Consider the following 224469-nt stretch of genomic DNA (forward strand, 5'->3'; position numbering starts at 1 on the left):
AAGAAGCCATGCGCGCCGAAGACCTCGCCCGCAACCGCGAAGCCATCAAACGCGCCCTCGACTATTACCTGTGCCCCAACCCTTCCAAACCGCGCCCGAGCACGATGTACATGGTCACGCCCAACGTCGACACCGAAAGCCTGCTGGCCAACGCCTGCGAATCCCTGGCCTCGGCCAATACCATCGCCAGCAATTTCGCCAATGAGCTTTCGGGCCCGCAGCGCAGTACGGCGCTCGGCATCCAGCAGATCATCATGCTGGCCGAGCTCGCAGTGAACCGCGCGCTGGACCGGGTTGATCCGCAAACCTGACAACACAAATCCCAGGTATAAAAAAACCGGCGATCATCACTGATCGCCGGTTTTTCATTCAGTCGTCATTCAATCACTGCATCAACACTTCAATCGAGCCATCAGCGGTCAGGCTGACCTGGCTGGTGCCGGCTTCGACTTCAGGCGTGACCGGTGCTGCGTCCATGCCGGCGGCTTTCATCATGATCGGGGCGCGCATGTACGGTTGTGGGAAGCCGTTGCTGTTGAGGTTCAGGTTGACGATTTTGTAGCCCTTGCCGCCCAGGGCGTCGGTGGCCAGTTGGGCGCGGGCCTTGAAGGCGGTGACGGCTTCTTTCAGCAGTTTGTCTTCGCTGGCCTTGCGGGTCGGGTCGGCGATGGCGAAGTCCATGCCGCCCATTTTCAGGTCGTTCAGCAGCTCACCGGTGAGTTTGGACAGGGCGGCGAAGTCGGCGCTTTCCAGGCGCAGCTCGGCGCGTTCGCGCCAGCCGGTGATTTTCTGGCCTTTGGTGTCGTAGATCGGGTAGCTGTTGCGGCTGCCCTGGCGCAGGGTGATGTCTTTGACTTGCTTGGCCTGGGCCAGGGCCTTGTTCATGGTGGTGCTGACGTCGGCGGCGAGTTTGGCTGGGTCGGTGTTCTGTTCTTCGGTGTAGAGGGTCACGATCATCAGGTCGCGGGCCACTTCCTGGCTGACTTCGGCGCGCAGGGAAATCTGGTTGTAGTGCAGCTCATCGGCGGCCAGGGCCGGAAGGCTGGCGATGCTGCCGACGGTCAGGGCGAGAAGGGCGGCGCTGCGGCGAAATGTGTGCATGAAAGCTCCTTGATGAGGGCGCAGGTGATGGTTCGGGGGCCTGCGTGAAACCATCAGACTCTAGCTTTTATGATCCGGTTCGCCCAGTTACAACTTCTATACAGATGGGCCTTATAGCCGCCGCGAAGCTTTTTGCCATGTGGTCGTTTGCCGCACTTTCGCCTCTCAAGCCCGCGCCTTGGTTATACTCCGTGCGATCCGCCTGGAGCGCTCATCAGGAGAGCTCATGCTCGCCCCCGTACAACTGACTTCCGCCACTCGCCAGAACCTCTGGCGGCTGACTTTCATCCGCACCCTGGTGCTCGCCGCGCAGGCCGGTTCCGTGGGCCTGGCCTACTGGCTGGATCTGTTGCCGTTGCCGTGGGTGCAACTGGTGATGACCCTCGGCTGTTCGATTCTGCTGTGTGTGTTCACCGCCGTGCGCCTGCGCACTTCGTGGCCGGTCACCGAGCTCGAATACGCGTTGCAACTGGCCTGCGATCTGGTTATCCACAGTGCCTTGCTGTATTTCTCCGGTGGTTCGACCAACCCGTTCGTTTCGTATTATCTGGTGCCGCTGACCATCGCTGCGGTGACGCTGCCATGGCGGTATTCGGTGGTGCTGTCGGGCATTGCGCTGGCCTTGTACACATTGATGCTGACGCACTTCTATCCGCTGGAAACTCTGCCGGTGGCCCGGGAGAACCTGCAGATCTACGGCATGTGGCTGAGTTTTGCCCTCGCGGCAGCGGTGATCACCTTCTTCGCCGCGCGCATGGCTGAAGAGCTGCGCCGGCAGGAAGAGTTACGGGCGATCCGTCGTGAAGAAGGCCTGCGCGATCAGCAATTGCTGGCCGTGGCGACTCAGGCCGCTGGCGCCGCACATGAATTGGGCACGCCGCTGGCGACCATGAGCGTGTTGCTCAATGAAATGCAGCAGGACCACCACGATCCGATGCTTCAGGAAGACCTGAAGGTGCTGAAGGATCAGGTGAAGCTCTGCAAGGAGACCCTGCAACAACTGGTGCGCGCCGCCGAAGCCAATCGCCGGATGGCGGTGGAGATGCAGGACGTCACCGAGTGGCTCGACGAGGCGCTCAATCGCTGGCACCTGATGCGCCCGGAGGCCAGTTATCGCTTCCAGCGTCTGGGGCAGGGCCCGTTGCCGCGTGTAGCGCCGCCGCCGGATCTGACCCAGGCCCTGTTGAATCTGTTGAACAACGCCGCCGACGCCTGCCCGGAAAACCTTCAGGTGACCCTGGACTGGACCGCCGAAGACCTGACCATCAGCATTCGCGACCATGGCGCCGGTGTGCCGCTGGCCATCGCCGAGCAGATCGGCAAACCGTTTTTTACCACCAAGGGCAAAGGTTTCGGCCTGGGCCTGTTTTTGAGCAAGGCCAGCGTGACACGCGCCGGCGGCTCAGTGAAACTCTATAGTCATGAGGAAGGCGGCACGCTCACCGAGCTGCGCCTGCCCCACGGCGCCCGAGGAGAGCAACATGAGTGACGAAATCCAAGTCGAAGGCGAAGAACTGCCGCATTTGCTGCTGGTCGATGACGACGCGACCTTCACCCGGGTGATGGCCCGTGCCATGGCCCGCCGTGGTTTCCGCGTCAGCACCGCCGGTTCCGCCGAAGAAGGCCTGACCATCGCCCAGGCCGATCTGCCGGACTACGCCGCGCTGGACCTGAAAATGGACGGCGACTCCGGTCTGGTCCTGCTGCCGAAGCTGCTGGAGCTGGACCCGGAAATGCGCGTGGTGATCCTCACCGGTTACTCGAGCATTGCCACCGCGGTTGAAGCGATCAAGCGCGGCGCCTGCAATTACCTGTGCAAACCGGCCGACGCCGACGATGTGCTGGCAGCGCTGCTGTCCGAACACGCCGACCTCGACAGCCTGGTGCCGGAAAACCCGATGTCGGTGGATCGCCTGCAATGGGAGCACATCCAGCGCGTGCTGACCGAGCACGAAGGCAACATCTCCGCCACGGCCCGCGCCCTGGGCATGCACCGCCGCACCCTGCAGCGCAAATTGCAGAAGCGCCCGGTTCGTCGCTGAACCTGCGCTGAACGACCATCGCCAGCCCTCGCGATAAAGCGCACCGATCATCTATGATCGGTGCGTGTCTGTTCTTTTCTTTATCGAGCCTTTTCCATGAATCAGAACGCTGAATATTCCGCGGTCAACGATACCGTGCGCGGGCAGTTTTTTCGCAAGGTGTGGGCCATGACCACGCCTTACTGGCGCAGCGAAGAGAAGGGCAAGGCCTGGACGTTGCTGATCGCCGTGATCGCGCTGACGTTGTTCAGCGTGGCGATCTCGGTGTGGATCAACAGTTGGTACAAGGATTTCTATAACGCCCTGCAAAAGAAGGATGAGGCGGCATTCTGGCAGTTGATCCTGTATTTCTGCGGCATTGCCGCGGTGGCAATCCTCGGCGCCGTGTATCGCCTGTACCTGACGCAGATGCTGACCATCCGCTGGCGGGCATGGCTCACCGAGAACCATTTCAAGCGCTGGCTCGGGCACAAAAACTATTACCAGCTGGAGCAGGGCGGTTACACCGACAACCCTGACCAGCGAATTTCCGAAGACCTCAACACCTTCACCAGCAACACCTTGAGTCTCGCGTTGGGCCTGATCCGCACGGTGGTCAGCCTGGTGTCGTTTTCGATCATTCTGTGGGGCGTGTCCGGCAGCATCGAGGTGTTCGGCATCGAGATTCCCGGCTACATGTTCTGGTGTGCGCTGCTGTATGCGGCGGTCGGCAGCTGGTTGACGCACCTGATCGGTCGACGCCTGATCGGCCTGAACAACCAACAACAACGCTTCGAGGCTGACCTGCGCTTCTCCATGGTGCGGGTACGTGAGAACGCCGAGAGCATTGCGCTGTACAACGGCGAACCGAACGAGAATCGTCGCCTGAGCAATCGCTTCGGTCTGGTCTGGCACAACTTCTGGGACATCATGCGCGTGTCCAAGCGCCTGACGTTCTTCACCTCGGGTTACGGCCAGATCGCAATCATCTTCCCGTTCATCGTTGCGGCACCGCGTTACCTGACCGGCAAGATCGAGCTGGGTGAGCTGATGCAGATCAACTCGGCATTCGGCAACGTGCAGGAGAACTTCAGCTGGTTCATCAACGCGTATTCGGATCTCGCCGCATGGCGCGCCACGTGTGATCGTCTGCTGAGCTTCCGTCAGGCGATGACCGACAACGAAGAACGCGCACCGGCCATCGATGTGCAGAATCAGGGCAATGAGCTGAAGGTTCATAACCTGGGCCTCGATCTGGCTGACGGTCGTCACCTGCTGACCAGTGCAGACATGACCGTGGAGCAGGGCGAGCGGGTGATGCTCAGTGGCCGCTCCGGCAGCGGTAAATCCACGCTGCTGCGGGCGATGGGGCATTTGTGGCCGGCCGGGCACGGCAGCATCCGCTTGCCGGCCTCGCGTTATCTGTTCCTGCCACAGAAACCGTATCTGCCGATCGGCACCCTGCGCGACGCCTTGAGTTATCCACAACCGGGCGACACCTACGCGCCCGAGCGTTATGCACAAGTGCTGGAGACTTGCCGTCTGCCGCATCTGGTGGCTCGACTGGACGAGGCCAACCACTGGCAGCGCATGTTGTCGCCGGGTGAACAGCAACGTCTGGCCTTCGCCCGCGCGCTGCTCTATGCACCGCAATGGCTGTACATGGACGAAGCGACGTCGGCGATGGATGAGGAAGACGAAGCCACGCTGTATCAGGCGCTGATCGACCAGTTGCCGGGCCTGAGCATCGTCAGCGTCGGCCATCGCAGCAGCCTCAAGCGCTTCCATCCACGGCATGTGCGGATCGATGGCGGGCACTTGGTGGAACAGACCGTCACGGCCTGATAACACATCATCCTGTGGGAGCGAGCAAGCTCGCTCCCACAGGATGATGCACTGAGTGATCGTACAACCCGCTTGCGCTATGATGCCCCTCAAGCCGATTTTTCGAGACAAACGCAGATCATGGAAAACCCGATCGACACCCCGCGCTTCCCCCGCAAGCGTCGCAGCCTGGCTCAGGAACTGGTGACGGTGCTGACCGAGCAGATCCGCGACGGTCTGCTCAAGCGCGGCGACAAGTTGCCCACCGAGTCGGCGATCATGGAAGCCCACGGCGTCAGCCGCACCGTGGTGCGCGAGGCGATTTCCCGTTTGCAGGCGGCGGGGCAGGTGGAAACCCGTCATGGCATCGGCACCTTCGTGCTCGACACCCCGAGCCCGAGCGGCTTCCGGATCGACCCTGCGACGGTGGTTACCCTGCGTGATGTGCTGGCAATTCTCGAATTCCGTATCAGCCTTGAAGTCGAATCCGCCGGCCTCGCCGCACAACGGCGAAGCGCCGAACAACTGGCCGCCATGCGCGCCGCCCTCGATGCGCTGAATGAAAGTGTCGCCCACGCCAGCGATGCCGTTGCCTCGGACTTCCAGTTCCACCTGCAAATCGCGCTGTCCACCGGTAACCGCTACTTCACCGACATCATGACCCACCTGGGCACCAGCATCATTCCGCGCACTCGCCTGAACTCGGCGCGCCTGGCTCATGACGATCAGCAGCACTACATGAATCGCCTGAGTCGCGAGCACGAGGAAATCTACGACGCCATCGCCCGCCAGGATTCCGATGCCGCCCGCGCGGCCATGCGCCTGCACCTGACCAACAGCCGCGAACGGCTGCGTCAGGCGCATGAAGAGGCGCAGGCTCAGGGTTGAGGGTTGATTACGGTTCGAGGCGTACTGTCAAAGTCGGGGAGGTGACTACATTCGGGCTGCCGGTTTTAGCAATCGTGTAGCGCAAATTAGCCGTAGCTCCCGACACCAGGTTATTGGCAAACGTGCTTTTTGGAATGTCAAAGGTGACAGGGAATAATGGCTGGCTCAGTGTGTATTTAGAACTCCAATTGCTTCCGGTCGAGGTGCTGACGAGCATCTCGATCACGTCGCCGATTGCTGCTTCAGTGTATTGGGACACTGAAGCGGGAGTTGGATCACTCAGCTTCTCAATGTAAGCGACTCCTTTAACTGCCTCTTCCAAGTCAGGTGCGGCTACGACACTTTGTTGTGCGGTCATGATGTAAGTCCTTTTGTCATTGCAATCGAAAAGTGTATGTTCCGGCTCTTGGCCGTTGGCGTCGGGTGATGACGCCAAGAGTATTAGGGCTGGATTGGTTCGTGGCCGCACCTGTAAGAAATAACAGTTTCGACGAGTGGTTGATGGTGATTCAGCTTTCGATGTGCAGAAGCAGTGGTTCCGAGCAAGGCTCAAGACTGGCCTCGTCTGCAAACTTGTAGCGCAGCTCAACGGTACGGTTCAGGTAATTGTCCACTGGCAACCGCTACTTCACCGACATCATGACCCACCTGGGCACCAGCATCATTCCGCGCACGCGGCTGAACTCGGCGCGCCTGGCCCATGACGATCAGCAGCACTACATGAATCGCCTGAGCCGCGAGCATGAGGAAATCTACGAGGCCAGCGCCCGTCAGGATTCCGATGCCGCCCGCGCGGCCATGCGCCTGCACCTGACCAACAGCCGCGAACGGCTGCGTCAGGCCCATGAAGAGGCGCAGGCGCAGGGTTGAACTCCGAAGGGTCGGGAAAACGTCATATGGTGTCGACGATAGACAGCTCTAACGTGTCTGACGGTTGTGGAGTTCCGTTTATTGTTGCGATGAAGTGGATAACTGCGGACCCATTTTTGAATTGATAGTCGAACAGGCTTTTTGAACCCAGAGAGAACTGTTCCTTTTCGACTATGAACGTCGTAAATCTAGCGTGCTTTTCTATAGGGATGCTAAAGCGGTCAGGCTTAACTTCAATTGTTATGTCGATCTGTTGGTTTGCTGCTTTCTCTTCATAAAAGAAATCGAGGAGAAAAGCATCACTCAGTTTCTGGGTGTCCAGCACTCCATTCGGCGCCTGAGGTGCTTCTGCTGCGGCAAGTTTTTGCATGACAAACTCTCCTGGTAGGGGTAAGTGCAATCGTTTTTTACTCCGTAAGTTGAGCGTTCTTGAGGGGCGGAGCGCCACTGTCAGAAATGACAGTGGCGACAAGCGGTCGTAATTGATTCCGCCGCGCGTCACGATCAGGCTTCGATGTAGAGTTTCAACGGCTCCGAACACGGCTCCAGACTGGACTCATCAGCAAACTTGTAGCGCAGCTCAACGGTACTGTTCAGGTACTTTTCCAGTTCGAATCTGGGGATGCTCAGTTCAATCCCGGTCAGGCCGACCATGTCATCCAGTGCGTCATCCCAGACGCCGGTCGGCTCCGACAAACCCTGCCATTCAGGCTCTTCCGGATCATCGCCGAGGATCGGGTACACGTCCCAGTTCGGCGGTGTGTTCTGGCCATCGGGTACCTGAACGATCAGGTCGTCATCCAGCGTCGACAGCCGCAGGATGATCGAGTCGCTGGCATGGTCGGGGAATTGCGGAAGGTGTGCAGCGGCAAACGTCATGCTTTGTTCTCCTTGAAAGATCTGCCGCGATCCTTCGCGGCAGTCGTCGCACTTTACCCGGCGAATCGGTGAGGCGCGCCGGGGCAATCTTGTCCGGGCATTTCAACTGCGGGGCAGAATCGAACGATCCACCCTGACCGCGAGTTTGCCTGGGCCGGGCCTGACGTCGAAGGTCGCCTGGCCCTGAGCATCCACCGACGTGCGGGCGATGGCCACGCCGTCGCGCAGCAGTTGCAGCGGCGCACCTTTCATCGATTGGCCCGAGGCCAGTTCCAGTTTCAATTTAATCGTCATCGAATCGCTCCTTAATTCGTGTTGCCGCTTGGGTGATAGTCCTTGAGCAGCAGGTAAGTGCTCCAGCCCCACCAGTCGTCGACGGTGGCAGTGTCGTTGAGGTTGTTGACGTCCTTGCGCCGCAGCACTTTGTTGTCCTGAAGGCGGAACAGTGGCGAGAAGTTGTTGGCCGGATCCAGCACGGCCGTCAGATCCGGCAGCCGTTGCAGCGCGTTGAAGGTGGTCGGCACATTGCCGCTGGAATACGCGGCATACACCTCGTCTGCCGAATCCTGCACCGCGAGAGTCACCTGATTGCGGTTGTCGGCGTCCGTGGCGTCGAAGTAGCGCTTGTCACCGAACGCCCGCCATTGCTCGCCATGGCCGTTACGCACCTTGAGGCCAAACTTGCTGTCTTCGTCGTGCATGAAGCGAGTGATGAGTGAACCCAGGTCGCTAGGTGTCACGGCGGCGGCCATGGCCTTGCGCGGCACCCGCAAATGCCCGGAAGAAAAAAGGTCGGTGAGGTAGTGGTCGGCGAACGCATTCATCGCGTAGGCCCGTTCCAGTCGCAGTTCGTCCTGACTGGCGTGGGCGGCTGCAGCGGTTTGCAGGGCGGCGGTGTGGCCGGCGATGTAGGCTTGGCGAGCCCATTCGCCGAAGTGGTCGGCGTTGTTCGCGGCCAGTTTCAGGTAGCGACCGAGCGGGAACAGGGCTGAGACAAAACTGCCGCCGCCAGTGATCTTGTTCCACTCTTCCGACAACGTATCTCCCAAAGCGTCATAAGCCTCATGGGGTTGTTTGCCGTCCTTGATCGCCTGTTTAACCGCGTCGATCTCTTTTTGCATGATTGCGAGAATTTGCGTCGCCTCGGTCTTCGAGGTCGTCAGCGCGGCGAGGCTGTCGAAGGCCGCCGTGAAGCGCTGAAGGCGATCGGCCGGGGTCGATCCTTCGTTGATCGGACGGTCGACGATTCCATAGAAATCACCACCCAGCGCCAGCACCTGGCCGTAGGTCAGCGCCAACCCGTTCGGCAGATGCAGCGGCACATTTTGCGCGAGCACCGGCTCGGAATTTTCAACGAAGCGCAGCCGGGTGTTATCGCCGATAGCCGTGTGTTCCGCGCCTTCGAAGCGTAACTGCGGTTTGCCTTTCAAGGCTTGAGCGGTCAGGGCGGTCACGGGTTCGACATCGCTGTGCGAGTCGGCGATGTGCAGCAACAGATGCGGATTTTCGGCACTGAAGGCGATGCCGCCGGGGGTGAAAAGGTCATCGAAACGGGCGATGACCGGTGTGGGTTTTTCAAGGCATTTTGTTAGTTGACCGGACATTTCTTTCTCCTTGATATGTCGTCGGTGGGTTTCTATTTAACTGTATGCATATACAGTTAAATAGAGCCTAGTCGAGAAATCTCCTACGTCAAAAAGAAATCTTGTCTGACAAAAAATGCCCTCCAGCGATGAAATGCAGTTGACGGTTATCTTTTAAGTTGTACGATGACCTACAACTTCGGCGAAGGCTGAATGGTCCACTCACAAAAAAACGTTGCTACCAGGGTGTTCGAATAATGAATCCACAAGAACTGAAGTCCATCCTCTCCGCCGGCCTGCTGTCGTTCCCGGTGACCGATTTCAATGCCCAGGGCGATTTCAACCGCGCTGGCTACATCAAACGCCTGGAATGGCTGGCCCCGTACGGTGCTTCAGCCCTGTTCGCCGCCGGTGGCACCGGTGAATTCTTCTCCTTGGCTGCCAGCGAATACTCGGAAATCATCAAGACTGCCGTCGACACCTGCGCCAGCAGCGTGCCGATCCTTGCCGGTGTCGGTGGTTCGACCCGCCAGGCCATCGAATACGCACAGGAGGCCGAGCGTCTGGGCGCCAAAGGTCTGTTGCTGCTGCCGCACTACCTGACCGAAGCCAGCCAGGACGGCGTTGCCGCCCACGTTGAAGCCGTGTGCAAATCGGTGAACATCGGCGTGGTTGTGTACAACCGCAACGTCTGCCGCCTGACCGCGCCGCTGCTGGAACGTCTGGCCGAGCGCTGCCCGAACCTGATCGGTTACAAGGACGGTCTGGGCGATATCGAACTGATGGTGTCGATCCGTCGTCGCCTTGGCGATCGCTTCAGCTATCTCGGTGGTCTGCCGACCGCCGAAGTCTATGCCGCTGCCTACAAGGCCCTGGGCGTGCCGGTCTACTCGTCGGCGGTGTTCAACTTCATCCCGAAAACCGCGATGGACTTCTACCACGCGATTGCCCGCGAAGATCACGCCACCGTCGGCAAGATCATCGACGACTTCTTCCTGCCGTACCTGGACATCCGCAACCGCAAGGCCGGTTACGCCGTGAGCATCGTCAAGGCAGGCGCCAAGATCGCCGGCTATGACGCAGGCCCGGTGCGTGCGCCGCTGACCGACCTGACCGGCGAAGAGTACGAAATGCTCGCCGCGCTGATCGACAAGCAAGGTGCGCAGTAACACAACTCTATAAACAAGGCCGCTGAGCGATCAGCGGCCTTTTGCGTCAGGAGAATGATTCGTGACCAAGCGCTATGACAACTACATCAACGGTGAATGGGTCGCCGGTAACGATTACTCGGCGAACATCAACCCGTCCGAACTGAGCGACACCATCGGCGATTACGCCAAGGCTGACCTGGCTCAGGTCAACGCCGCCATCGACGCCGCCCGCGCCGCGTTTCCGGCGTGGTCGACCTCGGGCATTCAGGCCCGTCACGACTCGCTGGACAAAGTCGGCACCGAAATCCTCGCCCGTCGCGAAGAGCTCGGCACCCTGCTGGCCCGGGAAGAGGGCAAGACCCTGCCCGAAGCCATCGGCGAAGTGACCCGCGCCGGCAACATCTTCAAGTTCTTCGCTGGCGAGTGCCTGCGCCTGTCCGGCGACTACGTGCCGTCGGTGCGCCCGGGCGTCAACGTAGAAGTCACTCGCGAAGCGCTCGGTGTGGTCGGCCTGATCACCCCGTGGAACTTCCCGATTGCCATCCCGTCGTGGAAAATCGCACCGGCCCTGGCCTACGGCAACTGCGTGGTATTGAAGCCAGCAGATCTGGTACCGGGTTGCGCCTGGGCCCTGGCTGAAATCATCTCCCGCGCAGGTTTCCCTGCCGGCGTGTTCAACCTGGTCATGGGCAGCGGTCGCGTGGTCGGTGAAGCGCTGGTCAACAGCCCGAAAGTCGATGGCATCAGCTTCACTGGCTCCGTCGGTGTGGGCCGTCAGATCGCCGTCAACTGCGTGTCGCGCCAGGCCAAGGTTCAGCTGGAAATGGGCGGCAAGAACCCGCAGATCATTCTCGACGACGCTGACCTCAAGCAGGCGGTCGAGCTGTCGGTGCAGAGCGCGTTCTACTCGACCGGCCAGCGTTGCACGGCTTCGAGCCGACTGATCGTTACCGCCGGGATTCACGACAAGTTCGTCGAAGCCATGGCCGAGCGCATGAAGTCGATCAAGGTCGGCCACGCGCTGAAGGCCGGTACCGACATCGGTCCGGTGGTCTCGCAAGCGCAGCTTGAGCAGGATCTGAAATACATCGACATCGGTCAGTCCGAAGGTGCGCGCGTAGTCAGTGGCGGTGGTCTGGTGACCTGCGACACCGAGGGCTACTTCCTCGCGCCGACTCTGTTTGCCGACAGCGAAGCGTCGATGCGCATCAGCCGCGAAGAGATCTTCGGCCCGGTGGCCAACATCGTCCGCGTGGCCGATTACGAGGCTGCACTGGCCATGGCCAACGACACCGAATTCGGTCTGTCGGCGGGTATCGCCACCACGTCGCTGAAGTACGCCAACCACTTCAAGCGTCATTCCCAGGCCGGGATGGTGATGGTCAACCTGCCGACCGCCGGTGTGGATTACCACGTTCCGTTCGGTGGCCGTAAGGGTTCATCCTATGGCTCACGTGAGCAAGGCCGCTATGCGCAAGAGTTCTACACGGTCGTGAAGACCAGCTACATCGGTTCGTAAATCGCTGCACCCGCGCCGGGCCTTCGCCTGAGGCCCTGCGCGGCACAAGACCAAAGAATGTTTTACCCGCATAAAAATAATCAGTGGGAGTACATCTACATGCAATCGTCCAAGCCGACTCACGTCCGCTATTTGATCCTGCTCATGCTGTTTTTGGTGACCACGATCAACTACGCCGACCGCGCCACCATCGCGATCGCCGGTTCCAGTTTGCAAAAAGACCTCGGCATCGACGCGGTCACCCTCGGCTACATCTTCTCTGCATTCGGTTGGGCCTACGTGGCCGGGCAAATCCCCGGCGGCTGGCTGCTCGATCGCTTCGGCTCGAAAAAAGTCTATGCCCTGAGCATTTTCACCTGGTCGCTGTTCACCGTGCTGCAAGGCTTCGTCGGTGAGTTCGGCATGTCCACGGCCATCGTCGCGCTGTTCATGTTGCGCTTCCTGGTCGGTCTGGCCGAGGCGCCATCGTTCCCCGGCAACGCCCGTATCGTCGCGGCCTGGTTCCCGACCGCTGAACGCGGTACCGCTTCGGCGATCTTCAACTCCGCGCAATACTTCGCGACCGTGCTGTTCGCACCGCTGATGGGCTGGATCGTGTTCTCCTTTGGCTGGGAGCACGTGTTCATCGTCATGGGCCTGCTCGGTATCGTGTTCTCGCTGGTCTGGCTGAAGGTTATCCACAGCCCGCGCCAACACCCGATGGCCAACGAAACGGAAGTGAAGTTCATCGCCGACAACGGCGGCATGGTCGACATGGACCAGAAACAAGGCAAAAAGGCAGACGGCCCGAAATGGGATTACATCCGCCAGCTGCTGACCAACCGCATGATGCTCGGCGTGTACCTGGGCCAGTACTGCATCAACGGCATCACCTATTTCTTCCTGACCTGGTTCCCGGTGTACCTGGTGCAGGAACGCGGCATGACCATCCTCAAGGCCGGTTTCATTGCTTCGTTGCCAGCGATCTGCGGTTTTATCGGCGGCGTCCTCGGCGGGGTGATTTCCGATTATCTGCTGCGCAAGGGCCATTCGCTGACCTTCGCCCGCAAGGCGCCGATCATTGCCGGTCTGCTGGTTTCGAGCAGCATCGTGGCCTGCAACTATGTCGACGTTGAATGGATGGTGGTGGGCTTCATGGCCCTGGCATTCTTCGGCAAAGGCGTGGGCGCGCTGGGCTGGGCGGTGGTCTCCGACACTTCGCCAAAACAGATCGCCGGTCTGAGCGGGGGCCTGTTCAACACCTTCGGCAACATCGCCTCGATCACCACTCCGATCGTCATCGGCTACATCATCAGCTCCACCGGTTCGTTCAAATGGGCGCTGGTGTTCGTCGGCGCCAACGCGCTGGTGGCGGTGTTCAGCTACCTGGTGATCGTCGGCCCGATCAAGCGTGTGGTCCTGAAAGAGCCGCCAACCAACGGTGGTTCCGAAGCGGCTGGTAAATTGTCTCAAGCGCATTCCTGAGGAGCGGCGTCATGCAGTTGATTGAACATTCCGACTCGCCGCGCTACATCCGCCTGCACGAGCGGGACAACGTAGTGGTAGTGGTGAACGACCAGGGCGTGCCGGCCGGCACCGCATTTGCCGATGGCCTGGTGACGGTGGATTTTGTACCGCAGAGTCACAAGGTCAGCCTCGTGGACATTCCCGAGGGCGGCACGGTGATTCGCTACGGCCAGATCATCGGCTACGCGTTGCAGCCGATTCCCCGTGGCAGTTGGGTCAGGGAAGATCAACTGCGCATGCCGACCGCGCCGCCGCTGGACAGCCTACCGCTGTCCACTGATGTGCCGGCCGCGCAGGCTCCGCTGGAAGGCTTCACGTTCGAGGGTTATCGCAACGCCGACGGCACCGTCGGCACGCGCAACATCCTCGGGATCACCACCACCGTGCAGTGCGTCACCGGGGTACTGGATCACGCGGTGAAGCGGATCAAGGACGAACTGTTGCCCAAGTACCCGCACGTCGATGACGTGGTGGCGCTGACCCACAGTTACGGTTGCGGCGTGGCCATCACGGCCACCGACGCTTACATCCCGATCCGCACCGTGCGCAATCTGGCGCGCAACCCGAACCTCGGTGGCGAGGCGCTGGTGATCAGCCTGGGCTGCGAGAAATTGCAGGCGGGGCAGGTGATGCACGAGGACGATGCGTCGGTGGATCTGAGCGAGCCGTGGCTGTATCGCTTGCAGGATTCCAGTCACGGTTTCACCGAGATGATCGAGCAGATCATGGAACTGGCCGAAGTCCGCCTGAAGAAACTCGACCAGCGTCGCCGCGAAACCGTGCCGGCGTCGGAGCTGATCCTCGGCATGCAGTGCGGCGGCAGCGATGCGTTTTCCGGGATCACCGCCAACCCGGCGCTCGGTTATGCCTCGGACTTGCTGCTGCGGGCGGGGGCGACGGTGATGTTTTCCGAAGTCACCGAAGTGCGCGATGCGATCTACCTGCTGACCTCACGGGCCCAGACCAAAACCGTTGCCGAGGAACTGGTGCGCGAGATGGACTGGTACGACCGTTACCTGGCCAAGGGCGAAGCGGATCGCAGCGCCAACACCACGCCGGGCAACAAGAAGGGCGGGCTGTCGAACATTGTCGAGAAGTCCTTGGGCTCGATCGTGAAGTCCGGCAGCAGTGCGATCAGCGGCGTGCTCGGCCCTGGGGAACGTTTCAAGCAGAAGGGGTTGATTTTCTGTGCAACGCCGGCGAGTGATTTTGTCTGCGGTACGTTGCAACTGGCGGCGGGGATGAATCTGCATGTGTTCACTACCGGTCGTGGCACGCCTTATGGGTTGGCGATGGCGCCGGTGGTGAAGGTCTCGACCCGTACGGAGCTGGCTCAGCGTTGGCCGGATCTGATCGATATCGATGCCGGGCGGATTGCTACCGGTCGCGCATCCATCGAGGAGTTGGGCTGGGAGTTGTTCCACTACTACCTGGATGTGGCGAGCGGCAAGCAGCAGACGTGGGCGGAGAAGCACAAGCTGCATAACGACATTACGTTGTTCAATCCGGCGCCGATTACTTGATCGTTGAGTGTTCGGCTTGAGGGATGTGGTGTCAGCACTGGCCATGCCCTCACCCCAGCCCTCTCCCGGGGGGAGAGGGAGCTGACCGAGTTGTCTTTCGTTTTACATCGACCTGAAAAATCGAGTTGATTATGGATTCGGCGACGTAGTTTCAGGTCGATAATTTTCTGGAGCATCCCCGGATCAGTTCCCTCTCCCTCCGGGAGAGGGTTAGGGTGAGGGGCTTTTGAAGGTTTTGGCTTATCATTAGCCCCCTAACGACGCTCACCTCCAAGGCTCCCCGGCATGCTGGCAATCTTCCTCGAAACCCTGAACATCACCGCGCCGGTGTTTGCCATGCTGTTTCTCGGTGTGCTGCTCAAGCGCATCGACTGGATCAACGACAACTTCATCCACACGGCATCGTCGCTGGTGTTCAACGTCACCATGCCGGCGCTGCTGTTTCTCGGCATCCTGCATGCCGACCTGCACGCGGCACTGCAACCGGCGCTGCTGATCTATTTCGCCCTCGCCACGCTGGTCAGTTTTGCCGTGGCCTGGGGCTGGGCGATTTTCCGTTGTCCGCGTGAAGATCGCGGCATCTACACCCAAGGTGCGTTTCGCGGCAACAACGGGGTGATCGGCCTGGCGCTGGCGGCGAGTATGTACGGCGACTACGGGATTTCCCTCGGAGCGATTCTCGCAGCGCTGGTGATCCTCTTCTACAACACCCTGTCGACCATCGTGCTGGCGGTCTACAGCCCGGTGATCAAGTCCGATCCGTGGAGCATCTGCAAAAGCGTGGTCAGCAATCCGCTGATCATCAGCGTGATCGCGGCAGCGCCGTTCGCTTATTTCAAGATCGGTCTGCCGGGCTGGCTGGAAACCTCCGGCCAATACCTGGCTCAAACCACATTGCCGCTGGCGCTGATCTGTATTGGCGGCACGCTGTCGCTGGCGGCGCTGCGCAAGAGCGGCAACATGGCGCTCAGTTCGAGTCTGGTGAAGATGATCGGCCTGCCGGTGATCGCCACGCTGGGCGCATGGCTGTGGGGCTTTCGCGGGGCGGAGCTGGGGATTCTGTTCCTGTACTTCGGCAGCCCAACCGCCGCCGCCAGTTTTGTCATGGCCCGTGCGGCCCAGGGCAATCATGAACTGGCGGCGGCGATCATCGTGCTGACCACGTTGATGGCGGCGATCACCACCAACATCGGGATCTTCTTTCTGCAGTGGGGCGGGTGGATCTGAGGCCGGCGGTTACTCAGGCTTCTGGTAACTGTCGATCACTTCCTGCGCCGCGCGGAACGCATCGATCGCCGCCGGCACGCCGGCGTACACCGCGCAATGCAGCAGCGCTTCGCGGATCTCATCGACCGTGCAGCCATTGTTCAACGCACCGCGCACGTGGCCCTTCAATTCCTGCGGGCACTTCAACGCGGTCAGCGCGGCGAGGGTGATCAGGCTGCGGGTTTTCAGCGGCAAACCTTCGCGATTCCACACGCCGCCCCAGGCGTGTTCGTTGACGAAATCCTGCAACGGTTGGGTGAACTCGGTGGCGTTGCCCAGCGCGCGGTCGACAAACGCGTCACCCATTACCTGGCGGCGGACTTCAACCCCGGATTTCTTCGATTCGGTCATGGCACATCCCTCTTGTGGTGTTGGCGGCGCCAGGCGCGCACGGACGTAAAAAACAGAAACGTCAGCAGCGTCGGCAGCACATAAAACAGCATCAATCGTTCAAGCTTGCCGGCCAGTGGCATGCCGGTGGTGAACGACACCACGTGCAGCCCGTACGCCAGATACAAACCCAACAGCAGCAAACCTTCGGCCCGTGTCACGCGATAACCGGAATAGAACACCGGCAGGCACAGCGCGGCGACGCCGAGCATCACCGGCAGGTCGAAATCCAGTGCGTTGGGTGACACCGACAGCGGCGTCGGCGCGATCAGCGCGGTGAGGCCCAGCACCCCAAGCAGGTTGAACAGGTTGGCGCCGATCACGTTGCCCACTGCGATGTCACGCTGACCGCGCAGCGCGGCGATCAGCGAGGTGGCGAGCTCCGGCAGCGAGGTGCCGACCGCGACCACGGTCAGACCGATCACTCGCTCGGAGAACCCCAGGTCGGTGGCGACGACCACAGCCGCACCCAGCAATAGGTGTCCGGCGAACACCAGCATGCCCAGACCGCCGACAATCATCAGCAGGCTGGTGAACCACGGCGCCTGCGGATCGTGCGGTTGATCGGAATGCGGGCGGGTAGAGTGCCGCGACTGGCGCAGCAGCAATCCGAGATACAGGGCGAGGGCGCCGAGCAACAGAATGCCGTCGAAGCGCCCGAGTTCTTCATTCCACGCCAGCACGAACACCAGCAGGCTCGCGCCGATCATCAACGGGATGTCCAGGCGCACCAGTTGCCGCGACACCCGCAGCGGGATGATCAGCGCCGACAGGCCGAGGGTGACAAGAATGTTGAAAATGCTGCTGCCGATCACGCTGCTGACGGCGATGTCCGGCGTGTGCGCCTGCACGGCTTGCAGGCTGACGGCCATTTGCGGGGCGCTGCTGCCGAGGGCAACGATCGTCAGGCCGATGATCAGCGGTCGTACATGCAGGCGCGCGGCCAGGCGCACGGCGGCGCGCACCATCAGCTCGGCGCCGGCGATCAGCAGGAACAGCCCGCTGAGCAATTCGATCACGCTGATCAGGGGTAAGTCGGTCAGTCCGAAAATGGTGGACGCTCCATCAGTCGTCGAGGGCCTGCACCCGAACCCGGGCGGTTCCACTGCGCAGCATACCGAGCTGTTCGGCCGCTGCCCGTGAAACATCGATCAGACGGCCACGGGTGTGCGGGCCGCGGTCGTTGATGCGGACCACGACGGATTCATCGTTTTTCAGGTTGGTGACCTTCACCCGCGTGCCGAAGGGCAACTGGCGGTGGGCGGCGGTCAGGGAATTCTGGTTGAACGCTTCGCCGCTGGCGGTGCGTTTACCGTGGTGCTTGGCTCCGTAATAGGAGGCGACGCCGGTCTGGTCGTAACCGTGCGGGTCGATGACATCGGTGCTGGCGCAGCCGGCCAGCAAAAAGAGCAGGGCGCAGGCGCCGAGCAGACGTTTCATTCAAAAGCTCCCAAGTGATCGTTCCCACGCTCCGGCGTGGGAATGCACCCCCGTGACGCTCTGCGTCACACCGCAATGGACGCGGAGCGTCCGAGGCGGCATTCCCACGCAGAGCGTGGGAACGATCCTCGGGCGCGGGACCATCGTCAGCCTTCGAGCTTGCTTTTCAGCAGTTCGTTCACTTGCTGCGGGTTGGCTTTGCCTTTGGAGGCTTTCATGGCCTGACCGACGAAGAAGCCGAACATCTTGCCGCGCTTGGCTTCGTCTGCCGCTCGGTATTGCTCGACCTGCTCGGCGTTGGCCGCAAGCATTTCGTCCAGCACCGCCGAGATTGCGCCGGTGTCGGTGACTTGCTTCAGGCCGCGTTTTTCGATGATCTCGTCTGCGCTGCCTTCGCCGTTGGCCATCGCTTCGAACACCACCTTGGCAATCTTGCCGGAGATGGTGTTGTCCTTGATGCGCTGCAGCATGCCGCCCAGTTGCTCGGCCGAAACCGGCGAATCCTCGATGTCCAGGTTCTGCTTGTTGAGCAGGCTGCCCAACTCGACCATCACCCAGTTCGCCGCCAGTTTGGCGTCGCCGCCGATGGCTGCGACTTTCTCGAAGTAGTCCGCCTGCTCACGGCTGGTGGCCAGCACGTTGGCGTCGTAGGCCGACAGACCGAAAGCACTCTGGAAGCGCTCGCGTTTCTGCGGTGGCAGCTCCGGCAGGGTGGCGCGCACGTTGTTGAGGAACGAGTCCTCGATGACCACCGGCAGCAGGTCCGGGTCGGGGAAGTAACGGTAGTCGTTGGCTTCCTCTTTGCTGCGCATCGGACGGGTTTCGTCCTTGTTCGGATCGTACAGACGGGTCTGCTGGATCACTTTGCCGCCGTCTTCGATCAGGTCGATCTGACGCTGGATCTCGGAGTTGATCGCCTTCTCGATGAAGCGGAACGAGTTGACGTTCTTGATCTCGCAGCGGGTGCCGAATTCAACCTGGCCTTTCGGACGGATCGACACGTTGCAGTCGCAACGCAGCGAGCCTTCGGCCATGTTGCCGTCGCAGATGCCCAGGTAACGTACCAGCGCGTGGATCGCCTTGACGTAGGCCACGGCTTCCTTGGCGCTGCGCATGTCCGGCTCGGAAACGATTTCCAGCAGCGGTGTGCCGGCACGGTTCAGGTCGATGCCGGTGGCACCGCTGAATTCTTCGTGCAGGCTCTTGCCGGCGTCTTCTTCCAGGTGCGCGCGGGTGATGCCGACGCGTTTGACCGTGCCGTCTTCCAGCGCGATGTCCAGGTGGCCCTTGCCGACGATCGGCAATTCCATCTGGCTGATCTGGTAGCCCTTCGGCAGATCCGGGTAGAAATAGTTTTTACGGGCGAACACGTTGTGCTGACCGATCTCGGCGTCAATCGCCAGACCGAACATCACCGCCATGCGCACTGCTTCCTGGTTGAGCACCGGCAGCACGCCGGGCATGCCCAGGTCGATCAGGCTGGCCTGGGTGTTCGGCTCGGAGCCGAACGTGGTGGAACTACCGGAAAAGATTTTCGACCGGGTGGTGAGCTGGGTGTGAATCTCCAGCCCGATCACGACTTCCCATTGCATGTATGTCTCCTCAGAAGCCGGTTGGGGTGCGGGTGTGCCAGTCAGTGTGTAACTGATACTGGTGGGCAACGTTCAACAGGCGACCTTCCTGGAAATACGGAGCGAGCAGTTGCACGCCAACCGGCAGACCATCGACAAAACCGGCCGGCATCGACAGGCCCGGCAGGCCCGCGAGGTTGGCGGTGATGGTGTAGACGTCTTCCAGGTAGGCAGCGACCGGGTCGCTGTTCTTGGCGCCGAGTTTCCAGGCCGGGTTTGGCGTGGTCGGGCCGAGGATGATGTCGACTTCATTAAAGGCAGCCATGAAGTCGTTCTTCACCAGGCGACGGATCTTCTGCGCTTTCAGGTAGTAGGCGTCGTAGTAACCGGCGGACAGTGCGTAGGCACCGACCATGATCCGGCGCTGCACTTCGGCACCAAAGCCTTCGCCACGGGAGCGCTTGTACAGGTCTTCCAGGTTTTTCGGATCTTCGCAGCGGTGGCCGAAGCGCACGCCGTCGAAACGCGACAGGTTGGAGGAGGCTTCTGCCGGGGCGATCACGTAGTACGCAGGAATCGCGTGCTGCATGTTCGGCAGGCTGATTTCCTTGATCACGGCACCGAGCTTCTGCAGCTCTTTGATGCTGTTCTGGATCAGCTCGGCGATGCGCGGGTCGAGACCGGCGCCGAAGTATTCCTTTGGCACGCCGATGCGCAGGCCTTGCAGCGAACCGTTAAGACCAGCGGCGTAGTCTGGCACTGGCTCATCGATGCTGGTGGAGTCGTTCGGATCGAAGCCGGCCATACCTTGCAACAAAATCGCGCAGTCTTCGGCAGTGCGAGCCAATGGGCCGCCCTGATCGAGGCTGGAGGCGTAAGCGATCATGCCCCAGCGCGACACGCGACCGTAGGTCGGTTTCAGGCCGGTGAGGTTGGTGAATGCAGCTGGCTGACGGATCGAACCGCCGGTGTCGGTGGCCGTCGCAGCAGGCAACAGACGAGCGGCAACCGCCGCCGCCGAACCACCGGACGAACCGCCCGGTACGTGTTCCAGGTTCCACGGGTTTTTCACCGCGCCGTACCAGCTCGACTCGTTGGCCGAACCCATGGCGAATTCGTCCATGTTGGTCTTGCCCAGGGTCACGGTGCCGGCGGCGGCCAGCTTCGACACCACGGTGGCGTCGTATGGAGCCTTGAAGTTGTCGAGCATCTTCGAGCCGCAGCTGGTGCGAATGCCCTGGGTGCAGAACAGGTCTTTATGGGCGATCGGCGCACCCAGCAGGGCGCCACTCTCACCATTGGCCCGGCGCGCGTCGGCGGCTTTCGCCTGCTCGAGGGCCAGCTCTTCGGTGAGGCTGATGAAACTGTTGAGCTGCGGATCGAGCTGGGTAATGCGCGCCAGCAGGACTTTGGTCAGCTCTTCGGAAGAAAACTTTTTATCGGCGAGACCGCGGGCGATCTCGGCCAGAGTCAATTGATGCATTGCAGGCTCTTTCCCTTTAGTCGATGACTTTCGGAACCAGGTACAGGCCGTTTTCGACCGCTGGTGCGATGGACTGATAAGCCTCGCGGTTATTGCTTTCGGTCACGACGTCGGCGCGCAGGCGCTGACTGGCTTCCAGCGGGTGGGCCAGCGGCTCGATACCGTCGGTATCGACCGCCTGCATTTCGTCGACCAGCCCGAGAATGCTGTTGAGGGCCGAAGTGATGTGTGGAAGATCGGCGTCATTCAGGCCAAGGCTGGCCAGATGAGCGATTTTTTCCACGTCGGAGCGTTCTAGCGCCATCGGGTTTCTCCAGTGGAAAACAGGACGGACGGCGTCCGTGTGTTAGATTGTCGGAACACTACCGCACTTCTACGGTCATAAGGCCGCGATTGTGGGGCTTGGTGCACAGAAAAGCGGCCAATTTAACATATTGGCGCCTTGCCCAAAATCCCTGTCGTTGTTAGAGTTTGCCGCACTTTTTTACCCACGCGTTGCCTAGGGTCCCTTTCCCATGTTCAAGAAACTGCGTGGCATGTTTTCCAGCGATCTTTCCATTGACCTGGGCACTGCCAACACCCTTATTTACGTGCGCGAGCGCGGTATCGTCCTGAATGAGCCATCGGTTGTGGCCATTCGGACACACGGTAACCAGAAAAGTGTCGTCGCTGTCGGCACCGAGGCCAAGCGCATGCTCGGCCGTACGCCGGGCAACATTGCTGCCATTCGTCCGATGAAGGACGGCGTGATCGCCGATTTCAGCGTCTGCGAAAAGATGCTGCAATACTTTATCAACAAGGTTCACGAAAACAGCTTTCTGCAGCCCAGCCCTCGTGTGCTGATCTGCGTTCCATGCAAGTCCACCCAGGTTGAGCGTCGTGCCATCCGTGAATCGGCCCTTGGTGCCGGTGCCCGTGAAGTGTTCCTGATCGAAGAGCCGATGGCCGCTGCGATCGGTGCCGGCCTGCCGGTTGAAGAAGCTCGCGGCTCGATGGTCGTGGATATCGGTGGTGGTACTACCGAAATCGCGCTGATCTCCCTGAACGGTGTGGTCTACGCCGAATCCGTACGCGTTGGCGGCGACCGCTTCGACGAAGCGATCATCACCTACGTGCGCCGCAACTACGGCAGCCTGATCGGCGAATCCACCGCCGAGCGCATCAAGCAGGAAATCGGCACGGCCTATCCGGGCGGTGAAGTTCGCGAAGTCGACGTTCGCGGTCGCAACCTGGCCGAAGGCGTTCCACGCGCATTCACCCTGAACTCCAACGAAGTGCTGGAAGCTCTGCAAGAGTCCCTGGCAACCATCGTTCAGGCCGTGAAAAGCGCCCTGGAGCAATCGCCGCCGGAACTGGCTTCCGACATCGCCGAGCGTGGCCTGGTGCTGACCGGCGGTGGCGCGCTGCTGCGTGACCTCGACAAGCTGCTGGCCCAGGAAACCGGTCTGCCGGTGATCGTTGCCGAAGATCCGCTGACCTGCGTTGCTCGCGGCGGTGGCCGTGCACTGGAAATGATGGACAAGCACACCATGGACCTGCTCTCCAGCGAATAATCGCCGGGTGCAATACGTGGGTGAGCGCACAGGCAGCACTTTGCAGTGCTGCCTGTTGGCGTTTATCTTCTGTCAGTCTTCATCCAGGCCGGTTTGATGCCGTATGAATAAACAGAACATTTGCCTGGGAGGAGCGGCTTATTAAACCGCTTTTCGCCAAGGGCCCCTCACTGGGCGTGCGCTTGTTGGTGCTGGCCGTACTGTCGGTCGCGCTGATGGTCGTTGACGCGCGCTTCAGCCTGCTTAAACCTGTACGCAGCCAGGCCTCGCTGGTGCTGATGGATGCCTACTGGATTACTGACCTGCCCGGACGGTTGTGGGAAGGGATCGCCAGCCAGTTCGGCAGTCGCACCGAGCTCGTCGCCGAAAATGAAAAACTCAAGTCGGAGAACCTGCTGTTGCAGGGTCGCATGCAGAAGCTTGCCGCCCTTACCGAGCAGAACGTCCGTCTGCGCGAGTTGCTCAATTCCTCCGCGCTGGTCAACGAGAAGGTCGAAGTGGCCGAGCTGATCGGCATGGATCCCAACCCTTTCACCCATCGCATCATCATCAACAAAGGTGAGCGTGATGGCGTGGTGCTCGGTCAGCCGGTGCTCGATGCTCGCGGTCTGATGGGGCAGGTGGTCGAACTGATGCCGTACACCTCCCGTGTGCTGCTGCTGACCGACTCGACCCACAGCATTCCTGTGCAGGTAAACCGAAACGGTCTGCGGGCGATTGCCAGCGGCACCGGTAACCCCGAGCGTCTGGAACTGCGCCACGTGGCGGACACTGCTGACGTCAAGGAAGGCGATCTGCTGGTCAGCTCCGGCCTGGGTCAGCGTTTCCCGGCCGGTTATCCGGTGGCGACGGTCAAGGAAGTGATTCACGATTCCGGCCAGCCATTCGCCATTGTTCGCGCCGTGCCGACCGCCGCACTGAACCGCAGCCGTTACCTGTTGCTGGTGTTCAGTGACAACCGCACCGCGGAAGAGCGTGCCAACGATGCTGCGCAGGCTCAGGAAAACCTTGATGCCTTCGGTGGCGGTCCGGTGATTCCGTCTACGGTGCCGAAGATCGTCACCCCGCCTGCCGCAGCTGCGACTCCTGCCACGGCGGCGTCGCCGGCTGCGCCTGCTGCCAGCACTACACCGGCCAAACCCGCTGCAAGCAAACCGCCTGCAGCCACACCAGCGGCCAGCAAACCACCGGCGAATCAGCCGGCGGCTCGACCAGCGGTCAAACCGCCTGTCACTGCGCCGGCGACCACCGGGAGGCAAGAATAATGGTCGGGGCTACCGCATCGCGTAACGGCTGGATTGTCTGGCTGACATTTATTGTCGGCATTCTGCTCAGCGTATCGCCACTGCCCATTTTCATGGAAATCCTGCGCCCGCTTTGGCTGGCCTTGCTCCTGACTTTCTGGGCTTTGTATTTGCCGCACACCGTCGGCATGGTCACAGCTTTCTGCCTGGGATTGGCCGAAGACGTGCTGCAGGGCGATCTGCTCGGTCAGAATGCCTTGATCCTGACTTTGATCACGTTCCTGGTGCTGTCATTGCAGCAGCGCCTGCGAATGTTCCCGATGTGGCAGCAGAGCCTGGTGATCCTGGTGATCTTCGGCCTCGCCCAGCTCGTACAACTCTGGCTCAGTGCCTTGACCGGCAACCGTCAGCCGACCCTCGCGCTGGTCCTGCCGGCACTGGTCAGTGCCTTGCTCTGGCCTTGGGTCAGCTTCGCTTTGCGTGGATTGCGCCGGCGCTACAAAATCAACTGATTCGGTCAGGCATGGGCCCCCACTGGTGCCATGAGGCAGGGCACTCAACAGGGAGATGTTTGGATGAAGCCGCTTTACCTCGCCTCAGGATCGCCGCGTCGGCGTGAGTTGCTCACGCAGATCGGCATCCCGTTTACCGCCATCAGCGCGGATATCGATGAAACCCCTCTCGCCAATGAATCCCCATCGGCCTACGTCGAGCGCCTGGCGCGCGGCAAGGCCGAGGCCGGGCGGCGCACCGTCGCTTCCGACGTAGCGTTTTGCGTACTGGGCGCCGACACCGCCGTGGTGCTGGACGGCAAAATTCTTGGCAAACCGGTGGACGAAGCCGACGCATGCGCCATGCTGATGATGTTGTCCGGCAAGGAGCATGAAGTGCTGACGGCGATTGCCGTGCTCGACGGCGAGCGCTGCGAGTCGCGGGTGGTGCGCAGTCTGGTGCGGTTCCGGTCGATCAGCCGCGAAGAAGCTGCCGCCTACTGGGCCAGCGGCGAACCCCGGGACAAGGCGGGTGGCTACGGCATTCAGGGGCTCGGCGCGGTGTTCGTTGCCAGCCTCAATGGCAGTTACTCGGCGGTCGTCGGCTTGCCGGTGTGCGAAAGCGCAGAACTGCTCGGCCATTTCGGCATACCCTGTTGGCAAACCCTGAACGCGCAATGAGCGTCGAACGGACAAGATGCGGCCTTTATCGTGAACATGCCTGAACGAGACCCTGCCATGAGTGAAGAGATTCTGATCAACATCACGCCGATGGAATCGCGCGTGGCGGTGGTCGAAAACGGTGTGCTGCAAGAAGTGCACGTCGAGCGTACGCAAAAACGCGGGATCGTCGGCAATATCTATAAAGGCAAGGTGGTGCGGGTCCTGCCGGGCATGCAGGCGGCATTCGTCGACATCGGTCTGGATCGTGCAGCCTTCATTCATGCTTCGGAAATTTCCCTGCGCGAAGGCCCGGCGGTAGAAAGCATCAGCGCTCTGGTGCACGAAGGCCAGAGCCTGGTGGTGCAGGTCACCAAGGATCCGATCGGTTCCAAAGGTGCGCGCCTGACCACGCAACTGTCGATCCCGTCGCGCTATCTGGTGTACATGCCGCGCACCGCCCACGTCGGCATTTCTCTGAAGATCGAAGACGAAGCCGAGCGCGAACGCCTCAAGCAGGTGGTCAGCGATTGCGTGGCCAAAGAAGGCATCAAGGAGGCCGGCGGCTTCATTTTGCGTACCGCCGCCGAAGGTGCCGGGGCGGATGAGATCCTCATGGACATCCGCTACCTGCGCCGCCTGTGGGATCAGATCAACGAACAGATCAAGACCATCGGTGCACCGAGCGTGATTTACGAGGACTTAGGCCTGGCGCTGCGCACCCTGCGCGATCTGGTCAGCCCGAAGATCGAGAAGATCCGCATCGACTCCCGGGAAACCTTCCAGAAAACCACGCAGTTCGTCGCCGAACTGATGCCGGAAATCGCCGATCGTCTGGAACACTACCCAGGTGAACGACCGATTTTCGATCTGTATGGCGTCGAAGACGAAATCCAGAAAGCCCTGGAACGCAAGGTTCCGCTGAAGTCTGGCGGCTACCTGGTGATCGATCCGGCGGAAGCCATGACCACCATCGATGTGAACACCGGGGCGTTCGTCGGTCATCGCAACCTTGAAGAAACCATCTTCAAGACAAACCTCGAAGCCGCGACCGCGATTGCCCGGCAGATGCGCCTGCGCAACCTGGGCGGGATCATCATCATCGACTTCATCGACATGGAAGACGAAGAGCACCAGCGTCAGGTGCTGCGCACCCTGGAGAAACAACTGGAGCGCGATCACGCCAAGACCAACATCATCGGCATCACCGAGTTGGGCCTGGTGCAGATGACGCGCAAGCGCACCCGCGAAAGCCTCGAGCAAGTGCTGTGCGAACCGTGCAGCAGCTGTCAGGGCCGGGGCAAGCTGAAAACCCCGGAAACCATTTGCTACGAGATTTTCCGCGAGATCCTGCGTGAAGCCCGGGCCTATCAGGCCGAGGGTTATCGGGTGCTGGCGAACCAGAAAGTCGTGGATCGCCTGCTCGATGAAGAGTCCGGTAACGTGGCCGAACTTGAAGGTTTCATCGGGCGCACCATACGCTTCCAGGTAGAAACCATGTATTCCCAGGAACAATATGACGTGGTGCTGCTCTGAACCCCTGCGTCACCCTTTTCCTGAAACGGCTGGCCTCAGCTTTTTGCAGTATTTTTGCCATGGGAGCCAACTGACATGGAACGTCTGACACGCATTTTGGCCGCACTGACCCGCTGGGGTCTGGGCCTGTGCGCGTTGGTTCTGGTATTGATGGCGTTGTACGTCAGTCTTGGCCGGGAACTCACGCCACTGGTGGCCGAATACCGCACCGATATCGAAGACAAGGCCAGCGCCGCCCTGGGTCTGCCGCTGCAGATCGGCGAGTTGGAAGGCAACTGGAGCGGATTTGCACCGATCCTGCTGGCCCACGATGTGATGGTCGGCAGCGGCGCCAATGCCCTGCGCCTGGATCGGGTGCGTGCAGTGCCTGATCTGTGGGCCAGCCTGATGGCCCGCGAAGTGCGCATCGCCCATCTTGAACTCAACGGTTTGAAGATCAGCCTCAAGGAAGGCGAGGACGGAAAGTGGGCGCTGGAAGGCTTGCCGGTGCAGCAGGATCAGCCCATGGATCCCGAGCAACTGTTCAACCGCATGCAAATGATTCAGCAACTGTCGGTGCTCGACAGCCAAGTGACCTTGCAGCCGCGGGAGCAGGCACCGCTGACCTTCACGTATGTCGGCCTCAATCTCAAGACCGGCACCAGCCGCCAGCGCCTCGATGCACGATTGACCTTGCCTGACGGCCAGCCCGTGGCGCTTAGCCTGCGCACGCGGATTCGTCCGAGTCAGTGGCAGAGCAGCGAAGTGGAAGGTTATGTCAGCCTGCCGCAGAGTGACTGGTCGAAATGGCTGCCCGAGCGCCTGACCCAGCAATGGAATTTCTCCGAGATCAAGGCCGGCGGCGAGCTGTGGGTCAACTGGCGCGAGGGGGCGTTGCAGAGTGCTGCGATCCGCCTCAATGCGCCGCAACTGACCGGTGCCTACGCCGAACGCAAGCCGATCCAGATCAACAATCTGGCGCTCAACGGCTATTTCCAGCGCGGTCCCGAGGGGGCCACTGTCACGTTTGATTCGCTGGCGATGAATTTCGGCGAAACCCGTTGGGAATCGCATGTGCAGATCAAACAGACTGCCGCCACCGACAAGAACGAAGAGCTCTGGCATCTGCAGGCCGACCGGCTCGACCTGACCCCGATCACTCCTTTGCTCAATGCCCTCGGCCCGTTGCCCCAAGGCTTCGCCACCGTGGTCGAGCGCCTGAAAGTCACCGGCGGGCTGCGTAACGTGCTGCTGGATTTCCGGCCGAACGCCACCGACGACAGCAAATTCGGCTTCGCCGCCAACCTTGATCAAGTCGGCTTCGACGCCTACCACGGCGCGCCCGCGGCACGGAATGTCAGCGGCAGCCTTACCGGCAATCTCGGCGGCGGCGAGCTGCGCATGGACAGCAAGGACTTCGTCCTGCACCTTGATCCGATCTTCGCCAAGCCATGGCAATACATTCAGGCCAACGCCCGGTTGACCTGGAAGCTCGATAAAGAAGGTTTCACTCTGATCGCACCGTACCTGAAGGTGCTCGGCGAGGAAGGCAAGATTGCCGGCGACTTCCTGATCCGCCTGCATTTCGATCACAGCCAGGAAGACTACATGGACCTGCGGGTCGGCCTGGTGGATGGCGACGGTCGCTACACCGCCAAGTACCTGCCGGAAGTCCTGAGCCCGGCCCTCGACGAGTGGCTGCGCACGGCGATTCTCAAGGGCGCGGTAGATCAGGGCTTCTTCCAGTATCAGGGTTCGCTGAACAAGAACACCGGGGAAGCGGATCGCAGCATCAGCCTGTTCTTCAAGGTGCACGACGCCGAGCTGGCGTTCCAGCCGGGCTGGCCGCACGTGAGCAAGGTCAGCGGTGACGTGTTCATCGAAGACAGCGGTGTGCGGATTCTCGCCAGCAAGGGCCAATTGCTCGACACCCAGGTCAGCGATGTCTTCGTCAATATTCCCCATGTGCCGAGCGGCGAGCACAGCCATATGTTCCTCGACGGCACCTTCGCGGGTGGGTTGGGCGATGGCCTGAAGATTCTTCAGGAAGCACCGATCGGCACCGCCGATACCTTCGCCGGCTGGGAAGGCGCGGGTGATCTGCAGGGCAAGCTCAAACTCGATGTGCCGTTGGCCAAGGGCGATCAGCCAAAAATCCTCGTCGACTTCAAAACCGCCAATGCGCGATTGAACCTGGCGGAGCCGAAGCTCGAACTGAGCCAGCTCAAGGGTGATTTCCGCTTCGACAGCGCCAAGGGCCTGAGCGGGCAGAACATCAGTGCCCGGGCCTTCGACAAACCGGTCACTGCGCAGATCTTCGCCGACGGCGGCCCCGGCAAACTCAAGACCCGGGTGGCGGCGTCGGGGCAGGTCGAGGTCAAGAAACTCACCGACTGGCTGGGCGTGACTCAACCGTTGCCGGTGTCCGGGACTATCCCTTATCAACTGCAATTGAATCTGGACGGTGCCGACAGCCAGTTGATGGTCAGTTCAAGCCTGAAGGGCGTGGCAGTGGATCTGCCGGCGCCGTTCGGCATGGCGGCCGATGTCGGGCGTGACACTGTGTTCCGCATGACGTTACAGGGGCAGGAGCGGCGTTACTGGGTCAATTACGATCAACTGGCCAACCTCACCTTCGCCGCGCCACCAGGCAATTTCGCCGATGGCCGTGGCGAGTTGTTCCTTGGCGCCGGCGAAGCGGTGTTGCCGGGTAACAAAGGCTTGCGGATACGCGGCGTGTTGTCCGAGCTGGATGTCAAACCCTGGCAGGATCTGCTGGACAAGTACGCCGGCCAGGATCCAGGCGGCAACGCCAAGCAGTTGCTCAGCAGCGCGGACTTCAAGATCGGCAAGCTTACGGCTTTCGGCACCACGCTGGATCAGGCGGCAGTGCAGGTTAATCGCAAGCCCGGCGCCTGGGCTTTGGCCCTCGACAGTCAGCAGGCCAAAGGCACGGCCGGCATTCCCGACGCCAAGGGCGCGCCGATTGCGGTGAACCTGCAATACGTGCGGTTGCCGGCACCGGACCCTACGGTGCAGGCCGACGAGAATGCGCCGGACCCGCTGGCCTCGGTCGATCCGAGCAAGATTCCGGCGCTGGATATCACCATCAATCAATTGTTCCAGGGCCAGGATCTGGTCGGCGGCTGGTCGCTCAAGGTTCGGCCGACCGCCAAGGGCATCGCCCTGAACAACCTCGATCTGGGCCTCAGGGGCATTCTTTTGCAGGGCAGTGGTGGCTGGGAAGGAACGCCCGGTGCCACGAGTAGTTGGTACAAGGGGCGGATCGGCGGCAAGAACCTCGCCGATGTGCTCAAGGGCTGGGGTTTTGCGCCGAGCGTGACCAGCGAAGAGTTCCACATGGATGTCGACGGCCGCTGGCCGGGCTCGCCGGCGTGGCTGGCGACCAAGCGCTTCTCCGGCACTCTCGATGCGTCGCTGAACAAAGGCCAGTTTGTTGAAGTGGAGGGCGGCGCACAGGCATTGCGCGTGTTCGGTCTGCTCAACTTCAACTCGATTGGCCGGCGTTTGCGCCTCGACTTCTCCGACCTCTTCGGCAAGGGCCTCAGCTATGACCGGGTCAAGGGATTGCTGGAGGCGACCAACGGCGTTTATGTGACGAAAGAACCGATCAAGTTGACCGGTCCTTCGAGCAACCTGGAACTGGACGGCACGCTGGATCTGGTGGGCGACAAGGTGGATGCCAAATTGCTGGTGACTTTGCCGGTGACCAACAACCTGCCGATTGCCGCGCTGATTGTCGGCGCGCCGGCGGTCGGCGGCGCATTGTTTCTGATCGACAAGCTGATCGGCGATCGCGTGGCGCGGTTCGCCAGCGTCAAATACACCGTCAAAGGCCCATGGAAAGAGCCTAAAATCACCTTCGACAAGCCTTTTTGAACAGCCAGCCCCTGAACCGATGGAGTAGCATGGCCGCATACCTCTTGCGGAGTGCGCCATGTCTTTAGCGGTGATTCAAATGGTCAGCCAGAGCGATGTGCTGGCCAATCTGCGCGATGCCCGACGTTTGCTCGAACAGGCGGCCAACGCCGGTGCGAAGCTGGCCGTGCTGCCGGAAAACTTCGCCGCCATGGGCCGTCGCGACATCGCCGACATCGGCCGCGCCGAAGCGCTCGGCGAAGGCCCGATCCTGCCGTGGTTGAAACAGACCGCCCGCGACCTCAGGTTATGGATTGTGGCCGGCACGTTGCCGTTGCCGCCGGTGGGGCAGCCCGAGGCGAAGTCCCATGCCTGCTCGTTGCTGGTGAACGATCAGGGCGAAATCGTTGCTCGCTATGACAAGTTGCATCTGTTTGATGTCGATGTGGCGGACAATCGCGGCCGTTACCGCGAATCCGATGACTATGCTTATGGCAGTGGCGTGGTGGTTGCGGACACGCCGGTCGGCCGAATCGGCCTGACGGTGTGCTACGACCTGCGCTTCCCGGAGCTGTACAGCGAATTGCGCGCAGCCGGGGCCGAACTGATTACCGCACCGTCGGCCTTCACCGCGGTGACGGGGGCGGCCCACTGGGATGTACTGATCCGCGCGCGAGCCATTGAAACTCAGTGTTACGTGCTGGCGGCAGCCCAGGGCGGGACGCATCCGGGGCCGCGGGAAACCTTTGGCCACGGGGCGATTGTCGATCCGTGGGGCCGCGTGCTGGCACAGCAAGAGCAAGGCGAAGCCGTGTTGCTGGCCGAACGCGACAGCAATGAACAAGCGTCCATCCGGGCGCGAATGCCGGTGACCGGTCATCGGCGGTTTTTTTCGCAGGGCGCACAGCGACCTGCTTCAGAACACGAATTTAAGGCGTAAAACCTATGAGCGAGTTGTTGTCCTCAGTCAGTGATCACCTGTTGGCGCCCGGCGGCGTGACGATCGAGAGCCTGCAAGGCGTGCTCGGTGATCTGGCGGGTCCAGGCATCGATGCGGCCGACCTGTATTTCCAGGGGCAGATATCCGAGTCCTGGTCGCTGGAAGACGGCATCGTCAAGGAAGGCAGTTTCAACCTCGACCAGGGTGTTGGCGTGCGGGCGCAGTCGGGTGAGAAAACCGGTTTCGCCTACAGCAATGCGATCACCCTCGAAGCTCTCGGCGCAGCGGCCCGTGCGGCCCGTTCGATTTCCCGCGCCGGGCAGAACGGCACGGTGCAGGCGTTCAGCACCCAGGACGTCGCCCAGTTGTATGCGCCGGATAACCCTCTGGAAGTCCTGAGCCGCGCTGAAAAAGTCGAATTGCTCAAGCGCATCGACGTAGCGACCCGCGCCCTCGATCCGCGTATCCAGCAGGTCAGCGTAAGCATGGCCGGAGTCTGGGAGCGCATTCTGGTGGCCTCGACCGACGGCGGCCTGGCTGCCGATGTGCGTCCGCTGGTGCGCTTCAACGTCAGCGTGATCGTCGAACAGAACGGTCGTCGCGAGCGTGGCGGTCACGGCGGCGGCGGGCGTACCGACTACCGTTATTTCCTCGCCGAAGATCGCGCCATGGGTTACGCCCGTGAAGCGCTGCGTCAGGCGCTGGTGAACCTGGAAGCGATTCCGGCTCCGGCCGGCACTTTGCCGGTGGTTCTGGGCTCGGGTTGGTCCGGCGTGCTGTTGCACGAAGCGGTCGGTCATGGTCTGGAAGGCGACTTCAACCGCAAGGGCAGTTCCGCCTACAGCGGGCGCATGGGCGAAATGGTTGCCTCGAAACTCTGCACCATCGTCGATGACGGCACCCTGAGCGGTCGTCGCGGTTCCCTGAGCGTCGACGACGAAGGCACCCCGACCGAGTGCACCACGCTGATCGAAAACGGCGTGCTCAAGGGCTATATGCAAGACAAGCTCAATGCGCGCCTGATGGGCGTGGCCCGCACCGGCAATGGTCGCCGGGAATCCTACGCGCACCTGCCGATGCCACGGATGACCAACACCTACATGCTTGGCGGCCAGAGCGATCCGGCGGAAATCATCGCGTCGGTGAAGAAGGGCATCTACTGCGCCAACCTCGGCGGCGGTCAGGTCGACATCACCAGCGGCAAGTTCGTGTTCTCTACCAGTGAGGCGTATCTGATCGAGGACGGCAAGATCACTGCGCCGGTCAAAGGCGCAACGTTGATCGGCAACGGTCCGGAAGCGATGAGCCGGGTGTCGATGGTCGGTAACGATCTGGCGCTGGACAGCGGTGTGGGGACTTGCGGCAAGGATGGGCAGTCGGTGCCGGTGGGTGTGGGCCAGCCGACCCTGAAAATCGATGCGATCACCGTGGGTGGCACGGGCGCATAAGAGGGGATGGAGCTTCGGGTGGCGCGCGGTGCGGCCACCCGGTGGCGAATATCAACGCAGGCCGCGTTGAGTCTCGTCCAGCTCACGGATGTATTTGAAGATCTTGCGGCTCGAGGCAGGAGGTTTGTTTTGCGCAACCTCGTGCTGGGCCTGACGGATCAGGGAACGCAATTGCTGGCGGTCGGCGTCCGGGTAATCGACGACGAATTTCTCCAGCACGGCATCGTCACCGGCGATCAGGCGGTCACGCCAGCGTTCGAGGTTGTGGAAACGCTCGTTGTACTGACGGGTAGAGGCATCGAGTTGATCGAGCAAGGTGAGAATCGCGTCAGTGTCCTGATCGCGCATCAGTTTGCCGATGAACTGCAAGTGCCGTTTACGCGCGATGTTCGCGGTGTGCTTGGGCGCATCGGCCAGGGCCCGGCGCAGGGCGTCGGTCAATGGCAGTTTTGCCTGCAAGTCGGGCTTGAGCGTTGTAAGGCGCTCGCCAAGGTCAACCAGAGCATGCAGCTCGCGTTTGACCTGGGATTTGCTTTTTTCTCCCGTATCGAGGGAGTCGTCGTAAGAATCAACCATGGTGGCAGTCCGCAAAGAAACGCCGCCATGATAACCAGTCGGGGGCCGCTTGTCCGGCCCGGTCGCTCGAAGGCCCCAGCCGAAAGCAGAATTTGAGTGGAGATGAGCATGAGTGCAGTTGAAAGCGTCGGCCCACAGGCATTGCCGGCACTGCAGGAACAGGTCGAGCAGATCATCGCCGAAGCCAAGCGTCAGGGTGCCAGTGCCTGTGAAGTAGCGGTATCGCTGGAGCAGGGCCTGTCGACGTCGGTTCGTCAACGTGAAGTCGAAACGGTCGAGTTCAACCGCGATCAGGGTTTTGGCATCACGCTGTACGTCGGCCAGCGCAAGGGCTCGGCCAGTACATCCGCCACCGGGCCGGATGCGATTCGCGAAACCGTCGCTGCGGCGCTGGCGATTGCCAAGCACACTTCCGAAGACGAAGCCTCGGGGTTGGCCGATGCCGCGCTGATGGCCCGGGATATCCAGGATTTCGACCTGTTCCACCAATGGGACATCACCCCGGAGCAGGCCATCGAGAAGGCACTGCTCTGCGAAGCCGCCGCGTTCGACGCCGATGCACGCATCAAGAATGCCGATGGCACCACGTTGAGCACTCATCAGGGCTGCCGTGTGTACGGCAACAGCCACGGTTTCATCGGTGGTTACGCTTCGACCCGACACAGCCTGAGCTGCGTGATGATTGCCGAAGCCGATGGCCAGATGCAGCGCGATTACTGGTATGACGTGAACCGTCAGGGCAGCTTGCTGGCGGATCCGGTGAGCATTGGCCAGCGCGCGGCACAGCGGGCAGCGAGCCGTCTGGGTGCGCGTCCGGTGCCGACCTGCGAAGTGCCGGTTTTGTTTTCGGCGGAACTGGCGGGTGGGTTGTTCGGCAGCTTCCTGTCGGCGATTTCCGGTGGCAGTCTGTACCGCAAATCGTCTTTCCTCGAAGGCACCCTGGGGCAGAAGCTGTTCCCGGAATGGCTGACCATCGACGAGCGCCCGCACCTGATGCGCGCCATGGGCAGTGCTTCCTACGATGGTGACGGCCTGGCGACTTATGCTAAACCGTTCGTCGAGAAAGGCGAACTGGTCTCGTACATCCTTGGCACCTATTCCGGTCGCAAACTGGGCATGCCGAGCACCGCCAACGCGGGCGGCGTGCACAACCTGTTCGTCACCCATGGCGATGAAGACCAGGCTGCCTTGCTGCGGCGCATGGGGCGTGGACTGCTGGTCACCGAACTGATGGGCCATGGCCTGAACATGGTGACCGGTGATTACTCGCGCGGTGCGGCGGGTTTCTGGGTCGAGAACGGTGAAATCCAGTTCGCGGTGCAGGAAGTGACCATCGCCGGCAACATGCGCGACATGTTCAAGCAGATCGTCGCGGTGGGTAACGATCTGGAGCTGCGCAGCAACATTCGCACCGGTTCGGTGTTGATCGAGAAGATGACTGTCGCGGGCAGCTAAGCCCCAGGCAGGTACAAAAAAAGGCGCGGCACCCGATTGGGTGGCGCGCCTTTTTTTGTGTCCGCAAATTTTTCGAGCTGATGAGGGCAGCAAAAAAAGCTGCTCTTGTTTTGGTTCTCATTATCATCTAATAATAAATCTCATTATCGGATGAGCCCAGAATCATGAGTTCTGCCTTGCACGAGCAGCCGTACCTCGAAAGCTGGCGCTGGATGAGTCGCCAGATCCGTTGCGCGATGGATCCCGACGAACCGCGCCTGATCGAACACTACCTGGCCGAAGGCCGGTATCTGGCCTGCTGCACGGCGACCTCGCCCTGGACGGTCGCCGAAACCTCTTTTCGTCTGCTGCTCGACACGGCCACCGACATCGCGTTGCCGTGGCACTGGCGCAGCCTCTGCCTCGATCAAGCCTGGCGCCCGCTGCGTGAAATGGAGCGCCTGTCACTGTGCAAATGCCGGCTCAAACGCTGGCAAAGCTACACCTGGCAGCTCGCCACCTGCGAGTTGCAACCCTCGATTCCTCTTATTGAACTGGTGCAAGGATTTTCAGATGACCAAGACACGTATTGAGCGCGACAGCATGGGCGAACTGCAGGTGCCGGTGGACGCTCTCTACGGCGCGCAGACCCAGCGCGCAGTGGATAACTTCCCGATCAGCGGCAAGCCGATGCCGACCCAGTTCATCCGCGCCCTGATTCTGGCGAAAGCGGCTGCCGCACGCGCCAACGTCGAACTTAACCAGCTCAGCGCCGCGCAAGGCAAAGCCATCAGCGATGCCGCCCAAGGTCTGCTGGAAGGCGACTTCATGCAGCATTTCCCGGTGGATATCTTCCAGACCGGCTCCGGCACCAGTTCCAACATGAACGCCAACGAAGTGATCGCCACCCTGGCCAGCCGCCTGCTCGAAGAGCCGGTGAACGCCAACGACCACGTCAACTGCGGGCAGAGCAGCAACGACATCATTCCGACCACCATACACGTCAGCGCGGCGTTGGCCCTGCACGAACAACTGTTGCCGGCGTTGCTGCATCTGGTGCAAGTGATCGAGCGCAAGGCCGAGCAGGTGCATCACCACGTCAAGACCGGCCGCACCCACTTGATGGACGCCATGCCGGTGCGCATGAGTCAGGTGCTCAACGGTTGGGCGCAGCAACTCAAGGCCAATATCGGTCACCTGCAGGATTTGCTGCCAAGCCTGCAATCCCTGGCCCAGGGCGGCACGGCGGTCGGTACCGGGATCAACGCGCATCCGGAATTTGCTGCGCGTTTCAGCCGCCAATTGAGCCAGTTGACCAACGTCCAGTTCACGCCGGGCAAGGATCTGTTCGCTCTGATCGGCTCGCAAGACACTGCCGTGGCCGTGTCGGGCCAGCTCAAGGCCACCGCCGTGTCGCTGATGAAAATCGCCAACGACCTGCGCTGGATGAACTCCGGCCCGCTCGCCGGTCTCGGTGAAATCGAACTGGAAGGGCTGCAGCCGGGTTCCTCGATCATGCCGGGCAAGGTCAATCCGGTGATTCCGGAGGCCACCGCCATGGTGGCCGCGCAAGTGATCGGCAACGATTCGGTGATCACCATCGCCGGTCAGTCGGGCAATTTCGAATTGAACGTGATGCTGCCGATCATCGCCCAGAACCTGCTGAGCAGCATCGAGTTGCTGGCCAACTCCAGCCGTCTGCTGGGTGACAAGGCGATTGCCAGCTTCAAGGTCAATGAGTCGCGCCTCAAGGAAGCGCTGTCGCGCAACCCGATTCTGGTGACCGCACTCAACCCGATCATCGGTTACCAGAAGGCTGCCGAGATCGCCAAGCAGGCCTACAAACAAGGTCGTCCGGTGATTGATGTCGCGCTGGAGCACACCGACCTGTCGCGCAGCCAGCTGGAAGAGTTGCTCAATCCCGAGAAACTCACCGCCGGCGGCGTGTAAGCACCGCAACCGCTTTGGAGGTTCACCATGGAGCACTGGAAACGCACGATCGAACGGGCCAATCGCTGCTTCATGCTGGGCGAGCTGATCGATGCCCGCGAGGCTTACCTGCAAGCCCTGGCTTTGGCACAGGTGTTGTTCGAGCGCTGGGCCGATGCCGACGAAGCGGTGGCGGCCTGCGTCATTTCTCATCACAACCTGGCCGACCTGCATCTGCGCCTGAACCAGCCGGAGGAGAGCGCCGAGTACCTGTGCGCGATCCATCAACGACTGTTGCAGACCATGCAGGACGAGCGCCTGCGCCCGGCGCTGCGTGAAGCGGCCCTTCGCCAGAGCAGCAAGACCTACGTCGAGCTGCTCAATTTCATCAGCGAACACGGCGAATACCCGCGCACCCAACGCTTGCTGCACCCGGATACCGGCAATGCGCGCCGCGTGCCTGCCCAACATCACCATGGAGTCCACTGAAATGGCTTTTACCCTGCCAGCCTTGCCTTACGCCTACGACGCACTGGAGCCGCACATCGATGCGCAAACCATGGAGATCCACTACACCAAGCATCATCAGACTTATATCAACAATCTGAACGCTGCGGTCGAGGGCACCGAATTCGCGGACTGGCCGGTGGAGAAGCTGGTCGCCAGCGTCCAGCAACTGCCGGAAAAGCTTCGTGCGGCGGTGATCAACCAGGGCGGCGGTCATGCCAACCATTCGCTGTTCTGGGAAGTGATGGTGCCCAACGGCGGTGGCAAACCTGACGGTGCGCTGGCCAAGGCGATCGATGAGCAACTGGGCGGCCTCGACAGCTTCAAGGAAGCCTTCACCAAAGCCGCGCTGACCCGCTTCGGCAGTGGCTGGGCGTGGCTCAGCGTCAACCCGGAAAAGAAACTGGTGGTGGAAAGCAGCGGTAACCAGGACAGCCCGCTGATGAACGGCAACACGCCGATACTCGGCCTCGACGTGTGGGAGCACGCCTACTATCTGCGTTATCAGAACCGTCGGCCGGAATACATCAGCGCTTTCTACAACGTGATCAACTGGCCAGAAGTCGCTGCGCGCTATCAGGCCGCGCTGGTTTAAGTCTCCTATAAAAACAATCCAAGGCTGACTATGGGCACTGAAACACTGGCGATCGGAAGTGGGCGTATGTTTCGTTACGCAATCGGTTCGCTGTTGCTGTTGGCGGGCATGACCTTGCTGGTCGCCCACGGACTGGAGTGGCTGAATCTGGAACCGAAGTTGTCGCGGGCATTGCAGGGCGGCGCGATCTGCGCTCTCGGCACTGCACTCGGCGCGGTTCCGGTGCTGGTGATCCGCAACATGCCCCAGGCCCTGGGCGATACGCTGCTGGGTTTTGGCGCCGGTGTTATGCTGGCGGCAACCGCGTTTTCGCTGATCGTGCCGGGAATCGCTGCCGCCGAAAGTCTGGGGCTTGGCCCGTGGGGCGCCAGTGGTTTGATCTGTTTCGGCATCATGCTCGGGGCGTTCGGCCTGTATCTGGTGGATCGCAAGGTGTCCGGGGCTTCGCCGGAAATGCTCATCGGCACTGTCGAGCATCCGGTGATTCCGCCACGTATCTGGTTGTTCGTGTTTGCCATCATTGCCCATAACATCCCGGAAGGCATGGCCGTCGGTGTTTCCGCTGGCGGCGGCATGCCGGATGCTGACAGCCTGGCGATGGGCATCGCCTTGCAGGATGTGCCGGAAGGACTGGTCATTGCGCTGGTGTTGGCCGGAGCCGGGATGTCGCGGGTCAAGGCGTTTCTGATCGGGGCGGCATCGGGCCTGGTCGAGCCGGTGTTTGCACTGCTGTGTGCGTGGCTGGTCAGCCTGGCGGAACTGTTATTACCCCTGGGACTGGCGCTGGCGGCCGGGGCAATGCTGTTGGTGGTGACTCACGAAGTGATCCCGGAGTCGCGGCGCAATGGTCACGACAAGCTGGCGAGCCTGGGATTGTTGATCGGGTTCTGCCTGATGATGGTGATGGATACGGCGTTGGGATGAGAGGGAGGCTTGCTCCCTCCCTCGACACTAAAGGCTTTCAACCGCCTTCGTCGAAGTAGTTGTTGATCAGCGCGACCAGCGCATCCATGGCTTCCTGTTCCTGATGACCCTCAGTACTCAGGTGGATTTTGGTGCCCTTGCCGGCGGCGAGCATCATCATCGCCATGATGCTTTTGCCATCAACCGTGGTTTCCGGGGTGCGACCCACTCTGATCGTGCAGTCGGGATATTGACCCGCCACGCCAACGAACTTTGCCGACGCCCGGGCATGCAGGCCCAGCTTGTTGATGATTTCGATTTCCAGAGCAGGCATCGCGGTGTGAATCCTTTAGCTGAGGTCGCGGTGGCGAACCTGGACGTTCTTCAGGGTTTTCTGCAGGGCCTGACCCAGGCGTTCGGTCAGGTAGACGGAACGGTGGTGTCCGCCGGTGCAGCCAATGGCAATGGTCACATAAGCGCGATTGCTCGCAGCGAAGCGCGGCAGCCATTTGAACAGGTACGCATAGATGTCCTGGAACATCTCTTCGACTTCCGGCTGCGCCGCCAGGTATTCCGCCACAGGCTCATCGAGCCCGGATTGTGCGCGTAATTCCGGTTTCCAGTACGGATTGGGCAGGCAGCGTACATCGAACACCAGATCCGCATCCACCGGCATGCCGCGTTTGAAACCGAACGACTCCACCAGAAATGCAGTCCCCGGCTCCGGTTGGTTCAACAGTCGCAGCTTGATGGTATCGCGCAGCTGGTAGAGGTTCAGATTGGTGGTATTGACCTTCAGGTCGGCCAGATCGGCGATCGGGCCCAGCAGCGCGGTTTCGTCGTTGATGGCTTCGGCCAGCGAGCGATTGGCATTGCTGAGCGGGTGGCGACGACGGGTTTCCGAAAAACGTTTGAGCAACGTTTCGTCATCGGCGTCCAGGTACAGGACATCACACTGGATGTGCCGGCTGCGCACTTCCTCGAGCAACTCTGGAAAGCGTGACAGATGGCTCGGCAGGTTGCGGGCGTCGATCGAGACCGCCACCTGTGGCTGGAGCATTTCGGTATGAACCAGCGCGCGCTCGGCGAGGTCTGGCAACAAGCCGGCTGGCAGGTTGTCAATGCAGTAGTAGCCGTTGTCCTCAAGGACATCCAGGGCGGTACTTTTACCCGAGCCGGAACGGCCACTGACAATGATCAAGCGCATGGTTACGGCCTGTTCTGTTCTTCCAGTACAACCTGGTACAAGGCTTCGTTGCTTGGCGCGCTGCGCAGTCTGTCGCGCACGTCCTTGCGGTCGAGCATGCTGGCGATCTGGCGTAACAGCTCCAGGTGCGCATCGGTGGCGGCTTCCGGCACCAGCAGGACGAACAGCAGGTCCACAGGCGCGCCGTCGATAGCGTCGAAATCGATAGGGGCATCAAGGTGCATCAGAGCACTGATCGGCGCTTCGCAGCCCTTGAGGCGGCAGTGAGGAATGGCGATGCCGTTGCCAAAACCGGTGGAACCCAGTTTTTCACGGGCAATCAAAGCCTCGAAGACATCTTGCATCTCCAGATCCGGAACTTCCCGGGCGATCAGGTTGGCAATTTGTTCGAGGGCTTTCTTTTTACTGCCGCCCGGCACGTTCACCAGGGAACGGCCGGGGGTCAGGATACTTTCAAGTCGGATCATGGGGGTGGGGGTTATCGACCGGTAGCGCCCTGAAGCAGGCTCTGGGTCTTTTCCTTATGCTTTTTGAGTTGTTTATCAAGCTTGTCGGTCAACGCGTCGATCGCAGCGTACATATCGGTATGTTCCGCGTTTGCGACGACCTCGTTGCCGGGAATATGCAGCGTGGCTTCGATTTTCTGCTTCAGCTTTTCGACGCACATCGTGACCTGTACGTTGGTGATCTTGTCGAAATGCCCTTCGAGCTTCTTGAGCTTGAGCTCGATGTACTCGCGCAGAGGCTGGGTAACTTCCAGTTGGTGTCCACTGATGTTGACTTGCATACAGCTTCTCCTTCGTTGCCAGTGCATAAAGCGGCAGGCCGAAAAGCCTGCCACTGGAACGCTGTAACGTGGCTTACATCAACCGCTTGCGTTCGCTCGAAGGCGCGATCCCGAGGGATTCGCGGTACTTGGCGACGGTGCGGCGAGCCACCTGAATGCCTTGTGCCTCCAGTAAACCAGCGATCTTGCTGTCACTCAACGGCTTTTTCTGATTTTCCGCGGCAACCAGTTTCTTGATGATCGCGCGGATCGCCGTGGACGAGCATTCACCGCCTTCTGAGGTGCTCACATGGCTGGAGAAAAAGTATTTCAGTTCATATATGCCCCGTGGGGTATGCATGAATTTCTGCGTGGTCACCCGGGAAATCGTCGACTCGTGCATGCCAACCGCCTCTGCAATGTCGTGCAGGACCAGCGGCTTCATGGCTTCGTCGCCGTACTCCAGAAAGCCGCGCTGATGCTCGACGATCTGGGTGGCTACTTTCATCAGGGTTTCGTTGCGGCTCTGCAGGCTCTTGATGAACCAGCGAGCTTCCTGCAACTGATTGCGCATGAAGGTATTGTCGGCGCTGGTGTCGGCACGGCGCACGAAACCGGCGTATTGGGCGTTGACCCGCAGGCGCGGTACCGATTCCTGGTTCAGCTCGACCAGCCAGCGCTCGTTGTCCTTGCGCACGATGACGTCAGGCACCACGTACTCGGCTTCGGTGGATTCGATCTGCGAGCCTGGGCGCGGATTGAGGCTCTGCACCAGTTCGATGACCTGGCGCAGTTCATCTTCCTTGAGCTTCATGCGCCGCATCAGCTGGCTGTAGTCGCGGCTGCCGAGCAGGTCAATGTAATCGGTGACCAGACGTTTGGCCTCGGCCAGCCAAGGGGTCTTGGCCGACAGCTGGCGCAATTGCAGCAGCAGGCATTCGCCCAGGTTGCGTGCGCCGATGCCTGCCGGCTCGAATTGCTGGATGCGGTGCAGGACGGCTTCGATCTCGTCCAGCTCGATGTCGAGCTCGGGATCGAAGGCTTCGAGAATTTCTTCGAGGGTTTCGTCCAGGTAGCCCTGATTGTTGATGCAATCGATCAGGGTGACGGCGATCAGGCGATCGGTGTCGGACATCGGTGCGAGGTTCAACTGCCACAGCAGGTGGCTTTGCAGGCTCTCGCCGGCGGAGGTGCGGGTGGTGAAGTCCCACTCGTCATCGTCGCTGCTCGGCAGGCTGCTGGCGCTGGTCTGGTAGACGTCTTCCCAGGCGGTGTCAACGGGCAGTTCGTTGGGGATTCGCTCGTTCCATTCGCCGTCTTCGAGGTTGTCGACTGTCGGCGCGGTCTCCTGATAAGAAGGTTCCTGGATCTCGGTGTTGGGCTTCTGTTCGGCGTTGTCGGCCATGGGATCGGAGTTGTCGAAGTCGTCGCCGTCTTCCTGGCGTTCGAGCATCGGATTGGATTCCAGAGCCTCCTGGATTTCCTGTTGCAGATCCAGGGTAGACAATTGGAGCAGGCGGATGGCCTGTTGCAGCTGCGGTGTCATCGTCAGCTGCTGGCCCATTCTCAAGACTAGCGATGGTTTCATGGCAGGGGCTTAACACCTTATTCGCCGGCGCTATGCGCCATCCACTACAGGGCGCCGGAGCGCCAAACTTAAGCAAATTATATGCCTGAAACTGTCGTGTTTGCCTAGAGCGCTGTAACAATAAAAGCGTATAAAAAAGCGCTTCAACGTTACAGCACCCGGACGGCTGGTCGAATACCGTCGAGCTTACAGGCGGAACTCGTGGCCCAGGTAGACTTCCTTCACCAGATCGTTGGCGAGGATGGTCGCGGAGTCGCCTTCGGCGATCAACTGGCCATCGTTGACGATGTAGGCGGTTTCGCAGATATCCAGCGTCTCACGGACGTTGTGGTCGGTGATCAGTACACCGATGCCCTTGGCCTTGAGGTGGTGGATGATCTGCTTGATGTCGCCGACAGAGATCGGGTCGACACCGGCGAACGGTTCGTCGAGCAGGATGAATTTCGGTGCCGTGGCCAGTGCACGGGCGATTTCCACCCGGCGGCGCTCACCACCGGACAGGCTCATGCCGAGGTTGTCGCGGATGTGGCTGATGTGGAATTCCTGCAGCAGGCTTTCCAACTCCTTGCGACGACCGGCCTTGTCGAGCTCCTGACGGGTCTCAAGGATGGCCATGATGTTGTCGGCTACCGACAGTTTGCGGAAGATCGACGCTTCTTGCGGCAGATAGCCGATACCGGCCTTGGCGCGACCGTGCATCGGCTGGTGGCTGACGTCCAGATCGTCGATCAGTACGCGACCCTGATCGGCCTGGACCAGACCGACGATCATGTAGAAGCAGGTGGTCTTGCCGGCGCCATTCGGGCCGAGCAGGCCGACGATCTGACCGCTGTCGATCGACAGGCTGACGTCGCGCACGACCTGGCGGCTTTTATAGGCCTTGGCCAGGTGCTGAGCTTTCAGAGTTGCCATTACTGGGTTTTCTCGTCGGTTTTCTTCTTCGGCTGGATCACCATGTCAATGCGCGGACGCGCTTCGGTGACCTTGTTGCCGGTGGCACGACCAGCGCTGGCCAGCTTTTTCACCGTGTCATAGACGATTTTCTCGCCCTGAGTGGTGTTGTTGTCCTTGTCGACGACTTTCGCCTTGTCGATCAGCACAACGCGGTTTTGCGCGGCGTGGTACTGAATGGTCACGCCCCAGCCCTGTACAGGCTTGGTGTCGCCCGCCGTCTGCAACTGCTCGAAGTAGGCAAGGTTGCCCACCGAGGTCACGACGTCGATATCGCCGGTCTGGGTGCGGGTGATGGTCACGGTATTGCCTTTGACGATCATCGAACCCTGAGTGATGATCACGTCACCTTTATAGGTAGCAACGCCGTTCTTGTCGTCCAGCTGGGCATCGTCGGCCTGAATACGGATTGGCTGCTCTTGATCGTTCGGCAGAGCCCAGGCGCTCACGCTTCCCAGTGCTGCGCCCAGACTGAGCAAAATAGGGAGGGTTTTAACGAGCCTCATACTGTCCTCTTACGTTCGATAGCAGGTGTATCCTGCTTTCCTTCAAATACGCTTTCATTCCTACGCCAGTCGATACACCGCCAGCGCCGTCGATTCTAACGGGTTGCTGGGTCTGCGCATATTGCTGCTGCGGGAACACCGTCATGCGAGTGGAGGTGATCAGGGTGTCGCGGTTCTTTTCGTCGGTGCGCTTGACGCGTACCGAGTCGATCAGCTCGACCTCGGTGCCACCGGAGTTCACTTCACCGCGTTCACTGGTCACGTGCCATGGGAAATCGGTGCCACGGAACATGTTCAGATCAGGCTTGGTGACCAGTGTAATGTCGGTCGCCTTGACGTGCTCAGCCTTGTCGGACGTCATTTCGTACTGCACTTTGCCGTCTTCGAGGTACTGGATCGTGTGGGTATTGGTCGCATACCAGTCGATCGGGCTTTCCTCTGCCGAAACCGGCGGTTTGTCGAGGAAGCGTTCCGGGCTGATGTTCCAGTAGCCGACCGCACCGAATATCGCTGCGATGCAACCGAACAGCAGGATGTTGCGAAACTTTTTGCTAAACATGGTTGGACTCACAGGTACGCGTTGTTGGCGGCGTCGAGGCTGCCTTGTGCGCGCAGGATCAGTTCGCAGAATTCGCGGGCGGCACCTTCGCCGCCACGGGCCTGGGTGACGCCATGGGCGTGCTCGCGCACAAAGGGGGCGGCGTTGGCCACGGCCATGCCCAGCCCTACACGGCGGATCACCGGCAGGTCCGGCAGGTCGTCACCGAGGTAAGCCACTTGCTCATAGCTTAGGCCCAGTTGCTCCAGAAGACCGTCGAGCACGACCAGTTTGTCTTCGCGGCCCTGAAACAGGTGCGGGATCCCCAGGTTTTTTGCCCGGCGTTCGACCACCGGGGTCTTGCGACCACTGATGATGGCGGTCTGTACACCAGCATTCATCAGCATCTTGATGCCCTGGCCATCGAGTGTATTGAAAGTCTTGAACTCGCTGCCGTCTTCAAGGAAGTACAGGCGACCGTCGGTGAGGACACCGTCGACGTCGAAAACCGCCAGTTTGATGGCTTTGCCGCGTTGCAGCAGATCGGTGCTCATTTACATCACTCCTGCGCGCAGCAGATCGGAGAGGTTGAAGGCGCCGATCGGGCGATCCTCTTCATCTACGACAACCAGCGCGTTGATTCGGTGGTCTTCCATGATTTTCAGGGCTTCGGCCGCGAGCATCTCGGCGCGGGCGGTCTTGCCGTGCACGGTCATTACCTGGTCGATGGTGGCGCTATGGATATCAATGCTGCGATCCAGGGTGCGGCGCAGGTCGCCGTCAGTGAAGATCCCGGCCAGTTTGCCGTCCGTTTCAAGAATGACGGTCATGCCCAGACCCTTGCGGGTCATTTCCATCAGCGCGTCCTTGAGCAGGGTGCCGCGCTGTACCTGCGGCAGTTCCTGACCGGCGTGCATGACATTTTCCACTTTCAGCAGCAGGCGTCGGCCCAGTGCGCCGCCCGGGTGGGAAAAGGCGAAATCTTCGGCAGTGAAGCCGCGCGCTTCCAGCAGCGCCACGGCCAGGGCGTCGCCCATGACCAGCGCAGCGGTGGTCGAGGAGGTCGGTGCGAGGTTCAGCGGGCAGGCTTCGTGTTCGACGTGAACGTTGAGATTGACCTCGGCAGCCTTGGCAAGCGGCGATTGCGGGTTGCCGGTGACGCTGATCAGCTGGATGCCCAGGCGCTTGATCAGTGGCAGCAGGGTGACGATTTCGTTAGTGGAGCCGGAGTTCGACAGGGCCAGAATCACGTCATCGCGAGTGATCATGCCCATGTCGCCGTGGCTGGCCTCGGCCGGGTGCACGAAAAACGCCGGGGTGCCGGTGCTGGCCAGGGTCGCGGCAATCTTGTTGCCGATGTGCCCGGACTTGCCCATACCGACCACGACAACACGGCCCTTGCTGGCCAGAATCATCTCGCAAGCGCGTACGAAATCGGCGTCGATATGGGGCAACAAGCCTTGTACGGCTTCCACTTCGAGGCGGATGGTGCGTTGTGCCGATTGAATCAGGTCGCTGGTTTGGCTCATGTCAGAAATCGTATAGCCCGATGAAAAGGCGGCGATTATAGCGGTTATGTTGAAAAGCCTCACGCAAGTTCGTCGTGCTTTGTCATTCCTCGTTACCAAAACTCTGTAAATAAGGCCTGAAGCCCTTCAACTCGCCGAATGCGGGCCGGTGCAGGCCTTGGGCGCTTGCCCTTTGCAGTGATATAGTTCGCCGCCAGTTCGGCCTGCCCGGGATGTAGGGGCTTTCTTCCAGGAAGCCAGGCGTCCGAGTGAGAGGCTGCATCGCAAGGAGTTTAGATGAGTGCCGATAACGCCTACGCGGTCGAGCTGAAGGGAGTCTCCTTCAAGCGCGGTGCGCGGAGCATTTTCAATAACGTCGATATCCGCATCCCGCGCGGCAAGGTCACTGGCATCATGGGGCCTTCCGGGTGTGGCAAGACCACGCTGCTGCGCCTGATGGGCGCGCAGTTGCGGCCATCCAAAGGCGAGGTCTGGGTCAACGGCCAGAACCTGCCGAAGCTGTCGCGCAGCGATCTGTTCGATGCGCGCAAGCACATGGGCGTGCTGTTTCAGAGCGGTGCGCTGTTCACCGATCTCGATGTGTTCGAGAACGTCGCCTTCCCGCTTCGTGTTCATACCGACCTGCCGGACGAGATGATCCGCGACATCGTGCTGCTCAAATTGCAGGCGGTGGGACTGCGCGGGGCGATCGAACTGATGCCCGACGAGCTGTCCGGCGGCATGAAACGCCGTGTCGCACTGGCCCGTGCCATTGCCCTCGATCCGCAGATTCTCATGTACGACGAACCGTTCGTCGGCCAGGATCCGATCGCCATGGGCGTTCTGGTTCGCCTGATCCGTCTGCTCAACGATGCCCTGGGGATCACCAGCATCGTGGTGTCCCACGATCTCGCCGAAACCGCGAGCATTGCCGACTACATCTATGTGGTCGGTGATGGGCAGGTATTGGGGCAGGGCACGCCGGACGAACTGATGAACTCGGACGATCCGCGTATCCGCCAGTTCATGACCGGTGAACCCGACGGCCCGGTGCCGTATCACTTTCCAGCGCCGGATTACCGCGCAGATCTTCTGGGGAAGCGCCGCTGATGCGCAGAATTACATTAATGGAGCGTGTACGTCGCTTCGGCCTCGCCGGAATCGACAGCGTCGCAGTGTTCGGGCGTTCGACCCTGTTCCTGTTTCATGCCTTGCTGGGTCGTGGTGGCATCGGTGGCGGTTTTGGCCTGCTGGTCAAGCAGCTGCACTCCGTCGGTGTGATGTCGCTGGTGATCATCGTGGTGTCCGGGATTTTCATCGGCATGGTGCTGGCGCTGCAGGGCTTCAACATCCTGTCGAGCTACGGCTCGGAGCAGGCTGTCGGGCAGATGGTGGCGCTGACCCTGCTGCGTGAACTGGGGCCGGTGGTGACCGCGCTGTTGTTCGCCGGTCGTGCCGGTTCGGCGCTGACGGCGGAAATCGGCAACATGAAATCGACCGAGCAGTTGTCCAGCCTGGAAATGATCGGGGTCGACCCGCTCAAGTACATCATCGCTCCGCGTCTGTGGGCCGGCTTCATTTCCCTGCCGGTGCTGGCGATGATCTTCAGCGTGGTTGGCATCTGGGGCGGTTCGTGGGTCGCCGTCGACTGGCTGGGCGTCTACGAAGGTTCCTACTGGTCGAACATGCAGAACAGCGTGAGCTTCGGTGACGATGTGCTCAACGGCATCATCAAAAGTGCAGTATTCGCTTTTGTCGTCACCTGGATCGCCGTATTTCAAGGCTATGACTGCGAACCCACTTCCGAGGGGATCAGCCGTGCCACTACCAAGACCGTGGTTTACGCCTCGCTGGCAGTCCTCGGCCTGGACTTTATTCTGACCGCTTTGATGTTTGGAGATTTCTGATGCAAAACCGCACCCTGGAAATCGGTGTCGGCCTGTTCCTGCTGGCAGGGATCCTGGCCTTGTTGCTGCTGGCCCTGCGGGTCAGTGGCCTGTCTCCGACTTCGACCACCGATACCTACAAGCTTTACGCGTATTTCGACAATATCGCCGGCCTGACGGTCAGAGCCAAAGTGACCATGGCGGGTGTGACCATCGGCAAGGTCACCGCGATCGATCTGGACCGCGACAGCTTCACCGGTCGGGTGACCCTGCAAGTGGATAAAAGCGTCGACAATCTGCCGACCGACTCCACAGCATCTATCCTGACTGCGGGTCTGCTGGGCGAGAAGTACATCGGTATCAGCGTGGGCGGGGAAGACACTCCGCTCAAGGATGGTGGAACCATTCACGACACCCAGTCGTCTCTGGTACTGGAAGACCTGATCGGTAAATTCCTGCTCAATACCGTTAGCAAAGACGCCAAATGAGGAGCTTTTGAATGATCTCTACCTTGCGACGTGGCCTGTTGGTGTTGCTTGCGGCACTGCCGCTGGTGGCTAACGCCGTGGCGGTACAATCGGCGCACGATCTGGTTCAGGACACCACGAACCGGATGCTCGCCGATCTGTCGGCCAATAAAGAGAAGTACAAGCAGGATCCGCAGGACTTCTACACCGCGTTGAACACCATCGTCGGGCCGGTCGTGGATGCCGAGGGCATTTCCAAGAGCATCATGACGGTCAAGTATTCGCGCAAGGCAACCCCGGCGCAGATGAAGACCTTCGAGGAAAACTTCAAGCGCGGCCTGTTCCAGTTCTACGGCAACGCCTTGCTCGAGTACAACAACCAGGGCATCACCGTCGATGCACCCAAGGATGAGTCGGGCGATCGCACCAGCGTCGGCATGACCGTCAAGGGCAACAACGGCGCGATTTATCCGGTGTCGTACACCCTCGAGAAGATCAACGGCGAGTGGAAACTGCGTAACGTGATCATCAACGGCATCAACATCGGCAAACTGTTCCGTGACCAGTTCGCCGACGCGATGCAGCGCAACGGCAACGACCTGGACAAGACCATCAACGGCTGGGCCGGTGAAGTCGCCAAGGCCAAGCAGTCGGCCGAGCAGAACGAGAAGCCAGCCCAATGACCGAGTCGGCCATTCGTCTGGACGAAGCCAGTGAGCTGCAGCTCAGCGGCGTGCTGGATTATCGCACCGCCCCTGACCTGCGCGAGCAGGGCAGGGCGCTGATCAAGTCGTGCAATGCCCCGGCATTGGTGATCGATTGCTCGGCGGTGGAGAAGTCCAGCAGCGTCGGTCTGTCGCTGCTGCTGTGCTTCATTCGCGATGCCAAGGCCGCCGGCAAGGCGGTCAGCATCCGCGGGATGCCCGAAGACATGCGTGAAATTGCTCAGGTCAGCGAACTGACTGAGCTGTTGGCGCAACCCTGAACCCGCATCAATAGAGAAGCCCCCCGTCAGAGTCCTGCGCAGCGGGGTTCGCAGGCGCGGGGCTTTTTTGTATGATGTCCGACCCGTGCGCACAGGGCGCCGATTGAGGTTGAGCATGCAGGCCGTAGAAGTGAAGAGCTTCCTTGAAGGAAAGCTGCCAGGAACGCTGGTGGAAGTTGAAGGCGAAGGCTGCAACTTCCAGCTGAACGTGATTAGTGATGAACTGGCGGCGTTGAGCCCGGTCAAGCGTCAGCAAAGCATCTATGCCCATTTGAACCCTTGGATCGCCGATGGCAGCATCCACGCGGTCACTATGAAATTTTTCAGCAGCGCGGCCTGGGCCGAGCGCACCTGAGCCCTAGGGCGTCGAGATTCTTATGGATAAATTGATTATTACCGGTGGCGCTCGTCTTGATGGCGAGATCCGCATCTCCGGGGCGAAGAACTCCGCCCTGCCAATCCTGGCCGCCACCCTGCTGTGCGATGGCCCGGTTACCGTTGGCAACCTGCCGCACCTGCACGACATCACCACCATGATCGAGCTGTTCGGTCGCATGGGCATCGAGCCTGTGATCGACGAAAAGCTCAGCGTCGAAATCGACCCGCGCACCATCAAGACCCTGATCGCTCCGTACGAACTGGTGAAAACCATGCGTGCCTCGATCCTGGTGCTGGGCCCGATGGTCGCACGTTTTGGTGAAGCCGAAGTCGCACTGCCTGGTGGCTGCGCCATCGGCTCGCGTCCGGTCGACCTGCACATCCGAGGTCTGGAAGCCATGGGCGCGGTCATCGACGTCGAAGGCGGCTACATCAAGGCCAAGGCCCCTGAAGGCGGCCTGCGCGGCGCGCACTTCTTCTTCGATACCGTCAGCGTGACCGGTACCGAAAACATCATGATGGCTGCTGCTCTGGCCAAGGGCCGCAGCGTACTGCAGAACGCCGCTCGCGAACCTGAAGTGGTCGACCTGGCGAACTTCCTGAACGCCATGGGCGCCAAGGTATCCGGTGCCGGCACCGACACCATCACCATCGACGGCGTCGAGCGTCTGGGTTCGACTTTCTACAAAGTCATGCCTGACCGTATCGAGACCGGCACCTATCTGGTAGCCGCTGCAGTCACCGGTGGTCGCGTGAAGGTCAAGGACACCGATCCAACCATTCTCGAAGCGGTTCTGGAAAAGCTGCGTGAAGCCGGCGCCGAAATCACCAGCGGCGAAGACTGGATCGAGCTGAACATGCACGGCAAGCGTCCGAAAGCGGTCAACGTGCGCACCGCGCCGTACCCGGCGTTCCCGACCGACATGCAGGCGCAGTTCATCTCGCTCAACGCCATTGCCGAAGGCACCGGTGCGGTCATCGAGACGATCTTCGAAAACCGTTTCATGCACGTGTACGAATTGCATCGCATGGGCGCCAAGATCCAGGTCGAAGGCAACACGGCCATCGTCACCGGCACTGAAATTCTCAAGGGCGCGCCGGTCATGGCTACCGACCTGCGTGCTTCGGCCAGCCTGGTAATTTCGGCCCTGATGGCCGAAGGCGATACCCTGATCGACCGCATCTACCACATCGACCGTGGTTACGAGTGCATCGAGGAAAAACTGCAGATGCTGGGCGCCAAGATCCGTCGCGTTCCGGGCTAGTCGCTGCATCTGGACACAGGGAAGTGTCCGTTGAATTCGTTTTGATCGGGGGTGGTAACGCCCTCGATGTATGTCCGGCGCCGATTGCGACCGGACATGAGTACCTTGATAAGGACTGACGTTTCCCATGTTGACCATCGCACTGTCCAAGGGCCGCATCCTTGACGACACCCTGCCGCTTCTCGCCGAAGCGGGCATCGTGCCGACCGAGAATCCGGACAAGAGCCGCAAGCTGATCATCCCCACGACCCAGGAAGACGTTCGCCTGTTGATCGTGCGTGCCACCGACGTGCCGACCTATGTCGAGCATGGCGCGGCCGACCTCGGCGTTGCCGGTAAAGACGTGCTGATGGAATACACCGGCCAAGGCCTGTACGAGCCGCTGGATCTGCAGATTGCCCAGTGCAAGCTGATGACCGCCGGCAAGGTCGGCGCGGTCGAGCCCAAGGGCCGCCTGCGCGTCGCCACCAAATTCGTCAACGTCGCCAAGCGTTACTACGCCGAGCAGGGTCGTCAGGTCGACATCATCAAGCTGTACGGCTCGATGGAACTGGCACCGCTGATCGGTCTGGCCGACAAGATCATCGACGTGGTCGACACCGGCAACACCCTGCGTGCCAATGGCCTGGAACCTCAGGAACTGATCGCCACGATCAGCTCTCGTCTGGTGGTCAATAAAGCTTCGATGAAAATGCAACACGCCCGAATCCAGGCGTTGATCGACACCCTGCGCAAGGCAGTGGAGTCTCGACACCGCGGCTGATGTACCTGCGCGACGTTAAGTCGCGCCCGTCTATCCGCCTCATAGCCAGAATCTCAGGTGCCCAAGCGGAAACGACTGCTAAGTTAGGGCGCCTGAGTTTTTGCCATTCCTATGAGGCTCTCGCTATGACCGCACCGACTGCAATTCGCCGACTCAACGCTGCTGACCCGGATTTCGCGCATCATCTGGATCATCTGCTGAGCTGGGAAAGTGTGTCTGACGACTCGGTCAATCAGCGGGTGCTGGACATCATCAAGGCTGTACGCGAGCGCGGTGACGCGGCACTGGTCGAGTTCACCCAGAAATTCGACGGCCTCGAAGTCGCTTCGATGGCGGACCTGATCCTGCCGCGCGAGCGTCTGGAACTGGCCCTGACCCGCATCACTGTCCCGCAACGCGAAGCGCTGGAAAAAGCCGCCGCCCGCGTGCGCAGCTATCACGAAAAACAGAAGCAGGACTCCTGGAGCTACACCGAAGCCGACGGCACGGTGCTGGGCCAGAAAGTCACGCCACTGGATCGCGCCGGTCTGTACGTGCCGGGCGGCAAGGCGTCGTACCCGTCGTCGGTGTTGATGAACGCGATTCCGGCCAAGGTCGCCGGCGTGACCGAAGTGGTCATGGTGGTGCCGACCCCGCGCGGTGAGGTCAACGAGCTGGTGCTGGCGGCGGCGTGCATCGCCGGCGTCGACCGGGTGTTCACCATCGGTGGCGCGCAAGCCGTTGCCGCATTGGCCTATGGCACCGAAAGCGTGCCGCAGGTGGACAAGGTCGTCGGCCCGGGCAATATCTACGTCGCCACGGCCAAGCGTCACGTATTCGGTCAGGTCGGCATCGACATGATCGCCGGCCCGTCGGAAATCCTCGTGGTGTGCGACGGCCAGACCGATCCGGACTGGATCGCCATGGACCTGTTCTCCCAGGCCGAGCACGACGAAGACGCCCAGGCGATTCTGGTCAGCCCGGACGCAGAGTTCCTCGACAAGGTCGCCGCCAGCATCGACAAACTGCTGCCGACCATGGATCGCGCGACCATCATCGAAACCTCGATCAACGGCCGTGGTGCCCTGATTCACGTGCGCGACATGGCCCAGGCCATCGAAGTTGCCAACCGCATCGCGCCGGAACACCTTGAACTGTCGGTCGCAGACCCGCAGGCCTGGCTGCCGCAGATCCGCCACGCCGGCGCGATCTTCATGGGCCGCCACACCTCCGAAGCGCTGGGCGACTACTGCGCAGGTCCGAACCACGTGTTGCCGACCTCCGGCACCGCGCGTTTCTCCTCGCCGCTGGGCGTGTATGACTTCCAGAAGCGTTCTTCGATCATCTTCTGCTCCGAGGCCGGTGCTTCGGAACTCGGCAAGACCGCATCGATCCTGGCCCGTGGCGAATCGCTGAGCGCCCACGCGCGCAGCGCCGAATACCGCATCAAAGACGAAGTGAAGGGGAACTGAACATGAGCAAATTCTGGAGCCCGTTCGTCAAGGATCTGGTGCCGTATGTGCCGGGCGAGCAGCCGAAGCTGACCCGTCTGGTCAAACTCAACACCAACGAAAACCCGTACGGCCCGTCGCCAAAAGCCCTGGCGGCGATGCAGACCGAACTCAACGACAACCTGCGTCTGTACCCGGACCCGAACAGCGATCTGCTGAAAAACGCCGTCGCCAAGTACTACGGCGTGCAGAGCAATCAAGTGTTCCTCGGCAACGGTTCGGACGAAGTGCTGGCGCACATCTTCCACGGTCTGCTGCAGCACGATCAGCCGATCCTGTTCCCGGACATCAGCTACAGCTTCTATCCGGTCTATTGCGGCCTTTACGGCGTCAAGTTCGACGCGGTGCCGCTGGATGCGCAGTTCCAGATCAACCCGGCGAACTACGCCAAGCCGAACGGCGGGATCATCTTCCCCAACCCGAACGCGCCTACCGGTTGCCTGCTGGCGCTGGAAGCGGTCGAGCAGATCCTCAAGGCCAGCCCGGATTCGGTGGTGGTGGTCGACGAGGCCTACATCGACTTCGGCGGCGAAACCGCGATCAGCCTGGTGGATCGCTATCCGAACCTGCTGGTGACCCAGACCCTGTCCAAGTCCCGTTCGCTCGCGGGCCTGCGGGTCGGTCTGGCGGTCGGCCATCCGGACCTGATCGAGGCGCTGGAGCGGATCAAGAACAGCTTCAACTCCTACCCGATCGATCGCATGGCAAATGTCGGTGCGGCGGCGGCGTTCGAGGATCGCGAATACTTCGACAAGACCTGCGCATTGGTCATCGAGAGTCGCGAGTGGGTGGTTGCGCAGTTGCAGGCCAAGGGCTTTGAAGTGCTGCCGTCAGCGGCGAACTTCATCTTCGCCCGGCATCCGCAACACGATGCGGCGGGGCTGGCGGCCAAACTGCGTGAGCAGGGCGTGATCGTGCGCCACTTCAAGCAGGAGCGGATTGCCCAGTTCCTGCGGATCTCGATCGGCACGCCGGAGCAGAATCAGGCGTTGATCGACGGTCTGGGCGAACTCTGAAACGACGCTGATCCCTGTGGGTTTCGTCCCACAGGGATCAGGGTTGGTTCATTCGTGATGCGGTTCGCCCAGGAACGTCAACGAACTGAATAACCCCCGACTGCTCACCTCTGCATTGTCCTTCACCGGCACCTCCATCTGCGCCGCAATCACATTCAATCCCTCGTTACGCACCAGCACCTGAGCGCGGCCGTCCTTGTCGGTTTCAGTGCTCAAGGTATTCGGCGCGCTGCGGTAGTCACCGATCAACTTCACGCCCGCTGCCGGTTTGCCATCCAGCAACACCCGTACCGGCAATGATTTCCCTGGGCCGACGGTCAGAGGATCGACCTCCGGCAAAATCAGCAATTTGATCTGATTGAGTTTGGGCAGCTTCGCTCCCGGCTGATAAATCGCCAGGCTGTACTTGAGGGTCTCGGTCGACTCGATGGCGCCCGGTACCTTGCTGCGTCCCTCATTGATCCATTTCTTGTCGGCGGTTTGCGACCACATGCCGTTGTTCAGGGCCACGGCCATTACCGCCGGCGGTTTCAGCGGTTGCAGTCGCGCATGATCGGTCAGGCGTTGCACGTTGACCGGGATCATCTTGCCGCTGACGTCATATGCCCATGCACCGCTGATTTTCTGCGCTTTGAAAGCGTTGTCTTCTGCGCCGTGGCCGTAGATCACTTCGATATTGCCGCGTCGTTGTTCGGTCCACAGACCATGCGCTGATGCTTGGCCAGCGAACAGCGCAGCGATGATCAATAAGAGTTTGCCGTAATGCATGGTGACGTCCTTTTACAGGTTGAATGTCAGGCTGACCGTGAAATTGCGCGGCTCGCCGGGGTTGACCCAATAGTTGCTGTACGAGCGCTCGTAGTACTTTTCGTCGAACAGGTTGTTCAGGTTCAGGCCGAGAGTGACGGTGTCGCTGGCCTTGTAATGGGCCAGCAGGTCGACGGTGTGATAGGCCGGCAGCTCGAAATCGCTGCCGGACTCACCTGAGCGGTCACCGACGTAAGTGAACGCCGCGCCGATATCCGAGCCGCGCAAGCGACCGTCCTGAAACTCGTAGACACCCAGCACGCTGCCGCTGCGTTTGGCGACCCCGAGGATGCGGCTACCGGCGGGGATCGCGGCATCCCCCTTGGTCACTTCGGCGTCGATCCAGGCGAAGGCGCCGATCACCCTGACGGCGTCGGTGACTTGCCCGGTGACCTGCAGATCGAAACCCCGGCTGCGGGCCTTGCCCATGGCGCGGCTGGTATCGGTGCCCGGGTCGAGGGCGAGGACGTTTTCCTTGTCGATATGGAAGAAGGCGAGGGTGCTGCTTAAACGTTCGTCGAACAGCTCGTTCTTGATCCCGATTTCGTAACCCACGCCTTCTTCCGGATCGAAGGATTTGCCAGCCGCATCGAGGCCGTTGTTCGGTTTGAATGAGGTCGAGGCGTTGGCGAACAGGCCGGTGTCCGGTGTCAGTTGATAGAGCAGGCCGGCACGTTGGGTGAGCGCGTTGTGGGTCTGGCGGCTGGTGGTGTTGCGGCTGTGGTCATCGATGGTTTGCTCGAAGTGCTCGAATCGCGCCCCGATCATCCCGCGCAGTTTTTCGCTGAAGACGATTTGATCCTGCAGGTTCAGCGCATGGCTTTCGACGTGTTCGAAGAAGTCAGTACCAGAGCGTGTGCCGTTGGGTTTGGGCTGGCCGTACACCGGGTTATAGATATCGATGGCGTAAGGCCCGCCGGCGATGGTGGTGACGCGCTCGTTCTTGCGGAAGTTCTCGTACTCGCTGCCGATCAGCAGTTCGTGCTGCCAGGTGCCGAGGTCGAACAGACCGCGCAGTTCCAGTTGGGTGATGCTGTCGTGCCAGTTGGTATCGCGTTCGCGATAGCGGCGGTTGACGGTGTGGCCATCGGCATCCAAGGGACGGTTTTCGGAGGCGAAACCCCAGAGTTTGCCTTCCTTGTAATGGCTGGCCAGGCGCAGTTTCCAGGCATCGTTGAGGTGGTGCTCAAGTGTGGCTTGCAGTCTGTTGTTGTGGTTGTCGATGTTGCCGTCGTTCGGCTCACCCAGGAATGTCGAGCGCGAGACGCCGCTCCATTTATTGTTTGGCGCAACGATGCCGCGGTCGAAGGTCGAGCTATGACGCACGAATTCGCTCTCCACCAGCAGGCTGGTGTCCGGGTTCAACTGCCAACTGAAAGAGGGGGCAACGAATACACGTTTACTGTCGACGTGGTCGCGAAAACTGTTGTTGTCCTCGACTGCGAGGTTGATCCGCGACAGCACATCACCCTGATCATCCAGCGGCGTGTTGACGTCCAGCGCGGTGCGATAGCGATCCCAACTGCCAGCGCTGGTTTGCAGGGTGGTGAAGGGCTCGGGCTGCGGTTTTTTGGTGACGATGTTTACCGTGCCACCCGGATCACCTCGGCCATACAGGCTGGCGGCCGGTCCTTTTAGCACTTCGATGCGCTCGATGTTGGCGGCGTCCGGTGTGCTCGGATAACCACGGTTGGCGCTGAAGCCGTCCTGGTAAAACTCAGAGGTGGTGAAGCCGCGCACGCTGTATTCGTAAAGCGTCAGGCCACCGAAGTTGTTTTGCTTCGACACGCCACCGGTGAAATCCAGCGCGCGTTCTACGCTGGTGCTGCCCAGATCCTTGAGCACGCTGGCGGGCACCACGCTGATGGCCTGCGGAATATCGCGGATCGCGGTGTCGGTTTTGGTGGCGCTGGACGAGCGGGTAGCGCGATAGCCTTCGACCGGGCCGGCAGGGGATTCGTAATCGGAGATGACGCTGATGGCGTCGAGTTCAAGCGTTTGCGGTTCATCGGCAAACGCAGGATCGCCCAGCAGGCCAAGGGTAAGGCCGAGGAGGGAGGCCTTTTTTCGAGACGACATGTTATGTTGTTCCAATGTGCTAATTGAAACAATATAACATGACTGTTGAGAATGTCTGTTATTCGCGTCAGTGACGCGAACAAAGTCTTACTCTTCTTTTTCCTTCACCGGCGCCGGCGGCGGACGCAGACCGATTTCAGCCGTGAGCTTGATCTCCTTGCCATTGCGCATCACCTGAATCGTGACCTTGTCGGTCGGCTTGATCCGCGCCACCTGGTTCATCGATTTGCGGCCATCACCGGCCGGTTCGCCGTCAATGCTCAGGATCACGTCACCCAGTTGCAGACCGGCCTTCTGGGCCGGGCCGTCGCGGAAAATCCCCGCCACCACGATTCCCGGACGCCCGGACAGGCCAAACGACTCGGCCAGTTCCTGGGTCAGCGGTTGCACTTCAATGCCCAGCCAGCCGCGAATCACCTGACCGTGCTCGATGATCGACTTCATCACTTCCATCGCCAGTTTCACCGGGATCGCGAAGCCGATGCCTTGCGAGCCGCCGGACTTGGAGAAGATCGCGGTGTTGATGCCGGTGAGGTTGCCGTTGGCGTCGACCAGCGCACCGCCGGAGTTGCCCGGGTTGATCGCCGCGTCGGTCTGGATGAAGTCTTCGTAGTTGTTCAGGCCCAACTGGTTGCGGCCGGTGGCGCTGATGATGCCCATGGTCACGGTCTGGCCGACGCCGAACGGGTTACCGATGGCCAGTGCGACGTCGCCGATGCGGATGTTGTCGGAACGGCCGACGGTGATCGATGGCAGGGTTTTCAGGTCGATCTTCAGGACCGCGAGGTCGGTTTCCGGGTCGCTGCCGATCACTCGGGCCAGGGTTTCGCGACCGTCCTTGAGCGCCACGACGATCTGGTCGGCGCCGCTGGTGACGTGGTTGTTGGTCAGGATGTAGCCTTCCGGGCTCATGATCACGCCGGAGCCGAGGCTCGATTCCATGCGCTTCTGCTTCGGCGAATTGTCACCGAAGAAACGGCGGAACTGCGGGTCTTCGAACAGCGGATGGCTTGGCTTGTTGATGACTTTGGTGGTGTAGAGGTTCACCACCGACGGCGCGGCGATGGTCACCGCGTCGGCATAGGACACCGGCCCCTGCTGCACGCTGGTGGTCTGCGGGGCCTGTTGCAGGTTGACGTCGAGGCTCGGAAGCCCGACCCACTGCGGGTAACGCTGAATAATCAACAGAGCGATAAGCACGCCGGCCAACAGCGGCCAGCCGAAAAAACGCAGCGCCTTGAGCATTAAGCACGTCCTGGAAAAGTTGCAGGCGGGGTCAGACCGCCCATAATGTCGCGCATTATACGAGGCCGCGCGTGCCTCTGAACGGGATATTTAGGAGTCTTTCATGGCCGTCGCCCTGAGCACCCTGGTCGAAGAAGCCGACCGTTACCTCGGCAGTGCGAAAATTGCCGATTATTGCCCCAACGGCCTGCAGGTCGAGGGCCGTCCGCAGGTGATGCGCATCGTCAGCGGCGTCACTGCCAGTCAGGCGCTGCTCGATGCCGCCGTCGAGGCCGAAGCCGATCTGGTGCTGGTGCATCACGGTTATTTCTGGAAGGGCGAGAACCCGTGCATCACCGGCATGAAGCAGCGCCGACTGAAGACGCTGCTCAAGCACGACATCAGTCTGCTCGGTTATCACCTGCCGCTGGATCTGCACCCGGACGTCGGCAACAACGTGCAATTGGCCCGTCAGCTGGACATCACCGTCGAGGGGCCACTGGATCCGGACAACCTGAAGATCGTCGGTCTGGTCGGTTCGCTGAGCGAGCCGATGACCCCGCGTGACTTCGCCCGCAAAGTGCAGGAAGTCATGGGCCGCGAGCCGCTGCTGGTCGAAGGCAGCGCGATGATCCGTCGGGTCGGCTGGTGCACTGGCGGCGGCCAGGGTTACATCGACAACGCCATCGCCGCCGGCGTCGATCTGTTCATCAGCGGTGAAGCCTCCGAGCAGACATTCCACAGCGCCCGGGAAAACGACATCAGCTTCATCGCCGCCGGCCACCACGCCACCGAACGCTACGGCGTGCAGGCGCTGGGCGACTATCTGGCGAAGCGTTTCGCCCTCGAGCACATCTTCATCGACTGCCCGAATCCGATCTGACTTTTGCCTGAAAGCACCCGAACGGGCGGGCATATTCATATACCCTTTCGATCTAGTTGGCGTCCTGATTAGAAGAGGTCGCTGTGCTAGGATTCCTCGCTCGAACACGGCCCGCTGGCCGTTCATAAGAAAGCTTTCGTGAGTAGCCATGGTCGACAAACTGACGCATCTGAAACAGCTGGAGGCGGAAAGCATCCACATCATCCGCGAGGTGGCCGCCGAGTTCGACAACCCGGTGATGCTGTACTCCATCGGTAAAGACTCCGCCGTGATGCTGCATCTGGCACGCAAGGCGTTCTTCCCGGGCAAACTGCCGTTTCCGGTGATGCACGTCGACACCCGCTGGAAATTCCAGGAAATGTACAAGTTCCGCGACAAGATGGTCGAAGAGCTTGGCCTGGACCTCATCACTCACATCAACCCCGATGGCGTGGCGCAGAACATCAACCCGTTCACCCACGGCAGCGCCAAGCACACCGACATCATGAAAACCGAGGGCCTGAAGCAGGCACTCGACAAGCATGGTTTCGACGCCGCTTTCGGCGGTGCCCGTCGCGATGAAGAGAAGTCCCGCGCCAAGGAGCGCGTCTACTCGTTCCGTGACAGCAAACACCGCTGGGACCCGAAGAACCAGCGTCCCGAGCTGTGGAACGTCTACAACGGCAAGGTCAACAAGGGCGAATCCATTCGTGTGTTCCCGCTGTCGAACTGGACCGAACTGGACATCTGGCAGTACATCTACCTCGAAGGCATCCCGATCGTACCGCTGTACTTTGCGGCAGAGCGCGAAGTGATCGAGAAGAACGGCACGCTGATCATGATCGACGACGAGCGCATCCTCGAGCACCTGTCCGACGAGGACAAGGCGCGCATCGTCAAAAAGAAAGTGCGTTTCCGTACCCTTGGCTGCTACCCGTTGACGGGCGCGGTGGAGTCCGAGGCCGAAAGCCTGACGGACATCATTCAGGAAATGCTCCTGACGCGAACTTCCGAGCGCCAGGGCCGGGTCATCGACCACGATGGCGCAGGCTCGATGGAAGACAAGAAACGTCAGGGTTATTTCTAAGGGGTTGTCATGTCGCACGCATCTGATTTGATCAGCGAGGACATCCTCGCCTACCTGGGCCAGCACGAACGTAAAGAGCTGCTGCGCTTTTTGACCTGCGGTAACGTCGATGACGGCAAGAGCACCCTGATCGGGCGCCTGCTGCACGACTCGAAGATGATCTACGAAGATCACCTTGAAGCCATCACCCGCGATTCGAAGAAAGTCGGCACCACCGGTGACGACATCGACCTGGCATTGCTGGTCGACGGCCTGCAGGCCGAGCGTGAGCAGGGCATCACCATCGATGTCGCCTACCGCTATTTCTCCACCGCCAAGCGCAAATTCATCATCGCCGACACCCCCGGCCATGAGCAGTACACCCGCAACATGGCCACCGGTGCGTCCACCTGTGACCTGGCGATCATCCTGGTCGACGCCCGTTACGGCGTGCAGACCCAGACCCGTCGCCACAGCTTCATTGCCTCGTTGCTGGGCATCAAGCACATCGTCGTCGCCATCAACAAGATGGACCTCAAGGGCTTCGATCAGGGCGTGTTCGAGTCGATCAAGGCCGACTACCTGAAGTTCGCCGAAGGCTTGAAGATGAAGCCGACGAGCATGCACTTCGTGCCGATGTCCGCTCTCAAGGGCGACAACGTGGTGAACAAGTCCGAGCGTTCGCCGTGGTACACCGGCCAGTCGCTGATGGAAATCCTCGAGACCGTGGAAGTGGCGGGTGATCGCAACTTCACCGATCTGCGTTTCCCGGTGCAGTACGTCAACCGTCCGAACCTGAACTTCCGCGGTTTCGCCGGCACCCTCGCCAGCGGCATCGTCAAGAAGGGCGACGAAGTCGTGGTCCTGCCGTCGGGCAAGAGCAGCCGCGTGAAATCCATCGTCACCTTCGAAGGTGAACTGGAACACGCAGGTCCTGGCCAGGCGGTAACGCTGACCATGGAAGACGAAATCGACATCTCCCGTGGCGACCTGCTGGTACACGCCGATAACGTTCCGCCAGTGACCGACAGCTTCGAAGCGATGCTGGTGTGGATGGCTGAAGAGCCGATGCTGCCGGGCAAGAAATACGACATCAAGCGCGCCACCAGTTACGTGCCGGGCTCCATCGCCAGCATCGTCAACAAGGTCGACGTCAACACCCTCGAAGAAGGCCCGGCGAGCGCGTTGCAGCTCAACGAAATCGGCAAGGTGAAGATCGCGCTCGACGCGCCGATCGCCCTCGACGGTTACGACAGCAACCGCACCACCGGCGCGTTTATCGTCATCGACCGTTTGACCAACGGCACTGTAGGCGCCGGTATGATCGTCGCTCAGCCGGTGACCCATGGCACGGCTACGCACCACGGCAAACTGGCCCATGTAGCGACCGAAGAGCGCGCTCAGCGTTTCGGTCAGCAACCGGCCACCGTGCTGTTCAGCGGCCTGTCCGGTGCGGGCAAGAGCACCTTGGCGTATGCGGTCGAGCGCAAGCTGTTCGACCTCGGTCGTGCGGTGTTTGTGCTGGATGGTCAGAATCTGCGTCATGACCTCAATAAGGGGCTGCCGCAGGATCGCGCGGGTCGCACCGAGAACTGGCGTCGTGCCGCGCATGTGGCGCGTCAGTTCAACGAAGCGGGTCTGCTGACGCTTGCGGCGTTTGTGGCGCCGAGTGCTGAAGGTCGTGAGCAGGCGAAGGATCTGATTGGCAAGGAGCGTTTGCTGACGGTTTATGTTCAGGCTTCGCCGACTGTGTGCGCCGAGCGTGATCCGCAAGGTTTGTATGCTGCGGGTGGCGATAACATTCCGGGTGAGTCGTTCCCCTATGACGTGCCGCTGGATGCTGATCTGGTGATCGATACTCAGTCGTTGTCGCTGGATGAAAGTGTGAAGCAGGTGTTGGATCTGTTGCGTAAGCGTGGTGCGATTTAAGCGTTAGCTGCGAATGAAAAAGCCCGCCGATGAGTGATCATTGGCGGGCTTTTTTTTGGGTTGTTTGGGGTGAATATCCGTTTTTTCTGGTGCTGCGGCTGGCGGTTCCGCTCTTACAGCGGGTCACTTTTTCAAACGCCAAAAAGTAACCAAAAGGCTGGGCCCCGGCGTTCGGCACCTCGCTGTGGCTCGGTGTTCCTTCGCTCCGGGATTCATCCGGGGGCATCGCCTACGGTTTGCTTCGCTGCACCTCCTCTCGATGCATGCGGCTGCGCCGCACGGTCGCTGCGCTCCCCCCCCGGATGAATCCCTCCACTCAGCCGGCCGAAGGGGCCGGCACGTCAAGAGCGGTACTCGAGCTAACGCTCATTGTGTTGAGTGGTGTGAGGCGAAAAGCCAAAAACTGAAAGCGAACTGTTTTCCTGTGGGAGCCAGCCTGCTGGCGATGGCGGCCTGACAGACGACCAATTTCTGTCAGGTGTTCCCACAGGGGGGATCAGCGTCGGTTGGGATATTCGCGGTGCATCTGCTCGAGCAGCGCATCCTTGTCTTGCCACAATTGGTTGATCCAGCCCTGGAATTGCAGGCGGTATTCGCCGTCCTGGTCGTAGTTTTTGCCGATGTACTGCGGTGGGATTTTCAGTTCTTCGAAGTGCACTACTACGTCTCGGACGTTGCCGCACAGCAGGTCCCAGAAGCCAGGGCGTCCGCCGGGGTAGTGGATGGTGACGTTGACGATCGATTCCAGTTGTTCGCCCATCGCATCCAGTACGAAGGCAATGCCGCCGGCCTTTGGTTTGAGCAAGTATTTGAACGGTGATTGCTGCTGCGCGTGTTTGCCCTCGGTGAAGCGTGTGCCTTCAACGAAGTTGAAGATGCCTACCGGGTTGTCGCGGAATTTCGCGCAGGTCTTGCGAGTGGTTTCCAGGTCTTTGCCTTTCTTTTCCGGGTGTTTTTCCAGGTACGCCTTCGAATAGCGCTTCATGAACGGGAAGCCCAGTGTCCACCACGCCAGGCCGATGACCGGGACCCAGATCAGTTCCTGTTTGAGGAAGAACTTCAGCGGCTGGATGCGTCGGTTGAGCACGTATTGCAGCACCAGGATGTCGACCCAGCTCTGGTGGTTGCTGGTGATCAGGTACGAGTGCTGGTAGTCCAGGCCTTGCAGGCCGCTGAGGTGCCAGCGGGTGCGGCGGACCAGGTTCATCCAGCCTTTGTTGTTGCTGATCCAGGCTTCGTGGGTGTGGCTCATCAGCCAGCGCGAGGCGCGGCGAGCGAGGTCGAACGGCAGCACTTTGATCAGCGCCACGAGAAACAGGAACGAGCACAGCAGGATCGTGTTCAGCGCCAGCAGCAGCGCGGCGATCACGCCGCGCAGGGTGGCAGGGAGGAAAGCCAGCATCGGGTCAGATATCCAGAGGTCGGTTGGCAGCCTGAATCGCGGTCAGGGCGATGGTGTAGACGATGTCGTCGACCTGCGCGCCGCGCGGCAGATCGTTCACCGGTTTGCGCAGGCCTTGCAGCATCGGGCCGAGGCTGACGCAATCGGCGCTGCGCTGCACGGCTTTGTGGGTGGTGTTGCCGGTGTTGAGGTCGGGGAACACGAACACCGTGGCGCGACCGGCCACCTGGCTGTTCGGCGCCAGTTGCCGGGCCACGGTTTCGTTGGCGGCGGCGTCGTACTGCAACGGCCCGTCAATCAGCAGCGAGTGCTGTTGTTCGTGGGCGAGCAGGGTGGCTTCACGGACCTTCTCGACTTCCTCGCCAGTGGCGGATTCGCCGCTGGAGTAGCTGATCATCGCCACGCGCGGGGTGATGCCAAAGGCGGCGGCCGAGTCGGCGCTTTGCAGGGCGATTTCGGCCAGTTCGCTGGCGCTCGGGTGCGGGTTCATCACGCAGTCGCCGTAGACCAGCACCTCCTCGGGGAACAGCATGAAGAACACCGACGACACCAGCGTACAGCCCGGCGCGGTCTTGATCAGCTGAAGCGCAGGGCGGATGGTGTTGGCGGTGGTGTTGATGATGCCGGAGACCAGGCCGTCGACTTCATCCAGCGCGAGCATCATGGTGCCGATCACCACGGTGTCTTCCAGTTGCTGCTCGGCCATCGGCGCATTGAGGCTTTTGCTCTTGCGCAAGGCGACCATCGGCTCGACGTAGCGCTCGCGGATCAGATCCGGATCGAGAATTTCCAGCCCCGGCGGCAGCACGATGCCCTGGGCCCGGGCGACGGCTTCGACGTCTGCCGGTTTGGCCAGCAGCACGCAACGGGCAATCCCGCGTTCCTGACAGATCGCCGCTGCTTGCACGGTGAACGGCTCGCTGCCTTCGGGCAGAACGATACGTTTGTTGGCGGCCTGCGCGCGTTGAATCAATTGATAGCGGAACACCGCCGGCGACAGGCGCATTTCCCGTGGCGTGCCGCAGCGCTGGTGCAACCAGTTGGCGTCCAGATGGCTGGCGACGAAGTCGGTGATGATCTCCGCGCGTTCGCGGTCATCGACGGGGATTTCCTTGTTCAGGCCGTTGAGCAGGTTGGCGGTGTCGTAGGAGCCGGTGCTCACCGACAGCACCGGCAGACCGGCCTGCAACGCGCCACGGCACAAGTCCATGATGCGCGGATCCGGCAGGGTATCGCTGGTCAGCAGCAGGCCGGCCAGCGGCACGCCGTTGATAGCGGCGAGACTGACGGCGAGGATGATGTCGTCGCGATCGCCGGGGGTCACCACCAGCACGCCGGGCTTGAGCAGGTCCACGGTGTTGCGCATCGTGCGTGCGCAAATGATGGTCTTGGTCATGCGCCGGGTTTCGTAGTCGCCGGCGTTGAGCACCTGGGCGCCCATCAGGTCGGCGACGTCGCGGGTGCGCGGGGCGTTGAGTTCGGGCTGGAACGGAATGCAGCCGAGCAGACGGAAATCACCGGTGCGCAGCAACGGAGAATGCTCTTTCAGACGCGCGGCGAAGGCGTCCATGCTTTCGTCGGTCTTGACCTTGTTGAGGATCACGCCGAGGACTTTCGGGTCTTTCGGTCCACCGAACAGTTGCGCCTGCAACTCGACGCGGCCGGACAGTTCGGTCAGCACTTCGTTTTCCGGGGCCGAGACCAGAATCACCTCGGCATCCAGGCTCTTGGCCAGGTGCAGGTTGACCCGCGCGGCGTAGCTGGCGCTGCGGGTCGGCACCATGCCTTCGACGACCAGCACGTCTTTGCCGATGGCGGCCTGCTGGTAGAGGGTGATGATTTCTTCGAGCAACTCGTCGAGCTGGCCGTCGCCGAGCATCCGCTCGACGTGGGCCAGGCCCAGTGGCTGCGGCGGTTTCAGGCCGTGGGTGCGGGCCACCAGTTCGGTGGAGCGCTCAGGGCCGGTGTCGCCCGGATGCGGCTGGGCGATCGGTTTGAAGAAGCCGACTTTCAGCCCGGCCCGCTCCAGCGTGCGCACCAGCCCGAGGCTGATGGAGGTCAGACCCACACCAAAATCGGTGGGCGCGATAAAAAAAGTTTGCATGCGGATTCTCTAAGGGTGCATGGCAATGGCGATCGCCTCTGTGTGCCGATCTGCCGAATTTCAGTCGCCAAGGTTATCGCTAACCGAGCCTTGAGCGCACCAACCGCAAGCAAAGGGTTGGCCTATTTTTTCAATACGTTGCATTGCGTCCAGCACCCATGCTCTCGACTGCCACGGCGGCTGGTGGCGCAGGTGCTGGGTGTGGCCGCAGGACAGTTCGGCGACCCAGTGGCCGTCCTCGTCCTGATGGAATCCGGTGACGGTCACGGGCGCCAATCGATCCCGTCTGTCCGGGTTCTGTTCGCTTTCGGGCAAATCCTTGTTTAGACTTGTCCGTTCTTCATTCTTATGCAAAAGGTCTCGCCCCATGCTGATCGCCGCCAATAAGGCTGTCTCCATCGACTATACCCTGACCAACGACGCTGGTGAGGTCATCGACAGCTCCGCCGGCGGCGCTCCGCTGGTCTACCTGCATGGCGCAGGCAACATCATCCCGGGTCTGGAAAAAGCCCTGGAAGGTAAAGAAGTCGGTAACGATCTGGAAGTGTCCGTCGAGCCGGAAGATGCCTACGGCGAATACGCCGCTGAATTGGTCAGCACCCTGAGCCGCAGCATGTTCGAAGGCGTTGACGAGCTGGAAGTCGGCATGCAGTTCCACGCTTCGGCGCCGGACGGCCAGATGCAGATCGTCACCATCCGTGACCTGGACGGCGACGACGTCACTGTCGACGGCAACCATCCGCTGGCCGGTCAGCGCCTGAACTTCAAAGTGAAGGTCGTTGCCATCCGTGACGCCAGCCAGGAAGAAATCGCTCATGGTCACGTCCATGGCGAAGGTGGCCATCACCACTGATTTTCTGCGCTAAGCTTCGAGTACTGGAGAGGCGCCCGAGGGCGCCTTTTTAGTCCGCGGCTGTCCTTGGTGGCCTCGCCAAGTGGCTGTTTCGAGTAGAAAACGGGAATCTGGAGTTCGTCATGAGTGCTTTTCACGACCTTAAGTTGACAGCCCTGGATGGTCAGGAGCTACCGCTGGCACCCTTCAAGGGCCAAGTCGTGCTGGTGGTCAACGTCGCCTCCAAATGCGGCTTGACCCCACAGTACGCGGCGCTGGAAAACCTTTATCAGCAATACAAAGGCAAAGGCTTCAGTGTGCTGGGCCTGCCGTGCAACCAGTTTGCCGGTCAGGAACCGGGCAGTGAGCAGGAGATCCAGGAATTCTGCAGCCTCAACTATGGCGTGAGTTTTCCGTTGTCGAAAAAGCTCGAAGTCAACGGTCACGACCGTCATCAGCTCTACCGCCTGCTGGCGGGCGAGGGCGCGGAGTTTCCCGGTGATATCACCTGGAATTTCGAGAAATTCCTGCTCGGCAAGGACGGTCGGGTACTGGCCCGATTCTCGCCGCGCACGGCGCCGGATGATCCTTCGGTGATTACGGCGATTGAAAAAGCCCTGAGCTGAAACACAAAAATCGCAGCCCTCGAGCTGCGATTTTTTTCGCCTGCCTTTTGACCCTTAATCATTCAGATCAATAGTGCTATCGCACGGTTGGAACTCCGCATATTATCGCCGTCATATGAATCGCATGCCCGTCGATCAATTTTTCGTGGAGCCTCCCATGCCCGTGCAAGCCCTGTTCAAACCGTTCCAGCTCGGTGCCCTCGAACTGCCGACCCGCGTGGTCATGGCGCCGATGACCCGTTCGTTTTCTCCAGGCGGTGTGCCCAATTCCAAAGTGATCGAGTACTACCGTCGTCGCGCGGCGGCCGGTGTCGGCCTGATCATCACCGAAGGCACCACCGTCGGCCACCAGGCTTCCAACGGTTACCCGAACGTGCCGCACTTCTACGGTGAAGCCGCGCTGGCCGGCTGGAAGAAAGTCGTGGATGCGGTGCACGCCGAAGGCGGTAAGATTGTTCCGCAACTGTGGCACGTCGGCAATGTGCGCCGTCTGGGCACCGAGCCGGATGCGAGCGTGCCGGGTTACGGCCCGTCGGAAAAACTCAAGGACGGTCAGGTCGTGGTGCACGGCATGACCAAACAGGACATCCAGGATGTAATCGCCGCGTTCGCTCAAGCCGCCAAAGATGCCCAAAGCATCGGCATGGACGGCGTGGAAATCCACGGCGCCCACGGTTACCTGATCGACCAGTTCTTCTGGGAAGGCAGCAACCAGCGCACTGACGAATACGGTGGCAGCCTGGCCAACCGTTCGCGTTTCGCCATTGAGCTGATCCAGGCCGTACGCGCGGCGGTGGGCGAAGGCTTTCCGATCATCTTCCGCTTCTCGCAGTGGAAACAGCAGGACTACACCGCGCGTCTGGTGCAAACCGCCGAAGCGCTGGGTGAATTCCTCAAGCCGTTGTCCGACGCTGGCGTGGACATTTTCCATTGCTCGACGCGCCGTTTCTGGGAGCCGGAATTCGACGGTTCCGACCTGAATCTGGCCGGCTGGACACGCAAGCTGACCGGCAAACCGACCATCACCGTCGGCAGCGTCGGCCTCGATGGCGAGTTCCTGCAGTTCATGGTCAACACCGACAAGGTCGCGCAACCGGCCAGTCTGGAAAAACTGCTGGAGCGTCTGAACAACGACGAGTTCGATCTGGTGGCGGTGGGGCGTGCGCTGCTGGTCGATCCGGACTGGGCGCAGAAAGTGCGCGAAGGCCGCGAGCAGGACATTCTGCCGTTCAGCCGTGAGGCGTTGATGACGCTGGTTTGATCGCCGTGGGCGGCTTGTCGCGCAGGTCGCGGCAAGCCCCCAGCAAATGGTTTTCAAACTGTTCGACGATAGCCGCCCAACCCTGGCGGCTGGCGTGTTGGCGTGCGTTCAGGCGTACGCAGCGCAACCTTTCGTCTTCTTCCAGCAGCCACGCCGCTGCCTCGCAGAACGCCTCTTCATCCCCGGGCATCGCCAGCACGCCGTTGTAGCCATGGCGAATATGCTGGGCCGCCGCGGCCTGATCGTAAGCCACCACCCCAAGGCCTGAGGCCAGCGCTTCCAGCACGACGTTGCCGAAGGTTTCGGTCAGGCTCGGAAACAGAAACACATCCCCCGACGCATAGTGCGCTGCCAGTGCTTCGCCCCGTTGCGAGCCGCAGAAAATCGCCTCGGGCAGTTCCTTCTCCAGTGCCATTCGTTGCGGTCCGTCGCCGACCACGATCAGCTTCAGGTTGCGTTGTGGATACGTGCCGGCGAGCTTTTCGAAACTGCGCTTGAGCAGGCCGAGGTTTTTCTCCGGTGCCAGGCGTCCTACGTGAATGACAGCAATGTCCTGCTCGCCAAGACCCCATTGCTCACGCAAGGCATTCAGGCGTTTGGCCGGGTGAAACAACTGACTGTCGACACCCCGCGACAGCAGCGCCAGGCGTTCGAAGTGCCGACGCTCCAGCTCCAGACGCTGGCTGGCGCTCGGCACTAGGGTCATGGCCGAACGATTGTGAAACCAGCGCAGGTAGTGGGTGAGCAAGCGCGTCAGCAAACCGAGCCCGTACTGTTGGGTGTATTGCTGAAAGTTGGTATGAAAGCCGCTGACCACGGCAATCCCCAGACGCTGTGCCGCGCGCAAAGCCGACAGCCCGAGCGGACCTTCGGTGGCGATATAGAGCACGTCCGGGCGCTGGCGCGTCCAGCGCCGCAGCAACTTGTGCATCGACGACTGGCCCCATTGCAACCCCGGATAACCCGGCAACGGCCAGCCCCGGCACAACAGCAACGAGTCGTCTTCAGTGCGCTGCGGGTCGTCAGCCTGACGCGGTCGCACCAGTTCCACCCGGTGCCCGCGTGCGCGCAAGCCGTCGCACAAGCGGCCAAGGGTATTGGCCACGCCGTTGATTTCCGGTGGGAAGGTTTCGCTGATGAGGGTGATATGTAGAGCTGTCGTCATGACCTCAGTGTCGGCTGAGGCCATGTCGTGGTTGTGACGTTCGGATGATGGATTTGTGACTCAGCGTTGCGTCACCAGATTCTCGGCTCCGCGCTCGCGCACCCAGAACAACGTCGCGCCAGCCACAGCGGCCGGCATCATCAGGATGTTGACCACCGGAATCAACAACACCAGATAAACGATCCCGCCGAAGCTCATGCTCTGCCAGCGCTTCTGCCGCAGCCAGGCGAGCATCTCGTTCCAGCCCAGCTTGTGGTTGTCCGCCGGGTAATCGATGTACTGGATCGCCATCATCCACACCCCGAACAGCAGCCACAGCGGCGCGGCGACGATGTTCACCACCGGGATGAACGAGAGGATGAACAGGCCGATCGCCCGGGGCAGGAAGTAACCGAGCTTGCGCATTTCACGGGCGAGGGTGCGCGGGATCATGGCGATCAGTTCGCCCCAGCTGAAGGCCGGGAAGTCGTCGGTGCCGCGCACTACCACTTCGACTTTTTCCGCGAGGAAACCGTTGAACGGTGCGGCGATCACGTTGGCCAGCATGGTGAAGGTGAAAAACACCATCAACGCCACCAGCACCACAAACAGCGGCCACAGGATGTAGCTGAGGAAACTCAGCCACTCGGGCAGCGACGGCATCAGCGTGTCGACCCACAGGCTGAACTGGTGGCCGGCCAGATAGATCAATCCGACGAACAGCACCAGGTTGATGGCCAGCGGCAGCAGCACGAACAGGCGCAGGCCAGGGCTCAAGACCAGTTTGAGGCCTTCGCGCAGGTATTGCGGGCCGGACAGAACAGGGGCGGGCATAAGGTGCTCCGAGCAAGGGAAAACGCGCCGACCTTACCGACTTTGCAGAACCTGTGAAAGCGCGGCAGCGGGATCGACATTCACTGTAACAAAGACGTCCATCTCGTCAGTGTGTCGGCATAGAGACCACCTATGAGCTGGATTGTTAAACCGTATTTCCTTAATCTTGCCCCCCTCGATACGCTGCACCCAACTTTTTACAGGACTGTCGAGCTCATGCCTTCCCCAAGGTTATCCACAGTCCTTTTTTATTCCCGCCGGCAGTCCGGCGTCCGGCCAGGTGTCTTGGCCGGTCAACAGGAGCAGGTTCATGTCTGAAGTCCGTCATTCGCGAGTGATCATCCTCGGTTCCGGCCCTGCCGGTTACAGCGCTGCCGTCTACGCTGCCCGTGCCAACCTCAAGCCGCTGCTGATCACCGGCATGCAGGCCGGCGGTCAACTGACCACCACCACCGAAGTCGACAACTGGCCGGGCGACGTCCACGGTCTGACCGGCCCGGTGCTGATGGAGCGCATGCGCGAGCACGCCGAGCGTTTTGAAACCGAGATCGTCTTCGATCACATCAACGCCGTGGACTTCGCTTCCAAGCCATACAGCCTGACCGGCGACAGCGGCACCTACACCTGCGACGCGCTGATCATCGCCACCGGCGCCAGCGCTCGTTACCTGGGCCTGCCGTCGGAAGAAGCGTTTATGGGCAAAGGCGTTTCGGCTTGCGCGACCTGCGACGGTTTCTTCTATCGCAACAAGCCAGTGGCCGTGGTCGGTGGCGGCAACACCGCTGTCGAAGAAGCCCTGTACCTGGCCAACATCGCCAGCAAGGTCACCCTGATCCACCGTCGCGAAACCTTTCGCGCCGAGAAGATCCTGATCGACAAGCTCAACGCCCGTGTGGCCGAAGGCAAGATCGAGCTGAAACTGAACGCGACCCTGGACGAAGTGCTGGGCGACAACATGGGCGTGACCGGCGCGCGTCTGAAGAACAACGACGGCAGCTTCGACGAAATCAAGGTCGACGGCGTGTTCATCGCCATCGGCCACACCCCGAACACCTCGCTGTTCGAAGGTCAGCTGGAGCTGAAGGACGGCTACCTCGTGGTTCAGGGCGGCCGTGAAGGCAACGCCACCGCGACCAGCGTCGAAGGCATTTTCGCTGCCGGTGACGTGGCCGACCACGTTTACCGTCAGGCCATCACCTCGGCCGGCGCCGGCTGTATGGCGGCACTGGACACCGAGCGTTACCTGGACGGTCTGCAGAACGCTTCGTTCTAAGAACGCAGGTACAAAAAAACCGGCCAATTGGCCGGTTTTTTCATGCCCATTATTCACAGGCACCACGACAATGATCGTTCCCACGCTCTGCGTGGGAATGCCTCATCTGGACGCTCTGCGTCCTTGGGACGCGGAGCGTCCCCGGCTGCATTCCCACGCGGAGCGTGGGAACGATCTGACAGGGATAGTGTTGTGTCGGGATTCAGCGGCGGGTCAGCGGTTGCGCTTCGAACTTCACGCCCGCCAGACCGTGCTGGATCAGCGCACGGATATTGCCGTGATCGCTGCCTTCAGGGGTTGCTACGACCGAGCGGTAGTGTTCGCCGAATGCCAGCAGCGCTTCTTCATCGCTCAAGCCTTCCAGCAGCGCCAGACCCAAAGTCTTGCACGAACCTTCGTTCTGCCCGGCCGCGTTTTCCACGCCGCCGTTGTTGAACGCCTGAGGCTGGTAGTCGTAACCGGCGGCGATGAAGGACAGGGTGTCGGCAAAAACGTGTTCGCCGCTCTTGAGGCTGGCGCGCAGGGTGTTCAGATCACTCATGGGGTTTTCCTTTGGCGAACGCCGCTTGCTGTTCGGCGCTGGCTTCTTGCTGATATTGGGCTTTCCAGTCGGCGTACGGCATGCCGTAAACCACTTCACGGGCATCGTCGAGGCTGACCTCGATCCGGCGCTCGTCGGCCTCGGCCTTGTACCACTTGGACAGGCAGTTGCGGCAGAACCCGGCGAGGTTCATCAGGTCGATGTTCTGCACGTCCTTGCGGCTGTCCAGGTGGGCGACCAGCCGGCGGAAGGCGGCGGCTTCGAGTTCGAGGCGTTGTTGCTCGGTCATGATGGGCTCTGTGCAGTCAAATCGTGGCGCGGATGATAAAAGTCTGACGCCCGGAGCGCCAGACACGTTCAGCGGCTGGCGGCGAGGGTGATCGACACCGATTCGGCAAAACGCAAGGCATGCGGTTTGTCGACTTCGACTTCGGCGTACAGCACCGATTCGTTGGCCATCACCAGATCCAGCAGCTCCTGGGTCAGGCGTTCGAGCAGCGCGAAACGGTTGCCTTCCACATGGGCGATGATCGCCTTGGTGATGGTGCGGTAGTTCAGCGCGTGGTCGATGTCGTTGTCTCGCACCGCTTCCTGCGCGGCGTACAGGATGGTCAGGTTGATCAGCACATCCTGCTTGTTGAGGATTTCGTCCTCGTTGATCCCGATAAAGGTGCGCAGGCGCAGATCCTTGACCCGGATGCGCGCCATTCCCGGTTGAAGTTGTGGCATTTACTTGCTCCGTCCAATCAATTGCAGGAACTCCTGGCGGGTGTTGCTCGACTCGCGGAAGGCGCCGAGCATGACCGAGGTGTTCATGGTCGAATTCTGTTTCTCGACACCGCGCATCATCATGCACATGTGCCGGGCTTCGATGACCACCGCGACACCGGCGGCATCGGTGACTTGCCGGACCGCCTCGGCGATCTGGCGGGTGAGGTTTTCCTGGATCTGCAGGCGGCGGGCAAACATGTCTACCAGCCGTGCGATCTTCGACAGCCCCAGCACCTTGCCCGTCGGAATATAAGCCACATGGGCCTTGCCGATGAAGGGCAGCAGGTGATGTTCGCACAACGAGTACAGCTCGATGTCGGCGACGATGATCATCTCGTCGGTGTCGGAGGCAAACAGCGCGCCATTGACGATTTCGTCGACGCTCTGTTCATAGCCGTGACACAGGTACTGCATGGCCTTGGCCGCCCGCACCGGCGTGTCGAGCAGTCCTTCGCGGTCAGGGTTTTCACCGAGACCGATCAGGATCTCGCGGTAATTCTCGGGCAGGGAACGGGTCATGGAGCATCCTCGCGGGGCGTATTACTTGACGTGCCGCCCGCCGTTTACGGTCAGGGTCGTGCCGGTGACATACGGGTTGTCGAGCAGATAGCGCAGGCTCTGATAAATCACTTCGCTGCCGGGTTCGATGCCCAGCGCGGACTTGGCCAGCGCCTTGGCGCGGTACGCCGCGTCGTCGTCGGGATTGAACAATAGCAGGGCTGGCGCGATGCCGTTGACCTTGATTGACGGCGCGTAGCGCGCGGCGAAGGACAGCGTGAGACTGTCGAGCCCAGCCTTGCTGGCGCAATAGCCGATGTGTTTGCTGCTGCCCTTGCGGGTGACGTCATCGCTGATGTGGATGATGTCGGCAGGACTCGAACGTTGCAGCAGTTCGGCGCAATGCAGGTTGATCAGGTACGGCGCCAGCATGTGGATGTTGAACATCCGGCTAAAGGCTTCGGCTTCGCCGTCACCGGTTTCCGCCAGCCATTCCGAGGCGTTGTGCACGATGGCGCGCAGGCTGTCGGTGTGGGTCTTCAGTTCGGTGATGAACGCGAGGATCGAGGCTTCACTGGAAAAGTCCGCGTGCAGCCCGAGGGCGCCCAGATCCCGCAATGCCTTCATACCCGGCCGTTCGCTGCGGTAGGTGAAGATCACCCGATGACCGTCTTCCAGCAGACGCTGCGCGCAATGCAGGCCGACCCGCTGGCCGGCGCCGGTGATGAGGATGGGAGCTGTGTGAGAAGTCATGTACGGCTCGCGTCGAAGTCAGAGCAAAAACTATAACAGCGACGCGAGCGACGGCTTCAGCGATTTTGCGTGGAGGGTGCGGCAGGCAGCGGGCGTGCAGGCGCCGGGTTGAGCCAGCCGGCCAGCAGGCGGGTCGACAGCGGAATGAAGAAGTAGACCATCAACGGGGTCAGGCAGAGCGTGCTGATGAAGACCCTCGTCAACAGGCTCATTTCCGCGAGCAGCGGGCCCAGCACGAAATTGAACAGCAGCGACACCGGGAAGAACGCCAGCCAGATCGCCACCGCTTGCTTCCAGCGAGGAGGACGTGCGCCAGCTGCACCGAACCAGCCTTCGATTCCGCTGACCCGATGTTCCGTCGGGTGAGCAAACAGATCGCTGCCACGAGCCAGCCAGGCGGTGCGCGATGCCGAGTGTTCCCAGGCGTGCAGGGTCTGTTCGTCGACGAAGCGGAAGATGATCTGGAATTCATCGTCGCCGGGAGGCGGGGCCAGTACGCCGGAGCCGAGGTAACCGGGGAAGTCGGTGGCCAGTTGTTCGCCTTCTCGCAACCAGGCAATCAGATCCTGATAACGACCATTGGCGACACGACGCGCGACCATCAGCGTGACGGGGGAAGTAGACATTGTGTATCTCCGTATTGCATTTGCGTCGCTCCGGGTAGGAGCTTCGCCTGACGCAGCGCCGGGGTAGAGGGCTGCGTTTTTCGACAAGCAAGGATTATTCCTGATTATCGTGACAAAACCAGAGACTTTCGTCTCATTTCGTCGGTTGAACCGGGGAGGGGCATCCGGAGTAGAATGGGATCCAACTTCGCCAACAAGGACGTGTCCGCCCAAATGCCTGTCATTACAGACGTTCGCCCTGCTTCGCAGGCATCTGTTGCGCTGGAGCGCGAGGAGCTTTTCCCGATTCGCGAAGTGTCGCGCGTGACCGGCGTGAACCCGGTCACGTTGCGCGCCTGGGAGCGTCGGTATGGTTTGATCGAGCCGACACGCACCGAAAGTGGGCATCGTTTGTATTCCATGACCGATATCGAGCGCGTTCGCAGCATCGTCGACTGGATCGATCGGGGTGTCGCCGTGAGCAAGATCGGCAAGATCCTCGCCAAGACCGAGCCGATGAAGGTGCTGGCCCACTTAATTCCCGATGACCTGGTGCAGGCTGACTACCTCCAGTGGCAGGAACAGGTTCGGCAGGCAGTCAGCTCGTTCGACGATCAGTTGCTCGACCGGGTCTACGGACAGATTTTCTCCTCCTATGCCTTGCCCGTAGCGTTTCAGGACATCCTGATGCCGCTGTGGCTGCAAATGCTCCAGCGTCAGGACGCGTTCGGGCAGACCAGCGAGTGGCTGTTCTTCGATGGTTTTCTGCGAGCGAAGGTGCTGCAGCGCATCGTCGTGCTGCGCGGCTCGCAACCGCGCAAGGTGATCGTCAGCGCGCTGGCCGGTCAATGTCGTGAGCTTGAATTGCTGGTGGCGGCGCTGTTTCTCAGCGGCAATGACGCGGGGGTTCGTGTGCTCACCACCGGTCAGCCGTTCGACGAGCTGACGCTGGTGTGCGAAAAGACCCGGCCCCAGGCGTTGGTGCTGTTTTCCAATCACGCGCCGACCGCAGAGTTGCCGCGACGTCTGAACCGTCTGGCCTTGAGTCTGGATTGTCAGTTGATGCTGGCAGGCGATGCTGCCGATCTGGCGCAGGACAGCCTGGCCGGATCATCGGTTGGCTGTCTGGGCAACGAAGGGGCGACCATGCGCCAGCGCATGAATCAGTTCCTGGCGGGGACGCTGGATACCTGAGAATCAGGTGTGCAGGGCAGGGTGGGTCAGGCGATGCTGTTGCAGGATGAACTGGCGCAGACGCTCGGTTTCGTCGGCATCGCTCTGGCTTAACTCGTAAGCATAAAAACCGTTTTCGGTTTCCCGCTCGAACGTCCCGCGCAGGGAAATCCGCTCGTAGCCTGACGGGCTGAACCACAACGCAAAGTGCTTCGGCGGTTTGGTTTTGTTGCGCACTTCCAGCAGCACACCTTTGTGCGAAACCTCATGAACCCACAATGTTCCCGGCTGGCCTTTGGCATTTTCCAGTGCCACGGGCTCTTCCAGGGTCAGGCGCCATGGGCGCACCATCGGCCCGTCTTCATAAATGCTCGGTACGCCCAGGCGCAGGTGCAGGGCGTGGAACTCGTCTTCCACCAGATGCAGCGGGAAAGTCATCTGCTGATTTTCGAAGTTGGCCTGGATGGTGACTTGCTCATGGGCCGCCAGACGCGTGAGCAAATCACGGATCTGTGAACCACCATTGACCAGCAGGCTCGACGTCGCATCCCGCACATTGAGTTGCGGGTTGTGTTGCATGGTCTGGATGAAATCCAGCTCATCCTGGGTCAGGAGGGCGTCACGCTGCATGGCTAACTCGAAATGAATAATTACAAAGTCTTTGGTGATTGTAGTTAATGACAATTAGTTCGCGGTTTTGTTTGCGCCGTTCGTCGCTTTCAGTTCTACGAGTTCGGCTTCCAGCGCCGCAACCCGGGCTTCCAGTTGCACAACCCGCTGCTGGGCCTTGACCTGAACGGTGACGTCTTTTTGCACGCCCACGAAATAGGTCATTCCGTCATCGGCATTTTTAATCGTGGACAGGGACAGCTCGTTCCAGAACGGCGTGCCATCCTTGCGATAATTACGCAGGATTTCCCGGCATGAGCCGCCTTCTCTCAAAACCTCGCGAATTACCCCGAGACTGGCCTGGTCGCGATCCCCAGCCTGCAGGAAGCGACAGTCCTGATAGAGAATTTCTTCGCGGGTGTAGCCGGTCATTTTTTCGAAAGCCGGGTTCACGTAGATCAGGATGTTGTCCTGATCGCCTTCCTTTTCTGCCACCACGATCCCTTCGTTCGACGCGTTGATCACCATTTGCAGCAGACTGGCATTGATCATCTATGAAGCCTTACAAGGATTTCGGTGGCAGGCATTCTAGAAGATCGACCGGCGCTGTCTACTGGCCATCAGCGCTTATCGAGAGCCAATCGCAACAGAGCGCCGCTGGCTGTTACTATCGCCGCTCTTTTTTTCAGTTTCAGGATCAGATTGATGAAAGTCGCCATCCTCTCCGGCTCCGTGTACGGCACGGCCGAAGAAGTCGCTCGCCACGCTCAGAACCTGTTGAACGCCGCCGGTTTTGAAACCTTCTACAACGCCCGCGCCAGCCTCGCCGATCTCCAGGCGTTTGGCCCTGAAGCCTTGCTCGGCGTGACTTCGACCACCGGCATGGGTGAGCTGCCGGACAACCTGCAACCGTTGTATTCGGCGATTCGCGACCAATTGCCGGCGGCCTGGCGTGGTTTGCCTGGCGCGGTGATCGCCTTGGGTGACGCCAGTTACGGCGACACGTTCTGCGGCGGCGGCGAGCAATTGCGCGAGTTGTTCGGCGAACTGGGTGTGCGCGAAGTACAGGACATGCTGCGCATCGACGCCAGCGAAAGCGTTACCCCGGAAACCGACGCCGAGCCTTGGCTGGAACAGTTGATCGCCACGCTCAAGGGCTGATCCCGCGTTCACGCAACAGCGCCAGCCAGGCCTGTGCAGCCTTCGACAGATAGGCGCCCCGGCGCCAGATGAAAGCGATGTCCCAGCGCAAGTAATCCGGCGCGTTCAAGGTCAGGCGAACCACGCCTGGCCGCACCAGTCCGCGCGCCACCACGCTGGGCAGCAACACCACGCCTTGCCCGGCGGCGACCAGCGCCGCGAGAAAATCTGCCTGCCCGCTGCGCCCGCCTTCCTTCGGCGTGAAGCCCATCTGCTGGCACGCCTGAAGCAAACGATCGTTGAGCACGAAACTGCGCTGATACAGCAGGAACGGCGTATCGGCCAGTTCCTCCAGACCGATTTCACCTTTTGTAGCCAGTGGGTGATCCACCGGTAGCAGCGCATCGAGCGGTTCATCGCAGAACGGCTGAAAGTCGAACTGCGGATCTTTCGGCAGCAGGCTGCCGCCCAACTCCAGCTCCCCGCTGAGCACCGCCTGTTCGATATTGCGACTGCCGCCTTCAAGCAACTGCACGCTGATGTTCGGGTAACGCCGTCGGTATTCGGCGAACAGCCCGGCAAACAATGCATCGCTACCGAGCAATGGCAGCCCGAGACGTAGCTCGCCGCGTGCCAGATGGCTGAGATCATCCAGTTCGCTGAGCAATTCATTGCGCAACCGCAGCATGCCTTCTGCCCGTTGCAGCACCACGCTGCCGGCGGCGGTCAGGCGTATTTGCGAACCCAGCCGTTCGAGCAATGGGGTGCCGAGACTCTGTTCGAGCTGGGCGATCTGCTTGCTCACGGCGGACTGACTGATGTGCAGGGTCTTCGCGGCTTGGGTGAAGCCGCCTTGGTGCATGACTTCGACGAAGCTTTTGAGCTGTTTGAATTCCATGGCCTGATTCCATATTGGAATGGCTTTGAGTCTAACAATTCGCTTCGGAGATGGCAGTCGGGTTCGTAAAATAGGCACCTGAAAGGAGCCCCCCCGGATGAAAGCCTCGACCGTTAAATACCTCTCCCGCTTGCTGGCCGAACTGGCCGTCCTGCTTGCTCTCTACCTGCTCGGCTGCCAGATCGCAGCGTGGCTGGCCTGGCCGATTCCCGGCGGCGTGATCGGCATGGCCCTGTTGCTGCTGGGTTTTGCGTTCGGCTGGGTCAAACCGGCGGCGCTGCAAATGGGCGCAGGGTTGTTGATGGCCGAGATGCTGCTGTTCTTCATTCCGGCGCTGATGAGCCTGCTGGATTACGGCGCATTGCTGCGTGACGACGGCTGGCGGATTCTGCTGGTGATCGCCGCCAGTACGCTGATGGTGATGCTGGTGACCGCGTTCACCGTGGAGCTGGCCGTGCGCCTGAGGCGGTCCCATGAAGCTTGAGCTGATGCCGATGTTCTGGCTGGCATTCACGTTGCTGGCTTATCTGTTCAGTCGCTGGCTGTATCGCCGGACCGGGCGCTACTTGCTGTCGCCCCTGATTTTGGTCCCTGCGTTGCTGCTGGCGCTTGCCGTGCCGCTGCACACCGCTTACGCCGAATATTCGAGTAACACCCATTGGCTGATGCTGGTGCTCGGGCCGGTCACCGTGGCGTTTGCGGTGCCGATCTGGCAGCAGCGGCGTTTGTTGGCGCGGCATTGGTCGGCGTTGCTGCTGGGCATGCTGGCCGGCAGCGCCGCGTCGATCGGCACTTCGTTCGGCCTCGCGAAAGCACTGGCGCTGGACAGTTCGGTGACGCTGTCGCTGGTGCCGCGTTCGATCACCACACCGTTCGCCATGCCGCTGGCGCAGAACCTGGGTGGCGTGCCGGAGCTGACAGCGGTGTTCGTGATGTTCACCGGAGTGTTCGGTGCCATGCTCGGCGGTGTGCTGCTCAAGTGGCTGCCGCTGCGCAGCGCCCTGGCGCGCGGGGCATTGTTCGGCGTCGGTGCGCACGGTGCCGGGGTCAGCCGGGCCCATGAAGTGGGCGGCGAGGAAGGTTCGGTGGCGGGGTTGGTGATGGTGCTGACGGGGTTGCTCAATCTGTTCGCCGCGCCTTTGTTGGCGTCGTTGCTTTGACATGGATCCAAGCTGTTTGCGTGGCTGACTCGTTCAGTCATCAAGCTGGCTGCCAATGCAACTACGCGGCCGTCCATGGCTGACTAGACTGCTGACACACGCAAAAACAATAAGAACGCAGAGGTGCATACAGTGAGCGTAGCCCCCGTCCCTTCGTCCGTGAACGTCAAAGACCAGGTCAGTGCCGCGGAATGGCAGACCCGGGTCGATCTGGCCGCCTGTTATCGTCTGGTCGCGCTGCATGGCTGGGACGATCTGATCTTCACCCACATTTCCGCCAAGGTGCCCGGCACCGAAGATTTCCTGATCAACCCGTTCGGCCTGATGTTCCATGAGATCACCGCCTCGAGTCTGGTGAAGGTCGACCAGGCCGGCAACAAACTCATGGACAGCCCTTACGAGATCAATCCCGCCGGTTACACGATCCACAGCGCCGTGCACGAAGTGCGGCACGACGTGGCCTGCGTGCTGCACACCCACACCGCTTCCGGTGTCGCGGTGTCGGCGCAGAAACAGGGTGTGTTGCCGATCAGTCAGCAATCGCTGTTCGTGCTGTCGAGCCTGGCCTTTCATGCCTATGAAGGTGTGGCCCTGAACCATGAAGAGAAAGCGCGGTTGCAGGCGGATCTCGGTGACTGCAATTTCCTGATGCTGCACAACCATGGTCTGCTGACCTGTGGCGGCACCATCGCCGACACGTTCCTGATGATGTTCACTTTCCAGCGCGCCTGCGACATTCAGGTCATGGCGCAGACCGGCGGTGCCGAACTGATCGCCATCGAACCGCAGATTCTGGCAGGCGCCAAGGCGATGATCGCCGGTGTCACCAAAAGTGCTCAAGGCATGGGTGGCGCGCTGGCCTGGCCGGCGCTGCTGCGCAAACTCGATAAACAAGACCCGGGGTATAAACTCTAATGCCTCTCGCCGAGATCCCTCTGAGTGCCTGGCGCAAACGCAGCCAGACTTTTGTCTTCCATGGTCAGCCGATCCGCTACTGGACGGCCGGGCAGGGCGAACCGCTGCTGCTGATCCATGGCTTTCCGACGGCCAGTTGGGACTGGCATTACCTGTGGCAACCGCTGTCCCAGCGCTACCGGGTGATTGCCTGCGACATGCTCGGCTTCGGCGACTCGGCCAAACCCCTGAATCACACTTACAGCCTGCTGGAGCAGGCCGATCTGCAACAGGCTTTGCTGGCGCATCTGCAGGTCGAACAATCGGTGCACATTCTGGCCCACGACTACGGCGACAGCGTTGCCCAGGAACTGCTGGCCCGGCATTACGAAGACCTGATCGAGGTCGCCAGTTGCGTGTTCCTCAACGGCGGTCTGTTCCCGGAAACCCACCGACCGCTGCTGGCACAAAAACTGTTGCTCAGCCCGTTGGGCTGGATGATCGGCCGGGCGTTCACCCGCGATGCGCTGGTAAAAAGTTTCCGGCAGATCTTCGGCCCGGACACCCGGCCCAGCGAAAGCGAGATGGATGATTTCTGGAGCCTGATCGAATGCAATCGTGGGCCGCGAGTCATGCACAAGCTGATCCACTACATTCCCGAGCGCAGGGTCCAGCGTGATCGCTGGGTCGCAGCGATGCAGCGCGGCGAGGTGCCGTTGCGGGTGATCGATGGCGAGGTCGATCCGATTTCCGGCGCGCACATGGTCGAGCGTTATCGCGAGCTGATTCCCGACGCGGACACCGTGCTGTTGCCGGGCATCGGCCACTACCCGCAAACCGAAGCGCCGGTGCAGGTGCTCAAGCACTACCTCGAATTTCGCGATCACTTCGTGTTGCCGCCGCGCAAGGTGGCGTGTTCCTGAGTTCGTGCCGCAGGCGCCGGGCGCCGCGGCACGTTTTCATCATCCCCCAGCCTTATCGCGCACCATTCAGCCCCAGCCGTGTTCGTTGTGACCGAACGCGTCGTGCCTGACACTCGGGGACACTGTCCCTCAGGTCTGCTGGAGTTGCCCCGATGAATGAGTCTGTGCGTTTCGAAGATAAAGTCGTGATCGTCACCGGAGCCGGTGGTGGCCTGGGACGCGCTCACGCTTTGCTGTTCGCCAAACAGGGCGCCAAAGTGCTGGTCAACGACCTCGGCGGTTCAACCCAGGGCGAAGGCGCAAACGCTTCGGCTGCCGACCGCGTGGTAGCGGAAATCCGTGAGGCCGGCGGCATCGCCGAAGCCAACCATGACTCGGTCACCGACGGCGACAAACTGGTGCAGAACGCGCTCGATGTGTTCGGCCGCGTCGATGTGGTGGTGAACAACGCCGGGATCCTGCGTGACAAGACCTTCCACAAAATGGAAGACGCCGACTGGGATCTGGTCTACCGCGTCCACGTCGAAGGCGCCTACAAAGTGACCCGTGCCGCATGGCCGCACCTGCGTGAGCAAAATTATGGGCGAGTGATCTTCACCGCATCGACCTCGGGCATCTACGGAAACTTCGGCCAGTCCAATTACGGCATGGCCAAACTCGGTCTCTACGGCCTGACCCGTACCCTGGCCATCGAAGGTCGCAAGAACAACATCCTGGTCAACGCCATCGCCCCCACCGGCGGCACGCGCATGACCGAAGGCCTGATCCCGCCGCAAGTGTTCGAACAACTCAAACCGGAGCTGGTCAGCCCGCTGGTGGTGTACCTGGCCAGCGAACAATGCCAGGAAACTTCCGGCCTGTTCGAAGTCGGCGGCGGCTGGATGGGCAAGGTGCGCTGGGAGCGCAGCCTGGGTGCCGGGTTCGATCCTCGCGTCGGGTTTTCCCCGGAAGACGTCGCGGCGCACTGGCAGCAGATCTGTGATTTCGAAGGCGCGGCGCATCCGAAGGACAACATCGAAGCGCTGAAGGAAATGATGGGGAATCTGCAGAAGTATTCGCTCTGATTCCCTGGGTTATCCGGCAGGACTTGCCCGAGTCCTGCTTTCCCCTTCGAGTGCTCGCTTCGTGAGCCTCTGCCGCTGACTTCCAGCCAAAACATCGCCCATAAAAAAGGCCGCTGCAAACGCAGCGGCCAAGGTAAGACGTTGGATCAAGGAGCTACAAATCAACGTCAGTGAACACCGGGGCGATGGATCGAAAAACGCTTCGATCGATCAGAAATCATTGCCAACGACTCGGTCGTGGACTTCGTGCTTACTGGCGGTCTGCCGTGAAAGCCCGCTCAGAATAAGGGCTGGCGCCTCAGGGAAAAATAGCGATTCCGGACATGCACTGTTACGGGGCATGTAACAGTGGCGCGCACCGGGGTCGTCATTATCCGTTGCGTTGATAGTGATCCATCCAGCCTGTTCATGGCGGGCGCAAAGCCTTGCTGCAGGCGGGGATTCATCCTTTTGAGCGACAGTGTGAATACCTCCTTGGTGCGCTTATCGTCCCTGCGTGGCGGCAGTAGGGTGGGGTCTTCTGTCACTCACCGGGGAAGACGCATGACAAAAACAACAATGCGCGCCATCTTCACACCGCACGCGCTTGCCGCTGCGGTGGCCTTGGGTTGCTGTGCCCAGGCGCACGCGGTCGCTTTCAATATCGGGGAAATCGAAGGCACCTTCGATTCGTCGCTGTCGGTCGGTGCGAGCTGGGGCATGCGCGATGCCGACAAGTCGCTGGTGGGGACTGTCAACGGCGGGACCGGCCAGTCTTCCACCGGTGATGACGGGCGTTTGAACTTCAAGAAGGGCGAGACCTTTTCCAAGATCTTCAAAGGCATCCACGACCTCGAACTGAAGTACGGCGACACCGGTGTGTTCGTGCGCGGCAAGTACTGGTACGACTTCGAACTCAAGGACGAAGACCGCGAGTTCAAACAGATCAGTGACAAGGGTCGCAAAGAAGGCGCGAAGTCTTCCGGCGCGCAGATTCTCGATGCGTTCGTCTATCACAACTACTCCATCGCCGACCTGCCGGGCACCGTGCGTGCCGGTAAGCAAGTAGTGAGCTGGGGCGAAAGTACCTTCATCGGCAACTCGATCAACAGCATCAACCCGATCGACGTCTCGGCGTTTCGCCGGCCAGGTGCGGAGATCAAGGAAGGGCTGATTCCGGTGAACATGCTGTTCGCCTCTCAGGGGCTCACCGACCAACTGACGGTCGAAGGCTTCTATCAACTGGAATGGGATCAGACCGTCCTCGACAACTGCGGCACCTTCTTCGGTGTCGACGTGGCGGCGGACGGTTGCAACAACGGTTACACCGTCGGCAGCCCGGCGATCGCCCCGTTGGCGCCGCTGGCGGCAGCCTTTGGCCAGCCGATCCAGGTGACCCGCGAAGGCGTGATCGTGCCCCGTGGCGGCGACCGCGATGCGCGGGATTCCGGGCAATGGGGCACGGCGTTGCGCTGGCTCGGCGATGACACCGAGTACGGCCTCTACTTCATGAACTATCACAGCCGCACGCCGACGGTTGGCACCAGCACCGCCGGCCTGTCGACCCTCGCGGCCTTGCCGGGCATGGTCGGGATCGCCAACCGGCTGGCGCCCGGCAGTGGATCGGGACTGGCGCAAAGCGTGATGCTCGGGCGTGGTCAGTACTACCTCGAATACCCGGAAGACATCCGCTTGTATGGCGCGAGTTTCTCTACCACGCTGCCGACCGGCACCGCCTGGACCGGCGAGATCAGCTACCGCCCCAACGCGCCGGTGCAGGTCAACACCAATGACCTGACCCTTGCGCTGCTCAATCCGATTGCCGGCGGTGCCGCGTCGCCGCTGGTTACCTCGCCGGGTGCTGACAACAAGGGCTACCGACGCAAGGAAGTGACCCAGATCCAGAGCACGCTGACGCACTTTTTCGATCAGGTCTGGGGCGCTCAGCGTCTGACCCTGGTCGGCGAAGCGGCGGTGGTGCGGGTCGGTGGCCTGGAGTCGCGCAGCAAACTGCGTTACGGCCGTGACTCGGTCTACGGCCAGTACGGTTTCGGCGGTGACACCGACGGTTTCGTCACCTCCACCTCTTGGGGCTATCGCGCCCGGGCGATCCTCGATTACGCCAACGTGATCGGCGGGATCAACCTCAAGCCCAACCTGTCCTGGTCCCACGACGTCGCCGGTTATGGCCCCAACGGTCTGTTCAACGAAGGCGCCAAAGCCGTCAGCGTCGGGGTCGATGCCGACTACCGAAACACCTATACCGCGAGCCTGAGTTACACCGATTTTTTCGGCGGTGACTACAACACCCTCGAAGACCGTGACTTCGTGGCCCTGAGCTTCGGTGTGAACTTCTGATCTGCCCGAGAAGGATGAATGCAATGCGCAAGATGATTCTGCAATGCGGTGTCCTGGCCCTGAGCCTGCTGGCCGCCAATGTGATCGCGGCGGTGTCGCCGGACGAAGCCAACAAGCTTGGCACCAGCCTGACGCCGCTGGGCGCCGAGAAGGCCGGCAACGCCGACGGCTCGATTCCGGCCTGGACCGGCGGTATCCCGAAAAACGCCGGTGCGGTCGACGGCAAGGGCTTTCTGGCTGACCCGTTCGCCAGTGAAAAACCGCTGTTCACCATCACCGCCGCCAACGTCGATAAGTACAAGGACAAACTGTCCGACGGCCAGGTGGCGATGTTCAAGCGCTACCCCGAGACGTACAAGATCCCGGTCTACCCGACCCATCGCACCGTGGCCGTGCCGCCGGAAATCTACGAATCGGCCAAACGCAGCGCGCTGAACGTCACCAGCATCAACGACGGCAACGGACTGGCCAATTTCACCGGTAACCGCTACTACGCGTTCCCCATTCCCAAAAATGGCGTCGAGGTGTTGTGGAACCACATCACCCGTTATCACGGCGGCAACCTGCGGCGGATCATCACGCAGGTGACCCCGCAAACCAATGGCAGCTACACGCCGATCCGCTTTGAAGAAGAGATCGCCGTGCCGCAACTGATGAAGGATCTCGATCCGGAAAAAGCCGCCAACGTTCTGACTTTCTTCAAACAGTCGGTGACAGCGCCGGCGCGTCTGGCCGGTAACGTGCTGCTGGTGCACGAGACCCTCGATCAGGTGAAGGAACCTCGCCTGGCATGGATCTACAACGCCGGGCAGCGCCGGGTGCGGCGTGCGCCGCAGGTCGCCTATGACGGGCCGGGCACCGCTGCCGACGGCCTGCGCACCTCGGACAACTTCGACATGTTTTCCGGCGCGCCGGACCGCTACGACTGGAAACTGATCGGCAAGAAAGAAATGTACATTCCGTACAACAGCTACAAGCTCGACTCGCCGAGTCTCAAGTACGACGACATCGTCAAGGCGGGGCACATCAACCAGGACCTGACCCGCTATGAACTGCACCGGGTCTGGGAAGTGGTCGGCACGGTGAAACCGAACGAGCGGCACATCTACGCCAAGCGCCACATGTACATCGACGAGGACAGCTGGCAAGTGGCGCTGGCCGATCACTACGACGGTCGCGGGCAGCTGTGGCGAGTGGCCGAGGGACACGCGCAGTACTACTACGATCACCAGGCCCAGGCCTACACCCTCGAAGCGCTCTACGACATCATCGCCGGCCGCTACATTGCCCTGGGGATGAAGAACGAAGAGAAGCACAGCTTCGAATTCGGCTTCGAAGCCAAGGCCGCCGACTACACCCCGTCGGCCCTGCGCGCCGAGGGCGTGAGGTAAGGGTTTCGATACATTGGCAAGGCAAAAGGCGACCATACGGTCGCCTTTTTTATGGGCGCCAATCAGCGTACTGAATACTCGTCAACAAGCACCGGGGAGAGGACTAGGGTGAGCGTACAACGATAAAAAGGCGTACCCGATGACCGCCATGACCCACGCTCCGGATCGTCCGGGATTCTTGCCCAGACTCTCGGCTCATCATCTTCCACGTCCACGTCTGACTGCATCATTGCTGGAGTCCTCGGCACGGGTCCGGCTGATCTGCGCACCGGCCGGCAGTGGCAAGAGCACGCTGTTCACCGAATGCCTGTTGCAGGCGCCCCTCGAATGTACGGTGTGCTGGCTGCCGCTGGTGGGCATGTCGATAAGTGTCGCGGCATTTTGCGAGCGACTGGCGCAGGCATTGGGGCTGGCAGCGGCGGATGAGTCGTCGTTGCTAAATGAACTGGCGCGCCGGTCCTCGCCGGTCTGGGTGTTTCTCGACGATTACTGCCGTGTTGAAAATCCGGCGCTGGATGCGCTCCTCGACCGCCTGCTGGCGCTTGCCAGCCCTGCCGTCACCTGGTGGATCGGCACGCGTCGGCGCCCGCAATGCAACTGGCCTCGCCTGCTGCTCGATGATGCCTTGTACGAATGCGAACGCGCGGCGCTGGCGTTGAGTCGTGGCGAGATCGCGCAACTGTTGCGGCACCTTCCGCCAGCCCAGGCCGACGACGTAGCCGGGCGAATCCTCCAGCGCAGCGGTGGGTGGTGCGCCGGGGTGCGGATCCTGTTGATGCAAAAATGCGACTGGTCGCAAAAGACCTTGCCGCAGCAACGCATGGACACCTTGCTGGACTATCTGCAACACGAACTGTTCAGTGGTTTGAGCCCGGAGCTGGCAGAGGCCTGGCGGGTGTTGGCACATTTGCCGCGGTTCAACGCCAGTCTGTGCGATCACCTGTTCGGTGCCGGCGAAGGGGCGCAGTGGATGCGCACGCTGCAAACGCTCGGGTGTTTTATCGAACCCTGGCAAGGATCGCCGGACTGGTTGCAGGTGTGCGCTCCGCTATCGCGTCTGATGCGCGACGAACCCTGGTCGGCCGGACGTTCCTGGCATCGCAGGGCCTGCCAATGGTTTGCTGCCGGGCAGCATTGGAAATGCGCCTTCGAACAGGCGTTGCTGGCCGAAGAGTACGAGGTCGCGGTGAGCCTGCTCCAACACTTCAGCTTCGAGCACCTGTTCGAGGAGCAGACTGTTGTGTTGCTACTGCGTCTCTACGAGCAGCGCGGCGAGGAATTGCTGCTGGGTTCGGCGCAACTGGTCGGGCTGATCACGGCAGCGCTGCTGTTCGCCGGACGATTTACTCAAGCGGCGGATTGCATCGGGCAACTGTCGCGTTTTTTACCGCCACCGTCAGCTGGACAGCAACGGCAATTGATCGCCCGCTGGCAGGCTCAGCAAGGCTGGCTGTTGCATTTGCAGGGGCACATGGACGAGGCGCGCGAGCATTTCGAGCAGGCCTTGAACGATCTTTCGCCGCAGGCCTGGGCGGCGCGTCTTTTGTGCCTGTCGGGCCGCACTCAGCAGGCGTTGCTGTGCGGTGATCTGGAGCTGGCTCATTCGATCAATCGTGAAGCGCTGTGCCTGGCCCGGGCTGAGGGTTCATTGCTGTTCGAAGCGTTGCTGGAACTGGATCACGCCCAACTGCTGGAGCAACGGGGCGCGTCGGCTCGTGCCGAAGAATTGCTGGCCAATCTTTGCGACATGCTCGGCTTGTCTGTCGAGCGGCCGACGCCGTTGCTGGGCCGTATTGCCCTGCGTCGCGGGCGGTTGGCGCTGAGCATGGGACAGCAGGATCGGGCCGCCGGATTCTTTCAACAAGGGCTCGACGATTGCCTGTGCAGCTTTGACAAGCGGGTGCTTTATGGCTTTTTGGGGCAGGCGCAACTGGCCGCCGATCAGGGCGATTACCCGCAGGCGTTCATGCGTCTGCGTGATGCCGAGCGGCTCATGCAGCAGCGGCAGATTCCGGACACGGTCTATCGCGGCGTTCTGCTGCAGCTCAGCAGTGAATTCTGGCTGCAACAAGGGCGGCCAGAACTGGCTCGCGAAGCGTTGAGTCGAGTGCTCAGGCATTATCGTGGCCCGCGGGCACGGCAGGCGCCGCCGGCAACGCTGGAACTGATTCCGCGTATCGAGTGTTTGCTGATTCTGGCCGAGACCCGTTTGGGGCAGACGCAGCAGCCCGTGCTGCGATTGCAGTCTCTGCTCGAGCAGGCTCGGTCTTGCCGGATGATTGTTCTGGAAACCGAGTTGCTGCTGGCAATGAGCGAGGTGGCATCAATTCTCAATGATCGGGAATCTGCCCGGCAGTATTTCGACAAGGGCCGCATGCTGGCCTGCCAGTTCAACTTGCAGTGCCTGGTCATGAAGTTCGATGATGCCGCGACGGTTATTCGATCTGAATCATTATCCGGACATCAGTTTTCTGAAAGTGGCGAGAGTGAAAATTCATTAAGTTTGAGAGAGTCGCAAGTGTTGGGGTTGATTGCGGCGGGAAGTTCCAATAAACAAATAGCGGACAAGTTGTTCATCTCGTTGCATACCGTTAAAACTCATGTCCGGCGGATTCATGCAAAGTTGGGCGTCGAACGCCGTACGCATGCCGTGGCGCGCGCTAGAATGCTGGGTTTATGTTGTTAATCGTCATTTAATCAGTGTGTTGGTTTTTTTTAAGTTTGATCCTTTAAATGTCTTGCAAAGGATAGTGGGTGTTTTTGTTGGTTTTGCTCCGGTTAAGTTGTTTGCACAGCTTGGGCGATGTTTTGTCGTCCTGTTAATACGTGTAATAACGGAGTTTTATCATGAGCGCAGTGGAAAGTTTCTCGGCGGAAAAGTATCTGAATAAAATCAATCAGCACAGGGACGACCTGGAAGGTTTACTGGGTGCACTACCGTCGTTCAAATCGCTTTTACAGGATCTGGTGTTAAAGGAACTTCAACAGTTATCGCCGGATATCTATATCAGCAAAACGTACATTACCGCCCAGCGTCCAGGGATTGTGAATCCGCAACCGACCGGATTGTTGATGGACGTGTTCATGCAGTGCCTGATGTCCGGTAATGCGCCCGTCTATGACGCCAGTCTGTACGGCGTCTTCGATTGGCCTGACTCCACGGATGAAGAGGACCGGATTCACGGGCTGGATGTGGTCGCCGTCGGTTCCTTGATCGGTAATGTGCTGGGGGCGCTGGCGCAGAAATACACACCTTTGCTGGCGCAATACTGGGCAGCTTCTTCGGGGAAGGACGACAAGGGGCGCGAGCTGGCTTCGCGCCGGCGTCAGCTGCAGGATGTCCATGCAGCGCTGTTCTGGCAGGAATTGGGTGCGACGGTGCAGATGCAAGGCGTTCGGCCGGAGGTAGAGGAAAGCTATGCCGTTTTTATCAAGGGCACATCTTTGACTCCGGCCTACAGTCTTTCACTGCAACTGGAAAATGGTCGATTCGCAACGCTGGCCGGCTGCTTTGTCACCTACCTCACGGGGCGCTCTATCCCCGAACTGGTTCTGGACGATGACGAATGGGTAGTGCTCTACACCTCCGTGAACGGCCTGGAAACATTCCGCACCGCCGCCTTGATGCATCAAGCGTTGCAGCAACGCCTGGGCAATGCAGAAACCCGGGCACAACTGCTCAGGAGCGTTTCACAGGAAGATGCCGAGCAGGTCGGCAGCGTTCCGGATATCCGTTACCTGAACATTCAAGGCGAAATCTTCCAGACCCTCACCGCCCAGCTTCTTGAAAAACAACAACGCGACGTTGCTTACCATCTTCGCCGGTTACAGGCGCCGGGCGGGGATCGGCCTGCTCTCGTGCGTTCGGTCGAGAGCGCCCTTCAGCAGCAGGCGGTCATCGACGCTGCCCGGGGGCGGGTCGCCAGACTACTGGCCCTGATGAACCGAAACGCCCGGCCGCAATGGTTGAAGGATGCCACCGCCAACCATCAGGAAATGTTCGCCTCTCTGGAAAAGGAACTGCTCAGGGGGCAGGTGTGCCTGCATGAGGCCATGGAAGGGGTATCTTCTTTTCAGGACTACGTGCGCGGTGCTGTCGAAACCCACATCAGCGCGGGCGATACCCGGCGAGTGGACCCTGATACTGTCTGGGTGACAGTGCAACATTCGTTGCGCATGGGCACTCGGCGTATCGAACATGTCGAGCGTAAAACCCTGACGCAGTTGTTCATGTACGGCGTGCATGACACGGCGGCTCCCTACACGATCAAGCTCGAAGCCTTTCACAACAATCCGCGACTGACGGCTTCCAGTATCGAACTCGCCATCCGCCAGTTTGATCTGCGTGTGCAATATGCCAGTGAGCGCAATCAGCGATTCGCACAGGCGCGGATCCGCGAAGCCATGCGCGAAGTCCTGGGGCAGGAAATTGCGCTCAGCCACTTCGCCGCCGTCCTGCAAAAACACATCGGCCCGCAAGCACAGAACATGGTGCAGCGGTATCTGTATGGCGACCCGGGAGTCGAAGCGTTTGGCGTTGCGTTTCGTCAGCGCTACAGGCCGTTCAGGGACATGATTGCGTTTCGTGCAAGGGGAGCTGCGCCAGACCGTCAATTACATGTGCTGTATGCGCCGGGTGCCCCGACCGGGCAGCAGTGGTACGAATTCTCCGATCTGACGGGGTTGAAGCGCCAGTTCATCTCTTGGGGATTCGAGCCACGTGATCGTGAGTTCCTGACCGGTCAGGCTTTCAGCAAGGACCGCGCAGCTTTCGTGAAAGACGAGCTCTCTTATGACGAACCGGGCCCTGTGTTTCAGCCATGGTGGTGGGGCGGTGTCACCCTGGTGGAGTGGAACCGGGGGCACGAAGACGGGCCGCTGATGGGGGCCATTCATGAAATCATCGATTGGGAAATTGCCGAGGAACAGGTGGCTACTCCTGCCTGGTACAGGAGTGCGGCGGCGCGCGATCGCGAGATGCTTACCCGATTGAACACGGATTTCAGGGCGCTCTACGAACTCTCGAAAGAGGAGCTTAATATCCCCACGTTGGTTTCTTTTTCACGAGACCAGGTGATGGAACGGTTGAACAGCCATCTGCGTCGTTCTGACCCGAACCATCCGTTGATCGATCCTGATCGCGTTGATGTCAAGGTGAAAGGGCAGGACTGGATGACGCTCACCCATCTCTTCATTCAATGGCAGCTTTGGCCAGACGATGATCAGGTGGCATTCGTCTCCAGGGAAGGTTCTTCACTGGGCGGTCTGAATGCGACGGTCGTCAAATCGTTGATCGGTTTGCGGCCGGGCATGATGTATGAGTGGCATCTGGTCGACCGTTTCGCCAACGGCGCGTCGCTGGATCTCAAGGCGAAACTGTTCTGCAAGCTCAAGCAGAACGAAATGCTCAGGGCGGCATTGACCCAGAAGATGCAGGGCTCTTTGTCCGCCGAACAGTTCAACTGGCTGGCGGGACTGGTCGACGGGCTCGATCATGACCGTCCTCATGAACTGGATCCGTTCAAGCCGGGCACTACCCCGCAGGACGGTATCTACACGCTGGTTCTTGAAGGGCGACGCATCGAGGGCGCTTATACGTTTGGACGCCGGGTGGCAGGGAAACTGCAGCTGCTGGTCTATGTTCCGAAGGCTCCGGATGGCATGAGTTTCCGTCCGCTGGAGTCCTTGACACTGGGGCTCAAGGACGCCGACCTGGGAAATCACGTTATTGCACTGACCAGGCTCGAACACAGGAGTGTCGTACAGAACTTTGTCATTCGCTGCCAGAACGCGTCAGGCGCTCTCCCAACCCCGGCGTTGAACAACAGTTCTGTCGTGACCCATTTCAAGTTCGAATTCGACAGCATGATTTCCCGTGTGCTCAGCGACGTTGACTATCAAACCACCACACCTGCCGAGCGTTTCTGGAACACGGTCATGGTGATCACCGAGCTTGCGGTGGATATCGTCTCGCTGTTTGTCCCGCCGGTGGGATTGGTGAACAGCATCGTGCGCATCACACGGTCGATCGTCCAGGGCATCGTTGCCTACAGCCTGGGGGATGACGAAGCCGGCAAGAACCATCTCGCCTCGGCCTGGAGAAGCTCCATTCTCCTGTATGTGGGGATTGTGGCTGGCGTTGGCGGATCTGTTTCGGCGGTGGGGCTGCTGTCGCGAGTCAAGGATATTTCCGAGATCGTATCGACCGCGACCGGGGTGCCAGTGGGCATTGGTTATGTCACCGCCGTGGCTTCTCCCTATGTGATCGCGGACAGTAAAACCCGAATCATCGGCTGACCCCTTGCCTCATCAATCTGGCTGATAACCCATCCGCCAGCTCACGGCCCGCGTCGCAGCCAATAACCGCTGCGCCGCCGGGCCGTTTTCGTCGGCGTGGAAAAGCGAGGTCGGGCCGACGATGGTCAACACCGCCGCGACCTGCCCGAGGGCGTTGAACACCGGTGCCGACAAGGCATCGACGCCGGGCATCAGCAAACCGTGGACATGATGCAGACCGCGTTCGCGGATCTGCTCGCACAACGCCGCATAGGCTTTTTCGTCTGCCAGCGGATGGCCGCCGCTGGCGATTTCCTGTTCGCGCAATTCGTCGGTTTCCCGGTGCGGCAGGTAAGCGCCGAACACCAGACCGGTGGAGGAACTGAGCAACGGTAATACCGAGCCCAGTTGCGTCACCACCGTCACCGCGCGCACCGCCGGTTCGATGTGCACCACGGTCGCGCCCTGATTGCCCCACACCGCCAGGAAACAGGTTTCGTTGAGTTCGTCGCGCAACTCGGCCAGCGGCAGAGCGGCGACTTTCAGCACGTCCATACTGTTCAGAGCAGCGAGGCCCACGCGCAGCGCTTCACGGCCGAGACCGTAGTGGTTGGTGGCAGTGTTCTGTTCTGCGAAACCGCTGGCAATCAAGGCCTGCAGATAACGGTGAACCTTGCTCGCGGGCATCTGCACATGTTCGGCCAGACGCGACAGCGAAGTGGACGGCGACAACTCGGCCAGGGCCTTGAGGACGTCGGTGCCGACTTCGGCGGAGCGGACTTTCTGTTTGCCGTTGCTGTCGCTGGTTTTTTCCATGGTGCTGGCGTGTCCCGGAACGAATGGGCGTCTTTATAGCTTGACGCTGGATAGCGAGCAAATTACGTTATGCGTAATTGAATTACGATAAAAATAACCCCGGCGTGCCAAGACCTCCGATCCAGAGCGTCCGGCCATGCCGACGCCCTGTTCAGGAGGCTCCATGAACCTCGATTCAGCCCTGGCTTACCAGTCCGGTTTCGGCAATGAATTCAGTTCCGAAGCGTTGCCCGGCGCACTGCCCTTCGGCCAGAACTCCCCGCAGAAAGCCCCTTACGGTCTGTACACCGAACTGTTCTCCGGCACCGCGTTCACCATGACCCGTAGTGAAGCGCGGCGCACCTGGATGTACCGGATCCAGCCGTCGGCCAATCACCCGGCATTCGTCAAACTGGAGCGGCAACTGGCGGGCGGACCATTGGGTGAAGTGACCCCCAATCGCCTGCGCTGGAACCCGCTGGAGATCCCGGCCGAACCGACCGATTTCATCGACGGTCTGGTGAGCATGGCGGCCAACTCCGCCGCCGAAAAACCGGCCGGCATCAGCATCTATCACTACTGCGCCAACCGTTCGATGGAGCGCGTTTTCTTCAACGCCGACGGCGAGCTGCTGCTGGTGCCGCAACTCGGGCGCCTGCGCATCGCCACCGAACTGGGTGTACTGGAAGTGGCGCCGCTGGAAATCGCCGTGTTGCCACGGGGCCTGAAATTCCGCGTCGAACTGCTAGATCCGCAAGCGCGCGGCTACGTCGCCGAGAACCATGGCGCGCCATTGCGTCTGCCGGATCTGGGGCCGATCGGCAGTAACGGCCTGGCCAATCCGCGGGACTTCCTGACCCCGGTGGCTGCCTACGAAAACCTGCAACAACCGACCACCCTGGTGCAGAAGTTCCTCGGCCAGTTGTGGGGCACCGAACTCAATCACTCGCCGCTGAACGTGGTCGCCTGGCACGGCAACAACGTGCCGTACAAATATGACCTGCGCCGCTTCAACACCATCGGCACCGTCAGTTTCGATCACCCGGATCCGTCGATCTTCACCGTGCTGACCTCGCCGACCAGCGTCCACGGCCTGGCCAACCTCGACTTCGTGATCTTCCCGCCGCGCTGGATGGTGGCCGAGAACACCTTCCGTCCGCCGTGGTTCCACCGCAACCTGATGAACGAATTCATGGGCCTGATCCAGGGCGAGTACGACGCCAAAGCCGAAGGCTTCCTGCCCGGCGGCGCGTCCCTGCACAGCTGCATGAGCGCCCACGGCCCGGACGGCGAGACCTGCACCAAAGCCATCAACGCGGACCTCAAGCCGGCCAAGATCGACAACACCATGGCCTTCATGTTCGAGACCAGCCAGGTGCTGCGCCCAAGCCGCTTCGCCCTCGACTGCCCGCAACTGCAATCCACTTACGACGCCTGCTGGGCCACGCTGCCCGCCACGTTCGACCCGACCCGGAGATAACCCATGACTCAGAATTCCATCACCCGCAGTTGGGTCGCTTCGGCCAACGACCACACCGAATTCCCGCTGCAGAACCTGCCGCTGGGCGTGTTCAGCATCGACGGCTCGGCACCGCGCGCGGGCGTGGCGATTGGCGAACACATCTTCGATCTGCAAGTGGCGCTGGAGGCCGGTCTGTTCGACGGCGTCGCGCGCAGTGCCGTCGAAGCCATGCGCGGCGGTCAGTTGAACGCGTTCTTCGAACTCGGCCGCGACGCCCGCGTTGCCTTGCGCGAACGTCTGCTGGAACTGCTCAGCGAGGGCAGCACTCATCGCGGCAACATTGAAGCCCAGGGCGTGAAACTGCTGCCGCTGGCTGCCGATTGCCAGCTGCACCTGCCGGCGCGCATCAGCGACTACACCGACTTCTACGTCGGCATCGAACACGCGCAGAACGTCGGCAAACTGTTCCGTCCGGACAACCCGCTGCTGCCGAACTACAAACACGTGCCGATCGGCTACCACGGTCGTGCGTCTACCGTGCGCGCCTCCGGTGCCGACGTGCGCCGCCCGAAAGGCCAGACCCTGCCGGCCGGCGCGACCGAGCCGACCTTCGGCCCGTGCGCACGGCTGGACTATGAGCTGGAACTGGGGATCTGGATCGGTCAGGGCAACGAGATGGGCGAGCCGATCGCCATCGGTGACGCCGCTGAACACATCGCCGGTTTCTGCCTGCTCAACGACTGGTCGGCCCGTGACATCCAGGCCTGGGAATACCAGCCGCTCGGTCCGTTTCTGTCCAAGAGCTTCATCACCAGTGTTTCGCCATGGGTGGTGACTGCCGAAGCGCTGGCGCCATTCCGCACTGCGCAACCGGCGCGTCCGCAAGGTGATCCGCAGCCGCTGCCGTACCTGCTCGACAAAGGTGATCAGGAGGGTGGTGGTTTCGACATCGAGCTGGAAGTGCTGCTGCTCACCGAGAAAATGCGCGAACAGAACCTGCCGGCCCATCGCCTGACCCTGAGCAACACCCGCTACATGTACTGGACTGTCGCGCAAATGGTCGCGCACCACAGCGTCAACGGCTGCCAGTTGCAGGCCGGTGACCTGTTCGGTTCGGGCACCTTGTCCGGCCCTGAAAACGGTCAGTTCGGCAGCCTGCTGGAAATCACCGAGGGCGGTAAAAAGCCGATCGAACTGGCGTCCGGTGAAGTGCGCAAATTCCTTGAGGATGGCGACGAAATCATCCTGCGCGCCCGCTGCGCACGCGAAGGTTATGCCTCGATCGGTTTCGGCGAATGCCGTGGCACCGTGCTGGCGGCGCGCTGACAGGAGCGGCTCATGGATCTCTACACCTATTACCGTTCCACCTCGTCGTACCGGGTGCGGATCGCGTTGGCACTCAAGGGCCTCGACTATCAGGCGTTGCCGGTCAACCTGATCGCACCGCCCTGCGGTGAGCATCGGCAACCGGCGTATCTGGCGATCAATCCGCAGGGCCGGGTGCCGGCGCTGCGCACTGATGACGGCAAGTTGCTGATTCAGTCGCCGGCGATCATCGAGTATCTGGAGGAACGTTATCCACAGGTGCCGTTGCTGCCCGAAGACCTTGTTGCCCGCGCCCAGGTGCGCGGCGTCGCGGCGGTGATCGGCTGCGATGTGCATCCGTTGCACAACGTCAGCGTGCTCAATCGCCTGCGCGGTCTGGGGCATGACGAGCCGCAGGTGAACGAGTGGATCGGCCACTGGATCAGTCAGGGGCTGGGGACGGTGGAGCAGTTGATCGGCGACAGCGGCTTCTGTTTCGGCGAGTGGCCGTGCGTGGCGGACGTGTACCTGATTCCACAGCTGTACGCGGCCGAGCGGTTCAACGTTTCGCTGGAGGCGTATCCACGGATTCGTCGGGTGGCCGCGTTGGCCGCTGAGCATCCGGCGTTCATTGCGGCGCATCCGGCGAATCAGCCGGACACACCGAAGTAGCGTTTGATGGCTCCCGTGCAGCGCACGGGAGCCATTCCGGTTACCCGCAAAAAATCATAAAAACAAAACAGGTACCTTGCGATGCACAACCAGATTGCCAGCTTCCGGGCGGCACTCGACGCCCGTCCTGTGTCCCGCTTTCAGTGGTTACTCCTGATTCTTCTTGCCTTGCTGCTGGTCACCGACGGCTATGACGCCCAGGTGCTCGGTTACGTGGTGCCGGCGCTGGCGCAGGACTGGGGTCTGGAAAAATCCGCGTTCGGCCCGGTGTTCAGCGCCAACTTGCTGGGTCTGACCCTCGGCTCTCTCGCCGTGACGCCGCTGGCCGACCGCTTCGGCGTTCGACGGATTCTGCTCGCCTGCGTGCTGATCTACGCCAGTCTCACCGTGCTGATGGTGTTCGCCGATTCCCTGAATACCCTGATGATCGCGCGCTTCATCTGCGGCATCGGCATGGGCGGCGCGATGCCCAGCGCCATGGCGTTAATGTCGGAATATTCACCGCCTCGCCTGCGCACGTTGATGGTCACGCTGGCGGCGTGCGGCTTTTCATTCGGCGGTGCGGCGGGTGGTTTTGTCGCGGCCGGTTTCATCGACCGTTTCGGTTGGCAGGCAGTGTTCCTCGCCGGCGGTGTCACGCCGTTGCTGCTGTTTCCGTTTCTCTGGTGGATGCTGCCGGAATCCTTGCCACGACTGCTGCGTGACGCGCCGCCCTACGCACGCCTGCGCAAGGTCACCGCGCGGATGCTGCCGGACTGGCAGCCACCGGCCGCATCGGTCGAGCAGAACGAACGCGAGCAGGGCAGCAAACTGACCGTGGTGGAGTTGTTCCGCAACGGTTACGCACGCCCGACCTTGCTGATCTGGGCGACGTTTTTCGTCAGCCTGATCCTGCTGTATTTCATGATCAGCTGGCTGCCGTCGCTGCTGCTGGAAAGTGGCTTGAAACTCAATGAAGCGAACCTGGTGACGTCGATGTTCCTGTTCGCCGGCACGCTCGGCGCAATTTGCATGGCGTGGTTCGCCGACCGTTTGAAAAGCAAAGTACGACTGTTGTCCGGCGTATTGGCTGGCGCGGCGGTGTGCACGATCCTGCTGGGGCTGAATCACGACAATCCGCGTTATCTGGTGGCCTGTGTGTTTGCGGCGGGGTTTTGCATCATCGGCGGGCAACTGACGCTCAACGCGTTCGCCAGCAATTTCTATCCGGCGCACGTGCGCGCCACCGGCACCGGCTGGGCATTGGGAGTAGGGCGGTTCGGCTCGATTCTCGGGCCGCTGTTCGGCAGCCTGTTGTTGGCGATGCACATTCCGGTGGAGCAGATTTTCTTCTTCTGCGCGATTCCGGCGGTGATTGCGGCGTTGCTGATCATTCAGGTGCGTTCGCCTTCGCAGCTTGCGCAAAATCCTGTGGGAGCGAGCTTGCTCGCGAAGAACGATAACGCGGTTTGACTGATCGACCGTGTCGCCTGATTCGCGAGCAAGCTCGCTCCCACAAGGGATCAGTGGACGACTGAGTTCGGTGGCAGATGCCCCAGCCGTTCCGTCAGGCGAAGTCGCTGAATCGGGTCGTCACTGAGCAATAGCGCGTGCTCCAGATCGAAACGCTCGGCGTTCGGGCAATCGAGGCGCTGGTACAGACTGGCCCGGGCCAGATAGTCGGCGGCGCTGGCGTTGCCCAGTTCGAGCACGCGCTCGGCATCGATCAGCGCCGCGATGAAGTCGTCGTGGGTCAGGTGCAGCTGGCGCAGGTTGCGTGACAGACGCTGAAGCATCTGCATCGGTTCGGCAGTCAGCAGGTGGTCGGCGTTGAGTTTCATCTGATGGCCGTACTGGCGGTGCAGCAGTTCGCGGCAGTCGTTCGGATACAGGCGCCGTCCGCCGCACGGATCGAGCAGGTGATCGGCCCCGGGAACCTTCAGCAGGAAATGCCCGGGGAAGTTCACGCCCACCAGCGGAATCTCCAGGCCACGAGCCAGTTCCAGGGCGATCAATGCCAGCGCCAGCGGCTGGCCGCGTTTGGTCTGCATGACTTTGTGCACCATTGCGGCCTGCGGACGCAGCGGTACGAAATCATCCTGGGCAAACCCCAGATCGGTCATGCGTCGCAGCAACGGTTGCGCCAGCTCGCTGACCGGCAGCAACGGCAAGCCATAGCTGACCCGCTGCTGCAGTTCCTTGAATTCCTGCAACAGCGCTTCGGGATCGGCTTGTTTGTCGTGCTCGGCAGCCATCCACAACGCCGCTTCGAACAGCGCGGGCGGTGAACGGTGCAGACACTCGAAGAAACGTTGGCGCGGACTCATCTAAATCTCCGGGGCATGCCTCGTTTTAGCCCCGTCTTTGCCATTCGTCCAGTGCCGGGCCGCTCTGCCATCGGGTTATGCCGCAACGCATTGGTCGCTGTCGGGCCTTATTCCCGTGCGCTTCAGCAATTTTCAGGCGCAAGCCTATACTGGCGTCTACCAGAAGTGATTCGGGAGCCTGCCGATGTTCGCTCTCATGCAAAGCACTCGCCTGGAATCGCTGCACCTTAGCGTTGATCCGGTGTCCGGATTGAAGGCGGTCATTGCCATTCATAACAGTCGCCTCGGGCCAGCCCTGGGCGGGTGTCGTTATCTCGCCTATCCGAACGACGAATCCGCGGTCGAGGATGCCATACGCCTGGCCCAGGGCATGAGCTACAAGGCCGCATTGGCTGGTCTCGCCCAGGGCGGTGGGGTGGCCGTGATCGTGCGGCCGGCCCATGTCGAAAACCGCGGCGCCTTGTTCGAAGCCTTCGGCCGTTGCATCGATCAGCTCGACGGGCGCTACATCACTGCCATCGACAGCGGCACGTCAGTGGCGGATATGGATTGCATCGCCCAGCAGACCCAGCATGTCACCAGCACCACTTCGGCTGGCGACCCCGCGCCGCATGCGGCGATGGGTGTGTTCACCGGGATTCGCGCCACGGCCATGGCGCGGCTGGGCAGCGATAACCTCGAAGGCTTGCGCGTGGCGATTCAGGGGCTGGGCAACGTCGGTTATGCCCTCGCTGAACAGCTGCACGCAGCCGGTGCCGAACTGTTGGTCAGCGACATCGACCACGGCAAGGTGCAACTGGCGATGGAACAGCTCAACGCCCATCCGATTGCCAACGACGCGTTGCTCAGCACGCCGTGCGACATCCTCGCGCCGTGCGGTTTGGGCGGTGTGCTCAACAGCCACACGGTCACCCAGTTGCGCTGCTCGGCGGTGGCAGGCTCGGCCAACAATCAACTGACGCACCTGGATGTCGCCGATCAACTCGAACGGCGCGGAATCCTGTATGCGCCGGATTATGTGATCAATGCCGGCGGTCTGATCTACGTTTCCCTCAAGCATCGGGGCGAAGAACTGACGACCATCACCGCGCACCTGTCGAAGATCAGTTCGCGCCTGACTGAAGTCTTCGCCCACGCCCAGGCGGAAAAACGTTCACCCGCGCGGGTGGCGGACGAGCTGGCGGAGAAGGTGTTGTACCGCTGAGGTTTGTCCGGGCATGAAAAAGCCCCCGAGTCTTTCAACTCAGGGGCTATTCAATTCAGAGGCTTCAATCCAAGTGTCGCTTACTTCGCAGCCTTCGCCGCTTTGGCAGGTTTGGCTGGCGCTTCTGCCGGTTCGGCCACGTCTGCCGGCTCGGTTGCCACAACCGGTGCCGCCGGTGCGTTGATCAGCTCCGACAGTGCATCAGGCTGGCTCTTGAACGCCCGGGCGAACACATCGCGGTTCTTCGCCATGAAGATCCCGACTTCTTCCACTTGCTGCTCGCTCAACGAAGGAACGGCTTTTTCCAGCACTTCGGCCAACAGTTCGGCCAGTTCGAGCATTTTGTCATGACGGTCAGCTTCGGCTTTATCCATGAACAAGCGCTCCAGATCTCGGCTGCTGCGGTATACCACTTCGACGGCCATTCACCACCTCACATGCCTTCACATTAAGTTGTCTTTGCGACTACTGTATCTATATACAGCGAAAAGGATAAGCGAATCCCTGCGCTTTGGGTAGTGGCTTTTCAATGTAGACCGGATTCGGATTTTGTCAGCCCGATACCTGCGCACAGGTGCGACCAAACGCCACGGCGCGGGTTTCGCGCCGCCTCGCCATGATGGCGTGGCCTCTTTTCTGCATGCATCTGCGTACGTGTGCAATAACCGTCACGTCCAGCAAGCAACATCCGCTCGAACCGGGCTAAGGAATCTTCAACGTGAAAATCAACTGGGCCGAGAAACTGCGGCAAAACGTGCATCAACTGGCCGAGTCCCTGGGCAACCTGTTCGTCGAGACCTTCCACTACCTGGCGCTGTTCGCCATTGGTGCGGTAACCGCCTGGGCGGCGGTGATGGAGTTTCTCGGGATGCTCGAGGAAGGGCATATCAAGATCGATGACATTCTGTTGCTGTTCATCTATCTGGAACTGGGGGCGATGGTCGGGATTTACTTCAAGACCAACCACATGCCGGTGCGCTTCCTGATCTACGTGGCGATTACGGCACTGACGCGCCTGCTGATCTCCAACGTCTCACACCACAATCCGCCGGACATGGGCATCATCTACCTGTGCGGCGGGATTCTGCTGCTGGCGTTCTCGATCCTGGTGGTGCGTTACGCTTCGTCGCAATTCCCTTCGGTGAAGATCGAGAACCCGCACCGCAAGATCGGTACGGGCTCCAGTGAACATCCGGAAGTGGAGAAAGGCGAACTTTAAAGGCCGGCGGCTGGCCGGGGCTGATGTTTGGCCTGACGCGGTGGCGGAGCGATTCCGTCGCCGCGGGTCATGGCATCGAGGATCGCCATGGCGCTGTGACCCTGCTCGATGGCGATGCCGAATTGAATGCTCTGAACCAGGCGCTTCAGGCGCTTGGGATCGTTGCGCTGTTCGGCGCTGATCATCCGTTTGGCGACGATCCGGCCGCCATTGGAGAGGGTCAGCATGATGCTGCCGTCGAGGCCCTGAATGCTCAGGTTGATCTGATAGTCCGGCGCGAAGGCATCGGTAATGATCTGAAAAGGATTGTCCATGATGCGTCACCGCCTGATTGAACGTGCAGTTGTTGACCGGCCTTGATCGGGTTGGTTCGCCAAACCTGACCATTGGCCTTTCCGTGGTCCTGTCTCCTTCAGCGATGTAGCAAGGGACATGCCGGGAATATTGTCGAACAATGAAACCGGCCAAAAAGAAGGCGAGCCCATGGCTCGCCTTCTTCGTTTGCGGCCCGTTTCAGGGCAGAACCGAGTAGATGATCGCTGACAGTGCAATCAGGCCGATCAGCACCACGAATACGTTGGATACCTGGCCCGAATACTGGCGCAAGGCCGGCACGCGGCGGATCGCGTACATCGGCATCAGGAACAACAGGCAGGCAATCACCGGCCCGCCAAGAGTTTCGATCATGCCGAGGATGCTCGGGTTGAAGGTCGCCACGGCCCAGCAGCTGAGGATCATGAACAGCGCGGTCGCACGGTTCAGCCAGCTCGCCGACATCACCCGGCCACGGCTGCGCAGGCTTTTGACGATCATGCCCTGGAAGCCTTCGCTGGCGCCGATGTAGTGGCCGAGGAAGGATTTGGTGATCGCCACCAGCGCAATCAGCGGCGCGGCGTAAGCGATGACCGGAGTCTGGAAGTGGTTGGCCAGGTACGACAGGATCGAAATGTTCTGCGCCTTGGCCGCTGCCAGATCCGCCAGCGACAGTGCCAGCACGCAGCTGAAGCAGAAGAACATCACCGTCACCACCATCATGCCGTGAGCCATGGCGAGAATGCCGCTGCTCTTGCGTTCGGCCTGGTCGCCGTAGCGTTGTTTCTGCTCGACGGCGAAGGCGGAAATGATCGGCGAATGGTTGAACGAGAACACCATCACCGGGATCGCCAGCCACAGGGTCTTGAGGAACACCGACATTTCCATCGGTTCTTGAGCACTGGCGAAGAATGCGCCGTTCCAGTTCGGAATCAGGCTGATGCCGAGCAACAGCAGCGCGGCGACGAACGGATACACCAGCACGCTCATGGCTTTGACGATCACGCTCTGACCACAGCGGACGATGGCCATCAAGCCGAGGATCAGCGCCAGCGACAGCACCGCACGTGGCGGCGGGGCGATGTGCAACTGGTGTTCGAGGAAGCTGCTGAGGGTGTTGGTCAGCGCCACGCTGTACACCAGCAGGATCGGGAAGATCGCGAAGAAATACAGCAGCGTGATCAGCTTGCCGGCGCCGATGCCGAAGTGTTCCTCCACCACTTCGGTGATGTCACCGGAGCGGCCCGACAGCACGAAGCGGGTCAGGCCCCGGTGTGCGAAGAAGGTCATCGGGAACGCCAGCAACGCCAGGATCAGCAACGGCCAGAAGCCGCCGACACCGGCGTTGATCGGCAGGAACAAGGTGCCGGCACCGATGGCCGTGCCGTACAGGCCGAGCATCCAGGTGGTGTCGAATTTGCTCCAGCCCTTGTGGGCGATTTCGTTATTGCGTGTGCGGTCTACAGCGGGATTTTCGGCAGCAGGTGTGCGTACATCGGTCATCGTTTTTGCCTCGTTATTATTCTTGCTCGGGCTCACGTGCTACGGGCGGTCAGGGAGTACTCCTCAGCACTCCACCCAGCTCACGGCCAGGCCGCCCCGTGAAGTCTCTTTGTATTTGTCATGCATGTCGGCGCCGGTATCGCGCATGGTGCGGATCACCCGGTCGAGGGAAATGAAGTGTTTGCCGTCACCGCGCAGGGCCATTTGCGTGGCGTTGATCGCCTTCACCGCAGCGATGGCGTTGCGCTCGATGCACGGCACCTGCACCAGCCCGCCGACCGGGTCGCAGGTCAGGCCGAGGTTGTGCTCCAGGCCGATTTCGGCGGCGTTCTCCAGTTGCTCCGGAGTGGCGCCGAGCACATCGGCCAGACCTGCAGCGGCCATCGCGCAGGCCGAACCGACCTCACCCTGGCAGCCGACTTCGGCGCCGGAAATCGAGGCGTTTTTCTTGCACAGGATGCCCACCGCTGCCGCGCCCAGAAAGAAGGCGACCACGTCATCGTCGGACGCGTCTGGATTGAATTTCATGTAGTAGTGCAGAACGGCCGGGATGATCCCGGCGGCACCGTTGGTCGGCGCGGTCACCATGCGCCCGCCGGCGGCGTTCTCTTCGTTGACGGCGAGGGCGAACAGGTTGACCCACTCCATCGCCGACAGGGTCGAACTGATGACGTTCGGCTTGCCGATTTCCAGCAGGCTGCGGTGCAATTTCGCCGCACGACGGGGAACATTCAGACCGCCTGGCAGGACGCCTTCGTGACGCAGGCCTTGCTCGACGCACTCGCGCATCACCGACCAGATGTGCAGCAGGCCCTTGCGGATCTCGGCGTCGCTGCGCCAGGCCCGTTCGTTGGCCATCATCAGTTCGGAAACCCGCAGGTTGTGCTGCTTGCACAGCGCCAGCAGTTCGACGGCACTGGAGAATTCGTAAGGCAACTCGACGTCGCCGGCCGGCGCCACACCCGATTCCGCTTCGGCCGCTTCGATGATGAAACCGCCGCCGACCGAGTAGTACGTTTGCTCGAACAGTTGCCCGGATGCACCGAAGGCTGTCAGCGACATGGCGTTCGGGTGGTAGGGCAGGCTCTCGTCCAGCAGCAGGAGATCGTGCTGCCAGTTGAAGGCAATCGAACGTTCACCGGCCAGAGACAGTTGGCCGGTCTCGCGCAGTTGCTGGATGCGTGGCTCGATGGTCGACGGATCGATGCTGTCCGGCCATTCGCCCATCAGGCCCATGACCGTTGCACGGTCAGTGGCATGGCCGACGCCGGTGGCCGAAAGCGAGCCGTACAAACGGATTTCCACCCGCTGCACATCGTTCAGCAAATGCTGGTCGATCAGCGCCTGGGCGAAGGTCGCCGCAGCGCGCATCGGGCCGACAGTGTGGGAACTGGACGGGCCGATGCCGACTTTGAATAGATCGAAAACACTGATAGCCATGCTAAACCCTTACAAGCAATGGAGTAGGAATCGCTGCCATTTTTTGTAGGACAAGCGCAATGTCGGCGATACTGCCTACCTCGCTTCAACGTGACTAACGAAACTTCCTAAGTAAGCCTTTAGCAGGACTAAACCATGAGTCGTCAATTGCACGCCCAGACTTACGTCTGGCTGCAGGTGTTTTCCTGTGCCGCGCGGCACCTGTCATTCACCCGTTGTGCCGAGGAACTGCACATCACCCCGGGGGCTGTGAGTCAGCAAATCCGACAGCTGGAAGAACGTCTTGGCTTTCGCCTGTTTCATCGCCGCGCGCGCGGTGTGGAGCTGAGCGCGGAAGGGCAGCGACTGGCGATCACGGTCAACGAGGCTTACGGCAGCATCGACGCGGAATTGCGTCGGCTGGATGCGGGGATGATCAGCGGGATTCTGCGGGTGCGCTCGATTCCATCGTTCCTCAGCAAATGGCTGACCCCGCGCCTGCCGCGTCTGCAACAGCGTTACCCGGACATCCAGTTGCGGCTGGTGGCGGAGGACAGCAGCGTGCCATTGCATGAGGGGGATTTCGACCTGGCCATCGACCTGAACGACGGTAGTTATCCGGGCCTGTTATCCACAGCCTTGCTCGACGAGCAGATTTTCCCGGTGTGCGCGCCGGGTCTGTTGCGCGGGCGGCCGCCGCTGCACGGGCCGGCGGATCTGGTGCACTTCCCGCTGTTGCATGACATCACCGCCTGGCGCGGCAGCTATGAATACGCGGAGTGGGAGTTTTATCTGAATGCCATCGGTTTCGAGGGTGCCGATGTGCGGCGCGGGCACACGTTCAATCGCAACCACCTGACCATCGAAGCGGCGATTGCCGGCATGGGCGTGGCGATTGCCCGACGCACGTTGCTCAACGATGAGCTGGAGCGGGGGACGTTGATCGTGCCATTCGGGATTTCGGTGCCCAATCACAAACGCTATGTATTGCTCTACGCGCCGGGGGCGTTGAGCCATCCGGGCGTGCGTGCGGTGCATGACTGGCTGGTGGAAGAGGCGGGGATTTTCCGCAGCCTGCACCCGTTGGGTGATGGCCAATTGTGAGCAGATTTTTCGGAGGGGCGGGGCGACCCAACTCCCGACCTTACCAGCGCTTTACTCGGTTGTCCGGCTTTTTTTGCGAATGAATATTTATCTTTTTTAAGGGGTTGAAATGTTCGTCCGGCGGGCCGATTGTTGTAATCAAGAGGTCACGAAATCCTGTTCCAGGCCTCTTGCGAGCTAGCTGAAATAAGGGATGAACTATGCAAATCCAAGTCAACAGCGACAACCATATTCAAAGCAGCAAACGACTGGAGGAGTGGGTACGCACCACAATTGAGAGCACGCTCGACCGTTATGAGGAAGACCTGACCCGTGTCGAAGTCCATCTGAGCGACGAGAACGGTGAAAAGCCGGGTCCCCATGACTTGCGCTGCCAACTGGAAGCGCGGCCGAAAGGCCATCAACCGATTTCCGTCACCCACAAAGCCGATTCGCTGGAACAGGCGATCGATGGTGCAGCCGAAAAACTGGAGCACGCGCTGGAGCACCTGTTTGGCAAACTGCGCGGCAAACCGCGAGCCGCCGTGGTGCCATTCACAAGCAAAGCCAATGACAAGCTGTTGGCGGAGGAGTTTGACGAGAACGAACAGGCAGCGATCAACAGTTGATGCGCTGATTTTCCAAGCCACCCAATGAGAAAGGGCCTGCAATTGCAGGCCCTTTCTGTTTTCAGCGGGGGTCAGAAAGCGACGGAGGTCTGCACGTACACCGTGCGCGGCTCACCGACATATTTGCCCTTGTTGTTGTCATCGAACGAACGGGTGAAGTACTGGGTGTTGAAGATGTTCTTCACCCCCACCGCCACGTTCAGGTCCGACAGCTGCGGGCCGAAGTCATAACCGGCGCGGCTGCTGAACAGCATGTAGCCCGGGATCTTGCCGGTGCTGCCGTCGGCGCTTTCTTTCGAGGTGTTGGCGTTGTCGGCGAACTGGTCGCTCTGGAAGCTGCTGTCCAGGTTGAGTTTCCACGGCCCTTCGGTGTAACCGACGCCGATTGTGCCTTTGTGCTTGGACGAGAACGGCACACGATTGCCCTTGTTCGGCCCGTCTTCGCGGATGGTTGCGTCGACATAGGCGTAAGTGGCGTAGACATCGAAGCCGGCCAGCGCCGGGCTCAAGTCGTCGAGAGCGTAATTGACGCTGGTCTCGATGCCCTGATGGCGGGTTTCGCCACGTGCGATCACCGAATCATTGGTCTGGTTGCTTTCGTACTGGTTGTCGAAGTTGATCAGGAACGCGCCGATCTCGGCTCGCAGCGCGCCGTTGTCGTAACGGGTGCCGACTTCCCAGGTGCGGGCCTTCTCCGGTTTCACTTCGCCGCTGCTCACGCGGTTGGGCATCTGGCTGTATTGCACGCTGCCGAAGGAGCCTTCGGTATTGGCGTACAGGTTCCAGCTGTCGGTCAGGTGATACAGCACGTTCAGCGCCGGCAGCGCGGTGTTGTAGTCACCTTTGTATTTGACGTTGGTCAGGTTGTTGGTCTGCTGCGACTCGATCATCTCGTAGCGCACGCCCGGCGTAATGGTCCACTTGCCGATGTCGATCCGGTCATCGACGAAGAACGCATTGGCCTCGGTGCCGCCGCGCGTGTCGCGGTCGTTGCGGCTGTTGGTGGTCGGGTATTCGTTGCTGGCGATCGGCGTGCGGTAGCGCAGTTCGTGACCGGCTTCGTTGATGTAGCGATAGCCGACGCCGACTTCATGGCTGGTGGCGCCGAGATCGAAGCCCTGGGCGAAGCGGGTTTCCAGACCGCGAACCCAGTATTCGCGCGGCGACAGCGACAGGAACGTGCCCTGATCCAGATAGCCGCTGCGCAGGGTCTTGGTGAAGAAGGTATTGGCGGTGAACTCGCGGCGATCTTCCTGATAGCGATAGCCGAAATTGAACATCGTGCGACGGCCCCAGAACTGGTCCTTCGGCCGGGTCGACTGATACGGGTCGGCATCGTAATCGGCGACATTGAGGCCGCCGGGCATGTCGGCCTTGCCTTCGTAATACTGGGCCATGGCGTTGAAACTGTTGGCCTCGTCGAGCTGGTATTTGCCCTTGAGGATCAGGTCGTCGATTTCCGTATCGCTGTGTTCGCGCCAGTCACCACCGCGAGTGCCGGAGTACAGCAACGCGCCGCCCAGACCGTTGGCATTGGTGCCGCCGGCCAGCAGGTTGGCGCTGGTCTTGAAGCCGTCATGGCTGGAAGAAGGACTGGTTTCGGTCTGGAAACCGCCTTTCACGGTCGGCTCGTCCGGAATCGCCCGGGTCACGAAGTTGACCACGCCACCGACGTTCTGCGGGCCGTAACGCACGGCGCCGCCACCGCGCACCACGTCCACGGCGTCCATGTTGCCCATGCTGATCGGCGCGAACGACAACTGCGGCTGACCGTAAGGCGCGAACGGCACCGGAATGCCGTCCATCAACACCGTCGAACGTGCGGCCAGGCGCGGGTTGAGGCCGCGAATACCGAAGTTCAGCGCCATGTCGTGGCTGCCGGTGCCGTTGTTTTCCGGGGCGTTGACGCCGGGAATGCGGTTGAGCACATCACGGGCCTGGGTCGCGCCCTGGCGTTCGAACTCTTCGCGGCGGATCACGTCACGGGCACCGGGATGTTCGAAGACGTTGACCTGTGCGGCTTCACCGAGCCAGTCGCCGACCACTTTCGAGGTGTCCAGCTCCAGGGCGCTGTCGTTCGACGGTTGCAGGCTGAAGGCATTTCCACCTTCGGCGCGAGCTTGCAGACCGGTGCCTTCAAGCAGTGCATTCAGACCTTGCTCGGTTGTGTAGCTACCTTCGAGGCCACGGCTTTGCACACCACTGGTAACCTGCGAGCCGAACGAAATCAGCACACCGGCTTCGCGGCCGAACTGGTTGAGGGCATTCTCCAGCGACGACGGGGCGATGTGGTAAGCCTTGGTGTCGGCAGCCAGCGCATGGGGAAGGGCGCTGAAGCTCAGGCTGGCGCCGAGGACAAGGTTGCGCAGGGTTCGGGCCAGCGGCGTGAGGCGGGTGGGGTGCATGGAGGACGGTCCTGAGAAGGTTGAATCAAGGGGGGGCTTTCCTTCTCTGTCACGCCAGATCTGAAAAACGGCTCATTTATTTTTTACAGGGGCGCGGAGCGATCAGGCTCTGGCTTCGACCGTCACCCAATAGCGAGTAAAACGCTTCACTCTCACCGGCAGGCTGATTTCCAGCAGATCGAGAATCCGCTCGCTGTCGTCCAGTGGATAAGTCCCTGAGATCAGCAATTCAGCAACTTTCGCATCGCAATGGAGCTGCCCGCGGCGGTAGCGACCCAGTTCATCGAGGAAATCGCCCAGGCGCATGTGCGCGGCCACCAGCATGCCGTCAGCCCAGGCACCGCTGTTGGCGTCCAGCGGTTTGGCGTCACTGATGGAGGTGGCGCTGAAACTCAGTTGTCGGGCGACCGGCAGCAGCATCGGCGCGCGACCTTGCACATTCAACTCGACCCGACCTTCAAACAGTGCGATCTGTGTACGGTCGGCAAACTGCCGCACGTTGATCCGCGCACCCTGGGTTTTCAACAGGCCTTGGGCGGTTTGCACTTCGAAGGATTGAGTGGCGGTCAGCAGCATTTCGCCTTCGAGCAGGCGGATCAGGCCATCGCCCCGGACATCCGCCGCGCTGGCGGTGTTGAGCTGCAATTGGCCGCCAGCGCCGAGCGAGATCTTGCGGCGTTGACCAACCGGGCTGCGGTAATCGGCCAGCAGCGATGGCAACGGATTGTGCTCGCGCATCCCCCAGGTGACCGCCGAGCCAGCGCCGAGAATCAGCAACAACTTTAGCGCCTGACGACGGCTGCCTGACTTCGGCGCATTCAGCGCGGCGTGGGCCAGTGGCGACGACAACCCGCGCAACCGCGAATTGACTCGCTGAATGTGCTCCCACGCACGGCGGTGTTCGCTGTGGGCGTCGATCCATTGCTGCCAGGCTTGTTGCTGACGCGGGCTCAGTTGACCTTGCTGCATTTCCAGCAACCAGTGCACCGCCTGTTCGGCGACCTGCGCGGAAAAATCCATCGGCGGGTTCACAGGGCGAAGTAGCAGCGCATCGCCGCTTTGTTCAGATGGCGTTTGACCGTCGCCACGGAAATGCCCAGTTCGGCGGCGATCTGCGGATAGGTCAGGCCATCGACCTGCGCCAGCAGAAATGCACGTTTGACCGCGCGCGGCAGACCGTCGAGCAACTGATCCAGCTCCATCAGGGTTTGCAGGATGATCGCTTTCTCTTCTTCCGAAGGCGCGACCATTTCCGGCATCTGCGCGAGGGTGTCGAGGTAGGCGCGCTCCAGGTCCTGGCGGCGGTAATGATTGAACAGCACGCGCTTGGCCAGGGTGGTGAGGAATGCGCGCGGCTCGATGATCACCGGCGGCTCGCGGGCGGTCAGCACCCGGATAAAGGTGTCCTGGGCCAGATCGGCGGCACTGTCCGGGCAGCCGAGTTTGCGCCGCAGCCAGCCGGTGAGCCAGCTGTGGTGGGCCTGATACAGCGATTCGACAGGATGGGCGGACGACAACGGCATTACTCCGGGCGCATGCGGGATGCGTTAGAGAACAAGAATGGTTCGCATTGTAGGGCTGTCAGTGATGCCCGGCAATCAGACTCTTTTGCGTATGAGAATATTTATCATTAATATCGCATGCCTGTCGTCTCGGTCTGTTGATCGGGCGTTAACCGTTTCAGGGTCGAAACATGAAAGCCAAACTCGCCGCTCTTCCCATGTCCTATCGTCTGGCCGTCACGTCGCGAGTGCTCGCGGCGGTGTTTGGCGGCTATCTGGTCGCGGCGCTGGCCAGTGTCACGCTGACGCTGTGGTTGCCGCTGAACCGTGCCGAAGCGGTGGTCACCGGCATGACCGTCTCGTTCCTGGTCTATCTGGTGGCGGTGCTCTGGTGTTTCGCCTGTCGCAGCGCATGGTCGGCGTGGGTCGGTTTGCTGGTGCCGAGCGTGATTCTGGCCACCGTTTCCGGCGCTGCGCGCGGTCTGGGTCTGGCATGAAAGAGGGCTTCCGGCAGGCGATGGCCTGGCTACACACCTGGACCGGGCTGATTTTCGGCTGGCTGTTGTTTGCGATTTTCCTCACCGGAACCCTGGCCTATTTCAAGGATGAAACCAGTCACTGGATGCAACCGGAAATTCCCGCCCGCCCGTTGAATGCCGAGGCCAGCCTGACCCTGGCGCAAACCTACCTGCAACAGCACGCGGCCGGTGCTTCACGCTGGTTGATCGACCTGCCTGATGCCCGCGATCCTGGCCTGGGTGTGCGTTGGCAACCGGCCCCGGCCAGGCCCGGCGAGCGCGGCCAGTTCATCAGCAAGACTCTCGACGCGCAAACCGGCGCCGAAGTGCAGGCTCGGGAAAGCATGGGCGGCGAGTTCTTCTACCGCTTCCATTTCCAGCTGCAAATGCCTTATCCGTGGGGGCGCTGGCTCTCCACGATTGCCGCCATGGTGATGTTCGTTGCGCTGATCACCGGGATCATTACCCACAAGAAAATCTTCAAGGACTTCTTCACCTTCCGCCCCCGCAAGGGCCAGCGTTCGTGGCTCGACGGGCACAACGCGGTGGGCGTGCTGGTGCTGCCGTTTCATCTGATGATCACCTACAGCAGTCTGGTGATCTTCATGTCGATGGTAATGCCGGCGAGCATTCTGGCTTCGTACGGCAACAATGTCCGGGCGTTTTACGACGAGGTGTTTCCCGCCGCCAACGTTCCCGAGCCTGCCGGTCAACCGGCGACACTGGCACCGCTGGCACCACTGTTGCGGTCGGCCAGCGAGCAATGGTCGGGTGGACATGTCGGGCGTATCAGCGTGAACAATCCGGGCGATGCCAACGCCTCGGTGGTGATGTCCCGTGCGGGTTCCGACCGGGTGGTGAACGATGCCGGCAGCGCGGTGACTTTCAATGGCGTCAGCGGGCAAATCATCGGCACCCCATCTCAACAGCCGATGGCGATGGCAGTGGCAGGCAGTTTCTACGGTTTGCACATGGGGCACTTTGCCGGGCCGGTGTTGCGTTGGCTGTATTTCATCTGTGGTCTGGCGGGCACGGCGATGATCGGCACCGGGCTGGTGATCTGGCTCGGCAAGCGTCAGCTCAAACACGCCAAAAGCGGTGTGATGCCGTTCGAGTTGCGGCTGGTGCAAGTACTGAACATTGCCAGCATGGCCGGACTGATGGCAGCAGTGGCGGTGTTCTTCTGGGCCAATCGTCTGCTGCCGGTGAATCTGGCCGGGCGTGCCGACTGGGAAGTGAACGCGTTCTTCATCGCCTGGGGCTTGAGCGTGGTGCATGCGATGTTGCGCCCGGGACGCAAGGCCTGGGTCGAACAGCTGTCGCTGGGGGCTGCACTGTTCGTTGCGGTTCCGGTTCTTAACGGTTTGACCTCCCCGTATCACCTCGGCGTGACAGTGCCCGAAGGCGACTGGGCCTTGGCCGGTTTCGACTTGACGTGTCTGGGCAGCGGCCTTTTCCTCGCTTGGGCTGCCCGAAAAATGCAGCGCGCCGGGCACACCGTCAGCGTGAAAAAACCCGCCCGCGAAAAGGCCCGGCCGATCACCCTCGAGCAAGGGGCGAACTGAATGCTATTGGCGCTGTTGCTCTGTTATTCCGCTTTCACCGCGCTGTGCCTGGCGATGCCCCGGCATCACGAAGAACTACTGGGCCACAAACCTTCGGCCCGCCGTCGGCAAGGTCTGAAGCTCGCAGGCTGGATGTTGCTGGGGCTGTCGCTCTGGGCGGCGGTTTTCATGAAGGGCTGGAGTTTTGGTCTGGTCGACTGGTGCGCGGTGTTGATGCTCAGCGCGCTGACTCTGGTGCTGTTGTTGCCCTATCGACCACGTTTGGCATTGACCATGGCCGGACTGAGCCTGCTCGCCAGCCCGGTCGCTGCGTGGGCCTTGAACTGACATGCTGATCGGCCATCCTCCCGAGCATCGCGACGACGAACCCCATGGCGCCCGTGCGCATTTTCTTCAGGTGTTCCTGTCCCAGCGTTCGCAGATGGAAGCGCTGGTGAACCGGCGCGTTGGCTGCCGGGCGACGGCGGCGGATCTGGTGCAGGATCTGTTCCTGCGTTTCTGGCGTCGACCGCTGGTGCAGGTCGAAGAACTCAGCACTTATCTGTTGCGCTGCGCCGGCAATATCGCCATCGATCATTTGCGCAGCGAAGGCGCGCGGGTGCGGGTCAACGAAGGCTGGCAACCGGAGGAGCCGGACAGCAGCGCCAGCGAACCGCAAGCCGCACTTGAAGCAGGCAACGATTTGCGCCATGTCGAAGCGGCGTTGCGCGCGCTGCCCGAGCGCACGCGGCAGATTTTTTTGCTCAATCGCATCCACGGGCGCAAGTACGCCGAGATCGCCAAAGCCATGGGCCTGTCCCAAAGCGCCGTGGAAAAACATATGATGCGCGCCCTCGAGGCCTGCAAGGCCAGCCTGCGCGAACCCGCGCCACGCCTGCCATGGAAAGCACCGTGAATCACACCGACCGCGTCATCCCGACGCCCGCTCAGGAACAGGCCGCGTTCGCCTGGCTGAGCCTGCTGCATGACCGACCGAGCACCGGTGATCAACTGACGTTCAGTCAATGGCTGCACGCTGATCCGGCCCACGCCGAGGCCTACGCCCAGGCGCAAGTGGTGTGGGAATTGAGCGAAGGGCCGGCGCGCACCTTGGCCGACGAAGACGCGCTGGCGTTGCAGGGATTGCTCGATGCGATGGACCGGCCGCGTCGTCCACAGATCCGGCGTTGGGCCGGCGCGTTGGTCATGGCGGCCTGCCTGTTGTTGATGATCAGCCTCGGCACAGGTTGGCAGCCGCAGCGCTGGGTCGATGATCTGGGCGCCGATTACGTGTCGGCACCGGGCGAGATCCGCACCGTGATCCTGGCCGATCAATCGCAGGTGACGCTGGACGCCGACAGCGCCATCGCCGTGGATTTCAGTCATGGCGAGCGGCATGTGCAATTGCGCCGCGGCGCCGGATTTTTCAGCGTGACTCACACGGGCGATCCCTTTGTGGTCGAGGCCGAGAAGGGCCAGGCGCGGGTGCTCGGCACTCAGTTCGAAGTGCGCCTGCAACCCCATGGCGCACAAGTCACTGTGCTGTCAGGGCGCGTCGGCGTGACGGCGGCGCGGGGTACCGAACAGCAGATTCTCACCGCCGGCCAGCAAGTGGCGTACGGCGCAGGCACTGCGGAAAAACTGCATGCAGTGGACAGCGAAGCGCAACTGGCGTGGCGCCAGGGCTGGCTGACTTACTACAAGTCGACACTGGCCGATGTGGTGCAGGATCTGCGGCGTTATTACCCCGGACGGATCGTGTTGCTCAACGACGAACTGGCGGCGCGCAAGGTCAGCGGCAGCTTTCCGAGCAAGGACCCGCAGGCAGTGTTGAACTCGCTGCAAGGGGTGTTGGGATTCGAGCAGCATCAGGTCTTGGGCAAGCTGATCATCCTGCGCTGAAAATATTTTCAACTTTGTGGTGAGGTAAACCCGGACGCCATTCGTGTAGTGACAGAAAGTGCGAGTCATTCGCATCCGCTGCGGTTCTACACAGGTCATGAGCAATGAAGTCCAGGGCAAAATCGGGTTCGGTCAAACAGTGGTTAGGCGTTTCGGCCTTGAGTTTTTCGGCATTGGCCCTGTTGCCGGTGAGCGTGGCGCTGGCCGCTGAATCCGTCAGCAGTCAGCCACGAAAGCAGTTCAGTTTTTCCCTGGCCGCCAAGCCCTTGCCTCAGGCCCTGAGCGATTTCAGCCGCGTCACCGGCCAGAGCGTGGTTTACACCGATGAGGCGCCGTATGGCCTGACCGCTCCAGCGATCAACGGCCAGATGAGTGCCGAACAGGCGCTGCAACGTCTGCTCACAGGCTCCGGCCTGACCTTCCGCCGCACCGACAGCCATACCCTGGCGCTCGAACCGCAACCGACCGCAGGTGCGTTGAATCTGGGCGCGACCACCATCACCTCGGTGGTCAACCAGCCGATGAGCTACCAGCCACCGGAAACCAGTTCGGTGATGCGCTCTTCCGCTTCGCTTCAGGAAACCCCGCAGACCGTCAACGTGATTCCGGCCCAGGTCATTCGCGATCAGGCTCCGCGCAACCTCGATGACGCACTGGCCAACGTCAGCGGCATCACCCAAGGCAACACCTTGGGCAGCACCCAGGACTCGGTGATGACCCGTGGCTTCGGCGATAACCGCAACGGCTCGATCATGCGCGACGGCATGCCGGTGGTGCAGGGCCGTGGCATGAACGCGACCGTGGATCGTGTCGAAGTGCTCAAAGGCCCGGCCTCGCTGTTGTACGGGATTCAGGACCCGGGCGGCGTGGTCAACATGGTCAGCAAGAAGCCTGAGCTGGCCCAGTACAACGCCCTGACCCTGCGCGGCTCGACCTACGGCGACGGCAAGAATGGCAGCGGCGGCTCGTTCGACAGCACCGGTGCGCTGGGGGATTCCGGCCTCGCGTATCGCATGGTGCTGGACCATGAAGACGAAGATTATTGGCGCAACTTCGGCACGCATCGTGAAACTCTGGTCGCGCCGTCGCTGGCCTGGTATGGCGAGCGCACCAAGCTGCTGTTCGCTTACGAGCACCGCGAATTCCTGACCCCATTCGATCGTGGAACCCTGATCGATCCACGCACCAACCATCCGCTGGATATCTCGCGCAACGAACGTCTCGACGAGAAATTCAACGACATGGAAGGGCGTTCTGACCTCTATCACTTCGAGGTCGACCACGAACTCAACGACGACTGGAAAGCCCATTTCGGCTACAGCTGGAACCGCGAAACCTACGACGCCAGCCAAGTCCGCGTAACGGCGATCGACACCAAAAAAGGCACCCTGACCCGCAGCATGGACGGCACCCAGGGCGCGATCAGCACCGACCGTTTCACCACCGCCAGCCTCGAAGGCAAGGTCAACGTTCTGGGCATGCAGCATGATCTGGTGTTCGGTGTCGACGACGAGTATCGCAAGATCTACCGCGCCGACCTGATCCGCCAGAAAAGCCTGAGCACCTTCAGCTACGTCAACCCGGTCTACGGCCGCGAAGTCGAAGGCACCACCGTCAGCCCGGCGGACAGTGCGCAGACCGACGAACTGCGCAGCGATTCGGTGTTCCTGCAGGACTCGATCCACCTCAACGACCAGTGGATTCTGGTGGCCGGCGGGCGCTTCCAGGAGTACGACCAGTACGCCGGCAAAGGCGTGCCGTTCAAGGCCAACACCGACAGCAACGGCCAGAAGTGGGTGCCGCGTGCAGGCCTGGTGTATCGCTACACCGACGCGTTGTCGTTCTACGGCAGTTACACAGAATCGTTCAAACCCAACTCGACCATCGCTCCGCTGAGCGGCAGCAGTACCGTGCTCGACGGCAGCATTGCGCCGGAAGAAGCCAAGTCCTGGGAGCTGGGCGCACGCCTCGACATTCCGGGGCGTGTCACCGGCAACATCGCGCTGTTCGACATCAAGAAACGCAACGTGCTGGTGGCCAACGCCGAAGGCCCGACCACGATTTACAGCGCTGCCGGTGAAGTGCGTTCCCGTGGCCTGGAAGTCGATCTGACCGGCCAGCTCAGCGACCGCTGGAGCATGATCGGCAGTTACGCCTATACCGACGCCGAGGTCACGGAAGATCCGGACTACAAAGGCAACAAGCTGCAAAACGTGGCGAAGAATACCGGCTCGCTGTCGGCGGTCTACGACTTCGGCAGCGTGATCGGCGGCGATCAGCTTCGGGTCGGCGCCGGCGCCCGGTATGTCGGTGAACGAGCGGGTAACGCGGTGAATGATTTCGAGCTGCCGAGCTACACCGTGGCCGATGCGTTCGCCACTTACGACACCAAGGTTGAAGGGCAGAAGGTCAAGTTCCAGCTCAACGTGAAGAACCTGTTCGACCGCACTTACTACACTTCGGCGGCGAGCCGGTTCTTCGTGTCGATGGGTGACTCGCGGCAGATTTCGTTGTCGAGCACGCTGGAGTTCTGATCAGCGCAAAAACGCCTGGCGATACTCGCCGGGCGTTCCACCCAGCACCTGGCGAAAGCGGTTGGTGAAGTGACTGGCACTGGCAAATCCGCACGCCAGGGCAATCTCCCCCAACGGCAACGTCGTCCCGCGCAACAACTCCCGCGCGCGGCTCAAGCGCCGTGCCAGCACATACTGATGCGGCGGTAGACCGAAGCTCACCCGGAACATCCGCGCAAAGTGGTATTCCGACAACGCACACAATCCCGCCAGTTGCCCGAGGCTGATCGGCTCGGCCAGTTGGCTGTCGATGAATTCCACCAGTTGCCGACGCTGATGCGGCGCCAGTCCACCCTTGAGGCGCAAGCCTTGGCGTACGCCGACCTGACTCAGCAAGGTATGGCTGATCAGTTCGTGGGCCAGGCTGCTGGTCAGCAAACGCTCGCCGGGCTCGTCCCAGTTCAAGGTCAGTAACTGGCGAAACCGTCGGGCCTGTTGTGGATCTTCCAGAAAAGTCTGCTCGCGCAGCTGCATTTCCCGGGGCTCGCGATCCAGCAGCGTGACGCAACCCAAGGCAAATTGTTCGGCGCTGAAATACAGGTGGGCCAGGCGAATGTCGCCATTGATCACCCACCCCGACTCGTGGTCGGCTGGCAGGATGCACAACTTGTCCGGACTGCCTTTGTTTCCGGGGGCGCCACGGCGGAACGTGCCGGTGCCGCCAGCGATGTAGCAGGAGAGCGTGTGATGGCTCGGCGCGTCATAGTCGCGGGCGTCGTGGTGGTTGGTCCACAAGGCTGCGGACAGGCCGTCCCCCAGCTCGGCGCTGCGCACAAGGCATGCGTTGGGCGAGCTGTTCAAGGCTTGAAAGACTTGCAGGGTATCGATGGCGGCCATGGTCGGTTCTCTTCAACGCCTTGCATCCTACTCCGTAGCTTTCGCGCTGCCAGCCTGCGCGCCGACAAAAGCGCAAGTTTATGCAAGCGAGGGGCGAGGGCGCGGGCGGACACTGAAACCCAATCAAGGAGTGTCTGCCATGAACCTGTCGTTGTATTTGTTGACCGTGCTGATCTGGGGCACCACTTGGATCGCCCTTAAATGGCAACTGGGCGTGGTGGCGATTCCGGTGTCGATCGTCTATCGCTTCGGTCTCGCCGCGCTGGTGTTGTTTGCGCTGTTGCTGCTCAGCCGTCGCCTGCAACCGATGAACCGGCGCGGGCATCTGATCTGCGTTGCGCAGGGTTTGTGCCTGTTCTGTGTCAATTTCATGTGTTTCCTGACCGCCAGCCAATGGATTCCCAGCGGTCTGGTGGCGGTGGTGTTTTCCACGGCAACGTTGTGGAACGCGCTGAATGCACGGGTGTTCTTCGGTCAGCGGATCGCGCGCAATGTGCTGATGGGCGGGGCGCTGGGGTTGTTTGGTCTGGGGCTGTTGTTCTGGCCGGAGCTGGCCGGGCATCACGCCAGTCCGCAAACCCTGCTCGGCCTTGGCCTGGCACTCTGCGGCACCTTGTGTTTCTCGGCGGGCAACATGCTCTCGAGCCTGCAACAGAAGGCCGGTCTCAAGCCGCTGACGACCAATGCCTGGGGCATGGCCTACGGCGCGGCGATGCTGTCGGTGTGGTGCCTGGTCAACGGCATTCCGTTCGAGATGGAATGGACGTCGCGCTACATCGGCGCATTGTTGTATCTGGTGATTCCGGGGTCGGTGATCGGCTTCACCGCGTACTTGACGTTGGTCGGTCGCATGGGGCCTGAACGCGCAGCCTATTGCACGGTACTGTTCCCGGTGGTGGCTTTGAATGTTTCGGCGTTTGCCGAAGGCTACCAATGGACGGCGCCGGCACTGGCCGGACTGGTGCTGGTGATGCTGGGCAATGTGCTGGTGTTCCGCAAACCCAAGGCGCCGGTAATGCCGAGTCACGGCAAACTGGCCTGAGTGTTCTGGCAGTAAAAGGGGCAGACGTTTGGCGACGTCTGCCCCTTTTTTTGTCAGCCTTTCCAGACCTGCGGATTGACCAGATCCTGCGGTCGCTCGCCGAGCAGGGCGCTGCGCAGGTTGGTCAGTGCGCGGTTGGCCATGGCTTCGCGGGTTTCATTGGTGGCCGAGCCGATGTGCGGCAAGGTCACGGCATTTTTCAGCTGGAACAGCGGCGATTCGGCCAGCGGTTCTTTCTCGTAGACGTCGAGGCCGGCGCCGCGAATGCGGTTGTTCTGCAGTGCTTCGATCAGTGCCGGCTCGTCGACTACCGGGCCACGGGAGATGTTCACCAGAATCGCGTCGGGTTTCATCAGCGCCAGTTCGCGATGGCTGATCAGGTGGCGAGTCTTTTCGCTCAGCGGTACCACAAGGCAGACGAAGTCGGCTTCGGCCAGCAGTTGGTCAAGGCTGCGGAACTGCGCGCCGAGTTCCTGTTCCAGTTCGGTCTTGCGGCTGTTGCCGCTGTAGATAATCGGCATGTTGAAGCCGAAGCGTCCGCGACGGGCGACGGCGGCGCCGATGTTGCCCATGCCGACAATGCCCAGGGTCTTGCCGTGTACGTCGCAACCGAACAGTGGTGCGCCGACGCTGGCCTGCCATTGGCCGGCCTTGGTCCAGGCGTCCAGTTCGGCAACGCGGCGGGCGCTGCTCATGATGAGGGAGAAGGCCAGGTCTGCGGTGCTTTCGGTGAGGACGTCCGGGGTGTTGGTGAGCATGATCCCGCGTTCGTTGAAGTAGGCGAGGTCGTAGTTGTCGTAGCCGACGGAGACGCTGGAGACGACTTCGAGTTTTGCGGCGTTTTCCAGTTGGGCTTTGCCGAGTTTGCGACCGACGCCGATCAGGCCGTGGGCGTGGGGCAGGGCTTCGTTGAACTGGGCGTTGATGTCGCCGTTTTTCGGGTTGGGGACGATGACGTCGAAGTCCTGTTGCAGGCGTTCGATCATGGGGGGGGTGATGCGGCTGAAGGCCAAAACTGTTTTTTTCATCGCTATGGGCTCGGCTTCGGGGCTTTATTGCCAAGCAAGCTAACATTTTCTGTTTGGGGTTGTCTTGGCGGCCTCTGGGCCGATCAGGCTTTTGGGGTTTGGGTGTATATCCGTTTTTTCGGGTGTTGCGGCTGGCGGTTCCGCTCTTACAGCGGCTCACTTTTTCAAACGCCGGAATGCCGGCCCAGCAAAAAGTAAGCAAAAGGCTTGGCCCCGGCGTTCGGCACCTCGCTGTGGCTCGGTGTTCCTTCGTTCCGATGGGGCCGGCACGTCAAAAGCGGTACTCGAGCTAACGCTCATCGTGTTGAGTGGTGGGAAGCCAAAGCAGAGACGGAATGTGTGCTTTTTTAAAACCCGAATTCACCTCGGTGTGTCATATCGGCGTACTTCTCCCAAACAACTCGGTCGGTCCCCTCTCCCTTGGGAGAGGGCTAGGGTGAGGGGTTGGCGCCCTCCGTATTCCCCCATTTTTCAGACCGGCCAACTCAATTCGCCACCCGCACCCCCGCCAGACTCCCACTCATCTCATAAGCCGCCAACTCCGCCTGATGCCCCGCCAATATCTCCGGCAACGATCCACGCAGGTATTCAACCCAGGTCTTGATCTTCGCATCCAGGTACTGCCGCGACGGGTAGATCGCGTACAGGTTCAGTTCCTGCGAGCGGTAGTTGGGCATGACCCGCACCAGCGAGCCATTGCGCAAGCCTTCAATCGCGGCGTACACCGGCAAAACACCGACACCCATGCCACTGGTGATCGCGCTTTTCATCGCGTCGGCGGAGTTCACCAGGAAAGGTGAGCTGTTGATGGTGACCATTTCCTGGCCGTCAGGGCCGTCGAAGGCCCATTTTTCCAGGGGGATCACCGGGCTCACCAGGCGCAGGCAGGCGTGGTTCAGCAGGTCGCTGGGTTTTTGTGCGCAGCCGTTGGCTTTTACGTAGGCCGGGGAGGCGCAGACGATGCTGTAGGTGATGCCCAGGCGTTGCGAGACGAAGCCCGAGTCCGGCAACTCGCGAGCGAGGACGATGGACACGTCGTAGCCTTCGTCGAGCAGGTCCGGCACGCGGTTGGCCATGGTCAGGTCGAAGGTCACGTCCGGGTGGGTCTTGCGGTAGCGGGCGATGGCGTCGATCACGAAGTGCTGGCCGATGCCGGTCATGGTGTGCACTTTCAACTGTCCGGCCGGGCGGGCGTGGGCTTCGCTGGCTTCGGCTTCGGCCTCTTCGACGTAGGCGAGGATCTGCTCGCAGCGCAGCAGGTAGCGCTTGCCGGCTTCGGTGAGGGCGATGCGGCGGGTCGTGCGGTTGAGCAAGCGGGTTTGCAGGTGGGCCTCAAGGTTGGAGACCGCGCGCGAGACGTTGGCGGTGGTGGTGTCGAGTTGCACGGCGGCGGCGGTGAAGCTGCCGGCTTCGGCTACACAACTGAAGGCGCGCATGTTTTGCAAAGTGTCCATGGGGTGCTCTCAAGGGAGATGGCAAATTGTGACACGAAGTTTCAGGGGCTGAGACCCCCGACCAAGGGATTATCTCGTTAACGGTAACAAAGATTCACAGGATTCCCAGCTTATCGCCGTCATGGCACCCCCCTAGAATTGCGCCCACCTCGAAACATCTCCCACCTCAGGAATTCGCAGCAGTGCCGCGTCGCATCAACAGAGCGCTTTTGCCGCTCAGTGTTCTGGCTCTTTCGTTAGGTCTTGGCGGCTGCATCGGAACCGGAGGGATTGCCCCGCAGGGCAAGGCTCTGGAGGCCAATGAACTGGCCACCGACGAGGCCATCGCCCACGCCGCCCGTGACGCAAACTGGCCCACCGCCCAATGGTGGCAAGTCTACGGTGACCCGCAACTCAATCGCTGGATCGACCTTGCCGTGCAAGGCAGCCCGACCCTGGCCATGGCCGCCGCGCGCGTGCGTCAGGCCCGGTCACTGGCCGGTGTCGCCGAAGCCGCCGAGTCGTTGCAGATCAATGGCGAGTCGACCCTCAAGCGCCACAACTGGCCGACCGACCAGTTCTACGGTCCCGGTGAGCTGGCCAACAGCACCACCTGGGACAACAACGCCGCGCTGGGTTTCAGTTATGCCCTCGACCTCTGGGGGCGTGAAAGCAACAGCACCGAGCGGGCCGTCGATCTGGCGCACATGAGCGCGGCCGAGGCGCGTCAGGCGCAGCTCGAATTGCAGAACAACATCGTGCGCGCCTACATCGAGCTGTCGCTGCATTACGCCCAGCGCGACATCGTGGCGGCGACGCTCAAGCAGCAACAGCAGATTCTCGAGCTGGCGCAGAAACGCCTGAACGGCGGTATCGGTACGCACTTCGAAGTCAGTCAGGCCGAAACCCCATTGCCGGAAACCCATCGGCAACTGGATGCGCTGGACGAAGAGATCGCTCTGAGCCGCAACCAGATCGCGGCATTGGCCGGCAAAGGCCCGGGCGCCGGTGCGCAGTTGCAGCGTCCGACCCTGTCCCTCGGCGCGGCGTTGAAACTGCCGTCGGCACTGCCTGCTGAACTGCTCGGCCAGCGTCCCGACGTGGTCGCCAGTCGCTGGCAAGTGGCGGCGCAGGCGCGCGGGATCGAGGTCGCGCATGCCGGGTTCTACCCCAACGTCGATCTGGTCGGCAGCCTCGGCTACATGGCCACCGGCGGCGGGGCGCTGGAGTTTCTGACCGGCAAGAAGCTCAACTACAACGTCGGGCCGGCGATCTCGCTGCCGATCTTCGACGGCGGGCGACTGCGCGCCGAACTCGGTGAAGCCTCGGCGGGTTACGACATCGCCGTCGCGCATTACAACCAGACACTGGTCAATGCGCTGAAGAACATCTCGGACCAGTTGATCCGCCGCGAGTCGATGGACAAGCAGCAGACGTTCGCCGCCGAATCGGTTGCCACCGCGCAGAAGACTTACGACATCGCGATGATCGCCTACCAGCGCGGCCTCACCGATTACCTCAACGTGCTCAACGCCCAGACCCTGCTGTTCAAACAGCAGCAGGTCGAGCAGCAGGTGCAGGCGGCGCGCTTGAGTGCCCATGCGGAACTGGTGACGGCATTGGGTGGTGGCCTTGGTGCGGGTAAAGACGTACCGACAGCCGAGCAGACCGCTGCACCGAAAACCCCGGCCCTTCTTCAAGCCCTCGACCACTGAGCAAGACTTAATGACTCCCTTGCCCGCACCTTTGCGCTGGCTCTACTCCCTGGAATGGCGCCGGGGTTTCTTCGACTGGGCGCGCAGCGATGGCGTGACCTGGGTCTACATCTTCAAGGTGTTGATTGCCGCGTTCCTGACCCTGTGGCTGGCGATGCGCCTGGAATTGCCGCAACCGCGCACGGCGATGATCACCGTGTTCATCGTCATGCAGCCGCAAAGCGGTCAGGTGTTCGCCAAGAGTTTCTATCGCTTCCTCGGCACTCTGGCCGGGTCGGCGATGATGGTCACGCTGATTTCGCTGTTCGCCCAGAACACCGAACTGTTTCTCGGTTCGCTGGCGATCTGGGTCGGCATCTGCTCGGCCGGCGCCGCCCGCTGCCGCAACTTCCGCGCCTACGGTTTTGTGCTGGCCGGTTACACCGCTGCGATGGTAGGCCTGCCGGCGCTGGCCCATCCTGACGGCGCGTTCATGGCGGCGGTGTGGCGAGTGCTGGAAATCTCGCTGGGGATTCTCTGCTCGACCCTGGTCAGCGCCGCGATCCTGCCGCAAACCGCCAGCGCGGCGATGCGCAACGCCTTGTATCAGCGCTTCGGTGTGTTCGCCCTGTTCGTCACCGATGGCCTGCGCGGGCGCAGCAAACCGGAGTCGTTCGAGGCCAGCAACGTGCGCTTCATCGCCGAAGCAGTGGGGCTGGAAGGGCTGCGCAGCGTGACCGTGTTCGAAGACCCGCACATGCGTCGGCGCAACGGTCGGCTCAGTCGCCTGAACAGCGAGTTCATGGGCATTACCACCCGGTTCAACGCCTTGCACCAGTTGCTCGAACGCCTGCGCCGCAACGGCGCCGACCATGTGGAAGCAGCGATCAAACCGGGCCTGCAGGATTTGGCCGAAGTGCTCGACGGCTTCAGCGGCCGCGCGCTGACCAGCCCGGATGCGGCGCGTCTGGTGCTGGCGCTCGCGGCCTACAAGGAAGGCTTGCCGGCGCGGGTGCGCAGCCTGCGGGCGATCTTTCAGGAGAGCGAGCCGAGCGACGCCGAGCAGCTGGATTTCCACACTGCATACGAGTTGCTTTATCGCTTCGTCGATGACCTGCACAGTTATGCACAGACCCACGCCTCGCTGGCCGATCACAGCCACGAACGCGAGCGCTGGGACGAGCCGTTCACCCCGCAGACCAGTTGGTGGGCGGCGGCAGCTTCGGGGATTCGTGCCGCGTTCATTCTGGTCGTGCTCGGCAGTTACTGGGTCGCCACCGCGTGGCCGAGCGGCGCGACCATGACTCTGATTGCCGCTGCCACTGTTGGCCTGTCGGCGGCGACGCCGAACCCGAAACGCATGGCGTTCCAGATGGCCTGCGGCACGTTCCTCGGGGCGCTGATCGGCTTCGTCGAGATGTTTTTCATCTTCCCGTGGATCGACGGTTTTCCGCTGCTGTGCGTGATGCTCGCGCCGGTGATCGTGCTCGGCTCGTTCCTCGCATCGCGGCCGCAATACGCCGGCGTCGGCCTCGGTCTGCTGATCTTTTTCAGCACCGGTTCGGTGCCGGACAACCTGACGATCTACAACCCCTACACCTTCATCAACGACTACATCGCCATGGTCATGGGCATGCTGGTCTGCGCGGCGGCGGGGGCGATCATTCTGCCGCCGAACAGCCGCTGGTTGTGGCAGCGTCTCGAGCAGGACCTGCGCGGGCAAGTGGTGTACGCGATCAGCGGCAAACTCAAGGGCCTGGCGTCGAGTTTCGAAAGCCGTACCCGCGACCTGATGCATCAGGCTTATGGCCTGGCGGCCGGTCAGCCGCTGGTGCAGAAAAACCTGCTGCGCTGGATGTTCGTGGTGCTGGAAGTCGGCCACGCGATCATCGAGTTGCGCAAGGAGCAGGCGATCCTGCCGGTGCATCCGGCGTATGCCGAATCGCAGCCATGGCGTCAGGCGATCCGGGTCATGGGCCGCTCGCTGGTGCGGCTGTTCCTGCAACCGAATTCGAGCAATCTCGAACGTGCGCTGGTCGCGGTCGATCACGCGATCAGCCGGGTCGCCGCCACTGACGAGCCGTTCGCCCCGCACTTCGATACCTCGGCGCTGCGGCGGGTGAAAAGTTACCTGCACTTCATCCGCACCTCGTTGCTCGACCCGCAATCGCCACTCGCCGCCTATGCCATCGCCAAGCCCGAAGGACTTGCCCATGCCTCGTGAAATCGACTTCCACGGCGTGTACATGCCGACCATGACCCTGATGTTTTTCGTCGCTGCGGCACTGGCCTGGGCGCTGGACCGGTTTCTGTCGGGGTTCGATCTGTACCGCTTCTTCTGGCACCCGGCGCTGTTGCGCCTGAGCCTGTTTACCTGTCTGTTCGGCGCGATGGCGCTGACCGTCTACCGTTGAGTCTGAGAATTGTCCCGATGAAAAAGTTTTTCAGCCTGCTCGCGACCCTGCTGGTGCTGGCCCTGGCGTTGTGGATCGGCCGCACGTTGTGGGAGCACTACATGAACACCCCGTGGACCCGCGACGGTCGGGTGCGCGCCGACATCATCAACGTTGCGGCCGACGTCACCGGTGAAGTGGTCGACGTGCCGGTGCGCGACAACCAGTTGGTAAAAAAAGGTGATCTGCTGATGCAGATCGACCCCGAGCACTATCGCCTCGCGGTGAAACAGGCGCAGTCGCTGGTGGCTTCGCGCAAGGCCACGTGGGAGATGCGCAGGGTCAACGCCCATCGCCGCGCCGACATGGACGCATTGGTGATCTCCAAGGAAAACCGCGACGACGCCAGCAACATCGCCGACTCCGCACTGGCCGATTACCAACAGGCCCAGGCGCAACTGGAAGCCGCCGAACTCAACCTCAAACGCACCGAAGTGCGGGCGGCGGTGGACGGCTACGTGACCAACCTCAACGTCCATCGCGGCGATTACGCGCGCATCGGCGAAGCGAAAATGGCCGTGGTCGACATGAACTCGTTCTGGGTCTACGGCTTCTTCGAAGAAACCAAGCTGCCCCACGTGCGCGTTGGCGACAAAGCCGACATGCAATTGATGAGCGGCGAAGTCCTCAAGGGCCACGTGGAGAGCATTTCCCGTGGCATCTACGACCGCGACAACCCGGAAAGCCGCGAGCTGATCGCCGATGTGAACCCGACGTTCAACTGGGTGCGTCTGGCCCAGCGAGTGCCGGTGCGGATACACATCGATGAAGTGCCTGAAGGTGTATTGCTGGCAGCGGGGATTACCTGCACCGTTGTTGTGAAGCAGGAGGCTGCCGAGTAATCCTTTGGCGAGGGAGCAGGCTCCCTCGCCATAACCGGACGGTGTCAGCCCTGGCAAAACGTCTCATGCAGATGCCGCCAGATCACCCGTCCGGATTCGGTTTTTTCAAATACCACGGTTGAACGCCGATCCGTGTGCAATCCGCTCGCATCGGTCTGCTGTTCGCGGTAACTCACCGTCGCGCCGCCTTCATGCAATGCGATCCCTTGAAGCTCGTCGAGCTCGATCCTGAACCCGCTCTTCTTGCCGCCGGCCATTTGAAACAGCGCACGCAAGGCCTCGAAATCCAGCACTCGCCCCAGCGGCGTCACCATGGAAAACCGGGGCGAAAACCGCGTCAGCAATCGCTCCAGCGCTGCCTCTTCTTCCTCCACGGCAAACCATCGCTCGATGGCCTCATGGGCCCGGATCACTTCGTCAAAATAGTCGGTGTAGTCAGTCATATGGATTTTTCCTGAAGGTGAGGTGAGCGCAGAAGGGCGAGCACTTTTGTCGAGTCGAAACGCAGCACGGCGGCTATCGGCAACAGCGTGAGCAGTGCAGCGGCGAGAAAGCAGTATTTGAATCCGCTGGCTCCCAAGGCGCCAAGCAATGAACTGAGCAGTGCCGCGCCGAGGCAGAAGCCGAGCTGGCGGTTGATATTCCACAGAGCGCTGGAGTGGCCCATTTTCTCCGGCGTGATGCCGACAAATGCCAGAGTCTGCGCGGTGACACTGCACAGACTGCCGCCCAGTCCCATCAGGGCATAGGCGAGGATCAACGGGCCGCTGGCGGGTTGATCGATCTGCATCAGCACGACGATGCCGAGGCATTGCAGCAGCATGCCGACAATCAGCAACGGCTTGGGACCGATCCGGTTGAAGCTGCGTTTACCCAGCATGATCGCCACGCCCGAGGCCGCCGCCCAGGCCAGCATCAGCGCCCCGGTCTGTGCTGCGCCGAAACCGAGATCGTGCAGGTACAACACGGCAATCATGTTGGTGCCGGTAAAGATGCCGGGCACGAACAGATAGATCAGCATCGCCAGGCGCAATGACGGGTTCTTGATCAGTTGAAGATCAAGGACTGCACCCGGTTTGTTCCAGCCATCGCGCTGGTAGATCCACAAGGTGATGACGCTGAGCAGCAGGACACCGCCCGCGAGATGTCGGGTTGCGGGGGCACTCGCCAGACTGACGGCCATCAGCAACAGACTCAGCGCTGCCACCGCCAGCAGCAGGCCGCGGGCGTCCAGTGTCGGGCGCTCACTCGCTGCCTGATCCGCTTTCAACCAGAGCAGGCCCAGGCCGAAAGCGAAAAGCGCCACCGGCATGTTCAGAAGGAAAATCCAGCGCCACGACAATGCCTCAACGATCAAGCCTCCAGCCGCCGGCGACAGGGCCGGCACCATCAGCGCCACCAGCAAAACCACACCGGTGAAGTGCGCGCGTTGTGTCGCCGGAAACTCCCGATAGGCCAAGGCCTGACCGACCGGCAGCAGTAACCCGCCACCCAGCCCTTGCAGCAGTCGCCAGCCGATCAGGCTTTCAATCGAAGCCGCCTGAGCGATAAGCCCGGAGGCGATCCCGAACACCAGCAGCGAACCGAGGATCAGCCGCCGCTCGCCCACCCGTGCAGCCAGCCACACGCTCATCGGAATGATCAGCGTCAGCCCGAGCATGTAGGCGTTGGTGATCCAGGCCAGTTGCGTCACCGAGGCGTGCAACTGCGCCGCGATGTCCGGGTAGGCGATGCTCGCGGCGAACATGTTCAGCAGGTCGAGGGCGAACCCCAACAGATACACCAGCGCGACTTTCGAGCGATAGGCCATGGCAGCTTCCCTGTGATGAGGCGTGCAGGGTAGGGCGTTGGTGGCGATAGAAATACGCTGGTTTGGCTGCTAGTTTGTCAAAATAATTTTGACAGGGAGCGCTGCGAACATGGTCAGCCTGGATCGATTCGATACCTTCAAGGCCGTGGTCGAGGCCGGCTCGCTGACCGCCGCCGCTGATACGCTGGGGCAGACGCGGGCGGTGGTGAGCTTCAACCTCAAACGTCTTGAGCAAGAGTTGGGCGTCACCTTGCTCACCCGCAACACCCGGCAACTGGCCCTGACCGATGCCGGCGAACGTTTTTACCGACGCTGTCTGCGCACGCTGGACGAAGCACGGTTGGCCATCGAGGAAGCGCGTTCGGAGCACTCGCAACTCAAGGGCACCCTGCGCATCACCACGACCGTGGAGTTCGCGCTGGCTCAGGTGGTGCCGGCGCTGGAGGTGTTTCGACAGCAGCAACCGCAACTGAACATTCACCTGTCCACGTCCTCGACCCATGCCGATCTGATCTCCGAACGCTTTGACATGGCAATTCGTCTGGGCCGCATGCACGACTCCAATCTGCGGGCGGTGCAGTTGTCGACGTTCGAGGTGTTTGCCGTGGCGGCGCCGGGTTTGATCGAGCGATTTGTGCCGGTCGATACGCTGGCGGTGCTGGAGTCGATGCCGACGCTCGGGCATGGGCGAGTGCCGGAAATGACGGTCAGCGACCCGGCCGGCACCGAGCATGTCTACCAGCCAAAACCGGGAACCACTGCCATTGTTGCCGACAACTCCGCGACCCTGCGTGCCTTTGCATTGACCGGGCAAGGCGTGGCGATTCTGCCGCAGTGGCTGATTCAGGAAGACCTCGACGCCGGTCGGTTACAGCGTTTGCTGCCGGATTACCGCTTCGCCCAGCAAGGGGTATACGCGTTGTACCCGGACACCCGGCACCTGCCGTTGAAGGTGCGGGCGTTCATTGATTTCATGAAAGGCTGGGGGTGAAGCTCTGCGGTGTCTGCACTGGCGCCATCGCGGGCAAGCCACGCTCCCACAGGTTTAGCGTGGCATTCAGATATCCAGTACGACACAAAAACCTGTGGGAGCGGGCTTGCCCGCGATGGGGCTGACGCGGTTTCAGAGTTGCCCGCGCAAGCCGAAGCGCTTCATCAACGTCGATTCCAGCAACCCTTTCGGCAGCAACGTCGCCAGCAGCGGCAACGCCCGGCTGCCATTGCCGATGCGGATCAGGCGTGGCGGCTTGCTCTGCTGCACAGCCTTGAGCAGCTCGGCAGCAAATTCGCTGGCCGGGGTCGGTTTGTCCTGCGAGGCCTTGGCCCGCGCCCGAATGCCTTCACGCAACGGAAACCACGGCGATTGTTCGTTGATCAGTTGTTCGGCTTCATGCCCGGCATTCTTGGCGAAGCTCGATTGAATCGCCCCCGGCTGCACTTCCAGCACGCGAATTCCGAACGGCGCCAGCTCCATGCGCAACGCATCACTCAACGCGTGTACCGCCGCTTTCGACGCGCAATAGGCGCCGGCAAATGGCGTGACCAGAACCCCGGAGACGCTGCCGACATTCACCACCAGGCCCTTGGCCCGGCGCAGTACCGGGAACAGCGCGCGGGTCACGCCGACTATCGAAAACACGTTGGTTTCGAACTGGCGCTGCATGGCCGGAACGCCGCCGTCGAGCAGCGGCCCCATGGCGCCGTAACCGGCGTTGTTGATCAGCACATCGAGGCCGCCATGTTGCTGGTTGATCCGTTCGGCGAGTTGTTCCAGCGCTGCGCTGTCATTGACGTCGAGCTGCACCGCCGTGAACCCGGCCGCACCGAGTGTCGCGACATCTTCAGCCTTGCGCGCACTGGCCCAGACCTCGTAGCCGGCGCCTTTGAAGGCATCGGCGAGGGCGCGGCCGATGCCGCTGGAACAACCGGTAATCAACGCAACGGGCATGGCGCATTCCTTGTGCAAAGTGTGAGGGGAGGGATCAGTCGGAGAAACTACCCTGCAATCGCTCGGCGCGAAACTCCAGGGTTTGCGGGCGATAACCGGGGCGCAACGGCGGCATCGGCAGGCAGTCTTCCCAATTGCCGCCGGGCTGCAATTCGCCGGGGCCGCGATAGCGCGGGGCGGCGTATTGATTGTCGGCCAGGTTCACGGTGTCGCCCGGCGCGTACGCCGCGATGCGCCAGCGCAGTTCGGTCAGCGGCACGTCGTTGCCGTTGTTCATCTTGAGCAGCAGCGGGCGGTCGGCGGGGCAGTGTTCGGGGGCATAGACGATGCGCAGTTCCAGGCGCGCCAGTTGCTTGACCTCGCGGTTGTCCAGCCACACCACCCACATCGCCACCAACCCGAGGCCAACGGCGGCGGCCATGGACACCGGCAAGGCCTTGGCCGGGTAGCGCAACAGCAGGATCAGCCAGGTGATGACCAGCAAGACGCCGATGAACATGTCGCGAAACCTCGTGGGCAGGGAAGGTTCATCCTACCTAAGCCTGGAGGCGGTTGGCGAAAAAAAAAGCCCCCGCCCAACCCGCTGCGGATAGGGGACGCAGCGGGCTGGACGGGGACTTCTTGTTTTACGGAACGCTTACTGCGCGATGGTTTTCACCGACACGCCGCGTTCGATCGGGGTAGAGCGACCGTAGATATCTTCGAAGCGCTCGATATCGTCTTCGCCCAGGTACGAGCCCGACTGCACTTCGATGATTTCCAGCGGGATCTTGCCCGGGTTGCGCAGGCGATGCACCGAGGCGATCGGGATGTAGGTCGACTGGTTTTCAGTGAGCAGAAACACGTTCTCGTCGCAGGTCACTTCGGCGGTGCCGCTGACCACGATCCAGTGTTCGGCGCGGTGGTGGTGCATCTGCAGCGACAGGCACGCGCCCGGCTTGACCGAGATGTGCTTGACCTGGAAGCGGCCACCCATGTCCACCGAGTCGTACGAGCCCCACGGACGGTACACCTCGCAGTGGTTCTGGGTTTCGCTGCGGCCTTGGGCGTTGAGGGTGTTGACCATCTGCTTGACGCCCTGAACCTTGTCCTTGTGGGCGATCATCATGGCGTCCTTTGTTTCGACGACGACGATGTTTTCCAGACCGATCACCGACACCAGTTTGCCGTTGCCGTGGATCATGCAGTTCTTGCTGTCCTGGATCACCACGTCGCCCTTGCTGACGTTGCCGTTGGCGTCCTTCTCGTTGACTTCCCACAGCGACGACCAGCAGCCGACATCGCTCCAGCCGGCAGTCAGCGGCACCACGCAGGCGCGCTGGGTTTTTTCCATCACGGAATAGTCGATGGAGTTGTCCGGGCAGCAGGCGAAGGTGGCTTCGTCCAGGGTGACGGTGTCGGCATCCTGCTGGCTGCGCTCGAGGGTCAGCAGGCAGGTGTCGTAGATGTCCGGATCATGCTTTTTCAGCTCTTCGAGGAAGCGGCTGGCGCGGAACAGGAACATGCCGCTGTTCCAGTAGTAACCGCCGGACTCAACGTACTCGGTGGCGCGTTTGACGTCGGGTTTTTCCACGAAGTGCGAGACGCGGCTGACGCCTTCCGGCAGCAGCGAATCACCGGTGGACTTGATGTAGCCGTAACCGGTTTCCGGTTTGGTGGCCGGTACGCCGAACAGCACCATCTCGCCGTTTTCGGCGGCAACGGTGGCCAGAGCCAGGGCGCGTTGCAGGGCTTTCTGGTCTTCCAGAACGTGGTCGGCCGGCAGCACCAGCATCAGTTCGTCGCGACCTTCATTGACCAGCATCATCGCGGTCAGCGCCACGGCCGGCGCGGTGTTGCGACCGAACGGTTCCATCAGGATGCGCTGGCATTCCAGATTGCGGCTGGCCAACTGCTCGTTGACGATGAAGCGGTGATCCTTGTTGCAGACCACGATCGGGGTGTCCATGCCTTCGAACACCAGACGCTCGAGGGTCTGCTGGAACAGCGTGTGTTCGCCGGTCAGGGCGAGGAATTGCTTGGGAAACTGCTTGCGCGAAAGCGGCCAAAGACGTGAGCCGCTACCACCTGACAAGATCACCGGAATCATATTGTTTACTCCATAAAATCGATTGGTTAGAGGCACGAACGCTGTGTCGTTTCACTCTTGTTGTTGTTCCGTGCCGGGCAGCGACGGCTGCCCGGTTTCATGTGCTTAGCGAGTCGACACCGGGCGTTTCACCCAGACTGGCGACAGGTTGCTGCCGTTGCCGGTGACGTACAGCACGGCTGCTTCACCGCGCTCCAGGGCGACCGGTTTCACGTCGCCGACTTTCTTGTCACCTTCGTACAGCGCCAGGCTGACTTTCACCGGGTTGATTTCACGCTCGCCACGGCCCTTGGCGGCCACGTTCGGCACCACGTCGGTCTTGCCGTCGGCGGTCTTCAGGGTCAGCGGTTTGTCGCTGAGGTTCTGCACGCGCACCAGGGATTTCTGCTTGTTCTTGAACGGTGGTTCTTCGATCAGTTGCGGCGCGCCGGAAGCGTTGTTGACCAGGGTGTAGTAATGGTCACCGGCGAGTTTCACCGGCAGGGTCTGGCTGCCGACCTTGGCGCTGTAGTCGCCGCCCGGCATGAAGCTGAAGTCGCTGCTGGCCAGCGGCGCGACGTCGCTCAGATTGGTGCTGCCGACGGTGGCGCTGACTTCAGCGTTGCTGGCGTTGTAGACGCGCACGAAGGTCGAGCCTTTCGGTGCAGTCGGGCCGTACAGCGCAGCGTCGCCACCGGCGAAGGCCTGGACCGACAGCACGCTCAGACCCGCAACCAGAGCGAAGCGTTTGGCGAGACGACGAGGAGTTGTAGTGAAAGTCATGGTGTACCTCTCTTTCAGTTTTGCGCCCGATCGGGCGTCTCGGATTTAGTGTTTACAGCTACGTTTTGTTGGCGCGCGCCGGCTTGTTTAAGCTCTGCGACCCACTGTGGGTCGGCGTCGCCGATTTCGTTGTTCACAGGCAGATATCGTTCAGGAAACTCCCAGATCAGCACCTGTGGCGGGCTGTTCTTGAAGTCATCGCTTTTCAGGTAGCTGAGCATCGGCAGAATCGGGCCGTGGCCGTCTTCGGCGTAATTGACGACGTCGCTGTGCAGCGCTTGCTTGAGTGCACCGACGAAGTTCCAGTTCGGGTTGGCGCTGTAGCTGGTGCCGATCAGGGCGACCGGCACTTCGCTGTTGGCGAACAGGGCGTCGTTCCCGGCAGGTTGCTCGACGGCCACGGTGTTGCGCTTTTGCAGCGGCTCCTTGGCCGGCATCAGGTTTTCGAACAGCGGATCCAGCGGCAGGAACAGACGCAGGTCGCCCTTGTGCGTGACCTTCTCCGCCGGGGTGGTGACGAAGCGCTGCGGCTCGCCGCTGAGCGGGAACTTGTCAGCGATGGTCTTGGCCAGGGTGTTGGCGGCGATTTCCGCGCCTTCAGGTGTCCAGTGGGTGTCGGTGCGCAGGAACACTTGCTGACCGTTCTGCTTGGCCGCTTGCAGCGGGCCGAGCAGGTCGGGGGCAAGGATCTTGTCTGCCGCGACACGGGCGTGGAAGTCCTGATAAAGGTTGGCGTGGATGCTCGCCGGTTTCACTTCACCCAGGTGTTCCGGGTACAGGCGAACCTTGGCCGGCACGATCGCCATCACCAGTTTCACGCCTTTCTCTTTCAGGGTCTGGCGCACGCCTTCGACCAGCGCGTAGTTGCCTTGCAGGTTCAGTTCTTCGTTGACGATCGGGTTGAATTCCTCATCGCTGTACAACCACTGATCGCGACCGAGCACCACGCCCGGACGACCTTCGTTGAACAGTTTGAAATCCAGCGCGGCCCAGAGGTTGGTGCCCAGGCGCTTGATCGGAAATTCGTCGTCGTAGTGGGTTTCCACGGCTTTGGTCCAGCGACCGTTGAGCACCGTCGCATCGGCGTTGGTGCTGAAGCCGAAGAAGCTGCGCACCGACCACAGACCGAGCACCAGCAGGGTCACCAGAAACAGCGCGATGTAGAAGATGCGTAATGAGCGGGTCATGTCAGATCCCTCAGAACTGGAAGTAAAGGAACGGCGAGAAGCTTTGCGCCGAGAGTTTGAGAATCGAGGCGATGAACAGCAGCAGGATCAACCCGCGCATCACGTAGCGCGACCAGTCCGCGGTCCAGTAGGCCGGTTGCACCTGGGCTTCGACGCCGACGGTGTAGCCAGGCTCGTGGATGCTCGCCGGGTTTTCGCCCGGGGCTGCCTTGATCATTCCCGGAGTCGCTGTGGCCGGGCCATTGGCCTCGACGTTGACCTCAGGTTTGCTCTTGGCAGGCGGCTGATTGGTGTACAGATCGCGCAGGCCGAAAAACGCCAGAGTCACGTAAGCCACAACCAGGGTCGCGACTTGGAGGCCGGTGAGGCTGGCCTGATTGAGTTCCGACAGCGACCAGTCGCCGAAGCTGAACATCGCGCCGTACATGCGGCCGGCAACGTGCAGGTTCTCGGCGCGGAAGATCACCCAGCCCATGACCACCAGCAGGAAGGTCAGCGCCCAGCGAATCGGATTGAGGCTGCGCGGCGCGGTGTTGAGGCCGAGCATTTTTTCGATCGCCAGCCACATGCCGTGCCACGCACCCCAGACGATGTAGGTGATGTTCGCGCCGTGCCACAGACCACCGAGCAGCATGGTCAGAAACAGGTTGCGATAGGTCATCAGCGTGCCTTTACGGTTACCGCCGAGGGTGATGTAGAGGTAGTCACGCAGCCAGGTCGACAGGCTGATGTGCCAGCGGCGCCAGAACTCGGTAATCGACTGGCTGATGTACGGCTGCTTGAAGTTTTCCATGAAGCGGAAACCCATCATCAGGCCCAGGCCGATGGCCATGTCGCTGTAACCGGAGAAGTCGAAATACAGCTGCGCGGTGTAGGCCAGTGCGCCGAGCCAGGCGTCGCCCGTGGTCGGGTTTTGCAGGGCGAAGCAATGGTCGGCCACCACGGCGAGGGTGTCGGCGATGAAGACCTTCTTGATGAAACCCTGCATGAACCGCGTGCAGCCCTCGGAGAACTTGTCGAGGGTGTGGGTGCGGTTGTTGAACTGATCGGCCAGGTCACGGAAACGCAGCACGGGGCCGGCGATCAGGTGCGGGAAGATCGCCACGAACGCTGCAAAGTCGATCAGGTTGCGGGTGGCCGGAGTGTCGCCGCGGTAGACGTCGATGATGTAGCTGATCGACTCGAAGATGTAGAACGAGATACCGATCGGCAACAGTACGTGGGTGAGGATGAACGGCTCAAGCCCCATCGAGGTCATGATCGCGTTGATGCTGTCGACGCCGAAATTGGCGTACTTGAAGTAGCCGAGGATGCACAGGTCCACCGCCACACCGAGCAACAGCCAGCGCTGGGCCGGTTTGCTGCGCACGCCGGCGGCGCCGACTTTCAGGCCGATCCAGTAGTTCCACAGGGTGACGCCGGCGAACAGCGCCAGGAAGTCCACCCGCCACCACGCGTAGAACACGTAGCTGGCGATCAGCAGCAGCAGGTTGCGATAGCGTTGCCCGCTCAGGTAGTACAAGCCGAGAAAGATCGGCAAGAACAGAAACAGGAACACGTTGGATGAAAATACCATCCCGATCTCTCCATGTTTGAACCAACAGTCAAGGGCCAAAGCCCCCCCAAACCCCCCGTGGTGTTGGAGGGGTGAAACAGTCCTGCGATCGTTCCCACGCAGAGCGTGGGAACGATCAGCCGATCAGCGACTAACTGCCCTTGTTACCTTTCTCGTGCGAAGGGTCGTAGACCTTGGTCAAGTCGCCGCCGAGGCGGAAGGTCTTGAACGGCTGCATGCCGTGCTTCTTCTCGATCACATCCGGCGAACAGGTGTAGAGGGTGCAGAACGGCTCAAGCCAGGCGAATTTCATGTCCTGTTTCAGGTCGGTCATGTCCTGCTCTTTGCCGTTCTTCTTCTCGAAGTCCTCGGGATCTTTCACCCCGGCCAACACCCGGTCACCCAGACGTTTCAGCGCGCCGTTGTTTTCCTGACGCAGATCCACACCGTTGACCTGGGCGAAACTGGCGATCATCGCCAGCGGCGGCAGGGCGTAGTTGTGATAGGCGAGGGCGCGTTGCTGGCGCTTGAGTTCGTTCGGCAGGAAACCGTCGGCATCGACTTGATTGACGCCGACCTTGTATTCCTTGACTGCCCAATCGAACAGGTCGCGGCGGTTGGTCGCGACCGACGTCGCCATCACCGACCAGGCTGCCCAGTACGAGTGGTTGTTGGTTTTTTCCAGCGGCAGGTTGTCCCAGTCGCTGACCACCTGATCGGCCATTTTGCTGAACCAGGCTTCGATCACCTGGGCTTCCTGCTGGTGCTGGGCCAGCGGATGAGAGTCGGAGAACTTCAGGCGAATGTACGAAGAGGCCATGCTGCCCAGCGCCCATTTGCGCATCGACTTGCCGGTGTGGTTGAAATCCTTCGACATCAACGCATCGGCCTTGGCCCAGGCAGTCAACCAATTCAGCGTGCAATCGAGCTGTTCCGGACGACCGTCGCGCATGAACTGCATCACCCGTTTGGCAGTGCCGCGCTCAAGTGTGGTGATGTCTTTGGTGGTGTCGCGAAAGGCTTTTTCCGACTGCACGTTCAGCGTCGCGCGGGCCTTGTCCGAGCCTTCGTATTTGCTGCGAAATTGCAGTGGCCCGGTGTAGGGCGTCGGCATTGCATCGCAGCCTTCGCTCTTGTCGCCGGTCTTGAATTTATCCACAGGCGCGAAGTAGCCCTGTGGAGGACGCAGCGGCGCGGCGGCCTGCGCGGTGCCGGCGAAGATCGCCAGCCCGAGCAGCGTCGGCGCCAAAAGAGTTTTCAGTTTCGGATTTCGCATAGCAGACCTCATTGCCCGACCTGAGCGGTTTGTGGCCCAGCGCCCGGGAATACGTTGCGTTTGCAGATTTTCGCTTCGACTTTCTGTGGCGCGGTGCCCGCTTCCGGGCCCTGGACTTCGACTGCCAGCAGGTTTTGCGAGGCCCAGTCTTCGTCCGTGCGCAACTCAAAGGCGAAACGACCGTCGGTGTCGGAGGTTTCCGGTTTCTCGATCTTGATGTCCTCGTGGCGACCGTTCATGTACCAGAGGGTGGCTTGCAGGGTTTTCACCGAGGTGTCGGCGAAGCGGATGTCGACCTGATGGCTGCTGTTCTGCAGGTTCAGGTTCTCGCTGTTGACCAGCAGTTCTTGTTTGCCGCCCGGCTTGAGCGTGGTACTGGCGGACATTTGCGCCTCTTTGCCTTCGCAGCCGTTGTCGAGCAGCGCCATCATCTGGCGATAGATGGTTTCCTGGTCGAGGCGGTACAGCGGCGAGAATTCCCAGATGAGAATTTTCGGCGGCGTCTTCTGGAATTCGTCGCTGCCCAGGTACTGCAGCATCGAACCTTCCAGACCGCCGCCGGGGAACGCGACGTTGAGAATGTCGGCGCCGATGGCTTCTTCAAGGAAACCGGCGAAGTTGTAGTTCTTGCCGCTGTGCGAAGTGCCGACCAGGGTGATTTGCGGATTGCCGGAATCGCCGAACAGATCGCCGTCACCCGCTTCGCCTTTCGGCTCGGTGGTGAACTGGTCCATGTACTGGATCGCGTAACTGGTGCCGCACAGTTGCCCGGCCATGTTGTGCAGGGTGCCGGTCTTGCCCATGCGCCCGGAGCGTTTGGTTTCGAACTCACGCTTGGGAATGTCGGCGAAAGCCGGGATCTGCTTGACCTTCTCGGCGACGATTTTCGCCGTGCGCTGGGCACCGTAAGGGGTCCAGTGCTGGTCACCGCGGAAGTAGAAATCGTGGGCGGGCAGGGTGTCCGGCAGCGACTCGTTGGTCAGCGGCGACAGGTCTGGCACCACGTAACCCATCTTGGCGAAACGGCCGAGCATGGTCTTGTAGTTGCCCAGTGCTTTCTCGTAATCGAACGCGGCTTTTTCTGCCGGGTTGAGCTTGTTGCGGTTCACCAGACCACGGGTTGGCTGGTAGACGATCACCAGTTCGACGCCTTTGGCCTTGAACGCATCGTGCAGCTGTTGCAGGCGTTTGTAGCCGGCCGGGGTGGTGTTGAACTCGGTGCGCAGGTCTTCCTGGGTCCGGAACAACCAGTCGCCCTGCGCCTGCACCAGAGTGGTGAAGTTCTGCTGGTAGCGGGTGGTGTAGTTCTTCGCGTCATGGGCGGCCGGGCACAGGCTGCAGCAAGGTTCGGCCGTGAATTTCGGCGGCTGGACTTCATCGGCGCGGGCGCCGTTGCTGGCCGCCAGAATGCCCACGGTCAGGGCCGACAGGCTGAGTAATTTGATCAGGTGTGGGTGCATAAAATTATCCTCAGTCCTGCAATTCGGTCTGGCGTTCGACAGGGTCGATCAGCACGGCTTTCTGCTGGCGCACCAGCAGGTCGAGAATTTCATCCTGGCGCTCGCCAAGGATGCCGTTGAAGCTGATGCCGCTGGATTTGGTCGGCGCCAGCATCGACACGCGATACAGCTCGACACTCAGTGGCGAATCGATCGACAGCGGGCCGCTGCCGTTGGCCGCCAGTTCACCGCCGACCACGATCAGCGAAACCTGGGCGTCGAACGGGTCGAGCTTGATGTCACGGTCGGTGTCGGTCAGGTCCTTGATGTGCCCGTAGACGCCGGTCAAACCGTTGGCCATGGCGACGTTTTCGTAGAGGCGGATGTTCACGCTGTTACGAATGCGGATGCCGTGGCGCTTGTTGCTGATGACCTTGTTGCCCCACAGCAGGTTGTCGGCGGACTCGTAGAGGGTGATGCCGTCGGTGTGGTTCTTGTAGATCTCGTTGTAGGCAATGATGTTGTTGACGCTGTTACGGTCGATCACCAGCCCCGAGAGGTGGTTGTCGTAGCTTTTGTTGTTGAAGATGAAGCTGTCGTTCACCTCACGGGAAATGATGATCCCGTGCTTCTTCTTCGTGCCGTACACCGTGTTCTCGGCAATGATCAGGCCGTGGGAGCGGTCGTGCGGGTCGATGCCGTAGACGATGTTGTCCTTGTAGGTGTTGCCCTTGACCACGAAGTCGCGGGTCTCGTAGCAGTAGAAGCCGTACCACATGTCCGAGAACTCGGAGCCGACGATCCAGCCGGTCGGCTCGGGACGCTTGAGCACCTTGGCCATGTTCGGCGTGTACTGGGAAATACTCACGCCGTAGGACTTACTGTTGGCGTAGCCGAAGCTGGCCATCTTGCTGTTGACGATGTAGGTCTCGGTGCCGCCCCAGGCCAGCAGGAACGGGCGGAATTCCTTCGGCGAACGGAAGGTCGCCGGGCCGTTTTCCTTCTCGCGCCAGCCGGTGACCTTGGTGTCACGCACGAACAGCTGGCCGTCGTTGACCAGGAACGAACCGGCCTCCTGGGACAGGCGCAATTCCTGGGTCTGGCCGTCGATTTCGAGGATGCCTTTGCGGCCGACCACTATCGGCAACTTCGCCAGATACACGCCCGGCGAGGTTTCGCTGAAGTACTGCTTCGGCAGCTTCTGCGCCAGCTCTTTCAGGTTCATGTAGCCGTCGTCGACGAAGATCGCCTGCGGGATGCCGTGCTGACGCACCACCCATTCGGCCATCTTGTTGTCGCCGCCGATGAAGTCCTTCAGGGCGTCTTCCTGCATCATCCGGCGCACACTGATCTTGCCCGGTTTGCTGCGCACGATTTTCGCGGCGGCGGCTTCGGCGGTGTAGCCGGAGAGGTCGGGCAATTTCGGCTTGGCCAGTTCCAGCGCTTCGGTCGGCGCGCTGCTGACGGTGTAGGTCTTGGCCTGTTGCAGCTCCTTGGCAGTGGTCACCGGCTTGGCTGGTTCCACACTGGCGAAGGCGCCGGCCGAGGCCAGCAGCATCGCGCCGGCCAGCAGGCTGATTGAGCCTTTGCGGGCACTGTTCATGTCGGGCACTCCCTTGGCGGTCAGCATCAGAAGCGCCAGATCACGTCGATGAACGCGCGGTGCATGTACGAATCAACCTGGCTGCCATAGGCATCACCCGGCTTGAACACACCGCCACGGAAACGTACCAGCGCCGACGGCTCGTCGATCGACTGGCTCAACGCCGCCGGCAGCAAGCCTTGCTTGAAGTACTTGGTGACCACCAGATCCATTTCCTGGCCCAGATCCTTGTTGCCGTCCTGCAGTGGCAGCGAGGTGCTGGAGAGGATCGCGCCGGTGACGTCGTCGGTGTTGTTTTCCACGGCGTTGATGCCGTTGCTGCCCACCGGCTTGTTGCCGTCCACGCGCCAGAACTTGTGGTAGATCAGGCTGGCGTCGTACTGGTCGTTGAGCATCCAGGAACCAAACAGGGTGGCGGTCTGCATGTTGTTCATTTCGCCACGGAAGGCTTCGCCGAAACGGTGAACGCGGGAGCGAGTACCGGTGTAGTTCGAGCGGTTGCTTTCCAGGCCGTTCTGTTCGTAATCGGCGCTGGCGCGGGCATAGGCCGCACCGACCTGCCATTGCGGATCGAGGCGCAGACGCACACCGATGTCGGTGGCCCAGCCGTCGACGTTGTCACTGCGCTTGGCTTGCGCCGGACGAGTGCCATCGGCGTTGAGGGCGTTGACCGTGTCGCGGTCGCCGCTCATGCCGGTGATGCTGCCCCAGTAGTTGACGGTGTTGGTGTTGCGCCAGTTGTAGGCGTCGCTGTCGGCGGTCAGGCCGAGCCAGCTGATGTCGCCGTTTTCTTTCTTGTCCAGCGAATCGCCGGCCACGCCCGGCTCCGGATAGTCGAGCTTGCCGTCGTCATGGGTGTGGTGGCCGCGAATCCCGACCCAGTTGCCCGGCGTCCACTGGTAAGCAGCATCGGCGTAGGCGTGCAGGCGATCCTTGTCTTTCGGTGCCAGCTCTTTCAAGTCGGTGCGGTATTCGCTGAAGCGTTCGGCAACACCGGCGTTGGCCCGCAGCAGGGTGGTGTCGAAAGTCCAGTTCAGGGCTTCGATGTTGGTGTCGCGCCACTGGCCGTCGTCATTGCGCAGACGCTGGCGACCGAACTTGAGGATCTCGCCGGGGTAGGGCGTCAGGCCGCTGTAGCCGACCCAGAACTCGCGCATCGCCAGGTAGTTTTTCTTGGTCTTGCGGTCGCCGTTGTCGGTGGTCTGGGTGCCTTCGCTGTCGGACTGCTGCAGGGTGTCGGTCTCGATGATGTCGGTCGAGGTCACGGCCTGGCCCATGGCGTAGGCGCTCCACGCGCCGCTTTCGCCATAGACCCACGGACGCAGGTCGAGGCCGAGGCCGTTGACGTCGCCGCCGCTGGCGGTGCCGAGGTCGCGGTCGTCTTCGGACTGGCCGGTGATTTTCACTTCGAGGCCGAAGTTCTTCGATTCAGTCATCGCGGCCAGGGTCGGGCAAGACCAGATCAGCGCGAACGTGAGGCCAATGCCGGCCTTCACAAAGGGATTCAATTTCATAATTTTTCCTCGCCGTCTTCTTCTTGCAGGGCGTGCAGTTGCAGCGTGTTCTGGCTCAGGGCGCCACGGGTCGCCTGTTCCTGTTGCAGCAGGCGCTGGGCCTCGGCCAAGCGCTCGGGCGGCAGCTGGGCGGCGAGGGTGGTCGCCAGCTCATCGGCTTGCGGGGTGTTTTGCGCCTTGGCCAACTGGCTGAACACGTAAGCGTTGACTGGGTCGGGCTTGGTGCCCTTGCCTTGGGAAAACAGCTGGGCGATGGCGAAGTCGGCGCTGTTCTGGCCGTTGCGCGCAGCGGTCAGGAGATGGTCGAGGGCCTTCTGTGGATAGACCTTGCCCAGGTAGCCACGGCGGTAGATCTGGCCGAGGTAGTAGTCGGCGGCGACTTCGCGGCCGACGGCTTTCTGGAAATGTTCCTCGGCGACTTTCGCGTCGGCCGGGACCAGTTTGCCTTCGTAGTAGAGCTTGCCCAGCAACAGCTCGGCGCGCGGCTGGTCGGCGGCGCGGCCGTTGTCCAGGTACTTCATCATCTGGTCGACGTCGCCCAGTTCCGGGAAGTCGTAGAGCAGTTGCGCGAGGGTGACCCACGACGCCGGGTAGCCTGGAGCGATCGGTTCGAGCAGCGACTGCGCGGTTTTTTCGTCGGTCTTGCCCAGGGTCGAATCGGCCAGCACACGGGCCACCGAATCCACCCGCTGAGCACTGACGGTGCCGCGGCTGTAACCGGCCTGCAGCTGCTTGATCAGCTCGGCCTGTTGCTCCGGCGCGCCACGTTTCTGATAGACCGTGGCCAGCTCGACGTAGCAGATGTCGGTGGTGTTGATTGCAGCCTTGCAGATCTTTTCCACGTCATCCAGATGCTGGTCGTAAGTGCCTTGGGTGCGATACAGCAGCACCTGCGCCAGACCGGCTTCCGGGTAACCGGATTTGCGCCACTGATCGATCTGCTGCTGGGCGTTGATGTTCGGGAAGCTGTGCGGGTATTGCAGGTACAGCATCGCGAGTGGGATCAACGTGTTGCCTTCGCCACTGGCGGCGGCTTTCTTCAGCAGGCTTTCGGCTTCCTGATGCTCGGCTTCGGTGGAACCGGGCTTGGCCACCAGCAAACGACCGAGTCGGGCCTGGGCACGCGGCGAAACACTGGCGGCGGCGCGGTAGGTGGCTTCGGCCTGTTTCATTTGTTCCGGATCGCGGCTGTCGACCTGGATATCGGCAAGGCCCACCTGGGCTTCGCTGTAACCCAGATCGGCCAGCGCACGGTAGTTCTGCGCGGCGGTCGCGGTGTCACCGCGCTTGAGCGCTTCGTTGGCCAGACGCTGGTCGGGCAGGCCGGCGCAACCGGCCAGGGCGATTGCCATGGCCAGCGTCAGCGGGACCGGCAGGATTCTGATAGGGCTCGTCACGGGCATGTCCTCGACTTAAAGACCGGCAGCCATGGCTTTGTCGATCAGCCAGTTCAGGTTCGGACCACGGTCGCTGTTGACTTCCACCGGGCGGCCGGCGAAGCGGCTGTCCAGCGGCTCGTCAGGCTGGATCTGCACACGGATGTCGGAGGACAGGTCGGCGCTTTTCAGGCTGGTGCTGCTGACGATCTTGCCGGTGCGGGTCTTGTCTTCGCCGGCGATCTGGAAACTCACCGGGGTGCCCGGACGCACGTCGCCGAACTGGCGATAGGAGAAGCGCGCATCGACGGTGGCCTGGGTGTTGCGCGGCACCAGTTGGAAGATCACGTCGCCCTTGCTCGCGTATTGACCGTCGGCCACCAGTTGCTGGGCCACGGTGCAATCGCAGGGCGAGGTCAGGGTGCCGGTCATCTGCTTGCCGAACAGTTCTTCAACCTTGGCCGGGGACAGTTGATCTTCTTCCAGGTGACCTTTGAGTACGTCGAGCATGCTGGTGCTGAACGTCGCCAGCGGTGCGCCCTTTGCGGCGACGCCGTCGGACTTCACCAGGCTCTGCACGGTGCCGTCGCGCGGCATGGTGATGTTCATGCCCGGCACGCTGACCAGACCGGCCTGGGCGTGGCTGACGAAGTACATGCTGTACACCGATTTGAAAATGAAACCCGCCGCCACCAGGCCGACCGCGAAGATACCGGCGCTGAAGGTCACCGCTTTCAGACGCCCGAACGGGGTCATGCCGGAGTCGCCGTCCTTGACCTTGCGCGCCTTGGTGAAGTTGTCGCGCTGCAGGGTCGCCAGCACTTCACCGATGCTGACGATGTCGCCGGCCAGGTGCGAAGTGATCAGGTGACGCAGGGTCGAAATGTCCTGCGGTTCAAGGTTCTGGAACTGGCAACCAGCACGACCCGTCTGGCGGTCGTAGGAGCGCACTTGCAGTTCAACGTCCATGGCCAGGCCGAGGTTGTCGATGACGAACTGCAGACGCGCCTTGTACACCTCGCCGACGGTCAGCGGCAGTTGTCCGGCGTTGAACGCCAGACCACCGGCGGACAGGTCGAGGACCCGCGCTTCAACCGGAGTCCGGTCGGGGCCGAAGAAACGCAGCTTGGCCGGGATTTTGACCCGGGCGTGCTGACGCTGGGCTTCGGATTCATGCACTACGTTGGCGTTGACGGCGGTATTCATGGGGGCGATTTCCTTGTTAATTCAATAGGGGCAGGTCAGACCATCATCAGCAGCACGGCGACGAAAATGCTGCCGGCGGAGAAGGTCATGGTCCGAGACGACCAGGTGTTGAACCAACGTTGAAAGCTGGCGAGATCACGGGTCAGGGAAGTGGGTTGTCGGGTCCAGGATTGTTGGTCGAGGCGGAAGAACACGTAGATCTTCACCAGCGCGCCGACGATCTGGTTGTAATAGAGAATCGCCGGGTAGGCCGGACCGATCCGGTGGCCCGAGCAGGACAGCAACAGCGTCAGAATCAGACGGGTGATGCCGATCCACAGCAGGTAAACCAGGATGAACGCGGTGCCGTACTTGAAGCTGGCGATGATCGCCACGGTCAGGCCGAGCAAGGATGTCCACATCGATACGCGCTGGTCGAACAGCACCACCGAGGTGAAGGCGCCGAGGCGTTTTACACCCAGGCCCAGCGCTCGCGAGTTCTGGCGCAGGTTGTTGCCGTACCAACGGAACATCAGTTTGCGGCTGGCCTTGATGAAGCTCTTTTCGGGCGGGTGTTCAACGGTGTTGATCGCGGCATCCGGCACGTAGAAGGTGTCGTAGCCCAGGCGCATCAGGCTGAACCAGCTCGACTTGTCGTCGCCGGTCAGGAACTTGAATCGGCCCAGGCGCCAGTGTTGCAGCGAGTCGCTTTCGACGTCGGCGATGAATTCCGGGTTGGTGACCACGGTGGCGCGGAACACCGACATGCGGCCGGTCATGGTCAGCACGCGTTTGGACAGGGCCATCGAGCACATGTTGATGTGGCGCTGGGCGAAACGCAGCTTGTGCCATTCGCTCATGATGTAGCCGCCGCGCACTTCGCAAAATTCGTTGGTGGTCAGGCCGCCGACGTTGCCGAACATCTGGAACCACGGCACGGTTTTGCGCACGACGCCTTCGCCGAGCACGGTGTCGCCGTCGATCACGGCCACCACGGCGCGGTCGTCCGGCAGGTGACGGGAGATCGCGCGGAAACCATAGGCCAGGCCATCGCGTTTGCCGGTGCCGGGAATGCGCACGAAGTCGAGTTTCACCCGGTCTGGCGGATTCATCCGCGCCCACAGTGCCTTGACCAGCAGCTCGTCCGACATTTCGACGATCGAGCAGACCACGGTGGTCGGCAGTTCGCAGTCGATGGCTTCGCGGATCACCGAGCTGTAAACCTGCGCGGTGGTCAACGCGTCGATGCGGAAACTGGTGACCATCAGAAACACATGCGACGGGTCCGCCGCTTTACCCAGCTTGCGAACCTTGCGGCGCAGGTGCGGGTAGACGATGTAGAGAAAAATCATGCCGCGTACAAAGTGCGTGGCACCCATCGAATAGCGCCAGATACCTACGGCGCCAATCAGGAAAATGAAGTCCTTCGACTCGGAGTCGAATGTGGACGTGGGCAGCATCAGGGCCAGGCCCATCAGCAGGCTCAGAAACAAAAGCCAGCCGGCGGATTGCAGAAAAAAATGTTTGAGCTTGGACATGACCGTCATCCGAAGGTGATGGGGGCTTCAAGCCGCCCGCCGATTCACGGCGTGCGGCCTGAAGCTCGAGGCTTGCTGCTGCGTTACCAGCAGATCCCTTCGGTACGGCTACCAGCGCTGGTGGCCTTGGACATGAAGCCCACCAGGTCGATCACCTGCTTGCCCTGCGGCGCTTCTTCGGCCAGGGCGCGGAACTTCTCGTCGCGGTTGCCGAGGATGATCACGTCGGAGTTGTCGATCACCGAATCGAAGTCCGAATTGAGCAGGGACGATACGTGCGGGATCTTCGACTCGATGTAGTCCTTGTTCGCGCCGTGGACACGAGCGTACTGGACGTTGCTGTCGTAGATGCTCAGGTCGTAGCCCTTGCCGATCAGCATCTCGGCCAGTTCCACCAGCGGACTTTCGCGCAGGTCGTCGGTGCCGGCCTTGAAGCTCAGACCGAGCAGGGCGACTTTGCGTTTGTCGTGGCTTTCAACGATGTCGAAGGCGTTCTGCACTTGCGATTCGTTGCTGCGCATCAGCGAGTTGAGCAGCGGCGCTTCGACGTCCAGGGAACCGGCGCGGTAGGTCAGGGCGCGCACATCTTTCGGCAGGCACGAACCGCCGAAGGCGAAGCCCGGGCGCATGTAGTACTGGGACAGGTTGAGGGTCTTGTCCTGGCAGACCACGTCCATCACTTCGCGGCCATCGACGCCCACAGCTTTGGCGATGTTGCCGATCTCGTTGGCGAAGGTCACTTTGGTGGCGTGCCAGACGTTGCAGGTGTACTTGATCATCTCGGCGACGGCGATGTCCTTGCGGATGATCGGTGCGTCGAGTTCTTCGTACAGCGATTGCAGAACGTCACCCGACGCCTTGTCGAACTCGCCGATGACGGTCATCGGTGGCAGGTCGTAGTCGGCGATTGCGGTGGATTCACGCAGGAACTCAGGGTTCACGGCGACACCGAAATCAACGCCGGCTTTCTTGCCGGAGCAGTCTTCGAGGATCGGGATGACAACGTTTGCCACGGTGCCCGGCAATACGGTGCTGCGCACCACGATGGTGTGGCGGGTGGACTTTTCACGCAGGACAAAACCGATCTCGCGGCATACCGCTTCGATGTAGTTCAGTTCCAGGTCGCCGTTCTTTTTGCTCGGCGTACCGACGCAGATCATCGACAGGTCGGTGTCGCGAATCGCTTCGGCGAAGTTGGTCGTGCCGCGCAGACGACCGGTCTGAATACCTTGTGCCAGCAACTCGCCCAGGCCCGGTTCGACAATGGGAGATTTGCCAGCGTTGATCATGTCGATCTTGTCTTTGGCAACATCGACGCCCACTACGTCGTGGCCCCGAGCAGACAGGCAACCGGCACATACTGCGCCAACGTAACCCAAACCAAATATGCTGATGCGCATCGCAATTACCTCTGTATATATCAGGCCTTAGAGGGCCGGAGTTAATGGTGTTCAGCGTTCATTAGTGCACTCGAAAGTGCGGCATACAGGCGCCACAATGCCGTGTGCAGGCATACTTAAGTTCCGAGTGTCTAAATAAGTGCACTCAAGATGTGCGCAACCAGGCCTTGTTGTTATGACGTGCCCTGTTATGCAGCCGATCTTCTTTGGAGAAGACTCTTGTGCAATCGTCTTGCGCGCTCGATGTCAGGATGAAAGTCCCGTAAATCAAGCGGTTGGGTGCTCAGGTGAGCACGTTTATAAGGGCGCGGCCATGGCCTTTGTAGGGGATATTAATGGTGCGTATCTCCTGTCCATCGTCTGCTTTGAGACTAGTTAGTCATCTAGACAAGTTGCTGTGACAACTTGGTTACATGGCTATCTGCTCCGCGTAAGTTATCTCGTACAAACTCGGCGAGAATCGTTACCGGTGGTATGAGCTATGCATTCGGACGAAGTTCCTGTCCGCTCATCGCGAAATCTGAAATTTCTTGAAATATTGTCGGAGATGGCACCAGTATCAATTTGATAGCAATTTCGTTTTCGACCTTTAATAACAGGCGAAAAATCACGTTAGATAGTTTTGTGCCACTACGGTGAAAAAATTTAGGTGCCACTACTGAAAAAAATGATCAGTGTCGAGTGAAACTAATCTTAGAAAAGACAGGGATGTTTTTCTGGCGCCAGTAAAATGGCGAAATGTGGCGGGGGTTTTTTGACATCGTGCGAGCTGCACGACTCTTCATATAAAGAGTCGTGCATTAGGCATGCTTTATTCGGGGGCGTGATCGCGTAGAAACACCAGATTATCCGGTTTCGATTGCTCGGCGCTGTAGCGATAACCCTGCACATCGAACTGCTTGAGCAGGGCCGGATCGTTGATTTTTTCCTGGATCACGAAGCGGCTCATCAGGCCCCGGGCTTTCTTGGCGTAGAAGCTGATGATCTTGTACTGGCCGTTTTTCAGGTCCTTGAATTCGGTGTTGATGATCCGCGCATTCAAGGCTGTGCGTTTGACCGCCGAGAAGTATTCGTTGGACGCCAGGTTCAGCAACACGTCGTCGCCCTGGTCGGCCAGCGCTTCATTCAGCCATTCGCTGATGCGCGTGCCCCAGAAGGCGTACAAGTCCTTGCCACGGGCGTTGGCCAGTTTGGTGCCCATTTCCAGGCGATACGGCTGCATCAGGTCGAGCGGCCGCAGCAGGCCGTAAAGGCCGGAGAGCATGCGCAGGTGCTGTTGCGCGTAGTCGAAATCGGCTTCGCTGAACGACTGGGCATCAAGTCCGGTGTAGACGTCGCCCTTGAAGGCCAGCAGTGCCTGTTTGGCGTTTTCCGGGGTGAACGCCGGTGTCCAGCTGCCGAAACGCGCGGCGTTGAGACCGCCGATCTTGTCGGACACGTGCATCAGTTCGCTGATCTGCGCCGGGCTCAGCTCGCGCAGTTGCTGGATCAGTTCCTGGGAATGGTCGAGGTATTGCGGCTGGGTGAAGCGCTGGGTCGCCGGCGGTGTTTCGTAATCGAGGGTCTTGGCGGGGGAAATCACCATCAGCATGAAGTCGTCTCCTTTAATCGTGGGGGCGATTCTAGGGGGTTGGGGCGGATGACTCCAGCTATCGCGTCCATAGGTGATCGGCGGTTTACGAGCCGGATCGGCTATAGTGCGGCGCGGGTTTTGTTATGGAGACACCCTTTGCGCATTGTTCTTTTCTTCACCGCATGGCTGTTGAGCGTCGGTGCCGTTGCGGCGCCGGGCGATATCGCGACGCTGGATCGCGGCAGCTGGCCGGAAAAACTCGACAATCCGACCCTGTTCGATGTCGCCTCGCGGGCGGAAATCCTGATGTTCGCCCGCGGCCTGCTCGGCACCGAAGCGCTGGACGAAGCGGCGCTCGCCCAGCGTCTGGGGCTGCGCACGGTCAATCTGGATGCAATCAACAGCCTGCGCGAGCGCCTGTGGCAGCGGCTGCTGGCCAACTACAACTTTGCCCAGCAAAGCTGCGATCAGGACGCCTCGTTCTGCTTCCTCGTCGAAGACCTGCCGACCCTGCGCGAGCAGGCCGCCAAATTCGTGGTCAGCGACGAAAGCTATTACACCAAGTGGGCCGAGCCGAGCCGGATCTTCCACCTGCAATACCTCGATGAGCTGATGCGCAAGGCTGCGCTGTCGCCGCAGACCAGCAGCGAACTCGATCATTTCGGAGACTACGAGCGCAACGGCGACGACATGCACGATCGCTTGTTTCTGCTGAGTTTCGACAGCGCCGCCAACCTGCAACCGGACAACACCGACTGGCTCGCCGAGTACCTGCGCAAGTCGAACCTGAGCGGCACCTTTTTCATGCTGGGCAAGGATGTTCAGGCGCGGCTGGCCGACCGTTCCGTCAGCAGCCTGCAAGCGGCGTTTTCGCAGCAGTGCGTCGGCGTGCAGGGCTGGGAGTTCCGCTCCCACAGCCACTGGCAGGACTGGCAGGATTCGGTGCGGCGCAGTGCCGATCTGGTCAAGAACAAGTTGCCGGAGAACTACGTGCCGCTGTTCCGTCCACCGGAAGGGCAACGTCGTAGCGATGCCCGGAGCTTTTTCAACAGCCAGGGCCTGCAAGTGGCGCTGTGGGACATCGATGCCCAGGACGGCGCCGGCAAGCTCAAGGGCGCTCCGAGCGCGCAGCGGGTGCTGACCCTGATGCTGCTGTGGCGGCACGGGGTGATCAATTTCAACATGAAGCAGGATGCGGTAAAGACCGCGTTGCCGTGGCTGATCACGCAAACCGCGCAAAGCGGCATCGGCTGGGAAGACTGTCAGGACGCGTTTCGCTGAAAAACGGCAAGAGCCCGGAAACATTGGGCTTGGGATGAATTTTTTGCAGAATTCGATGCAGGCGGACTTCCGACTCTAACGGGGGCAGGGCGGTCCGCCAAGGGCTTTTCGTCACTTTGCAAAATAAACTTCAAAAAAGCGTCAAAGTGCTTTTTTCTGTCACGGGTTTTGGAGTATTACGAAGTCAGACCGCCGAAACCTGCAACACAGGTGGCGTCTTCCAAGACCCATTTTGTGTGCGGTTCACCTGCTATCCCGACAAAAGCTGTGCAGGTGGATTCGGCAGTCACTTCGAGGCGCAGCACCGCCGAGGTATTGCGTCGAATGGCTCCCACAAAGGTGACCGAGTATGGATGATCACGGACGTAGCCCTTCCTCCAACCAGCCAATCCTTTATGTACTCGATACCAACGTACTGATTCACGATCCAAACGCCCTGCTGAATTTCGAAGAACACCACGTCGCGATCCCGATGACCGTGCTTGAAGAGCTGGACAAGCTCAAGAGCGGGCATCACAGCGTGGCCGCCGAATGCCGTCAGGCTATCCGGCTGATCGACAAGACCCTGGGCGATGCTTCACCCGATGATGTCGAACAGGGCGTGCCGATCCAGCGCGGCAAGGGCGGCCCGAAGGGCTTGCTGTCGATTCTGATGAGCAAGCAGGCCGAATCGAACCTGATTCTGCCCGAGCATCTGAACGACAACAAAATCATCAACCAGCTGATCGACCTGCATACCCGCGACCCGAAAAAACCGGTGGTGCTCGTTACCAAAGACATCAACATGCGCCTCAAGGCGCGCGCCTGCGGGATCGACGCCGAGGACTACAGCACCGACCAGTTGGTTGACGACGTGTCCCTGCTGCCCAACGGCTATCACAACATGACCGGCTCCTTCTGGGACCGCGTGAGCAAGGTCGAAACCCGTCAGGACCACGGCCGCACCTGGCATCAGGTACAGCTGATCGACAACCTGCCTGCCGTGCACATCAACGAGTTCATCATCGATGAGCAGGGCTTCGTCGGCTGGATCAAGGAGATCGAAGAAGACAAGCTGCTGATCCTCGACCTGCACCAGGAACCGCTGTTGCATCAGGAAGCCTGGGGCCTCAAGCCACGGGACATCTACCAGAGCCTGGCGCTGTACGCGCTGCTGGATCCGGATATTCACCTGGTCAACCTGTCCGGCGCCGCCGGCTCGGGTAAAACCATTCTGGCGCTGGCCGCGGCGATCGAGCAGACCATGGTCAGCAAGCGCTATCGCCGCATCATCGCCACCCGCAGCGTGCAGGGCCTGGACCAGGAAATCGGCTTCCTGCCCGGCACCGAGGCGGAAAAAATGGAGCCGTGGCTGGGCGCCATCACCGACAACCTCGAAGCCTTGCACATGGATGACGAAAACACCCATGGCAGCGTCGACTACATCCTCAGCAAAGTGCCGTTGCAGTTCAAATCGCTCAACTACATTCGCGGTCGCAGCTTCCAGCAGAGCCTGATCCTGATCGACGAATGCCAGAACCTCACGCCGCACCAGATGAAAACCATCATCACCCGGGCCGGCGCCGGTTCCAAAGTGGTGTGCCTGGGCAACCTGGCACAGATCGATACCCCTTACCTGTCCGCGACCAGCTCCGGGCTGACCTACCTGACCGAACGCTTCAAGGATTTCCCCAACGGTGTGCACATCACCCTGCAAGGGGTGCCTCGCTCGATCCTGGCCGAATACGCCGAATCGCATCTGTAACCGTCAAACCGAACCGGGCGACTGCAAAGTCGCCCGGTTTTTTATGTGCGCAATTCTGACCCCCAGGTTTACAATCGACGCTCCTGATCAGGAGTAATCCCGTGCTGACTCATCTCGATTCCCAAGGTCGCGCCAACATGGTCGACGTCACCGAAAAAGCCGTGACGTTCCGTGAAGCGACGGCCCAAGCGCTGGTGCGCATGCTGCCCGACACCCTGCAGATGATCGTCAGCGGTGGCCATCCCAAGGGCGACGTGTTTGCCGTGGCGCGCATTGCCGGCATTCAGGCGGCGAAGAAAACCAGTGACCTGATTCCCCTGTGCCATCCGTTGATGCTGACCGGCGTCAAGGTCGAACTCAGTGCCGAAGGCGATGACGCGGTGCGCATCGTGGCTCGCTGCAAATTGTCCGGGCAGACCGGCGTCGAGATGGAAGCGCTGACCGCCGCCAGCGTCGCCGCCCTGACCATCTACGACATGTGCAAGGCCGTGGATCGTGGCATGACCATCGAAAGCGTACGTCTGCTGGAAAAGGTTGGCGGCAAGAGCGGGCATTTCCAGGCGGAGCAGCCATGAACCTGACCGTGAAGTTTTTTGCCCGTTACCGTGAGGCGCTGGGCGTGGATTCGGTGAAGGTCGAAGGTGATTTCGCCACCGTCGATGACGTTCGTGCGTTGCTGGCGCAGCGTGAGGGCGCCGAGGTGCTGAGCGAACAGAACCTGATGTGCGCGCGCAACGAAGACCTCTGCCAGCTCGACGAACCGGTGGTCGATGGCGACGAAGTGGCGTTTTTTCCTACCGTGACCGGAGGCTGAGACATGGGCATTCGGGTGCAGTCCCAACCGTTCGATCCGGGCGCTGAAGTCAACGCGATGCACGCGGCCAATGTCGGGGTCGGCGCGGTGGTGAGTTTTGTCGGTTACGTGCGCGACTTCAACGATGGCCTCGATGTCGCCGGGATGTTCCTCGAACACTATCCGGGAATGACCGAAAAAGCCCTCGGCAAGATCGCCGTTGAAGCCGAGGAGCGCTGGCCGCTGTTGAAACTGGAAGTGCTGCACCGCATCGGCGCGCTGGAACCGGGCGAGCCGATCGTGTTCGTCGCCGCCGCCAGTGCCCATCGTCAGGCGGCATTCGACGCCTGCGCCTTCGTCATGGATTACCTGAAAACCCGCGCACCGTTCTGGAAAAAAGAGAACACCAGCGACGGCCCGCGCTGGGTCGAGGGTCGCGACAGCGATCATGCGGCGGCGGATCGCTGGAAGCAGTAACTCCTCTCCCCAGCCTATCTCCCTCGACTCCCGACCATCGGCTGACGCCGATGGTGTTTGTCCAATTGACGGTTTGTACGTAAAAGTCCAGTATGGATTTACAAGTACAAAAAAGGTCTTTTCCCCGTTTCAGCTTTTTCTTCTGTCTTGCCAAACCAACAACAACCCGCGAGAGAACGAACATGAAGAAATTCCCCCTCATCACCGGTCTGGCGCTGAGCCTGTTGGCGTGCAGCAGCGCGTTCGCCGCCGAGAAAACCCTGCGCATCGGTATCGAAGCGGCGTATCCGCCCTTCGCCTCGAAGACCGACAAGGGTGAAATCGTCGGTTTCGACTACGACATCGGCAATGCCCTGTGCGCGCAGATGCAGGTCAAGTGCGTGTGGGTCGAGGGCGAGTTCGACGGTCTCATTCCTTCCCTGAAAGTGAAGAAAATCGACATGGCGCTGTCGTCCATGACCATCAATGAAGACCGCAAGAAGTCGGTGGACTTCACCCACAAGTACTATTTCACCTCGTCGCGGCTGGTGATGAAGGAAGGCGCGAGCGTCGATGACCAGTACGCCAGCCTCAAGGGCAAGACCGTCGGCGTGCAGCGTGCGACTACCACCGACCGTTACGCCACCGAGGTGTTCGAGCCCAAGGGCATCAACGTCAAGCGCTACGGCAACAACGAAGAAATCTACATGGACCTGGCGGCCGGGCGTCTCGATGCGATTTTCGCCGACACCATCCCGCTGACCGACTTCCTGTCGATGCCGCGCGGCAAGGGTTACGCCTTCGTCGGGCCTGAGCTGAAGGATCCGAAATACGTGGGCGAGGGCGCGGGGATTGCGGTGCGCAAGGGCAACACCGAACTGGTCAGCCAGTTGAACACTGCCATCGACGGCATTCGCGCGAGTGGCGAGTATCAGAAAATTTCCGAGAAGTACTTCAAGTCGGACATCTACGGCGACTGAGTCTGAAGACCGTGCAGCCTTCGCAGGCTGCACGGTTTCAGCCCTTCAATTCCTTCAAGTGCTTGTACACCGTCGCCCGCCCCATGTTCAGTACATTGGCTACATAGTTCGAGGCGCTCTTGCCCTTGAACGCTCCCTCGGCGTGCAGCGCCAGCACCAGTTCGCGTTTGTGATCGCGGGTCAGCAAATTCAGGCTCAGTTGCCGCTCGCGTAGCCAGGCGTGCAGGAAAGTGTTGATGCGCTCCTGCCAGTCATCGCGAAACAGCGAGTCCGGTTGCGGGATCAGTTTGCTCGGCGAGAGGAACAGGTCCAGCGCAGCCTTGGCATTTTCGAACAGCGAAATATTCAGATTGATGCACAGCACCGCCAGCGGATGACCTTCGCTGTCGCGCAGCACGGTGCTCAGGCTGCGAATCTTCTGGCCGTCCCAGTTGAGCTTTTCGTACGGACCGATGTTCCGTTCGCTGACGTCGTCGCTGAGCATGTCTTCCAGCGACGATTCATCGCCGATCACCCGTTTCGACAGGTTGTTGGCGATGTAGTCGACCTTCTGCGTGCGCAGGTCGTGCAGCACCACTTCGGCGTGGGGAAAGAACAGCGTGGCAATGGCGTCGGCGATGGCGTGGTAGTTGTCCAGCGCGGCGTCATTCAGCTCGGGCGTGTGTTCGGGGGCGGTCATAACTGTGGAGCTCCAGGCAACGTCAACGCCCCCGTGATCCGGGGGCGTTGCGAGTGTGCCGCAATCCGTCGGGCGCGTCATCCGGGCGGACGGTCAGGCCAGGCGGGCAGGGGCGAGCATGGCGGCGGTCAGGCCGAATTGCTTGAGATGGTCGGGCAACGATTCGCCACGTACCAGCGCCGCGCTGGCCATGCCCATCGCCGGCGAAGTCTGGATGCCGTAGCCACCCTGGGCCGCGACCCAGAACAGCCCCGGCACCTGAGGATCGAAGCCGGACAGCAAATCTCCATCGGTGACGAAACTGCGCAGGCCGGCCCAGGTGCGGGTCGGGCGGCGGATGGTCAGCGTCGTCGCTTCCTCGATCTGGTAAATGCCCATGGCAATGTCCAGTTCTTCCGGCTGCACGTCGTGGGGCTCCACCGGGTCGGCATTGGCCGGTGAGCCGAGGAACATCCCGGCGTCGGGCTTCATGTAGAAGGATTCGTCGAGGCTGACCAGCATCGGCCAGTGATGAATGTCCACGCCTTCCGGGCCGGCGAAGATGAACGCCGCGCGGCGTTTCGGTTGCAGGCCCAGCGGCTTGGCGCCGGCGAGGGCACCGATCTTGTCGGCCCAGGCGCCTGCTGCGTTGATCACGATGGGCGCGCTGAAGGTCTGGCCGTTGGTCTGCACATGCCAGATGCCGTCGGCGTCCCGGCTCAGTCCGAGCACTTCGCAATCGGTCTGCACCTGGCCGTTGTTGCGACGGATGCCGCGCAGATAACCTTGATGCAGGGCGTCGGTGTCGATGTCGCTGGCGGTCGGGTCGTAGATCGCGCCATGGACTTTTTCCCGGCGCAGGATCGGCAGCCGCGCGCAGGCTTCATCCGCGCTGAGCAACTGCATCTCCGGCACCGTGGCTTTGGCGCTGAGGTATTGATTGTTCAGCTCGGCGACGTCACCGGTGAAGTCCACGGTCATTTCCCCGCGCGGGGTCAGCAGCGGGTGCTCGCAGAAGCCGCTGGGCGGATGGTCGAAGAATTCGCGGCTGGCCAGGGTCAGCGCCCGGACCTGCGCAGTGCCATAAGCGGCGGTGAAGAGCGCAGCCGAACGCCCGGTGGAGTGATAGGCCGGGTGCGACTCGCGCTCCAGCACCACGACCTTGCCGTGCTGCGACAGCCAGAAACCGGTGGACGCGCCGGCAATCCCGCCGCCGATGATGATGAAATCTGCATGACTCATGAAAATCTCCGGTGTCAGCGCTGCAATTGATAGACGGCGTTGGCCAAGGCGATGTCTTCCAGGCCCAGACCGATGGAGCGGAAAAACACGTGACGGTTGTAATCGGGACGCTGCACTTTTTCGCTGAGCAGATCCGCCAGGTCACCGAGGATCGCGTTGTTGTCCCAGCCATGTTGTTCGCGGGCGATCAGCATCTCGCCGGCCGAGCCCGGGGTGGTCAGACGATAGTCGCAGAACACCTGCATGTCGTTGAGGCTTTGCGGCGGCACTTCGTGGGCGCGCGGTGCGTTGGTGCTGATCGAGGTGATCAGCGCCGGTTTGCTCAAGGTTGCCGGGTCGATCACGGGGCCTGCGGACGAGGTGCAGAGCATGATCACGTCGGCTTCGGCGATGGCGGTTTCGCGGCTGTCGGCGATGTTCACCCGTGGATCGAGGGCTTGCAGTTGGCGGGCGGTGGCCGGGTCTTCGCTCAAGGTCGGCGAGTACACACTGATGCTCTGCCAGTTGCGCAACGCTTTGACGTAATGCAGGTGCGCCTGGGCGACCTTGCCACTACCAATGATTGCCAGGCGCGCGGCCTTTAACGGGGCGAGGGCATCGACCGCCACGGCGGTGGTCGCAGCTGTGCGGGCAGTCGTCAGTTCGCCGGCATCGCAGAGCAGCAGCGGTTGACCGGTCTGCATCGACATCAGCAGTGTCCACGCGGTCACCAGCGGGCCTTGTTCGCGAACGATGTAAGGCGAAGTCTTGACCCCGTACACGCCGTCTTCCGCCAGCACGCCCAGATAGTTGATGAAGTCCCCGGCACCCTGAGGGAATTCCACCAGTTGCTGCGCCGGTTGCACCGCATGCCCGGCCGCCAGATCGCGGAACAGCTTGCGCAGGATCTGCGGCACATCGATCCGGGCCAACAGCTCGCGGGCCTGGGTTTGGTCGATCACGTAAGGCGTACTGGACATGTCAGACTCCGGAGACTGTTTCTAAACTAATTTGTCCATTATGGACTTTTAGTTTTGTTGAACAATATCCGGGTGAAAAAAAAGCGCAGTCCGTTGCCGGCTGCGCTTCTCTTTATGGCGTCGCTTACTGTGGACGCTTGCGCTCAACCGCCCGCAATAGATGGGTCGGCGGCGTTTCACAGCTGATCTTGCGACCGAGTTTTTCTTCGATGGACGGCAACTGATAGGAGTCGTCTTCACCGGCAAAGCTGATCGACACACCGTCGGCGCCAGCACGACCGGTACGACCGATACGGTGCACGTAGTCGTCCGGGACTTCCGGCAGGGTGAAGTTGATCACGTGGCTGATGCCGTCGATGTGGATACCGCGACCGGCCACGTCGGTGGCGACCAGTACCCGGATCTTGCCTTCGCGGAAGCCTTCGAGCGTCTTGATCCGCTTGTGCTGCGGCACGTCGCCGGACAGCTGCGCGGCGTTGATGCCGTCACGCACCAGGCGTTCCTCGATACGGCGCACTTCGTCCTTGCGGTTGGCGAACACGATCACACGCTCCCAACCGTTGTCGTTGACCAGGTTGAAGAGCAGTTTGTATTTGTCGGCACCGGCCACCGCGTAGATGTGCTGTTCGACGTTTTCGTTGGCCACGTTGGTGACCTCGATTTCGACGATCGCAGGATCGGTGGTCCACTGCTTGGCGAGGTTCATCACGTCATCGGTGAAGGTCGCGGAGAACAGCAGGGTCTGACGTTCGCTTTTCGGCGGGGTCTGGCGAATGATCTGACGAACCTGCGGGATGAAGCCCATGTCGAGCATGCGGTCGGCTTCGTCGAGCACCATCACTTCGACCATGTCCAGATGTACGTCACCGCGCTGGTTGAAGTCGAGCAGGCGGCCCGGGGTCGCGACGAGGATGTCGCAATGGCGCGCTTCGAGGTGCTTGAGCTGCTTGTCGAAATCCATGCCGCCGACGAACGTCATGACGTTGAGGCCGGTGTACTTGGTCAGGTCGGCGGCGTCCTTGGCGATCTGCACCACCAGCTCGCGGGTCGGCGCGATGATCAGCGCCCGTGGCTCGCCCATGTAGCGCTCTTTCGGCGGCGGGGTCTGCAACAGCTGGGTGATGATCGAGATCAGGAACGCGGCGGTCTTGCCGGTGCCGGTCTGGGCGCGGCCGATGGCGTCTTTGCCGGCGAGGGTGTAACCCAGCACCTGAGCCTGGATCGGCGTGCAATACGGGAAACCCAGGTCGTGGATGGCGTGCATCAGTTCCGGGGCGAGCTTGAAATCGTGGAAGCGGGTCTTGCCTTCCTGGGGCTCGACGACGAAGTCTTCGAGTTTCCAGGGAATCACCGGCGCCTTGGGCTTGGGTTCGCGACGTGGTCTGGCCGGTTTTGGTGCTTCGCTGCGGGCTGGCTCGGTGGCGGGCACGGCAGCTGGAGCGGGTTTCGGTTCGCGTTTGGGCGTCGTGGCGGGCGTCTGGCGGTCGGCCTGGCTGGCATCGCTGCGATGACCGGGGGCGTGCGACGGCGCAGTGGGGACTGGCGCGAGCTGCTCAGCCTCGCTTTTACCGAACATTTTCTTGAGTGCTTTGAGCACGGTCATCTCATCAATTGTTTAAGGAATGTACGCCGGCCAGTGTAATGCAAGAAACGGGCGCGGCGTAGTGGGATGATCAAAGGGCGACCCCTGTCGCAATTGTCAGCGCAGGCGTTCGCTCAACCATGTGCCGATGTCGCGAATTTCTTCGGGTAACACTTCGTGCTCCATTGGGTATTCCTGCCATGTCACGGTGACACCATGGGCCTTGAGATACTCATAAGCCGTGCGTCCCATCGAGTTCTGCACCACGTTGTCGAACTGGCCGTGCAGCGACAGCACCGGAATCCGCTGCTGGCTGGCGGACAACTCCAGTTCATCGCTGAACGTCGGCGCGTATGTCGATAATGCCAGCACCCCGCCTAACGGCCCCTGCCATTTCAGAAACGCGGTGTGATAGACCACGGCGCCACCCTGGGAGAACCCGGCGAGGAAAATCCGCGAGGCGTCTATTCCGCTGCTTCGCTGTTCTTCGATCAATTCGATGATGCGGTCGGCAGACGCTTCCAGCTCATCGCGGTCGATCGCCCGGGCCGGGCTCATCGCCTTGATGTCGTACCAGCTCGGCATGGCATAGCCGCCATTTATCGTCACCGGACGGGTCGGCGCCTGGGGCAGGACGAAACGCGTGCTCAGCAGGCTTTCCTGAAGCGCTTCGGCCACCGGCAGAAAGTCGTAGCGGTCGGCGCCGAGGCCGTGCAGCCAGATCACGCAGGCGTCTGCGGGCTTAACAGGCTGAAGAATCAAGGGCTCGGTCATGGCTGCTCCAATTGTGTGCGGGCGCTCTCATTGAGTGCGTGATTTGCGTGCGCGCCCGGTTGATCCGTTAAGAAGATGTCGCAAGGCTGCAAGTTTTGCTATTGACCTGTCACTCAACCGCTTCAGCTGCCGGTGTGGTACGGGCTTTGCTATGAGGTAGTCGTGCAATCGATCTCGCGCCTGGCGGTAACACTATCAGTGAACGCCTGGCGACGGGATAGCAAAGAATCCGGTGATGGATGTTCGCCAATGGCCGCAACGGGCTTAGCGAACGTGAAAGGGCTACCGCCCGTTCGGCCGACTGGTGAGAAGTGAGTTGTCCATGATGTGGATTTTCTCCTACTAGACTCATAGCGAAGGTCCTGCGTCGGTTGACCCCAAAAAAAGCCAACACGGGTCAACAACGCCTCAAAAGGGTGCGACTGGACTCAAGCTCCGACACAACAAGAGCAAAACTGGAGGTTTGAATGAAGATGTTGAAATCCACTCTGGCGATCGTGACTGCTGCTGCAGTACTGGGTGTCAGCGGGTTCGCTCAGGCGGGTGCAACCCTGGATGCAGTGAAGAAGAAAGGATTCGTGCAGTGCGGCGTCAGTGATGGCTTGCCAGGCTTCTCGGTTCCGGATTCCACCGGCAAGATCGTGGGTATCGATGCTGACGTCTGCCGCGCTGTGGCGGCTGCCGTGTTCGGCGACGCGACCAAGGTCAAGTTCAGTCAGTTGAACGCCAAGGAGCGTTTCACCGCGCTGCAGTCGGGCGAGATCGACATCCTGTCGCGCAACACCACCATGACCAGCTCCCGTGACGCGGGCATGGGGCTGAAATTCCCGGGCTTCATTACCTACTACGACGGTATCGGCTTCCTGGTAAACAACAAGCTGGGCGTGAAGAGTGCCAAAGAGCTGGACGGTGCAACCATCTGCATCCAGGCCGGTACCACCACCGAGCTGAACGTTTCCGACTACTTCCGCGGCAACGGTCTGAAATACACCCCGATCACTTTCGACACCTCCGATGAAAGCGCCAAGTCGCTGGAATCCGGTCGTTGCGACGTGCTGACCTCCGACAAGTCCCAGCTGTTCGCCCAGCGCAGCAAGCTGGCTTCGCCGAAGGACTACGTGGTTCTGCCGGAAACCATTTCCAAGGAACCACTGGGCCCGGTCGTGCGTAACGGCGACGACGAGTGGCTGGCCATCGTGCGTTGGGTTGGCTACGCGCTGCTGAACACCGAAGAAGCGGGCATCTCTTCGAAGAACGTCGAAGCGGAAGCCAAAGCGACCAAGAACCCGGATGTCGCTCGTATGCTCGGCGCAGACGGCGAATACGGCAAAGACCTGAAACTGCCGAAGGACTGGGTCGTACAGATCGTCAAGCAAGTCGGCAACTACGGCGAAATCTTCGAGAAAAACCTCGGCAAGAGCACTCCGCTGGAAATCGACCGCGGCCTGAACGCGCTGTGGAACAACGGCGGCATTCAATACGCACCACCAGTGCGCTGATGGTTCTGTCACCCGGCAGGCCAACTGCCGGGTGACGTTCTGTTCCATTATTTCCGGGGCACTTCATGCAAAATTCAATCGGCGCACCAAAGCAGAGGCTCAGCCTCAGCGATCCACGAGTGCGTGCGTGGGTATTTCAGATCATCACCATCGTGGCGGTGGTCTCCCTGGGCTGGTATCTGTTCGATAACACCCAGACCAACCTGCAACACCGGGGTATCACTTCGGGGTTCGACTTTCTGGAGCGCAGTGCCGGGTTCGGCATCGCTCAACACCTGATCTCCTACACCGAAGCGGACAGTTATGCCCGGGTGTTTGTCATCGGCCTGCTCAACACGCTGCTGGTGACCTTCATCGGTGTGATCCTGGCCACGATCCTCGGCTTCATCGTCGGCGTCGCGCGCCTGTCGAAGAACTGGATCATTTCCAAACTGGCAACGGTGTACGTGGAGGTTTTCCGTAACATCCCGCCACTGCTGCAGATCCTGTTCTGGTACTTCGCGGTGTTCCTGACCATGCCGGGGCCGCGCAACAGCCACAACTTCGGCGATACCTTCTTCGTCAGCAGCCGTGGCCTGAACATGCCGGCCGCGCAAATGGCCGACGGCTTCTGGGCGTTCATGGTCAGCATCGTGGTGGCCATCGTCGCCATCGTGCTGATGAGCCGCTGGGCCAACAAGCGCTTTGAAGCCACCGGCGAGCCGTTCCACAAGTTCTGGGCCGGCCTGGCGCTGTTCCTGGTGATCCCGGCGGTGTGCGCGCTGATCTTCGGTGCCCCCGTGCACTGGGAAATGCCGAAGCTGCAAGGCTTCAACTTCGTCGGTGGCTGGGTGCTGATTCCGGAACTGCTGGCCTTGACCCTGGCGCTGACGGTTTACACCGCGGCGTTCATCGCCGAGATCGTGCGTTCGGGCATCAAGTCGGTCAGCCACGGCCAGACCGAGGCGGCGCATTCGCTCGGCCTGCGCAACGGCCCGACTCTGCGCAAGGTGATCATTCCGCAAGCGCTGCGGGTCATCATCCCGCCGCTGACCAGCCAATACCTGAACCTGGCGAAGAACTCCTCGCTGGCGGCCGGTATCGGTTATCCGGAAATGGTTTCGCTGTTCGCCGGCACCGTGCTGAACCAGACCGGTCAGGCGATCGAAGTCATTGCCATCACCATGAGCGTGTACCTGGCGATCAGTATCAGCATTTCCCTGCTGATGAACTGGTACAACAAGCGCATCGCGCTGATCGAGCGGTAAGGAATAGCGCATGAGTACTCATACTTTCAAACCCGACATGCCACCGCCGGCCAAGGTCTTCGGCCCGATGGCGTGGATCCGCGCGAACATGTTCTCCAGCTGGCTCAACACCCTGCTGACCCTGTTCGCGTTCTACCTGATCTACCTGGTGATTCCGCCGATCCTCAGCTGGGCGATCATCGATGCCAACTGGGTCGGCACCACCCGCGCCGACTGCACCAAGGACGGCGCCTGCTGGGTCTTCATCCAGCAGCGTTTCGGCCAGTTCATGTACGGCTACTACCCGCCGGAACTGCGCTGGCGCGTGGACCTGACCGTGTGGCTGGCGGTCATCGGCGTGGCGCCACTGTTCATCAAGCGCGTGGCGCACAAGGCGGTATACGGCCTGAGCTTCCTGGTGGTCTACCCGATCGTTGCCTGGTGCCTGCTGCATGGCGGCGTCTTCGGCCTCGACACCGTGGCGACCAGCCAGTGGGGCGGTCTGATGCTGACCCTGGTGATCGCCACTGTCGGCATCGCCGGTGCATTGCCGCTGGGGATTGTCCTGGCGCTGGGCCGGCGTTCGAACATGCCGGCGATCCGAGTGGTCTGCGTGACCTTCATCGAGTTCTGGCGCGGCGTGCCGTTGATCACGGTGCTGTTCATGTCCTCGGTGATGCTGCCGCTGTTCCTGCCCGAAGGCATGAACTTCGACAAGCTGCTGCGGGCGCTGATCGGCGTGATCCTGTTCCAGTCGGCGTACGTCGCCGAGGTGGTGCGCGGCGGTCTGCAAGCGATCCCCAAAGGTCAGTACGAAGCCGCGGCCGCGATGGGCCTCGGTTACTGGCGCGCCATGGGCCTGGTGATTCTGCCGCAAGCCCTGAAGCTGGTGATTCCCGGCATCGTCAACACCTTCATCGCGCTGTTCAAGGACACCAGCCTGGTGATCATCATCGGCCTCTTTGACCTGCTCAACAGCGTCAAGCAAGCCGCTGCCGATCCGAAATGGCTGGGCATGGCCACCGAAGGCTACGTGTTCGCCGCCCTGGTGTTCTGGATTTTCTGTTTTGGCATGTCGCGCTATTCCATGCACCTGGAACGCAAGCTCGACACTGGCCACAAGCGTTAGGAGTTTTTTCGATGAGCGAAGCAATCAAAAAGCCAGTGGGCCCTGAAGGCATCATTCAGATGCAGGGCGTGAACAAGTGGTATGGCCAGTTCCACGTGCTGAAAGACATCAACCTCAACGTGCGTCAGGGCGAGCGTATCGTGCTGTGCGGCCCGTCGGGTTCCGGCAAGTCCACCACAATCCGCTGCCTCAACCGTCTGGAAGAGCACCAGCAGGGCCGCATCGTGGTCGATGGCGTGGAGCTGACCAACGACCTCAAGCAGATCGAAGCGATTCGCCGTGAAGTCGGCATGGTATTTCAGCACTTCAACCTGTTCCCGCACCTGACCATCCTGCAGAACTGCACCCTGGCGCCGATGTGGGTACGCAAGATGCCCAAGCGCAAAGCCGAGGAAATCGCCATGCATTACCTGGAACGCGTACGCATTCCGGAGCAGGCGCACAAGTACCCGGGGCAATTGTCCGGCGGTCAGCAGCAGCGTGTGGCGATCGCCCGCGCGCTGTGCATGAAACCGAAAATCATGCTGTTCGACGAACCGACCTCGGCACTCGACCCGGAGATGGTGAAAGAGGTACTCGACACCATGATCGGCCTGGCCGAAGACGGCATGACCATGCTCTGCGTGACCCACGAAATGGGCTTCGCCCGCACCGTGGCCAACCGCGTGATCTTCATGGACAAGGGCGAAATCGTTGAACAGGCGGCGCCGAACGACTTCTTCGACAATCCGCAGAATGATCGGACGAAGCTGTTCCTGAGTCAGATTCTGCATTGATCCTGATCGGGCGTTGAAATAAACCCGGACTGAGTTCCGGGTTTATTTTTGCCCGGATTTTGTCGGTTGCCCCGGCTGAACAATCTGACTACCCTGTCAGCAAATTCATCCCATGATTGGATGACAGGGCGAATTTCATGTCAGAAAACTCATTATTGATAAAACGATCCCTAGTCGATCAGGCCCTGGATCAATTGCGACAACGCATCACCGATGGCACGTGGCAGGTCGGTCAGCGTTTGCCGACCGAGCCCGAGCTGTGCGCCGAGCTCGGCATCAGCCGCAACACCGTGCGCGAGGCGATGCGGGTGCTGGCGTTTTCCGGGTTGATCGAAATCCGTCAGGGTGACGGCAGTTACCTGCGGGCGGTGGTCGATCCGATGGACACGCTCAAGGCGCTGTCCAAATGCTCGCTGGACCAGGCCCGGGAAACCCGGCACATCCTTGAAGTCGAGGCCATCGGCCTGGCGGCCTTGCGCCGGACCGATGAAGACCTCGTCGCGTTGCGCGAGGCGCTGGGTGTCGCCGGCAGCCACTACCACGGCGACCTCGACAGTTACATCCGCTGCGATCTGGTCTTCCACCGCCGTCTGGTGGATGCCGCGCACAACCCGACCCTCAGCGAGCTGTATCGCTATTTTTCCAGCATCGTTGGCGCGCAATTGCGCCAGACCCTGAACATCGTCCCCCGTCGACAGGAAGTCTTCGATTTGCACGTCGCCTTGCTTGAGGCCGTCGAGCAGCGCGATCCGGAGCGGGCCAAAGCCCTGTCGAGGCAATTGATCAATGAACCCTGAAACCGAGAAAACCATGTCCCGCCCCGAAGCCGTCAACGCCCCCAAACGCACCGCCGAGCTCGAGGAGTTGTTGATCGACGCCGAAGCCGATGACGAGCAGGTGCAGCAAAGCCATCCGCTGGTGCGTCGCCCGTGGCTGTTGCTGCTGGGGTTGATTCTGGTGGCGCTGAACCTGCGACCGGCGCTGTCGAGCATGGCGCCGCTGCTCAGTGAGGTGTCGAAAAGCCTTGGCTTGTCAGCTGCTCAGGCAGGATTGCTGACGACGTTGCCGGTGCTTTGCCTCGGTCTGTTCGCTCCGCTGGCCCCGATACTTGCGCGGCGTTTCGGTGCCGAGCGGGTGGTCTTGGGAATTCTGCTGACACTGGCCGGCGGCATCATCCTGCGCAGCAATTTCGGTGAAATCGGTCTGTTCGCCGGCAGCGTGCTGGGCGGCGCGAGCATCGGCATCATCGGCGTGTTGCTGCCGGGCATCGTCAAGCGTGACTTCGCCAAGCATGCCGGCACCATGACCGGTGTCTACACCATGGCTCTGTGTCTGGGCGCGGCGATGGCGGCGGGCTCCACCGTGCCGCTGAGCGAGCACTTCGACCACAGCTGGGCCATGGGCCTGGGTTTCTGGGTGATTCCGGCGCTGGTGGCGGCAGTGTTCTGGCTGCCGCAAATCGGCCAGAAGCACGGCGCGCACAATGTCGCGTATCGAGTGCGTGGTCTGTTGCGTGATCCGCTGGCCTGGCAGGTGACCTTGTACATGGGCCTGCAATCGTCGCTGGCCTACATCGTGTTCGGCTGGTTGCCGTCGATCCTTATCGGTCGCGGGCTGACGCCGACCCAGGCCGGCCTGGTGCTGTCCGGTTCGGTGATCATCCAGCTCGCCAGCTCCCTGGCGGCACCGTGGCTGGCCACGCGCGGCAAGGATCAGCGGCTGGCGATCGTGGTGGTGATGGCGCTGACCCTCGGCGGTCTGTTCGGTTGCCTCTATGCGCCGATCGAAGGGTTGTGGGGCTGGGCGATCCTGCTGGGCCTGGGGCAGGGCGGTACGTTCAGCCTGGCGCTGACCCTGATCGTGCTTCGCTCACGGGATTCCCATGTCGCGGCGAACCTGTCGAGCATGTCCCAGGGCTTCGGCTACACCCTCGCATCCATGGGGCCGTTCGCGGTCGGCGTGGTGCATGACTGGACCGGAGGCTGGAACGCCGTGGGCTGGATCTTCGGCATTATCGGTGCCGGGGCAATCCTCGCCGGCCTCGGTGCCGGACGTGCGTTGTACGTGCAGGTGGTCAGCGAAAAGGTCTGATACGCACACACTGTCGGTATTCGGAATGCGAATGCCGATAGTGTTTCGGGCGTTTGCGGATTATCGTGCTGGCAATCTGTACCTTTCCTGGAGATTGCCCATGAGTGAAGAAGCCCACAGCGCCCTGATCACCCGTTTCTACCAGGCTTTCCAGCGCCTCGACGCCGAGGCCATGGCCGCCTGCTACACCGACGACGTAGTGTTCAGCGATCCGGCCTTCGGCGAGTTGCGCGGCCGCGATGCCGGCGACATGTGGCGCATGCTCACTACCCGCGCCAAGGACTTCTCCCTGACCTTCGACAACGTCCGCGCCGACGAGCGCAGCGGCGGCGCCCACTGGGTAGCGACGTACCTGTTCAGCCAGACCGGCAACATCGTCATCAACGACATCCAGGCACGTTTCGTCTTCCGTGACGGCAAGATCTGCGAACACCACGACTACTTCGACCTGTGGCGCTGGTCGCGCCAGGCGCTGGGCTTCAAGGGCCTGCTCCTTGGCTGGACGCCGCTGGTGCGCAACGCCGTCCGCGCCCAGGCGCTGAAAGGGCTGAAGGCATTTCAGGCGAGTCGCTGATAAGATCGCGGCCTGTTTTCCTTACGCCTGAATTGTCCCGTGACCAGCCTTAGCGAAAATCCTCTCGATGCCGACGTTCCAGTGAGCAAGTCCTGGTTCGTCTACCTCGTACGCGCCGCCAACGGTTCGCTGTACTGCGGGATCAGCGATGATCCCGTGCGCCGTTTCGCCAAGCACCAGAGCGGCAAGGGCGCACGGTTCTTTCTCTCAAGCCCGGCGATGGCGCTGGTCTACACCGAGCGTTGTCGCGACAAGGGTGATGCGTTGCGCCAGGAGCGGTTGATCAAGAAGCTCAGGAAGAGTGCGAAGGAGTGTCTGGTGGCGTCTTATCGGCACGACTGAATGAGTCCTCGAACTTTTAGATATCCCTCTCGTGGAGGCGGCACGTTGCATAAACGACAGGCAAGAAAAAACCGCCCTTGCAGGCGGTTTTTTCTATAAACCTCGGTTTGCGGCCGGGGGTTATTGCATCTCACTGGATACACTGGCGCAGCTGAAGACTATTCGCCTTTGCGCCCATTATCAACCTGACTGATCAGTTCCCATCAGCCGGATCCGTAGGCTGCGAACGAATTGCGCGCTAAGCTGCTGGCTCACTTTCTGTGCGGCGGAGCCGAGCATGTCCGAGTTGATTCTGCATCATTACCCGACCTCTCCATTCGCCGAAAAGGCCCGGCTGCTGTTGGGTTTCAAGGGCCTGTCCTGGCGCTCGGTGCACATCTCGCCGGTGATGCCGAAACCGGACCTGACCGCCCTGACAGGTGGCTACCGCAAGACTCCGGTGCTGCAGATCGGCGCCGACATCTATTGCGACACCGCGCTGATCGCCCGCCGCCTCGAGCAGGAGAAGGCTCAGCCTTCGTTCTTCCCGGAAGGTCAGGAAATGATTGCCGCCAGTTTTGCCGCCTGGGCCGATTCGGTGGTGTTCCAGCACGCGGTGAGCCTGGTGTTCCAGCCGGAATCGGTGGCAGTGCGTTTCGGCAAATTGCCGCCGGAAGCGATCAAGGCGTTCCTTGCCGATCGGGCCGGACTGTTCAGTGGTGGCAGCGCAACCAAGCTTTCAGCGGAGCAGGCCAAGCACAATTGGCCGACACTCATGGCGCGTCTGGAGCAACAGTTGCAGCGCGAAGACGGTGACTTCCTGTTCGGCGAGCCGTCGATTGCCGACTTCGCCATGGCCCATCCGCTGTGGTTCCTCAAGGCCACGCACGTGACGGCGCCCTTGGTGGATGCTTATCCGGCGGTCTCGGCTTGGCTGGGGCGTGTGCTCGGTTTTGGCCATGGCGCGGCCAGCGAGATGAGCTCCGAAGAAGCACTGGATATCGTGCGCTGTTCGAAGCCAGCGGCGTTGCCGGACGAAGAGTTCACTGATCCAAACGGGTTCGTGGCCGGTCAGCAGGTGCTGATCGCAGCGACAGACTACGGCGTTGATCCGGTGGCCGGTGAGCTGGTGTTTGCCGGTCGCGAGGAGCTAATCCTGCGCCGTGAAGACGAGCGAGGCGGGTTGGTGCATGTGCACTTCCCGCGTTTCGGTTTCCGAATCGAGAAACGCTGAAACAACTGAGGGAGCCGATTGGCTCCCTCGTTCATTTCAGTGCAGCGAGAATCTCGTCCGGATCAAACCCGCGAATCAACGTGCCATTGACGTCGATCAGCGGAATCCCGCGTCCGCCCAGCGCTTCGTACGCCTTGCGTGCCTCGGCATCCTTCTCGATATCGAATTCCTTGAACGGAATGCCTTTCTGATCGAGAAAGCGCTTGGTCTGCTTGCAGTAGCCGCACCAGTCCGTGGCGTACAGCACGACATGGGCGTTGGCGCGGACTTGCTCGGACGCCATCTGCGACGGGTTGAAGAGCCGCTCGATCTTGCCCCAGTTCTGATAGACCACGACCACCAGCAGAACCAGCAGAACCTTTTTCAGCACATTGCCGAGCATCAGTTGCGACGCTTCAACTGATCGGTGAGCGAGGTCGGCAGGCCTTTGATGACCAGCGTCCCGGCCTCTTCGTCGTATTCGATCTTCGAGCCCAGCAGGTGGGCTTCGAAGCTGATCGACAGGCCTTCGGCGCGACCAGTGAAGCGGCGGAACTGGTTGAGCGTGCGTTTATCCGCCGGAATCTCCGGCGACAGGCCGTAATCCTTGTTGCGGATGTGATCGTAGAAGGCTTTCGGGCGCTCTTCGTCGATCAGCTCCGAGAGTTCTTCCAGGCCCATGGGTTCGCCAAGCTTGGCCTGGCTGCTGGCGTAGTCGACCAGGGTCTTGGTCTTCTCGCGGGCGGAATCTTCCGGCAGGTCTTCGCTCTCGACGAAGTCGCTGAAGGCCTTGAGCAGGGTGCGGGTTTCGCCCGGGCCATCGACGCCTTCCTGGCAGCCGATGAAGTCGCGGAAGTACTCCGAAACCTTCTTGCCGTTCTTGCCCTTGATGAACGAGATGTACTGCTTGGACTGCTTGTTGTTCTGCCACTCTGAAACGTTGATCCGCGCCGCCAGGTGCAGTTGACCGAGGTCGAGGTGGCGCGACGGGGTCACGTCCAGTTGATCGGTCACCGCCACGCCTTCGCTGTGGTGCAGCAGGGCGATGGCCAGGTAATCGGTCATGCCTTGCTGATAGTGGGCGAACAACACATGGCCGCCGACCGACAGGTTCGACTCTTCCATCAGCTTTTGCAGGTGTTCGACCGCGACTTTGCTGAACGCGGTGAAGTCCTTGCCGCCTTCCATGTACTCCTTCAGCCAGCCGCTGAACGGGAACGCACCGGACTCCGGATGGAACAGGCCCCAGGCTTTGCCCTGTTTGGCGTTATAGCTCTCGTTGAGATCGGCGAGCATGTTCTCGATGGCTGCGGACTCAGCCAGTTCGGAGTCACGGGCGTGCAGGACTGCGGGTGTGCCGTCGGGTTTTTTGTCGATCAAATGGACGATGCAATGACGGATCGGCATAGGCTTCTCGGCTGGTGGAAGGGAGGAGGGCGGGCTCCCCCGAAAAAGCGCCCAGTGTACCGCAACCACTGGATTTGGCGCGGGGTGAAGGGCAAATCCGGGTCACCCGACGGCCCTTATGCATTTATTTACCGATTTAGCGCAATAAACCTGACCATTTGGCTAGCTAGAGGCGGATATTTCCTTGTCTCTGTGCTAGTTTTGCCCGGTCTTGTGCGAAGTCACCGCGACAAGCATGCATTCAGCTTTTGTCAGGTCGAACCAAACCTTGATTTCGGCATCTATAACCCCGACTCGTCGTGGTTATCGCCGAGGGTGCCAGATCCAGAAGATCGGGCTCGATGGCTGACACTGCACTCTGCAATCCATATGAATTTGATAGGGAAGGAACACTACATGGCTCTTACTAAAGACCAACTGATCGCCGACATCGCTGAAGCTATCGACGCGCCGAAAACCACCGCGCGTAACGCTCTGGACCAACTGGGCCAAATCGTTGCCGATCAGCTGGAAAACGGCGGCGAAATCACCTTGCCAGGTATCGGCAAGCTGAAAGTGACCGAGCGTCCTGCCCGCACTGGCCGTAACCCATCGACTGGCGCTGCCATCGAAATCCCTGCCAAGAAAGTGATCAAGCTGGTTGTGGCCAAAGGCCTGACCGACGCTGTGAACAAGTAAGACGCAGCGATAAAAAAACCGTGCACCGGAGCGATCCGGGCACGGTTTTTTTGTGCCTGCCGATTGTGTTTCAGCAGTGGCGGCGGCTGCTTTGCGCTCAAGCGCCGCCCCGGTTGAAACGTCTTACTTGCGAACCCAGCGTTCGCGCCGCCAGATCTGCTGTTCGGACTTGGTCTGGAAGGTCCAGGCGACGAAGCGACTCTGTTTCTGCCCCTGGGACATTTCCACCACCTGGCTTTCCAGCGCGCCGGCCTTTTTCAGTGCGGTTTCGATGGCAGGCAGGTTCGAAGCTTTCGAGACCAGGGTGCTGAACCACAACACCTTGTGCGCAAAATTCGCACTTTCGGCGATCAGTTGCGTCACGAAACGCGCTTCGCCGCCCTCACACCACAGCTCGGCCGACTGACCGCCGAAGTTCAGCACCGGCAGTTTGCGTTTCGGATCGGCCTTGCCCAGGGCTCGCCATTTACGCTCGCTGCCCTTGGTGGCTTCTTCCATCGACGCGTGGAACGGCGGGTTGCACATGGTCAGGTCAAAGCGCTCGCCGGGCTCCAGCAGGCCGATCAGGATGTGCTTGCGGTTTTCCTGCTGGCGCAGCTGGATGACCTTGTTCAAGTCGTTGGACTGGACGATGGCCCTGGCAGCAGCCACGGCGGTCGGATCGATCTCCGAGCCCAGGAAGTGCCAGCGATATTCGCTGTTACCGATCAGCGGGTACACGCAGTTGGCGCCCATGCCGATATCCAGCACGTTGACGATGGCGCCGCGCGGAACCACGCCGTCGTTGTTGCTGGCCAGCAGGTCAGCCAGGAAGTGGATGTAGTCGGCGCGGCCCGGCACCGGCGGGCACAGATAATCGGCCGGGATGTCCCAATGCTGGATGCCGTAGAACGATTTGAGCAACGCCCGGTTGAACACACGCACTGCATCGGGACTGGCGAAGTCGATGCTTTCCTTGCCGTACGGGTTGGTGATCACGAACTTCGCCAGTTCCGGCGTGGTCTTGATCAGCGCCGGGAAGTCGTAACGACCCTGATGGCGATTGCGCGGGTGCAGGCTGGCCTCTTTACGCGGCGCCACGGGCTTGGCCGGGGTGGCGGAGTCAGGCTTCTTGCGCGCAGGTTTCGGTGTGCGTGGGGCGTTCATGGGCGTGGTCGATTCGGGTAGGGCTGAAAGTGGCAGCCATTGTCCCACAGGGAGCCGTGTTGTTGGCCGGAAAAGTGCCGGGCACAAAAAAGGGAGGCCGTTGCGGGCCTCCCTTTTTCAGTGCGATTTGCCGTTACAGGCTGGCAATCCGCGCGTGCTGCTCGGCCAGCTTGGCCAAAGCCTGTTCGGCTTCGGCCAGTTTGGCGCGTTCCTTCTCGATGACTTCGGCCGGGGCCTTGTCAACGAAACCGGCATTGGACAGCTTGCCGCCAACCCGCTGGACTTCGCCCTGCAGACGCAGAATTTCCTTGTCCAGACGCGCCAGCTCGGCGTTCTTGTCGATCAGACCGGCCATCGGTACCAGCACTTCCATCTCGCCAACCAGCGCGGTCGCGGACAGCGGCGCTTCTTCGCCGGCGGCCAGTACGGTGATCGATTCCAGACGCGCCAGCTTCTTCAGCAGCGCTTCGTTCTCGGTCAGGCGGCGCTGGTCTTCAGCGGTGACGTTTTTCAGGTAGATCGGCAGCGGTTTGCCCGGGCCGATGTTCATTTCGCCACGGATGTTACGCGTGCCGAGCATCAGGCCCTTGAGCCATTCGATGTCGTCTTCGGCCGCCGGATCGATGCGCTCTTCGTTGGCCACCGGCCACGCTTGCAGCATGATCGTCTTGCCCTGAATGCCGGCCAGCGGCGCAATGCGCTGCCAGATTTCTTCAGTGATGAACGGCATGAACGGATGCGCCAGACGCAGCGCCACTTCCAGTACGCGAACCAGCGTGCGGCGAGTGCCGCGCTGACGCTCGACCGGCGCGTTTTCGTCCCACAGCACTGGCTTGGACAGTTCCAGGTACCAGTCGCAGTACTGGTTCCAGATGAACTCGTACAGCGCTTGCGCCGCCAGGTCGAAACGGAACTGATCCAGTTGACGGGTCACTTCGGCTTCGGTGCGTTGCAGTTGCGAGATGATCCAGCGGTCCGCCAGCGACAGCTCGTAGGCTTCGCCGTTCTGGCCGCAGTCTTCGCCCTTGTCCAGAACATAACGCGCGGCGTTCCAGATCTTGTTGCAGAAGTTGCGATAGCCTTCGACGCGGCCCATGTCGAACTTGATGTCGCGGCCGGTGGACGCCAGCGAGCAGAAGGTGAAGCGCAGGGCGTCGGTGCCGTAGCTGGCGATGCCGTCGGCGAACTCGTCGCGGGTCTGCTTCTCGATCTTCTTCGCCAGTTTCGGCTGCATCAGACCGGAAGTGCGTTTCTGCACCAGGGTTTCGAGCTCGATACCGTCGATGATGTCCAGCGGGTCCAGGACGTTGCCCTTGGACTTGGACATCTTCTGGCCCTGGCCATCACGCACCAAGCCGTGCACATAAACAGTCTTGAACGGAACCTGCGGCGTGCCGTCCTCGTTCTTGATCAGGTGCATCGTCAGCATGATCATCCGGGCAACCCAGAAGAAAATGATGTCGAAGCCGGTGACCAGCACGTCGGTGGAGTGGAATTTCTTCAGGAACTCGGTCTTTTCCGGCCAGCCCAGGGTGGAGAAGGTCCACAGGCCCGAACTGAACCAGGTGTCGAGAACGTCGTTGTCCTGTTGCAGCGCAACGTCCGGACCGAGGTTGTGCTTGGCGCGCACTTCGGCTTCGTCGCGACCGACGTAGACCTTCCCTGACTCGTCGTACCAGGCCGGAATCCGGTGGCCCCACCACAGCTGACGGCTGATGCACCAGTCCTGGATGTCGCGCATCCACGAGAAGTACATGTTTTCGTACTGCTTCGGCACGAACTGGATACGGCCGTCTTCAACGGCAGCAATCGCAGGCTCGGCCAGCGGCTTGGTGGAAACGTACCACTGGTCGGTCAGCCACGGCTCGATGACGGTGCCGGAGCGGTCGCCTTTCGGTACTTTCAGGTTGTGGTCGTCGACGCTCACCAGCAGGCCGGCGGCGTCGAATGCGGCAACGATCTGCTTGCGCGCTTCGAAACGCTCGAGACCGGCGTATTCGGCCGGAATCTTGCCGTCGATGCTGTCGTTCAGCGTGCCGTCGAGGTTGAACACTTGCGCTGCCGGCAGCACGTTGGCGTTCTTGTCGAATATGTTCAGCAGCGGCAGGTTGTGGCGCTTGCCGACTTCGTAGTCGTTGAAATCGTGGGCCGGGGTGATTTTCACGCAGCCGGTGCCGAATTCAGGATCGCAGTAATCGTCGGCGATGATCGGGATGCGGCGGCCGACCAGCGGCAGCTCGACAAACTTGCCGATCAGGGCTTTGTAGCGCTCGTCGTTCGGGTTCACCGCGACGGCGGAGTCGCCGAGCATGGTTTCCGGACGGGTGGTCGCGACGATCAGGAAATCGTTGCCTTCAGCGGTTTTCGCGCCGTCGGCCAGCGGGTATTTCAGGTTCCACAGGAAACCTTTCTCGTCGTGGTTTTCCACTTCGAGGTCGGAAATCGCCGTGTGCAGCTTGGTGTCCCAGTTGACCAGACGCTTGCCGCGATAGATCAGACCGTCTTCGTGCAGGCGCACGAAGGCTTCTTTAACGGCTTCCGAGAGGCCGTCATCCATGGTGAAGCGCTCGCGGCTCCAGTCCACGGACGAGCCGAGGCGACGGATCTGACGGCTGATGTTGCCGCCGGACTGATCCTTCCACTCCCAGACTTTCTCGAGGAATTTTTCCCGGCCCAGATCGTGGCGGTTCTGGCCCTGGGCTTCAAGCTGACGCTCCACCAGCATCTGCGTGGCGATACCGGCGTGGTCGGTGCCCGGCTGCCACAGGGTGTTGCGACCCTGCATGCGGCGGAAACGGATCAGGGCGTCCATGATCGCGTTGTTGAAACCGTGACCCATGTGCAGGCTGCCGGTGACGTTCGGCGGCGGGATCATGATGGTGTAGGAGTCGCCCGCGCCTTGCGGGGCGAAGTAGTTCTCGGACTCCCAGGTGTTGTACCAGGAAGTTTCAATGGCGTGCGGCTGGTAGGTCTTATCCATGCGCGGCGGGACCCTATTGGCATTTATTCAGGAAAAGCCGGGAAGTATAGCGGGGCATGGGGCGCAGGGCGAGCGGGGCGGTCCGGGTGGAGACTTAAATGTGGGAGCAGGCTTGCCAGCGATGCAGGCGCCGCGGTTTTTCTGGAAAACCGCAGTGATGCTATCGCTGGCAGGTCAGCTCCCACAGGAGATTGGGGGATTATTCGTATTGGCCGAGAAGCCGTTCCATCCGCGCCTCGAGGCGACGTTTGATTTCGGTTTCGATGTGCGGAGCGAAGTCGTCGATCACGTCCTGCATGATCAATTGCGCCGCGGCGCGCAGTTCGCTGTCCAGGTGCAGGATAGCGTCGGGGCCTTTCTCCACAGGCGCAGCAGCAGGTTGCGGAGCAGGCGTTGGCGCGGGTGCAGCCTCGACGGCTTGCGGTGTGTTGTCGACCGAATCGAACAACATCGGAATCTGTTCCTGTTCGCCATCATCGACCGTGTCGGTCAGCAGTGGCGGTTGCAGGTTGTCATCCCCGAGCAACTGGCGGATCGACTCGAGGTCATCCAGCAGGTGCGTGGGTTTTTGCAGCGGTTTTGGAGTGTCCATCGGCGTACTCAGAGTCGCTGTAAACGGTGGTCTTGCAGAGGATAGCCCTGTTCGCGGTAGAAACGGAAACTCTCCCGCGCCGCAGTGCGGATCGCCGGATCTTCCACCACCACCTCGGCCACCCGGGCGAATTGGTTGGCGAAAACCGGGACTTTCAGGTCGAGGTTGACCAGCAAGTCTGTGTGCTGGCCGCAGTCATCGCCCAGTCCCAGCACGATCAGTCCTTCCGGTTCGCTTTCAGCCGGGCCGTGAGGCACGAAGGTTTCGCCCTTGAACGCCCACAGTCGCGCATCGAGATCATCACGCTGGGCGGCATCGCTGCAATGCAGGTAGATGCGATGGCCCATGCGCCAGGCTTTATCGGTGAGCTTGCAGGCAAAGTCCAGGCGAGCCGAAGGATCGGCGCTGGGCAGGATGTAAAAGTCGACTTTGGTCATTGCGGTTCCTGAGCTGCAAGCAGCGCCCCTCAAGAGAGGCGCCGCTCGCAGTCATCGGTTTCAGGCTTTGGCGCGGTCCAGCAGGTACTGGGTCAGCAGCGGAACCGGACGGCCAGTGGCGCCCTTGTCCTTGCCGCCGCTGGTCCAGGCGGTGCCTGCGATGTCCAGGTGCGCCCAGTTCAGGTTTTTGGTGAAGCGCGACAGGAAGCAGGCAGCGGTGATGGTGCCGGCCTTAGGACCGCCGATGTTGGCGATGTCGGCGAACGGACTGTCCAGCTGCTCCTGGTATTCATCGAACAGCGGCAGTTGCCAGGCGCGGTCGTCGGCAGCCTTGCCGGCGCTCAGCAGTTGCTCGATCAGCTCGTCGTTGTTGCCCAGCAGGCCCGACGTGTGGGCGCCCAGCGCAACGACGCAGGCACCGGTCAGGGTGGCGATGTCGATTACCGCTTGCGGCTTGAAGCGCTCGGAGTAGGTCAGGGCATCGCACAGCACCAGACGGCCTTCGGCGTCGGTGTTGAGGATTTCCACGGTCTGGCCGCTCATGGTGGTGACGATGTCGCCCGGACGCGAAGCGGTGCCGCTTGGCATGTTTTCGGCGCAGGCCAGGATGCACACCAGGTTGATCGGCAGTTTCAGTTCCAGCACGGCGCGCAGGGTACCGAACACGCTGGCGGCGCCACCCATGTCGTACTTCATCTCGTCCATACCGGCGCCCGGTTTCAGGCTGATGCCGCCGGTGTCGAAAGTGATGCCTTTACCAACCAGCGCGTACGGCTTCTCGGATTTCTTGCCGCCGTTGTATTGCATGACGATCAGGCGCGGCGGCTGGGCGCTACCCTGGCCGACGGCGTAGAACGAACCCATGCCCAGCGACTTGATCTTCTTCTCGTCGAGGACTTCGACTTTCAGATCCTTGAACTCTTTGCCGAGGTTCTTGGCTTGCTCGCCGAGGAAAGTCGGATGGCAGATGTTCGGCGGCAGATTGCCCAAGTTACGGGTGAACGCCATGCCGTTGGCGATCGCGGTGGCGTGGTTCACGGCGCGCTGCACTTCGGCCTGAGCGGCCTTGATGGTCAGCAGGGTGATCTTCTTCAGGGCGCGCGGTTCGGCTTTCTGGCTCTTGAACTGGTCGAAGGTGTATTCGCCGTCGACCAGGGTTTCTGCCAGCAGGCGGGTCTTGCCGTAGCTGTCGCGGTTCTTGACGATGATTTCATCGAGTGCCAGGACGGCATCGCTGCCGGCCAGGCCTTTAAGGGTGTTGAGGATGCCGGCGACGATCTTGCGGAACGGACGGTCGCCCAGCTCTTCATCCTTGCCCACGCCGACCAGCAGCACGCGTTCGGCTTTCAGGTTCGGCAGGCTGTGCAGCAACAGGCTCTGGCCGACCTTGCCGGCCAGATCGCCACGCTTGAGCACGGCGCTGATGGCGCCACCGCTCAGTTCGTCGACCTGCCTGGCGGCAACACCGAGTTTGCGGCCTTCGCCGACGGCAACCACCAGGGTGGCGGTTTTCAACGTTTCTGGGCTAACGCTTTTTACAACCAGTTCCATGTCCGGATCCCTGAATGAATGGTCAACACGCAGGCGTTCGACGGTGCCCGCCGTCGCCTGCTTATAGAGAGAAGAGGCGCAGGCCAGCGCCTGCGACAGAGGCGGCAGTTTGAACCTCGCTCACCGCGCCTGACAACCCTCGGTTGTACGATCTTCAACGGATTGCACGCTTGCGTGAGTGTGCGCAGTGACAGGCGCCCTCAATCACAGGATAATGCCGCATCTTTTTTCGACGGCTCTGCCTTGCGGGCCCGTCGATACGTTTGCTTGTTTGGCCGCCTTAGCCTGACAACCCTGGAGTGTCTGGTTTGATCGTCTTCCGTTATCTGTCCCGCGAAGTCCTGTTGACCCTGAGTGCGGTAAGCGCCGTGCTGCTGGTCATCATCATGAGCGGTCGCTTCATCAAATACCTTGCCCAGGCCGCCGCAGGCCAGCTCGATCCGGGATCGCTGTTCCTGATCATGGGCTTCCGTCTGCCGGGCTTCCTGCAACTGATCCTGCCGCTGGGCCTGTTTCTCGGGATCCTGCTGGCGTACGGCCGGTTGTACCTGGAAAGCGAGATGACCGTGCTCTCGGCCACCGGCATGAGCCAGCAGCGTCTGTTTCGCATGACTCTGTTTCCGGCCACCCTGGTGGCGCTGGTGGTTGCATGGCTGAGCCTGAGCCTGGCCCCGCAAGGCGCCAACCAGTTCCAGCTGCTGCTGAACAAGCAGGACGCCCTGACCGAGTTCGACACCCTCGAGCCCGGCCGCTTCCAGGCCCTGCGCGACGGTACGCGGGTGACCTACACCGAAACCCTGAGCGATGATCGGGTCAATCTTGGCAGCGTGTTCATCTCGCAGAAGAACCTCGGCGCCAACCAGAAAGATCGCGGGATTTCCGTGCTGGTGGCGGAAAAGGGGCGTCAGGAAGTGCGTCCCGACGGCAACCGCTACCTGATCCTCGACAACGGCTACCGCTACGACGGCAGCCCGGGTCAGGCCAACTATCGCGCCATCCACTACGAAACCTACGGCGTGCTGCTGCCCAAGCCGGATGTCAGCGAGGAAGTCACCGACCGTGACGCCATGCCGACCTCGTCTCTGCTGGGCAGCGATGACATCCGCTCGAAAACCGAACTGCAATGGCGCCTGTCGCTGCCGTTGCTGGTGTTCATCGTGACCCTGATGGCGGTGCCGCTGTCGCGGGTCAATCCGCGTCAGGGGCGTTTCCTCAAGCTGCTGCCGGCGATTCTTCTTTATATGGCTTACCTGACCATCCTGATTGCCGCCCGCGGCGCCCTCGAGAAAGGCAAGATTCCACCGGCGCTCGGCTTGTGGTGGGTCCACGCGATCTTCTTGGTCATCGGCCTCGGCCTGCTGTACTGGGAACCTCTGCGCCTGAAACTGGCGAGCCGTCGCAGCGCAGCGCTGGAGGTGGCCCGTGGTTAAACTCGACCGCTACATCGGCAGCAGCGTGTTCATGGCGATCATCGCAGTGCTGGCGATCATTCTCGGCCTGGCAACCTTGTTTGCGTTCATCGACGAGATGGGCGACGTCAGTGACACCTACACCCTGGTCGACGTTCTGAGCTTCGTGCTCCTGACCGCGCCGCGTCGGCTCTACGACATGCTGCCGATGGCGGCGCTGATCGGTTGCCTGATCGGCCTCGGCAGTCTGGCGAGCAGCAGTGAACTGACCGTGATGCGTGCCGCCGGTGTCTCCATCGGGCGCATCGTCTGGGCGGTGATGAAGCCGATGCTGGTGCTGATGCTGGCCGGCGTGCTGATCGGCGAGTACGTGGCACCGGCCACCGAAAGCATGGCCCAGGCCAACCGTTCGCTGGCGCAAGGCAGCGGCGACGCGCAAAGCGCCAAGCACGGCATGTGGCACCGTCAAGGCGAGGAGTTCATTCACATCAACTCCGTACAGCCCAACGGTCGCCTGTACGGCGTGACCCGTTATCACTTCGACAAAGAGCGTCACCTGCTGAGCTCGAGCTTCGCCAAACGCGCCGAGTTCGACACCGATCACTGGCAGCTGACCGACGTGACCACCACCAAATTCCACGAGCGCAGCACTGAAGTGGTCAATACGCCGGTCGAGCGCTGGGATGTCTCGCTGAGCCCGCAATTGCTGAGCACTGTAGTGATGGCGCCGGAATCGCTGTCGATCACCGGTCTGTGGGGTTACATCCACTATCTGGCCGATCAGGGCCTGAGCAACGGTCGTTACTGGCTGGCATTTTGGGTCAAGGTGTTGCAGCCGTTGGTGACCGCCGCGCTGGTGCTGATGGCGATTTCCTTCATCTTCGGTCCGTTGCGTTCGGTGACTCTCGGTCAGCGGGTTTTCACCGGTGTGCTGGTGGGCTTCACCTTCCGCATCGTTCAGGATCTGCTGGGTCCATCCAGTCTGGTCTTCGGCTTCTCGCCGCTGTTCGCGGTGCTGGTGCCGGCTGGCGTGTGTGCGCTGGCGGGTGTCTGGCTGTTGCGTCGAGCCGGTTGATGAACAAGGTTTCACCCACTCTTTAGCCTTGAAAACGCCTCGGTCATCAGATCGGGGCGTTTTTGCATGCAATCCGGGTGACAGGCGAACGTGACGCTTGCGCCGTGTATCAGGTACAATTCCCGGCTATTTTTCGGCGGGCCAAGCCTGCAGCCTTTTTGAGTGTTGATCCGTGAGTGATTTGAGTCATATCCGCAATTTCTCCATCATCGCCCACATTGACCATGGCAAGTCGACGCTGGCTGACCGTTTCATCCAGATGTGCGGTGGCCTGGCCGAGCGTGAAATGGAAGCCCAGGTACTGGATTCCATGGATCTGGAGCGCGAACGCGGGATCACCATCAAGGCCCACAGCGTTACCCTCTATTACAAGGCCAAAGATGGCGTCACCTACCAGCTGAACTTCATTGACACCCCGGGCCACGTCGACTTCACCTACGAAGTCAGCCGTTCCCTGGCCGCGTGTGAAGGTGCGCTGCTGGTGGTCGATGCGGGGCAGGGCGTTGAAGCCCAATCCGTTGCCAACTGCTACACCGCCATCGAGCAGGGCCTCGAGGTCATGCCGGTCCTGAACAAGATCGACCTGCCACAGGCCGAGCCCGATCGCGTCAAGGACGAGATCGAGAAGATCATCGGCATCGACGCCACCGACGCCGTCACCTGCAGCGCCAAGACCGGCCTGGGTGTCGACGAAGTGCTCGAGCGTCTGGTCGCGACCATTCCTGCGCCGACCGGCAACATCGAAGATCCGCTGCAAGCGTTGATCATCGACTCCTGGTTCGACAACTACCTGGGCGTTGTTTCCCTGGTGCGCGTGCGTCACGGCCGCGTGAAGAAGGGCGACAAGATCCTCGTCAAGTCCACCGGCAAGGTGCATCTGGTCGACAGCGTTGGCGTGTTCAATCCGAAACACACCGCCACTGCTGACCTGAAGGCCGGCGAAGTGGGCTTCATCATTGCCAGCATCAAGGACATTCACGGTGCGCCGGTCGGTGACACCCTGACCTTGAGCTCCACCCCGGACGTTCCGGTGCTGCCAGGTTTCAAACGCATCCAGCCGCAGGTTTACGCCGGTCTGTTCCCGGTCAGTTCCGACGACTTCGAGGACTTCCGCGAAGCGCTGCAGAAACTGACCCTGAACGACTCGTCGCTGCAATACACCCCGGAAAGCTCCGACGCGCTGGGCTTCGGCTTCCGTTGCGGCTTCCTCGGCATGCTGCACATGGAAATCATCCAGGAGCGCCTGGAGCGCGAGTACGACCTGGACCTGATCACCACGGCGCCGACGGTAATCTTCGAACTGGTGCTGAAAACCGGTGAAACGATTTACGTGGACAACCCGTCGAAGCTGCCGGATGTCTCGTCAATCGAAGACATGCGCGAGCCGATCGTGCGCGCCAACATTCTGGTACCGCAGGAGCATCTGGGCAACGTCATCACTCTGTGCATCGAGAAGCGCGGTGTGCAGGTCGACATGCTGTTCCTCGGCAATCAGGTGCAAGTGACCTACGACCTGCCGATGAACGAAGTGGTGCTGGACTTCTTCGATCGTCTGAAATCCACCAGCCGCGGCTATGCTTCGCTGGACTACCATTTCGATCGTTACCAATCGGCTAATCTGGTGAAACTGGACGTGCTGATCAACGGCGACAAGGTCGACGCTCTGGCGCTGATCGTGCACCGTGACAATTCGCACTTCAAAGGTCGCCAGTTGACCGAGAAGATGAAAGAACTGATTCCTCGTCAGATGTTCGACGTGGCCATCCAGGCTGCCATTGGCGGTCAGATCGTCGCCCGGACAACCGTCAAGGCACTCAGAAAGAACGTATTGGCCAAGTGCTACGGCGGCGACGTCAGCCGTAAGAAAAAACTGCTTGAGAAGCAGAAGGCCGGTAAGAAACGCATGAAACAGGTCGGCAACGTGGAAATTCCACAAGAAGCCTTCCTCGCCGTGCTCAGGTTGGAATAGTCAGGTCCTATGTCACTAAATTTCCCGCTGTTGCTGGTCATTGCCGTGTTCGTCTGCGGTCTGTTGGCGTTGCTCGATCTGTTGATCCTGGCACCGCGTCGGCGTGCCGCCATCGCCTCCTATCAGGGCAGCGTCAGCCAGCCTGATGTGGTGGTGGTCGAGAAGCTGAACAAGGAACCGCTGCTGGTCGAGTACGGCAAGTCGTTCTTCCCGGTGCTGTTCATCGTGCTGGTGCTGCGTTCGTTCCTGGTGGAGCCGTTCCAGATTCCGTCCGGCTCGATGAAACCGACCCTGGACGTTGGCGACTTCATTCTGGTGAACAAGTTTTCCTACGGGATCCGTTTGCCGGTGATCGACAAGAAGATCATCGAAGTCGGTGACCCGCAGCGCGGCGATGTGATGGTGTTCCGCTACCCGAGCGACCCGAACGTCAACTACATCAAGCGTGTGGTCGGCCTGCCGGGTGACACCGTGCGGTACACCGCCGACAAGCGACTGTTCGTCAATGGCGAGTCGATTGCCGAGCAACTGGTCGGCTCCGAGCCGGGCACGCTGGGCAGCGCGGAACTCTACAAGGAAAAACTCGGCGTCGCCGAGCACCTGATCCGCAAGGAAATGAGCCGCTACCGCGCCACACCGGACCATACCTGGACCGTGCCGGCCGGGCATTACTTCATGATGGGCGACAACCGCGACAACTCGAACGACAGTCGCTACTGGGATGATCCGAACATTCCCAAGGATCTGCTGGGCATGGTTCCCGACCAGAACATCGTCGGCAAGGCCTTCGCGGTCTGGATGAGCTGGCCGGAACCGAAACTCAGCCACCTGCCGAACTTCTCGCGGGTCGGCCTGATCAAGTAAACAAACACGGCGCTGTTGACCACAGCGCCGAATGCATTTCTGGTGTCGGCACAACCGGCTCCGGGGCATGAAGCCACGATATTCAGGACGTCATTTTTGAACACAGCGTTAATTGTCCCAGGCCTGCGCCGTATCTCGGCGATGGCAGTGGAATCCAGCCACGAACTCAGCGTGGGTAAACCGTGAGCGTTTCTCTAAGCCGCCTCGAGCGTCAGCTCGGTTACACTTTCAAGGACCAGGAACTGATGGTCCTGGCCCTTACGCACCGCAGCTTTGCCGGACGCAACAACGAGCGTCTGGAATTCCTCGGCGATGCGATCCTCAACTTTGTTGCCGGCGAAGCCTTGTTCGACCGTTTCCCGCTGGCTCGCGAAGGCCAGTTGTCGCGTTTGCGCGCACGGCTGGTAAAAGGTGAGACGCTGGCGGTGCTGGCCCGCGGTTTCGATCTGGGCGATTACCTGCGTCTGGGGTCCGGCGAATTGAAGAGCGGCGGTTTCCGTCGCGAGTCGATTCTGGCCGACGCCCTTGAAGCGCTGATCGGTGCGATCTACCTCGACGCCGGCATGGAAGTCGCCCGCGAACGTGTACTGGCCTGGCTGGCCGGCGAGTTCGAAGGTCTGACGCTGGTCGATACCAACAAGGATCCGAAGACCCGCCTGCAGGAATTCCTGCAATCGCGCGGCTGCGAACTGCCGCGCTACGAAGTGGTGGATATCCAGGGCGAGCCGCACTGCCGTACCTTCTTCGTCGAGTGCGAAGTTGTCCTATTGAATGAAAAAAGCCGGGGTCAGGGTGTGAGCCGTCGTATTGCCGAACAGGTAGCGGCCGCCGCAGCACTGATTGCCCTGGGTGTGGAGAATGGCAATGACTGATACAAACGCAACGCGCTGTGGCTATGTTGCCATCGTCGGCCGTCCCAACGTGGGCAAGTCCACGCTGCTGAACCACATCCTTGGCCAGAAGCTGGCGATCACCTCGCGCAAGCCGCAGACCACTCGCCACAACATGCTCGGGATCAAGACCGAGGGCGACGTGCAGGCGATCTACGTCGACACCCCCGGCATGCACAAGGGTGGCGAAAAGGCCCTGAACCGTTACATGAACAAGACCGCTTCGGCGGCGTTGAAAGACGTCGACGTGGTGATCTTCGTGGTCGACCGCACCAAGTGGACCGAAGAAGACCAGATGGTGCTGGAGCGCGTGCAGTACGTGACTGGTCCGCTGATCGTCGCACTGAACAAGACCGACCGCATCGAAGACAAGGCCGAGCTGATGCCGCATCTGTCGTGGTTGCAGGAACAGCTGCCGAACGCGCAGATCATTCCGATCTCGGCGCAACACGGGCACAACCTCGATGCGCTGGAAAAGGTCATCGCCGATCATCTGCCGGAGAACGATCACTTCTTCCCGGAAGACCAGATCACTGACCGCAGCAGCCGCTTCCTCGCCGCCGAACTGGTGCGCGAGAAGATCATGCGCCAGCTCGGCGCCGAGCTGCCGTACCAGATCACTGTGGAAATCGAAGAGTTCAAGCAGCAGGGTGCGACGCTGCACATCCATGCGCTGATCCTCGTCGAGCGTGACGGCCAGAAGAAAATCATCATTGGCGACAAGGGCGAGCGCATCAAGCGCATCGGCACCGAGGCGCGCAAGGACATGGAGCTGCTGTTCGACTCCAAGATCATGCTCAATCTGTGGGTCAAGGTGAAGGGCGGCTGGTCCGACGACGAGCGTGCGCTGCGTTCGCTGGGTTACGGCGACCTGTAAAGCAATACATCGATCCATTGTGGGAGCGAGCTTGCTCGCGAAGACGATGTAACATTCGGCATAGATGTTGACTGTTGCACCGCTTTCGCGAGCAAGCTCGCTCCCACATTGGTTTTGGGTGATGAGTAAACCGCGTTTCCCTCAACGAGAAGTCCATGTCTCAAGCGCCTCCCGCCCAACCCGCCTACGTCCTCCACTCCCGCGCCTACCGCGAAACCAGCGCATTGGTGGACTTCCTCACGCCGCAAGGTCGGCTGCGGGCGGTGTTGCGCAGTGCGCGGGGCAAGGCCGGGACATTGGCGCGGCCATTCGTGCCGCTGGAAGTGGAGTTTCGCGGCAAGGGTGAGTTGAAGAACGTCGGGCGCATGGAAAGCGTCGGCAACGCAACGTGGATGGTCGGTGAGGCGCTGTTCAGCGGCCTGTATCTCAACGAACTTTTGATCCGCCTGTTGCCCGCCGAAGATCCGCACCCGGCGGTGTTCGATCATTACGCCGCGACCTTGCTGGCATTGGCCGAAGGCCGGCCGCTGGAACCGTTGCTGCGTTCTTTCGAATGGCGGCTGCTCGACGACCTTGGTTATGGCTTTTCCCTGAATTCCGACATCAACGACGAGCCTGTCGCTGCGGACGGTCTCTATCGCTTGCAGGTGGATGCCGGACTCGAACGGGTCTATCTGCTGCAACCCGGCCTGTTCAACGGCACCGAACTGCTGGCCATGGCCGAAGCCGACTGGTCGGCACCGGGCGCGCTGTCCGCCGCCAAGCGCTTGATGCGCCAGGCATTGGCCGTGCATCTGGGCGGTCGTCCCCTCGTCAGTCGCGAGCTGTTTCGCAAGCCCTGATCTCGCCGTATGCTGTGCGCCGAATCTTTCCATTCAGGAGCGCATCCGTGACCACCAGCAATCGCATTCTTCTTGGCGTGAACATCGACCACGTCGCCACCCTGCGTCAGGCCCGTGGCACGCGCTATCCGGATCCGGTCAAGGCTGCGCTGGACGCGGAAGAGGCGGGCGCCGACGGCATCACCGTGCACCTGCGCGAAGACCGCCGGCACATTCAGGAGCGCGACGTGCTGCTGCTCAAGGACGTGCTGCAAACCCGCATGAACTTCGAAATGGGCGTCACCGAAGAAATGATGGCGTTCGCCGAGCGCATTCGTCCGGCGCACATCTGCCTGGTGCCGGAAACCCGTCAGGAATTGACCACCGAAGGCGGTCTGGATGTGGCGGGGCAGGAAGAGCGGATCAGGGCGGCTGTCGAGCGTCTGTCGAAGATCGGCAGCGAGGTATCGCTGTTCATCGACGCCGACGAGCGGCAGATCGCTGCGTCGAAGCGCGTCGGTGCCCCGGCTATCGAGCTGCACACCGGGCGTTACGCCGATGCCGAAACACCAACCGAAGTGGCTGAAGAGCTCAAGCGTGTGGCGGACGGCGTGGCCTTCGGTCTGGCCCAGGGCCTGATCGTCAATGCCGGCCATGGCCTGCACTATCACAACGTCGAGGCGGTTGCCGCAATCAAGGGCATCAACGAGCTGAACATCGGTCACGCACTGGTGGCGCACGCGTTGTTCGTCGGCTTCAAGTCGGCGGTGTCGGAGATGAAGGCGTTGATTCTGGCGGCTGCCAAACACTAAGTTTCAACATCCTGTGGGAGCAAACTTGCTCCCACATTTGTATTGGGGATGGGTTAAAGCGGGGCGGGCTCTTGAGCCGGTTTCGATTTATCGATCCCCGGCACATGCAGGTTGCCCTCGGCCACTTGATCGCCTTCAAGCTGCGGCTGGGTCACCCACGTCAGGATGTCGTAGTAGCGACGGATGTTCGCCACGAAATGCACCGGTTCGCCGCCCCGGGCGTAGCCGTAGCGGGTCTTGCTGTACCACTGCTTCTGCGACAGGCGCGGCAGGATCTTTTTCACATCCAGCCACTTGTCCGGGTTCAACCCTTCCTTGGCCGCCAGTTTGCGCGCGTCATCCAGATGACCGCTGCCGACGTTGTAGGCCGCCAGAGCAAACCAGGTGCGATCCGGTTCCTGGATCGACTCGTCGAGCTGATCCTTCATGTAGGCCAGGTACTTGGCGCCGCCCATGATGCTCTGCTTCGGATCGAGGCGGTTGGACACGCCCATGGCCTGGGCGGTGTTCTGGGTCAGCATCATCAGCCCGCGCACGCCGGTCTTCGAGGTGACCGCCGGTTGCCACAGTGATTCCTGATAACCGATCGCCGCCAGCAGGCGCCAGTCGACTTTCTCTTTCTTGGCGTAGGCCTTGAAGTGCTGTTCGTATTTGGGCAGCCGCTGCTGCAGATGCTGGGCGAAGGTGGTGGCACCCATGTAGCCGAGGACGTCGACGTGGCCGTAATAGCGGTCTTTCAGACGTTGCAGGGTGCCGTTCTTCTGCACCTTGTCCAGATAACTGTTGATCTCGTTGAGCAGGCTGTTGTCTTCGCCGGCGGCCACGGCCCAGCTCTGGCTGCGCGCGTCGCCGAGGTCGAAGGCCACGCGGATGTTGGTGAAATACACCTGGTTCATCGCCACTTCGTTGGAATCGACCAGGGTCAGGTCGATCTGACCTTCATCGACCATGCGCAGCAGGTCGACCACTTCAACGGCGTCGGATTCTTCGTACTGGATGCCAGGATATTTCTGTTTCAGCTCCGCCAGTTGTTCGGCATGGGTGCTGCCCTTGAGCACCATGATCTTCTTGCCCACCAGATCGCCGGCGTCGGTAGGACGAGATTGGCCGTTGCGATAGATGATCTGCGGGGTGACTTCGAGGTAGGAGCGGGAGAAACGCACCTGTTTCTTGCGCTGTTCGCTGCTGACCAGGCCGGCGGCGGCCAGTACCGGGCCGTTCGGCTTGCCGACCTGGTTGAACAGGTCGTCGAGGTTGTCGGCGGTTTCAATCTTCAGCTCGACCCCCAAATCGTCGGCGAAGCGCTTCACCAGCTCGTATTCGAAGCCGGTTTCACCGCTGCGATCCTGAAAGTAGGTGGCGGGGCTGTTTCGGGTGACCACCCGCAGCACGCCATCCTCCTTTACGCGCTCGAGTGTGTTGGGTTTATCAACACAGCCACTGAGCATCAGGAAGAGTCCGGTAGCGATCAGCCATTTGGCGTACCGCGGACGCAAAGCCGTTGGGGAAAACATGTGCGCAGTATACGCAAAGGACAACGGGCGCCATATCTCGACAGTTGCGGGGTTGTCTGCTAGGGATCACAAAACCTCTCGAAACCCCGCAGGAATGGGCCCGAAAGGCATTTTGTGACAGAAAAAATAACCCGCGTTCCAACACCCCATAAATTTGACCCTCAAGGCAGGAACACCACTCGACATCCGGGTGCAACCGTGCGTAGCGTTTCGGGTGATGTTGAGGGCGGTTTAGGCTAGAATGCACGGCCTCAAAGCACACCCCTTCCCGAGGCTGTCCCGAAGATGTTGATCCTGCGCGGCGCTCCTGCCCTTTCTGCCTTTCGCCACAGCAAACTCCTTGAGCAACTGAGCCAGAAGGTTCCGGCTGTCAGTGGCTTGTATGCTGAATTCGCTCACTTCGCCGAAGTCACCGGCGTCCTGACCGGCGACGAACAGCAGGTGCTTGCGCGCCTTCTGAAGTACGGTCCAAGCGTTCCGGTTCAAGAGCCGACCGGTCGTCTGTTCCTGGTGTTGCCGCGTTTCGGCACCATCTCGCCATGGTCGAGCAAGGCCAGCGACATCGCCCGCAACTGCGGCCTGAGCAAGATCCAGCGCCTGGAGCGCGGCATCGCGTTCTACGTGGCCGGTCAGTTCAGCGAAACCGAAGCGCAGCAGATTGCAGACGTACTGCATGACCGCATGACTCAGATCGTTCTGGCCAACCTCGAGCAGGCTGCCGGTCTGTTCAGCCACGCCGAACCGAAGCCGCTGACTGCCATCGACATCCTCGGCGGCGGTCGCGCCGCGTTGGAAAAAGCCAACGTCGAACTGGGCCTGGCTCTGGCCGAAGACGAGATCGATTATCTGGTCAACGCCTTCAACGGTCTCAAGCGCAACCCCCACGACATCGAACTGATGATGTTCGCCCAGGCCAACTCCGAGCACTGCCGCCACAAGATCTTCAACGCCAGTTGGGATATTGACGGCGAGAGCCAGGAAAAAAGCCTGTTCGGCATGATCAAGAACACCTATCAGATGCACAGCGAAGGCGTGCTGTCCGCTTACAAGGACAACGCTTCGGTGATCGTCGGCAACGTCGCCGGCCGCTTCTTCCCGGATCCGGAAACCCGCCAGTACGGCGCGGTGCAGGAGCCGGTGCACATCCTGATGAAGGTTGAAACCCACAACCATCCGACCGCGATCGCTCCGTTCCCGGGCGCGTCCACCGGTTCCGGTGGCGAGATCCGCGACGAAGGTGCAACCGGTCGTGGCGCCAAGCCGAAAGCCGGCCTGACCGGTTTCACCGTGTCGAACCTGCAAATCCCTGGCTTCGAACAGCCGTGGGAAGTGCCGTACGGCAAGCCTGAGCGCATCGTCAACGCGCTGGACATCATGATCGAAGGCCCGCTGGGCGGCGCCGCGTTCAACAACGAATTCGGCCGTCCGGCCCTGACCGGTTACTTCCGTACCTTCGAACAGTCGATCACCACTCCGCACGGTGACGAAGTTCGCGGTTACCACAAGCCGATCATGCTGGCTGGTGGCATGGGCAACATCCGTGAAGAGCACGTCAAGAAAGGCGAGATTCTGGTCGGCTCGAAGCTGATCGTCCTCGGCGGCCCGGCGATGCTGATCGGTCTGGGCGGCGGCGCTGCTTCCTCCATGGCTACCGGCACCAGCTCGGCGGATCTGGACTTCGCTTCGGTTCAGCGTGAAAACCCTGAAATGGAACGTCGCTGCCAGGAAGTCATCGACCGTTGCTGGCAGCTGGGCGACAAGAACCCGATCAGCTTCATCCACGACGTGGGTGCGGGTGGTCTGTCCAACGCCTTCCCGGAACTGGTCAACGACGGCGACCGCGGTGGCCGATTCGAACTGCGCAACATTCCAAACGACGAGCCGGGCATGGCCCCGCACGAAATCTGGTCCAACGAATCCCAGGAACGTTACGTTCTGGCGGTCGGCCCGGCCGACTTCGAGCGTTTCAAGGCGATCTGCGAACGTGAGCGCTGCCCGTTCGCCGTTGTCGGTGAAGCCACCGCCGAGCCGCAACTGACCGTGACCGACAGCCACTTCGGCAACAACCCGGTGGACATGCCACTGGAAGTGTTGCTCGGCAAGGCGCCGCGCATGCACCGTTCGGTGGTTCGCGAAGCCGAGCTGGGCGATGACTTCGATCCGTCGAACCTCGACATCGGCGAAAGCATCGAGCGCGTTCTGCACCACCCGGCCGTGGCAAGCAAAAGCTTCCTGATCACCATCGGCGACCGCACCATCACCGGCCTCGTGGCCCGTGACCAGATGGTCGGCCCTTGGCAGGTTCCGGTGGCCGACGTAGCCGTCACCGCCACCAGTTTCGACGTCTACACCGGTGAAGCGATGGCGATGGGCGAGCGCACTCCGCTGGCGCTGCTGGACGCTCCGGCGTCGGGCCGCATGGCCATCGGCGAAACCATCACCAACATTGCCGCCTCGCGCATCAACAAGCTCTCCGACATCAAACTGTCGGCGAACTGGATGTCCGCTGCCGGCCACCCGGGCGAAGACGCGCGTCTGTACGACACCGTGAAAGCGGTCGGCATGGAACTGTGCCCTGAGCTGGGCATCACCATTCCGGTCGGCAAGGACTCGATGTCCATGGCCACCCGCTGGAACGACAACGGCGAAGACAAGACCGTCACCTCGCCGATGTCCCTGATCGTGACCGGTTTCGCGCCAGTGGCTGACATCCGTCAGACCCTGACCCCGGAACTGCGCATGGACAAGGGCACCACCGACCTGATCCTGATCGACCTCGGTCGCGGCCAGAACCGTATGGGTGCCTCGATCCTGGCGCAGGTTCACGGCAAGCTCGGCAAGCAGGCTCCGGACGTCGACGACGCCGAAGACCTGAAAGCGTTCTTCGCCGTGATCCAGGGCCTCAACGCCGACGGTCACCTGCTGGCTTACCACGACCGTTCCGACGGTGGTCTGCTGACCTCCGTGGTGGAAATGGCTTTCGCCGGCCACTGCGGTCTGAGCCTGAACCTGGACAGCGTTGCCGAAAGCTCCGCTGAAATCGCCGCCATCCTGTTCAACGAAGAACTGGGTGCCGTGATCCAGGTTCGCCAGGACGCCACCCCGGACATCCTCGCCCAATTCAGCGCTGCCGGTCTGGGCGACTGCGTTTCGGTGATCGGTCAGCCGATCAATAACGGCCAGATCAACATCACCTTCAACGGTGACACCGTGTTCGAAGGCCAGCGTCGTCTGCTGCAACGTCAGTGGGCCGAGACCAGCTACCAGATCCAGCGTCTGCGCGACAACGCCGACTGCGCCGAGCAAGAGTTCGATGCGCTGCTGGAAGAAGACAACCCGGGCCTGAGCGTCAAGCTGAGCTACGACGTCAACCAGGACATCGCCGCGCCTTACATCAAGAAAGGCATCCGCCCACAGGTTGCCGTACTGCGTGAGCAGGGCGTCAACGGTCAGGTGGAAATGGCGGCCGCGTTCGACCGCGCCGGTTTCAACGCGATCGACGTGCACATGAGCGACATTCTGGCCGGCCGCGTCGACCTGAACGAGTTCAAAGGTCTGGTGGCCTGCGGCGGTTTCTCCTACGGCGACGTTCTCGGCGCCGGTGAAGGCTGGGCCAAGTCCGCACTGTTCAACAGTCGCGCCCGCGATGCGTTCCAGGGGTTCTTCGAGCGTAACGACAGCTTCACCCTCGGCGTGTGCAACGGTTGCCAGATGATGTCCAACCTGCACGAGCTGATCCCGGGCAGCGAGTTCTGGCCGCACTTCGTGCGCAACCGCTCCGAGCAGTTCGAAGCGCGCGTGGCGATGGTTCAGGTTCAGGAATCGAACTCGATCTTCCTGCAGGGCATGGCCGGTTCGCGCATGCCGATCGCCATCGCTCACGGTGAAGGCCATGCCGAATTCGAAAGCGAAGAGGCACTGCTCGAAGCCGATCTGTCGGGTTGCGTGGCGATGCGTTTCGTCGACAACCACGGCAAGGTCACTGAAGCCTATCCGGCCAACCCGAACGGTTCGCCGCGCGGGATCACCGGTCTCACCAGCCGCGACGGTCGCGTGACGATCATGATGCCGCACCCGGAGCGTGTGTTCCGTGCCGTGCAGAACTCGTGGCGTTCGGAAGACTGGAACGAAGACGCTCCTTGGATGCGTATGTTCCGTAATGCTCGTGTGTGGGTGAACTAAGCGCTGTGTACAAGCTCGCTTTTTTTGTTCCTGACAGTCATGTCGAGGTGGTCAAGGATGCTGTGTTCGCTGCCGGTGGTGGGCGGATCGGTGATTATGACCACTGTGCGTGGCAGGTGCTTGGATCTGGTCAGTTTCAGCCTATGGACGGCAGTCAGCCGTTCATTGGTGAGGCGGGGCGGGTTGAGCGGGTCGAGGAGTGGAAGGTTGAGCTTGTTGTTGGCGATGAGTTGATTCGCTCGGTAGTGGCGGCTCTTAAGTTGAGCCATCCCTACGAGACGCCGGCTTATGAAGTGTGGCGGCTGGAGGATTTTTGATTTTCCTTGGCTGCTGAAATGGAAAACCCGCTGAGAGTGATTTCAGCGGGTTTTTTGTTGTTTGGGTTTTGGGGTTTGGGTTGGGTGTATATCCGTTTCTTCGAGTGCGGCGGCTTATGGTTCCGCCCTTACGGCGGGTCACTTTGGCAAACGCCCCAAAGTAACCAAAGGTCTGGGCCCCTGCGTTCGGCACCTCGCTTTGGCTCGGTGTTCCTTCGTTCCGGGATTCATCCGGGGGCATCGCCTACGGTTTGCTTCGCTGCACCTCCTTTCGATGCATGCGGCTTCGCCGCACGGTCGCTGCGCTCCCACCCCCGGATAAATCCCTCCACTCAGCCTTCCGATGGGGCCGGCACGTCAAAAGCCTTACTCGAGCTAACGCTCATCGTGTTGAGTGGTGGGGAGCGAAAGCAGGAGCAGGAGCAGGAGCAGGAGCAAGGAGCAGAAGAAGGGGAGGAAGCAAAGGAAGTAGAGGAAGCACAATTCGAGTTGCATGCATTTTATAACCCGAGTTCACCTCGGTATGTCACGTCGGCGTACCTCTCCCAAACAACGCGGTCAGTCCCCTCTCCCTTCGGGAGAGGGTTAGGGTGAGGGGAATTCTGAGACCGTACAAAGATGCATCGAATCCCCCCAACCATCGATTCAGAGGTCGCCCTAAACCTTCGCACTCACCTCACTACGATTAACCAACCCCTCCAGCGCCGCACTCAAGCTCTGCGCCCGCTCGCCCACCAGCAAGTGCCACACGCCATCTTCCAGCGCGCTGACACCCAAACAGCCCAGCTCTTTCAATCGGCTTTCCGACAACACCTTGCCATCGGCCAGTTGCAGGCGAATCCGGCTCATGGCGATGCAGTCGAGTTGCAGCACGTTGTCGCTGCCGCCCAGGGCGCTCAGCCATTGCTGGGCCTGCGGTGCGGCTACCGCAACGGGCTCACTGGTTTCGACGACGGCGACAGGAGCAGCCACTACGGCTCGGCCCAATGCAGGCATCGCCAGGCGGATTTCGTCGGCAATGCTGTCGGCCATCGGCCCCACAACAACCTGCAAACTGCCGCCCTTGCCCGGACGTACCACGGCCATCGCGCCCAGAGCTTTCAAATCGGCATCGGAGGCTTTGTTGCGATCGACCATTTCCAGTCGCAGCCGCGTGGTGCATGCGCCGACGGTGAGCAGATTTTCGGCACCTCCCAAGGCTTTTATATACGCAGCGGCGCGCTCGTTTTCTGTCAGCACGGATTTCTCGGCAGCGGCCACGTCTTCACGTCCTGGGGTTTTCAGGTTGAAACGGCGGATACAGAAGTCGAACACCGCGTAATAGATGACCGCATAAACCACTCCCACCGGTACCACCAGCCAGCCGTTGGTCGAGCGTCCCCAACCCAGCACCATGTCGATGAAACCGCCGGAGAAGGTGAAGCCCAGGTGGATGTTCAATGCGTTGGTGATTGCCATCGACAACCCGGTCAGCAGCGCATGCAGCAGAAACAGCAGCGGTGCGAGGAACATGAAGGCGAATTCGATCGGTTCGGTGACGCCGGTGAGGAAGGCGGTCAGGGCCATCGACAGGAAGATCCCGCCCATGACTTTGCGCCGCTCCGGCAGGGCGTTGCGGTACATCGCCAGGCAGGCGGCGGGGAGGCCGAAGATCATGACCGGGAACATGCCGGTCATGAACTGGCCGCCTTTCGGGTCGCCGGCGAAGTAGCGGGACAGGTCACCGGTGACCAGCGCGCCCGTGGTTGGGTCGGTGAAGTTGCCGAACACGAACCACGCCATGTTGTTGAGGATGTGGTGCAGGCCGGTGACGATCAGCAGGCGGTTGAACACGCCGAAGACGAACGCGCCGAAGCTGCCGCTTTCCATCAGCAACGTCCCGAAGCTGTTGATGCCGTGCTGGATCGGCGGCCAGATATAGCCGAACAGCACGCCCAGGCCGACCGCGCTGAAGCCGGTGACGATGGGCACGAAGCGGCGGCCGCCGAAGAATGCCAGGTACTCCGGCAGCTTGATGTCCTTGAAGCGGTTGTACAGCGCGCCGGCCATCAGGCCGCTGACGATCCCGGCGAGCATGCCCATGTTGATGCTCGCATCGAGCACCTTGAGGGTGGAGATCATCACCAGGTAACCGATCACCCCGGCGAGGCCGGCGGTGCCGTTGTTGTCCTTGGCGAAACCGACCGCGATGCCGATGGCGAAGATCATCGCCAGGTTGGCGAAGATCACCTGGCCGGCGTCGTGGATGATCGCGATGTTCAGCAGGTCGGTGTCGCCCAGGCGCAGCAGCAGGCCGGCGATCGGCAGGATCGCGATCGGCAGCATCAGCGCGCGGCCGAGGCGTTGCAGGCCTTCGATGAAGAGTTGGTACATGGCGTTTGTCCTTGTTGTTTTTGTTAGCGCAGAGGCCAATGTTGATGACAGGCATGACGCACCGCGGCGGCGCTGCTCAGCTTGAGCAAGTCCCGGGCGAGGCGTTGGCATTCGGCTTCGTGCAACTGGCGCACGCGGTCTTTGATTTCGCCGATCTGTACCGGGCTCACCGACAGTTCGCTCACACCCAGGCCGATCAACACCGGCGTCGCCAGCGGATCGGAAGCCAAGGCGCCGCACACGCCAACCCAGCGTTTATGCACCGCCGCGCCTTCGCAGGTCATGGCGATCAGGCGCAGCAGCGCCGGGTGCAAGGCATCGACCCGTGCGGCGAGGCCTGCGTGGTCGCGGTCCATGGCCAGGGTGTATTGCGACAGGTCGTTGGTGCCGATGGACAGGAAGTCCGCGTGTTCGGCCAGTTGTTCGGCTTGCAGGGCGGCGGCCGGGACTTCGATCATCACGCCGATTTCCGGACGTTGATTGATGCCGAGTTCCAGACACAGCGCATCGACCCGCTGGCGGATGTGCAGCAGTTCGTCGACTTCGGTGACCATCGGCAGCAGTATCCGGCAGCGCTGCAACGGGCTGACTTGCAGCAGGGCGCGCAGTTGCTGATCGAGGATTTCCGGGCGGGCCTGGGCCAGGCGAATGCCGCGCAGGCCGAGTACGGGGTTGGCTTCCACCGGCAGCGGCAAGTAGTCGAGTTGTTTGTCGCCGCCGACGTCGATGGTGCGGATGATCACCGATTTGCCGCCCATGGCATCGATCACAGCTTGATAGGCGGCGCGTTGTTCTTCGACGTCCGGCGCAGTGTGGCGATCGACGAACAGAAACTCGGTGCGCAACAGGCCGACGCCGTCGGCGCCGTTGGCAAACGCATCGGCCGCCTCGTGGCTGGAGGCAACGTTGGCGACCACTTCGATGGCCACGCCATTGCGGGTTTCCGCCGGCAGATGGGCCTGAGCTTGCTGGGCGTCACGACGTTGTTGGCGGTCGATCTGCGCCTGGCGGACTTCGGCCAGACGTTCGGCATTCGGCGTCAGTTCGAGGCGCCCGCCGTCGGCGTCGAGGACCACCGATTGGCCTTGCGTCTGATCGAGCAGCGCCGAGCCCAGTGCGACCATGCACGGCAGGCCTTTGCCCCGGGCCAGAATTGCCACGTGGGAAGTTGCGCCACCTTCTGCCATGCACAAGCCGGCGACGCCTTGCGCGCTCAGTTGCAGCAAATCCGAAGGCGTCAGTTCGTGAGCGGCGACGATGGCGCCGGTCGGCACGTCGTAATGCCAGGCCTCACCGAGCAGGGCGCGCAGCACCCGTTGCTTGAGGTCGCGCAGATCGTTGGCGCGTTCGGCCAGCAGCGGGCTGCCGGTGTTTTGCAGCACCTCGCATTGCGCGTCGATTGACTGGCTCCAGGCGTGGGTCGCCGCCGTGCCGATTTCGATCGATTGCCGGGCGGCGTCGAGCAGGGCCGGGTCTTCCAGCAAGGCCAGATGCGCGGCGAAGATCGCTTCTTCGTCGGCATTGCGGTGTTTTTTTGCTTGTGCGAGGGTGCCGTCGATTTCGCTGCGAACCTGATTCAGCGCGGTGTCGAGAATCTGTAGTTGTTGCTCGGGCTGATGATTGCCGCTGTCGGCTGGCAGGCTGATCGCGTTCAAGCGAAACAGCGGCCCGCCCACCAGTCCCGGTGCGGCGCAAACACCGTGCAACACGCCAGCCTCGGCCGGGCGATTACGTGGGGTGGCGGCAACCGGTGCGGTGGCGTGATGATCCTCCGGCAGGGCGGTGGCCAGTGCGGTGAGCAAGGCTTGCAACGCAGCCTGTGCGTCCGGGCCCTGGCAACTGACCTGCACTTCGTCCTGTTCGCCAATCGCCAGGCCCATCAAACCGATGAGGCTGTTGCACGGCGCCGACTTGCCGGCGAAATGCAGCTGCGAATGGCTTTTGAAACCTTGCGCGGTCTGGCGGATCAACGCCGCCGGGCGTGCATGCAGACCGCCGCGATGGGCGACCTGCACGTGGCCGTGAACTTCCGGGCCGCCGAGTTCCTCTGTGTTCGCCGCTGCGCTGTGACGAGCGACGATGTGCAGCAGTGGCTCGCCCACCTTCACCGTTTTCAGGGTGATGGGGCGCGCCTGGAAATCCTGGCTGTTGGTCAGGATCAGCAGGCTGACCAGGCTTTTGCACTGGCGGCCGACCTTGTCCAGGTCATAGCGCAGCAGCGGCTGGCCATTGCTGACCCGCGCGCCTTCCTTGACCAGCATCGAGAAGCCTTCGCCCTGCAACTCCACCGTGTCCAGACCAAGGTGCAGCAACAGCTCGGCGCCGTTGTCGGCGCGCACGGTCAGTGCATGGCCGGTGCGGGCGACGTGAATCACCACGCCGGCGCAGGGCGAATACAGGGTGTCGTTCAGCGGATCGATGGCAATGCCGTCGCCCATCGCGCCGCTGGCGAACACCGCGTCCGGGACTTTGGCGAGCGTGAGCACCGGGCCGCTGAGCGGGGCGCTTAAAGTCAGCTCTTTATTGTTGTTGTGCATGGCTCGGTCTCATCAGGAAAACGTTCGGTTCGGACTCAGTGCGTACGGGTGACTTTGCTCAGGTGTCGCGGCTGATCCGGGTCCATGCCACGGGCCACGGCCAGACCGGCTGCCATCACGTAGAAACTTTGGATCGCCAGGATCGGATCGAGGGCCGGGTGCTCGGCACGGCTCAGGGTCAGGTCGCGCTCGCTCACGTCATCCGGCGCAGCCAGCAGAACGCGGGCGCCGCGCTGACGCATCTCGGCCGCCAGGCTCAGCAGACCGGCCTGTTCGGCACCGCGCGGGGCGAACACCAGCAACGGGTAATGTTCGTCGATCAGGGCCATCGGGCCGTGACGGACTTCGGCGCTGCTGAAGGCTTCGGCCTGGATCGCCGAGGTTTCCTTGAATTTCAGCGCGGCTTCCTGGGCGATGGCAAAACCCGCGCCACGGCCGATCACCATCAACCGCTCGCAATCGCGCAGGGCGTCGATGGCCAGGCTCCAGTCCTGTTGCGCAGCTTCGCGCAGGCCTTCGGGCAGGGCGTTGTGCGCTTCCAGCAATTCGCTGTCTTCTTTCCAATGAGCGATCAGACGGGCGCTGGCGCTGAGGGTGGCGATGAAACTCTTGGTCGCGGCGACGCTGCTTTCGGTGCCGGCCAGCAATGGCAGGCTGAATTCGCACGCAGCCTCCAGCGGCGAATCGGCGGCGTTGACCATCGACACGCTCAAGGCGCCGCGCTTGCGCAGCAGGCGCAGACTGTTGACCAGATCCGGGCTCTGGCCCGACTGGGAAAACGCGAACGCAACCTGACCGCTGACCTTCAACGGCGCCTGTTGCATGGTCACCACCGACATCGGCAATGATGCCACCGGTACGCCAAGTTGCTGCATGGTCAGGTAGGCGAAGTAACTCGCGGCATGGTCGGAGCTGCCACGGGCAACGGTCATCGCCACTTGCGGTGGCTGACGGCGCAGGCGTCCGGCGATCTCGATCATTGGCGGGTCGAGCTGTTGCAGTTGGGCTTGCACGGCCTCGAACGAGGACAGCGCCTCCTCAAGCATTTTTGAAGTCAATGTCTTCTCCTTCGACCATGACGGCGGTCAGTGTGAGTGAGCGATCCAGCCGCACGCAGTCGGCCCAGGCGCCGGGTTGCAGGCGCCCGCGTTCGGTGATGCCGAGATAGTCGGCGGGGAATTGCGAAAGACGTTGCGAGGCCTCGGCGATCGGCAGGCCGATCTTCACCAGATTGCGCAGGGCCTGATCCATGGTCAGGGTGCTGCCGGCCAGGGTGCCGTCGGGCAGGCGCACGCCGCCCAGGCATTTGGTGACGGTGTGGCTGCCGAGCTTGTACTCGCCATCGGGCATGCCGGCGGCGGCGGTGGAATCGGTGACGCAGTACAGGCACGGAATCGAGCGCAGGGCCACGCGGATCGCGCCGGGGTGCACGTGCAGCAAGTCCGGAATCAGTTCGGCGAATTTGGCGTGGGCCAGTGCTGCACCGACGATGCCCGGCTCGCGGTGATGCAGCGGGCTCATGGCGTTGTACAAGTGGGTGAAACTGGTGGCGCCGGCTTCGAGGGCGGCGACGCCTTCCTCGTAACTGCCGAGGGTGTGGCCGATCTGCATGCGGATGCCACGGCTGCTGAGTTCACGAATCAAGCCGTCATGGCCGGCGATTTCCGGGGCAATGGTGATCACCCGGATCGGCGCCAGTGCCAGATACTCTTCAACTTCGGCCATCAACGCGGTGTGGGCGAAGTTCGGCTGGGCGCCGAGTTTGCCGGGATTGATGTACGGGCCTTCGAGGTGAACGCCGAGCACTCGGGCGGCGCCTTTCGGACGCTGTTCGCAGAATTCGCCGACCTCCTTGAGCACGCTGGCAATCTCGGCACTCGGCGCGGTCATGGTGGTGGCCAGCAGCGAGGTGGTGCCAAAGCGCACGTGGGTCTTGGTGATGGTCTCGAACGCGCTGGCGCCTTCCATGATGTCCTTGCCGCCACCGCCGTGGACGTGCAGGTCGATGAAACCCGGCAGCAGATACGGCAAGTCATTGGTCGCCGGATCGCAAGGCACGCCTTCGATCGACACGACTCTGCCGTGTTCGTGGATCAGCCGGCCGCGAATCCAGCCGTCAGCGGTGAGGATGTTGTCTTCAGACATTTCGCTTCTCTCGTTTGGCCTGGCTGCTGATCAGCGGCGAAGCTCTGCAACAAAGTCGTAGTAGTCGTTGCGGCAATAGGTGTCGGTGACTTCGATCGGCGTGTTGTCTTCCAGGTAGCCGACCCGGGTCATCAGCAGCATCGCGGTGCCGGGGGCGATGCCGACGAGTGCGGCGAACTCGTCCGAGGCGTTGATCGCCTGGATGTGCTGCAAGGCGCGCACGATCGGTTTGCCGATGCTGTCGAGGTGTTCGTAGAGGGAATCGCCCACCACCTGTGGCTTGGGCATGATCGAGGCGGGCAGGGTGCTCATCTCGATGGCCATCACGGTGTCGTCGGCTTTGCGCAGGCGTTTCATGCGCGCGACCTTGTCGTTCGGCGACAGGCCGAGGCGGATCAGTTCTTCGTGGGTGGGCAGGGTGATTTCCCGCTCGAGCCATTGCGAGCTGGGCACGAAGCCCTTGAGGCGCAGCATTTCGCTGAAACCCGACAGACGCGACAGCGGTTGTTCGAGGCGTGGAGTGATGAAGGTGCCGGAACCTTGCAGGCGGCGGATCAGACCTTGATCGAGCAGGACTTCCAGCGCCTTGCGGGCGGTGACCCGGGAAATCCCCAGCATTTCGCTGAGATTGCGCTCCGACGGCATCGCCTGTTCGGCTTTCCACTGGCCGGCATGGATCGCCGCTTCCAGGTTGCGCGCCAGTTGCAGGTACAGCGGCGTCGGCTGGGAGTCGTCAGGGCGCAGGGCGTGGAGGTCGTTCATGCAAGGCACTTCCGGAGCTGATATTGGTTTGTTGTCGCTCGCTGTTTCGGCGAAAACTAATACCACTTGCATACCATGTCAACGCAGCGGAAGGGCCTGTAGTCCTTTGGAATCGGGTGTTTCAGGGCGGGTGGCTTCAAGTGGTATTAGCGGTGGGCTATGGAAAGCAAAAGATCGCCGTCTGCGGCAGTTCTGGCGGGTGAAAGTGGTATCACCGTTCAGACGTTGCCGCAGGCTGCGATCTTTTTGATTTATTTTTTGCGGGCGACCAATGGTCGGGAGAAGGGCCGTTTTGCGGCCCCTCGGGAGCGTGCTCTCTGGATGACAGAGTCAGGGGCGGATTTCGATCATCGTGCCGTCCGGCACCAGGTTCCAGACTTCGCGCATGTCAACGTTGCGCATGGCGATGCAGCCATCGGTCCAGTCCAGGGTATGGAACAGTTGTTCCGGGTTGTCCTCGGAGTCCGGCGTGCCGTGGATCATGATCATGCCGCCAGGCTCGACGCCTTCGCGGCGGGCGCGGGCGGAGTCGCTGATGTTCGGGTAGGAGATGTGCATCGACAGGTTGAATTTGTCGCTGGTCTTGCGCCAGTCGATCCAATAGAAACCTTCCGGTGTGCGCTTGTCGCCCTCAATCAGCTTCGGGCCTTTTTTCGCGCCCTTGCCCAAGGAAATGCGATAGCTCTTGAGTGGCTTGCCGTCGGCGATCAACTGCAGTTGATGGGCCGATTTGAGCACCAGTACTTTTTCGATGAGCGGGGTGTTCGAAGGCGTCACGGTGGTCACGAATGACGCTTGGGAGACGGTGACGAACGACAGGCAGAACAGGGCAAGCAACCAGCGCATTGAAACGATTCCCCAGAAATGAAGCAGATACTTTATTTATAGATAGTGTGCAGGCGCTGTCGCGTGCTGCGTTAGCCGGTTATCGGCCGGCCGCCGTCGAAATCAAGTAATGGCCGGTTGGGCGAGCGGCGGAATCGATTCGGAGCGAACCGGATAGACCTCGACGCGCCGGTCAGCGAAGAAACATTCCAAAGTACGGCCCACCGTACGGAAAGCCAGCTCGTCCCACGGAATGTCTTCCTCGTCGAACAGTTGCACTTCCAGGCTTTCGGGGCCGGCGGCGAAGTCCAGATCCGCCAGCTCGGCGCGGAAAAACACATGCACCTGACTGATATGTGGCACGTCGATCAGGGTGTAGATGCTCAGGTTGCGCACCCGGGCGCAGGCTTCCTCGGCGGTTTCGCGAATGGCGGCCTGTTCGATGGTCTCGCCGTTCTCCATGAACCCGGCGGGCAGCGTCCAGTAACCGAGGCGTGGCTCGATGGCGCGGCGGCACAGCAGGACTTTGGTGCCCCAGGTCGGCACGCAACCGGCCACGATATTGGGGTTCTGGTAGTGAATCGTCTGACAGCTGTCGCAGACGAATCGCAGCCGCGAGTCGCCTTCGGGAATGCGCTGGGTCACCGGGTTGCCGCACTGGCTGCAAAATTTCATGCTGGGGTTCCTGAATGCTGCGCCTATCTTGGCGTGCAGCGGTGTCAGTCGGCAAGTTGTCGTTTCGCGACATGACCGCCGTTCGGGGCTTGGGCGGTCGCAATGATTGGTGCATGATGCAGGGTAAGGCACCGATCGAGAACACTTATGCTGGACGAGCTACTGCACCGGGTAAGCAATCACACGCCGCGCACGCTGGAGACCGACACGCGTTTCCCCGAGGCCGCTGTCCTGGTGCCGATTACTCGCAGTGACGAACCCGAACTTGTCCTCACCCTGCGCGCCAGCGGGCTCTCGACCCACGGCGGCGAAGTCGCCTTCCCCGGAGGACGACGCGATCCCGAAGACCCGGACCTGGTGTTTACCGCGCTGCGTGAAGCCGAAGAGGAAATCGGCCTGCCGCCAGGACTGGTCGAAGTGATCGGTCCGCTCAGCCCGCTGATCTCCCTGCATGGCATCAAGGTCACGCCGTATGTCGGGGTGATTCCCGATTTTGTCGAATACCAGGCCAATGATGCCGAGATCGCTGCGGTGTTCAGTGTGCCGCTGGAGTTCTTCCGCAAGGATCCGCGCGAACACACCCATCGCATCGACTATCAGGGTCGCAGTTGGTACGTGCCGAGCTACCGTTACGGCGAATACAAGATCTGGGGGCTGACGGCGATCATGATCGTCGAGTTGATCAACCTGCTCTATGACGCCAAAATCTGCCTGCATCAGCCGCCTAAAAGCTTCATCAATACCTGAAGCCATCGCTCGAATGGCCAGCCATCGTGAGCTCTGAGGAAAACAAGATGAAATACCGCCTGGGCGACGCCCGTGTCGAAACCCATCCGCAGAGCTGGGTCGCCCCCAATGCCGTGCTGGTGGGCAAGGTCAAACTGGAAGAGGGCGCCAACGTCTGGTTCAACGCCGTGTTGCGCGGCGACAACGAACTGATCCTGATTGGCAAGAACAGCAACGTGCAGGACGGCACGGTGATGCACACCGACATGGGCTATCCGTTGACCATCGGCACCGGCGTGACCATCGGCCACAACGCCATGCTCCACGGCTGCACGGTCGGCGACTACAGCCTGATCGGCATCAACGCCGTCATCCTCAACGGCGCGAAAATCGGCAAGAACTGCATCATCGGCGCCAATTCGCTGATCGGCGAAGGCAAGGAAATTCCTGACGGTTCGCTGGTGATGGGCTCGCCGGGCAAGGTCGTGCGCGAACTCACCGAGCCGCAGAAGAAGATGCTCGAAGCCAGTGCCGCGCACTATGTGCATAACTCCCAGCGCTATGCGCGCGATCTGGTCGAGCAGGAAGAATGACAACCCCGGAAAGACCTGTCGCCTCGCCGTGCGTGAGCATTTGCGCGCTGGACGAAGACGACATTTGCACCGGTTGCCAGCGTACGGTCGAGGAGATCACTCGCTGGAGCCGGATGACGAATGATGAACGCCGGGTTGTCCTCGGGCTCTGTCATGAGCGGGCGAAGGCCAGTGGCCTGGTCTGGATGATCGGCAAAACGCCAGGGCAATAACCGATTTGATTGGCGTGATCGAAGGGCTGAAGTAACCTGTGCGCCAAATTGACAGGTCACGCCCATGATTTTCCTCATCGCCTACATCAGCAGCGTCGTGCTGATCAACTTCGCTTTCTCTACCGCGCCGCACCTGGACATCATCTGGTCGGCCTGGGGTGGGCTGGTGTTCGTGCTGCGCGACATGGTGCAAATCCGCTTCGGCCACGGCGCGATTGTGGCGATGCTGGCGGCGCTGGTGCTGTCCTATGTCACGTCCGATCCGTCGATTGCACTGGCCAGCGCCACGGCATTCGCGGTCTCCGAGTGCATCGACTGGCTGGTGTTCACCATCACCAAGCGCCCGTTGCGCGACCGCTTGTGGATCAGCTCGGCGCTGAGCATTCCCCTCGATACCTTCATCTTCTTCGGCATGATCGACCTGCTGACGCCGCCGGTGCTCATCACCGCGCTGGCCTCGAAGTTCGCAGGTGTGACTGCGGTCTGGCTGATCATGGCCTGGCGCGAACGCAAACAGGCTGTCGCCGGCTGAAGCCAAACCCTCAGGTTCATGTAAAATGCCGCGCTTTCTCCCCATGGAAAGCGCGTCTGGCGTTGCTTTCCTCGATGATCCGCTTCTTTGAGGACCTGAGATGACCCGTATCGGAACTCCATTGTCGCCGACCGCGACCCGCGTATTGCTGTGTGGCTGTGGTGAGTTGGGCAAAGAAGTGGTGATCGAGCTGCAACGCCTGGGCGTTGAAGTGATCGCCGTTGACCGTTACGCCAATGCGCCGGCCATGCAGGTTGCCCATCGCAGCCACGTGATCAACATGCTCGACGGCGCCGCCCTGCGTGCAGTGATCGAAGCCGAGAAGCCGCACTTCATCGTGCCGGAAATCGAAGCCATCGCCACCGCGACTCTGGTCGAACTGGAAGCCGAAGGCTTCACCGTGATCCCGACCGCTCGCGCCGCGCAACTGACCATGAACCGCGAAGGTATCCGTCGCCTGGCCGCCGAAGAGCTGGACCTGCCGACTTCGCCGTACCACTTCGCCGACACCTTCGAGGATTACAGCAAGGCCGTTCAGGACCTGGGTTTCCCATGCGTCGTAAAACCGGTGATGAGTTCGTCGGGCAAGGGCCAGAGCCTGCTGCGCAGCGTCGATGACGTGCAGAAAGCCTGGGATTACGCCCAAGAGGGCGGTCGCGCCGGCAAAGGTCGCGTGATCATCGAAGGTTTCATCGATTTCGACTACGAAATCACTCTGCTGACCGTGCGTCACGTCGGCGGCACGACGTTCTGTGCGCCGGTCGGCCACCGTCAGGAGAAGGGCGACTATCAGGAATCCTGGCAGCCACAGGCCATGAGCCCGGTGGCGCTGGCTGAATCCGAGCGTGTAGCCAAAGCCGTGACCGAAGCGTTGGGCGGTCGTGGTCTGTTCGGCGTCGAGCTGTTCATCAAGGGCGATCAGGTGTGGTTCAGTGAAGTGTCGCCACGTCCACACGACACCGGTCTGGTAACCCTGATTTCCCAGGACCTGTCGCAGTTCGCCCTGCACGCCCGTGCGATCCTCGGCCTGCCGGTGCCACTGATCCGTCAGTTCGGCCCATCGGCTTCGGCGGTGATTCTGGTGGAAGGCCAGTCGACCCAGACCGCATTCGCCAACCTCGGCGCTGCACTGAGCGAACCGGATACCGCGCTACGTCTGTTCGGCAAGCCTGAAGTCAATGGTCAGCGTCGCATGGGTGTTGCACTGGCCCGTGACGAGTCGATTGAAGCCGCTCGCGCCAAGGCGACCCGTGCTTCTCAGGCGGTCGTTGTAGAGCTGTAATCTCGCAACCTGATCGCTCCCGCATCGGGCGGGAGCGATCAGGGCATTTACGACACCTGATTCAAATCGTTATTACGCGTTTCCTTCAGGCACAGCACAGCGATCAAGCTGAGCACCGCGGCCGCCGACACATACCCGCCGACGTAACTCAAACCACCCATCGCCACCAGTTTCTGCGCGAAGAACGGCGCCGCTGAGGCTCCGACAATGCCGCCGAGGTTGTAGGCTGCCGATGCACCGGTATACCGGACATGCGTCGGAAACAGTTCCGGCAGCAGCGCACCCATCGGGGCGAATGTCACCCCCATCAGAAACAGCTCGATGCACAGGAACAGCGCCACGCCCCAGGTCGATCCCTGAGTCAGCAGCGGCTCCATCAGAAACCCGGAGAGAATTGCCAACACACCGCCGACGATCAGCACCGGCTTGCGCCCGTAACGGTCACTTGCCCACGCCGACAAAGGCGTGGCAGCCGCCATGAACAGCACCGCAAAGCACAGCAGCCCGAGGAATGTCTCGCGGCTGTAACCCAATGTGGATACGCCGTAGCTCAGGGAAAACACCGTCGAGATGTAGAACAGTGCGTAGCAGACCACCATGGCGGCGGCGCCCAGCAGCGTCGGTGCCCAGTATTGGCTGAACAGCTCGACCAGCGGAACTTTCACTCGCTCCTGACGGGCGATGGCATTGGCGAACACCGGGGTTTCGTGGAGTTTGAGGCGCACGTACAGCCCGACCATCACCAGCACGGCGCTGAGCAGGAACGGAATCCGCCAGCCCCAGCTGCGGAACTGTTCGTCATTGAGCGTCATGGCCAAGGACAGGAACAGACCATTGGCGGCCAGAAAGCCAATCGAAGGGCCGAGCTGCGGGAACATGCCGAACCACGCCCGTTTACCTTTCGGGGCGTTTTCGGTGGCCAGCAGCGCCGCGCCGCCCCATTCGCCACCCAATCCCAGGCCCTGGCCGAAGCGCAGCACGCAAAGCAGGATCGGCGCCCAGGCCCCGATGCTGTCGTAACCCGGCAGCACGCCGATCAGCGTGGTGCAGACACCCATCAGCAGCAGCGAAGCCACCAAGGTCGATTTGCGCCCGATCCGGTCACCGAAGTGGCCGAACAGCGCCGAACCCAATGGTCGGGCGAGGAAGGCGATGCCGAAGGTCAGGAATGCCGAGAGCATCTGCGCCGTGCCGGAAGTCTGCGGGAAAAACACCGGCCCGATCACCAGCGCAGCGGCGGTGGCGTAGACGTAGAAATCGTAGAACTCGATGGCCGTGCCGATGAAGCTCGCCGTGGCCACGCGGGTGGCGGAGTTGGTCGGTTGGGCAGGCGTGGTGTCGCTGTAAGCGGTACTGGTCGTCATGCGGTGATCCCTGACAGTCATGAGCTCCGTTGGAGCGAATTATTATGGTCGAACACCCAGGGATGTGGGATGAGGCGCGATCGCTGCTTCAGGTAGGAACAGTCGTCGGTGTGATGCGGATATTGCCAATGAACCGGCCGGAATTTGTCGGGTGCGGGGTAAGCACGCGGTTCGGCGGGGCTTGGGTAAGCACCGCGATTATAGGAAGGTGGCTAACGATTGAACAAGGGGCTGTCTAGCGCGCCGTGGCCAGCGCCGGGGCCGAAGTGGTGTGCCAGATCAGGACTTTGCTCACCCGGTTCTCTTCGGTTTCGAGAATCTCCAGCCGGTAGCGGCCGATCTTCAGGCAGACCGCGCTTTCCGGGATGGTTTCCAGCGCTTCGGTTACCAGGCCATTGAGCGTCCGGGGGCCGTCGCTGGGCAGGTGCCAGCCCAGGCATTTGTTCAGTTCGCGAATCGACGCCGCGCCATCGATCACCATGCGACCATCGGCCTGTGGGTGGATGTGCGGATTGTCGAGGCTGTGCTCGCTTTCGAATTCGCCGACGATCTCTTCGAGAATGTCTTCCAGGGTGACGATGCCGAGGACTTCGCCGTACTCGTCCACCACCATGCCCAGACGCCGCTGCTGCTTGTGGAAGTTCAGCAGTTGCAGTTGCAGCGGGGTGCTTTCAGGGACGAAATACGGCTCGTAACTGGCCGCCAGCAACGCTTCGCGGGTCAGGCTGCCATTGTCCAGCAGGTGACGGATCTGCCGGGTGTTGAGCACCGCTTCGACCTGATTGATATCGCTGTGGAAGACCGGCAGGCGAGTGCGCCGGTTCTTGCGCAATTGCTCGATGATTTCTTCGATCGGATCGTCGAGGTTGATGCCGTCGACATCGCTGCGCGGCACCAGAATGTCGTTGACCGTGATGTTGTCCAGCGCATGGATGCCTGAAACCGGGTGTGGGCGCACCGGATGATCCGGGTCGTCATGACGCTCCGTCGGCACATCATCTTCGCTCTGTTGCACCACCTGGGCCTTGCGAATGAACGGGCGCATCAGCAAACCACTGATGCGGCTGAGCAACCAGGCAAGCGGGTAAACCACCTTCAGCGGGACCGCCAGCAGCGTATTGCCGAACGCCAACACCGCATCCGGATAACGCTGGGCGAGGGCGCGGGGGAAATAGTCGGCAAAGACCAGCAGCAGGGCGCCGGCACCGAGGCAAGCCGCCCAGGGGCCGTTTTCTTCGCAGAGAAAGATTGCCAGCAGCGTGGCCAGAATGACGGCGAGGGCGCGGCACAGGGTATTGCAGAGGATCAGGCTTTCGAGCGGGAAACTGAGCTTTGCCAGCGGCTTGTCGCTGGCGCGGGAGGCGGTGCGTTGCGCGAGCAGGTGCTGTTGCGCCGCTTCGACGGCGGTAAACAGCCCCGACCAGAGAATCAGCAGGGCAAATACCGCGAGCATCGGCCCTATGGGCAAACCGTCCATTTATGCCGCCCGTCAGATGTGCAGGATGTATTCACGAACCAGTTTGCTGCCGAAATACGCAAGCATCAGCAGGCAGAAACCGGCGAGGGTCCAGCGGATTGCCTTGTGGCCGCGCCAGCCGAGCCGGTTACGGCCCCACAGCAGGACGCTGAACACGATCCAGGCCAGGCAGGCCAGCAGGGTTTTATGCACCAGGTGCTGGGCAAACAGGTTCTCGACGAACAGCCAGCCGGAAATCAGCGACAGCGACAGCAGCGTCCAGCCGGCCCAGAGGAAGCCGAACAACAGGCTTTCCATGGTCTGCAGCGGCGGGAAATTCTTGATCAGCCCGGACGGGTGCTTGTGCTTGAGCTGGTGATCCTGCACCAGCAGCAACAAGGCCTGAAACACCGCAATGGTGAACATGCCATAGGCGAGGATCGACAGCAGAATGTGCGCGAGAATGCCCGGTTCTTCATCGATGACCTGCACCGTGCCGGTCGGCGCGAATTGCGCCAGCAGCACCGTGATTGCACCCAGCGGGAACAGCAGCACCAACAGGTTTTCCACCGGGATCCGCGAGCAGGCCAGCAGGGTCAGGGCAATGACGGCCGCCGCAATCAGGCTGGAAGCGCTGAAGAAATCCAGGCCCAGACCGATCGGCGTCAATAAATGGGTGAGCAGGCTGGCGCTGTGGGCCAGCACGGCGAGGACGCCGAGCGAGACCAGCAGGCGCTTGTTGGCCTTGGCGCCAGTGGCCAGGCGGGTGCCCTGATAGAGAGTCGCAGCGGCGTAGAGAAGGGCGGCGGCGAGGGTGGTCAGCAAACTCGGTGACAAGGGGAGCATAAATCCTGTTAGGCAAGCCCGAAAGGGGCTGAGTTTGGCATAGAACCGCCATTGCACGAAAGACCGGCAAGCTGACAGCGAGGTGTCCGCCAGACGCAGTCTTCGCTATAATCCGCGACCTGCCCACGCCGCAGGCTCGCCGAGCACATGTTGATTCCGGTCTGGGCCGCCATTATCCCGGTCTACACAGGGCCTGAAAGGATCGCGCAATGTTTGAAAACTTAACCGACCGTCTCTCGCAGACGCTGCGCCATGTCACCGGCAAGGCGAAACTGACCGAGGACAACATCAAAGACACCCTGCGCGAAGTGCGCATGGCGTTGCTCGAAGCCGACGTCGCCCTGCCGGTGGTCAAGGACTTCGTCAATTCGGTCAAGGAACGCGCTGTCGGCACCGAGGTGTCGCGCAGCCTGACGCCGGGCCAGGCGTTCGTGAAGATCGTCCAGGCCGAACTCGAAAGCCTGATGGGCGCGGCCAACGAAGACCTGAACCTGAGCGCCGTGCCGCCCGCCGTCATTCTGATGGCCGGTCTGCAGGGTGCGGGTAAAACCACCACCGCCGGCAAACTGGCGCGCTTCCTTAAAGAACGCAAGAAGAAGTCGGTCATGGTCGTGTCGGCGGACATCTACCGTCCCGCTGCTATTAAACAGCTGGAAACCCTGGCCAACGACATCGGCGTGACGTTCTTCCCGTCCGACCTGAGCCAGAAGCCGGTCGACATCGCCAACGCGGCTATTAAAGAAGCAAAACTGAAATTCATCGACGTGGTCATCGTCGACACCGCCGGTCGTCTGCACATCGACGAAGAGATGATGGGCGAGATCAAGGCGCTGCACGCCGCGATCAATCCGGTTGAAACCCTGTTCGTGGTCGACGCCATGACCGGTCAGGACGCGGCCAACACGGCCAAGGCCTTCGGTGATGCACTGCCGCTGACCGGTGTGATCCTGACCAAGGTCGACGGTGATGCCCGTGGCGGTGCCGCGCTGTCCGTTCGCGCAATCACCGGCAAGCCGATCAAGTTCATCGGTATGGGCGAGAAGAGCGAAGCGCTCGATCCGTTCCACCCTGAGCGTATCGCTTCGCGGATCCTCGGCATGGGCGACGTGCTCAGCCTGATCGAGCAGGCTGAAGCGACGCTCGACAAGGACAAGGCCGACAAACTGGCCAAGAAGCTGAAGAAGGGCAAGGGCTTCGACCTCGAAGACTTCCGCGATCAGCTGCAACAGATGAAGAACATGGGCGGCCTAGGTGGGCTCATGGACAAACTGCCGAACATCGGCGGCGTCAATCTCTCGCAAATGGGCAACGCCCAGAACGCCGCAGAGAAGCAGTTCAAGCAGATGGAAGCCATCATCAACTCCATGACCCCGGCCGAGCGCCGCGACCCTGAGCTGATCAGTGGTTCGCGCAAGCGCCGGATCGCCATGGGTTCCGGCACCCAGGTGCAGGACATCGGTCGCTTGATCAAGCAGCACAAGCAGATGCAGAAGATGATGAAGAAATTCTCCGCCAAGGGCGGAATGGCGAAAATGATGCGCGGCATGGGCGGTATGTTGCCCGGCGGCGGCATGCCGAAGATGTAAAGACTTCGCCGGTCGTCGCACCGGCGCAGACCCTGCAAGGACGCAGGATCAACAGCAAACCCGCACTCGGCGGGAGCTGACCGGCCGTTTTGAACGACGGCCCCATATGCAAATCTGCACGGCATGCCACAGGCGCCGGAAAAAGTCATTTGCAAAAGTCCGGATATTCCTTAGAATATGCGGCCTTTCGGGCACCCATGCCCGCTGTGCATTTAGATTTGCAGCACCGACTACAGGAACGATGTTCACATGCTAACAATCCGTCTTGCCCTTGGCGGCTCCAAAAAGCGCCCGTTTTACCACCTGACCGTAACCGACTCCCGCAACCCGCGTGACGGTTCCCACAAAGAACAGGTTGGTTTCTTCAACCCTGTTGCACGTGGTCAGGAAGTTCGTCTGTCCGTGAACCAAGAGCGCGTTGCCTACTGGCTGAGCGTTGGTGCACAGCCTTCTGAGCGTGTTGCTCAGTTGCTGAAGGAATCTGCCAAGGCTGCAGCCTGAGCAGTATGAGCGCGACGCCAGAAAAAGCTGATGACCTGATCGTTGTCGGCAAGATTTTTTCGGTTCACGGCGTTCGCGGCGAGGTGAAGGTCTTTTCCTTTACCGATCCGATTGAAAACCTGTTGAACTACCGCAACTGGACGCTTCGGCGCGAAGGCGTGGTAAAGCAGGTCGAGCTGGTCAGCGGCCGATCCACTCAAAAGGATCTGGTTGCCAAGCTCAAAGGCCTCGACGATCGCGATGAAGCCCGTCTTCTGAGTGGTTACGAGATTTGCATCTCGCGAAGCCTTTTGCCCAACCTGACTGGCGACGAGTACTACTGGTACCAGTTGCAGGGTCTGAGTGTCATCAACCAGAACGAAGAATTCTTCGGCAAGGTTGATCACCTGTTGGAGACCGGCGCGAACGATGTATTGGTGGTCAAGCCCTGCGTCGGCAGCCTGGATGATCGCGAGCGGTTGTTGCCCTATACGGAGCAATGCGTGCTGGCAATCGACCTGGAGGCAGGCGTGATGAGGGTGGAATGGGACGCGGACTTCTAAGCAATGGCCAGCCTGCGCGTAGACGTCATTACGCTGTTCCCCGAGATGTTCTCGGCCATCAGTGAGTACGGCATTACCAGTCGTGCGGTCAAACAGGGGCTCTTGCAGCTGACCTGTTGGAATCCGCGGGATTACACGACGGATCGGCATCACACTGTGGACGATCGCCCGTTTGGCGGTGGTCCGGGCATGGTGATGAAGATCAAGCCCCTGGAAGATGCTCTGGTTCAGGCCAAGGCAGCAGCCGGGGAGGCGGCGAAGGTGATTTACCTGTCCCCCCAAGGCCGTCAACTGACTCAGTCGGCGGTACGCGAACTGGCTAAATCGGATGCGTTGATCCTGATTGCCGGTCGCTATGAAGGCATTGACGAGCGTTTTATTGATGCTCATGTCGATGAAGAGTGGTCGATTGGTGACTATGTGTTGTCTGGCGGCGAGCTGCCGGCCATGGTCATGATCGATGCGGTTACACGACTGCTGCCCGGAGCTTTAGGGCATGCGGATTCCGCTGAGGAAGATTCCTTTACGGATGGTCTGCTGGATTGCCCGCACTACACCCGACCTGAGGTGTATGCGGATCAGCGTGTTCCCGACGTGTTGCTGAGTGGCAATCACGCGCATATCCGGCGTTGGCGTTTACAGCAGTCCCTTGGTAGGACCTATGAACGACGCGCCGATCTTCTGGAAAGCCGCTCGCTTTCTGGAGAAGAGAAGAAGCTGCTCGAGGAATACATCCGCGAGCGGGACGATAGTTAACAACGTATCGATGGTAGATCAGACGATTTACCTTAGGAGCACAGCATGACCAACAAAATCATCCTTGCACTCGAAGCAGAGCAGATGACCAAAGAAATCCCTACCTTTGCCCCGGGCGACACCATCGTCGTTCAGGTGAAAGTGAAGGAAGGCGATCGTTCCCGTCTGCAAGCGTTCGAAGGCGTTGTAATCGCCAAGCGTAACCGCGGCGTGAACAGTGCGTTCACCGTTCGTAAAATCTCCAACGGTGTTGGCGTAGAACGTACTTTCCAGACCTACTCCCCGCAGATCGACAGCATGGCTGTCAAACGTCGCGGAGACGTACGTAAAGCCAAGCTGTACTACCTGCGCGACCTGTCGGGTAAAGCAGCTCGCATCAAGGAAAAACTGGCTTAAGTCCAGCTTCCGATGCAGAAAAAAGCAGCCTACGGGCTGCTTTTTTGTTGCCCGCAATTTATCCACAGCATTCCGTTCCAGGCCTGACCCATGACCCCTCGCGAGCGAGAAATCGAACGCCGCACCGAACTCTCGGTGACCCGCGTGACCAAGGCGGTTTTCCCGCCGACCACCAACCACCACAACACCCTGTTCGGCGGCACCGCGCTGGCCTGGATGGACGAAGTGTCGTTCATCACCGCCACGCGGTTTTGCCGTTTGCCGCTGGTGACCGTGTCGACCGATCGCATCGACTTCAATCACGCGATCCCGGCAGGATCCATCGTCGAGCTGGTCGGGCGGGTGATCAAGGTTGGCAACACCAGTCTCAAGGTCGAGGTGGAAGTGTTCGTCGAAAGCATGAGCTGTGACGGGCGTGAGAAGGCCATTCACGGGCAGTTCAGCTTTGTTGCCATCGATGATGACAAGCGTCCGGTGCCGGTGCTGCCGGGTTTCGCGGCCTGATCCAACACCGAGCCGCGGCATTCGCGGGCAAGCCCGCTCCCACAGATTTTGTGTTGTCCGCTGATGTTGTGTTCGACACGGACACTGTGGGAGCGGGCTTGCCCGCGATTTGTTCTATCAGGCGCTGCTACTCTCCGGCTGAATCAGCGCCAGCAACGTCCACCCCGGCCCCGGCTTCAACACGGTTTCCGGTGTCACGACATGCACCCAGCCGCTGTCATCGCGCATGAACAGCAGCGTCGCGCGATTGCCATGCAGCGCCCGGTAATCGTCCCAGCCGAACCCGTCCGTCAATGTCGTGCTGTACAGGTCGGCGCCCTGGCCCAATTGGCTGGCGAGTCTGGCGTAAGTCAGCGCCTCGCTCCCCAGTTGATTGCCGCGATGTTCGAGGCTGGCGCGGTGCTTGTCGCTGCGTCGGCTCTCCTGACCACTGGCCAGTCCGAACAATCGTTGATGACCAAAGTCATGGCGAAAGCGCATGGCCGCCAGCGTATTGAGTTCGCCCGACGGTGACAGCGCCAGCAGATGCCCCAGTCCGACCAGGTCCAGATGCGCATCGGCATGCTGCGAAGCCGGATTGCCAAAGTAGGTCGGCAAGCCATCCATGCGCGCCGCGCGGATGTTCTCCCAGCTTGAATCCGTCAGCAGTACCCGGCTGCCCAGCTGTTGCAGCGACTTGCCGAGCAGGCGCGCAGGCCCGTTCGCCCCGACGATCAGGAAGCCGCTGGGCGCTGGTTCCGCAACTTTCAACAGTCGGGCCAATGGCCGGGCAGTCGCGCTTTGCAGTACGACGGTGCCGATGATCACCGCGAAGGTCAGCGGTACCAGCAACAACGCACCTTCATGGCCCGCTTCATCCAGGCGAATCGCAAAGATCGCCGAGACTGCCGCCGCGACGATCCCGCGCGGGGCAATCCAGCACAACAATGCACGCTCACGCCAGCTCAGACTCGAACCGGCGGTACTTAGCACCACGTTCAGCGGTCGGGCGATCAACTGGATCACCAGCAACAGAATCAGCACCAGCGGCCCGAGACCGATCAACGCGTTCAGATCCAGTCGCGCCGCCAGCAAAATGAACAGCCCGGAAATCAGCAGCACGCTGAGGTTTTCCTTGAAGTGCAGGATGTGCCGCACATCCACGCCCTTCATGTTCGCCAGCCACATGCCCATCAGCGTCACCGCCAGCAGCCCGGATTCGTGCATGGCCTGGTTGGCGGCGATGAATATCCCCAGCACCGCGGCGAGCGATGCCAGATTGTGCAAATACTCCGGCAGCCATTGGCGCCGGATGATCGTACCGAGCAGCCAGCCACCGGCGACGCCGAACGCGCTGCCGCAGACAATCACCCCGCCAAACGTCAGCAGGCTCTGTTCCAGCCCATGGCCTTCGGCCCGAGCGATGATGAAGCTGTAGACCACTACCGCAAGCAGCGCGCCGATCGGGTCGATCACAATCCCTTCCCAGCGCAGGATATTCGCGATCGAAGCTTTAGGCCGCACCACCCGCAGCATCGGTACGATCACGGTCGGGCCAGTAACCAGGGTCAGGCTGCCGAACAGGATGGCAAGCAACCAGTCGAAGCCCAGCAGCCAGTGGGTCGCGACCGCAATCACTACCCAGGTCGAGAGCGCTCCGATGGTGACCAGCCGATGCACGACGCTGCCGATCTCGCGCCATTCCGACAAATGCAGGGTCAGGCTGCCTTCAAACAGAATCAGCGCCACTGCCAGCGACACCAATGGCATCAGCAGCGGGCCGAACATTTCCTGCGGGTCGAGCCAGCCCAGCACGGGGCCCGCCAGAATGCCGGTCAGCAGCAGAAACAGAATCGCCGGCAGTTTCAGGCGCCAGGCAAGCCATTGGCAACCCAGCGCGGCGGCACCGATACCACCGAAAGCCAACAGAATTTGCTGCTCGTTCATTGAAGCTCCCTGTTCCTTGAAATAGCGGGCTATGAAAGACTAGCGGCCATTTCAACCGTTCACTCTTTATTTGCGCGCAGTGCCAAGCCTGCGTGTCTTGAGCGCCCATGCCTGCCATCGACCACCCACTGATCGACCAGTTTCTCGACGCCCTCTGGCTGGAAAAAGGTCTCTCCGACAACACTCGCGATGCCTACCGCAGCGATCTCGCGCTGTTCAATGGCTGGTTGCAGGAGAAAGGTCTCGAACTGATCAATGCCGGTCGCGAGTTGATCCTCGATCACCTGGCCTGGCGTCTGGAACAGAACTACAAACCTCGCTCCACCGCGCGATTTCTCTCCGGTGTGCGTGGCTTTTATCGCTACCTGCTGCGGGAAAAACTGATTTCGGTTGATCCGACCTTGCGCGTGGATATGCCGCAACTCGGTCGGCCATTGCCCAAATCCCTGTCGGAAGCCGACGTTGAAGCTTTGCTGAAGGCGCCAGACCTCAGCGAAGCCATCGGCCAGCGCGACCGCGCCATGCTCGAAGTCCTTTACGCCTGCGGGCTGCGGGTGACCGAGCTGATCAGCCTGACCTTGGAACAGGTCAACCTGCGTCAGGGCGTGTTGCGGGTGATGGGCAAGGGTAGTAAAGAGCGCCTTGTACCGATGGGCGAGGAAGCGATTGTCTGGGTCGAGCGCTACCTGCGCGACGGTCGCGGCGAACTGCTGGGCGGGCGCCCCAGCGATGTGCTGTTTCCCAGCCAGCGCGGCGAGCAGATGACCCGCCAGACCTTCTGGCACCGTATCAAGCATCAGGCCAAGGTCGCCGGCATTGGTAAATCGCTGTCGCCGCACACCCTGCGTCACGCGTTTGCCACACACCTGCTCAACCATGGCGCCGATTTGCGGGTGGTGCAGATGCTGTTGGGCCACAGCGACCTGTCGACCACGCAGATCTACACTCACGTCGCCCGGGCACGTTTGCAGGATCTGCATGCCAAACATCACCCGCGCGGCTGAGCGCCATTTGTCTTGCGACAGGCGCATTCGGCCACGGGAGCCTTATGTGGTAGGCTTTGCCGGTTTGCACGATGGGCGGTTATGACCCGGTGTTCCGGCACGGGCGTTCTGATCGTTCCATTTGTCCGCCTTCAGGAGTTCTCATGCGTCTGACCCAGATTTTCGCCGCCGCAGCCATTGCGTTGGTCAGCACCTTTGCCGTCGCCGATGACGCGGCCGACAAAGCGATTCGCCAAAGCCTGGAAAACCTCCAGCTCGACGTGCCGGTGGACACCATCACCGCCAGCCCGCTGCCGGGCCTGTACGAAGTCAAGCTCAAGGGCAGCCGCGTGCTCTACGCCAGCGCCGACGGCCAGTACATCGTTCAGGGCTACATGTTCCAGCTCAAGGACGGCAAACCGGTCAACCTGACCGAGAAGACCGAGCGCCTGGGCATTTCCAAACTGATCAATGCGATTCCGGTGGCCGAGACCGTGGTTTACCCGGCCGTGGGCGAAACCAAGTCGCACATCACCGTTTTCACCGACACTACGTGCCCGTATTGCCACAAGCTGCACGCCGAAGTGCCCGAGCTGAACAAGCGCGGCATCGAAGTGCGTTACGTGGCGTTCCCGCGCCAGGGCCTCGGCTCGCCGGGTGATGAGCAACTGCAAGCCGTGTGGTGCTCGAAAGACAAGAAAGCCGCCATGGACAAAATGGTCGATGGCAAGGAAATCAAGGCCGCCAAGTGCGAGAACCCGGTTTCCAAACAGTTCGCCCTAGGCCAGTCGATCGGTGTGAACGGTACGCCGGCCATCGTTTTGGCTGACGGACAAGTCATTCCGGGCTACCAGCCTGCGCCACAAGTCGCCAAACTGGCGCTGGGCGCGAAGTAATTCGCATCGTCACGCCCTGGTGTGACGAGCGTGGTCCGGCGGCAGGATTGCCGGGCCATCAACAGAGAGCCGCGAACCTGCGGTTGTTTTCACGGCCGGCCTCGCGTCGGCCGTTTTATGGGGAGTTCACAGTGAAACCGGTCAAAGTAGGCATCTGTGGGTTAGGGACCGTCGGTGGCGGAACCTTCAACGTACTTCAGCGCAACGCCGAGGAAATTGCTCGTCGTGCCGGGCGTGGAATCGAAGTGGCACAAATTGCCATGCGCACGCCAAAGCCTCAGTTCCAGACGACCGGTATTGCGATTACCAACGATGTCTTCGAAGTGGCCACGAACCCTGAGATCGACATCGTCATAGAGCTGATGGGCGGCTACACCGTTGCCCGCGAGCTGGTACTCAAGGCCATCGAGAATGGCAAGCATGTGGTCACCGCGAACAAGGCTCTGATTGCCGTTCACGGTAATGAAATTTTCGCCAAGGCACGCGAGAAAGGCGTGATCGTGGCATTCGAAGCGGCGGTCGCCGGCGGCATTCCGGTGATCAAGGCGATCCGTGAAGGCCTGTCCGCCAACCGTATCAACTGGGTCGCCGGGATCATCAACGGCACCGGCAACTTCATCCTCACCGAAATGCGCGAGAAGGGTCGCACCTTCGAAGACGTGCTGGCCGAGGCGCAAGCGCTGGGCTACGCCGAAGCCGACCCGACCTTCGACGTCGAGGGCATCGACGCCGCGCACAAGCTGACGATCCTGGCATCGATCGCGTTCGGTATTCCGCTGCAGTTCGACAAGGCTTACACCGAAGGCATCACCAAGCTGACCACCGCCGACGTGAACTACGCCGAAGCGCTGGGCTACCGCATCAAGCACCTGGGCGTGGCACGCAGCACCGCCGCCGGCATCGAGCTGCGCGTACACCCGACGCTGATCCCGGCCGATCGTCTGATCGCCAACGTCAACGGCGTGATGAACGCGGTGATGGTCAACGGTGACGCTGCCGGTTCGACCCTGTTCTACGGCGCCGGCGCCGGCATGGAGCCGACTGCTTCGTCGGTGATCGCGGATCTGGTGGACGTGGTTCGCGCCATGACCTCCGACCCGGAAAACCGCGTGCCGCACCTGGCCTTCCAGCCGGACTCGCTGTCGGCCCATCCGATCCTGCCGATCGAAGCCTGCGAAAGCGCCTACTACCTGCGCATCCAGGCCAAGGACCATCCGGGTGTACTCGCTCAGGTGGCGAGCATCCTCTCGGAGCGCGGCATCAACATCGAGTCGATCATGCAGAAGGAAGTCGAGGAACACGACGGCCTGGTGCCGATGATCCTGCTGACCCACCGCGTGCTGGAGCAGCACATCAACGATGCGATCGCCGCCCTCGAAGCGCTGGCGGGCGTGGTCGGTCCGGTTGTGCGGATCCGCGTCGAGCACTTGAATTAAGCCGATCTCCTTCACCGGTCCCGCCAGCGGGGCCGGTGTCGTGAACACTCTCCATTGGAGTCAGTCATGCGTTACATCAGTACCCGCGGCCAGGCACCGGCCCTGAATTTCGAAGACGTCCTGCTGGCCGGTCTTGCAACCGACGGCGGTCTGTACGTCCCGGAAAACCTGCCACGTTTCACCCAGGAAGAAATCGCTTCCTGGGCCGGCCTGCCGTATCACGAGCTGGCTTTCCGCGTCATGCGCCCGTTCGTCACCGGCAGCATTCCGGACGCCGATTTCAAAAAGATTCTTGAAGAAACCTACGGTGTGTTCGCCCACAACGCCGTTGCGCCGCTGCGTCAGCTGAACGGCAACGAATGGGTGCTGGAGCTGTTCCACGGCCCGACCCTGGCGTTCAAGGACTTCGCCCTGCAACTGCTCGGTCGTTTGCTCGACTACGTGCTGGAAAAGCGCGGCGAGCGCGTGGTCATCGTCGGCGCCACCTCCGGTGACACCGGTTCGGCCGCCATCGAAGGCTGCAAGCACTGCGAAAACGTCGACATCTTCATCCTGCACCCGCACAACCGTGTGTCCGAAGTGCAGCGTCGGCAGATGACCACCATTCTCGGTGAGAACATCCACAACATCGCCATCGAAGGCAACTTCGATGACTGCCAGGAAATGGTCAAGGCCAGCTTCGCCGACCAGAGCTTCCTCAAGGGCACCCGTCTGGTGGCAGTCAACTCGATCAACTGGGCGCGGATCATGGCCCAGATCGTTTACTACTTCCACGCAGCGCTGCAATTGGGCGGCCCGGCGCGTTCGGTGTCGTTCTCGGTGCCGACCGGCAACTTCGGCGACATCTTCGCCGGTTACCTGGCGCGCAACATGGGCCTGCCGATCAACCAGTTGATCGTCGCCACCAACCGCAACGATATCCTGCACCGCTTCATGAGCGGCAACCAGTACGTCAAGGAAACCCTGCACGCCACGCTGTCGCCGTCGATGGACATCATGGTCTCGTCGAACTTCGAACGCCTGCTGTTCGACCTGCACGGTCGCAACGGCGCGGCGATTGCCGGGCTGATGGATACGTTCAAGCAGGGCGGCGGCTTCAGCGTCGAACAGGAACGCTGGACCGAGGCACGCAAACTGTTCGACTCGCTGGCTGTGGACGATGCGCAAACCTGCGAAACCATCGCCGAAGTCTACGAACAGACCGGGGAAGTGCTGGATCCGCACACCGCCATCGGCGTGAAGGCCGCTCGTGAATGTCGTCGCAGCCTGGATATCCCGATGGTGATTCTGGGCACGGCGCATCCGGTCAAGTTCCCGGACGCGGTGGAGAAAGCCGGTGTAGGAAAAGCTCTCGAACTGCCTGCACATCTTTCTGATTTGTTTGAGAGAGAAGAGCGCTGCACTGTGCTGGCGAACGAGCTCAAAGCCGTACAAGCCTTTGTCAGCCAGCATGGCAACCGCGGCAAGCCTCTTTAAGACCGCAAAGCTGTCACATTTTGAAGCCCGTCTCCTGACGGGCTTTCTTGTTTTTGCATGCCACACTGCGCGCGTTTCGCCCACGAAGGACGGGCGAGTCGATGACGAAGGATGTGGCAATGCGGTTTTTTTCAGGATTGAAACCAGCCCTGTGCTGGTTGTTTTTATCGGGGAGCTTCGGGTTGTCACAGTGGGTCGAAGCCGCCCATCTGGCGAGACACCCCGACACGGTGGAGGCTATTCAGCCCATCGAGCTGGATGAGCATGAGCGTCAGTGGATTCGAGATAACCCTCGTGTGACCGTCGCCTCTGTGCAATACCCGTTGTATCTGTTTCAGGACGAACATGGCCAATGGAGCGGCCTGAACAACGATGTGCTCAAGCACATCAGCGCCATGACCGGATTGCAGTTCGTTCATCAGGAATCGTTTTCCACCGACCACATGCTGGAACGGCTCCAGAGTGGCGTGGCCGACATCAGCACGACGTTGGCAATGAACGAGGAGCGCAAGGCATTTCTGGACTTCAGTCACGCGTTCGGCGGTGCAGGGTGGGTGTTCGTCGGTCATTCAGGCGAACCGGCAATACGGTCGCTCGAGATGCTGTCCAAGCGAGTCCTGGTGCTGCCGGCCCGGCATGCGCTGGAGGACAGCATTCGACGCGACTACCCATCGATCCCGATTCGTTCGGTCAAGACCTATGCCGAGGCTCGGGCGCTGGTGGAAAGTGGCGAGGCCTATGCCACCATCGAAAACGAGATCGGCGCTCAGCTGTTTCCCTCCGGCCTGCTCAAGGTCGGTGGTCTCGTGGAGGGCAAGTGGGAGGCCGACCATCTGGCAGTACGCAAAGGCTTGCCCGAGCTGGTGAGCATCCTCAACAAGGCATTGGGCGCCTTCTCCGCGGCGGAGCTTCGTTCCATGCGCCTGAAGTGGCTGGATGGCGTCTCTCCTGCGCCGACACCCTCGATCGGCTCGCTCCTGATCAAGTGGGGTTGCTGGGCGATGGGCGGGCTTGGCGTGTTCGGGCTATTGCCTTTGATGTGGAACCGTCGACTGGCGGCAGAAGTGAAGCAGCGACGGGCAGCCGAAAAGAATCTGGGTGATCAACTGGCCTTTCAACATGCATTGATCGATGCGATGCCCGACCCCGTGTTCGTGCGCGATCTGCAGGGTCGGTTGATCATGTGCAACCGCAGTTACGAAGATGCGCTGTCGGTCCGGCAGGAGCAGGTGCAGGGCCGGATGCTGTTCGAGTTCGATGCACTTCCACAGGCCACGGCATTGATGCTGCACGACGAATTCATGGCGCAGCTGGGTACGCGTAAAACACGCTTCAGCAAGCGGCAACTGATGTTCAAGAGCGGCCCCCGTCAGATCTATCAATGGACGGTGCCGTTTTACAGTGTCGATGGAAAACTGCGAGGCCTGCTCGGGGGCTGGACGGACATCACCGAGCGGCGGAAGGAGAGCGGGTGTCGATGTCTGCATTAAAGATGGGAAAAGTCCTATAAGCAGCGATTCCTTTTCTGATGGGAGGCTTAGGACCACTGCCCTAGAGTGACAGGCCACTGCGGCGTGAATCCGCGATTGTCGCTCCAGAGGTCGTCCCATGCGCTCGCTCAAGATCCTGATTCTAGAACCCAATCCGTTCCAGCTGATGGCGTTGCACCAGATGCTCAACGCCATTGGTATCTACGATGTTCTGACCGCACCGTCGCTGGGCTCGGCAAAGCGCTCACTGGAACGTCGCGGAGCCGTCGACATCACCCTGTGCAATCCACAATTGCAGAACGGTGACGGGCTGGCGCTGATCCGGCATATGGCCGACCGGCAGGAAGCACGTGCACTGATTCTGCTGGGGGCTGTGGCACCCACCCTGCTGGACGATCTGGAAACCTTGCTGGGCGAGCACCGGATCATATTGCTGGGCCGCCTGCACACTCCCGTTTCGGCGGTATTGATGAGGGCACTGCTGGACACCTACATGACCATCCCCAGGCATTCCGTCGACGCTTGACCCCCACGGTTATTTTTCTGTCATCTTCACCATGCATGCTCCGATAGGCCGGTGACGCTCCGGGAGAGGCCGGTGACAAGCAGAACTTTCTTCTCGGGCCGGTGGTCATTTACTGTGAACACGCCCCAGACACTGTGTTTTCGGACTATTGAGTGGAGATCGAGATGGAAAGTATCAGTCTATTGCTCGGTGAGGCTCTGAGCCCGTATCAAGTGACGTTGACCCCTCGCGGTCGCCATGGCGAATGCCTGGTGACCTTGAAGAACGGCAGCGGCGCGATCGTGGTGGAGCGCGAATTCAATCAGGCGCAATTGAGCGACAAGCGCCAGCTGACGGATGTGGTCGACGGCCTGCACCGTGACATCCTGATTGCCGAAGGCCGGCTGGAACCCTGTGTGATCGCGGCGTTGCGAAACGCAGCCCTCGACAAGCACCCGACCCTCTGAAACTGATTTTTCATTTGTGGGAACCTTCCTGCACCCAAGTCAGTCAGACCCCGTAACAGCAGGATCAAGCATTGTGCTCCGGTGCTTGTCGCTTGCTGCTACGGGTCTTTGATACAGACCACGTTTAACCCCGAGTCGTCTCCCCACTTCTCGGGGTTTCTTTTTGCCCGGATTTCACTGCGCGGCCTGTTGCTCGAAGAAAATCCGCGCCTGTTCCAGATAATCCTGGCGCCTCTCGGGGTCGAGCCAGTCGGCGTAGAGCTGGTTGAGATGCTCGTGGGGCAGGGTGCGTAACAGCTGATTGATTTCCGTGATCGCCTGTCGACCCGCCGTGGTGTCGGTGCAGCCGACATGGCCCGACAGGTACTTGCCCGTGCCGCGAATCGGGAAGAACAGCAGTTCGTCCTCGGCGATCTCGGCCTGCCGCGCCTGATAACGGATCTCCGGCCAGTAACCCAGCACCACTTGCAAACGCCCCAGACGCTGCATCGACAGCAGGCTGCTGAGCGCATCGTTGCCGTAGTGCGGCGTCAGCGCGCCGGTTGGTGCCTGATGCAGCAATGTATCGATGTACTCGCCATAACTGCGTTCCGCCACCACTCCGACTTTTCGCTCGCCGTTGGCCAGAAACGCCGACAGATCGACTTCGTCCTCGACCAGAAACGGCTCCAGCACTTCGCGGTCTCTCTGACGCACCACCAGACCATTGCTGACCGCGCGAAACGCAGGGATGGAGAACGCGATCCACTGTGCCCGTTCTTTGTTCCAGATCAGCGACGGATCGCAGGCAAAGGGATGTTCATGCAGCATTTGAGTGCCACGGGCGCGATTGACCCGCATCAAGGTGTGTTCGTATTGCGGCATGCCGGCAATCAGCATCGGCATCAATTGATCGATAACGCCTTGGCCCTTTTTCGGGCCTTCGAAGATCGTCAGTGGCGGCAGGTCGCGCAGCAACCAGATCAACGTCGGCTTGGCCTGCACCCACGTCGGCAGCACCAGCAGAAATAGCAGGCCGAACAACCGCCAGGTCCACCAATGGTGGGCGCGGTTCGAGGCCGAGGGCATCAGGCGATTCAGCTCAGATGGCTCCGTCTTCGCGCAGCCGGGCGATCTGCTTCTCGTCGTAGCCAAGATCGTGGAGTACCTGCGCATTGTGTTCACCGAGCTGCGGTCCGACCCATTCGGACGAGCCGGGTGTCTCAGAGAGTTTCGGCACGATGCCTGGCATCTTGAAGGGTTTGCCGTCCGGCAGTTTGGCGTGCAGGAACATTTCCCGGGCCAGGTACTGCGGATCGTTGAACATGTCTTCGGCGCTGAAGATCCGGCTGGCCGGGACTTCAGCCTGGTTCAGCAGGTCCAGCACGGTTTGCAGCGGCAGCGAATTCACCCAGCGGTCTATCACGCCGTACAACTCATCGCGGCGGGTGTCGCGCCCGTCGTTGCTGGCCAGCGCCGGGTCATTGGCCAGATCTTCACGGCCGATGATCAGCATGAAGCGCTTGAAGATTGCATCGCCGTTGGCGCCGATCTGCACGTGTTTGCCGTCGGCGCTGGTGTGGATCGATGATGGTGTGATGCCCGGCATGATGTTGCCGGTGCGCTCGCGAATGAAGCCGAACACATCGAACTCCGGCACCATGCTTTCCATCATGGCGAAGATCGCTTCGTACAACGCCACATCGACCACTTGGCCGAGACCGCCGTTGACCTCGCGATGACGCAGGGCCATCAACGCACCGATCACGCCCCACAAAGCAGCAATCGAATCGCCAATGGAAATCCCGGTGCGCACCGGCGGGCGGTCTTCGAAACCGGTGATGTAGCGCAGGCCGCCCATGGATTCGCCGACCGCGCCGAACCCAGGCTGATCTTTCATCGGCCCGGTCTGGCCGAAGCCGGACAGGCGCACCATCACCAGTTTCGGGTTCAGCGCATGCAGGGTTTCCCAGCCCAGGCCGAGTTTTTCCAGCACGCCGGGGCGGAAGTTCTCGATCAGAATGTCGGCTTCAACCAGCAGTTTTTTCAGGATCGCCAAGCCGTCGGGGTGTTTCAGGTTCAGCGTCAGGGACTTTTTGTTGCGCGCCTGGACGAACCACCACAGCGAGGTGCCTTCGTACAACTTGCGCCATTTGCGCAGCGGATCACCGCCGTCCGGCGACTCGATCTTGATCACTTCGGCGCCGAACTCGCCGCAGATGCGCGAGGCAAACGGCCCGGCAATCAAAGTACCCAATTCAATGACTTTCAGACCGCTGAGCGGTTTGTTGGCGAACGGCATGCGAGATCCTGTAGGACAAGGCTGAGCAGATACAGCGTTTTAACATAGCCGGCTGTCAGTCGCGCAAGGTTGATCGCCATCAATTCGTGGATTGCCTACAGCATCGGTTAGACTTGCCGACTTTCCTCGTATCAAGAAGCCCGTTCATGGCCCAGCCGTCCACTACCTACAAATTCGAACTGAACCTCACCGATCTCGACCGCAGCGTCTACGAGAACGTGAAGCAGACCATCGCCCGTCACCCTTCGGAAACCGAAGAACGCATGACCGTACGCCTGTTGGCCTACGCGCTCTGGTACAACGAGCAACTGTCGTTCGGTCGTGGTCTGTCGGACGTGGACGAACCTGCGCTGTGGGAAAAGAGCCTGGATGATCGTGTCCTGCACTGGATCGAAGTCGGCCAGCCGGACGCGGATCGCCTGACCTGGTGCTCCCGTCGCACCGAGCGCACCAGCCTGTTGGCCTACGGCAGCCTGCGTGTCTGGGAAGGCAAGGTGATCCCGGCGATCAAAAATCTGAAGAACGTCAACATTGCCGCCGTGCCGCAGGAAGTGCTGGAAACCCTGGCCCAGGACATGCCCCGCGTCATCAAGTGGGACGTGATGATCAGCGAAGGCACGATCTTCGTCACTGACGACCGTGGCCAGCACGAAGTCCAGCTCACCTGGCTGCAAGGCGATCGCGGCTAAGTCCGCGTTACTCCCGAAAAATCCCACGTATTCAAGAGAAGCTTCTGTCACCCCATGCGTATCGATCCTCGCCCGTTGCCCGCCACTCTGCCGTTTCTCGGTGAACTGCCACCGCTACTGACCCGCCTGTACGCGGCGCGGGGCGTGCAGTCCGAGGCGGAGCTGGACAAGAGCCTGGCGCGGTTGATTCCGTTCCAGCAGCTCAAAGGGATCGATGCGGCGGTGGACCTGCTGGTGACGGCGCTGGAGCAGCGTCAGCGGATCCTGATCGTCGGCGACTTTGACGCCGACGGCGCGACGGCCAGCACCGTGGGCGTGCTCGGTTTGCGCCTGCTGGGCGCGGCGCACGTCGATTATCTGGTGCCGAACCGCTTTGAATACGGCTACGGCCTGACCCCGGAAATCGTCGAAGTCGCGATGACCCGCGAGCCGCAACTGTTGATCACCGTCGACAACGGTATTTCCAGCGTTG

At 61.1% G+C, this 224469-nt stretch carries 212 protein-coding genes and 2 pseudogenes (1 of these 214 only partly in view); 119 read left to right on the forward strand and 95 right to left on the reverse strand.

Features of this window, described 5'->3' with window-relative positions:
* Positions 1 to 311: DUF6124 family protein (locus L6D82_RS02175; protein WP_236187964.1), on the forward strand; the 311-nt coding region annotated here is incomplete at its 5' end.
* Between the two features lie 73 nt (positions 312 to 384).
* Here the strand turns inward: L6D82_RS02175 and L6D82_RS02180 are convergent.
* On the reverse strand, positions 385 to 1101 hold the full coding sequence (locus L6D82_RS02180; protein WP_129972356.1) for an SIMPL domain-containing protein: 717 nt from the start codon (positions 1099 to 1101) through the stop codon (positions 385 to 387).
* Between the two features lie 226 nt (positions 1102 to 1327).
* Here L6D82_RS02180 and L6D82_RS02185 point away from each other — a divergent pair, with 226 nt between their 5' ends.
* The 4 genes from L6D82_RS02185 (at position 1328) to L6D82_RS02200 (ending at position 5834) form a co-directional block, all read left to right on the forward strand.
* Positions 1328 to 2590 carry an ATP-binding protein gene (locus L6D82_RS02185; protein WP_011332442.1) on the forward strand — a complete coding sequence of 421 codons (1263 nt, stop codon included), beginning with the start codon at positions 1328 to 1330 and terminating at the stop codon, positions 2588 to 2590.
* Positions 2583 to 3143: a response regulator transcription factor gene (locus L6D82_RS02190; protein ID WP_003221630.1), complete on the forward strand. Its 561-nt coding sequence runs from the start codon at positions 2583 to 2585 to the stop codon at positions 3141 to 3143. Before L6D82_RS02185 ends, L6D82_RS02190 begins: the two co-directional genes overlap by 8 nt.
* Before the next feature lie 96 nt (positions 3144 to 3239).
* A complete protein-coding gene (locus L6D82_RS02195) occupies positions 3240 to 4967 on the forward strand; it encodes an ABC transporter ATP-binding protein/permease (RefSeq protein WP_236187965.1) in 1728 nt (575 codons plus the stop codon).
* A 120-nt stretch (positions 4968 to 5087) separates the two neighbouring features.
* Entirely contained in the window at positions 5088 to 5834 is a 747-nt protein-coding gene (locus L6D82_RS02200; protein ID WP_102717174.1) for a FadR/GntR family transcriptional regulator, read from the forward strand.
* Between the two features lie 7 nt (positions 5835 to 5841).
* On the opposite strand, the gene L6D82_RS02205 is transcribed toward L6D82_RS02200, so the two are convergent.
* Positions 5842 to 6192 carry a hypothetical protein gene (locus tag L6D82_RS02205; protein ID WP_102717168.1) on the reverse strand — a complete coding sequence of 117 codons (351 nt, stop codon included), beginning with the start codon at positions 6190 to 6192 and terminating at the stop codon, positions 5842 to 5844.
* Positions 6193 to 6440: 248 nt separating this feature from the next.
* Between L6D82_RS02205 and L6D82_RS02210 the strand changes: the two are divergent.
* A pseudogene (locus L6D82_RS02210) lies at positions 6441 to 6704 on the forward strand (FCD domain-containing protein); the annotation flags it as partial.
* A 22-nt stretch (positions 6705 to 6726) separates the two neighbouring features.
* Here L6D82_RS02210 and L6D82_RS02215 read toward each other — a convergent pair.
* From L6D82_RS02215 to L6D82_RS02230, 4 genes are all read right to left on the reverse strand, one after another.
* Positions 6727 to 7074 (reverse strand): hypothetical protein, encoded by a 348-nt coding sequence (locus tag L6D82_RS02215; protein ID WP_102717167.1) that lies wholly within the window; start codon positions 7072 to 7074, stop codon positions 6727 to 6729.
* A gap of 134 nt (positions 7075 to 7208) precedes the next feature.
* Positions 7209 to 7583 (reverse strand): hypothetical protein, encoded by a 375-nt coding sequence (locus L6D82_RS02220; RefSeq protein ID WP_085746910.1) that lies wholly within the window; start codon positions 7581 to 7583, stop codon positions 7209 to 7211.
* A 102-nt stretch (positions 7584 to 7685) separates the two neighbouring features.
* A complete protein-coding gene (locus L6D82_RS02225) occupies positions 7686 to 7877 on the reverse strand; it encodes an early set domain-containing protein (RefSeq protein ID WP_085746911.1) in 192 nt (63 codons plus the stop codon).
* Between the two features lie 11 nt (positions 7878 to 7888).
* The gene (locus tag L6D82_RS02230) at positions 7889 to 9187 is read right to left on the reverse strand and encodes a phospholipase (protein ID WP_236187966.1); all 1299 of its coding nucleotides are present in this window, start codon (positions 9185 to 9187) and stop codon (positions 7889 to 7891) included.
* 236 nt (positions 9188 to 9423) lie between these two features.
* On the opposite strand from L6D82_RS02230, the gene kdgD reads away from it, so the two are divergent.
* The 5 genes from kdgD (at position 9424) to L6D82_RS02255 (ending at position 16092) form a co-directional block, all read left to right on the forward strand.
* Entirely contained in the window at positions 9424 to 10335 is a 912-nt protein-coding gene (kdgD, locus tag L6D82_RS02235; protein ID WP_011332448.1) for a 5-dehydro-4-deoxyglucarate dehydratase, read from the forward strand.
* 61 nt (positions 10336 to 10396) lie between these two features.
* Positions 10397 to 11836 (forward strand): aldehyde dehydrogenase family protein, encoded by a 1440-nt coding sequence (locus L6D82_RS02240; protein WP_085746913.1) that lies wholly within the window; start codon positions 10397 to 10399, stop codon positions 11834 to 11836.
* 99 nt (positions 11837 to 11935) lie between these two features.
* Entirely contained in the window at positions 11936 to 13300 is a 1365-nt protein-coding gene (locus tag L6D82_RS02245) for an MFS transporter (RefSeq protein ID WP_236187967.1), read from the forward strand.
* Between the two features lie 11 nt (positions 13301 to 13311).
* Positions 13312 to 14865 (forward strand): galactarate dehydratase, encoded by a 1554-nt coding sequence (gene garD / locus L6D82_RS02250; protein WP_210711022.1) that lies wholly within the window; start codon positions 13312 to 13314, stop codon positions 14863 to 14865.
* Between the two features lie 285 nt (positions 14866 to 15150).
* Positions 15151 to 16092: an AEC family transporter gene (locus tag L6D82_RS02255; RefSeq protein ID WP_085702465.1), complete on the forward strand. Its 942-nt coding sequence runs from the start codon at positions 15151 to 15153 to the stop codon at positions 16090 to 16092.
* Positions 16093 to 16101: 9 nt separating this feature from the next.
* On the opposite strand, the gene L6D82_RS02260 is transcribed toward L6D82_RS02255, so the two are convergent.
* From L6D82_RS02260 to gatC, 6 genes are all read right to left on the reverse strand, one after another.
* A complete protein-coding gene (locus L6D82_RS02260) occupies positions 16102 to 16482 on the reverse strand; it encodes a carboxymuconolactone decarboxylase family protein (RefSeq protein ID WP_011332452.1) in 381 nt (126 codons plus the stop codon).
* Complete coding sequence (locus L6D82_RS02265; protein WP_085746915.1) at positions 16479 to 17540, reverse strand: calcium/sodium antiporter; 1062 nt, start codon at positions 17538 to 17540, stop codon at positions 16479 to 16481. The genes L6D82_RS02260 and L6D82_RS02265 overlap by 4 nt, the downstream gene beginning before the upstream one ends.
* A 46-nt stretch (positions 17541 to 17586) precedes the next feature.
* Positions 17587 to 17961 (reverse strand): septal ring lytic transglycosylase RlpA family protein, encoded by a 375-nt coding sequence (locus L6D82_RS02270; protein WP_129972348.1) that lies wholly within the window; start codon positions 17959 to 17961, stop codon positions 17587 to 17589.
* A 146-nt stretch (positions 17962 to 18107) separates the two neighbouring features.
* Entirely contained in the window at positions 18108 to 19553 is a 1446-nt protein-coding gene (gatB, locus tag L6D82_RS02275; RefSeq protein WP_236187969.1) for an Asp-tRNA(Asn)/Glu-tRNA(Gln) amidotransferase subunit GatB, read from the reverse strand.
* A gap of 10 nt (positions 19554 to 19563) precedes the next feature.
* On the reverse strand, positions 19564 to 21015 hold the full coding sequence (gatA, locus tag L6D82_RS02280) for an Asp-tRNA(Asn)/Glu-tRNA(Gln) amidotransferase subunit GatA (RefSeq protein ID WP_236187971.1): 1452 nt from the start codon (positions 21013 to 21015) through the stop codon (positions 19564 to 19566).
* A 16-nt stretch (positions 21016 to 21031) separates the two neighbouring features.
* A complete protein-coding gene (gene gatC, locus L6D82_RS02285) occupies positions 21032 to 21319 on the reverse strand; it encodes an Asp-tRNA(Asn)/Glu-tRNA(Gln) amidotransferase subunit GatC (RefSeq protein WP_085698446.1) in 288 nt (95 codons plus the stop codon).
* Between the two features lie 211 nt (positions 21320 to 21530).
* On the opposite strand from gatC, the gene mreB reads away from it, so the two are divergent.
* The 8 genes from mreB (at position 21531) to tldD (ending at position 32745) form a co-directional block, all read left to right on the forward strand.
* On the forward strand, positions 21531 to 22568 hold the full coding sequence (gene mreB / locus L6D82_RS02290) for a rod shape-determining protein MreB (RefSeq protein WP_002555108.1): 1038 nt from the start codon (positions 21531 to 21533) through the stop codon (positions 22566 to 22568).
* A 140-nt stretch (positions 22569 to 22708) separates the two neighbouring features.
* Positions 22709 to 23833: a rod shape-determining protein MreC gene (mreC, locus tag L6D82_RS02295; protein WP_085746918.1), complete on the forward strand. Its 1125-nt coding sequence runs from the start codon at positions 22709 to 22711 to the stop codon at positions 23831 to 23833.
* Entirely contained in the window at positions 23833 to 24324 is a 492-nt protein-coding gene (gene mreD / locus L6D82_RS02300; protein ID WP_064593386.1) for a rod shape-determining protein MreD, read from the forward strand. The genes mreC and mreD overlap by 1 nt, the downstream gene beginning before the upstream one ends.
* Positions 24325 to 24387: 63 nt before the next feature.
* Positions 24388 to 24984 (forward strand): Maf family protein, encoded by a 597-nt coding sequence (locus L6D82_RS02305; RefSeq protein ID WP_236187973.1) that lies wholly within the window; start codon positions 24388 to 24390, stop codon positions 24982 to 24984.
* Positions 24985 to 25041: 57 nt separating this feature from the next.
* Positions 25042 to 26499, forward strand: a complete 1458-nt coding sequence (gene rng / locus L6D82_RS02310; protein WP_007953605.1) for a ribonuclease G — start codon at positions 25042 to 25044, stop codon at positions 26497 to 26499.
* A 75-nt stretch (positions 26500 to 26574) separates the two neighbouring features.
* On the forward strand, positions 26575 to 30378 hold the full coding sequence (locus L6D82_RS02315) for a YhdP family protein (RefSeq protein WP_236187977.1): 3804 nt from the start codon (positions 26575 to 26577) through the stop codon (positions 30376 to 30378).
* Between the two features lie 58 nt (positions 30379 to 30436).
* Entirely contained in the window at positions 30437 to 31297 is an 861-nt protein-coding gene (locus tag L6D82_RS02320; RefSeq protein ID WP_102717160.1) for a carbon-nitrogen hydrolase family protein, read from the forward strand.
* A gap of 5 nt (positions 31298 to 31302) precedes the next feature.
* Positions 31303 to 32745, forward strand: coding sequence for a metalloprotease TldD (gene tldD / locus L6D82_RS02325; RefSeq protein ID WP_007953601.1), 1443 nt, complete (start codon positions 31303 to 31305; stop codon positions 32743 to 32745).
* 51 nt (positions 32746 to 32796) lie between these two features.
* On the opposite strand, the gene yjgA is transcribed toward tldD, so the two are convergent.
* On the reverse strand, positions 32797 to 33321 hold the full coding sequence (gene yjgA, locus L6D82_RS02330; protein WP_007953598.1) for a ribosome biogenesis factor YjgA: 525 nt from the start codon (positions 33319 to 33321) through the stop codon (positions 32797 to 32799).
* Positions 33322 to 33429: 108 nt separating this feature from the next.
* Between yjgA and pmbA the strand changes: the two genes are divergently transcribed.
* From pmbA to L6D82_RS02360, 6 genes are all read left to right on the forward strand, one after another.
* Complete coding sequence (gene pmbA, locus L6D82_RS02335) at positions 33430 to 34776, forward strand: metalloprotease PmbA (RefSeq protein WP_039769277.1); 1347 nt, start codon at positions 33430 to 33432, stop codon at positions 34774 to 34776.
* Between the two features lie 164 nt (positions 34777 to 34940).
* Positions 34941 to 35348, forward strand: a complete 408-nt coding sequence (locus L6D82_RS02340) for a FagA protein (protein WP_085711791.1) — start codon at positions 34941 to 34943, stop codon at positions 35346 to 35348.
* On the forward strand, positions 35329 to 36705 hold the full coding sequence (locus tag L6D82_RS02345) for a class II fumarate hydratase (protein WP_085746924.1): 1377 nt from the start codon (positions 35329 to 35331) through the stop codon (positions 36703 to 36705). The genes L6D82_RS02340 and L6D82_RS02345 overlap by 20 nt, the downstream gene beginning before the upstream one ends.
* A gap of 27 nt (positions 36706 to 36732) precedes the next feature.
* Complete coding sequence (locus tag L6D82_RS02350; RefSeq protein ID WP_085711789.1) at positions 36733 to 37173, forward strand: hypothetical protein; 441 nt, start codon at positions 36733 to 36735, stop codon at positions 37171 to 37173.
* A 1-nt stretch (position 37174) separates the two neighbouring features.
* Positions 37175 to 37786 (forward strand): superoxide dismutase, encoded by a 612-nt coding sequence (locus L6D82_RS02355; RefSeq protein ID WP_236188213.1) that lies wholly within the window; start codon positions 37175 to 37177, stop codon positions 37784 to 37786.
* A gap of 30 nt (positions 37787 to 37816) precedes the next feature.
* Positions 37817 to 38710 (forward strand): ZIP family metal transporter, encoded by an 894-nt coding sequence (locus L6D82_RS02360; RefSeq protein ID WP_102686871.1) that lies wholly within the window; start codon positions 37817 to 37819, stop codon positions 38708 to 38710.
* A gap of 37 nt (positions 38711 to 38747) precedes the next feature.
* On the opposite strand, the gene L6D82_RS02365 is transcribed toward L6D82_RS02360, so the two are convergent.
* The 10 genes from L6D82_RS02365 to L6D82_RS02410 all read right to left on the reverse strand — a co-directional run bounded on the left by L6D82_RS02365 (position 38748) and on the right by L6D82_RS02410 (position 45774).
* On the reverse strand, positions 38748 to 39023 hold the full coding sequence (locus tag L6D82_RS02365) for an HPr family phosphocarrier protein (RefSeq protein ID WP_085711786.1): 276 nt from the start codon (positions 39021 to 39023) through the stop codon (positions 38748 to 38750).
* Positions 39024 to 39038: 15 nt separating this feature from the next.
* Positions 39039 to 39896, reverse strand: a complete 858-nt coding sequence (gene rapZ / locus L6D82_RS02370) for an RNase adapter RapZ (protein ID WP_085746928.1) — start codon at positions 39894 to 39896, stop codon at positions 39039 to 39041.
* A 2-nt stretch (positions 39897 to 39898) separates the two neighbouring features.
* Positions 39899 to 40363: a PTS IIA-like nitrogen regulatory protein PtsN gene (gene ptsN, locus L6D82_RS02375; protein WP_007953580.1), complete on the reverse strand. Its 465-nt coding sequence runs from the start codon at positions 40361 to 40363 to the stop codon at positions 39899 to 39901.
* Positions 40364 to 40374: 11 nt separating this feature from the next.
* Positions 40375 to 40683 (reverse strand): ribosome hibernation-promoting factor, HPF/YfiA family, encoded by a 309-nt coding sequence (gene hpf, locus L6D82_RS02380; RefSeq protein ID WP_011332471.1) that lies wholly within the window; start codon positions 40681 to 40683, stop codon positions 40375 to 40377.
* 73 nt (positions 40684 to 40756) lie between these two features.
* Positions 40757 to 42250: an RNA polymerase factor sigma-54 gene (locus L6D82_RS02385; RefSeq protein WP_085746929.1), complete on the reverse strand. Its 1494-nt coding sequence runs from the start codon at positions 42248 to 42250 to the stop codon at positions 40757 to 40759.
* Positions 42251 to 42436: 186 nt separating this feature from the next.
* Positions 42437 to 43162 (reverse strand): LPS export ABC transporter ATP-binding protein, encoded by a 726-nt coding sequence (lptB, locus tag L6D82_RS02390; protein WP_007953572.1) that lies wholly within the window; start codon positions 43160 to 43162, stop codon positions 42437 to 42439.
* Complete coding sequence (lptA, locus tag L6D82_RS02395) at positions 43162 to 43707, reverse strand: lipopolysaccharide transport periplasmic protein LptA (RefSeq protein ID WP_074691817.1); 546 nt, start codon at positions 43705 to 43707, stop codon at positions 43162 to 43164. Before lptA ends, lptB begins: the two co-directional genes overlap by 1 nt.
* Positions 43694 to 44266 carry an LPS export ABC transporter periplasmic protein LptC gene (lptC, locus tag L6D82_RS02400; protein WP_007953568.1) on the reverse strand — a complete coding sequence of 191 codons (573 nt, stop codon included), beginning with the start codon at positions 44264 to 44266 and terminating at the stop codon, positions 43694 to 43696. Before lptC ends, lptA begins: the two co-directional genes overlap by 14 nt.
* An 8-nt stretch (positions 44267 to 44274) precedes the next feature.
* Entirely contained in the window at positions 44275 to 44799 is a 525-nt protein-coding gene (locus L6D82_RS02405) for a KdsC family phosphatase (protein WP_039769294.1), read from the reverse strand.
* Positions 44800 to 45774, reverse strand: a complete 975-nt coding sequence (locus L6D82_RS02410; protein ID WP_064593399.1) for a KpsF/GutQ family sugar-phosphate isomerase — start codon at positions 45772 to 45774, stop codon at positions 44800 to 44802.
* Between the two features lie 276 nt (positions 45775 to 46050).
* On the opposite strand from L6D82_RS02410, the gene L6D82_RS02415 reads away from it, so the two are divergent.
* The 10 genes from L6D82_RS02415 to hisC all read left to right on the forward strand — a co-directional run bounded on the left by L6D82_RS02415 (position 46051) and on the right by hisC (position 54003).
* The gene (locus L6D82_RS02415; RefSeq protein ID WP_085746930.1) at positions 46051 to 46863 is read left to right on the forward strand and encodes an ATP-binding cassette domain-containing protein; all 813 of its coding nucleotides are present in this window, start codon (positions 46051 to 46053) and stop codon (positions 46861 to 46863) included.
* Positions 46863 to 47660 (forward strand): lipid asymmetry maintenance ABC transporter permease subunit MlaE, encoded by a 798-nt coding sequence (gene mlaE, locus L6D82_RS02420; protein WP_007953561.1) that lies wholly within the window; start codon positions 46863 to 46865, stop codon positions 47658 to 47660. Before L6D82_RS02415 ends, mlaE begins: the two co-directional genes overlap by 1 nt.
* Positions 47660 to 48127 carry an outer membrane lipid asymmetry maintenance protein MlaD gene (gene mlaD / locus L6D82_RS02425; protein ID WP_085746931.1) on the forward strand — a complete coding sequence of 156 codons (468 nt, stop codon included), beginning with the start codon at positions 47660 to 47662 and terminating at the stop codon, positions 48125 to 48127. Before mlaE ends, mlaD begins: the two co-directional genes overlap by 1 nt.
* An 11-nt stretch (positions 48128 to 48138) precedes the next feature.
* Positions 48139 to 48789: an MlaC/ttg2D family ABC transporter substrate-binding protein gene (locus tag L6D82_RS02430; protein WP_085698467.1), complete on the forward strand. Its 651-nt coding sequence runs from the start codon at positions 48139 to 48141 to the stop codon at positions 48787 to 48789.
* Entirely contained in the window at positions 48786 to 49091 is a 306-nt protein-coding gene (locus L6D82_RS02435) for an STAS domain-containing protein (protein ID WP_085698468.1), read from the forward strand. The genes L6D82_RS02430 and L6D82_RS02435 overlap by 4 nt, the downstream gene beginning before the upstream one ends.
* Positions 49092 to 49206: 115 nt before the next feature.
* Entirely contained in the window at positions 49207 to 49446 is a 240-nt protein-coding gene (locus tag L6D82_RS02440; protein WP_039769303.1) for a BolA family protein, read from the forward strand.
* Between the two features lie 22 nt (positions 49447 to 49468).
* The gene (murA, locus tag L6D82_RS02445) at positions 49469 to 50734 is read left to right on the forward strand and encodes a UDP-N-acetylglucosamine 1-carboxyvinyltransferase (RefSeq protein ID WP_085746933.1); all 1266 of its coding nucleotides are present in this window, start codon (positions 49469 to 49471) and stop codon (positions 50732 to 50734) included.
* 127 nt (positions 50735 to 50861) lie between these two features.
* The gene (gene hisG / locus L6D82_RS02450; RefSeq protein WP_007953554.1) at positions 50862 to 51497 is read left to right on the forward strand and encodes an ATP phosphoribosyltransferase; all 636 of its coding nucleotides are present in this window, start codon (positions 50862 to 50864) and stop codon (positions 51495 to 51497) included.
* A gap of 125 nt (positions 51498 to 51622) precedes the next feature.
* Positions 51623 to 52948: a histidinol dehydrogenase gene (hisD, locus tag L6D82_RS02455; RefSeq protein ID WP_007953552.1), complete on the forward strand. Its 1326-nt coding sequence runs from the start codon at positions 51623 to 51625 to the stop codon at positions 52946 to 52948.
* A 2-nt stretch (positions 52949 to 52950) separates the two neighbouring features.
* Positions 52951 to 54003 carry a histidinol-phosphate transaminase gene (gene hisC / locus L6D82_RS02460; RefSeq protein ID WP_085746936.1) on the forward strand — a complete coding sequence of 351 codons (1053 nt, stop codon included), beginning with the start codon at positions 52951 to 52953 and terminating at the stop codon, positions 54001 to 54003.
* Between the two features lie 48 nt (positions 54004 to 54051).
* On the opposite strand, the gene L6D82_RS02465 is transcribed toward hisC, so the two are convergent.
* From L6D82_RS02465 to algW, 3 genes are all read right to left on the reverse strand, one after another.
* Entirely contained in the window at positions 54052 to 54771 is a 720-nt protein-coding gene (locus L6D82_RS02465) for a DUF4198 domain-containing protein (protein WP_236187979.1), read from the reverse strand.
* 12 nt (positions 54772 to 54783) lie between these two features.
* The gene (locus L6D82_RS02470) at positions 54784 to 56889 is read right to left on the reverse strand and encodes a TonB-dependent siderophore receptor (protein ID WP_236187982.1); all 2106 of its coding nucleotides are present in this window, start codon (positions 56887 to 56889) and stop codon (positions 54784 to 54786) included.
* A gap of 87 nt (positions 56890 to 56976) precedes the next feature.
* Complete coding sequence (gene algW, locus L6D82_RS02475) at positions 56977 to 58134, reverse strand: Do family serine endopeptidase AlgW (protein ID WP_085746938.1); 1158 nt, start codon at positions 58132 to 58134, stop codon at positions 56977 to 56979.
* A 103-nt stretch (positions 58135 to 58237) separates the two neighbouring features.
* Between algW and L6D82_RS02480 the strand changes: the two genes are divergently transcribed.
* The 3 genes from L6D82_RS02480 to cysN all read left to right on the forward strand — a co-directional run bounded on the left by L6D82_RS02480 (position 58238) and on the right by cysN (position 61970).
* Positions 58238 to 58996 carry a Nif3-like dinuclear metal center hexameric protein gene (locus L6D82_RS02480; protein WP_085746939.1) on the forward strand — a complete coding sequence of 253 codons (759 nt, stop codon included), beginning with the start codon at positions 58238 to 58240 and terminating at the stop codon, positions 58994 to 58996.
* Between the two features lie 148 nt (positions 58997 to 59144).
* Entirely contained in the window at positions 59145 to 60062 is a 918-nt protein-coding gene (cysD, locus tag L6D82_RS02485) for a sulfate adenylyltransferase subunit CysD (protein ID WP_007912374.1), read from the forward strand.
* Between the two features lie 9 nt (positions 60063 to 60071).
* Positions 60072 to 61970, forward strand: coding sequence for a sulfate adenylyltransferase subunit CysN (gene cysN, locus L6D82_RS02490; protein ID WP_085666894.1), 1899 nt, complete (start codon positions 60072 to 60074; stop codon positions 61968 to 61970).
* A gap of 496 nt (positions 61971 to 62466) precedes the next feature.
* Here cysN and L6D82_RS02495 read toward each other — a convergent pair whose 3' ends face one another.
* From L6D82_RS02495 to L6D82_RS02505, 3 genes are read right to left on the reverse strand one after another with little or no spacing between them, the layout of a single operon-like run.
* A complete protein-coding gene (locus L6D82_RS02495) occupies positions 62467 to 63372 on the reverse strand; it encodes an acyltransferase (protein WP_102686875.1) in 906 nt (301 codons plus the stop codon).
* Between the two features lie 4 nt (positions 63373 to 63376).
* Positions 63377 to 65476 carry a phosphate acetyltransferase gene (gene pta, locus L6D82_RS02500; protein ID WP_007959085.1) on the reverse strand — a complete coding sequence of 700 codons (2100 nt, stop codon included), beginning with the start codon at positions 65474 to 65476 and terminating at the stop codon, positions 63377 to 63379.
* Between the two features lie 60 nt (positions 65477 to 65536).
* On the reverse strand, positions 65537 to 65875 hold the full coding sequence (locus L6D82_RS02505) for a DUF3565 domain-containing protein (protein WP_085746941.1): 339 nt from the start codon (positions 65873 to 65875) through the stop codon (positions 65537 to 65539).
* Here L6D82_RS02505 and L6D82_RS02510 point away from each other — a divergent pair.
* From L6D82_RS02510 to L6D82_RS02520, 3 genes are all read left to right on the forward strand, one after another.
* Positions 65844 to 66329 carry an FKBP-type peptidyl-prolyl cis-trans isomerase gene (locus tag L6D82_RS02510; protein WP_011332490.1) on the forward strand — a complete coding sequence of 162 codons (486 nt, stop codon included), beginning with the start codon at positions 65844 to 65846 and terminating at the stop codon, positions 66327 to 66329. The two genes, L6D82_RS02505 and L6D82_RS02510, sit on opposite strands and share 32 nt — an antisense overlap.
* A 122-nt stretch (positions 66330 to 66451) precedes the next feature.
* Positions 66452 to 66934: a glutathione peroxidase gene (locus tag L6D82_RS02515; RefSeq protein WP_007959082.1), complete on the forward strand. Its 483-nt coding sequence runs from the start codon at positions 66452 to 66454 to the stop codon at positions 66932 to 66934.
* A gap of 157 nt (positions 66935 to 67091) precedes the next feature.
* On the forward strand, positions 67092 to 68195 hold the full coding sequence (locus L6D82_RS02520; protein ID WP_064600676.1) for an NADH:flavin oxidoreductase: 1104 nt from the start codon (positions 67092 to 67094) through the stop codon (positions 68193 to 68195).
* Here the strand turns inward: L6D82_RS02520 and L6D82_RS02525 are convergent.
* On the reverse strand, positions 68164 to 69384 hold the full coding sequence (locus L6D82_RS02525; RefSeq protein WP_236187983.1) for a glycosyltransferase family 4 protein: 1221 nt from the start codon (positions 69382 to 69384) through the stop codon (positions 68164 to 68166). The genes L6D82_RS02520 and L6D82_RS02525 overlap by 32 nt on opposite strands.
* A 36-nt stretch (positions 69385 to 69420) precedes the next feature.
* Positions 69421 to 70173 carry a sulfate transporter CysZ gene (gene cysZ / locus L6D82_RS02530; RefSeq protein ID WP_011332493.1) on the reverse strand — a complete coding sequence of 251 codons (753 nt, stop codon included), beginning with the start codon at positions 70171 to 70173 and terminating at the stop codon, positions 69421 to 69423.
* Between the two features lie 310 nt (positions 70174 to 70483).
* Between cysZ and trxB the strand changes: the two genes are divergently transcribed.
* Positions 70484 to 71446 carry a thioredoxin-disulfide reductase gene (trxB, locus tag L6D82_RS02535; RefSeq protein WP_039769336.1) on the forward strand — a complete coding sequence of 321 codons (963 nt, stop codon included), beginning with the start codon at positions 70484 to 70486 and terminating at the stop codon, positions 71444 to 71446.
* A 202-nt stretch (positions 71447 to 71648) separates the two neighbouring features.
* Here the strand turns inward: trxB and L6D82_RS02540 are convergent, their stop codons facing one another.
* From L6D82_RS02540 to L6D82_RS02565, 6 genes are all read right to left on the reverse strand, one after another.
* A complete protein-coding gene (locus L6D82_RS02540; RefSeq protein WP_011332495.1) occupies positions 71649 to 71987 on the reverse strand; it encodes a HopJ type III effector protein in 339 nt (112 codons plus the stop codon).
* A complete protein-coding gene (locus L6D82_RS02545; protein ID WP_064593416.1) occupies positions 71980 to 72276 on the reverse strand; it encodes a DUF1244 domain-containing protein in 297 nt (98 codons plus the stop codon). The genes L6D82_RS02540 and L6D82_RS02545 overlap by 8 nt, the downstream gene beginning before the upstream one ends.
* A gap of 68 nt (positions 72277 to 72344) precedes the next feature.
* Positions 72345 to 72716: a dihydroneopterin triphosphate 2'-epimerase gene (folX, locus tag L6D82_RS02550; protein ID WP_007957207.1), complete on the reverse strand. Its 372-nt coding sequence runs from the start codon at positions 72714 to 72716 to the stop codon at positions 72345 to 72347.
* On the reverse strand, positions 72717 to 73277 hold the full coding sequence (folE, locus tag L6D82_RS02555; protein WP_085746944.1) for a GTP cyclohydrolase I FolE: 561 nt from the start codon (positions 73275 to 73277) through the stop codon (positions 72717 to 72719).
* A 21-nt stretch (positions 73278 to 73298) separates the two neighbouring features.
* Entirely contained in the window at positions 73299 to 74009 is a 711-nt protein-coding gene (gene folM / locus L6D82_RS02560) for a dihydromonapterin reductase (protein ID WP_236187984.1), read from the reverse strand.
* Positions 74010 to 74065: 56 nt separating this feature from the next.
* On the reverse strand, positions 74066 to 74635 hold the full coding sequence (locus L6D82_RS02565; protein WP_085746946.1) for an antibiotic biosynthesis monooxygenase: 570 nt from the start codon (positions 74633 to 74635) through the stop codon (positions 74066 to 74068).
* Positions 74636 to 74848: 213 nt separating this feature from the next.
* Here L6D82_RS02565 and L6D82_RS02570 point away from each other — a divergent pair, with 213 nt between their 5' ends.
* Entirely contained in the window at positions 74849 to 75808 is a 960-nt protein-coding gene (locus L6D82_RS02570; protein ID WP_134023597.1) for a MerR family transcriptional regulator, read from the forward strand.
* Between the two features lie 3 nt (positions 75809 to 75811).
* Here L6D82_RS02570 and L6D82_RS02575 read toward each other — a convergent pair whose 3' ends face one another.
* Both L6D82_RS02575 and L6D82_RS02580 read right to left on the reverse strand, forming a co-directional pair.
* Entirely contained in the window at positions 75812 to 76417 is a 606-nt protein-coding gene (locus L6D82_RS02575; protein ID WP_085608095.1) for a hypothetical protein, read from the reverse strand.
* 54 nt (positions 76418 to 76471) lie between these two features.
* Positions 76472 to 76948 carry a PAS domain-containing protein gene (locus L6D82_RS02580; RefSeq protein WP_236187985.1) on the reverse strand — a complete coding sequence of 159 codons (477 nt, stop codon included), beginning with the start codon at positions 76946 to 76948 and terminating at the stop codon, positions 76472 to 76474.
* A 153-nt stretch (positions 76949 to 77101) separates the two neighbouring features.
* Here L6D82_RS02580 and L6D82_RS02585 point away from each other — a divergent pair, with 153 nt between their 5' ends.
* On the forward strand, positions 77102 to 77557 hold the full coding sequence (locus L6D82_RS02585; protein WP_102717155.1) for a flavodoxin: 456 nt from the start codon (positions 77102 to 77104) through the stop codon (positions 77555 to 77557).
* Here L6D82_RS02585 and L6D82_RS02590 read toward each other — a convergent pair.
* Complete coding sequence (locus L6D82_RS02590) at positions 77547 to 78434, reverse strand: LysR family transcriptional regulator (RefSeq protein WP_085746949.1); 888 nt, start codon at positions 78432 to 78434, stop codon at positions 77547 to 77549. The genes L6D82_RS02585 and L6D82_RS02590 overlap by 11 nt on opposite strands.
* 97 nt (positions 78435 to 78531) lie before the next feature.
* Here L6D82_RS02590 and L6D82_RS02595 point away from each other — a divergent pair, with 97 nt between their 5' ends.
* The 9 genes from L6D82_RS02595 (at position 78532) to L6D82_RS02635 (ending at position 92500) form a co-directional block, all read left to right on the forward strand.
* Positions 78532 to 78918 carry a CidA/LrgA family protein gene (locus tag L6D82_RS02595; RefSeq protein WP_102686881.1) on the forward strand — a complete coding sequence of 129 codons (387 nt, stop codon included), beginning with the start codon at positions 78532 to 78534 and terminating at the stop codon, positions 78916 to 78918.
* Positions 78908 to 79594: an LrgB family protein gene (locus L6D82_RS02600; RefSeq protein ID WP_236187986.1), complete on the forward strand. Its 687-nt coding sequence runs from the start codon at positions 78908 to 78910 to the stop codon at positions 79592 to 79594. Before L6D82_RS02595 ends, L6D82_RS02600 begins: the two co-directional genes overlap by 11 nt.
* Before the next feature lie 132 nt (positions 79595 to 79726).
* Positions 79727 to 80509: a class II aldolase/adducin family protein gene (locus L6D82_RS02605; protein WP_085746952.1), complete on the forward strand. Its 783-nt coding sequence runs from the start codon at positions 79727 to 79729 to the stop codon at positions 80507 to 80509.
* Positions 80509 to 81411 (forward strand): alpha/beta fold hydrolase, encoded by a 903-nt coding sequence (locus L6D82_RS02610; RefSeq protein WP_236187987.1) that lies wholly within the window; start codon positions 80509 to 80511, stop codon positions 81409 to 81411. Before L6D82_RS02605 ends, L6D82_RS02610 begins: the two co-directional genes overlap by 1 nt.
* Before the next feature lie 152 nt (positions 81412 to 81563).
* Positions 81564 to 82475, forward strand: a complete 912-nt coding sequence (locus L6D82_RS02615) for an SDR family oxidoreductase (RefSeq protein WP_011332507.1) — start codon at positions 81564 to 81566, stop codon at positions 82473 to 82475.
* Positions 82476 to 83018: 543 nt separating this feature from the next.
* Positions 83019 to 84812, forward strand: coding sequence for a DUF1302 domain-containing protein (locus L6D82_RS02620; protein ID WP_085746956.1), 1794 nt, complete (start codon positions 83019 to 83021; stop codon positions 84810 to 84812).
* A 23-nt stretch (positions 84813 to 84835) separates the two neighbouring features.
* Entirely contained in the window at positions 84836 to 86203 is a 1368-nt protein-coding gene (locus L6D82_RS02625; RefSeq protein ID WP_085746957.1) for a DUF1329 domain-containing protein, read from the forward strand.
* A 139-nt stretch (positions 86204 to 86342) separates the two neighbouring features.
* Complete coding sequence (locus L6D82_RS02630; protein ID WP_236187988.1) at positions 86343 to 88889, forward strand: helix-turn-helix transcriptional regulator; 2547 nt, start codon at positions 86343 to 86345, stop codon at positions 88887 to 88889.
* A 161-nt stretch (positions 88890 to 89050) separates the two neighbouring features.
* Positions 89051 to 92500 carry a dermonecrotic toxin domain-containing protein gene (locus L6D82_RS02635; RefSeq protein ID WP_236187990.1) on the forward strand — a complete coding sequence of 1150 codons (3450 nt, stop codon included), beginning with the start codon at positions 89051 to 89053 and terminating at the stop codon, positions 92498 to 92500.
* Between the two features lie 12 nt (positions 92501 to 92512).
* Here L6D82_RS02635 and L6D82_RS02640 read toward each other — a convergent pair whose 3' ends face one another.
* Entirely contained in the window at positions 92513 to 93295 is a 783-nt protein-coding gene (locus L6D82_RS02640) for an IclR family transcriptional regulator (protein ID WP_236187992.1), read from the reverse strand.
* A gap of 163 nt (positions 93296 to 93458) precedes the next feature.
* Between L6D82_RS02640 and hmgA the strand changes: the two genes are divergently transcribed.
* From hmgA to L6D82_RS02660, 4 genes are all read left to right on the forward strand, one after another.
* Positions 93459 to 94754, forward strand: coding sequence for a homogentisate 1,2-dioxygenase (gene hmgA, locus L6D82_RS02645; protein WP_236187993.1), 1296 nt, complete (start codon positions 93459 to 93461; stop codon positions 94752 to 94754).
* Positions 94755 to 94757: 3 nt separating this feature from the next.
* Positions 94758 to 96062: a fumarylacetoacetase gene (fahA, locus tag L6D82_RS02650; RefSeq protein ID WP_129972972.1), complete on the forward strand. Its 1305-nt coding sequence runs from the start codon at positions 94758 to 94760 to the stop codon at positions 96060 to 96062.
* Positions 96063 to 96074: 12 nt separating this feature from the next.
* A complete protein-coding gene (gene maiA / locus L6D82_RS02655; RefSeq protein WP_236187995.1) occupies positions 96075 to 96713 on the forward strand; it encodes a maleylacetoacetate isomerase in 639 nt (212 codons plus the stop codon).
* Between the two features lie 81 nt (positions 96714 to 96794).
* Positions 96795 to 98165, forward strand: coding sequence for an MFS transporter (locus tag L6D82_RS02660; protein ID WP_085746964.1), 1371 nt, complete (start codon positions 96795 to 96797; stop codon positions 98163 to 98165).
* Between the two features lie 50 nt (positions 98166 to 98215).
* Here L6D82_RS02660 and L6D82_RS02665 read toward each other — a convergent pair whose 3' ends face one another.
* A complete protein-coding gene (locus tag L6D82_RS02665) occupies positions 98216 to 99019 on the reverse strand; it encodes a SirB1 family protein (protein ID WP_085746965.1) in 804 nt (267 codons plus the stop codon).
* 184 nt (positions 99020 to 99203) lie between these two features.
* Here L6D82_RS02665 and L6D82_RS02670 point away from each other — a divergent pair, with 184 nt between their 5' ends.
* Entirely contained in the window at positions 99204 to 100223 is a 1020-nt protein-coding gene (locus L6D82_RS02670) for a Glu/Leu/Phe/Val dehydrogenase family protein (protein ID WP_085608113.1), read from the forward strand.
* A 167-nt stretch (positions 100224 to 100390) separates the two neighbouring features.
* Here L6D82_RS02670 and L6D82_RS02675 read toward each other — a convergent pair.
* Positions 100391 to 100648: pseudogene (locus L6D82_RS02675) on the reverse strand (YebG family protein); the annotation flags it as partial.
* A gap of 293 nt (positions 100649 to 100941) precedes the next feature.
* Between L6D82_RS02675 and L6D82_RS02680 the strand changes: the two are divergent.
* Positions 100942 to 101442 carry a phosphate-starvation-inducible protein PsiE gene (locus L6D82_RS02680; RefSeq protein ID WP_007957255.1) on the forward strand — a complete coding sequence of 167 codons (501 nt, stop codon included), beginning with the start codon at positions 100942 to 100944 and terminating at the stop codon, positions 101440 to 101442.
* Here L6D82_RS02680 and L6D82_RS02685 read toward each other — a convergent pair.
* The 3 genes from L6D82_RS02685 to L6D82_RS02695 all read right to left on the reverse strand — a co-directional run bounded on the left by L6D82_RS02685 (position 101439) and on the right by L6D82_RS02695 (position 104697).
* On the reverse strand, positions 101439 to 101756 hold the full coding sequence (locus tag L6D82_RS02685; RefSeq protein WP_102717143.1) for a DUF3509 domain-containing protein: 318 nt from the start codon (positions 101754 to 101756) through the stop codon (positions 101439 to 101441). The genes L6D82_RS02680 and L6D82_RS02685 overlap by 4 nt on opposite strands.
* A 199-nt stretch (positions 101757 to 101955) precedes the next feature.
* Positions 101956 to 103257 carry a serine/threonine transporter gene (locus tag L6D82_RS02690; protein WP_236187997.1) on the reverse strand — a complete coding sequence of 434 codons (1302 nt, stop codon included), beginning with the start codon at positions 103255 to 103257 and terminating at the stop codon, positions 101956 to 101958.
* Positions 103258 to 103320: 63 nt separating this feature from the next.
* Positions 103321 to 104697: an L-serine ammonia-lyase gene (locus L6D82_RS02695; RefSeq protein ID WP_236187999.1), complete on the reverse strand. Its 1377-nt coding sequence runs from the start codon at positions 104695 to 104697 to the stop codon at positions 103321 to 103323.
* 135 nt (positions 104698 to 104832) lie between these two features.
* Here L6D82_RS02695 and L6D82_RS02700 point away from each other — a divergent pair, with 135 nt between their 5' ends.
* Complete coding sequence (locus L6D82_RS02700) at positions 104833 to 105780, forward strand: LysR substrate-binding domain-containing protein (protein WP_011332523.1); 948 nt, start codon at positions 104833 to 104835, stop codon at positions 105778 to 105780.
* Between the two features lie 200 nt (positions 105781 to 105980).
* Positions 105981 to 106388 (forward strand): HPF/RaiA family ribosome-associated protein, encoded by a 408-nt coding sequence (locus L6D82_RS02705; protein ID WP_007957262.1) that lies wholly within the window; start codon positions 105981 to 105983, stop codon positions 106386 to 106388.
* A 71-nt stretch (positions 106389 to 106459) separates the two neighbouring features.
* On the opposite strand, the gene fecA is transcribed toward L6D82_RS02705, so the two are convergent.
* From fecA to L6D82_RS02720, 3 genes are all read right to left on the reverse strand, one after another.
* Positions 106460 to 108793: a TonB-dependent Fe(3+) dicitrate receptor FecA gene (fecA, locus tag L6D82_RS02710; RefSeq protein WP_102717141.1), complete on the reverse strand. Its 2334-nt coding sequence runs from the start codon at positions 108791 to 108793 to the stop codon at positions 106460 to 106462.
* Between the two features lie 102 nt (positions 108794 to 108895).
* Positions 108896 to 109825, reverse strand: coding sequence for a DUF4880 domain-containing protein (locus L6D82_RS02715; protein ID WP_236188000.1), 930 nt, complete (start codon positions 109823 to 109825; stop codon positions 108896 to 108898).
* Positions 109822 to 110310: a sigma-70 family RNA polymerase sigma factor gene (locus L6D82_RS02720; protein ID WP_007957265.1), complete on the reverse strand. Its 489-nt coding sequence runs from the start codon at positions 110308 to 110310 to the stop codon at positions 109822 to 109824. Before L6D82_RS02720 ends, L6D82_RS02715 begins: the two co-directional genes overlap by 4 nt.
* A gap of 176 nt (positions 110311 to 110486) precedes the next feature.
* On the opposite strand from L6D82_RS02720, the gene L6D82_RS02725 reads away from it, so the two are divergent.
* From L6D82_RS02725 to L6D82_RS02750, 6 genes are all read left to right on the forward strand, one after another.
* Positions 110487 to 110792: a DUF3649 domain-containing protein gene (locus tag L6D82_RS02725; protein ID WP_085746971.1), complete on the forward strand. Its 306-nt coding sequence runs from the start codon at positions 110487 to 110489 to the stop codon at positions 110790 to 110792.
* Complete coding sequence (locus L6D82_RS02730) at positions 110789 to 112378, forward strand: PepSY-associated TM helix domain-containing protein (protein ID WP_236188001.1); 1590 nt, start codon at positions 110789 to 110791, stop codon at positions 112376 to 112378. The genes L6D82_RS02725 and L6D82_RS02730 overlap by 4 nt, the downstream gene beginning before the upstream one ends.
* A complete protein-coding gene (locus L6D82_RS02735; protein ID WP_085746973.1) occupies positions 112379 to 112705 on the forward strand; it encodes a DUF3325 domain-containing protein in 327 nt (108 codons plus the stop codon).
* Between the two features lies 1 nt (position 112706).
* Positions 112707 to 113273 carry an RNA polymerase sigma factor gene (locus L6D82_RS02740; protein WP_236188002.1) on the forward strand — a complete coding sequence of 189 codons (567 nt, stop codon included), beginning with the start codon at positions 112707 to 112709 and terminating at the stop codon, positions 113271 to 113273.
* Positions 113270 to 114259, forward strand: coding sequence for a FecR family protein (locus L6D82_RS02745; protein ID WP_236188003.1), 990 nt, complete (start codon positions 113270 to 113272; stop codon positions 114257 to 114259). The genes L6D82_RS02740 and L6D82_RS02745 overlap by 4 nt, the downstream gene beginning before the upstream one ends.
* Before the next feature lie 104 nt (positions 114260 to 114363).
* Complete coding sequence (locus tag L6D82_RS02750; RefSeq protein WP_236188004.1) at positions 114364 to 116793, forward strand: TonB-dependent siderophore receptor; 2430 nt, start codon at positions 114364 to 114366, stop codon at positions 116791 to 116793.
* Here L6D82_RS02750 and L6D82_RS02755 read toward each other — a convergent pair whose 3' ends face one another.
* The gene (locus L6D82_RS02755; protein WP_236188006.1) at positions 116794 to 117669 is read right to left on the reverse strand and encodes a helix-turn-helix domain-containing protein; all 876 of its coding nucleotides are present in this window, start codon (positions 117667 to 117669) and stop codon (positions 116794 to 116796) included. It lies immediately after the preceding gene.
* Positions 117670 to 117808: 139 nt separating this feature from the next.
* On the opposite strand from L6D82_RS02755, the gene L6D82_RS02760 reads away from it, so the two are divergent.
* Positions 117809 to 118711 (forward strand): DMT family transporter, encoded by a 903-nt coding sequence (locus L6D82_RS02760; protein WP_236188007.1) that lies wholly within the window; start codon positions 117809 to 117811, stop codon positions 118709 to 118711.
* Positions 118712 to 118764: 53 nt separating this feature from the next.
* On the opposite strand, the gene L6D82_RS02765 is transcribed toward L6D82_RS02760, so the two are convergent.
* Both L6D82_RS02765 and L6D82_RS02770 read right to left on the reverse strand, forming a co-directional pair.
* The gene (locus tag L6D82_RS02765) at positions 118765 to 119739 is read right to left on the reverse strand and encodes a 2-hydroxyacid dehydrogenase (RefSeq protein WP_236188008.1); all 975 of its coding nucleotides are present in this window, start codon (positions 119737 to 119739) and stop codon (positions 118765 to 118767) included.
* Positions 119740 to 120224: 485 nt separating this feature from the next.
* Positions 120225 to 121193: a LysR family transcriptional regulator gene (locus L6D82_RS02770; RefSeq protein WP_085608127.1), complete on the reverse strand. Its 969-nt coding sequence runs from the start codon at positions 121191 to 121193 to the stop codon at positions 120225 to 120227.
* Positions 121194 to 121375: 182 nt separating this feature from the next.
* Here L6D82_RS02770 and L6D82_RS02775 point away from each other — a divergent pair, with 182 nt between their 5' ends.
* Genes L6D82_RS02775 through L6D82_RS02790 form a run of 4 tightly spaced genes read left to right on the forward strand, consistent with a single transcriptional unit; the run spans position 121376 to position 126161 of the window.
* Positions 121376 to 122887, forward strand: coding sequence for an efflux transporter outer membrane subunit (locus L6D82_RS02775; RefSeq protein WP_085746980.1), 1512 nt, complete (start codon positions 121376 to 121378; stop codon positions 122885 to 122887).
* A gap of 10 nt (positions 122888 to 122897) precedes the next feature.
* Positions 122898 to 125090: an FUSC family protein gene (locus L6D82_RS02780; protein ID WP_102686902.1), complete on the forward strand. Its 2193-nt coding sequence runs from the start codon at positions 122898 to 122900 to the stop codon at positions 125088 to 125090.
* Positions 125080 to 125280, forward strand: coding sequence for a DUF1656 domain-containing protein (locus tag L6D82_RS02785; protein ID WP_236188009.1), 201 nt, complete (start codon positions 125080 to 125082; stop codon positions 125278 to 125280). The genes L6D82_RS02780 and L6D82_RS02785 overlap by 11 nt, the downstream gene beginning before the upstream one ends.
* A gap of 17 nt (positions 125281 to 125297) precedes the next feature.
* A complete protein-coding gene (locus L6D82_RS02790) occupies positions 125298 to 126161 on the forward strand; it encodes an efflux RND transporter periplasmic adaptor subunit (RefSeq protein ID WP_236188011.1) in 864 nt (287 codons plus the stop codon).
* Positions 126162 to 126205: 44 nt separating this feature from the next.
* On the opposite strand, the gene L6D82_RS02795 is transcribed toward L6D82_RS02790, so the two are convergent.
* Both L6D82_RS02795 and L6D82_RS02800 read right to left on the reverse strand, forming a co-directional pair.
* Positions 126206 to 126604, reverse strand: coding sequence for a DUF4440 domain-containing protein (locus L6D82_RS02795; RefSeq protein WP_236188012.1), 399 nt, complete (start codon positions 126602 to 126604; stop codon positions 126206 to 126208).
* Positions 126601 to 127971, reverse strand: a complete 1371-nt coding sequence (locus tag L6D82_RS02800) for an MFS transporter (protein WP_236188013.1) — start codon at positions 127969 to 127971, stop codon at positions 126601 to 126603. The genes L6D82_RS02795 and L6D82_RS02800 overlap by 4 nt, the downstream gene beginning before the upstream one ends.
* Before the next feature lie 109 nt (positions 127972 to 128080).
* On the opposite strand from L6D82_RS02800, the gene L6D82_RS02805 reads away from it, so the two are divergent.
* A complete protein-coding gene (locus L6D82_RS02805) occupies positions 128081 to 128962 on the forward strand; it encodes a LysR family transcriptional regulator (protein ID WP_102686905.1) in 882 nt (293 codons plus the stop codon).
* Positions 128963 to 129094: 132 nt separating this feature from the next.
* Here L6D82_RS02805 and L6D82_RS02810 read toward each other — a convergent pair whose 3' ends face one another.
* From L6D82_RS02810 to yaaA, 15 genes are all read right to left on the reverse strand, one after another.
* Positions 129095 to 129919: an SDR family oxidoreductase gene (locus tag L6D82_RS02810; RefSeq protein ID WP_236188014.1), complete on the reverse strand. Its 825-nt coding sequence runs from the start codon at positions 129917 to 129919 to the stop codon at positions 129095 to 129097.
* A gap of 34 nt (positions 129920 to 129953) precedes the next feature.
* Complete coding sequence (locus L6D82_RS02815; protein ID WP_007957299.1) at positions 129954 to 130418, reverse strand: hypothetical protein; 465 nt, start codon at positions 130416 to 130418, stop codon at positions 129954 to 129956.
* A gap of 138 nt (positions 130419 to 130556) precedes the next feature.
* Entirely contained in the window at positions 130557 to 132008 is a 1452-nt protein-coding gene (locus L6D82_RS02820) for a mannose-1-phosphate guanylyltransferase/mannose-6-phosphate isomerase (protein ID WP_011332549.1), read from the reverse strand.
* Between the two features lie 105 nt (positions 132009 to 132113).
* Positions 132114 to 132770 carry an alginate O-acetyltransferase AlgF gene (locus L6D82_RS02825; RefSeq protein WP_085608134.1) on the reverse strand — a complete coding sequence of 219 codons (657 nt, stop codon included), beginning with the start codon at positions 132768 to 132770 and terminating at the stop codon, positions 132114 to 132116.
* Positions 132771 to 132784: 14 nt separating this feature from the next.
* Complete coding sequence (locus L6D82_RS02830; protein ID WP_236188016.1) at positions 132785 to 133957, reverse strand: alginate O-acetyltransferase; 1173 nt, start codon at positions 133955 to 133957, stop codon at positions 132785 to 132787.
* Between the two features lie 10 nt (positions 133958 to 133967).
* Entirely contained in the window at positions 133968 to 135533 is a 1566-nt protein-coding gene (locus tag L6D82_RS02835; protein WP_011332552.1) for an MBOAT family O-acyltransferase, read from the reverse strand.
* Between the two features lie 130 nt (positions 135534 to 135663).
* Positions 135664 to 136788 (reverse strand): mannuronate-specific alginate lyase, encoded by a 1125-nt coding sequence (locus tag L6D82_RS02840; protein ID WP_236188017.1) that lies wholly within the window; start codon positions 136786 to 136788, stop codon positions 135664 to 135666.
* 8 nt (positions 136789 to 136796) lie between these two features.
* The gene (locus L6D82_RS02845; protein ID WP_236188019.1) at positions 136797 to 138248 is read right to left on the reverse strand and encodes an alginate O-acetyltransferase; all 1452 of its coding nucleotides are present in this window, start codon (positions 138246 to 138248) and stop codon (positions 136797 to 136799) included.
* 10 nt (positions 138249 to 138258) lie between these two features.
* Positions 138259 to 139830: a mannuronan 5-epimerase AlgG gene (gene algG, locus L6D82_RS02850; protein ID WP_102717171.1), complete on the reverse strand. Its 1572-nt coding sequence runs from the start codon at positions 139828 to 139830 to the stop codon at positions 138259 to 138261.
* Between the two features lie 26 nt (positions 139831 to 139856).
* Positions 139857 to 141344: an alginate export family protein gene (locus tag L6D82_RS02855; RefSeq protein ID WP_102717126.1), complete on the reverse strand. Its 1488-nt coding sequence runs from the start codon at positions 141342 to 141344 to the stop codon at positions 139857 to 139859.
* Entirely contained in the window at positions 141341 to 142747 is a 1407-nt protein-coding gene (gene algK, locus L6D82_RS02860; RefSeq protein WP_129972997.1) for an alginate biosynthesis TPR repeat lipoprotein AlgK, read from the reverse strand. Before algK ends, L6D82_RS02855 begins: the two co-directional genes overlap by 4 nt.
* Positions 142748 to 142756: 9 nt before the next feature.
* A complete protein-coding gene (locus L6D82_RS02865; protein ID WP_039769455.1) occupies positions 142757 to 143926 on the reverse strand; it encodes an alginate biosynthesis protein Alg44 in 1170 nt (389 codons plus the stop codon).
* 35 nt (positions 143927 to 143961) lie between these two features.
* A complete protein-coding gene (gene alg8, locus L6D82_RS02870) occupies positions 143962 to 145443 on the reverse strand; it encodes a mannuronan synthase (protein ID WP_163974069.1) in 1482 nt (493 codons plus the stop codon).
* Positions 145444 to 145526: 83 nt separating this feature from the next.
* Positions 145527 to 146843 carry a nucleotide sugar dehydrogenase gene (locus L6D82_RS02875; protein ID WP_011332560.1) on the reverse strand — a complete coding sequence of 439 codons (1317 nt, stop codon included), beginning with the start codon at positions 146841 to 146843 and terminating at the stop codon, positions 145527 to 145529.
* A gap of 811 nt (positions 146844 to 147654) precedes the next feature.
* Positions 147655 to 148434 carry a peroxide stress protein YaaA gene (yaaA, locus tag L6D82_RS02880; RefSeq protein WP_064382456.1) on the reverse strand — a complete coding sequence of 260 codons (780 nt, stop codon included), beginning with the start codon at positions 148432 to 148434 and terminating at the stop codon, positions 147655 to 147657.
* A gap of 138 nt (positions 148435 to 148572) precedes the next feature.
* Between yaaA and L6D82_RS02885 the strand changes: the two genes are divergently transcribed.
* The 6 genes from L6D82_RS02885 (at position 148573) to L6D82_RS02910 (ending at position 153670) form a co-directional block, all read left to right on the forward strand.
* Entirely contained in the window at positions 148573 to 149697 is a 1125-nt protein-coding gene (locus L6D82_RS02885; protein WP_236188021.1) for a polysaccharide deacetylase family protein, read from the forward strand.
* Positions 149698 to 150046: 349 nt separating this feature from the next.
* A complete protein-coding gene (locus L6D82_RS02890) occupies positions 150047 to 151441 on the forward strand; it encodes a PhoH family protein (RefSeq protein ID WP_007957320.1) in 1395 nt (464 codons plus the stop codon).
* Between the two features lie 101 nt (positions 151442 to 151542).
* Positions 151543 to 152016, forward strand: coding sequence for a cyclic pyranopterin monophosphate synthase MoaC (gene moaC / locus L6D82_RS02895; protein ID WP_007957321.1), 474 nt, complete (start codon positions 151543 to 151545; stop codon positions 152014 to 152016).
* Positions 152013 to 152255 (forward strand): MoaD/ThiS family protein, encoded by a 243-nt coding sequence (locus L6D82_RS02900; RefSeq protein ID WP_085608143.1) that lies wholly within the window; start codon positions 152013 to 152015, stop codon positions 152253 to 152255. Before moaC ends, L6D82_RS02900 begins: the two co-directional genes overlap by 4 nt.
* Before the next feature lie 3 nt (positions 152256 to 152258).
* Complete coding sequence (gene moaE, locus L6D82_RS02905) at positions 152259 to 152711, forward strand: molybdopterin synthase catalytic subunit MoaE (protein ID WP_236188023.1); 453 nt, start codon at positions 152259 to 152261, stop codon at positions 152709 to 152711.
* Positions 152712 to 152893: 182 nt separating this feature from the next.
* The gene (locus L6D82_RS02910; RefSeq protein WP_011332566.1) at positions 152894 to 153670 is read left to right on the forward strand and encodes an ABC transporter substrate-binding protein; all 777 of its coding nucleotides are present in this window, start codon (positions 152894 to 152896) and stop codon (positions 153668 to 153670) included.
* Between the two features lie 37 nt (positions 153671 to 153707).
* Here L6D82_RS02910 and L6D82_RS02915 read toward each other — a convergent pair whose 3' ends face one another.
* From L6D82_RS02915 to L6D82_RS02935, 5 genes are all read right to left on the reverse strand, one after another.
* Complete coding sequence (locus tag L6D82_RS02915; protein ID WP_085729709.1) at positions 153708 to 154349, reverse strand: helix-turn-helix transcriptional regulator; 642 nt, start codon at positions 154347 to 154349, stop codon at positions 153708 to 153710.
* Between the two features lie 93 nt (positions 154350 to 154442).
* Positions 154443 to 155570, reverse strand: a complete 1128-nt coding sequence (locus tag L6D82_RS02920) for an NAD(P)/FAD-dependent oxidoreductase (RefSeq protein ID WP_085746994.1) — start codon at positions 155568 to 155570, stop codon at positions 154443 to 154445.
* Positions 155571 to 155584: 14 nt separating this feature from the next.
* Positions 155585 to 156529: an ornithine cyclodeaminase family protein gene (locus L6D82_RS02925; protein ID WP_102686914.1), complete on the reverse strand. Its 945-nt coding sequence runs from the start codon at positions 156527 to 156529 to the stop codon at positions 155585 to 155587.
* Positions 156530 to 156653: 124 nt separating this feature from the next.
* The gene (gene rhlB, locus L6D82_RS02930; protein WP_085746996.1) at positions 156654 to 158132 is read right to left on the reverse strand and encodes an ATP-dependent RNA helicase RhlB; all 1479 of its coding nucleotides are present in this window, start codon (positions 158130 to 158132) and stop codon (positions 156654 to 156656) included.
* A gap of 96 nt (positions 158133 to 158228) precedes the next feature.
* Positions 158229 to 158885: an alpha/beta hydrolase gene (locus L6D82_RS02935; protein WP_085690612.1), complete on the reverse strand. Its 657-nt coding sequence runs from the start codon at positions 158883 to 158885 to the stop codon at positions 158229 to 158231.
* A 467-nt stretch (positions 158886 to 159352) separates the two neighbouring features.
* Between L6D82_RS02935 and L6D82_RS02940 the strand changes: the two genes are divergently transcribed.
* The 9 genes from L6D82_RS02940 to L6D82_RS02980 all read left to right on the forward strand — a co-directional run bounded on the left by L6D82_RS02940 (position 159353) and on the right by L6D82_RS02980 (position 167735).
* On the forward strand, positions 159353 to 160384 hold the full coding sequence (locus tag L6D82_RS02940) for an amino acid ABC transporter substrate-binding protein (protein WP_007957332.1): 1032 nt from the start codon (positions 159353 to 159355) through the stop codon (positions 160382 to 160384).
* 65 nt (positions 160385 to 160449) lie between these two features.
* The gene (locus tag L6D82_RS02945; protein ID WP_085746997.1) at positions 160450 to 161631 is read left to right on the forward strand and encodes an amino acid ABC transporter permease; all 1182 of its coding nucleotides are present in this window, start codon (positions 160450 to 160452) and stop codon (positions 161629 to 161631) included.
* A 10-nt stretch (positions 161632 to 161641) separates the two neighbouring features.
* Positions 161642 to 162739: an amino acid ABC transporter permease gene (locus L6D82_RS02950; RefSeq protein WP_007957335.1), complete on the forward strand. Its 1098-nt coding sequence runs from the start codon at positions 161642 to 161644 to the stop codon at positions 162737 to 162739.
* An 11-nt stretch (positions 162740 to 162750) separates the two neighbouring features.
* Positions 162751 to 163515, forward strand: coding sequence for an amino acid ABC transporter ATP-binding protein (locus L6D82_RS02955; RefSeq protein WP_007957337.1), 765 nt, complete (start codon positions 162751 to 162753; stop codon positions 163513 to 163515).
* Between the two features lie 137 nt (positions 163516 to 163652).
* On the forward strand, positions 163653 to 164312 hold the full coding sequence (locus L6D82_RS02960) for a FadR/GntR family transcriptional regulator (protein WP_085747000.1): 660 nt from the start codon (positions 163653 to 163655) through the stop codon (positions 164310 to 164312).
* Positions 164302 to 165606, forward strand: coding sequence for a CynX/NimT family MFS transporter (locus L6D82_RS02965; RefSeq protein ID WP_236188024.1), 1305 nt, complete (start codon positions 164302 to 164304; stop codon positions 165604 to 165606). The genes L6D82_RS02960 and L6D82_RS02965 overlap by 11 nt, the downstream gene beginning before the upstream one ends.
* Before the next feature lie 100 nt (positions 165607 to 165706).
* Positions 165707 to 166180: a nuclear transport factor 2 family protein gene (locus tag L6D82_RS02970; protein ID WP_085747002.1), complete on the forward strand. Its 474-nt coding sequence runs from the start codon at positions 165707 to 165709 to the stop codon at positions 166178 to 166180.
* Between the two features lie 39 nt (positions 166181 to 166219).
* A complete protein-coding gene (locus L6D82_RS02975) occupies positions 166220 to 166522 on the forward strand; it encodes a GIY-YIG nuclease family protein (RefSeq protein ID WP_085747003.1) in 303 nt (100 codons plus the stop codon).
* A 277-nt stretch (positions 166523 to 166799) separates the two neighbouring features.
* Positions 166800 to 167735: a glutathione S-transferase family protein gene (locus L6D82_RS02980; RefSeq protein WP_236188026.1), complete on the forward strand. Its 936-nt coding sequence runs from the start codon at positions 166800 to 166802 to the stop codon at positions 167733 to 167735.
* A 31-nt stretch (positions 167736 to 167766) separates the two neighbouring features.
* On the opposite strand, the gene L6D82_RS02985 is transcribed toward L6D82_RS02980, so the two are convergent.
* Entirely contained in the window at positions 167767 to 168117 is a 351-nt protein-coding gene (locus L6D82_RS02985; protein WP_236188027.1) for a glutaredoxin family protein, read from the reverse strand.
* On the reverse strand, positions 168117 to 169121 hold the full coding sequence (yejK, locus tag L6D82_RS02990) for a nucleoid-associated protein YejK (protein WP_007957356.1): 1005 nt from the start codon (positions 169119 to 169121) through the stop codon (positions 168117 to 168119). The genes L6D82_RS02985 and yejK overlap by 1 nt, the downstream gene beginning before the upstream one ends.
* 396 nt (positions 169122 to 169517) lie before the next feature.
* On the opposite strand from yejK, the gene L6D82_RS02995 reads away from it, so the two are divergent.
* On the forward strand, positions 169518 to 169799 hold the full coding sequence (locus L6D82_RS02995) for an HU family DNA-binding protein (RefSeq protein ID WP_003221909.1): 282 nt from the start codon (positions 169518 to 169520) through the stop codon (positions 169797 to 169799).
* Between the two features lie 123 nt (positions 169800 to 169922).
* On the opposite strand, the gene rlmF is transcribed toward L6D82_RS02995, so the two are convergent.
* From rlmF to L6D82_RS03020, 5 genes are all read right to left on the reverse strand, one after another.
* Positions 169923 to 170945: a 23S rRNA (adenine(1618)-N(6))-methyltransferase RlmF gene (rlmF, locus tag L6D82_RS03000; protein ID WP_085747006.1), complete on the reverse strand. Its 1023-nt coding sequence runs from the start codon at positions 170943 to 170945 to the stop codon at positions 169923 to 169925.
* A 133-nt stretch (positions 170946 to 171078) separates the two neighbouring features.
* The gene (locus tag L6D82_RS03005; protein ID WP_085688963.1) at positions 171079 to 173925 is read right to left on the reverse strand and encodes a valine--tRNA ligase; all 2847 of its coding nucleotides are present in this window, start codon (positions 173923 to 173925) and stop codon (positions 171079 to 171081) included.
* A 199-nt stretch (positions 173926 to 174124) separates the two neighbouring features.
* On the reverse strand, positions 174125 to 174517 hold the full coding sequence (locus L6D82_RS03010) for a DNA polymerase III subunit chi (protein ID WP_129973005.1): 393 nt from the start codon (positions 174515 to 174517) through the stop codon (positions 174125 to 174127).
* 8 nt (positions 174518 to 174525) lie between these two features.
* A complete protein-coding gene (locus tag L6D82_RS03015) occupies positions 174526 to 174954 on the reverse strand; it encodes a DNA polymerase III subunit chi (protein WP_102718358.1) in 429 nt (142 codons plus the stop codon).
* 60 nt (positions 174955 to 175014) lie between these two features.
* A complete protein-coding gene (locus L6D82_RS03020) occupies positions 175015 to 176505 on the reverse strand; it encodes a leucyl aminopeptidase (RefSeq protein ID WP_236188028.1) in 1491 nt (496 codons plus the stop codon).
* A 308-nt stretch (positions 176506 to 176813) separates the two neighbouring features.
* On the opposite strand from L6D82_RS03020, the gene lptF reads away from it, so the two are divergent.
* The 8 genes from lptF (at position 176814) to pdxJ (ending at position 185222) form a co-directional block, all read left to right on the forward strand.
* The gene (gene lptF, locus L6D82_RS03025; RefSeq protein ID WP_064593584.1) at positions 176814 to 177935 is read left to right on the forward strand and encodes an LPS export ABC transporter permease LptF; all 1122 of its coding nucleotides are present in this window, start codon (positions 176814 to 176816) and stop codon (positions 177933 to 177935) included.
* Complete coding sequence (lptG, locus tag L6D82_RS03030; protein WP_039769506.1) at positions 177928 to 178989, forward strand: LPS export ABC transporter permease LptG; 1062 nt, start codon at positions 177928 to 177930, stop codon at positions 178987 to 178989. The genes lptF and lptG overlap by 8 nt, the downstream gene beginning before the upstream one ends.
* Before the next feature lie 172 nt (positions 178990 to 179161).
* Positions 179162 to 180958 (forward strand): translation elongation factor 4, encoded by a 1797-nt coding sequence (lepA, locus tag L6D82_RS03035; protein WP_039769508.1) that lies wholly within the window; start codon positions 179162 to 179164, stop codon positions 180956 to 180958.
* Positions 180959 to 180967: 9 nt separating this feature from the next.
* The gene (gene lepB / locus L6D82_RS03040; RefSeq protein WP_011332588.1) at positions 180968 to 181822 is read left to right on the forward strand and encodes a signal peptidase I; all 855 of its coding nucleotides are present in this window, start codon (positions 180968 to 180970) and stop codon (positions 181820 to 181822) included.
* A gap of 182 nt (positions 181823 to 182004) precedes the next feature.
* The gene (gene rnc, locus L6D82_RS03045; protein ID WP_011332589.1) at positions 182005 to 182694 is read left to right on the forward strand and encodes a ribonuclease III; all 690 of its coding nucleotides are present in this window, start codon (positions 182005 to 182007) and stop codon (positions 182692 to 182694) included.
* Positions 182687 to 183589, forward strand: a complete 903-nt coding sequence (gene era, locus L6D82_RS03050; RefSeq protein WP_039769512.1) for a GTPase Era — start codon at positions 182687 to 182689, stop codon at positions 183587 to 183589. The genes rnc and era overlap by 8 nt, the downstream gene beginning before the upstream one ends.
* A 155-nt stretch (positions 183590 to 183744) precedes the next feature.
* On the forward strand, positions 183745 to 184431 hold the full coding sequence (gene recO / locus L6D82_RS03055) for a DNA repair protein RecO (RefSeq protein WP_236188029.1): 687 nt from the start codon (positions 183745 to 183747) through the stop codon (positions 184429 to 184431).
* A gap of 47 nt (positions 184432 to 184478) precedes the next feature.
* Entirely contained in the window at positions 184479 to 185222 is a 744-nt protein-coding gene (pdxJ, locus tag L6D82_RS03060; protein ID WP_064382428.1) for a pyridoxine 5'-phosphate synthase, read from the forward strand.
* 53 nt (positions 185223 to 185275) lie between these two features.
* Here the strand turns inward: pdxJ and mltF are convergent, their stop codons facing one another.
* Positions 185276 to 186736, reverse strand: coding sequence for a membrane-bound lytic murein transglycosylase MltF (mltF, locus tag L6D82_RS03065; protein WP_011332593.1), 1461 nt, complete (start codon positions 186734 to 186736; stop codon positions 185276 to 185278).
* Positions 186737 to 187021: 285 nt separating this feature from the next.
* Here mltF and purL point away from each other — a divergent pair, with 285 nt between their 5' ends.
* Positions 187022 to 190918, forward strand: coding sequence for a phosphoribosylformylglycinamidine synthase (gene purL / locus L6D82_RS03070; protein ID WP_085747011.1), 3897 nt, complete (start codon positions 187022 to 187024; stop codon positions 190916 to 190918).
* Positions 190919 to 190923: 5 nt separating this feature from the next.
* Positions 190924 to 191235, forward strand: a complete 312-nt coding sequence (locus tag L6D82_RS03075) for a YqfO family protein (protein WP_236188030.1) — start codon at positions 190924 to 190926, stop codon at positions 191233 to 191235.
* Positions 191236 to 191892: 657 nt separating this feature from the next.
* Here the strand turns inward: L6D82_RS03075 and nagE are convergent.
* From nagE to L6D82_RS03110, 7 genes are all read right to left on the reverse strand, one after another.
* Entirely contained in the window at positions 191893 to 193608 is a 1716-nt protein-coding gene (gene nagE, locus L6D82_RS03080) for an N-acetylglucosamine-specific PTS transporter subunit IIBC (RefSeq protein WP_236188032.1), read from the reverse strand.
* 23 nt (positions 193609 to 193631) lie between these two features.
* Positions 193632 to 196145: a phosphoenolpyruvate--protein phosphotransferase gene (gene ptsP, locus L6D82_RS03085; protein ID WP_236188033.1), complete on the reverse strand. Its 2514-nt coding sequence runs from the start codon at positions 196143 to 196145 to the stop codon at positions 193632 to 193634.
* Between the two features lie 35 nt (positions 196146 to 196180).
* Positions 196181 to 197203 (reverse strand): SIS domain-containing protein, encoded by a 1023-nt coding sequence (locus L6D82_RS03090; protein ID WP_102686926.1) that lies wholly within the window; start codon positions 197201 to 197203, stop codon positions 196181 to 196183.
* Entirely contained in the window at positions 197184 to 198290 is a 1107-nt protein-coding gene (nagA, locus tag L6D82_RS03095; RefSeq protein WP_236188039.1) for an N-acetylglucosamine-6-phosphate deacetylase, read from the reverse strand. The genes L6D82_RS03090 and nagA overlap by 20 nt, the downstream gene beginning before the upstream one ends.
* Before the next feature lie 30 nt (positions 198291 to 198320).
* Positions 198321 to 199052: a GntR family transcriptional regulator gene (locus L6D82_RS03100; RefSeq protein WP_007954613.1), complete on the reverse strand. Its 732-nt coding sequence runs from the start codon at positions 199050 to 199052 to the stop codon at positions 198321 to 198323.
* 330 nt (positions 199053 to 199382) lie between these two features.
* A complete protein-coding gene (locus L6D82_RS03105) occupies positions 199383 to 199898 on the reverse strand; it encodes a L,D-transpeptidase family protein (protein ID WP_007954614.1) in 516 nt (171 codons plus the stop codon).
* A 102-nt stretch (positions 199899 to 200000) separates the two neighbouring features.
* The gene (locus L6D82_RS03110; RefSeq protein ID WP_129973719.1) at positions 200001 to 200552 is read right to left on the reverse strand and encodes an NUDIX hydrolase; all 552 of its coding nucleotides are present in this window, start codon (positions 200550 to 200552) and stop codon (positions 200001 to 200003) included.
* Positions 200553 to 200699: 147 nt separating this feature from the next.
* Between L6D82_RS03110 and L6D82_RS03115 the strand changes: the two genes are divergently transcribed.
* The 5 genes from L6D82_RS03115 (at position 200700) to purT (ending at position 203897) form a co-directional block, all read left to right on the forward strand.
* A complete protein-coding gene (locus L6D82_RS03115; protein WP_236188042.1) occupies positions 200700 to 201299 on the forward strand; it encodes a CoA pyrophosphatase in 600 nt (199 codons plus the stop codon).
* A gap of 47 nt (positions 201300 to 201346) precedes the next feature.
* Positions 201347 to 201871, forward strand: coding sequence for a gamma carbonic anhydrase family protein (locus L6D82_RS03120; RefSeq protein WP_007954617.1), 525 nt, complete (start codon positions 201347 to 201349; stop codon positions 201869 to 201871).
* A complete protein-coding gene (locus L6D82_RS03125) occupies positions 201868 to 202083 on the forward strand; it encodes a DUF1289 domain-containing protein (protein ID WP_007954618.1) in 216 nt (71 codons plus the stop codon). Before L6D82_RS03120 ends, L6D82_RS03125 begins: the two co-directional genes overlap by 4 nt.
* Before the next feature lie 64 nt (positions 202084 to 202147).
* Positions 202148 to 202615: a preQ0 transporter gene (locus L6D82_RS03130; RefSeq protein WP_007954619.1), complete on the forward strand. Its 468-nt coding sequence runs from the start codon at positions 202148 to 202150 to the stop codon at positions 202613 to 202615.
* Positions 202616 to 202715: 100 nt separating this feature from the next.
* Positions 202716 to 203897, forward strand: a complete 1182-nt coding sequence (gene purT, locus L6D82_RS03135) for a formate-dependent phosphoribosylglycinamide formyltransferase (protein WP_236188044.1) — start codon at positions 202716 to 202718, stop codon at positions 203895 to 203897.
* A 47-nt stretch (positions 203898 to 203944) separates the two neighbouring features.
* On the opposite strand, the gene L6D82_RS03140 is transcribed toward purT, so the two are convergent.
* From L6D82_RS03140 to L6D82_RS03150, 3 genes are all read right to left on the reverse strand, one after another.
* Complete coding sequence (locus tag L6D82_RS03140; RefSeq protein WP_085747019.1) at positions 203945 to 205261, reverse strand: MFS transporter; 1317 nt, start codon at positions 205259 to 205261, stop codon at positions 203945 to 203947.
* Positions 205262 to 205496: 235 nt separating this feature from the next.
* Positions 205497 to 206738 carry a transporter associated domain-containing protein gene (locus tag L6D82_RS03145; RefSeq protein WP_236188053.1) on the reverse strand — a complete coding sequence of 414 codons (1242 nt, stop codon included), beginning with the start codon at positions 206736 to 206738 and terminating at the stop codon, positions 205497 to 205499.
* Between the two features lie 12 nt (positions 206739 to 206750).
* On the reverse strand, positions 206751 to 207563 hold the full coding sequence (locus L6D82_RS03150) for a cytochrome C assembly family protein (protein ID WP_007954625.1): 813 nt from the start codon (positions 207561 to 207563) through the stop codon (positions 206751 to 206753).
* A 209-nt stretch (positions 207564 to 207772) separates the two neighbouring features.
* Here L6D82_RS03150 and ffh point away from each other — a divergent pair, with 209 nt between their 5' ends.
* From ffh to L6D82_RS03180, 6 genes are all read left to right on the forward strand, one after another.
* Positions 207773 to 209149 (forward strand): signal recognition particle protein, encoded by a 1377-nt coding sequence (ffh, locus tag L6D82_RS03155; protein ID WP_007954627.1) that lies wholly within the window; start codon positions 207773 to 207775, stop codon positions 209147 to 209149.
* A 249-nt stretch (positions 209150 to 209398) separates the two neighbouring features.
* Complete coding sequence (gene rpsP / locus L6D82_RS03160) at positions 209399 to 209650, forward strand: 30S ribosomal protein S16 (protein WP_003198088.1); 252 nt, start codon at positions 209399 to 209401, stop codon at positions 209648 to 209650.
* 5 nt (positions 209651 to 209655) lie between these two features.
* A complete protein-coding gene (gene rimM, locus L6D82_RS03165) occupies positions 209656 to 210192 on the forward strand; it encodes a ribosome maturation factor RimM (protein WP_007954628.1) in 537 nt (178 codons plus the stop codon).
* Positions 210193 to 210195: 3 nt separating this feature from the next.
* Positions 210196 to 210948, forward strand: a complete 753-nt coding sequence (gene trmD / locus L6D82_RS03170) for a tRNA (guanosine(37)-N1)-methyltransferase TrmD (protein ID WP_007954629.1) — start codon at positions 210196 to 210198, stop codon at positions 210946 to 210948.
* 45 nt (positions 210949 to 210993) lie between these two features.
* Positions 210994 to 211344, forward strand: a complete 351-nt coding sequence (gene rplS, locus L6D82_RS03175; protein ID WP_003175895.1) for a 50S ribosomal protein L19 — start codon at positions 210994 to 210996, stop codon at positions 211342 to 211344.
* 90 nt (positions 211345 to 211434) lie between these two features.
* Positions 211435 to 211848 carry an acyl-CoA thioesterase gene (locus L6D82_RS03180; protein ID WP_236188055.1) on the forward strand — a complete coding sequence of 138 codons (414 nt, stop codon included), beginning with the start codon at positions 211435 to 211437 and terminating at the stop codon, positions 211846 to 211848.
* Between the two features lie 117 nt (positions 211849 to 211965).
* On the opposite strand, the gene L6D82_RS03185 is transcribed toward L6D82_RS03180, so the two are convergent.
* A complete protein-coding gene (locus tag L6D82_RS03185; protein WP_102718369.1) occupies positions 211966 to 213774 on the reverse strand; it encodes a cation:proton antiporter in 1809 nt (602 codons plus the stop codon).
* Between the two features lie 107 nt (positions 213775 to 213881).
* Between L6D82_RS03185 and xerD the strand changes: the two genes are divergently transcribed.
* From xerD to L6D82_RS03220, 7 genes are all read left to right on the forward strand, one after another.
* A complete protein-coding gene (gene xerD / locus L6D82_RS03190; protein WP_007954632.1) occupies positions 213882 to 214778 on the forward strand; it encodes a site-specific tyrosine recombinase XerD in 897 nt (298 codons plus the stop codon).
* Between the two features lie 143 nt (positions 214779 to 214921).
* Positions 214922 to 215653: a bifunctional protein-disulfide isomerase/oxidoreductase DsbC gene (dsbC, locus tag L6D82_RS03195; RefSeq protein WP_007954633.1), complete on the forward strand. Its 732-nt coding sequence runs from the start codon at positions 214922 to 214924 to the stop codon at positions 215651 to 215653.
* A 131-nt stretch (positions 215654 to 215784) separates the two neighbouring features.
* Positions 215785 to 217089, forward strand: coding sequence for a homoserine dehydrogenase (locus tag L6D82_RS03200; RefSeq protein ID WP_018926703.1), 1305 nt, complete (start codon positions 215785 to 215787; stop codon positions 217087 to 217089).
* A 66-nt stretch (positions 217090 to 217155) separates the two neighbouring features.
* A complete protein-coding gene (gene thrC, locus L6D82_RS03205; RefSeq protein ID WP_236188058.1) occupies positions 217156 to 218565 on the forward strand; it encodes a threonine synthase in 1410 nt (469 codons plus the stop codon).
* A gap of 119 nt (positions 218566 to 218684) precedes the next feature.
* Positions 218685 to 220055, forward strand: a complete 1371-nt coding sequence (locus L6D82_RS03210) for a transporter substrate-binding domain-containing protein (RefSeq protein WP_236188214.1) — start codon at positions 218685 to 218687, stop codon at positions 220053 to 220055.
* A gap of 118 nt (positions 220056 to 220173) precedes the next feature.
* A complete protein-coding gene (locus L6D82_RS03215; protein ID WP_085747025.1) occupies positions 220174 to 220581 on the forward strand; it encodes a response regulator in 408 nt (135 codons plus the stop codon).
* Positions 220582 to 220745: 164 nt separating this feature from the next.
* On the forward strand, positions 220746 to 221027 hold the full coding sequence (locus L6D82_RS03220) for a DUF3509 domain-containing protein (protein ID WP_085747026.1): 282 nt from the start codon (positions 220746 to 220748) through the stop codon (positions 221025 to 221027).
* Positions 221028 to 221201: 174 nt separating this feature from the next.
* Here the strand turns inward: L6D82_RS03220 and L6D82_RS03225 are convergent, their stop codons facing one another.
* Together L6D82_RS03225 and L6D82_RS03230 are read right to left on the reverse strand one after the other, a co-directional pair.
* Positions 221202 to 222095 (reverse strand): TIGR02285 family protein, encoded by an 894-nt coding sequence (locus L6D82_RS03225; RefSeq protein ID WP_173940210.1) that lies wholly within the window; start codon positions 222093 to 222095, stop codon positions 221202 to 221204.
* A gap of 13 nt (positions 222096 to 222108) precedes the next feature.
* A complete protein-coding gene (locus tag L6D82_RS03230) occupies positions 222109 to 223308 on the reverse strand; it encodes a CaiB/BaiF CoA transferase family protein (RefSeq protein ID WP_102718372.1) in 1200 nt (399 codons plus the stop codon).
* 146 nt (positions 223309 to 223454) lie between these two features.
* Between L6D82_RS03230 and L6D82_RS03235 the strand changes: the two genes are divergently transcribed.
* Both L6D82_RS03235 and recJ read left to right on the forward strand, forming a co-directional pair.
* Positions 223455 to 223997, forward strand: a complete 543-nt coding sequence (locus L6D82_RS03235) for a YaeQ family protein (protein ID WP_102688610.1) — start codon at positions 223455 to 223457, stop codon at positions 223995 to 223997.
* A gap of 54 nt (positions 223998 to 224051) precedes the next feature.
* Positions 224052 to 224469: the 5' end (the start) of a single-stranded-DNA-specific exonuclease RecJ gene (gene recJ / locus L6D82_RS03240; RefSeq protein WP_102688609.1), read on the forward strand. Its footprint extends 1292 nt past the window's final position; the window shows 418 of its 1710 coding nt (coding positions 1-418); its start codon is at positions 224052 to 224054; its stop codon lies beyond the right edge, outside the window.

Origin of the sequence: Pseudomonas paraglycinae (assembly GCF_021601625.1) — a bacterium.
Taxonomy (GTDB): Bacteria; Pseudomonadota; Gammaproteobacteria; order Pseudomonadales; family Pseudomonadaceae; genus Aquipseudomonas; species Aquipseudomonas paraglycinae.

What these genes read in the sequence shown, in the direction of transcription:
- L6D82_RS02180 (WP_129972356.1), bottom strand. Translation starts at nt 1,101, where the DNA reads ATGCACACATTTCGCCGCAGCGCCGCCCTTCTCGCCCTGACCGTCGGC.
- L6D82_RS02185 (WP_011332442.1), top strand. Translation starts at nt 1,328, where the DNA reads ATGCTCGCCCCCGTACAACTGACTTCCGCCACTCGCCAGAACCTCTGG.
- L6D82_RS02190 (WP_003221630.1), top strand. Translation starts at nt 2,583, where the DNA reads ATGAGTGACGAAATCCAAGTCGAAGGCGAAGAACTGCCGCATTTGCTG.
- L6D82_RS02195 (WP_236187965.1), top strand. Translation starts at nt 3,240, where the DNA reads ATGAATCAGAACGCTGAATATTCCGCGGTCAACGATACCGTGCGCGGG.
- L6D82_RS02200 (WP_102717174.1), top strand. Translation starts at nt 5,088, where the DNA reads ATGGAAAACCCGATCGACACCCCGCGCTTCCCCCGCAAGCGTCGCAGC.
- L6D82_RS02205 (WP_102717168.1), bottom strand. Translation starts at nt 6,192, where the DNA reads ATGACCGCACAACAAAGTGTCGTAGCCGCACCTGACTTGGAAGAGGCA.
- L6D82_RS02215 (WP_102717167.1), bottom strand. Translation starts at nt 7,074, where the DNA reads ATGCAAAAACTTGCCGCAGCAGAAGCACCTCAGGCGCCGAATGGAGTG.
- L6D82_RS02220 (WP_085746910.1), bottom strand. Translation starts at nt 7,583, where the DNA reads ATGACGTTTGCCGCTGCACACCTTCCGCAATTCCCCGACCATGCCAGC.
- L6D82_RS02225 (WP_085746911.1), bottom strand. Translation starts at nt 7,877, where the DNA reads ATGACGATTAAATTGAAACTGGAACTGGCCTCGGGCCAATCGATGAAA.
- L6D82_RS02230 (WP_236187966.1), bottom strand. Translation starts at nt 9,187, where the DNA reads ATGTCCGGTCAACTAACAAAATGCCTTGAAAAACCCACACCGGTCATC.
- kdgD (WP_011332448.1), top strand. Translation starts at nt 9,424, where the DNA reads ATGAATCCACAAGAACTGAAGTCCATCCTCTCCGCCGGCCTGCTGTCG.
- L6D82_RS02245 (WP_236187967.1), top strand. Translation starts at nt 11,936, where the DNA reads ATGCAATCGTCCAAGCCGACTCACGTCCGCTATTTGATCCTGCTCATG.
- garD (WP_210711022.1), top strand. Translation starts at nt 13,312, where the DNA reads ATGCAGTTGATTGAACATTCCGACTCGCCGCGCTACATCCGCCTGCAC.
- L6D82_RS02255 (WP_085702465.1), top strand. Translation starts at nt 15,151, where the DNA reads ATGCTGGCAATCTTCCTCGAAACCCTGAACATCACCGCGCCGGTGTTT.
- L6D82_RS02260 (WP_011332452.1), bottom strand. Translation starts at nt 16,482, where the DNA reads ATGACCGAATCGAAGAAATCCGGGGTTGAAGTCCGCCGCCAGGTAATG.
- L6D82_RS02270 (WP_129972348.1), bottom strand. Translation starts at nt 17,961, where the DNA reads ATGAAACGTCTGCTCGGCGCCTGCGCCCTGCTCTTTTTGCTGGCCGGC.
- gatB (WP_236187969.1), bottom strand. Translation starts at nt 19,553, where the DNA reads ATGCAATGGGAAGTCGTGATCGGGCTGGAGATTCACACCCAGCTCACC.
- gatA (WP_236187971.1), bottom strand. Translation starts at nt 21,015, where the DNA reads ATGCATCAATTGACTCTGGCCGAGATCGCCCGCGGTCTCGCCGATAAA.
- gatC (WP_085698446.1), bottom strand. Translation starts at nt 21,319, where the DNA reads ATGGCGCTAGAACGCTCCGACGTGGAAAAAATCGCTCATCTGGCCAGC.
- mreB (WP_002555108.1), top strand. Translation starts at nt 21,531, where the DNA reads ATGTTCAAGAAACTGCGTGGCATGTTTTCCAGCGATCTTTCCATTGAC.
- mreD (WP_064593386.1), top strand. Translation starts at nt 23,833, where the DNA reads ATGGTCGGGGCTACCGCATCGCGTAACGGCTGGATTGTCTGGCTGACA.
- L6D82_RS02305 (WP_236187973.1), top strand. Translation starts at nt 24,388, where the DNA reads ATGAAGCCGCTTTACCTCGCCTCAGGATCGCCGCGTCGGCGTGAGTTG.
- rng (WP_007953605.1), top strand. Translation starts at nt 25,042, where the DNA reads ATGAGTGAAGAGATTCTGATCAACATCACGCCGATGGAATCGCGCGTG.
- L6D82_RS02315 (WP_236187977.1), top strand. Translation starts at nt 26,575, where the DNA reads ATGGAACGTCTGACACGCATTTTGGCCGCACTGACCCGCTGGGGTCTG.
- L6D82_RS02320 (WP_102717160.1), top strand. Translation starts at nt 30,437, where the DNA reads ATGTCTTTAGCGGTGATTCAAATGGTCAGCCAGAGCGATGTGCTGGCC.
- tldD (WP_007953601.1), top strand. Translation starts at nt 31,303, where the DNA reads ATGAGCGAGTTGTTGTCCTCAGTCAGTGATCACCTGTTGGCGCCCGGC.
- yjgA (WP_007953598.1), bottom strand. Translation starts at nt 33,321, where the DNA reads ATGGTTGATTCTTACGACGACTCCCTCGATACGGGAGAAAAAAGCAAA.
- pmbA (WP_039769277.1), top strand. Translation starts at nt 33,430, where the DNA reads ATGAGTGCAGTTGAAAGCGTCGGCCCACAGGCATTGCCGGCACTGCAG.
- L6D82_RS02340 (WP_085711791.1), top strand. Translation starts at nt 34,941, where the DNA reads ATGAGTTCTGCCTTGCACGAGCAGCCGTACCTCGAAAGCTGGCGCTGG.
- L6D82_RS02345 (WP_085746924.1), top strand. Translation starts at nt 35,329, where the DNA reads ATGACCAAGACACGTATTGAGCGCGACAGCATGGGCGAACTGCAGGTG.
- L6D82_RS02350 (WP_085711789.1), top strand. Translation starts at nt 36,733, where the DNA reads ATGGAGCACTGGAAACGCACGATCGAACGGGCCAATCGCTGCTTCATG.
- L6D82_RS02355 (WP_236188213.1), top strand. Translation starts at nt 37,175, where the DNA reads ATGGCTTTTACCCTGCCAGCCTTGCCTTACGCCTACGACGCACTGGAG.
- L6D82_RS02360 (WP_102686871.1), top strand. Translation starts at nt 37,817, where the DNA reads ATGGGCACTGAAACACTGGCGATCGGAAGTGGGCGTATGTTTCGTTAC.
- L6D82_RS02365 (WP_085711786.1), bottom strand. Translation starts at nt 39,023, where the DNA reads ATGCCTGCTCTGGAAATCGAAATCATCAACAAGCTGGGCCTGCATGCC.
- rapZ (WP_085746928.1), bottom strand. Translation starts at nt 39,896, where the DNA reads ATGCGCTTGATCATTGTCAGTGGCCGTTCCGGCTCGGGTAAAAGTACC.
- ptsN (WP_007953580.1), bottom strand. Translation starts at nt 40,363, where the DNA reads ATGATCCGACTTGAAAGTATCCTGACCCCCGGCCGTTCCCTGGTGAAC.
- hpf (WP_011332471.1), bottom strand. Translation starts at nt 40,683, where the DNA reads ATGCAAGTCAACATCAGTGGACACCAACTGGAAGTTACCCAGCCTCTG.
- L6D82_RS02385 (WP_085746929.1), bottom strand. Translation starts at nt 42,250, where the DNA reads ATGAAACCATCGCTAGTCTTGAGAATGGGCCAGCAGCTGACGATGACA.
- lptB (WP_007953572.1), bottom strand. Translation starts at nt 43,162, where the DNA reads ATGGCAACTCTGAAAGCTCAGCACCTGGCCAAGGCCTATAAAAGCCGC.
- lptA (WP_074691817.1), bottom strand. Translation starts at nt 43,707, where the DNA reads ATGAGGCTCGTTAAAACCCTCCCTATTTTGCTCAGTCTGGGCGCAGCA.
- lptC (WP_007953568.1), bottom strand. Translation starts at nt 44,266, where the DNA reads ATGTTTAGCAAAAAGTTTCGCAACATCCTGCTGTTCGGTTGCATCGCA.
- L6D82_RS02405 (WP_039769294.1), bottom strand. Translation starts at nt 44,799, where the DNA reads ATGAGCACCGATCTGCTGCAACGCGGCAAAGCCATCAAACTGGCGGTT.
- L6D82_RS02410 (WP_064593399.1), bottom strand. Translation starts at nt 45,774, where the DNA reads ATGAGCCAAACCAGCGACCTGATTCAATCGGCACAACGCACCATCCGC.
- L6D82_RS02415 (WP_085746930.1), top strand. Translation starts at nt 46,051, where the DNA reads ATGAGTGCCGATAACGCCTACGCGGTCGAGCTGAAGGGAGTCTCCTTC.
- mlaE (WP_007953561.1), top strand. Translation starts at nt 46,863, where the DNA reads ATGCGCAGAATTACATTAATGGAGCGTGTACGTCGCTTCGGCCTCGCC.
- mlaD (WP_085746931.1), top strand. Translation starts at nt 47,660, where the DNA reads ATGCAAAACCGCACCCTGGAAATCGGTGTCGGCCTGTTCCTGCTGGCA.
- L6D82_RS02430 (WP_085698467.1), top strand. Translation starts at nt 48,139, where the DNA reads ATGATCTCTACCTTGCGACGTGGCCTGTTGGTGTTGCTTGCGGCACTG.
- L6D82_RS02435 (WP_085698468.1), top strand. Translation starts at nt 48,786, where the DNA reads ATGACCGAGTCGGCCATTCGTCTGGACGAAGCCAGTGAGCTGCAGCTC.
- L6D82_RS02440 (WP_039769303.1), top strand. Translation starts at nt 49,207, where the DNA reads ATGCAGGCCGTAGAAGTGAAGAGCTTCCTTGAAGGAAAGCTGCCAGGA.
- murA (WP_085746933.1), top strand. Translation starts at nt 49,469, where the DNA reads ATGGATAAATTGATTATTACCGGTGGCGCTCGTCTTGATGGCGAGATC.
- hisG (WP_007953554.1), top strand. Translation starts at nt 50,862, where the DNA reads ATGTTGACCATCGCACTGTCCAAGGGCCGCATCCTTGACGACACCCTG.
- hisD (WP_007953552.1), top strand. Translation starts at nt 51,623, where the DNA reads ATGACCGCACCGACTGCAATTCGCCGACTCAACGCTGCTGACCCGGAT.
- hisC (WP_085746936.1), top strand. Translation starts at nt 52,951, where the DNA reads ATGAGCAAATTCTGGAGCCCGTTCGTCAAGGATCTGGTGCCGTATGTG.
- L6D82_RS02465 (WP_236187979.1), bottom strand. Translation starts at nt 54,771, where the DNA reads ATGCATTACGGCAAACTCTTATTGATCATCGCTGCGCTGTTCGCTGGC.
- L6D82_RS02470 (WP_236187982.1), bottom strand. Translation starts at nt 56,889, where the DNA reads ATGTCGTCTCGAAAAAAGGCCTCCCTCCTCGGCCTTACCCTTGGCCTG.
- algW (WP_085746938.1), bottom strand. Translation starts at nt 58,134, where the DNA reads ATGCTCAAGGCGCTGCGTTTTTTCGGCTGGCCGCTGTTGGCCGGCGTG.
- L6D82_RS02480 (WP_085746939.1), top strand. Translation starts at nt 58,238, where the DNA reads ATGGCCGTCGCCCTGAGCACCCTGGTCGAAGAAGCCGACCGTTACCTC.
- cysD (WP_007912374.1), top strand. Translation starts at nt 59,145, where the DNA reads ATGGTCGACAAACTGACGCATCTGAAACAGCTGGAGGCGGAAAGCATC.
- cysN (WP_085666894.1), top strand. Translation starts at nt 60,072, where the DNA reads ATGTCGCACGCATCTGATTTGATCAGCGAGGACATCCTCGCCTACCTG.
- L6D82_RS02495 (WP_102686875.1), bottom strand. Translation starts at nt 63,372, where the DNA reads ATGCTGGCTTTCCTCCCTGCCACCCTGCGCGGCGTGATCGCCGCGCTG.
- pta (WP_007959085.1), bottom strand. Translation starts at nt 65,476, where the DNA reads ATGCAAACTTTTTTTATCGCGCCCACCGATTTTGGTGTGGGTCTGACC.
- L6D82_RS02510 (WP_011332490.1), top strand. Translation starts at nt 65,844, where the DNA reads ATGCTGATCGCCGCCAATAAGGCTGTCTCCATCGACTATACCCTGACC.
- L6D82_RS02505 (WP_085746941.1), bottom strand. Translation starts at nt 65,875, where the DNA reads ATGGAGACAGCCTTATTGGCGGCGATCAGCATGGGGCGAGACCTTTTG.
- L6D82_RS02515 (WP_007959082.1), top strand. Translation starts at nt 66,452, where the DNA reads ATGAGTGCTTTTCACGACCTTAAGTTGACAGCCCTGGATGGTCAGGAG.
- L6D82_RS02520 (WP_064600676.1), top strand. Translation starts at nt 67,092, where the DNA reads ATGCCCGTGCAAGCCCTGTTCAAACCGTTCCAGCTCGGTGCCCTCGAA.
- L6D82_RS02525 (WP_236187983.1), bottom strand. Translation starts at nt 69,384, where the DNA reads ATGGCCTCAGCCGACACTGAGGTCATGACGACAGCTCTACATATCACC.
- cysZ (WP_011332493.1), bottom strand. Translation starts at nt 70,173, where the DNA reads ATGCCCGCCCCTGTTCTGTCCGGCCCGCAATACCTGCGCGAAGGCCTC.
- trxB (WP_039769336.1), top strand. Translation starts at nt 70,484, where the DNA reads ATGTCTGAAGTCCGTCATTCGCGAGTGATCATCCTCGGTTCCGGCCCT.
- L6D82_RS02540 (WP_011332495.1), bottom strand. Translation starts at nt 71,987, where the DNA reads ATGAGTGATCTGAACACCCTGCGCGCCAGCCTCAAGAGCGGCGAACAC.
- L6D82_RS02545 (WP_064593416.1), bottom strand. Translation starts at nt 72,276, where the DNA reads ATGACCGAGCAACAACGCCTCGAACTCGAAGCCGCCGCCTTCCGCCGG.
- folX (WP_007957207.1), bottom strand. Translation starts at nt 72,716, where the DNA reads ATGCCACAACTTCAACCGGGAATGGCGCGCATCCGGGTCAAGGATCTG.
- folE (WP_085746944.1), bottom strand. Translation starts at nt 73,277, where the DNA reads ATGACCCGTTCCCTGCCCGAGAATTACCGCGAGATCCTGATCGGTCTC.
- folM (WP_236187984.1), bottom strand. Translation starts at nt 74,009, where the DNA reads ATGACTTCTCACACAGCTCCCATCCTCATCACCGGCGCCGGCCAGCGG.
- L6D82_RS02565 (WP_085746946.1), bottom strand. Translation starts at nt 74,635, where the DNA reads ATGTCTACTTCCCCCGTCACGCTGATGGTCGCGCGTCGTGTCGCCAAT.
- L6D82_RS02570 (WP_134023597.1), top strand. Translation starts at nt 74,849, where the DNA reads ATGCCTGTCATTACAGACGTTCGCCCTGCTTCGCAGGCATCTGTTGCG.
- L6D82_RS02575 (WP_085608095.1), bottom strand. Translation starts at nt 76,417, where the DNA reads ATGCAGCGTGACGCCCTCCTGACCCAGGATGAGCTGGATTTCATCCAG.
- L6D82_RS02580 (WP_236187985.1), bottom strand. Translation starts at nt 76,948, where the DNA reads ATGATCAATGCCAGTCTGCTGCAAATGGTGATCAACGCGTCGAACGAA.
- L6D82_RS02585 (WP_102717155.1), top strand. Translation starts at nt 77,102, where the DNA reads ATGAAAGTCGCCATCCTCTCCGGCTCCGTGTACGGCACGGCCGAAGAA.
- L6D82_RS02590 (WP_085746949.1), bottom strand. Translation starts at nt 78,434, where the DNA reads ATGGAATTCAAACAGCTCAAAAGCTTCGTCGAAGTCATGCACCAAGGC.
- L6D82_RS02595 (WP_102686881.1), top strand. Translation starts at nt 78,532, where the DNA reads ATGAAAGCCTCGACCGTTAAATACCTCTCCCGCTTGCTGGCCGAACTG.
- L6D82_RS02600 (WP_236187986.1), top strand. Translation starts at nt 78,908, where the DNA reads ATGAAGCTTGAGCTGATGCCGATGTTCTGGCTGGCATTCACGTTGCTG.
- L6D82_RS02610 (WP_236187987.1), top strand. Translation starts at nt 80,509, where the DNA reads ATGCCTCTCGCCGAGATCCCTCTGAGTGCCTGGCGCAAACGCAGCCAG.
- L6D82_RS02615 (WP_011332507.1), top strand. Translation starts at nt 81,564, where the DNA reads ATGAATGAGTCTGTGCGTTTCGAAGATAAAGTCGTGATCGTCACCGGA.
- L6D82_RS02620 (WP_085746956.1), top strand. Translation starts at nt 83,019, where the DNA reads ATGACAAAAACAACAATGCGCGCCATCTTCACACCGCACGCGCTTGCC.
- L6D82_RS02625 (WP_085746957.1), top strand. Translation starts at nt 84,836, where the DNA reads ATGCGCAAGATGATTCTGCAATGCGGTGTCCTGGCCCTGAGCCTGCTG.
- L6D82_RS02630 (WP_236187988.1), top strand. Translation starts at nt 86,343, where the DNA reads ATGACCGCCATGACCCACGCTCCGGATCGTCCGGGATTCTTGCCCAGA.
- L6D82_RS02635 (WP_236187990.1), top strand. Translation starts at nt 89,051, where the DNA reads ATGAGCGCAGTGGAAAGTTTCTCGGCGGAAAAGTATCTGAATAAAATC.
- L6D82_RS02640 (WP_236187992.1), bottom strand. Translation starts at nt 93,295, where the DNA reads ATGGAAAAAACCAGCGACAGCAACGGCAAACAGAAAGTCCGCTCCGCC.
- hmgA (WP_236187993.1), top strand. Translation starts at nt 93,459, where the DNA reads ATGAACCTCGATTCAGCCCTGGCTTACCAGTCCGGTTTCGGCAATGAA.
- fahA (WP_129972972.1), top strand. Translation starts at nt 94,758, where the DNA reads ATGACTCAGAATTCCATCACCCGCAGTTGGGTCGCTTCGGCCAACGAC.
- maiA (WP_236187995.1), top strand. Translation starts at nt 96,075, where the DNA reads ATGGATCTCTACACCTATTACCGTTCCACCTCGTCGTACCGGGTGCGG.
- L6D82_RS02660 (WP_085746964.1), top strand. Translation starts at nt 96,795, where the DNA reads ATGCACAACCAGATTGCCAGCTTCCGGGCGGCACTCGACGCCCGTCCT.
- L6D82_RS02665 (WP_085746965.1), bottom strand. Translation starts at nt 99,019, where the DNA reads ATGAGTCCGCGCCAACGTTTCTTCGAGTGTCTGCACCGTTCACCGCCC.
- L6D82_RS02670 (WP_085608113.1), top strand. Translation starts at nt 99,204, where the DNA reads ATGTTCGCTCTCATGCAAAGCACTCGCCTGGAATCGCTGCACCTTAGC.
- L6D82_RS02685 (WP_102717143.1), bottom strand. Translation starts at nt 101,756, where the DNA reads ATGGACAATCCTTTTCAGATCATTACCGATGCCTTCGCGCCGGACTAT.
- L6D82_RS02690 (WP_236187997.1), bottom strand. Translation starts at nt 103,257, where the DNA reads ATGACCGATGTACGCACACCTGCTGCCGAAAATCCCGCTGTAGACCGC.
- L6D82_RS02695 (WP_236187999.1), bottom strand. Translation starts at nt 104,697, where the DNA reads ATGGCTATCAGTGTTTTCGATCTATTCAAAGTCGGCATCGGCCCGTCC.
- L6D82_RS02700 (WP_011332523.1), top strand. Translation starts at nt 104,833, where the DNA reads ATGAGTCGTCAATTGCACGCCCAGACTTACGTCTGGCTGCAGGTGTTT.
- L6D82_RS02705 (WP_007957262.1), top strand. Translation starts at nt 105,981, where the DNA reads ATGCAAATCCAAGTCAACAGCGACAACCATATTCAAAGCAGCAAACGA.
- fecA (WP_102717141.1), bottom strand. Translation starts at nt 108,793, where the DNA reads ATGCACCCCACCCGCCTCACGCCGCTGGCCCGAACCCTGCGCAACCTT.
- L6D82_RS02725 (WP_085746971.1), top strand. Translation starts at nt 110,487, where the DNA reads ATGAAAGCCAAACTCGCCGCTCTTCCCATGTCCTATCGTCTGGCCGTC.
- L6D82_RS02730 (WP_236188001.1), top strand. Translation starts at nt 110,789, where the DNA reads ATGAAAGAGGGCTTCCGGCAGGCGATGGCCTGGCTACACACCTGGACC.
- L6D82_RS02735 (WP_085746973.1), top strand. Translation starts at nt 112,379, where the DNA reads ATGCTATTGGCGCTGTTGCTCTGTTATTCCGCTTTCACCGCGCTGTGC.
- L6D82_RS02740 (WP_236188002.1), top strand. Translation starts at nt 112,707, where the DNA reads ATGCTGATCGGCCATCCTCCCGAGCATCGCGACGACGAACCCCATGGC.
- L6D82_RS02750 (WP_236188004.1), top strand. Translation starts at nt 114,364, where the DNA reads ATGAAGTCCAGGGCAAAATCGGGTTCGGTCAAACAGTGGTTAGGCGTT.
- L6D82_RS02755 (WP_236188006.1), bottom strand. Translation starts at nt 117,669, where the DNA reads ATGGCCGCCATCGATACCCTGCAAGTCTTTCAAGCCTTGAACAGCTCG.
- L6D82_RS02760 (WP_236188007.1), top strand. Translation starts at nt 117,809, where the DNA reads ATGAACCTGTCGTTGTATTTGTTGACCGTGCTGATCTGGGGCACCACT.
- L6D82_RS02765 (WP_236188008.1), bottom strand. Translation starts at nt 119,739, where the DNA reads ATGAAAAAAACAGTTTTGGCCTTCAGCCGCATCACCCCCCCCATGATC.
- L6D82_RS02770 (WP_085608127.1), bottom strand. Translation starts at nt 121,193, where the DNA reads ATGGACACTTTGCAAAACATGCGCGCCTTCAGTTGTGTAGCCGAAGCC.
- L6D82_RS02780 (WP_102686902.1), top strand. Translation starts at nt 122,898, where the DNA reads ATGACTCCCTTGCCCGCACCTTTGCGCTGGCTCTACTCCCTGGAATGG.
- L6D82_RS02785 (WP_236188009.1), top strand. Translation starts at nt 125,080, where the DNA reads ATGCCTCGTGAAATCGACTTCCACGGCGTGTACATGCCGACCATGACC.
- L6D82_RS02790 (WP_236188011.1), top strand. Translation starts at nt 125,298, where the DNA reads ATGAAAAAGTTTTTCAGCCTGCTCGCGACCCTGCTGGTGCTGGCCCTG.
- L6D82_RS02795 (WP_236188012.1), bottom strand. Translation starts at nt 126,604, where the DNA reads ATGACTGACTACACCGACTATTTTGACGAAGTGATCCGGGCCCATGAG.
- L6D82_RS02800 (WP_236188013.1), bottom strand. Translation starts at nt 127,971, where the DNA reads ATGGCCTATCGCTCGAAAGTCGCGCTGGTGTATCTGTTGGGGTTCGCC.
- L6D82_RS02805 (WP_102686905.1), top strand. Translation starts at nt 128,081, where the DNA reads ATGGTCAGCCTGGATCGATTCGATACCTTCAAGGCCGTGGTCGAGGCC.
- L6D82_RS02810 (WP_236188014.1), bottom strand. Translation starts at nt 129,919, where the DNA reads ATGCCCGTTGCGTTGATTACCGGTTGTTCCAGCGGCATCGGCCGCGCC.
- L6D82_RS02815 (WP_007957299.1), bottom strand. Translation starts at nt 130,418, where the DNA reads ATGTTCATCGGCGTCTTGCTGGTCATCACCTGGCTGATCCTGCTGTTG.
- L6D82_RS02820 (WP_011332549.1), bottom strand. Translation starts at nt 132,008, where the DNA reads ATGATTCCGGTGATCTTGTCAGGTGGTAGCGGCTCACGTCTTTGGCCG.
- L6D82_RS02825 (WP_085608134.1), bottom strand. Translation starts at nt 132,770, where the DNA reads ATGACTTTCACTACAACTCCTCGTCGTCTCGCCAAACGCTTCGCTCTG.
- L6D82_RS02830 (WP_236188016.1), bottom strand. Translation starts at nt 133,957, where the DNA reads ATGACCCGCTCATTACGCATCTTCTACATCGCGCTGTTTCTGGTGACC.
- L6D82_RS02835 (WP_011332552.1), bottom strand. Translation starts at nt 135,533, where the DNA reads ATGGTATTTTCATCCAACGTGTTCCTGTTTCTGTTCTTGCCGATCTTT.
- L6D82_RS02840 (WP_236188017.1), bottom strand. Translation starts at nt 136,788, where the DNA reads ATGCGAAATCCGAAACTGAAAACTCTTTTGGCGCCGACGCTGCTCGGG.
- L6D82_RS02845 (WP_236188019.1), bottom strand. Translation starts at nt 138,248, where the DNA reads ATGCACCCACACCTGATCAAATTACTCAGCCTGTCGGCCCTGACCGTG.
- algG (WP_102717171.1), bottom strand. Translation starts at nt 139,830, where the DNA reads ATGAACAGTGCCCGCAAAGGCTCAATCAGCCTGCTGGCCGGCGCGATG.
- L6D82_RS02855 (WP_102717126.1), bottom strand. Translation starts at nt 141,344, where the DNA reads ATGAAATTGAATCCCTTTGTGAAGGCCGGCATTGGCCTCACGTTCGCG.
- algK (WP_129972997.1), bottom strand. Translation starts at nt 142,747, where the DNA reads ATGCCCGTGACGAGCCCTATCAGAATCCTGCCGGTCCCGCTGACGCTG.
- L6D82_RS02865 (WP_039769455.1), bottom strand. Translation starts at nt 143,926, where the DNA reads ATGAATACCGCCGTCAACGCCAACGTAGTGCATGAATCCGAAGCCCAG.
- alg8 (WP_163974069.1), bottom strand. Translation starts at nt 145,443, where the DNA reads ATGTCCAAGCTCAAACATTTTTTTCTGCAATCCGCCGGCTGGCTTTTG.
- L6D82_RS02875 (WP_011332560.1), bottom strand. Translation starts at nt 146,843, where the DNA reads ATGCGCATCAGCATATTTGGTTTGGGTTACGTTGGCGCAGTATGTGCC.
- yaaA (WP_064382456.1), bottom strand. Translation starts at nt 148,434, where the DNA reads ATGCTGATGGTGATTTCCCCCGCCAAGACCCTCGATTACGAAACACCG.
- L6D82_RS02890 (WP_007957320.1), top strand. Translation starts at nt 150,047, where the DNA reads ATGGATGATCACGGACGTAGCCCTTCCTCCAACCAGCCAATCCTTTAT.
- L6D82_RS02900 (WP_085608143.1), top strand. Translation starts at nt 152,013, where the DNA reads ATGAACCTGACCGTGAAGTTTTTTGCCCGTTACCGTGAGGCGCTGGGC.
- moaE (WP_236188023.1), top strand. Translation starts at nt 152,259, where the DNA reads ATGGGCATTCGGGTGCAGTCCCAACCGTTCGATCCGGGCGCTGAAGTC.
- L6D82_RS02910 (WP_011332566.1), top strand. Translation starts at nt 152,894, where the DNA reads ATGAAGAAATTCCCCCTCATCACCGGTCTGGCGCTGAGCCTGTTGGCG.
- L6D82_RS02915 (WP_085729709.1), bottom strand. Translation starts at nt 154,349, where the DNA reads ATGACCGCCCCCGAACACACGCCCGAGCTGAATGACGCCGCGCTGGAC.
- L6D82_RS02920 (WP_085746994.1), bottom strand. Translation starts at nt 155,570, where the DNA reads ATGAGTCATGCAGATTTCATCATCATCGGCGGCGGGATTGCCGGCGCG.
- L6D82_RS02925 (WP_102686914.1), bottom strand. Translation starts at nt 156,529, where the DNA reads ATGTCCAGTACGCCTTACGTGATCGACCAAACCCAGGCCCGCGAGCTG.
- rhlB (WP_085746996.1), bottom strand. Translation starts at nt 158,132, where the DNA reads ATGACCGTGCTCAAAGCACTCAAGAAAATGTTCGGTAAAAGCGAGGCT.
- L6D82_RS02935 (WP_085690612.1), bottom strand. Translation starts at nt 158,885, where the DNA reads ATGACCGAGCCCTTGATTCTTCAGCCTGTTAAGCCCGCAGACGCCTGC.
- L6D82_RS02940 (WP_007957332.1), top strand. Translation starts at nt 159,353, where the DNA reads ATGAAGATGTTGAAATCCACTCTGGCGATCGTGACTGCTGCTGCAGTA.
- L6D82_RS02945 (WP_085746997.1), top strand. Translation starts at nt 160,450, where the DNA reads ATGCAAAATTCAATCGGCGCACCAAAGCAGAGGCTCAGCCTCAGCGAT.
- L6D82_RS02950 (WP_007957335.1), top strand. Translation starts at nt 161,642, where the DNA reads ATGAGTACTCATACTTTCAAACCCGACATGCCACCGCCGGCCAAGGTC.
- L6D82_RS02955 (WP_007957337.1), top strand. Translation starts at nt 162,751, where the DNA reads ATGAGCGAAGCAATCAAAAAGCCAGTGGGCCCTGAAGGCATCATTCAG.
- L6D82_RS02960 (WP_085747000.1), top strand. Translation starts at nt 163,653, where the DNA reads ATGTCAGAAAACTCATTATTGATAAAACGATCCCTAGTCGATCAGGCC.
- L6D82_RS02965 (WP_236188024.1), top strand. Translation starts at nt 164,302, where the DNA reads ATGAACCCTGAAACCGAGAAAACCATGTCCCGCCCCGAAGCCGTCAAC.
- L6D82_RS02970 (WP_085747002.1), top strand. Translation starts at nt 165,707, where the DNA reads ATGAGTGAAGAAGCCCACAGCGCCCTGATCACCCGTTTCTACCAGGCT.
- L6D82_RS02980 (WP_236188026.1), top strand. Translation starts at nt 166,800, where the DNA reads ATGTCCGAGTTGATTCTGCATCATTACCCGACCTCTCCATTCGCCGAA.
- L6D82_RS02985 (WP_236188027.1), bottom strand. Translation starts at nt 168,117, where the DNA reads ATGCTCGGCAATGTGCTGAAAAAGGTTCTGCTGGTTCTGCTGGTGGTC.
- yejK (WP_007957356.1), bottom strand. Translation starts at nt 169,121, where the DNA reads ATGCCGATCCGTCATTGCATCGTCCATTTGATCGACAAAAAACCCGAC.
- L6D82_RS02995 (WP_003221909.1), top strand. Translation starts at nt 169,518, where the DNA reads ATGGCTCTTACTAAAGACCAACTGATCGCCGACATCGCTGAAGCTATC.
- rlmF (WP_085747006.1), bottom strand. Translation starts at nt 170,945, where the DNA reads ATGAACGCCCCACGCACACCGAAACCTGCGCGCAAGAAGCCTGACTCC.
- L6D82_RS03005 (WP_085688963.1), bottom strand. Translation starts at nt 173,925, where the DNA reads ATGGATAAGACCTACCAGCCGCACGCCATTGAAACTTCCTGGTACAAC.
- L6D82_RS03010 (WP_129973005.1), bottom strand. Translation starts at nt 174,517, where the DNA reads ATGGACACTCCAAAACCGCTGCAAAAACCCACGCACCTGCTGGATGAC.
- L6D82_RS03015 (WP_102718358.1), bottom strand. Translation starts at nt 174,954, where the DNA reads ATGACCAAAGTCGACTTTTACATCCTGCCCAGCGCCGATCCTTCGGCT.
- L6D82_RS03020 (WP_236188028.1), bottom strand. Translation starts at nt 176,505, where the DNA reads ATGGAACTGGTTGTAAAAAGCGTTAGCCCAGAAACGTTGAAAACCGCC.
- lepB (WP_011332588.1), top strand. Translation starts at nt 180,968, where the DNA reads ATGTCACTAAATTTCCCGCTGTTGCTGGTCATTGCCGTGTTCGTCTGC.
- era (WP_039769512.1), top strand. Translation starts at nt 182,687, where the DNA reads ATGACTGATACAAACGCAACGCGCTGTGGCTATGTTGCCATCGTCGGC.
- recO (WP_236188029.1), top strand. Translation starts at nt 183,745, where the DNA reads ATGTCTCAAGCGCCTCCCGCCCAACCCGCCTACGTCCTCCACTCCCGC.
- mltF (WP_011332593.1), bottom strand. Translation starts at nt 186,736, where the DNA reads ATGTTTTCCCCAACGGCTTTGCGTCCGCGGTACGCCAAATGGCTGATC.
- purL (WP_085747011.1), top strand. Translation starts at nt 187,022, where the DNA reads ATGTTGATCCTGCGCGGCGCTCCTGCCCTTTCTGCCTTTCGCCACAGC.
- nagE (WP_236188032.1), bottom strand. Translation starts at nt 193,608, where the DNA reads ATGTACCAACTCTTCATCGAAGGCCTGCAACGCCTCGGCCGCGCGCTG.
- ptsP (WP_236188033.1), bottom strand. Translation starts at nt 196,145, where the DNA reads ATGCACAACAACAATAAAGAGCTGACTTTAAGCGCCCCGCTCAGCGGC.
- nagA (WP_236188039.1), bottom strand. Translation starts at nt 198,290, where the DNA reads ATGTCTGAAGACAACATCCTCACCGCTGACGGCTGGATTCGCGGCCGG.
- L6D82_RS03100 (WP_007954613.1), bottom strand. Translation starts at nt 199,052, where the DNA reads ATGAACGACCTCCACGCCCTGCGCCCTGACGACTCCCAGCCGACGCCG.
- L6D82_RS03105 (WP_007954614.1), bottom strand. Translation starts at nt 199,898, where the DNA reads ATGCGCTGGTTGCTTGCCCTGTTCTGCCTGTCGTTCGTCACCGTCTCC.
- L6D82_RS03110 (WP_129973719.1), bottom strand. Translation starts at nt 200,552, where the DNA reads ATGAAATTTTGCAGCCAGTGCGGCAACCCGGTGACCCAGCGCATTCCC.
- L6D82_RS03115 (WP_236188042.1), top strand. Translation starts at nt 200,700, where the DNA reads ATGCTGGACGAGCTACTGCACCGGGTAAGCAATCACACGCCGCGCACG.
- L6D82_RS03120 (WP_007954617.1), top strand. Translation starts at nt 201,347, where the DNA reads ATGAAATACCGCCTGGGCGACGCCCGTGTCGAAACCCATCCGCAGAGC.
- L6D82_RS03125 (WP_007954618.1), top strand. Translation starts at nt 201,868, where the DNA reads ATGACAACCCCGGAAAGACCTGTCGCCTCGCCGTGCGTGAGCATTTGC.
- L6D82_RS03130 (WP_007954619.1), top strand. Translation starts at nt 202,148, where the DNA reads ATGATTTTCCTCATCGCCTACATCAGCAGCGTCGTGCTGATCAACTTC.
- purT (WP_236188044.1), top strand. Translation starts at nt 202,716, where the DNA reads ATGACCCGTATCGGAACTCCATTGTCGCCGACCGCGACCCGCGTATTG.
- L6D82_RS03140 (WP_085747019.1), bottom strand. Translation starts at nt 205,261, where the DNA reads ATGACGACCAGTACCGCTTACAGCGACACCACGCCTGCCCAACCGACC.
- L6D82_RS03145 (WP_236188053.1), bottom strand. Translation starts at nt 206,738, where the DNA reads ATGGACGGTTTGCCCATAGGGCCGATGCTCGCGGTATTTGCCCTGCTG.
- L6D82_RS03150 (WP_007954625.1), bottom strand. Translation starts at nt 207,563, where the DNA reads ATGCTCCCCTTGTCACCGAGTTTGCTGACCACCCTCGCCGCCGCCCTT.
- ffh (WP_007954627.1), top strand. Translation starts at nt 207,773, where the DNA reads ATGTTTGAAAACTTAACCGACCGTCTCTCGCAGACGCTGCGCCATGTC.
- rpsP (WP_003198088.1), top strand. Translation starts at nt 209,399, where the DNA reads ATGCTAACAATCCGTCTTGCCCTTGGCGGCTCCAAAAAGCGCCCGTTT.
- rimM (WP_007954628.1), top strand. Translation starts at nt 209,656, where the DNA reads ATGAGCGCGACGCCAGAAAAAGCTGATGACCTGATCGTTGTCGGCAAG.
- trmD (WP_007954629.1), top strand. Translation starts at nt 210,196, where the DNA reads ATGGCCAGCCTGCGCGTAGACGTCATTACGCTGTTCCCCGAGATGTTC.
- rplS (WP_003175895.1), top strand. Translation starts at nt 210,994, where the DNA reads ATGACCAACAAAATCATCCTTGCACTCGAAGCAGAGCAGATGACCAAA.
- L6D82_RS03180 (WP_236188055.1), top strand. Translation starts at nt 211,435, where the DNA reads ATGACCCCTCGCGAGCGAGAAATCGAACGCCGCACCGAACTCTCGGTG.
- L6D82_RS03185 (WP_102718369.1), bottom strand. Translation starts at nt 213,774, where the DNA reads ATGAACGAGCAGCAAATTCTGTTGGCTTTCGGTGGTATCGGTGCCGCC.
- xerD (WP_007954632.1), top strand. Translation starts at nt 213,882, where the DNA reads ATGCCTGCCATCGACCACCCACTGATCGACCAGTTTCTCGACGCCCTC.
- dsbC (WP_007954633.1), top strand. Translation starts at nt 214,922, where the DNA reads ATGCGTCTGACCCAGATTTTCGCCGCCGCAGCCATTGCGTTGGTCAGC.
- thrC (WP_236188058.1), top strand. Translation starts at nt 217,156, where the DNA reads ATGCGTTACATCAGTACCCGCGGCCAGGCACCGGCCCTGAATTTCGAA.
- L6D82_RS03210 (WP_236188214.1), top strand. Translation starts at nt 218,685, where the DNA reads ATGCGGTTTTTTTCAGGATTGAAACCAGCCCTGTGCTGGTTGTTTTTA.
- L6D82_RS03215 (WP_085747025.1), top strand. Translation starts at nt 220,174, where the DNA reads ATGCGCTCGCTCAAGATCCTGATTCTAGAACCCAATCCGTTCCAGCTG.
- L6D82_RS03220 (WP_085747026.1), top strand. Translation starts at nt 220,746, where the DNA reads ATGGAAAGTATCAGTCTATTGCTCGGTGAGGCTCTGAGCCCGTATCAA.
- L6D82_RS03225 (WP_173940210.1), bottom strand. Translation starts at nt 222,095, where the DNA reads ATGCCCTCGGCCTCGAACCGCGCCCACCATTGGTGGACCTGGCGGTTG.
- L6D82_RS03230 (WP_102718372.1), bottom strand. Translation starts at nt 223,308, where the DNA reads ATGCCGTTCGCCAACAAACCGCTCAGCGGTCTGAAAGTCATTGAATTG.
- L6D82_RS03235 (WP_102688610.1), top strand. Translation starts at nt 223,455, where the DNA reads ATGGCCCAGCCGTCCACTACCTACAAATTCGAACTGAACCTCACCGAT.